The sequence below is a fragment of the Parasphingorhabdus sp. genome (assembly GCF_059726685.1).
This window is the reverse complement of the sequence record NZ_AP041068.1, coordinates 2788292-3018977: the sequence shown is the minus strand read 5'-3', so window position 1 is coordinate 3018977 and position 230686 is coordinate 2788292. Positions and strand designations below refer to the sequence as shown.

The 230686-nt window shown below is 53.5% G+C and carries 228 protein-coding genes and 2 pseudogenes (2 of these 230 cut by a window edge); 146 read left to right on the top strand and 84 right to left on the bottom strand.

The window, feature by feature from the left end; all coding sequences use genetic code 11:
- From AC6I9Z_RS14870 to AC6I9Z_RS14805, 14 genes are all read right to left on the bottom strand, one after another.
- Nucleotides 1–412: the start of an aldehyde dehydrogenase family protein gene (locus AC6I9Z_RS14870; protein ID WP_461456597.1), read on the bottom strand. Its footprint begins 1025 nt before the window's first position; 412 of the gene's 1437 nt are visible here — the first part of the coding sequence; it begins with the start codon at nt 410–412; its stop codon lies off the left edge, out of view.
- Between the two features lie 26 nt (nt 413–438).
- Nucleotides 439–2085, bottom strand: a complete 1647-nt coding sequence (locus AC6I9Z_RS14865; protein WP_461456595.1) for an acetolactate synthase large subunit — start codon at nt 2083–2085, stop codon at nt 439–441.
- 167 nt (nt 2086–2252) lie between these two features.
- On the bottom strand, nt 2253–3215 hold the full coding sequence (locus AC6I9Z_RS14860) for a D-2-hydroxyacid dehydrogenase (RefSeq protein ID WP_461456593.1): 963 nt from the start codon (nt 3213–3215) through the stop codon (nt 2253–2255).
- Nucleotides 3212–4675 (bottom strand): cysteine--tRNA ligase, encoded by a 1464-nt coding sequence (gene cysS, locus AC6I9Z_RS14855; RefSeq protein ID WP_461456592.1) that lies wholly within the window; start codon nt 4673–4675, stop codon nt 3212–3214. Before cysS ends, AC6I9Z_RS14860 begins: the two co-directional genes overlap by 4 nt.
- A 45-nt stretch (nt 4676–4720) precedes the next feature.
- Nucleotides 4721–12988 (bottom strand): beta strand repeat-containing protein, encoded by an 8268-nt coding sequence (locus AC6I9Z_RS14850; RefSeq protein ID WP_461456591.1) that lies wholly within the window; start codon nt 12986–12988, stop codon nt 4721–4723.
- A 79-nt stretch (nt 12989–13067) separates the two neighbouring features.
- On the bottom strand, nt 13068–14858 hold the full coding sequence (locus tag AC6I9Z_RS14845) for a ShlB/FhaC/HecB family hemolysin secretion/activation protein (protein ID WP_461456589.1): 1791 nt from the start codon (nt 14856–14858) through the stop codon (nt 13068–13070).
- A gap of 105 nt (nt 14859–14963) precedes the next feature.
- Complete coding sequence (locus tag AC6I9Z_RS14840; RefSeq protein WP_461456588.1) at nt 14964–15767, bottom strand: hypothetical protein; 804 nt, start codon at nt 15765–15767, stop codon at nt 14964–14966.
- Nucleotides 15754–17808 (bottom strand): CHASE2 domain-containing protein, encoded by a 2055-nt coding sequence (locus AC6I9Z_RS14835; protein WP_461456586.1) that lies wholly within the window; start codon nt 17806–17808, stop codon nt 15754–15756. The genes AC6I9Z_RS14840 and AC6I9Z_RS14835 overlap by 14 nt, the downstream gene beginning before the upstream one ends.
- On the bottom strand, nt 17808–20933 hold the full coding sequence (locus tag AC6I9Z_RS14830) for a CHAT domain-containing protein (RefSeq protein WP_461456584.1): 3126 nt from the start codon (nt 20931–20933) through the stop codon (nt 17808–17810). Before AC6I9Z_RS14830 ends, AC6I9Z_RS14835 begins: the two co-directional genes overlap by 1 nt.
- A gap of 206 nt (nt 20934–21139) precedes the next feature.
- Nucleotides 21140–21811, bottom strand: coding sequence for a nitroreductase (locus AC6I9Z_RS14825; protein ID WP_461456583.1), 672 nt, complete (start codon nt 21809–21811; stop codon nt 21140–21142).
- A complete protein-coding gene (cobT, locus tag AC6I9Z_RS14820; RefSeq protein ID WP_461456581.1) occupies nt 21808–23637 on the bottom strand; it encodes a cobaltochelatase subunit CobT in 1830 nt (609 codons plus the stop codon). The genes AC6I9Z_RS14825 and cobT overlap by 4 nt, the downstream gene beginning before the upstream one ends.
- An 81-nt stretch (nt 23638–23718) precedes the next feature.
- Nucleotides 23719–25839, bottom strand: a complete 2121-nt coding sequence (locus AC6I9Z_RS14815; RefSeq protein WP_461456579.1) for a transglycosylase domain-containing protein — start codon at nt 25837–25839, stop codon at nt 23719–23721.
- A gap of 127 nt (nt 25840–25966) precedes the next feature.
- The gene (gene cobS, locus AC6I9Z_RS14810; RefSeq protein ID WP_461456577.1) at nt 25967–26956 is read right to left on the bottom strand and encodes a cobaltochelatase subunit CobS; all 990 of its coding nucleotides are present in this window, start codon (nt 26954–26956) and stop codon (nt 25967–25969) included.
- Between the two features lie 67 nt (nt 26957–27023).
- A complete protein-coding gene (locus AC6I9Z_RS14805) occupies nt 27024–27626 on the bottom strand; it encodes a J domain-containing protein (RefSeq protein ID WP_461456575.1) in 603 nt (200 codons plus the stop codon).
- A gap of 67 nt (nt 27627–27693) precedes the next feature.
- On the opposite strand from AC6I9Z_RS14805, the gene AC6I9Z_RS14800 reads away from it, so the two are divergent.
- The 3 genes from AC6I9Z_RS14800 to AC6I9Z_RS14790 are packed head-to-tail and all read left to right on the top strand — an operon-like array spanning nt 27694 to nt 28812.
- Nucleotides 27694–27978 (top strand): BolA family protein, encoded by a 285-nt coding sequence (locus AC6I9Z_RS14800; protein WP_461456573.1) that lies wholly within the window; start codon nt 27694–27696, stop codon nt 27976–27978.
- 10 nt (nt 27979–27988) lie between these two features.
- Nucleotides 27989–28435 carry an ankyrin repeat domain-containing protein gene (locus tag AC6I9Z_RS14795; RefSeq protein ID WP_461456571.1) on the top strand — a complete coding sequence of 149 codons (447 nt, stop codon included), beginning with the start codon at nt 27989–27991 and terminating at the stop codon, nt 28433–28435.
- Nucleotides 28432–28812, top strand: a complete 381-nt coding sequence (locus AC6I9Z_RS14790) for a cupin domain-containing protein (RefSeq protein ID WP_461456569.1) — start codon at nt 28432–28434, stop codon at nt 28810–28812. Before AC6I9Z_RS14795 ends, AC6I9Z_RS14790 begins: the two co-directional genes overlap by 4 nt.
- 20 nt (nt 28813–28832) lie before the next feature.
- Here the strand turns inward: AC6I9Z_RS14790 and AC6I9Z_RS14785 are convergent, their stop codons facing one another.
- The gene (locus AC6I9Z_RS14785) at nt 28833–29888 is read right to left on the bottom strand and encodes a DUF2332 domain-containing protein (RefSeq protein WP_461456567.1); all 1056 of its coding nucleotides are present in this window, start codon (nt 29886–29888) and stop codon (nt 28833–28835) included.
- A 40-nt stretch (nt 29889–29928) separates the two neighbouring features.
- Here AC6I9Z_RS14785 and hisG point away from each other — a divergent pair, with 40 nt between their 5' ends.
- The 8 genes from hisG to AC6I9Z_RS14745 all read left to right on the top strand — a co-directional run bounded on the left by hisG (nt 29929) and on the right by AC6I9Z_RS14745 (nt 38433).
- A complete protein-coding gene (gene hisG, locus AC6I9Z_RS14780; RefSeq protein ID WP_109356436.1) occupies nt 29929–30579 on the top strand; it encodes an ATP phosphoribosyltransferase in 651 nt (216 codons plus the stop codon).
- Nucleotides 30579–31877 carry a histidinol dehydrogenase gene (gene hisD / locus AC6I9Z_RS14775; protein ID WP_461456565.1) on the top strand — a complete coding sequence of 433 codons (1299 nt, stop codon included), beginning with the start codon at nt 30579–30581 and terminating at the stop codon, nt 31875–31877. The genes hisG and hisD overlap by 1 nt, the downstream gene beginning before the upstream one ends.
- Before the next feature lie 18 nt (nt 31878–31895).
- Nucleotides 31896–32423, top strand: a complete 528-nt coding sequence (locus AC6I9Z_RS14770) for a DUF1993 domain-containing protein (RefSeq protein ID WP_461456563.1) — start codon at nt 31896–31898, stop codon at nt 32421–32423.
- The gene (gene nusB, locus AC6I9Z_RS14765; protein WP_461456561.1) at nt 32420–32869 is read left to right on the top strand and encodes a transcription antitermination factor NusB; all 450 of its coding nucleotides are present in this window, start codon (nt 32420–32422) and stop codon (nt 32867–32869) included. The genes AC6I9Z_RS14770 and nusB overlap by 4 nt, the downstream gene beginning before the upstream one ends.
- Before the next feature lie 91 nt (nt 32870–32960).
- Nucleotides 32961–33896: a thiamine-phosphate kinase gene (gene thiL, locus AC6I9Z_RS14760; RefSeq protein WP_461456559.1), complete on the top strand. Its 936-nt coding sequence runs from the start codon at nt 32961–32963 to the stop codon at nt 33894–33896.
- Between the two features lie 159 nt (nt 33897–34055).
- The gene (locus AC6I9Z_RS14755) at nt 34056–36173 is read left to right on the top strand and encodes a sodium-translocating pyrophosphatase (RefSeq protein WP_109356441.1); all 2118 of its coding nucleotides are present in this window, start codon (nt 34056–34058) and stop codon (nt 36171–36173) included.
- A gap of 170 nt (nt 36174–36343) precedes the next feature.
- On the top strand, nt 36344–37561 hold the full coding sequence (locus tag AC6I9Z_RS14750) for a GNAT family N-acetyltransferase (protein WP_461456557.1): 1218 nt from the start codon (nt 36344–36346) through the stop codon (nt 37559–37561).
- Nucleotides 37558–38433: a transcriptional regulator gene (locus AC6I9Z_RS14745; RefSeq protein WP_461456555.1), complete on the top strand. Its 876-nt coding sequence runs from the start codon at nt 37558–37560 to the stop codon at nt 38431–38433. Before AC6I9Z_RS14750 ends, AC6I9Z_RS14745 begins: the two co-directional genes overlap by 4 nt.
- Before the next feature lie 444 nt (nt 38434–38877).
- Here AC6I9Z_RS14745 and AC6I9Z_RS14740 read toward each other — a convergent pair whose 3' ends face one another.
- Nucleotides 38878–39321, bottom strand: coding sequence for a hypothetical protein (locus tag AC6I9Z_RS14740; protein WP_461456553.1), 444 nt, complete (start codon nt 39319–39321; stop codon nt 38878–38880).
- A gap of 124 nt (nt 39322–39445) precedes the next feature.
- Nucleotides 39446–41992: a hypothetical protein gene (locus tag AC6I9Z_RS14735; RefSeq protein WP_461456552.1), complete on the bottom strand. Its 2547-nt coding sequence runs from the start codon at nt 41990–41992 to the stop codon at nt 39446–39448.
- A gap of 220 nt (nt 41993–42212) precedes the next feature.
- Between AC6I9Z_RS14735 and infA the strand changes: the two genes are divergently transcribed.
- The 6 genes from infA to AC6I9Z_RS14705 are packed head-to-tail and all read left to right on the top strand — an operon-like array spanning nt 42213 to nt 47276.
- Complete coding sequence (gene infA / locus AC6I9Z_RS14730) at nt 42213–42431, top strand: translation initiation factor IF-1 (RefSeq protein WP_108810762.1); 219 nt, start codon at nt 42213–42215, stop codon at nt 42429–42431.
- A 32-nt stretch (nt 42432–42463) separates the two neighbouring features.
- The gene (locus AC6I9Z_RS14725; RefSeq protein ID WP_461456549.1) at nt 42464–43045 is read left to right on the top strand and encodes a Maf family protein; all 582 of its coding nucleotides are present in this window, start codon (nt 42464–42466) and stop codon (nt 43043–43045) included.
- On the top strand, nt 43035–44048 hold the full coding sequence (locus AC6I9Z_RS14720) for a ribonuclease E/G (protein WP_497811014.1): 1014 nt from the start codon (nt 43035–43037) through the stop codon (nt 44046–44048). Before AC6I9Z_RS14725 ends, AC6I9Z_RS14720 begins: the two co-directional genes overlap by 11 nt.
- Nucleotides 44049–44094: 46 nt before the next feature.
- Nucleotides 44095–44727: a maleylacetoacetate isomerase gene (gene maiA, locus AC6I9Z_RS14715; protein WP_461456545.1), complete on the top strand. Its 633-nt coding sequence runs from the start codon at nt 44095–44097 to the stop codon at nt 44725–44727.
- The gene (locus AC6I9Z_RS14710; RefSeq protein ID WP_461456543.1) at nt 44727–46823 is read left to right on the top strand and encodes a TonB-dependent receptor; all 2097 of its coding nucleotides are present in this window, start codon (nt 44727–44729) and stop codon (nt 46821–46823) included. Before maiA ends, AC6I9Z_RS14710 begins: the two co-directional genes overlap by 1 nt.
- A gap of 9 nt (nt 46824–46832) precedes the next feature.
- Entirely contained in the window at nt 46833–47276 is a 444-nt protein-coding gene (locus tag AC6I9Z_RS14705; protein ID WP_461456541.1) for a MarR family winged helix-turn-helix transcriptional regulator, read from the top strand.
- 84 nt (nt 47277–47360) lie between these two features.
- Here AC6I9Z_RS14705 and AC6I9Z_RS14700 read toward each other — a convergent pair whose 3' ends face one another.
- The 7 genes from AC6I9Z_RS14700 to AC6I9Z_RS14670 form a co-directional block, all read right to left on the bottom strand.
- Nucleotides 47361–48347: a type II secretion system F family protein gene (locus tag AC6I9Z_RS14700; RefSeq protein ID WP_461456539.1), complete on the bottom strand. Its 987-nt coding sequence runs from the start codon at nt 48345–48347 to the stop codon at nt 47361–47363.
- Nucleotides 48348–48364: 17 nt separating this feature from the next.
- Nucleotides 48365–49336, bottom strand: a complete 972-nt coding sequence (locus AC6I9Z_RS14695) for a type II secretion system F family protein (RefSeq protein ID WP_109356452.1) — start codon at nt 49334–49336, stop codon at nt 48365–48367.
- 40 nt (nt 49337–49376) lie between these two features.
- Entirely contained in the window at nt 49377–50666 is a 1290-nt protein-coding gene (locus tag AC6I9Z_RS14690; protein ID WP_461456536.1) for a CpaE/TadZ family protein, read from the bottom strand.
- Complete coding sequence (locus AC6I9Z_RS14685; protein WP_461456534.1) at nt 50666–51274, bottom strand: CpaD family pilus assembly protein; 609 nt, start codon at nt 51272–51274, stop codon at nt 50666–50668. The genes AC6I9Z_RS14690 and AC6I9Z_RS14685 overlap by 1 nt, the downstream gene beginning before the upstream one ends.
- Nucleotides 51275–51295: 21 nt before the next feature.
- Nucleotides 51296–52936, bottom strand: a complete 1641-nt coding sequence (locus AC6I9Z_RS14680) for a type II and III secretion system protein family protein (protein WP_461456532.1) — start codon at nt 52934–52936, stop codon at nt 51296–51298.
- Nucleotides 52936–53895 carry a Flp pilus assembly protein CpaB gene (gene cpaB, locus AC6I9Z_RS14675; protein WP_461456530.1) on the bottom strand — a complete coding sequence of 320 codons (960 nt, stop codon included), beginning with the start codon at nt 53893–53895 and terminating at the stop codon, nt 52936–52938. Before cpaB ends, AC6I9Z_RS14680 begins: the two co-directional genes overlap by 1 nt.
- A gap of 73 nt (nt 53896–53968) precedes the next feature.
- A complete protein-coding gene (locus AC6I9Z_RS14670) occupies nt 53969–54403 on the bottom strand; it encodes an A24 family peptidase (RefSeq protein WP_461456528.1) in 435 nt (144 codons plus the stop codon).
- A gap of 100 nt (nt 54404–54503) precedes the next feature.
- On the opposite strand from AC6I9Z_RS14670, the gene AC6I9Z_RS14665 reads away from it, so the two are divergent.
- The 3 genes from AC6I9Z_RS14665 to AC6I9Z_RS14655 all read left to right on the top strand — a co-directional run bounded on the left by AC6I9Z_RS14665 (nt 54504) and on the right by AC6I9Z_RS14655 (nt 56882).
- Nucleotides 54504–55466, top strand: a complete 963-nt coding sequence (locus AC6I9Z_RS14665; protein ID WP_461456526.1) for an alpha/beta hydrolase — start codon at nt 54504–54506, stop codon at nt 55464–55466.
- A gap of 12 nt (nt 55467–55478) precedes the next feature.
- Nucleotides 55479–56606: an NAD(P)/FAD-dependent oxidoreductase gene (locus AC6I9Z_RS14660; RefSeq protein ID WP_461456525.1), complete on the top strand. Its 1128-nt coding sequence runs from the start codon at nt 55479–55481 to the stop codon at nt 56604–56606.
- 99 nt (nt 56607–56705) lie between these two features.
- The gene (locus AC6I9Z_RS14655) at nt 56706–56882 is read left to right on the top strand and encodes a YegP family protein (RefSeq protein ID WP_109356459.1); all 177 of its coding nucleotides are present in this window, start codon (nt 56706–56708) and stop codon (nt 56880–56882) included.
- Between the two features lie 58 nt (nt 56883–56940).
- Here the strand turns inward: AC6I9Z_RS14655 and rnhA are convergent, their stop codons facing one another.
- The 3 genes from rnhA to ispH are packed head-to-tail and all read right to left on the bottom strand — an operon-like array spanning nt 56941 to nt 59308.
- On the bottom strand, nt 56941–57393 hold the full coding sequence (gene rnhA, locus AC6I9Z_RS14650) for a ribonuclease HI (RefSeq protein WP_461456523.1): 453 nt from the start codon (nt 57391–57393) through the stop codon (nt 56941–56943).
- Complete coding sequence (gene thrB / locus AC6I9Z_RS14645) at nt 57390–58349, bottom strand: homoserine kinase (protein WP_461456521.1); 960 nt, start codon at nt 58347–58349, stop codon at nt 57390–57392. Before thrB ends, rnhA begins: the two co-directional genes overlap by 4 nt.
- Nucleotides 58349–59308, bottom strand: a complete 960-nt coding sequence (gene ispH / locus AC6I9Z_RS14640) for a 4-hydroxy-3-methylbut-2-enyl diphosphate reductase (RefSeq protein WP_461456519.1) — start codon at nt 59306–59308, stop codon at nt 58349–58351. Before ispH ends, thrB begins: the two co-directional genes overlap by 1 nt.
- A gap of 157 nt (nt 59309–59465) precedes the next feature.
- Here ispH and AC6I9Z_RS14635 point away from each other — a divergent pair, with 157 nt between their 5' ends.
- The 9 genes from AC6I9Z_RS14635 (at nt 59466) to tatC (ending at nt 66792) form a co-directional block, all read left to right on the top strand.
- The gene (locus AC6I9Z_RS14635; RefSeq protein WP_461456518.1) at nt 59466–60125 is read left to right on the top strand and encodes a hypothetical protein; all 660 of its coding nucleotides are present in this window, start codon (nt 59466–59468) and stop codon (nt 60123–60125) included.
- Nucleotides 60126–60229: 104 nt separating this feature from the next.
- The gene (gene argS / locus AC6I9Z_RS14630; protein WP_461456516.1) at nt 60230–62005 is read left to right on the top strand and encodes an arginine--tRNA ligase; all 1776 of its coding nucleotides are present in this window, start codon (nt 60230–60232) and stop codon (nt 62003–62005) included.
- Nucleotides 62006–62035: 30 nt separating this feature from the next.
- Nucleotides 62036–62674 (top strand): SPOR domain-containing protein, encoded by a 639-nt coding sequence (locus AC6I9Z_RS14625; RefSeq protein WP_461456513.1) that lies wholly within the window; start codon nt 62036–62038, stop codon nt 62672–62674.
- Nucleotides 62675–62838: 164 nt separating this feature from the next.
- Entirely contained in the window at nt 62839–63846 is a 1008-nt protein-coding gene (nagZ, locus tag AC6I9Z_RS14620) for a beta-N-acetylhexosaminidase (RefSeq protein WP_461456511.1), read from the top strand.
- Entirely contained in the window at nt 63846–64646 is an 801-nt protein-coding gene (locus AC6I9Z_RS14615; protein ID WP_461456509.1) for a segregation and condensation protein A, read from the top strand. The genes nagZ and AC6I9Z_RS14615 overlap by 1 nt, the downstream gene beginning before the upstream one ends.
- A 34-nt stretch (nt 64647–64680) precedes the next feature.
- Complete coding sequence (scpB, locus tag AC6I9Z_RS14610; RefSeq protein ID WP_461456943.1) at nt 64681–65346, top strand: SMC-Scp complex subunit ScpB; 666 nt, start codon at nt 64681–64683, stop codon at nt 65344–65346.
- A gap of 28 nt (nt 65347–65374) precedes the next feature.
- Nucleotides 65375–65602, top strand: coding sequence for a twin-arginine translocase TatA/TatE family subunit (locus AC6I9Z_RS14605; RefSeq protein WP_109356467.1), 228 nt, complete (start codon nt 65375–65377; stop codon nt 65600–65602).
- Between the two features lie 42 nt (nt 65603–65644).
- The gene (tatB, locus tag AC6I9Z_RS14600) at nt 65645–66016 is read left to right on the top strand and encodes a Sec-independent protein translocase protein TatB (RefSeq protein WP_461456506.1); all 372 of its coding nucleotides are present in this window, start codon (nt 65645–65647) and stop codon (nt 66014–66016) included.
- Nucleotides 66013–66792: a twin-arginine translocase subunit TatC gene (tatC, locus tag AC6I9Z_RS14595; RefSeq protein WP_109356469.1), complete on the top strand. Its 780-nt coding sequence runs from the start codon at nt 66013–66015 to the stop codon at nt 66790–66792. Before tatB ends, tatC begins: the two co-directional genes overlap by 4 nt.
- Nucleotide 66793: 1 nt before the next feature.
- Here tatC and AC6I9Z_RS14590 read toward each other — a convergent pair whose 3' ends face one another.
- Genes AC6I9Z_RS14590 through AC6I9Z_RS14575 form a run of 4 tightly spaced genes read right to left on the bottom strand, consistent with a single transcriptional unit; the run spans nt 66794 to nt 69253 of the window.
- Nucleotides 66794–66919, bottom strand: a complete 126-nt coding sequence (locus AC6I9Z_RS14590; RefSeq protein ID WP_109356470.1) for an entericidin A/B family lipoprotein — start codon at nt 66917–66919, stop codon at nt 66794–66796.
- A gap of 23 nt (nt 66920–66942) precedes the next feature.
- Complete coding sequence (locus AC6I9Z_RS14585; RefSeq protein WP_108810735.1) at nt 66943–67068, bottom strand: entericidin A/B family lipoprotein; 126 nt, start codon at nt 67066–67068, stop codon at nt 66943–66945.
- 54 nt (nt 67069–67122) lie between these two features.
- Nucleotides 67123–68526 carry a TonB-dependent receptor gene (locus tag AC6I9Z_RS14580; protein ID WP_497811008.1) on the bottom strand — a complete coding sequence of 468 codons (1404 nt, stop codon included), beginning with the start codon at nt 68524–68526 and terminating at the stop codon, nt 67123–67125.
- On the bottom strand, nt 68513–69253 hold the full coding sequence (locus AC6I9Z_RS14575; RefSeq protein WP_497811007.1) for a TonB-dependent receptor plug domain-containing protein: 741 nt from the start codon (nt 69251–69253) through the stop codon (nt 68513–68515). The genes AC6I9Z_RS14580 and AC6I9Z_RS14575 overlap by 14 nt, the downstream gene beginning before the upstream one ends.
- A gap of 138 nt (nt 69254–69391) precedes the next feature.
- On the opposite strand from AC6I9Z_RS14575, the gene AC6I9Z_RS14570 reads away from it, so the two are divergent.
- From AC6I9Z_RS14570 to AC6I9Z_RS14525, 10 genes are all read left to right on the top strand, one after another.
- The gene (locus AC6I9Z_RS14570) at nt 69392–69853 is read left to right on the top strand and encodes a VOC family protein (RefSeq protein WP_461456501.1); all 462 of its coding nucleotides are present in this window, start codon (nt 69392–69394) and stop codon (nt 69851–69853) included.
- A 53-nt stretch (nt 69854–69906) separates the two neighbouring features.
- Nucleotides 69907–71097 (top strand): formate-dependent phosphoribosylglycinamide formyltransferase, encoded by a 1191-nt coding sequence (purT, locus tag AC6I9Z_RS14565; protein WP_461456499.1) that lies wholly within the window; start codon nt 69907–69909, stop codon nt 71095–71097.
- Between the two features lie 141 nt (nt 71098–71238).
- Nucleotides 71239–72006, top strand: coding sequence for a hypothetical protein (locus AC6I9Z_RS14560; protein ID WP_461456498.1), 768 nt, complete (start codon nt 71239–71241; stop codon nt 72004–72006).
- Nucleotide 72007: 1 nt separating this feature from the next.
- On the top strand, nt 72008–72814 hold the full coding sequence (locus AC6I9Z_RS14555; RefSeq protein WP_461456496.1) for a hypothetical protein: 807 nt from the start codon (nt 72008–72010) through the stop codon (nt 72812–72814).
- 2 nt (nt 72815–72816) lie between these two features.
- Nucleotides 72817–75540, top strand: coding sequence for an alpha/beta hydrolase family protein (locus AC6I9Z_RS14550; protein ID WP_461456494.1), 2724 nt, complete (start codon nt 72817–72819; stop codon nt 75538–75540).
- Nucleotides 75541–75726: 186 nt separating this feature from the next.
- Nucleotides 75727–76428, top strand: coding sequence for a glutathione S-transferase family protein (locus tag AC6I9Z_RS14545; protein ID WP_461456492.1), 702 nt, complete (start codon nt 75727–75729; stop codon nt 76426–76428).
- A gap of 175 nt (nt 76429–76603) precedes the next feature.
- On the top strand, nt 76604–78844 hold the full coding sequence (locus tag AC6I9Z_RS14540) for a M3 family metallopeptidase (RefSeq protein WP_461456490.1): 2241 nt from the start codon (nt 76604–76606) through the stop codon (nt 78842–78844).
- 148 nt (nt 78845–78992) lie between these two features.
- Nucleotides 78993–79901: a haloalkane dehalogenase gene (locus AC6I9Z_RS14535; protein ID WP_461456488.1), complete on the top strand. Its 909-nt coding sequence runs from the start codon at nt 78993–78995 to the stop codon at nt 79899–79901.
- 59 nt (nt 79902–79960) lie between these two features.
- Complete coding sequence (locus AC6I9Z_RS14530) at nt 79961–80644, top strand: LytR/AlgR family response regulator transcription factor (RefSeq protein ID WP_461456486.1); 684 nt, start codon at nt 79961–79963, stop codon at nt 80642–80644.
- Nucleotides 80595–81857: an alpha/beta hydrolase family protein gene (locus AC6I9Z_RS14525; RefSeq protein ID WP_497811006.1), complete on the top strand. Its 1263-nt coding sequence runs from the start codon at nt 80595–80597 to the stop codon at nt 81855–81857. Before AC6I9Z_RS14530 ends, AC6I9Z_RS14525 begins: the two co-directional genes overlap by 50 nt.
- 13 nt (nt 81858–81870) lie before the next feature.
- Here the strand turns inward: AC6I9Z_RS14525 and AC6I9Z_RS14520 are convergent, their stop codons facing one another.
- The 3 genes from AC6I9Z_RS14520 to AC6I9Z_RS14510 all read right to left on the bottom strand — a co-directional run bounded on the left by AC6I9Z_RS14520 (nt 81871) and on the right by AC6I9Z_RS14510 (nt 84042).
- Nucleotides 81871–82152: a hypothetical protein gene (locus tag AC6I9Z_RS14520; protein ID WP_461456482.1), complete on the bottom strand. Its 282-nt coding sequence runs from the start codon at nt 82150–82152 to the stop codon at nt 81871–81873.
- Between the two features lie 259 nt (nt 82153–82411).
- Nucleotides 82412–83248 carry a S1/P1 nuclease gene (locus tag AC6I9Z_RS14515; RefSeq protein WP_461456480.1) on the bottom strand — a complete coding sequence of 279 codons (837 nt, stop codon included), beginning with the start codon at nt 83246–83248 and terminating at the stop codon, nt 82412–82414.
- A gap of 71 nt (nt 83249–83319) precedes the next feature.
- Entirely contained in the window at nt 83320–84042 is a 723-nt protein-coding gene (locus AC6I9Z_RS14510) for a COG3904 family protein (protein WP_461456478.1), read from the bottom strand.
- A 193-nt stretch (nt 84043–84235) separates the two neighbouring features.
- Here AC6I9Z_RS14510 and AC6I9Z_RS14505 point away from each other — a divergent pair, with 193 nt between their 5' ends.
- Nucleotides 84236–85306, top strand: coding sequence for a hypothetical protein (locus AC6I9Z_RS14505; protein WP_461456476.1), 1071 nt, complete (start codon nt 84236–84238; stop codon nt 85304–85306).
- 11 nt (nt 85307–85317) lie between these two features.
- On the opposite strand, the gene AC6I9Z_RS14500 is transcribed toward AC6I9Z_RS14505, so the two are convergent.
- The 6 genes from AC6I9Z_RS14500 to AC6I9Z_RS14475 all read right to left on the bottom strand — a co-directional run bounded on the left by AC6I9Z_RS14500 (nt 85318) and on the right by AC6I9Z_RS14475 (nt 92816).
- Nucleotides 85318–86904 carry a GMC family oxidoreductase gene (locus AC6I9Z_RS14500; protein ID WP_497811003.1) on the bottom strand — a complete coding sequence of 529 codons (1587 nt, stop codon included), beginning with the start codon at nt 86902–86904 and terminating at the stop codon, nt 85318–85320.
- A gap of 22 nt (nt 86905–86926) precedes the next feature.
- On the bottom strand, nt 86927–87868 hold the full coding sequence (locus AC6I9Z_RS14495) for a sterol desaturase family protein (protein ID WP_461456472.1): 942 nt from the start codon (nt 87866–87868) through the stop codon (nt 86927–86929).
- A 41-nt stretch (nt 87869–87909) separates the two neighbouring features.
- Nucleotides 87910–88461: a protein tyrosine phosphatase family protein gene (locus tag AC6I9Z_RS14490; protein WP_461456470.1), complete on the bottom strand. Its 552-nt coding sequence runs from the start codon at nt 88459–88461 to the stop codon at nt 87910–87912.
- Nucleotides 88458–90245, bottom strand: coding sequence for a DNA helicase RecQ (gene recQ, locus AC6I9Z_RS14485; protein WP_461456468.1), 1788 nt, complete (start codon nt 90243–90245; stop codon nt 88458–88460). Before recQ ends, AC6I9Z_RS14490 begins: the two co-directional genes overlap by 4 nt.
- 90 nt (nt 90246–90335) lie before the next feature.
- Nucleotides 90336–91619, bottom strand: coding sequence for a spinster family MFS transporter (locus tag AC6I9Z_RS14480; RefSeq protein WP_461456467.1), 1284 nt, complete (start codon nt 91617–91619; stop codon nt 90336–90338).
- A 45-nt stretch (nt 91620–91664) separates the two neighbouring features.
- The gene (locus tag AC6I9Z_RS14475) at nt 91665–92816 is read right to left on the bottom strand and encodes a TIR domain-containing protein (RefSeq protein ID WP_461456465.1); all 1152 of its coding nucleotides are present in this window, start codon (nt 92814–92816) and stop codon (nt 91665–91667) included.
- A gap of 123 nt (nt 92817–92939) precedes the next feature.
- On the opposite strand from AC6I9Z_RS14475, the gene AC6I9Z_RS14470 reads away from it, so the two are divergent.
- On the top strand, nt 92940–94691 hold the full coding sequence (locus AC6I9Z_RS14470; protein ID WP_461456463.1) for a TRAFs-binding domain-containing protein: 1752 nt from the start codon (nt 92940–92942) through the stop codon (nt 94689–94691).
- Nucleotides 94692–94701: 10 nt separating this feature from the next.
- On the opposite strand, the gene AC6I9Z_RS14465 is transcribed toward AC6I9Z_RS14470, so the two are convergent.
- Entirely contained in the window at nt 94702–95946 is a 1245-nt protein-coding gene (locus tag AC6I9Z_RS14465; RefSeq protein WP_461456461.1) for an ABC1 kinase family protein, read from the bottom strand.
- A 202-nt stretch (nt 95947–96148) separates the two neighbouring features.
- On the opposite strand from AC6I9Z_RS14465, the gene AC6I9Z_RS14460 reads away from it, so the two are divergent.
- On the top strand, nt 96149–97051 hold the full coding sequence (locus AC6I9Z_RS14460) for a histone deacetylase family protein (RefSeq protein WP_461456459.1): 903 nt from the start codon (nt 96149–96151) through the stop codon (nt 97049–97051).
- A gap of 87 nt (nt 97052–97138) precedes the next feature.
- Nucleotides 97139–100348: an amidohydrolase family protein gene (locus AC6I9Z_RS14455; protein ID WP_461456457.1), complete on the top strand. Its 3210-nt coding sequence runs from the start codon at nt 97139–97141 to the stop codon at nt 100346–100348.
- A gap of 29 nt (nt 100349–100377) precedes the next feature.
- Here AC6I9Z_RS14455 and AC6I9Z_RS14450 read toward each other — a convergent pair whose 3' ends face one another.
- Together AC6I9Z_RS14450 and AC6I9Z_RS14445 are read right to left on the bottom strand one after the other, a co-directional pair.
- A complete protein-coding gene (locus AC6I9Z_RS14450; protein WP_461456456.1) occupies nt 100378–101097 on the bottom strand; it encodes a TylF/MycF/NovP-related O-methyltransferase in 720 nt (239 codons plus the stop codon).
- Nucleotides 101098–101244: 147 nt separating this feature from the next.
- Nucleotides 101245–102672, bottom strand: a complete 1428-nt coding sequence (locus AC6I9Z_RS14445) for an amidohydrolase (protein ID WP_461456454.1) — start codon at nt 102670–102672, stop codon at nt 101245–101247.
- A gap of 203 nt (nt 102673–102875) precedes the next feature.
- Here AC6I9Z_RS14445 and AC6I9Z_RS14440 point away from each other — a divergent pair, with 203 nt between their 5' ends.
- Complete coding sequence (locus tag AC6I9Z_RS14440; RefSeq protein WP_461456452.1) at nt 102876–103142, top strand: hypothetical protein; 267 nt, start codon at nt 102876–102878, stop codon at nt 103140–103142.
- A 77-nt stretch (nt 103143–103219) separates the two neighbouring features.
- Here AC6I9Z_RS14440 and mobA read toward each other — a convergent pair whose 3' ends face one another.
- Genes mobA through recF form a run of 3 tightly spaced genes read right to left on the bottom strand, consistent with a single transcriptional unit; the run spans nt 103220 to nt 105703 of the window.
- Nucleotides 103220–103798 (bottom strand): molybdenum cofactor guanylyltransferase, encoded by a 579-nt coding sequence (gene mobA / locus AC6I9Z_RS14435; RefSeq protein WP_461456450.1) that lies wholly within the window; start codon nt 103796–103798, stop codon nt 103220–103222.
- A gap of 40 nt (nt 103799–103838) precedes the next feature.
- Nucleotides 103839–104582 carry a CHAP domain-containing protein gene (locus AC6I9Z_RS14430; protein WP_461456448.1) on the bottom strand — a complete coding sequence of 248 codons (744 nt, stop codon included), beginning with the start codon at nt 104580–104582 and terminating at the stop codon, nt 103839–103841.
- Between the two features lie 47 nt (nt 104583–104629).
- Entirely contained in the window at nt 104630–105703 is a 1074-nt protein-coding gene (recF, locus tag AC6I9Z_RS14425; protein ID WP_461456446.1) for a DNA replication/repair protein RecF, read from the bottom strand.
- 539 nt (nt 105704–106242) lie between these two features.
- On the opposite strand from recF, the gene AC6I9Z_RS14420 reads away from it, so the two are divergent.
- The 4 genes from AC6I9Z_RS14420 (at nt 106243) to AC6I9Z_RS14405 (ending at nt 108981) form a co-directional block, all read left to right on the top strand.
- A complete protein-coding gene (locus AC6I9Z_RS14420) occupies nt 106243–106506 on the top strand; it encodes a PspC domain-containing protein (protein WP_461456445.1) in 264 nt (87 codons plus the stop codon).
- 121 nt (nt 106507–106627) lie between these two features.
- On the top strand, nt 106628–107581 hold the full coding sequence (locus AC6I9Z_RS14415; protein ID WP_461456443.1) for a cation diffusion facilitator family transporter: 954 nt from the start codon (nt 106628–106630) through the stop codon (nt 107579–107581).
- 469 nt (nt 107582–108050) lie between these two features.
- On the top strand, nt 108051–108404 hold the full coding sequence (locus tag AC6I9Z_RS14410; RefSeq protein WP_461456441.1) for a PilZ domain-containing protein: 354 nt from the start codon (nt 108051–108053) through the stop codon (nt 108402–108404).
- 52 nt (nt 108405–108456) lie between these two features.
- Complete coding sequence (locus AC6I9Z_RS14405) at nt 108457–108981, top strand: thermonuclease family protein (RefSeq protein ID WP_461456439.1); 525 nt, start codon at nt 108457–108459, stop codon at nt 108979–108981.
- On the opposite strand, the gene AC6I9Z_RS14400 is transcribed toward AC6I9Z_RS14405, so the two are convergent.
- Complete coding sequence (locus AC6I9Z_RS14400; RefSeq protein WP_461456437.1) at nt 108953–109546, bottom strand: rhodanese-like domain-containing protein; 594 nt, start codon at nt 109544–109546, stop codon at nt 108953–108955. The genes AC6I9Z_RS14405 and AC6I9Z_RS14400 overlap by 29 nt on opposite strands.
- Before the next feature lie 161 nt (nt 109547–109707).
- Between AC6I9Z_RS14400 and AC6I9Z_RS14395 the strand changes: the two genes are divergently transcribed.
- Both AC6I9Z_RS14395 and AC6I9Z_RS14390 read left to right on the top strand, forming a co-directional pair.
- Nucleotides 109708–110346 (top strand): lysophospholipid acyltransferase family protein, encoded by a 639-nt coding sequence (locus AC6I9Z_RS14395; protein WP_461456435.1) that lies wholly within the window; start codon nt 109708–109710, stop codon nt 110344–110346.
- Nucleotides 110343–111146, top strand: a complete 804-nt coding sequence (locus tag AC6I9Z_RS14390) for a DUF1295 domain-containing protein (RefSeq protein ID WP_461456434.1) — start codon at nt 110343–110345, stop codon at nt 111144–111146. The genes AC6I9Z_RS14395 and AC6I9Z_RS14390 overlap by 4 nt, the downstream gene beginning before the upstream one ends.
- Here the strand turns inward: AC6I9Z_RS14390 and AC6I9Z_RS14385 are convergent.
- From AC6I9Z_RS14385 to AC6I9Z_RS14365, 5 genes are all read right to left on the bottom strand, one after another.
- A complete protein-coding gene (locus AC6I9Z_RS14385) occupies nt 111143–111802 on the bottom strand; it encodes a DsbA family oxidoreductase (RefSeq protein ID WP_461456432.1) in 660 nt (219 codons plus the stop codon). The genes AC6I9Z_RS14390 and AC6I9Z_RS14385 overlap by 4 nt on opposite strands.
- A gap of 29 nt (nt 111803–111831) precedes the next feature.
- Nucleotides 111832–112182, bottom strand: coding sequence for an ATP-dependent Clp protease adapter ClpS (clpS, locus tag AC6I9Z_RS14380; RefSeq protein ID WP_461456941.1), 351 nt, complete (start codon nt 112180–112182; stop codon nt 111832–111834).
- A gap of 236 nt (nt 112183–112418) precedes the next feature.
- Complete coding sequence (locus AC6I9Z_RS14375; protein ID WP_461456430.1) at nt 112419–113309, bottom strand: phasin family protein; 891 nt, start codon at nt 113307–113309, stop codon at nt 112419–112421.
- A gap of 202 nt (nt 113310–113511) precedes the next feature.
- Nucleotides 113512–114369: a sterol desaturase family protein gene (locus AC6I9Z_RS14370; protein ID WP_461456428.1), complete on the bottom strand. Its 858-nt coding sequence runs from the start codon at nt 114367–114369 to the stop codon at nt 113512–113514.
- 115 nt (nt 114370–114484) lie between these two features.
- On the bottom strand, nt 114485–115534 hold the full coding sequence (locus AC6I9Z_RS14365) for an AraC family transcriptional regulator (RefSeq protein ID WP_461456426.1): 1050 nt from the start codon (nt 115532–115534) through the stop codon (nt 114485–114487).
- Nucleotides 115535–115685: 151 nt separating this feature from the next.
- Here AC6I9Z_RS14365 and AC6I9Z_RS14360 point away from each other — a divergent pair, with 151 nt between their 5' ends.
- The 8 genes and pseudogenes from AC6I9Z_RS14360 (at nt 115686) to AC6I9Z_RS14325 (ending at nt 123406) form a co-directional block, all read left to right on the top strand.
- Nucleotides 115686–116735: a type III polyketide synthase gene (locus AC6I9Z_RS14360; protein ID WP_461456425.1), complete on the top strand. Its 1050-nt coding sequence runs from the start codon at nt 115686–115688 to the stop codon at nt 116733–116735.
- Complete coding sequence (locus tag AC6I9Z_RS14355) at nt 116735–117265, top strand: isoprenylcysteine carboxyl methyltransferase family protein (protein ID WP_461456423.1); 531 nt, start codon at nt 116735–116737, stop codon at nt 117263–117265. The genes AC6I9Z_RS14360 and AC6I9Z_RS14355 overlap by 1 nt, the downstream gene beginning before the upstream one ends.
- A gap of 150 nt (nt 117266–117415) precedes the next feature.
- On the top strand, nt 117416–119215 hold the full coding sequence (locus AC6I9Z_RS14350; protein WP_461456422.1) for a hypothetical protein: 1800 nt from the start codon (nt 117416–117418) through the stop codon (nt 119213–119215).
- A gap of 81 nt (nt 119216–119296) precedes the next feature.
- Nucleotides 119297–119443: a hypothetical protein gene (locus AC6I9Z_RS14345; protein WP_497810996.1), complete on the top strand. Its 147-nt coding sequence runs from the start codon at nt 119297–119299 to the stop codon at nt 119441–119443.
- Nucleotides 119403–121031 carry a S9 family peptidase gene (locus AC6I9Z_RS14340; protein WP_497810994.1) on the top strand — a complete coding sequence of 543 codons (1629 nt, stop codon included), beginning with the start codon at nt 119403–119405 and terminating at the stop codon, nt 121029–121031. The genes AC6I9Z_RS14345 and AC6I9Z_RS14340 overlap by 41 nt, the downstream gene beginning before the upstream one ends.
- A gap of 34 nt (nt 121032–121065) precedes the next feature.
- Nucleotides 121066–121464: pseudogene (locus tag AC6I9Z_RS14335) on the top strand (alpha/beta hydrolase family protein); the annotation flags it as partial.
- Nucleotides 121461–122693, top strand: a complete 1233-nt coding sequence (locus AC6I9Z_RS14330) for a DUF819 family protein (protein ID WP_461456420.1) — start codon at nt 121461–121463, stop codon at nt 122691–122693. The pseudogene AC6I9Z_RS14335 and the gene AC6I9Z_RS14330, both read left to right, overlap by 4 nt.
- Nucleotides 122690–123406, top strand: a complete 717-nt coding sequence (locus tag AC6I9Z_RS14325) for a Type 1 glutamine amidotransferase-like domain-containing protein (protein WP_461456419.1) — start codon at nt 122690–122692, stop codon at nt 123404–123406. Before AC6I9Z_RS14330 ends, AC6I9Z_RS14325 begins: the two co-directional genes overlap by 4 nt.
- Nucleotides 123407–123452: 46 nt before the next feature.
- Here AC6I9Z_RS14325 and AC6I9Z_RS14320 read toward each other — a convergent pair whose 3' ends face one another.
- Nucleotides 123453–124349 carry a LysR family transcriptional regulator gene (locus AC6I9Z_RS14320; protein ID WP_109356511.1) on the bottom strand — a complete coding sequence of 299 codons (897 nt, stop codon included), beginning with the start codon at nt 124347–124349 and terminating at the stop codon, nt 123453–123455.
- A 159-nt stretch (nt 124350–124508) separates the two neighbouring features.
- Between AC6I9Z_RS14320 and AC6I9Z_RS14315 the strand changes: the two genes are divergently transcribed.
- On the top strand, nt 124509–127559 hold the full coding sequence (locus AC6I9Z_RS14315) for a TonB-dependent receptor domain-containing protein (RefSeq protein WP_461456418.1): 3051 nt from the start codon (nt 124509–124511) through the stop codon (nt 127557–127559).
- A 114-nt stretch (nt 127560–127673) separates the two neighbouring features.
- On the top strand, nt 127674–128639 hold the full coding sequence (locus tag AC6I9Z_RS14310) for an alpha/beta hydrolase family protein (RefSeq protein ID WP_461456417.1): 966 nt from the start codon (nt 127674–127676) through the stop codon (nt 128637–128639).
- A gap of 65 nt (nt 128640–128704) precedes the next feature.
- Here the strand turns inward: AC6I9Z_RS14310 and AC6I9Z_RS14305 are convergent, their stop codons facing one another.
- Nucleotides 128705–129607, bottom strand: coding sequence for a prephenate dehydratase (locus AC6I9Z_RS14305; protein ID WP_461456416.1), 903 nt, complete (start codon nt 129605–129607; stop codon nt 128705–128707).
- Between the two features lie 220 nt (nt 129608–129827).
- Here AC6I9Z_RS14305 and AC6I9Z_RS14300 point away from each other — a divergent pair, with 220 nt between their 5' ends.
- Nucleotides 129828–130469, top strand: a complete 642-nt coding sequence (locus tag AC6I9Z_RS14300; protein ID WP_461456415.1) for a c-type cytochrome — start codon at nt 129828–129830, stop codon at nt 130467–130469.
- A 29-nt stretch (nt 130470–130498) separates the two neighbouring features.
- Here AC6I9Z_RS14300 and AC6I9Z_RS14295 read toward each other — a convergent pair whose 3' ends face one another.
- Nucleotides 130499–131368 carry an LOG family protein gene (locus AC6I9Z_RS14295; protein ID WP_461456414.1) on the bottom strand — a complete coding sequence of 290 codons (870 nt, stop codon included), beginning with the start codon at nt 131366–131368 and terminating at the stop codon, nt 130499–130501.
- Nucleotides 131369–131435: 67 nt separating this feature from the next.
- A complete protein-coding gene (locus AC6I9Z_RS14290) occupies nt 131436–132098 on the bottom strand; it encodes an extensin-like domain-containing protein (RefSeq protein ID WP_461456413.1) in 663 nt (220 codons plus the stop codon).
- A 254-nt stretch (nt 132099–132352) separates the two neighbouring features.
- Between AC6I9Z_RS14290 and AC6I9Z_RS14285 the strand changes: the two genes are divergently transcribed.
- The 5 genes from AC6I9Z_RS14285 (at nt 132353) to AC6I9Z_RS14265 (ending at nt 138233) form a co-directional block, all read left to right on the top strand.
- On the top strand, nt 132353–133522 hold the full coding sequence (locus AC6I9Z_RS14285) for a phosphoserine transaminase (protein ID WP_461456412.1): 1170 nt from the start codon (nt 132353–132355) through the stop codon (nt 133520–133522).
- A 106-nt stretch (nt 133523–133628) separates the two neighbouring features.
- On the top strand, nt 133629–135212 hold the full coding sequence (gene serA, locus AC6I9Z_RS14280) for a phosphoglycerate dehydrogenase (protein WP_461456411.1): 1584 nt from the start codon (nt 133629–133631) through the stop codon (nt 135210–135212).
- Between the two features lie 59 nt (nt 135213–135271).
- Nucleotides 135272–136387, top strand: a complete 1116-nt coding sequence (locus AC6I9Z_RS14275; RefSeq protein ID WP_461456410.1) for an ATP phosphoribosyltransferase regulatory subunit — start codon at nt 135272–135274, stop codon at nt 136385–136387.
- 18 nt (nt 136388–136405) lie between these two features.
- A complete protein-coding gene (locus AC6I9Z_RS14270; protein WP_461456409.1) occupies nt 136406–137695 on the top strand; it encodes an adenylosuccinate synthase in 1290 nt (429 codons plus the stop codon).
- Nucleotides 137685–138233 (top strand): L,D-transpeptidase family protein, encoded by a 549-nt coding sequence (locus AC6I9Z_RS14265; RefSeq protein ID WP_461456408.1) that lies wholly within the window; start codon nt 137685–137687, stop codon nt 138231–138233. The genes AC6I9Z_RS14270 and AC6I9Z_RS14265 overlap by 11 nt, the downstream gene beginning before the upstream one ends.
- A gap of 15 nt (nt 138234–138248) precedes the next feature.
- On the opposite strand, the gene AC6I9Z_RS14260 is transcribed toward AC6I9Z_RS14265, so the two are convergent.
- Nucleotides 138249–139670 (bottom strand): helix-turn-helix domain-containing protein, encoded by a 1422-nt coding sequence (locus tag AC6I9Z_RS14260; protein ID WP_461456407.1) that lies wholly within the window; start codon nt 139668–139670, stop codon nt 138249–138251.
- 197 nt (nt 139671–139867) lie between these two features.
- Between AC6I9Z_RS14260 and AC6I9Z_RS14255 the strand changes: the two genes are divergently transcribed.
- Nucleotides 139868–141460 (top strand): isocitrate lyase, encoded by a 1593-nt coding sequence (locus AC6I9Z_RS14255; protein ID WP_461456406.1) that lies wholly within the window; start codon nt 139868–139870, stop codon nt 141458–141460.
- 75 nt (nt 141461–141535) lie between these two features.
- On the opposite strand, the gene AC6I9Z_RS14250 is transcribed toward AC6I9Z_RS14255, so the two are convergent.
- From AC6I9Z_RS14250 to AC6I9Z_RS14215, 8 genes are all read right to left on the bottom strand, one after another.
- Nucleotides 141536–142468, bottom strand: a complete 933-nt coding sequence (locus AC6I9Z_RS14250; RefSeq protein WP_461456405.1) for a hypothetical protein — start codon at nt 142466–142468, stop codon at nt 141536–141538.
- The gene (locus AC6I9Z_RS14245) at nt 142441–143364 is read right to left on the bottom strand and encodes a tetratricopeptide repeat protein (RefSeq protein WP_461456404.1); all 924 of its coding nucleotides are present in this window, start codon (nt 143362–143364) and stop codon (nt 142441–142443) included. The genes AC6I9Z_RS14250 and AC6I9Z_RS14245 overlap by 28 nt, the downstream gene beginning before the upstream one ends.
- A gap of 159 nt (nt 143365–143523) precedes the next feature.
- Nucleotides 143524–144342: a matrixin family metalloprotease gene (locus tag AC6I9Z_RS14240; RefSeq protein WP_461456403.1), complete on the bottom strand. Its 819-nt coding sequence runs from the start codon at nt 144340–144342 to the stop codon at nt 143524–143526.
- A gap of 94 nt (nt 144343–144436) precedes the next feature.
- Complete coding sequence (locus AC6I9Z_RS14235; protein ID WP_461456402.1) at nt 144437–144763, bottom strand: hypothetical protein; 327 nt, start codon at nt 144761–144763, stop codon at nt 144437–144439.
- A gap of 116 nt (nt 144764–144879) precedes the next feature.
- On the bottom strand, nt 144880–145161 hold the full coding sequence (locus AC6I9Z_RS14230) for a hypothetical protein (protein WP_162559024.1): 282 nt from the start codon (nt 145159–145161) through the stop codon (nt 144880–144882).
- A 218-nt stretch (nt 145162–145379) separates the two neighbouring features.
- Entirely contained in the window at nt 145380–148709 is a 3330-nt protein-coding gene (locus tag AC6I9Z_RS14225) for an error-prone DNA polymerase (protein ID WP_461456401.1), read from the bottom strand.
- Nucleotides 148706–150259, bottom strand: a complete 1554-nt coding sequence (locus AC6I9Z_RS14220; protein ID WP_461456400.1) for a Y-family DNA polymerase — start codon at nt 150257–150259, stop codon at nt 148706–148708. Before AC6I9Z_RS14220 ends, AC6I9Z_RS14225 begins: the two co-directional genes overlap by 4 nt.
- Nucleotides 150162–150914, bottom strand: coding sequence for an ImuA family protein (locus AC6I9Z_RS14215; RefSeq protein ID WP_461456399.1), 753 nt, complete (start codon nt 150912–150914; stop codon nt 150162–150164). Before AC6I9Z_RS14215 ends, AC6I9Z_RS14220 begins: the two co-directional genes overlap by 98 nt.
- Before the next feature lie 185 nt (nt 150915–151099).
- Here AC6I9Z_RS14215 and AC6I9Z_RS14210 point away from each other — a divergent pair, with 185 nt between their 5' ends.
- On the top strand, nt 151100–152104 hold the full coding sequence (locus AC6I9Z_RS14210; RefSeq protein ID WP_109356532.1) for a toll/interleukin-1 receptor domain-containing protein: 1005 nt from the start codon (nt 151100–151102) through the stop codon (nt 152102–152104).
- A gap of 12 nt (nt 152105–152116) precedes the next feature.
- Here AC6I9Z_RS14210 and AC6I9Z_RS14205 read toward each other — a convergent pair whose 3' ends face one another.
- Complete coding sequence (locus AC6I9Z_RS14205) at nt 152117–152662, bottom strand: DsrE family protein (RefSeq protein WP_461456398.1); 546 nt, start codon at nt 152660–152662, stop codon at nt 152117–152119.
- A gap of 149 nt (nt 152663–152811) precedes the next feature.
- On the opposite strand from AC6I9Z_RS14205, the gene AC6I9Z_RS14200 reads away from it, so the two are divergent.
- The 6 genes from AC6I9Z_RS14200 (at nt 152812) to AC6I9Z_RS14175 (ending at nt 157869) form a co-directional block, all read left to right on the top strand.
- Nucleotides 152812–154260, top strand: coding sequence for a cytochrome ubiquinol oxidase subunit I (locus tag AC6I9Z_RS14200; protein WP_461456397.1), 1449 nt, complete (start codon nt 152812–152814; stop codon nt 154258–154260).
- Between the two features lie 3 nt (nt 154261–154263).
- Nucleotides 154264–155259 (top strand): cytochrome d ubiquinol oxidase subunit II, encoded by a 996-nt coding sequence (cydB, locus tag AC6I9Z_RS14195; protein WP_461456396.1) that lies wholly within the window; start codon nt 154264–154266, stop codon nt 155257–155259.
- Entirely contained in the window at nt 155259–155405 is a 147-nt protein-coding gene (locus tag AC6I9Z_RS14190; RefSeq protein ID WP_461456395.1) for a DUF2474 domain-containing protein, read from the top strand. The genes cydB and AC6I9Z_RS14190 overlap by 1 nt, the downstream gene beginning before the upstream one ends.
- Nucleotides 155406–155859: 454 nt before the next feature.
- Nucleotides 155860–156300, top strand: a complete 441-nt coding sequence (locus AC6I9Z_RS14185) for a hypothetical protein (protein WP_461456394.1) — start codon at nt 155860–155862, stop codon at nt 156298–156300.
- Complete coding sequence (locus AC6I9Z_RS14180; protein ID WP_461456393.1) at nt 156300–156812, top strand: ImmA/IrrE family metallo-endopeptidase; 513 nt, start codon at nt 156300–156302, stop codon at nt 156810–156812. Before AC6I9Z_RS14185 ends, AC6I9Z_RS14180 begins: the two co-directional genes overlap by 1 nt.
- Nucleotides 156802–157869 (top strand): beta family protein, encoded by a 1068-nt coding sequence (locus AC6I9Z_RS14175; protein WP_461456392.1) that lies wholly within the window; start codon nt 156802–156804, stop codon nt 157867–157869. The genes AC6I9Z_RS14180 and AC6I9Z_RS14175 overlap by 11 nt, the downstream gene beginning before the upstream one ends.
- Here the strand turns inward: AC6I9Z_RS14175 and AC6I9Z_RS14170 are convergent, their stop codons facing one another.
- Nucleotides 157870–158520 (bottom strand): sce7726 family protein, encoded by a 651-nt coding sequence (locus AC6I9Z_RS14170; RefSeq protein ID WP_461456391.1) that lies wholly within the window; start codon nt 158518–158520, stop codon nt 157870–157872.
- A 208-nt stretch (nt 158521–158728) separates the two neighbouring features.
- Here AC6I9Z_RS14170 and rpsL point away from each other — a divergent pair, with 208 nt between their 5' ends.
- The 36 genes from rpsL to AC6I9Z_RS13990 all read left to right on the top strand — a co-directional run bounded on the left by rpsL (nt 158729) and on the right by AC6I9Z_RS13990 (nt 183288).
- Complete coding sequence (rpsL, locus tag AC6I9Z_RS14165) at nt 158729–159100, top strand: 30S ribosomal protein S12 (RefSeq protein ID WP_067198316.1); 372 nt, start codon at nt 158729–158731, stop codon at nt 159098–159100.
- A 24-nt stretch (nt 159101–159124) separates the two neighbouring features.
- Nucleotides 159125–159595, top strand: a complete 471-nt coding sequence (rpsG, locus tag AC6I9Z_RS14160; RefSeq protein WP_109356539.1) for a 30S ribosomal protein S7 — start codon at nt 159125–159127, stop codon at nt 159593–159595.
- A gap of 152 nt (nt 159596–159747) precedes the next feature.
- Nucleotides 159748–161841, top strand: a complete 2094-nt coding sequence (fusA, locus tag AC6I9Z_RS14155) for an elongation factor G (RefSeq protein WP_461456390.1) — start codon at nt 159748–159750, stop codon at nt 161839–161841.
- Between the two features lie 153 nt (nt 161842–161994).
- Nucleotides 161995–163185, top strand: a complete 1191-nt coding sequence (gene tuf, locus AC6I9Z_RS14150; protein WP_109356541.1) for an elongation factor Tu — start codon at nt 161995–161997, stop codon at nt 163183–163185.
- A gap of 125 nt (nt 163186–163310) precedes the next feature.
- Complete coding sequence (gene rpsJ / locus AC6I9Z_RS14145; RefSeq protein ID WP_108810519.1) at nt 163311–163622, top strand: 30S ribosomal protein S10; 312 nt, start codon at nt 163311–163313, stop codon at nt 163620–163622.
- Between the two features lie 214 nt (nt 163623–163836).
- Nucleotides 163837–164688 (top strand): 50S ribosomal protein L3, encoded by an 852-nt coding sequence (rplC, locus tag AC6I9Z_RS14140; protein WP_461456939.1) that lies wholly within the window; start codon nt 163837–163839, stop codon nt 164686–164688.
- Nucleotides 164689–164691: 3 nt separating this feature from the next.
- Entirely contained in the window at nt 164692–165318 is a 627-nt protein-coding gene (gene rplD, locus AC6I9Z_RS14135) for a 50S ribosomal protein L4 (protein ID WP_109356542.1), read from the top strand.
- Nucleotides 165311–165619, top strand: a complete 309-nt coding sequence (locus tag AC6I9Z_RS14130) for a 50S ribosomal protein L23 (protein ID WP_109356543.1) — start codon at nt 165311–165313, stop codon at nt 165617–165619. Before rplD ends, AC6I9Z_RS14130 begins: the two co-directional genes overlap by 8 nt.
- A gap of 1 nt (nt 165620) precedes the next feature.
- On the top strand, nt 165621–166457 hold the full coding sequence (rplB, locus tag AC6I9Z_RS14125; RefSeq protein WP_461456389.1) for a 50S ribosomal protein L2: 837 nt from the start codon (nt 165621–165623) through the stop codon (nt 166455–166457).
- Nucleotides 166458–166459: 2 nt separating this feature from the next.
- A complete protein-coding gene (rpsS, locus tag AC6I9Z_RS14120) occupies nt 166460–166735 on the top strand; it encodes a 30S ribosomal protein S19 (protein ID WP_109356544.1) in 276 nt (91 codons plus the stop codon).
- Entirely contained in the window at nt 166735–167118 is a 384-nt protein-coding gene (gene rplV, locus AC6I9Z_RS14115) for a 50S ribosomal protein L22 (protein WP_109356545.1), read from the top strand. The genes rpsS and rplV overlap by 1 nt, the downstream gene beginning before the upstream one ends.
- 3 nt (nt 167119–167121) lie before the next feature.
- Complete coding sequence (gene rpsC, locus AC6I9Z_RS14110) at nt 167122–167817, top strand: 30S ribosomal protein S3 (protein WP_109356546.1); 696 nt, start codon at nt 167122–167124, stop codon at nt 167815–167817.
- Between the two features lie 24 nt (nt 167818–167841).
- A complete protein-coding gene (gene rplP / locus AC6I9Z_RS14105; protein WP_109356547.1) occupies nt 167842–168273 on the top strand; it encodes a 50S ribosomal protein L16 in 432 nt (143 codons plus the stop codon).
- A gap of 4 nt (nt 168274–168277) precedes the next feature.
- On the top strand, nt 168278–168490 hold the full coding sequence (rpmC, locus tag AC6I9Z_RS14100; RefSeq protein ID WP_461456388.1) for a 50S ribosomal protein L29: 213 nt from the start codon (nt 168278–168280) through the stop codon (nt 168488–168490).
- 9 nt (nt 168491–168499) lie between these two features.
- Entirely contained in the window at nt 168500–168811 is a 312-nt protein-coding gene (gene rpsQ, locus AC6I9Z_RS14095; protein ID WP_109356549.1) for a 30S ribosomal protein S17, read from the top strand.
- A gap of 61 nt (nt 168812–168872) precedes the next feature.
- Nucleotides 168873–169241 carry a 50S ribosomal protein L14 gene (gene rplN, locus AC6I9Z_RS14090; RefSeq protein WP_074204535.1) on the top strand — a complete coding sequence of 123 codons (369 nt, stop codon included), beginning with the start codon at nt 168873–168875 and terminating at the stop codon, nt 169239–169241.
- A gap of 2 nt (nt 169242–169243) precedes the next feature.
- Nucleotides 169244–169564, top strand: coding sequence for a 50S ribosomal protein L24 (gene rplX, locus AC6I9Z_RS14085; RefSeq protein WP_109356550.1), 321 nt, complete (start codon nt 169244–169246; stop codon nt 169562–169564).
- Nucleotides 169557–170135: a 50S ribosomal protein L5 gene (rplE, locus tag AC6I9Z_RS14080; protein ID WP_461456387.1), complete on the top strand. Its 579-nt coding sequence runs from the start codon at nt 169557–169559 to the stop codon at nt 170133–170135. The genes rplX and rplE overlap by 8 nt, the downstream gene beginning before the upstream one ends.
- Before the next feature lie 68 nt (nt 170136–170203).
- A complete protein-coding gene (gene rpsN / locus AC6I9Z_RS14075) occupies nt 170204–170509 on the top strand; it encodes a 30S ribosomal protein S14 (RefSeq protein WP_108810506.1) in 306 nt (101 codons plus the stop codon).
- A 12-nt stretch (nt 170510–170521) separates the two neighbouring features.
- Complete coding sequence (rpsH, locus tag AC6I9Z_RS14070; RefSeq protein WP_109356552.1) at nt 170522–170917, top strand: 30S ribosomal protein S8; 396 nt, start codon at nt 170522–170524, stop codon at nt 170915–170917.
- A complete protein-coding gene (rplF, locus tag AC6I9Z_RS14065) occupies nt 170917–171450 on the top strand; it encodes a 50S ribosomal protein L6 (protein ID WP_461456386.1) in 534 nt (177 codons plus the stop codon). The genes rpsH and rplF overlap by 1 nt, the downstream gene beginning before the upstream one ends.
- A 3-nt stretch (nt 171451–171453) precedes the next feature.
- The gene (gene rplR, locus AC6I9Z_RS14060) at nt 171454–171807 is read left to right on the top strand and encodes a 50S ribosomal protein L18 (RefSeq protein WP_109356554.1); all 354 of its coding nucleotides are present in this window, start codon (nt 171454–171456) and stop codon (nt 171805–171807) included.
- 2 nt (nt 171808–171809) lie between these two features.
- Complete coding sequence (gene rpsE, locus AC6I9Z_RS14055) at nt 171810–172538, top strand: 30S ribosomal protein S5 (RefSeq protein ID WP_109356555.1); 729 nt, start codon at nt 171810–171812, stop codon at nt 172536–172538.
- A 6-nt stretch (nt 172539–172544) separates the two neighbouring features.
- The gene (rpmD, locus tag AC6I9Z_RS14050) at nt 172545–172724 is read left to right on the top strand and encodes a 50S ribosomal protein L30 (protein ID WP_109356556.1); all 180 of its coding nucleotides are present in this window, start codon (nt 172545–172547) and stop codon (nt 172722–172724) included.
- Between the two features lie 46 nt (nt 172725–172770).
- A complete protein-coding gene (rplO, locus tag AC6I9Z_RS14045; RefSeq protein WP_461456385.1) occupies nt 172771–173325 on the top strand; it encodes a 50S ribosomal protein L15 in 555 nt (184 codons plus the stop codon).
- Nucleotides 173326–173507: 182 nt separating this feature from the next.
- Nucleotides 173508–174881, top strand: a complete 1374-nt coding sequence (gene secY / locus AC6I9Z_RS14040; RefSeq protein WP_109356558.1) for a preprotein translocase subunit SecY — start codon at nt 173508–173510, stop codon at nt 174879–174881.
- Nucleotides 174882–174925: 44 nt separating this feature from the next.
- Nucleotides 174926–175576 (top strand): adenylate kinase, encoded by a 651-nt coding sequence (locus AC6I9Z_RS14035; RefSeq protein ID WP_461456384.1) that lies wholly within the window; start codon nt 174926–174928, stop codon nt 175574–175576.
- A gap of 83 nt (nt 175577–175659) precedes the next feature.
- Nucleotides 175660–176259 carry an SRPBCC family protein gene (locus AC6I9Z_RS14030; protein WP_461456383.1) on the top strand — a complete coding sequence of 200 codons (600 nt, stop codon included), beginning with the start codon at nt 175660–175662 and terminating at the stop codon, nt 176257–176259.
- Nucleotides 176260–176389: 130 nt separating this feature from the next.
- Nucleotides 176390–177745, top strand: a complete 1356-nt coding sequence (gene gdhA, locus AC6I9Z_RS14025; RefSeq protein WP_461456382.1) for an NADP-specific glutamate dehydrogenase — start codon at nt 176390–176392, stop codon at nt 177743–177745.
- 136 nt (nt 177746–177881) lie between these two features.
- Entirely contained in the window at nt 177882–178196 is a 315-nt protein-coding gene (locus AC6I9Z_RS14020) for an antibiotic biosynthesis monooxygenase family protein (RefSeq protein ID WP_461456381.1), read from the top strand.
- 20 nt (nt 178197–178216) lie between these two features.
- Entirely contained in the window at nt 178217–178444 is a 228-nt protein-coding gene (locus AC6I9Z_RS14015) for a hypothetical protein (RefSeq protein WP_461456380.1), read from the top strand.
- Between the two features lie 50 nt (nt 178445–178494).
- Complete coding sequence (rpsM, locus tag AC6I9Z_RS14010) at nt 178495–178863, top strand: 30S ribosomal protein S13 (RefSeq protein WP_461456379.1); 369 nt, start codon at nt 178495–178497, stop codon at nt 178861–178863.
- Between the two features lie 58 nt (nt 178864–178921).
- Entirely contained in the window at nt 178922–179311 is a 390-nt protein-coding gene (rpsK, locus tag AC6I9Z_RS14005; RefSeq protein ID WP_067198370.1) for a 30S ribosomal protein S11, read from the top strand.
- A 103-nt stretch (nt 179312–179414) separates the two neighbouring features.
- Nucleotides 179415–180473 carry a DNA-directed RNA polymerase subunit alpha gene (locus tag AC6I9Z_RS14000; protein ID WP_108810491.1) on the top strand — a complete coding sequence of 353 codons (1059 nt, stop codon included), beginning with the start codon at nt 179415–179417 and terminating at the stop codon, nt 180471–180473.
- Between the two features lie 136 nt (nt 180474–180609).
- Entirely contained in the window at nt 180610–181032 is a 423-nt protein-coding gene (gene rplQ, locus AC6I9Z_RS13995; RefSeq protein ID WP_461456378.1) for a 50S ribosomal protein L17, read from the top strand.
- Between the two features lie 99 nt (nt 181033–181131).
- Nucleotides 181132–183288 carry a prolyl oligopeptidase family serine peptidase gene (locus AC6I9Z_RS13990; protein ID WP_461456377.1) on the top strand — a complete coding sequence of 719 codons (2157 nt, stop codon included), beginning with the start codon at nt 181132–181134 and terminating at the stop codon, nt 183286–183288.
- 54 nt (nt 183289–183342) lie between these two features.
- On the opposite strand, the gene AC6I9Z_RS13985 is transcribed toward AC6I9Z_RS13990, so the two are convergent.
- Nucleotides 183343–184428, bottom strand: a complete 1086-nt coding sequence (locus AC6I9Z_RS13985; protein ID WP_461456376.1) for a metallophosphoesterase — start codon at nt 184426–184428, stop codon at nt 183343–183345.
- 114 nt (nt 184429–184542) lie between these two features.
- A complete protein-coding gene (gyrB, locus tag AC6I9Z_RS13980; protein ID WP_461456375.1) occupies nt 184543–187041 on the bottom strand; it encodes a DNA topoisomerase (ATP-hydrolyzing) subunit B in 2499 nt (832 codons plus the stop codon).
- Between the two features lie 294 nt (nt 187042–187335).
- Here gyrB and AC6I9Z_RS13975 point away from each other — a divergent pair, with 294 nt between their 5' ends.
- Complete coding sequence (locus AC6I9Z_RS13975) at nt 187336–187737, top strand: PaaI family thioesterase (RefSeq protein WP_461456374.1); 402 nt, start codon at nt 187336–187338, stop codon at nt 187735–187737.
- Nucleotides 187738–187793: 56 nt separating this feature from the next.
- Entirely contained in the window at nt 187794–188309 is a 516-nt protein-coding gene (locus AC6I9Z_RS13970; protein WP_461456373.1) for a hypothetical protein, read from the top strand.
- Nucleotides 188310–188337: 28 nt separating this feature from the next.
- Here AC6I9Z_RS13970 and AC6I9Z_RS13965 read toward each other — a convergent pair whose 3' ends face one another.
- Together AC6I9Z_RS13965 and AC6I9Z_RS13960 are read right to left on the bottom strand one after the other, a co-directional pair.
- Nucleotides 188338–188745, bottom strand: a complete 408-nt coding sequence (locus AC6I9Z_RS13965) for a host attachment family protein (RefSeq protein ID WP_461456372.1) — start codon at nt 188743–188745, stop codon at nt 188338–188340.
- A 54-nt stretch (nt 188746–188799) separates the two neighbouring features.
- Entirely contained in the window at nt 188800–190143 is a 1344-nt protein-coding gene (locus tag AC6I9Z_RS13960; RefSeq protein ID WP_461456371.1) for a dicarboxylate/amino acid:cation symporter, read from the bottom strand.
- 186 nt (nt 190144–190329) lie between these two features.
- Here AC6I9Z_RS13960 and AC6I9Z_RS13955 point away from each other — a divergent pair, with 186 nt between their 5' ends.
- The 13 genes from AC6I9Z_RS13955 to AC6I9Z_RS13895 all read left to right on the top strand — a co-directional run bounded on the left by AC6I9Z_RS13955 (nt 190330) and on the right by AC6I9Z_RS13895 (nt 201574).
- Nucleotides 190330–191910 carry a class I adenylate-forming enzyme family protein gene (locus AC6I9Z_RS13955; RefSeq protein ID WP_461456370.1) on the top strand — a complete coding sequence of 527 codons (1581 nt, stop codon included), beginning with the start codon at nt 190330–190332 and terminating at the stop codon, nt 191908–191910.
- Nucleotides 191911–192125: 215 nt separating this feature from the next.
- Nucleotides 192126–192812 carry an SP85-like N-terminal domain-containing protein gene (locus AC6I9Z_RS13950; protein WP_461456369.1) on the top strand — a complete coding sequence of 229 codons (687 nt, stop codon included), beginning with the start codon at nt 192126–192128 and terminating at the stop codon, nt 192810–192812.
- A 131-nt stretch (nt 192813–192943) separates the two neighbouring features.
- Nucleotides 192944–194590: a tetratricopeptide repeat protein gene (locus AC6I9Z_RS13945; protein WP_461456368.1), complete on the top strand. Its 1647-nt coding sequence runs from the start codon at nt 192944–192946 to the stop codon at nt 194588–194590.
- Between the two features lie 72 nt (nt 194591–194662).
- Nucleotides 194663–196222 (top strand): glutamine-hydrolyzing GMP synthase, encoded by a 1560-nt coding sequence (gene guaA, locus AC6I9Z_RS13940; RefSeq protein ID WP_461456367.1) that lies wholly within the window; start codon nt 194663–194665, stop codon nt 196220–196222.
- A gap of 84 nt (nt 196223–196306) precedes the next feature.
- On the top strand, nt 196307–197314 hold the full coding sequence (locus tag AC6I9Z_RS13935) for a zinc-dependent alcohol dehydrogenase family protein (protein ID WP_461456366.1): 1008 nt from the start codon (nt 196307–196309) through the stop codon (nt 197312–197314).
- A gap of 78 nt (nt 197315–197392) precedes the next feature.
- Entirely contained in the window at nt 197393–198109 is a 717-nt protein-coding gene (locus tag AC6I9Z_RS13930) for an endonuclease III domain-containing protein (protein WP_461456365.1), read from the top strand.
- Nucleotides 198106–198528, top strand: a complete 423-nt coding sequence (locus AC6I9Z_RS13925) for a GNAT family acetyltransferase (RefSeq protein WP_461456364.1) — start codon at nt 198106–198108, stop codon at nt 198526–198528. Before AC6I9Z_RS13930 ends, AC6I9Z_RS13925 begins: the two co-directional genes overlap by 4 nt.
- Nucleotides 198528–198995: an AAC(3)-I family aminoglycoside N-acetyltransferase gene (locus AC6I9Z_RS13920; RefSeq protein ID WP_461456363.1), complete on the top strand. Its 468-nt coding sequence runs from the start codon at nt 198528–198530 to the stop codon at nt 198993–198995. Before AC6I9Z_RS13925 ends, AC6I9Z_RS13920 begins: the two co-directional genes overlap by 1 nt.
- Before the next feature lie 158 nt (nt 198996–199153).
- Nucleotides 199154–199276 carry an iron-sulfur binding domain-containing protein gene (locus AC6I9Z_RS13915; protein ID WP_461456362.1) on the top strand — a complete coding sequence of 41 codons (123 nt, stop codon included), beginning with the start codon at nt 199154–199156 and terminating at the stop codon, nt 199274–199276.
- 10 nt (nt 199277–199286) lie between these two features.
- Nucleotides 199287–199655 carry an ArsC family reductase gene (locus AC6I9Z_RS13910; RefSeq protein ID WP_254054360.1) on the top strand — a complete coding sequence of 123 codons (369 nt, stop codon included), beginning with the start codon at nt 199287–199289 and terminating at the stop codon, nt 199653–199655.
- A 10-nt stretch (nt 199656–199665) separates the two neighbouring features.
- Nucleotides 199666–200217, top strand: coding sequence for a metal-dependent hydrolase (locus AC6I9Z_RS13905; RefSeq protein WP_461456361.1), 552 nt, complete (start codon nt 199666–199668; stop codon nt 200215–200217).
- Nucleotides 200187–200471 carry a DUF427 domain-containing protein gene (locus AC6I9Z_RS13900; protein WP_461456360.1) on the top strand — a complete coding sequence of 95 codons (285 nt, stop codon included), beginning with the start codon at nt 200187–200189 and terminating at the stop codon, nt 200469–200471. Before AC6I9Z_RS13905 ends, AC6I9Z_RS13900 begins: the two co-directional genes overlap by 31 nt.
- A gap of 77 nt (nt 200472–200548) precedes the next feature.
- On the top strand, nt 200549–201574 hold the full coding sequence (locus AC6I9Z_RS13895) for a glycerophosphodiester phosphodiesterase (protein ID WP_461456359.1): 1026 nt from the start codon (nt 200549–200551) through the stop codon (nt 201572–201574).
- On the opposite strand, the gene AC6I9Z_RS13890 is transcribed toward AC6I9Z_RS13895, so the two are convergent.
- Nucleotides 201556–202782 (bottom strand): TCR/Tet family MFS transporter, encoded by a 1227-nt coding sequence (locus AC6I9Z_RS13890; protein WP_461456358.1) that lies wholly within the window; start codon nt 202780–202782, stop codon nt 201556–201558. The genes AC6I9Z_RS13895 and AC6I9Z_RS13890 overlap by 19 nt on opposite strands.
- A gap of 123 nt (nt 202783–202905) precedes the next feature.
- Between AC6I9Z_RS13890 and panB the strand changes: the two genes are divergently transcribed.
- From panB to AC6I9Z_RS13865, 5 genes are all read left to right on the top strand, one after another.
- Nucleotides 202906–203778 (top strand): 3-methyl-2-oxobutanoate hydroxymethyltransferase, encoded by an 873-nt coding sequence (panB, locus tag AC6I9Z_RS13885; RefSeq protein ID WP_461456357.1) that lies wholly within the window; start codon nt 202906–202908, stop codon nt 203776–203778.
- Nucleotides 203779–203932: 154 nt separating this feature from the next.
- The gene (locus tag AC6I9Z_RS13880; RefSeq protein WP_461456356.1) at nt 203933–204709 is read left to right on the top strand and encodes a tetratricopeptide repeat protein; all 777 of its coding nucleotides are present in this window, start codon (nt 203933–203935) and stop codon (nt 204707–204709) included.
- The gene (locus tag AC6I9Z_RS13875) at nt 204709–206055 is read left to right on the top strand and encodes an outer membrane protein assembly factor BamB family protein (protein ID WP_461456355.1); all 1347 of its coding nucleotides are present in this window, start codon (nt 204709–204711) and stop codon (nt 206053–206055) included. Before AC6I9Z_RS13880 ends, AC6I9Z_RS13875 begins: the two co-directional genes overlap by 1 nt.
- A 30-nt stretch (nt 206056–206085) precedes the next feature.
- Nucleotides 206086–207477: a ribosome biogenesis GTPase Der gene (gene der / locus AC6I9Z_RS13870; protein ID WP_461456354.1), complete on the top strand. Its 1392-nt coding sequence runs from the start codon at nt 206086–206088 to the stop codon at nt 207475–207477.
- A gap of 133 nt (nt 207478–207610) precedes the next feature.
- Nucleotides 207611–208042, top strand: a complete 432-nt coding sequence (locus AC6I9Z_RS13865) for an Hpt domain-containing protein (RefSeq protein WP_109356583.1) — start codon at nt 207611–207613, stop codon at nt 208040–208042.
- Nucleotides 208043–208053: 11 nt separating this feature from the next.
- Here AC6I9Z_RS13865 and bfr read toward each other — a convergent pair whose 3' ends face one another.
- From bfr to AC6I9Z_RS13845, 4 genes are all read right to left on the bottom strand, one after another.
- A complete protein-coding gene (bfr, locus tag AC6I9Z_RS13860; protein ID WP_109356584.1) occupies nt 208054–208530 on the bottom strand; it encodes a bacterioferritin in 477 nt (158 codons plus the stop codon).
- Nucleotides 208531–208649: 119 nt separating this feature from the next.
- On the bottom strand, nt 208650–208820 hold the full coding sequence (locus AC6I9Z_RS13855; protein WP_108810468.1) for a (2Fe-2S)-binding protein: 171 nt from the start codon (nt 208818–208820) through the stop codon (nt 208650–208652).
- A gap of 66 nt (nt 208821–208886) precedes the next feature.
- Entirely contained in the window at nt 208887–210134 is a 1248-nt protein-coding gene (locus AC6I9Z_RS13850) for a DUF418 domain-containing protein (RefSeq protein WP_461456353.1), read from the bottom strand.
- 42 nt (nt 210135–210176) lie between these two features.
- Nucleotides 210177–210851, bottom strand: a complete 675-nt coding sequence (locus AC6I9Z_RS13845; RefSeq protein WP_461456352.1) for a nitroreductase family protein — start codon at nt 210849–210851, stop codon at nt 210177–210179.
- A gap of 195 nt (nt 210852–211046) precedes the next feature.
- On the opposite strand from AC6I9Z_RS13845, the gene AC6I9Z_RS13840 reads away from it, so the two are divergent.
- Nucleotides 211047–211850 carry a Coq4 family protein gene (locus AC6I9Z_RS13840; RefSeq protein ID WP_461456351.1) on the top strand — a complete coding sequence of 268 codons (804 nt, stop codon included), beginning with the start codon at nt 211047–211049 and terminating at the stop codon, nt 211848–211850.
- A 14-nt stretch (nt 211851–211864) separates the two neighbouring features.
- On the opposite strand, the gene AC6I9Z_RS13835 is transcribed toward AC6I9Z_RS13840, so the two are convergent.
- Nucleotides 211865–212287 (bottom strand): hypothetical protein, encoded by a 423-nt coding sequence (locus AC6I9Z_RS13835; RefSeq protein WP_461456350.1) that lies wholly within the window; start codon nt 212285–212287, stop codon nt 211865–211867.
- A 214-nt stretch (nt 212288–212501) separates the two neighbouring features.
- Here AC6I9Z_RS13835 and AC6I9Z_RS13830 point away from each other — a divergent pair, with 214 nt between their 5' ends.
- Both AC6I9Z_RS13830 and AC6I9Z_RS13825 read left to right on the top strand, forming a co-directional pair.
- Nucleotides 212502–212813, top strand: a complete 312-nt coding sequence (locus AC6I9Z_RS13830; RefSeq protein WP_461456349.1) for a hypothetical protein — start codon at nt 212502–212504, stop codon at nt 212811–212813.
- 29 nt (nt 212814–212842) lie between these two features.
- Nucleotides 212843–214372 carry an FAD-binding protein gene (locus AC6I9Z_RS13825; protein WP_461456348.1) on the top strand — a complete coding sequence of 510 codons (1530 nt, stop codon included), beginning with the start codon at nt 212843–212845 and terminating at the stop codon, nt 214370–214372.
- A gap of 4 nt (nt 214373–214376) precedes the next feature.
- Here the strand turns inward: AC6I9Z_RS13825 and purL are convergent, their stop codons facing one another.
- Nucleotides 214377–216584: a phosphoribosylformylglycinamidine synthase subunit PurL gene (gene purL, locus AC6I9Z_RS13820; RefSeq protein WP_461456347.1), complete on the bottom strand. Its 2208-nt coding sequence runs from the start codon at nt 216582–216584 to the stop codon at nt 214377–214379.
- Nucleotides 216585–216713: 129 nt separating this feature from the next.
- Between purL and AC6I9Z_RS13815 the strand changes: the two genes are divergently transcribed.
- Genes AC6I9Z_RS13815 through AC6I9Z_RS13805 form a run of 3 tightly spaced genes read left to right on the top strand, consistent with a single transcriptional unit; the run spans nt 216714 to nt 218334 of the window.
- Complete coding sequence (locus AC6I9Z_RS13815; protein WP_461456346.1) at nt 216714–217436, top strand: SDR family NAD(P)-dependent oxidoreductase; 723 nt, start codon at nt 216714–216716, stop codon at nt 217434–217436.
- A 42-nt stretch (nt 217437–217478) separates the two neighbouring features.
- Nucleotides 217479–218078, top strand: a complete 600-nt coding sequence (locus tag AC6I9Z_RS13810) for a 2-hydroxychromene-2-carboxylate isomerase (RefSeq protein WP_461456345.1) — start codon at nt 217479–217481, stop codon at nt 218076–218078.
- Nucleotides 218059–218334 (top strand): DUF1289 domain-containing protein, encoded by a 276-nt coding sequence (locus tag AC6I9Z_RS13805; protein ID WP_461456344.1) that lies wholly within the window; start codon nt 218059–218061, stop codon nt 218332–218334. Before AC6I9Z_RS13810 ends, AC6I9Z_RS13805 begins: the two co-directional genes overlap by 20 nt.
- A 6-nt stretch (nt 218335–218340) precedes the next feature.
- Here AC6I9Z_RS13805 and AC6I9Z_RS13800 read toward each other — a convergent pair whose 3' ends face one another.
- Together AC6I9Z_RS13800 and AC6I9Z_RS13795 are read right to left on the bottom strand one after the other, a co-directional pair.
- The gene (locus tag AC6I9Z_RS13800) at nt 218341–218988 is read right to left on the bottom strand and encodes a substrate binding domain-containing protein (RefSeq protein ID WP_461456937.1); all 648 of its coding nucleotides are present in this window, start codon (nt 218986–218988) and stop codon (nt 218341–218343) included.
- Between the two features lie 81 nt (nt 218989–219069).
- Nucleotides 219070–219225, bottom strand: a pseudogene (locus tag AC6I9Z_RS13795) (LysR family transcriptional regulator); the annotation flags it as partial.
- A gap of 293 nt (nt 219226–219518) precedes the next feature.
- Here AC6I9Z_RS13795 and AC6I9Z_RS13790 point away from each other — a divergent pair.
- Nucleotides 219519–219890: a DUF983 domain-containing protein gene (locus AC6I9Z_RS13790; RefSeq protein ID WP_461456343.1), complete on the top strand. Its 372-nt coding sequence runs from the start codon at nt 219519–219521 to the stop codon at nt 219888–219890.
- A gap of 41 nt (nt 219891–219931) precedes the next feature.
- On the opposite strand, the gene AC6I9Z_RS13785 is transcribed toward AC6I9Z_RS13790, so the two are convergent.
- Nucleotides 219932–220339: a DUF2177 family protein gene (locus AC6I9Z_RS13785; protein ID WP_461456342.1), complete on the bottom strand. Its 408-nt coding sequence runs from the start codon at nt 220337–220339 to the stop codon at nt 219932–219934.
- Nucleotides 220340–220367: 28 nt separating this feature from the next.
- Nucleotides 220368–221027 (bottom strand): hypothetical protein, encoded by a 660-nt coding sequence (locus tag AC6I9Z_RS13780; protein WP_461456341.1) that lies wholly within the window; start codon nt 221025–221027, stop codon nt 220368–220370.
- Nucleotides 221028–221162: 135 nt separating this feature from the next.
- On the opposite strand from AC6I9Z_RS13780, the gene AC6I9Z_RS13775 reads away from it, so the two are divergent.
- The 5 genes from AC6I9Z_RS13775 to queA all read left to right on the top strand — a co-directional run bounded on the left by AC6I9Z_RS13775 (nt 221163) and on the right by queA (nt 224710).
- On the top strand, nt 221163–221423 hold the full coding sequence (locus tag AC6I9Z_RS13775; RefSeq protein ID WP_254054363.1) for an exodeoxyribonuclease VII small subunit: 261 nt from the start codon (nt 221163–221165) through the stop codon (nt 221421–221423).
- Nucleotides 221424–221461: 38 nt separating this feature from the next.
- The gene (locus tag AC6I9Z_RS13770) at nt 221462–222328 is read left to right on the top strand and encodes a polyprenyl synthetase family protein (protein ID WP_461456340.1); all 867 of its coding nucleotides are present in this window, start codon (nt 221462–221464) and stop codon (nt 222326–222328) included.
- Between the two features lie 33 nt (nt 222329–222361).
- Complete coding sequence (gene coaD / locus AC6I9Z_RS13765; protein ID WP_109356599.1) at nt 222362–222865, top strand: pantetheine-phosphate adenylyltransferase; 504 nt, start codon at nt 222362–222364, stop codon at nt 222863–222865.
- A gap of 144 nt (nt 222866–223009) precedes the next feature.
- Entirely contained in the window at nt 223010–223663 is a 654-nt protein-coding gene (locus AC6I9Z_RS13760; protein ID WP_109356600.1) for a peptidylprolyl isomerase, read from the top strand.
- A gap of 9 nt (nt 223664–223672) precedes the next feature.
- Nucleotides 223673–224710 carry a tRNA preQ1(34) S-adenosylmethionine ribosyltransferase-isomerase QueA gene (gene queA, locus AC6I9Z_RS13755; protein WP_461456339.1) on the top strand — a complete coding sequence of 346 codons (1038 nt, stop codon included), beginning with the start codon at nt 223673–223675 and terminating at the stop codon, nt 224708–224710.
- On the opposite strand, the gene AC6I9Z_RS13750 is transcribed toward queA, so the two are convergent.
- Nucleotides 224711–225232, bottom strand: a complete 522-nt coding sequence (locus AC6I9Z_RS13750) for a hypothetical protein (RefSeq protein WP_461456338.1) — start codon at nt 225230–225232, stop codon at nt 224711–224713.
- A gap of 327 nt (nt 225233–225559) precedes the next feature.
- Nucleotides 225560–225907, bottom strand: a complete 348-nt coding sequence (locus AC6I9Z_RS13745; protein WP_461456337.1) for a BufA1 family periplasmic bufferin-type metallophore — start codon at nt 225905–225907, stop codon at nt 225560–225562.
- A 154-nt stretch (nt 225908–226061) separates the two neighbouring features.
- On the opposite strand from AC6I9Z_RS13745, the gene tgt reads away from it, so the two are divergent.
- The 4 genes in view from tgt to AC6I9Z_RS13725 are tightly spaced (at most 29 nt apart) and all read left to right on the top strand, a layout consistent with a single transcriptional unit that may run on beyond the window.
- Entirely contained in the window at nt 226062–227189 is a 1128-nt protein-coding gene (tgt, locus tag AC6I9Z_RS13740) for a tRNA guanosine(34) transglycosylase Tgt (protein WP_461456336.1), read from the top strand.
- On the top strand, nt 227186–229912 hold the full coding sequence (glnE, locus tag AC6I9Z_RS13735) for a bifunctional [glutamate--ammonia ligase]-adenylyl-L-tyrosine phosphorylase/[glutamate--ammonia-ligase] adenylyltransferase (protein ID WP_461456335.1): 2727 nt from the start codon (nt 227186–227188) through the stop codon (nt 229910–229912). The genes tgt and glnE overlap by 4 nt, the downstream gene beginning before the upstream one ends.
- A complete protein-coding gene (locus AC6I9Z_RS13730) occupies nt 229909–230370 on the top strand; it encodes a peroxiredoxin (RefSeq protein ID WP_461456334.1) in 462 nt (153 codons plus the stop codon). Before glnE ends, AC6I9Z_RS13730 begins: the two co-directional genes overlap by 4 nt.
- A gap of 29 nt (nt 230371–230399) precedes the next feature.
- Nucleotides 230400–230686 carry the 5' portion of a ferritin-like domain-containing protein gene (locus tag AC6I9Z_RS13725; RefSeq protein WP_461456935.1) on the top strand. The gene runs 505 nt beyond the window's last position, so the window shows 287 of its 792 coding nt (coding positions 1–287); the start codon lies at nt 230400–230402; its stop codon lies off the right edge, out of view.

Sequence of the window (230686 nt, the reverse complement as noted above, 5' to 3'; positions counted from 1 at the left end):
GATAGCCTTTGGCGCGCTCGGAAATATCCAGCGGCTGGACTTCCCCATAATTGCGAACCGCTTCCTCGGCGGCAATCCGGAACGTATCGATCAGCCGACCGACTTCCCCCTCGGCATCCTTGATGGGTTTGCCGGCTTCGACACAAAGCGAATAAGCAAGCTCATCATAGCGTTCCTGAAAACGGGTGACGCAGTGTTGCAGTACATTCTGCCGTTCATAGCTCGCCATGCGTGCCATGGGCTCGGCGGCCTCCACCGCACCGGCAATGGCTTCTTCAATAACATCCGGTGTCGCCAGCGCTGTCCGGAAAGCGACCTCGTTGGTAAACTTGTCCGTGACTTCCAGATCGGTATTCGGCTGGGCGGCTATGTTATTGAGATAAAGCGGATAAACGTCTTTGAGTTTTGTCATGGGCTATCCTCTTGTATCCTGGCCTCTTATATTTTGGCGCTGAGTTCCTTGATCTCATTGTTGAGGATACGGTCATTATCCGAATAGTCCACAGGACAATCGATCAAATGCACGCCTTCGCTGTTCAGGCATTTATCGATCGTTTCCTGCAAATTTTTCGCGCTGGTGATCCGGTGACCATGGGCGCCATAGCTTTCGGCATATTTAACGAAATCAGGATTATCATAGGTCAAACCCCAATCCTTGAAGCCCATATTGGCCTGCTTCCAGCGAATCATGCCGTAGCTGCTATCATTCAGGATCAGGACGGTGATATTCAGCTTCAGCCGAACCGCTGTCTCCATCTCCTGACTGTTCATCATGAAGCCGCCATCGCCGCAGATCGCCATTACTTTGCGATCCGGATAGACCATCGCCGATGCCATGGCCGACGGCAGGCCGGCGCCCATGGTTGCCAGAGCGTTATCAAGCAACACGGTGTTCGCCTGACGCGCTTTGTAGTTGCGCGCAAACCAGATTTTATAAACGCCATTGTCGAGGCAGATAATACCATCGGCAGGCATTTGTTCGCGAATGACCTTCACCAGATGCGGTGGATAAATCGGGCAACGCATGTCGTCGTCCATCGTTGCCGTATGCTCTTCTTCAGCCGCCCGTGCTTTGTACATGTGATCAAAATTCCACGAGCCGGAAGGAACAATATCTTCCTTCATCTGCCAAATGGCGTTGCCAATGTCGCCAATAACTTCGATTTGTGGGAAATAGACCGGGTCAACTTCCGCTGTGTTCATTGAGACGTGAATGACTTCGGTGCCACCGTCTTTCATGAAGAAAGGCGGTTTCTCGATTACGTCATGGCCGACGTTGATGATCAGGTCTGCGGACTCAATAGCGCTATGCACGAAGTCATTTGCTGACAAAGCGGCACAGCCCATGAATTCCTTGTTGGTTTCATCAACCACACCCTTGCCCAGCTGCGTGGTGACAAAGGGAATACCGGTTTTTTCGATAAACTGGGTCAGCATCCGGCCGGTGGTGGTGCGGTTGGCTCCGCCGCCAATAACGAGGATGGGAGACTTAGCGCTCTCAATCTTTTTGGTTGCTGCGCGCACCGCTTTGGCTTCGGCAATCGGACGGCGCGAGAGGCTGGGTTTGATCGGAACCGAATCGGTCTGCTCGTCCGCGACATCTTCTGGAAACTCGATATGGGACGCGCCGGGTTTTTCTTCCTCGGCTAGACGGATCGCTTCACGCACACGGCTGGGAATATTGTCGGCCGAGGCAAGTTGATGAGTGAACTTTGTAATCGGCCCCATCATGTCGACGACATCGAGAATCTGGAAACGGCCTTGTTTGGATTTCTTGATCGGTTTCTGGCCGGTCACCATCAGGATTGGCATGCCGCCAAGCTGTGCATAGGCGGCTGCGGTAACCAGATTGGTTGCACCGGGGCCGAGAGTTGCCATGCAAACCCCGGTTTTACCCGTATGCCGAGCATAGGTCGCAGCCATAAAGCCAGCGCCTTGTTCATGCCGGGTCAGGATCAATTCAATTTTCTTGGAGCGGGACAGGCTGTCCAGCATGTCGAGATTTTCTTCGCCGGGAACGCCGAAAAGATATTCTACGCCTTCATTTTCAAGACATTCAACGAATAAATCAGATGCTTTGGTCATGTGGGTCCTTCCCTGATCGGTATGATCAGTATTTGCTCAAGATTATGGCAACGACCCCGGAATGATTTTTCCCCTCCAGAAAAAGACTCATTCCTACCCCTATGCTGTTGGTTGATAAGTCAAATTTTTCTGTAAGTCACGTATCAATCGAAAATTTAATAAATAGCTCAATAACCGCGATCAAGATCGGCCACTGCGATCATATCATCGCCCTCCCGATAGCGCGCCAGATTTTCGACAAAACGGGCGGCAGCGCGTTGAAACATGCGCGTTTGGGCGACGCCGGAAACATGCATCGTGATGAAACAGTTATCTGCTGTCCACAAAGGGTCACCTTTCGGCAGTGGCTCAGGATCGGTGACATCCAGCATCGCCCCGCCAATGGCCTTGCCGTTCAGCGCCTCTACCAGCGCCGGTTGATCTACCAGTGACCCGCGTGCGACATTGATTAGCCAGGCTGACGGTTTCATCGCGGCAAATTCATCAGCGCCCAGCAGTTTCTGCGTTTCTGTGGTCGCAGGCGCGGAGACGATCACCCAGTCAAACTCCCCGAGCCGGGCCTGCCAGTCACCGGTGCCGATAACTTCTGTTCCCAATCCGGCGGGATCATCACTGGCGGTTCTTCGGACGGCGGTGACATCCATCTCGAAACCAGACAGTTTTTTCGCAACCTGCTGGCCGATACCGCCATAACCGATGATCAGGGCTTTGCCGTCCGTCAGTTCAGCGGTGCCCGGTGCCTGTTCGGGCCATTCCTGCTGATCCTGAAGTTCCAGCAATTTGTCGGTCCGTTTGGCCGCGGACAACATCCCCATGACCACAAATTCGGCGATGGGGGAGCTGTTCAATCCTGCCCCGTTGGTAACAACCGTGCCCTGCTGTTTGAGTTGGTCGAGCGGAAAATGTTCAACCCCGGCATAGATGCTGTTGAGCCATTTCAAGTTGGTCGCGGCACCCAGCACCTGCGCCATCTTTTCCTTGTCATACATGTCGAACCAGCCGATTTCGGCATGCGGTGCAATCTCCATGGCTTCCTCGGTACTGGTGAACCAGGTAACATCGAGATCGCCGCAATGAGGTTCGACCAGGGGACGAACGAGAGACGCCATAGCAGCTATTGGTTTGCTCATATCGAAATGCTCCATTCCCAGCGTAGCGGATCGCCATCCATCAGTTCCACACCCTGCGCCGTCAGTTCATCGCGGATCGCATCGGCTGCTGCAAAATCCTTTTCCGCCTTGGCCTGTTGTCGCAGATCCAGTTTCCGTTCTATCTCTTCTTCAGAAATTACCACCTGTTCCGGTTTAACACGCAAATTTTCTCGCGTTAGCGTTTCAAATTGCAGACCAAATATAGCATCCATCTCTTTCAGCAGCTCAAACCGCTGGTGGGCGTTGATTTTTTTCAATCCCAAGAGTTCCTCGAGCAACGGAATAGCTTTGGCGCTGTTCAAATCATCTGCCATTGCAGCCCATAGTTGGTCACGCAGTTCCGTAATTTTTGGGTGCTCGCGATCATTGGCGGCTGAGGCATCAGTTTTTTCAAGGCGAGCTTTTAGGTTCTCGACACCAATGATCATGCGTTTCAACCTTGTCAGCGCCGCAACCAGATTGTCCCAGGTAAATTCCAGCTCGCTACGATAATGGGCCTGCAAACACATCAAGCGGTAGGCCAGTGGATGAATACCCTTGTCGATCAGCACCTGCAGCCGCAAAAAATCACCGCTTGATTTTGACATTTTTCCGGCACGGTCGATCAGGAAGTTATTATGCATCCAGATATTGGCGCCGCTATGTTCGGAGCAATTATGAGCCTGGTTTTGAGCGATCTCATTGGGGTGGTGAATTTCACGGTGATCAATACCGCCGGTATGAATGTCAAAAGTCTCACCCAGATATTTCATGCTCATCTGCGAACATTCCAGATGCCATCCCGGAGCACCTTTGCCCCATGGACTATCCCATTCCATCTGACGGGTTTCTCCGGCGGGTGTCTTGCGCCAAATTGCAAAATCCTGTGGATGCCGTTTGCCTTCAACCGTTTCGATGCGACCTTCTACATCGTCGCTTTGAGTACCCGCTAACCGACCATAGTCCGGCACAGTGCTGGTATCAAAATACAGACCGCTTTCCAGTTCGTAGCAGTGTTTGTCGGCAATGCCTTTTGCAAAGTCGATCATCTCTTCTACATGATCGGTGGCAATGGACCATTTAGCGGGCTGACGAATATTAAGCCGTTCAATGTCCTGCCAATAGGCATCGGTGTAATATTTGGCGATATCCCAAGCCGACTTTCCTGACGATGCAGCCGCCTTTTCCATCTTGTCATCACCCGCATCAGCGTCAGAGGTCAGATGACCGACATCGGTTATGTTGATGATATGGTTCAGTTTTAGGCCGGTAGCGCCTAAGGTGCGGCCCAATAGATCCGCAAAAATATAGGCACGCATATTTCCGATATGCTGATAGTTGTAGACTGTCGGCCCACAGGTGTAGACGCGGGCTTCGCCTTCATGAACCGGCGTAAACGGTTCGAGATCGCGGGTGAGGCTGTTGAACAGCTTCAAGGGATGGTTGGTAGTGTCATTCATATCCACCGCCTAGTGGTTTGGGATATAAAAGGTCAACCGGTCAATTCACTCGGCAGGTTCAAGCGTGTTTTCTTCCTCCGGACCGCCCTGACCACAATTTTCATCACCTTCAGCGCATTCGGTATTCTCTTCTTCGCCGGCCGCTCCGTCGGTAACCCACAGATCGTCGTTGCCCGCTCCGGTTACCGGCTCATCAATCAACGGATCATCGATATATTCTTCATTTTCCTTGATCTCGATGAGATTGGTCTCAAACGGATCGCTGACAACCGAACCGTCTTCCATTGGCGTTACCTCTTCTTCGATCACATCCCTTACAGGATCATCAATTTCTGGCTCTGGTGCAGGCGTGGGTGTTGGGGTAGGGGTAGGAGTAGGAGTAGGAGTAGGTGTGGGTGTCGGAGGTGGAGGGGCACCACAGCTAGCTGGATCAAGGATGACACAGCCATTTATGGTCGAAAAGTCATCAAAAGTGACGGCGACATCTGTCTCCAACAATCCGTCTATCCCGGTTCGTCCACTAACAATGCCATTGATCACGATATTGGCGTTACTCCCGGCGCTGAGGCCATTGATGGTGAGTGTATCCACCGTGAAACCACGGCGTTCATCAAAAGACACGCCAGGAACGGTATTTTGTATGAACAGGTCACCATCGACAATAAATTCTGCAATACCTCCACGGATCAGCCCGTCGTTGATGTTCAGGCCATCACTATTCTCCAGCCTCAGATCGACGGCACTAACATCCAGCCCGGCGATATCGGCAAAGGCCTGATCTGTCATGGCGTGGATATTCTGGGCGGTCAGGGTCATCAACCCGATCCCGCCGAAGCCACCATTGGCGTCGGTAATCTGAATCAGTCCGCCATTGGCGTTGATTCTCAGATCGTCCAACGACGTCATGTTCAGGGTTGTACCAGCGGATGCGTTGGTGACGTTGAGATTGCCATCAACCCGCGTCGATTGACCGGAATCAATGGTTAGCGTTCCGGAGAAACCGATATTGGCGTTTTGCGGCCCACTCACATTGCTACCGGTTTGGACGGTCAGATCCTGAATGATGAGATCGGGCGTCGTGTTGCCGGTTGCTCCGACAAAGATCGTCAGATCCTGATTGGACTGAATACGAGAGAATTCGAAATTATCGAGTGTGTAGCCGCCAAGATCGGTTGCGCCGCCCAAAAGCACTTGATTGATACCATTGCTCTCAATGAAAATATCATTGGTCTGTTCAAACTCACCCAATTGACCGGTGGAACCGATATTAATATCCGCGGACGAGACGTCGATTGTCGTCCCGGTGGCGAGAGCCTGAATGTCCACCAGATTACCGGCAGTGATCGTCAGGGCGTTGGCGGCATTGACAGTATCATTAATCGCAACGTCAACGGCTGCCGTGATATCAATATTACCATTGGCACTAACAACCGCCTGACTACTGATCCCGGCAAGAGATGATCCGGTGCCGCTACCAATGATAATTAGCTCATTTAGTTCTGCGCTACCCGCGAGGCTGGTGAGTAGAATATTACCTGTTGCACTGGCATCATCGGCTACGAGATTGCCTCTGGTAACAATGTCTATGTTCCCGGCATTGGCGGTGGCAATGACTCTCATCGCCCCGTCGGACCGGAGGAATACATTATTGCCGATGGCGCGGACTGTATCGGTGAGCATGGCATTGTCACGCACCGCGACATCGCCGTCAGTAGACTGCAACACGGCCGAACCACCGATCAACTCTCCAATTTCAACACCCAGATCAGCATCAAAATTGCTGTTGAAGGCTTCGGCGCGCGTGACATCAACAAACCCATCAACGAAGGCTCGGAGCGAACCGGCGGCTACGCTTTCAGCAGTAAAGTTACCATCGGCCCGGACACCGATGAAGGAATCGGATGTCACATTGCCAAATATAACGGAACCGACTGACCGCAAGTCCAGTCCAGAAGGTATTTTGCTGGTCACATCGACATCACCGAAAATGATGTCGCCCGAGGCGAAGAAATCTCCGGTGCGCGAAATATCCAGATCGCCGCCAATATTGATGTCGCCGTCCAGAGCGCGGATACGCAAACCTTCGGTAAACTGGATGTCACCATTGTCACCCGTATCGGCACCGCCCAATGCAACCGAATTGCCCTCCAGGAATGTTTCGTTGCCCGAAATAACATTACCAATGGATAGGCCAGCTGTGCCTACAACCCTCACGGTTGTACCCGCGGCCAGCAGGTCACCGGTAATATTGCTGCCGCTGATATCAAGCATGTTACCGGCATCTACTGATCCGAAGTCAATGAAATCGCCAGAAGACAGTGTTATGTCGACACCAGCATCAATGCTTCCGACCGTTATGTCGCCGCCATTGATATCAATATTCTGTGCGCCAAATGTGGATCCCAGGAAGATCGATCCCGGCGCATCCAGAATTATATTGCTGTCAGGAACATTAATCTGATCAAAGCTGAAACTGCCACCGGCGTCATAATTCACGTCGCCAGCGCCGACGTTCAATATGCCAACATTCATGCTATCAGGAACGGAGTAAAACCCTTCCAGCATATCACCGCGGTCCTCGACAGTGGTCAGTTCACCGCCTGTGTCAATAGCGGCCGCCGAGATGCTGCCGCCGACATTAATGCCAATATCGTTGCCACTGTTAAGTGAACCCGAACCAAGAAGGCTACCGGCTGCGTCAATGCCCAGAAAATCGCTGGTCAGTTCGGCATCGCGCAGGTCCACATCCCCTTCGGTGCTGTTCACAAATATCTCATCGCTGGCAATGAAACGCGATGGAACGCCGTTAGCACCCATCACAATATCACGGCGGGTAGATACGAGTATGCTGTTGGCGATAATATCGCCATTCTCGATGATCGCCTGAATTGGAACGCCAGCTTGACCGATTTGAACGATATTGTCAGCTGCCAGTGCGCCAAGGCATAAATTGCCCTCCACGCAGCCCGCGCTCAGCAGGCCATTATCATCAGACTGGCCATTAATGGCTATCATAGCGTTGGAAGGCGCATTGTTGATGTCAGCGCTGATCGAGCCTGCGGAAATCGTGCCGCCCAAGCCATCTATGGCATTTGCCGTCATCACAACGGCAAAATCATTGGCATTGATGTTACCGGCGGCAACAATCGAAGCAATCGGGGTTTGCGGCGTACTCAGCAGAGGAATACCCATGCCAATATCACCAGCCAGCAACAGCAGGTTGTTCTCGCTAAGAAACGGGATAGAAGGGTCGACCGTTTCCACCGGATCATTGGCTGCGGCAATGCTTGCACCCGATTGAATGATGATGTCATCACCTGTGCGCACCAAAAGAAGATTGTCGGAAACAAGATTTGTACCGGTCTGGAAGACTGCATTGCCCCCCGATTCAATCCGAACGGCACCGGATGACGAAATGTCTCCCGTAAATGTTGCATTAAAGAGCGGATCAAATTGCGGGAAGCTTGGATCTTCGTTGCTTCCGGCCCGGACATAAATGCCATTCGAGACCAATATACCGGTACTGAAAACAGAAGTTTCTGCCGGCCCGGTTACAGAGGCATTGTTAAGCATAACATTTTGCCCGGCGGAAAGATCAATATTGTCGAAAGCCCTTAGATCGGCGGCCGACGCATTGGCCTCTGCGCGAATGGAGATCGCAGCATCCGAATTAATAATGGACCCTGTCATGGCATCAAAGTCGCTTTGCGCCCGCGCGTCAAAGCTGTCGGCAACGTCAATAGATGTTGTTGCGGGCACTGTGTTATTTGTGTGGGAAACGAGAATGGAAGCACCGCTCATGACATCCATCAGGCCGCCAACCACCAGTTGGCCGTTCCCATCATAAGCAAATTCAGCATTTCCGGCCACGTCGATAAAGACATCATTAGTGACAGTGATCGGCCCGCTATTTCCAGACATGAAGAACCCACTGTCTGGTGCTGCTCCCGCCAGCGCTTCAGCGGTCAGGGACGCAAGGGCGATCAAACCGGCTGGATCGGTTGACGTGTCTATAATTTCAATACGGCCGCCAATACCACTTGGGAAGCCACTGTCACCTGAGTTAAACCCGTTTGCGACCATGTCGACATTGCCCAGCGTTATAATGCCCGGGCTGCCTTCCTGCACTTCTATTGCTGATGTACCGCCGGCACCCATACCGTCAATGCCCGCTGCACCAATTGTACCGATGCCGGTACCGCCAGCGGCGCCCGCATTGCCGCCAAAGCCGGTTGCAGTGATGGTAACGTCATTTCCGGTCAGCGTGCCGCCTTGCGCGAGCAAACGCGCAGTACCGCCAGTTCCTTGGCCAGCGTCCCCGCCATCTCCAGCAGTACCTCCATAGGAATAGCCACCAGTACCGCCCTGTCCGCCAGTTCCGGTGCTCGATAGCGTGAAGGGTGCACCGCCGTTGACCTCATAATTTGCGCCGGTGCGAACGGCAATCTCGACTGCACCGCCTGTTGCGGAACCGCCGTCCCCACCATCGCCACCATCGGCGAATAATTCGTCAAAGCCAGCACCGCCAGCGCCGCCAAAAGCATCGCTATTGGTAACTGGAGGTCCGCCAGTGGTATTCAACATTCCGCCAGCGCCAACGATTTCCAATCTAGCGATGCCACCTTGGGCATTGCCCCCATTCCCGCCATTTCCGCCAATACCGTCGCTTCTGCCGCCGGTTCCACCGGTTCCGTTGGACAATATTGTCGGCTGGTTGAGCTGCACAGCCACATTGTTAATATTCAGCGTGGAAACGCCTCCTATACCGTCACCCGCGTTACCGCCGGTCAGACCTTCACCGCCATCACCACCTGTCCCGCTGCTGTCGATTATGTAAACCGGATTGGTGGCGTCATCCTGATTCAGGTTTATGGTTGCAAGGCCACCGGTGCCTGTACCACCATTGCCGCCACTTTCGGCGGCCTCACCAACCGTAACTCCTCTGCTATCGCCGCCATCGCTGCCGATACCCAGCGACTGAACGGTCAACTGATTGAAGCTGATCGTGCCGGTTGTATTGTTGAATGTTGCGTTACCACCTGTGCCGCTGCCGCCATTTCCGCCGGCACCGCCCGGGATATCCATCCCGTTAATGTTATCTGAGTCAGCCAGTCCGCCTTCGCCACCATAGCCATCGGTGCTGACAAGTACTTCCTGGGCATTGACTACTGAAGTGCCATCCAGGTTGAAAGTTGCTGTCCCGCCGATGCCGGCACCGCCGTCGCCGCCGCCTGTGCCACGACCCCTGCCGCCATCGCCCCTGATCGACGTGAAGGAGGTGAAGCGAACCGCATTGCCTAATGCATCCACCCTGATCTGGTTGACGTTCAGTGTTCCTGATGTGGCATTGAAGGTAGCATTGCCACCGATGCCCATTCCGCCATTGCCGCCATTATTGCCATTGCCGCTATCGCCAAAGCCGCCGTCTCCGCCGAGCCCGCTTGCGGTAATCGTTAAGCTATTAACGGTAGCATTGCTGCCATTGAGGTTGACGACGACATCGCCTCCCGTTCCGGTCCCGCCTGATCCAGCCGTACTGCCGACATTGTCGCCACCCGGTCCGCCAGAGCCGTCGCTGCTGACTGAAATGTCATCGGCGACAAATGTACCGTTTAAAAGATCAATCGTTGTTGTTCCGCCTATACCGGAGCCACCATCGCCTTTGGGAAATCCCCCAAATCCCGCCTCCTCATCAAAAAATACCCTGCCGTCAGTGCTGAATGAAAGATCGGTCAGCGTCATGGAGGCCGCATCACCGTCCACCAACAGCCTGATCGTTCCGCCAATTCCGTTTCCAAGATCTGCGTCGCCCAATCCATTTGCCGATGCGCTAAGGCGTCCAGTGAAGTTGATCGACGAATTATCTGCAGAAATCAAAATGTTGCCGCCGCGTCCGTTTACAGCAGTTGGTGAGGCAGGGCCAGAAAAGTCAAATATTTGGGCATTTGCAGTAAGGTCTCCATTTCGGCCGGTCAGGACGCCGCTATTGCGAGAAATAACATTGATGTTCCCGCCGGACAGGGTTGTGCCGTCATCAAAACTGCTGGTGGCGAATAACTGCAGGGTATCAAAACTGACCGTGCTGCCATCGGCAATCAGATCAATCGAGCCTTCAATATCGGCAAAGATTCCTCCAGCGACCAGTAATCCGGAACCTGCGCCGGTACCCGTGCCGACCGCCGATATGGTGGAAGAAGGGGTTGCAGCATCACCGACCTGCTTGTCGCTGGTGCGGGTGCTCAGGTCTATGTTGTTATTAATCGTCAAAGACGTGCCTGCACCGCTGACCGAAATATTGGCCATCGGCCGATTGGCGATTCCATTTACAATTTCACCGGCCGCATTAACGGATTCCCTGCTTTCCGCAGAGGATGTGGAAGACAGCGAATTAAATGTGTGATCTCCCCCGGTGATGGTAATATTTACATCACCCGCTATGCCGTCGTTACTCTGGGTTACGGTTCCGTCACTGCCACTCGAGGCGCGCGCGTCGGTATTGATGGAGATGTCGCCGGCAACCATCGTCCCGCCTTGCAGATTGAGTGTAAAGTCACCGGCAATACCGTCGTTGCCCACGCTGCCCACGCCATTGCCACCAATTTTCCCGCTGTCGGTGCTTCTGGCTTCTGTATCGAATGTGACACCACCCAGAAGGCTGATGCTGCTGGTATCATCGGCAAGATTCACGGTGATATTGCCGCCTTGGGACAGACCGTTAAATTCTTCCCCCTTGCCACCCTGCGCGTCGGTCAAGAACTCCGATGAACCGCCAACCTGCAAACGGCCGCCGTTTGATACGTTGATGGAGATGTCGCCGCCAATCGCGTCCTCGCCGATTCCGGTTCCTCCGTTGTTGCGGACCGTGAAGAAATCGTCGGCGCCCATTGCACCTGCATCGACAGTAAGATTTCCGCCTATATCAATCTCGCCGATACCGTCGGGGCTTGTAGGATCGTTAATGGCAACAAGGTTTATTGCCCCGCCATTTGCCGCAGAGCCGGCACGCAGATTTGCATTGCCGGCAACACGGAAAACACCGCCCTCATCGGCCCCGATGTTGATTTCAGTGCCCGCAGTCAGGTCAAGATCATAGCGGTCACCGGATGCGGCAGTTTGAATATCGATGCCTGTACTTGTTGATACTCCATTGATGGCACCGCTTGCCGTCGCGGATACATCTGCCGAAAAATCGCCGCCTGTAAACTCTACATTGCCGGCAAAATTGGTGACCGGGTTATCTGCGACTACCACTTGCGCGTTGTTTGTAGGGCCCTGGACGGAAACGTCATATCCGGCGCTCAAGACCACCTGACCGTTGACAATACTGGCTGAAGCTGCGGGCCGATATCCGACTTGACCGCCGACCAGCATCGTTATTGCTGCGTTTTTCGGCACCGCCACCATGTAAATGGCCTGTGCATCACGGTTTGCTTCATTGAGAACCGGTGTCGTTGGATCGTCTGCAATAGGCACTGACGAGTCGCCGGTGGTTGTGCCAGTGTGAACAATGCCATTGCCATCGGCGGTTCCCACCGTGACCGTGATGTCGAACAATCCATTATTGATCGTCAGGTCAGCTTGCTCGGCAGCGACATAGGCTGCAGAGCCAGCGACATCGACCGTGCCGCCCTGGACCACTCGGGGTGCGACAAAGGCCACATAGTCATTGGTATTTGGAAATGCGGTATTGGCGTTGATAGTTGCAGTTTCGGCAATACTGACGGCCGAAGAACTGCCCGCCGCGCCTCTGAAACGGATTTGCCCCGTGGAACTGAACAGGCCTCCGGTAGTATCGATATCATTGGCAGTCAGAACCAGACTGCCCACATTGAAAGCGGCATCAGCGCCTGCGATAATGCCGCCGGGGCTATAGAACCATGCACTACCACCCTGAGTACCGTTCACGCGAGTATTTACTGTGCCGTTAAACTGGATCGGCCGAAATTCGCCTGCCAAGCTGGGTGTCGGCAAGATGCGGTTCAGGACCGTAAAATCTGTTGCATTGTTGAACGTAATGGACCTCATCGACGGGAGAATGTCGATTGGCGTGTTGATCGTGTCCAACGTGGCGGTATCGAGAGGTGCCCAATTGATAATCGCTTCAGAGCCGGAAATAAAAACATTGTCGGCATTGGGGCCAGGTGACCAGCTGTCGCCAGGGTTAAAGGTGGGTGTGGCCTGAAAGGAACGATTGGGATCAAGGGCCTGAGCCTGGGCCGTTTGTCCCAAAGTTGCCAGGGCCACAGCGGCGGCGGTGAAAGATCCGCCAGCGAGCAGTTTGAGCTTGCTGATCGCGGATCTGTTTTTATCCATAGCGTTGCCGGTTTTCCGACTGTTTTTTGTCGTCTCTGTCATCATCTTGCCTCTGGTCATCATTCGCCGCCTTTATTGCCTATCGTGACCACGGTGCGAGTTGCACCGTCAGTGTCATCAATGCCCGGGCGCTGTCTCGCCGGGTTTGGAAAGGTCCGCGTTTCAGCGGCACCACGGCCATCACGTCCAGACTGGCCTGCCGACCAATGGTTGCGCGAATACCGCCGCCAGCGGAGTAAATTTTCTGGGGATCACCCGGGAGGTTTTTGTTCCACACTCCCATGAGATCGAAATAGACATAGGGTTGCCAGGCAATGCCATCCGGAGAATCGGGGATGAGCGAGCCATAGCTGACCTCCGTCTGCAGACCGTAACCGCTGTCGCCGATAATCGTTCCCGGATCATAGCCACGACCGGTTGTGTAATTGCCGCCCGAAATTTCTTCATAAGAAAACAGCGCATCGGGTGAATATTGGAACCGCGGCTTCAGCGTGAATGCCAATAACGGAGTAGGACGATAATCCAGTTTTGCCTGCCCTCTGACAACAAAAGCGGTTGGATCGCCATCAGCACGGGTGGGAATTACGGTTTCTCCGATACAACGAACAAAGGCTGGTCCGCATCCCTTGCTGGCACCCAATATGCCAAGGCCTTGACGCAGTTCCAGTGATCCTGCCATGCCCCATTTGGGTTCAAAGGCCGAATAACCGCCGCGACCGGACAAACTGCCGGGTTCAATCGCATTATAGTCCAGACGGGCATAAGCGATGCTCAGGTCATCTTCATTCGTTCGCGTACCCAGAATATCCGTCTTCTGGTCAATATGTTCAAAACCCACGGTCCCGAACAAATTATGGGATTGTTTGCGGATGAAGGGATAGGTCGCATAAATGCCAGCGACCAAAGTTTCCGATTCAATATCGAAATTGCCCGCCAGTTCCGGGTCCGTCCAAGCATAGGTGAAATTACCGCCAAAACGCAGACCTTCACCGCCGACACGAAATTCATGACCCACTTGCAGGACTTGCTGTTCACTGAAATCAGCGGTTGAAAAAGCGCTGATCGTTGTTTCATCGCCGAGTCCGGTAATCCCGTTAAACCGTGCGCGCAGCAATCCGCCAAACCGGCCGACCTGTTTCGATCCGAAGTTCTGGATATTCGCATCCACATAAACCGGTGTGCGAACCACATTAAACTCGCCAATCACGTCTCCGGGGCGCCCTTCGGTGGCGGACGTTACCGGCCGTAAGGAAAGCCGCACATCCAGTCCCGGAATATCACGCGCAAGCAGGAGATAGCGTTCCGCAACATCAATATTGAATACCGGTTCGTTGGTCAGCTGGTCAATATACTGTTTCAGCAGTTTCTCTGAAGATCCGGCATCGCCGCGCACCTGCACTGATGTCATCCGTGCAAGCAGAACGTCAAATTTGACGTTACCACCGTCGATGGTCTGGGGAGGAACCTGTACAGCTGCTAGATAGCCGGCGCCGCGCAATATGGTTGCGGCCCGATCACGGATTTCACAGACCACGGCAACCGGTACTTCCTGACCTATATAGCCCGTATAAGCTGACTTCAATATTGAGCTATCGACAACGCCAAGGCCGTCAAATTCGACCGCCTGCAGGGAGAATTTGACATCGGCAAATTCAGGATTGGCAAGCGGACAGGCGGATCGCTCGACACCGCCTTCGACGGTCAGAGCTTGTGCCTGGCCTTTTTCGGCTTCTCCCAGCAGTCCACGCTGGATTTCTTCCCTTGTCGGCGCTGCGACCGCCGATTGCGCCCAGACAGCACCATGGGTCGACAGAATTGCCGGTATTGAGATCAGCAAAGCCAGTTTTTTTGAAGCGCGCGCTCGCGACATATTTTTCCCCGTTTTTCAGTATTTCCCGCGCGACCCCCCTTGGAAATACCGTATTTTCACCTCACGCCCTGACCCTCACCTCGGGGCGTAAGATGTTCTTCCCTGTTAACTTGCGTCCTGATCGTCCGAAGAACCGTCATCAAGTGTTTCGACCAGCAGATCGAGCTGGCTCTGACAACCATTGGCAATCAATGCCGCGGCCGCGTCGTCCAGATTTTGTGGTGCCTCGTTCAGCATCACAAAATTAACTTCAACCGATTTGTCGACATTGGATCCAATCAACCTGTAGCTGGCACCATTTTCCAGCGGCGCCTCGGCTCTTGGCCATCGTTTCAGCGGATTGCCCTTACGCCATGCCACTTCGGTCACCGTACCATTGGCCGGTTCAACAATGCTGGCAGTGGCGGACCCGGTATAATCCGGGCGCCATAATACCAATGCTTCGGCATCGGCTACGCAAAATTTGCCGCCTTTGGTAACGTCCAGAAACCACAGATTTGGGTTTTTCGGTGCAACACTGGTTACACCGACACCCGCGCTGCGGACCGCTCCGGTTCTGGCCCGGCTGCTTCCGCGATTATTGATGAAGCTGGCAAGGCGCGTCGAGCTGCTGGACTGCGTACGCGCCCTGTTGCCGAGCGAAAATGTTCCAGGGCCTTTCAGCACCCGGGTGCCGCCCTTGCCAAGTATGGTGACTCTATCCAGATCCTTCAGCGTGACTTTTGTACCGTTGGCAAGTTTTTTACCGGCGGGATAGGATTTGGCAGATGGCCCGGTTGAACGAACAACCATATTTTGTGCCACTGCAGCGCCGCTGACACCGATGAGCAATATTGCTCCCAATGCCGCCTTGCCCATGTTGCGTACGAGTTTGCCAGATTTAGCTGTTTTACATTCAACCGAGTGCATAGCTCTCTCCATTTTTCGTTTTTTCCAGTCGTTTCAGCAAATTGGCCAAGCCTAAATCTTCACCATATCGCTTCATCATAGCATCAAGTGCCTGAATATAAGCATTATCACCTTTTTGATGGGCTCCTATGACGGCTGTCACTGCCGCCCGGTCTTTTTCTTCCCAATCGGGAACAGGTTCATATACCTCTACCGGGGTCGACCGTCCGCGCAGGGTTATCTTGCCCATCGGCCGGTACCAGTCGAGCCCCGTGCGTTCCATTGCCTCTTTGCTGACCAGCACTTTGGTTTCCAAAGGCTTGTTGGCTGCTTCCAAACGCGCAGCGGTATTCATTGCATCGCCAAGTGCGGTGTACTGGATCCTGCCTTCACCGCCGAAATTGCCGACAATCGCATCACCATAATGCATTCCGACGCGCGTACGGCCAATTGGAGGCACCCCCTCGGGCACGTTTTTTCTGAATTCTTCGCCGGCTTGATAAAGAGCATAGGCGGCCTTGGCAGCGCGCTCCCCATCGTCGGGCAGGGAAAGGGGTGCTCCCCAGAAACATACCAGCGCATCTCCGACAAACTTGTCGATCGTACCGCCATATTCCAGGGCGACATCGCTGAGCCGGTCGAGATAGTCATTCAGTAGCGTTGCGACCATTTCAGGCTCGATGGCGTGGCTGAGTTTGGTAAAACCTTCCAGATCTGTGAAAACAGCAAATATCTGACGTTTCTCACCATGAAGGGCCAGTTTCTCAGGATCGCGTAATATCTCTCCGGCGATCGATTTGGGCAGATATTTACCCAGCGCACTTTGCGCAAAAGCACGCTGTTTGGAATTGATCGTTCGCGCCGCCGCACTGACGGAAGCATAGCCGAACAGCCAACCCAAGCCCCAGCCAAAGGCCGGCAGGCTGAGTGTATCGACACCGATATTTTGCAGGACAAAAGGAAAAATCAGGAAAAAAGCAAACTGGCCGATCAATATACCGGCGACTTTTCCCGCATTGCCCATGATGAGCGCAGAAAGCCCGCCACAGATCGCGACAATCAGGGCGGCCACCCACAGTGTCCAGGCCGGTATCGGGGCCGGGATATCGTCATTCAGCAGCTGTGCGAGCATGTGAGCATGGACTTCCAGTCCGATCATTTTGCCATCTTCGCTTTGCAGATCCGTGATTGAACCAATCGGCGTTTCGAACCGATCACGATCAACAAAGTCACCGCCAATCAACACATGTTTGCCCGCAATGAAAGATTGCAGCATTTCTGCCGTTGCCGGATCGGCAAAACTTTCTATCGGAAATTTATCGAACACCGGCATGTCCGGACTTGCCGGAACAAGATAACGGATAGCCCCTTCATTCGCTGCAAATTTGGGATTTGGCCCGGTCAGAGCCATGGCCATAAACGGCGGTGCGTCGGCTTTCTGGGGTGTCCAGCGTCTCTGGACGCCGTCGCTGTCGGTGTTCAGCCGGATGCTGGTCGGTTGCAGGTTATCACCCTCGACATCGCTCAGGAATGATTTGAGGAATTCATGTTCTGCAAAGCCAATTTCGGGATTATATTTGGGATCGGCATAAGCCAGAAATGTCGGGGTCCGGATTTGCTTGAACGTCGAGACTAGCAACGGGTCGTCATCCTGCGGCATGGTGAACAGAATATCGATGCCGATGGATTTGGGATTGGCTGCGTCAATCGCTTCTAATGACTGTGCAAGAATTGTCCGGTCGACCGGGGAGCGCTGGCCCGTGAGTTTCAGAGTGTCCTCGTTGTACACGATCATTACGACCCGGTCTTCTTTCTCCACCTCTGGAGCGAAGACGGAAACCCGCATGTCATAGAGTGCGCGTTCGGCGTCCTGGATCAGTGGTGTCGTCCAACTGAAGCGTGCCATCAAGAGGGCGAGTATCAGGAACAGGATCGTCGAGCCAAGGCGGATCGGACCCAGCTGGTCAAACAGGCGCCGTAACGATTGTAATATCCCCCGGGCCTCTGCCTTGACATCGCGGTTGTTTGACACCGGGTCGTTATGGCTATCGGAGCCCGTCATTATTTCAAGATGGAAGCCGATGATGTTGTGGTTGCTGCATTTGCGGTCTGATTGTCCGGCAAAAACGGTCTTGATCCGTCACCGATAATGGCAAAGCCGGACCAGTAATAAGGATGCGACGTTATCGGATCATCCATGAGTCTTTTTTGTGAAACACGCAGTGCCGTCGCGATCGATTGTCCTTTTCCGTCCTCAAACAAGCCGCCAATCAGGCGCTCGGTTGCCTTGAAATCGTCAGGCGCGGGCCAATGACTGGCTAACACCGAACGGCTACCGGCACCAATGAATGACCGGACCAGACCATCCAGCGCGGTGCCTCCGCCACTGCTGACACCCGCTTCGCGTGTGGCGCGGATGCTGGCCTTGCCGGCTGTGTCGCAGGCTGAAAGAATGACAATGTCAGCATCCAGCTTCAGATCGAATATCTCGTCAAAAGCCAATAGACCGTCCGAATCCTCGCCGCCAAAAGACGTCAGCAACGCTGGTTTGGCCGGGCAGGATGGTCGCGGAGCGGTTACCAGCCCGTGGGTAGCGAAGTGAAGAATGCGATATTCGGAAATATCGGGTTTTGCCAAAATTTGGTCATCGGAAAAAGCTGTGCCGGTAAGTACTTCGGAACCATTCTGACCAATTATCGAGCGTGCCTGGTAAAGTTCCGCGTCCGAAATGGGCTTGTTCCATTCATCGAGAGCCCAATTGCAACTGGCATCAAGGCCTTTAGCTGACGCTCGAACGCCGCCTATTCGGGTATTGGCCAGAACCGGCTGATTACTGCCGAGGCCAAGATACTGCCGGGATGCACCGGAAATTGGGGCCTTGCGTGCTTCGGTAAAACCGCGTGCGGAAACCGCAGTGCTGACATTGATATCGCCGCCCAGCCACCGAACGCCGGTATAGTCGAACGGATCGCCATCTGGCTGCTCGATCCGCTCCAGATATTGTGAGACGGAATTGTCATCAGCGACCAGCAAATTGATCGGCAGGCGCAGCATCGCTCCATCTGGTTCAAAGATCAGATGACTTTTTGATGCCAGTCGCTGTGCCATGGGATCCAAAAGTGCTTTGTAGAGTTTTCGGGACGTTTCTATGTCAAATGGATAAGTGACATATTGTCCATTTTCAAAAACGGAGATGGAGGCACGCAAAAGGTCTACTTGCTGATCCAGTGCACTGGCACTCAAGGCTGATTTATAGGCGGTGGCAAACTCTTGATCTGCGTAGAGCATGAATATGTCATCGCCGACAATCGCCATGCGTAGATAGGCTTCAGAAGGTGTCATAGATGCCCGCAAATCGGTGAGGCTGATAGAGCTTCCTGCAACAGCACGATATTGTGGAAATTGCGACAGGCTGACAATGGTGAGCTGCTGGCTTCGCTCCAGTTCCTCTATCTCAGCAGCCAGATCGGCACGGCGTCGCCGTGTTCCTGCATTTTGTTCCACCTTGCCCAAAGCGGTGAAGCGCATGCGCAGTCTTTCGATGCTGCGGTCAAGATTGTTGGATTGCCGAAACAGACGCGCTGCTTCGTCGGTGCCGCCGCTAAGCTCTCGGGATAACGCCGCCTGAGTTTCGGCAACGCCAGGCCGGACCAGAACCTGAGCGGCTTTGAAGAACTCTGCTGCAGAATCCGGATCATCGCTCATCAGCTTGAAATAGGGTCCAAGCTGATTGGCAATGCCCGTTATCGCACTGCGCTTGCCCAGCGAGCTGTCGACAACTTCGCGGTATAACTGCCGTGCTTCATCTTGTTTGTCGCGGCGCAATAAATAGCTGGCCAGCTTTGCTTTGGCGGCATTGACGGCGCGGGTCTCGGGATATTGCAGTTCCACCAGCTCCAGAGCATTGCGCAGAAGCTGCTCCGCATTGCCAAATTCGCCCTCTGCTTCGGCGATCAGAGCCAGTTCCGACAATATCTGTGTCCGCAGCCGTGTGATGGAGGTGACCCGTCCGTCGCGAACCGCAACGGCCCGGTTATAGGCGGTGGTCAGCGAACGCTGAGCGGTATCGGCATCTCCCTTGATGCGCTGGGCCGTGCCAATCAACTGCAGGGCCTGCGCATCAATAATCTCCGCGCGCTCCTGCTGGGTGAGTTTTAGATCATCATTGAAACCGAGTAAACTGGATGCCTTGCTGTCACTGTTCAAACGGGTTGCAATGGGCGCCGTGATGGTGAGGTTGGAAATCAGTGCATCTTGCTGCGTTTTCAACGCTTTGACGGGCAGATTTATGCGATCGACTGCCTCTTCATAACGCCCCTGATTCAGCAGATGTATGCCTTCAAAATTACGTAGCAATTTCTGGTTCACGACATTGTCCGATATCACTGATCGGGCTTGTTCAAATAATTCGTCTGCTTCTGCAAATTCGCCAAGGTTCGATTTTTGCAGGGCGCGATTGATATAATATTCTTCGGGATTGATATCCTGATCATCCAAACCGGCGGTGCGCTGTTGCAAGGTCTCAAAAAACGCCGCAGCTTCGGCATAATTGCCGCTCAGATTACGGCGATAACCCTCTGCCAGTGCCAGTTCGGGCTTTAATGTTAGCGCCTGTACCCTTGCAAACGCGAAAGGATCTTCGATAGACGTAGATGCAACGTCGATCCGGCCTTTGATAATCTTGTCCGCCATGACAGACTTTAGCGCTAAAAGCGTTGCACTGTCATAAACGGTCAGGCCCTCTGCGACATAAGTAACATTGCCGCGCTCTTCCCGGAAAATTGAATAGCTGACCGGTTCGTCGGAAAGTTTGCAGATATTCCGGCTGATGCCGTCGATGCTATCTTGCGCTGCGTCCTGGCCGCAGGTGATCGAATCTTTGCGAGATTTGGCGATGCGGGTAAGGACATTGTCTTCTGGTGCACGAAAAGCATAGACGTTACCGACCGGACGCGCGGAATCGCGGCAGACAACCGCCCAAGTGCGGTCAAAAATGCTTCGTTTTGCTTTATTTTCAAGGCTTCTGTCCTGAACTTGGCAAAGTGTCCCGTCGCCTGAACCAATCGGGAAACTGTCGCGCAGTGCCACGGGCATGCCTTGCGCGTGAGCAACGGATGATGTTGCAGCCAGTGTCAATGCCGGAAGCAATGCCAGTATAGGCAAGCTAAAATCTCTCGGACGGATCATATATTCCCCACAATACCCCAAGAAGGCTTATCCATCACGGCTAAGCTATTCTATTGCGACCCGAAAATTCCCTCATGAATATCCATAAGCGAATTTTCCGATTCTGGTATAGTAATTTATCGACACAGCCGGTCAGAAAGGGTGACGATCGTCACTTTCTGAGACAGTTTAGAAAATAATCTTTTTTATTCAGATGTTTAGATATTCTAAATTCCAACAAATTTTACATTTTCGGACAGGGGAACCCGCGGAACGTCGAAATTGTTAATGGGCGCATCCGGATCACGATATCCGATGGCCATTCCACAAAAGAAAATGTGGTCATCGTCAATGCCGAGCAGCTCGCGCATATAAGTTCCATACATCGCCCAGATTTCCTGCGGGCAGCTGTCCAGACCTTCTTCGCGGAGCAGTAACATCACGGTTTGCAGCCACATGCCCATATCCGACCATTGCGGCGGCCCCATATATTTGCGGGTATAGGTGAACAGCTGCACTGGTGCGCCAAAACTGTCCCAGTTGGCCATCATCTGCTTGATCCGCGCGCCACCATCTTCGCGGGGAATTTTCAGAGAGTCGAACATCGCCTTGCCGACGCCCTTGCGCTGTTCTTCGTAGCGCCCTTCCAGATCTTTGGGATAGATGTCATATTCCATATTCTCGCCGGCTGGCGCCGTCGGAACTTTGGCCTTGATGGCATCTGCAATCCGCGTCAGCTCATCGCCACCGACAACAATGGCATTCCATGGCTGGGTGTTGCCGCCTGATGGTGAGCGGGCTGCGGTTTCCAGGATTTTCTGGAGTGTTTTCTGATCAACGGGCTTGTCGAGAAACTGGCGGACGGAACGGCGGGATTTAACAGCTTCGGTTACGTTCATTTTGTTTCCTCGTCAAAAAGTCCGGCCAGTTGTTCGACCATAGTGCCGCCCAGCTGCTCCGCATCCATGATGGTGACAGCGCGCTTGTAATAGCGGGTCACGTCGTGGCCGATGCCGATCGCAACTAGCTGCACCGGCGAACGACTCTCGATCCAGTCGATGACTTTGCGAAGATGATTTTCCAGATAGGCACCATGGTTCACTGAAAGGGTTGAATCATCCACCGGCGCGCCATCGGAAATGACCATCAATATCCGACGTTCTTCGGGCCGTCCGATCAGGCGATTATGCGCCCAGAGCAATGCCTCGCCGTCGATATTTTCTTTGAGTAACCCTTCGCGCATCATCAGGCCAAGATTTTTGCGTGCCCGTCGCCACGGTTCATCTGCCTGTTTGTAGATGATGTGGCGCAGGTCGTTGAGCCTACCGGGATTGGCCGGGCGATCCGCCGCCAGCCAGCTTTCGCGGCACTGACCGCCTTTCCATGCACGAGTGGTAAAGCCCAGTATTTCAGTTTTGACGCCGCAACGTTCGAGTGTGCGGGCCATGATATCGGCGCTGATCGCAGCAATGCTGATCGGCCGGCCGCGCATCGAGCCGCTATTGTCTATCAGCAGAGTAACCACCGTATCGCGGAAATCGGTCTCGCGTTCGACCTTGTAGGACAGGCTGTGCGCCGGATTGCTGACCACGCGGGCGAGGCGGGCGGCATCCAGCATGCCTTCTTCCTGATCGAAATCCCAGCTGCGGTTCTGCTGCGCCATCAGGCGGCGTTGCAAGCGATTGGCAAGCTTGGTCACCGCGCCTTGCAAATTGGTTAGCTGCTGGTCGAGAAACGCGCGTAGCCGGGTAAGCTCTTCTTCATCGCACAATTCGGTCGCGCTGATGATCTCGTCATATTTTTCGGTCCACGGCGCATAGTCAAATCCGGGCGGCAGATCGGACATCGGGCGATTGGGGCGGACCGGCATCATGCCATCATCACCGGCATCGCCCATTTCCTCTTCCGCGCCTTCTTCCATTTCTTCGGCGTTCAGTTCGCTTTCGCTATCCTGTGCATCATCCTCGGACTGTTCGGAGCGCATGTCCTGCTGCCCCTGATCGCCAGTGGCTTCATCATCGGCGCCATCATCGTCCTGATCTTCGCTATCTTCATCAGAATCGTCATCATTGTCATCGGCGTCCGAAGTTTCATCGTCGCTGTTGATGAGGTCGAGATGTTCCAGTAACTGCGTGGAGAGTTTTGCAAAGCTCTCCTGATCATCGAGTGTGAGATTTAGACCATCGAGATCGGCACCTGCGCCTTCCTCAATCCACTCGCGTAGCATCTCGACACCCTTCAAGGTCGATTCCGGCGGCGCTTCGCCGGTCAGCTTTTCGCGGGCAAGCAAGGCGAGTGCCGTCGAGATTGGTACTTCATCGCGATTCTGAGCGCGGGAAATCGGATCCGACCGCATGCGCATTTCCAGCGCTGCATCAAGATTGCCGTTCACGCCCTTCATATTGCGCGATCCCAGCGCATCGGTCCGCACCTGTTCCAGAGCATCAAAACATGCCCGGGCAACGGCCTCCTGCGGCGCATTTTTGCGGTGACGGCCTTCGTCATGATAACGCAGTTTCAACGCGAAACTGTCGGCAAAACCACGGGCCTGGGCAACCTGATCGGGTGGAAGATCGCGTGCCGGCATCGGTACCTTGAGATGTTGTCCGGATTGCGAAGGCGCTTCTGCGGTGTAAGCCAGCTCCACTTCAGGTTCGTGGGACATGGCGCGCGCGGCGCCGCCGAGCACGTCTTTCAGATCATCAAGTTTGGAACGGTCAGCCATAGAAGACAACAGCCATAAGCGGAAAGCCAAGGGGAATCAAAGGTCTAAATTCCACCTTTTTGCTAGGGATATCGTTGCTTCCTAACGATCCGTAGCGGCAGGTGTCTCTTCGCGCCGACTTTCGATAGCCATACCATCATTATCAAGACGTAGATCAAGGGGAATACCGCCAATCTCCGTGGAGATTGAAACGCCATCCTCACCGTTGATCCGGATTTCGGATTCGCCAAGATCGATCGGCACATCCTGCAAATCGTCAGTATCCGGCACGTCCAACGGTTTGACCGGTCCGTCAGGATCCGGCTTGCGGGCTGGTTTGGGCTTGCTAACGGGCCCAGCGCCTTGCACTGCCTGACGCATGAAATCCCGCCAGATGCGTGCAGGAACGCCGCCGCCGTTTACGCCTTTAAGCGGGCTATTGTCGTCATTGCCAACCCACACGCCGACGACCAGATCGCCTGCATAACCGACAAATAGGGCATCGCGATTTTTCTGACTGGTACCGGTTTTGCCGTAATTGGGAATGGACAGCTGGGCATTGCGGCCTGTGCCTTCGTTGACCGCCGTGCGCAACATGTCTTCCATCCGCTCATGGGTGTTATTGCCATAACGCCCGGGCCAGTCGAACAGCCATTCTGCCCAGCTTTGTTCCTTCTTTTCGAAGGCATAAGGTTTGATCGGCCAACTGTTGCTGGCCACGCCGGCATATGCGGCGGTCAACTCCAAAAGCGTCATCGTTGATGTGCCGAGCGCCAGACTGGGATCATCCTCCGCCAGTTTTGACGTGACGCCGAGATTTCTGGCTTCGCGAATAACCGCTTTGTCGCCAACTTGGCCGAATAGGCGTACCGCCGCGACATTGCTGGACCTGGCAAACGCCTCTTTCAGCGTAATTTCGCCGCGGTATTTATCTCCGGCATTTTTCGGCAGATAGCCGCCTTTAGTGATCGGACTGTCATCGACTATGTCATCTGGCCGGATATCGGCGCGCAATGCCGCAAGCCAGACGAACAGCTTGAAGGTCGATCCCGGCTGGCGTTTTGCCTGAGTCACCCGGTTAAAGGCGGATTCCTTATAATCACGTCCACCAATCATTGCGACGACCTCGCCGTCGGGCCGCATTGCCACCAGCGCAACCTGCGCTTTGCCCAGCGGTGCGCGGCCAACAACATTGTTGGCAATCCGCTGCAACCGTGAATCTAGCGTCGTGGTTAGCGTCAGCTTGCTATAGCTCATCTCCGAAAGAGCCCTGGCCCTCGGCATCGCCCAGTCGGCAAAGTAAGTGCCCGTAGGAACCGTGTTCTTGGCCCGCACATCCAGTATCGGATTGGGCAGACTATCGGCTTCTTTCTGGTCCAAAAAACCAGCCGCCACCATCGCTGATTTGACGAGCTTGGCCCGTTTGGCGGCAAGATCGGGGTTACGGGTCGGCGCAAGGCGGGAAGGGGCCTGCACCAGCCCGGCCAGCATGATCGCCTGCTCCGGTTTCAGGTTTTCCGGCTTGCGATAATAGTAATGCAGCGAAGCGGCACGCAGGCCGTAAACATTGTCGCCAAAATAGACGTTGGACAGGTAGCGCTCAAGGATTTCATCCTTCGACAGCCGTGCTTCCATCCAGAAAGCGATCAGCATTTCGCGCGCTTTGCGGGTCAGGCTGCGCTCTGGTGTGAGGAAGGTAAGTTTGGCGAGCTGCTGTGTAATCGTGCTGCCGCCCTGTGTCATGCCGCTACGGGTGGCATTGCTCCATGCCGCACGCGCAAGGCCGCGCGGGTCGACGCCCCAATGGGAATAGAATCGCCGGTCTTCAATCGCGAGAAAGGCGTTGACGACATGATCGGGCAATTCTCCAACTTTGACCGGTTCATCCACCACCGCACCATTGCGCGCAATCGGCTGGCCATCAGAGGTCAGCAGGGTAATTTGTGGCGGTGCGATCGGTTGCAGGGATTTCGACAATGGTGCCGTAATCGCAAGCCAGGCGATCAGCAATATGAAGAGAAACAGAACCGCTGCCAGCCCGCGACTGAACCACCACCATTTTCCGCGCGGTTTTTTAAGCGGGGCAAGCGGTTCGTCCTGCAAATGCGGGGGCAGGGCATTGCCATAAGGTTCGTAGAATATAGTTTCCACGGGCGCTTTGCGGCCAAAAGGCCAATACCAGCGCCGGCGCGGCGCATAAGGGTGGGATGTCTTATCCAGCATCACTTACTGTATTATACTAGTAACACACAAAATGCGAGAAACAATTTCGGACAACCATGTTCAGCCCTCCTCGTGAACCGAAGAGACCTATATGTTCATCAATGAGTGAACCCGAAATGAAGCGGATTTAAGCCCCAACCACACTTTCCGGCAGATCTTCGCCAAAGACGCGCTGATAATATTCGGCGACCAGCATCCGTTCGGCTTCATCACATTTGTTGAGGAAGCTCAAACGGAAGGCAAAGCCGACATTGTTGAAAATCGCCGCGTTCTGGGCCCAACTGATCACGGTCCGCGGGCTCATCACAGTGGAAATGTCTCCGTTGACGAAACCCTGACGCGACAGGTCGGCGACCTTGATCATATTCTCAACTGTTTTGTCGTCCGTATCCGGAACCTTGGAAAGAATGACCTGCGCTTCGGTAGCGGCGGGAAGATAATTGAGCGTTACGACGATGTTCCAGCGGTCCATCTGACCCTGGTTTATCTGCTGCGTGCCGTGATAAAGCCCGCTGGTGTCGCCGAGGCCGACCGTGTTGGCGGTTGCGAAAAGACGGAAATTCGGGTTCGGACGAATGACCCGGTTCTGGTCGAGCAGGGTCAGCTTGCCCTCGGCTTCCAGCACGCGCTGGATCACGAACATCACGTCGGGGCGACCGGCGTCATATTCGTCAAACACCAATGCCGTAGGCGTCTGCAACGCCCATGGGAGCAGGCCTTCACGGAATTCGGTGACCTGCTGGCCATCTTTCAAAACAATGGCATCGCGGCCGACAAGATCGATACGGCTTATATGGGCATCAAGGTTGATGCGGATACATGGCCAGTTGAGCCGCGCCGCGACCTGTTCAATATGAGTTGATTTACCAGTGCCGTGGAAACCCTGCACCATCACGCGCCGGTTAAAGGCAAAACCGGCAAGGATTGCGGCAGTCGTATCCTGATCAAAGACATAGGACGGATCCAGATCGGGAACCCGCTCATCCTTTTCACTGAACGAGGGGATCTGCATGTCGAGATCAATGCCAAACATTTCCCGCGCATCAACGGTTTGATCCGGTGCGTCCAAAACGGTTTCGCCGCTGCCGCTGGGATGGGTATTGGGTATGTCAGTCATGTTTGTCCTTTGAAAACTCGGGCCTCATTATGAAATACAAAAAGCCAGAGCCACTATCTAAAATTACCTAACTAAAATCTGGCGATTCCTTAAGCTGCGTATAGGCCGCGATCACATTTGCCAACTGTTTCTCATGACTTCTGTTGCCGCCATTGCGGTCGGGATGATATTTGCGCACCAGTTCGGAATAGCGCCTGCGAATTTCGCCGCGCTCTGCATCCTCGCCAAGCCCTAGCGTCTTAAGCGCCTTGCGATCGCCCGCGCTGATCGCACGACCGGGTGTTTGGGGCCGCGAAACGCTTGCAGCAAATCTTGCACCAATTGCATCCAGCGGATCGGTAAAATCGGCCCATGCCGGTGCATCACTCGGTCCATTTTGATAGATTCGCCGATTGCTGTCCCACCCGCGAATGGGATGCTGCGCTTCAAAAATCTGTTCCTGATCCATACCGTCGAAATAATCATAGCCCTGATTAAACTCGCGGACGTGATCAAGGCACAGCCAGCGATATTCACCGGGGCCGTCATAGCTGTGCCGGGCGCCGTAAACAGAGGGTGCCCGGAATTCGCCGTCCTCTTCACATCCTTCAATCGCGCAGGTCCGCCCTTCGCTTTCCACACGACCATGAAAACGATTGGGTTTCTTTTTTCGAGGATCGGAGGAAGGCAAAAGGTTATCCGGTTGTTGAAGCGATAAGGCGGTTCGCAAATGCTGGTAATCCTTCTATATAGGCACGATGGAAACAGAATCAAAAGGGCCAGTGGCCGCAGAAATCGAAAAGCGGCTTTTAGAAGCGCTGAACCCGACTTCGCTCAATGTTATCAACGATAGCGCGAGCCATCGGGGTCATGCCGGCGACGATGGCAGCGGAGAATCCCATTTCACGGTCGAAATTGCCTGCGCGGCCTTTGAAGGGCAGTCGCGGCTCAACCGGCAGCGGATGGTGAACAAAGCGCTGGGCGATTTGATGCACGACAAGGTGCATGCCATGGCGATCAAGGCGACGGTGCCGGGGGAATAAGGAGCAAGCAATGCCAACATGGCCATGGCGAAAGCCCAGACCGGGTGTAGATGAATATGGCCGCAGTCCGCTGTGGTATCAGGCGATGGATGGGAACCTTGACGGTCTGGAGCAGAGCCTTGATGAGGGACTCGATGCGACTGCATCTGACAAAGATGGGTTTTCGTCGCTACATGTTGCCTGCGAATATGGTCATTCCGCCGTGGTCGCCCGGCTAATTGCTTCCGGTGCAGACGTGAATTGTACCGACAAACACGGCAATGGTCCGCTTTGGGTGGCGACCCGATGTGCGCGCAAAGCTGATTTTAGTCTCGATATTGTTGCAGACCTTATTCGTGCCGGAGCGGATATGACACATTGTAACGCAGTCGGTAAAAATCCTGCAGGATGGGCCATGGATGATCGTCTGCAATCTATATACCGGTCCTTCGGTTATGAAGGAGAATTTGGACTGTGAGTGAAACTGCAGCTTTGCAGAAGGTCAATCTGAAAGAGGCGTTCGCAAGTTTCTCCGATCACTGGTCGCCTAAGATCGCGGGCGATATCAATGATGCACAGGTGAAACTGGCGAAATTTGAAGGCAAGTTTGACTGGCATCATCATGACAATGAGGACGAGTTGTTTCTCGTCATCGCTGGAACCATGCGCATGGGCCTGCGTACCGGTGATGTTGATGTCGGGCCGGGTGAATTCATCATCATCCCGCGCGGGGTGGAGCATTGTCCAGAGGGTCTTGATGGCGAATGCCATGTGTTGTTGCTCGAACCCAAGGCGATATTGAACACCGGCAATGTGGTGACGGATAAGACCGTTACAGAGTTGGATCGGCTATAGTCATTGGAAATGGCTGGGCTCTAAGATGCTCCCAGCCATTTGACCCACGCCCCATGGGCGTGGGCCTCCCCAAGCTTGACCGGCTCGCTGCCATCAGGCCAGTGCCGAACGATCAATTCATGGCGATAGGTTTCGCGATTGGCTTCCAATGACAGCCAGGCCAGCGGTCGCTCTGCGGTGGCTCGGGTTCCGGCTTCTTCCATCGCCTGCTTGATCCGATCACGCCCTGCTTTGGGGATATATTGCCAGACGATGGAATGGACCAGCACCCGCGTAACGCCCGCTTTCTGCGGCCTGGTCAGCTGTTCGATCATCCAGTCGTCGGCGCTTGCGCCTTCCAGGTTGGGTGGCCGATCGTTGACCATCTCTATGGCGGTCTTCATCCGTTCGAAGCGCACGGTATGTTCAGGCCAGATATAGGCCGTAAGCCGGCGGGCTTGCGCCGGATCAGCGAGATCAACCGGCGCAATGTCACAGCCGCGAAGCGACTCAAAGGTAAAGGGCACATCTGCGGGCGGTGGTCCTTCCCAGTCGGGTTTAAAGGAAAGGGATGCATCGTCAGGACCGACCGAAACTCCGCCAAGGTTATAATGATAGCGGTCGATCATCAGGTTCAGGCCACCGCTCGATCCAATTTCCAGCAGCTCGTAGCGTGGCGGCAGGCCCTGTGCAGTCAGCCACAGCAGGCCCGCTATATAGGAAGACGATCGCCCGGCCTCATTAGTCTGCGGCGGGGAGTCGAGCCAGGGCAGCAAGGCCGCCTCGTCCGTCTCTATCGTGGCGGCGATGATCTGCTCGGCATCTTTGGCGGCTTGTTCATCGCCTTCGTAAATGGCGGACAGCCCGTCATGCTGGCCAGCCAGATGCAGCGCGTGAAAGCCACCTGCGATCCGTAATGGCAGGGCGTCGGCCAGCGGATTGCCTTCCCATCCAAGCACTTGGCGGCCCAGTTCGGTGCTCTCGTCCAGCGCTCCGATAATCGCCTCGACAATGCGGCCGGTAATAGGTGCGCCGTTGGAACGGCAATATTCTATCTGGTTGGTGAAGGCGTCCTGTATCTTTTGCTGGTTAGACATATTGCCCTTTCCGGTGTGAGGCCCTAATGCGTCGGCTTCTATGACCACACCCCTTATCTTTGCAATCCCCAAGGGACGGATTCTCGACGAGGCCTTGCCGATGCTGGCCAAGGTCGGCATCGAACCTGCACCGGAATTTTTCGACAAGGCTAACCGCAGCCTGATGTTCGGCACCAATCAGGCGCATGTCTCGATCATCCGGGTGCGTGCCTTTGATGTGGCGACATTTGTCGCCCATGGCGCGGCGCAGATCGGGATTGTCGGATCGGACGTGGTGGAAGAGTTCAACTATAGCGAGCTTTACGCGCCGGTTGATCTAGGCATTGGCCGCTGCCGTCTGTCAGTGGCGCAGCCGAAGGATGATGCCGATCAGATTGGCAATATCTCGCATATCCGTGTCGCCACCAAATATCCCAACCTGACCAGCCGCCATTTTGAGGCTCAGGGCATTCAGGCGGAATGTGTGAAGCTGAACGGTGCGATGGAACTCGCGCCTTCGCTGGGTCTGTCACGGCATATTGTTGATTTGGTGGAATCCGGCAGCACGCTGAAAGCGAATAACCTGGTGGAAACCGACCGGATTATCGACATTTCCGCGCGACTGGTGGTGAACCGGGCTGCCTTCAAGATGCGCAGTGAAGAGCTGACCGGGCTGGTCCAGAAATTCCGCGAACTGGTGGGGCAAGTCTGATGGCTTTGCGGCTTTCAACCTCGGATGCCGGTTTTGCCGACTCCTTTGACGCGTTGGTCAATGCCCGCCGCGAAGCAGACGCCGACGTATCGGCGGATGTCGCTGCGATTATCAAGGATGTCCGTTCCAATGGCGACGAGGCAGTGGCCCGGCTTACGCAGAAGTTTGACGGCCATGATCTGGGATTTACCGGTTGGAAAGTGTCGGTTGCGGAATGTGAGGCGGCGCTGGATGGTCTCGACCCCAACCTGCGAATTGCTCTCGAGTTGGCGGCGATCCGCATTGGCGACTATCATGAGGGGCAAAAGCCCGATAACCGCGACTATCGCGATGATGCCGGAGTGCGCATCGGTGCGCGCTGGAATGCGGTTGAACGGGCAGGAATCTATATCCCCGGCGGCAGAGCAGCCTATCCCTCTTCGGTTCTGATGAACGCCATTCCGGCCAAGGTTGCCGGTGCAGACCGCGTCATCATGGTGACGCCGACGCCGGGCGGCGAAGTTAATCCGCTGGTGCTGGCGGCCGCTGAAATCGCAGGCGTTGATGAGGTCTGGCGAATTGGCGGCGCGCAAGCGGTGGCCGCTCTGGCCTTTGGGACCGAGAAAATCGCTCCTGTTGATGTGATTACCGGCCCCGGCAATGCCTGGGTCGCGGAAGCGAAGCGGCAGGTTTATGGGGTGGTCGGTATCGATATGGTGGCAGGGCCGTCGGAGATTGTTGTCGTGGCCGATGGCCAGAATGATCCGGACTGGATAGCCGCTGATCTCTTGTCCCAGGCAGAGCATGATCCGACCAGCCAGTCGATATTGTTCACCGATGATGCGGCCTTTGCCGATGAGGTAGCAACGCGGGTCGAAGCCCAGCTTGCTGAATTGGCGACGAGCGAGACAGCGACGCAAAGCTGGACCGACAACGGTGCGATCATAGTGGTTGATCGATTGGAGCGGGCCATGCCGCTGGTCGACCGCCTGGCTGCTGAGCATCTCGAACTGGCTTGTAACGATCCGCAGGCCTTGTTCAACAAGGTGCGCCATGCCGGTTCGGTATTTTTGGGGCGTCATACGCCAGAGGCCGTTGGTGACTATGTTGCCGGGCCCAATCACGTGCTGCCCACCGGAAGGCGCGCGCGCTTTTCTTCTGGGCTGTCGGTCACCGATTTTATGAAGCGGACCAGCTTTCTGGAATGCGATGAAGCGGCGCTTGGCAAAATCGGCCCGGCGGCCGTTGCCCTTGCGGAAGCCGAAGGATTGCCTGCCCATGCGGCAAGCGTAAAAAAGCGGCTGGACACGCGCCGTTAATCAAAAGAGATAGAACCAATGACCATTTCACTATATGACGCCGTTATTCCATCACAGCTGCAGATCATTGCAGCCGTTCGCGCGCTGGTCGATAACGCAAAAGCCCATTGTGAAGAGACCGGCACTGCTGCCGAAGACATTATCGGTGCACGGCTCATTAAAGACATGCAGCCCTTTTCCTATCAGGTGAAGTGTTGCCGTGAGCATTCGCTGGGCGCGATAGAGGCTGCGCGTGAAGGCGTGTTTACCCCCAGCCTGGTAGCACCGCCAGACAGCTGGCAGGGGCTTTACGAAAAGCTTGATGAAGCGAAGGCCGGACTTGAAGGGGTTGAGGAGGCAGAGATGACCGGTTTTGTCGGACAACCAATGGAGTTCCGTTTCAAAGAGACAGTCATGCCATTCACTGTCGAAAATTTCCTGCTCAGTTTCGCGCAGCCCAATTTCTATTTCCACGCAACCACGGCCTATGATCTGCTTCGTGAACGCGGGTTCCGGATTGGCAAAATGGATTTCGTGGGTGTTCCGCGAATGAAGTTGCCAGCATGACCGCAAAATCAAACACCCGTTCCACCGCCCGTCTCGCAGCAGTTCAGGCGCTTTTCCAGCATGATATGGAAAAGACCCCGGTCCCGCGCTTGCTGAAAGAATTTCATGACCACCGGCTGGGGGCAGAGATTGAGGATGCCCAATATCGCCCGGTTGAGGTCGATTTCTTCGACGATGTAGTCGTTGGAGTGTCCGAAAAACGGGACGAAATCGATGCGCTCATCGCCGAAAAACTGGCATCCGGCTGGTCTATGGGGCGGCTCGACAAAACTATGTTGCAAATTCTGCGCGCCGGGGCCTTTGAATTGATGGCACGGGACGATGTCCCGACGGGGACGGTAATCAGTGAATATGTGGACGTCGCACATGCCTTTTTTGACAAAAAGGACAGCGGTTTCATAAACGGATTGCTGGACGCAATAGCGAAGCAGGTTCGGGGCGGCTGAGGGGCTGACATCAACGCGATTCTGCTTGGCAGGGGAGTGTGAGTGTTAGTAATAGATGTGGGGCACATCTTCTTTTTGAAGGGGGCCTCGATTGACCGAATTAGACTTTATTGACCAGTTGAAAACACTGGCGACCCATCCCGCGGCCCGCGGTCTGGCTGATGATGCGGCGGTATTGCCTTTTGGTCGGCACAAGCTCGTCATAACCCATGACATGATGGTCGAGGATGTCCATTTTTTGCCAAATGCCGATCCTACCGATATCGCGTGGAAGCTCGTGGCCGTAAACTTGTCTGATCTGGCCGCCAAAGGCGCGAAGCCGCTGGGCATATTGATGGGATATTGCCAAACGGGTGACGACGCATGGGATGCCGCATTCGTTCGCGGCCTGAAAGAGGCTATTGGCCATTTCTGTGTGCCGTTACTGGGCGGTGATACCGTGTCGGCGGGACCGAATGGCAAGCGGACCCTCGGCCTGACCGCTTTGGGCGAAGCAAAAGGGCATATCATTCCCGCCCGCTGCGGTGCCGCGCCGGGGCACAGCATCTATGTCACAGGTGAAATCGGGGATGCGTGGGCAGGGCTACAGATAGCCCTTGGCAAGGCACATGCTGCGGACATAGAGACCTCGGCTGCTCTGTTGAAGGCGCATAACCGCCCGCAACCAAAACTGGATGATGGCAGGGCGTTGTCGTCTTTGGTCAGTACAATGATGGATGTTTCAGATGGTTTGCTGCTCGATGCCTCGCGGATAGCCAAGGCCAGCGGTGTCAATCTGGAGATTGATCTCGATCAGGTTCCTTTGTCGGTGCCGTTCAAGACCCTGTTTGGTGAAGGGGAAGATGCCAGAATGAGTGCCGCCACCGGCGGTGATGATTATCAATTGCTGCTAACCGCCAGTCCGGAAACTGTTTTGCCGATAAATGTAACCCGTATTGGCCAGTGTCGACCCGGATCCGGTGTGTCTCTGGTGCAGAAAGGGGAACGGATTGGTTTGCCGGAACCACTTGGGTTCGTACACGCCTGATGGTTTGCAATATCGATCAATGGAATGCCTATCTGAAATACCAAGGAATGCCCGTAAAATCAGGGGTTGCGCCATGCGCTTCACGCTTTATAAGTTTCCGCGATCTCGCCCCAATTCAGGGGCGTTTCACGATAAAGGTCTAGGGGGAGAAGAACAGCAATGACTGTTGTCACCATTTCAATAATATGCGGTTTAATTGCCGTTTTATATGGGTTTATTACAAGCCGCCAGGTGCTGAGTGCACCGGCTGGCAATGAAAAGATGCAGGACATTGCTGCGGCCATTCAGGAAGGTGCGCAAGCCTATCTGAACCGCCAATATCGCGCGATCGGTATCGTGGGGGTTGTGGTTGCGGTTATCGTCTTCCTGTTCCTTGGTCCGATTTCGACGGTCGGTTTCCTGGTTGGTGCCATTCTTTCTGGCGTTGCGGGCTATATTGGCATGAACATCTCCGTTCGCGCCAATGTCCGCACGGCGCAGGGCGCTAGCGAAAGCCTGCAAACTGGTCTGACCGTTGCGTTCCGCGCTGGCGCGGTTACGGGTATGCTGGTTGCTGGACTCGCGCTTCTTGCTATTTCCATCTTCTTCTGGGTGCTCACCACGCAGATGGGCCTCGAAGCGAAGAGCCGGACAGTGATTGACTCGCTTGTGGCTCTGGCCTTTGGCGCTTCGCTGATTTCGATCTTCGCACGTCTGGGCGGTGGTATCTTTACCAAAGCAGCTGACGTAGGTGCCGATCTGGTGGGTAAGGTTGAAGCGGGCATTCCTGAGGATGATCCACGCAACCCTGCCACGATCGCTGATAACGTCGGTGACAATGTCGGTGACTGTGCCGGCATGGCAGCTGACCTGTTTGAAACCTATGTCGTGACCGTTGGCGCGACTATGGTTCTGCTGGCTCTTCTGTTTGGCGATCTGGTTGGCGACACAATGCTCAACAGCCTGATGGCGCTGCCGCTCATTGTTGGCGGTGTTTGCATCATCACATCCATTATCGGTACCTATATGGTCCGTTTGGGCAATGGCACCAATATCATGGGGGCTTTGTATAAAGGCTTCATCACCACCGCTGTCCTGTCTATCCCGGCCATCTATTATGTGACGATGCGCACCGTGGGTGACATGAATGCCATTATCGGTCAGGGCCTTGACGGCACTGGCGGATTCACCGGCATGGCCCTGTTCTGGTCAATGATGGTTGGTCTGGCTGTGACCGGCCTGATCATTTGGATCACCGAATATTATACCGGTACAGAATATCGTCCTGTGCGTTCGATCGCCAAGTCTTCGGAAACAGGTCACGGTACCAACGTGATCCAGGGGCTGGCGATTTCGATGGAAGCAACCGCGCTGCCGACCCTGGTTATCGTGGTTGGTATCGTCGTGGCGTTCCAGCTCGCTGGTCTGATCGGCTTGGCCTTTGCTGCAACATCGATGCTGGCTCTCGCAGGTATGGTTGTGGCTCTGGATGCTTATGGCCCGGTAACAGACAATGCCGGCGGTATCGCTGAAATGTCTGGTCTGGACGAAAGCGTTCGGGACAAGACCGATGCTCTGGATGCTGTGGGTAACACCACCAAGGCTGTCACCAAAGGCTATGCCATTGGTTCTGCCGGTCTGGCGGCACTGGTCCTGTTCTCGGCATACACGGCTGACCTCAAGGAGTTCTTCCCGGATCTGCAAGTCAGCTTCAGCCTTGAAAATCCATATGTGATTGTCGGTTTGCTGCTCGGCGCGCTTTTGCCTTATCTCTTCGGAGCCATGGGCATGACCGCTGTGGGCCGTGCTGCCGGTGACGTTGTTGTCGATGTCCGCGATCAGTTCGCTAATGACAAAGGCATTATGGATGGCACATCGCGTCCAAACTATGCCCGTACGGTTGACCTTGTAACCAAGGCCGCGATTAAGGAAATGATCCTGCCATCGCTGCTCCCGGTTCTGGCACCGATTGTGGTCTATTTCGTGGTGACCGCGGTATCAGATCAGGCCAACGGCTTTGCCGCGCTTGGTGCATTGCTCCTCGGCGTGATCGTCTCCGGTCTGTTCGTTGCCCTGTCAATGACAGCAGGCGGCGGCGCATGGGACAATGCGAAGAAATATATCGAAGACGGCAATCATGGCGGCAAGGGCAGTGAAGCCCATAAAGCGGCTGTGACGGGCGATACGGTGGGTGATCCCTACAAGGATACCGCTGGCCCAGCCGTGAACCCGATGATCAAAATCACCAATATTGTTGCCCTGTTGCTGCTCGCAGCGCTGGCACATGGTATGGCATAAGGCCTACCTTAATATTGGCCGACATATTGGTCTAAAAGACCCCGCTGGAAGCAATTTCGGCGGGGTTTTTCTTTGACCGCTTTTCGACGGAGTGACCAAAATGCTGTCGTTAATCGGTTATTACCCTATTTTTGCTACTAAATTGTCCAAGTTATTGAGGGCAATTCGATATGGATGCAGGCGGGTTTCAGACCCAAAATGATGAAGCGGTTCACTTCGAAACCGCGGACCGTGTGTGCCTGACCAGTTCGGCGTCGGCCGAGCTTGTTTCGATTGCGAGGATAGACGACCTTTTATTGCCTTCCTGGCAGAAACTCGCTCGCAATGCGGCCGAGCCCAACAGCTTCTACGAACACTGGTTGCTCGGACCAGCCATTCAACATTTCAGCACCCATCCGGAGCTCAGTTTGTTCCTTTTCTGGGCTGGCCTTCCTCACAAGTCCGATCTGCTCGGGCTGATGCCAGTGGGGCCGTGTCGGCAACTTGGCCGCTGGCCGGTGCCATTTGTCCAGAACTGGACCCATCATAACAGCTTTCTCGGCACGCCACTGGTCCGCAGCGGGTTTGAAAACCAGTTCTGGACCGCGTTGTTCAAGCATCTGGATGACAAGAACTGGCCGGGTTTTCTGCATATCAGAGACATGACAGTGGGCGGGTCACTGGATCAGGCCCTGCGCGCCGTGTGCGCGAGGCAACAGCGCCGCTGCGATCTGGTGCATAGCGAAGCCCGCGCTTTGCTGCAGAGTGATCTCGACGCCGAAGCATATTATGCCCAAACGGTCCGGCCCAAAAAGCGCAAGGAATTGCGTCGTCAAGCCAAGCGGCTGAGCGAGATGGGCGATCTGTCATTCTCTCATCATATAGATGAGGCCGGGCTGGAGATATGGATTGCCGATTTCCTTAAACTGGAGAGAGAAAGCTGGAAGGGGCAGGAGGGGTCCGCCCTCGATTGCTCCGACGATACACGCGGCTTCTTTACCGACACCCTGACCGGTGCAGCCAGTGCCGGTCAACTCGAGCGTCATGACGTGCGATTGAACGGAAAGCCGCTGGCTATGCTGGTGAACTTCTGTTCTGCCCCGGGCAGTTTTTCCTTCAAGACAGCGTTTGATGACGCTTATGCCCGCTTCTCTCCTGGCGTGTTGCTACAGCGCGAGAATCTCCAGATTCTCGAAAGACCGGATATTGACTGGATGGACAGTTGCGCGGCGCAGGACCATCCGATGATTGACAGCTTGTGGTCGGGACGCCGTCATATCGGGCGTTTCTCCATTGAGCTGAAAGGGCTCTCGCGAAACGCCATGTTTCGCGGTGTGCGTTTTGGAGAGGACTTGATGGCCCAGATAAAAGGGCGTGAAATTGTCGATATCATGCAGGTGCAACAGTGAACCAGATTTTGGGAAAAGACGCTTTCAGCAAACCTATTTTTGGCGAGAAAATGCGTCAGCAATTTGCGCTTTGCTATCCCGAACAGCCGCAGTTGCTCGATCATGACATGTCAACAAATGCTCTGCTTTCACTGGACGCCTTGGCCAGGCTGGGAACGGCGCTTCCCAAAGCCAGCGTCGAGTATAATCCCGGCGACCTGCCGGTGGGCATAGATCCGAACGATGTTCCTGATAACGGCATGTCAATTGCGGATACGATTTTGATGATTGAGAACTCGGCAAGCTGGGCGGTTCTTAAAAATATCGAGCAAGTGCCGGAATATCAGGCACTGCTCCTATCTTTGCTGGCAGAGATCAAACCGATATTGGAAAACAAGACTGGCAAAATGTTGCGGCCGCAAGGTTTTATCTTTGTGTCTTCGCCAGGTGCCATGACGCCGTATCATTTCGATCCGGAGCATAATATCCTGCTGCAATTACGCGGTGAAAAAACGATGACCGTCTTTCCCGCCGGTGATGAGAGATTTGCTCCGGCAAAGGCTCACGAATCCTATCACACCGGCGGGCCCCGTAATCTGGTATGGGAAGATGGATTTGCTGACCAAGGTAAGGCTTTTCACCTGAATCCTGGCAAAGCGATTTTCGTGCCGGTAATGGCGCCGCATTTCGTCAGAAACGGATCACAGCCTAGCATATCCCTGTCGATCACCTGGCGTTCCGACTGGAGTTTTGCCGAGGCTGATGCCCATGCATTCAATCATATGTTGCGCGGTTGGGGTCTGAACCCGAAAGCCCCCGGCCGGTTCCCTGAACGGAACAGCGCGAAGGCCATAAGCTGGCGTGCCTTGCGAAAACTGCATCTGGTGAAATAAGCCGCTGCCGGTGGCAGACTTGCTGCGAAGTTGACACTAGTTACACGGTCCTTTGCGGTGGTTTTCCCGTGAGGCTTTTCTTAAAGTTCACACAGATCACACCATTGCTAGTGGGATGGTTTTCAAGGAATAGTTCTACGAGCAACCTGGATATGTGTGCTCCGCACTTGATGCGGAACCTAGGATGGCTGTTACGCTCGTCTACTCTGGGCTCCGCATCAAGTGCGGAGCACAAGCCTCGGGTAAACTCCTCTATCGCTATAATTCAAAGTTCGCACAATTCTCACCCTGTTGCGATCAGGTGCAAAACGCCGTCATATCAATATTCAAATCTGAGAAAGAGCTTTGGAAATATTACCACAGGCCCTCGGCTGTAGGAAAGCGCCCCGTCAAATCTGCTTTGCGGGACGCTCTCGATAAATACATAACAAGCCAGAGTTTGGCCTAGGCCTCTTCCTCGTCGTCTTTCTTGCCGAAAAGGGTCGAATATATTCCCAATAGAACCAGCAAGCCGGCCGGAAAAATACCCCACATATGTTTCCATCTTGAAAAGCTGTACCCTTCGGTTGGATCCGAACCCAATGTTTCCTTTAACCGGGACAATTCCGCTTCATCGAGCGGCAGGTACGCATAGCCATCATCGGTTTCAGTGTAGAGCACGAACGTCTCGGTTGTTTCCTTGGCCCACAGCGGAATGAATAACAGGCTTGTTTCTTCATACATATAGCCGACATCGACATAGCTGCCGTCGATCTGATATTCCTCGGTATCCGGAAGGTTTTCGACCAAAGCTATTTCCTGATTGGTCGTTCCACGCTTGCGCGCTTCGGCCGGTTGTGACACCGCGATTGCTAAAAAAACACCAATTATTACAGTAGTATATTTCATATTTCCCCCTCTTGAAGCGGCGACGATAGCTTGCAGTATGCCCATGTGAGTGATGCAGATCACAGGGGACAATTTTTATGTAACGGGGGGCAGAATATGATGCGTGTTCAGTCGTCTTGCGAAGCTAAAACCGTTTGCGAAAGCTTACCTCAACATAGCGCCCGATAGGGTCGATAAAACCCGGCTGATAGCTCAGCGGAACCAGTCCGTCGCTGTCCCGAACGTCCTGAATATCGTCGAAGACATTATCGATGCGAAGAGCGATCCGGCTGCCTTTGAGGAATTTGAACCGCTCGGTCAGAGTACCGCGATCATCGAGATTGATGAAAGCGCGCAGGTTAAGCGTTGTCAGATCCGAGAACCGCAGATCGGAGCTTGTGAGCCCTCCGTCCACGCGCGTCGCAGTTTGATGCTCTGCCTGAACCCGAAAGCCGATACCGTTGTTGAACCAGCGTCCTTGCAGCTCAAATTCATGACGGGGTTGGCCGCCGGTCGATCCAATAGCCGAGCCGTCCAGCAGATCGAGCTCCTCAACGCCGGGGCGGATCAATATGCGTTCATCCAGGTGAACGGTGTGATAGGCTGACACGCGCCAGCGACCACCGCCACGCCTGCCGGGCCGACCGCCGCGTGGTCCACCGGCCCGGGCGCCTGACTGTCCGGATCGGGCCTCACCTGTTGCGGATCGCCGGCTCTCGGTTCTCCCCTCTGGCGGCGGCCTATCGTCCGGCGGTCCACCATCACCAGCACCCGGCCTACCGCCACCTTCACCGCGTAATCCGCGACCACCACGCCGCTGGCCAAAGCGTTTGGAGAACTCCAAGCCGTAGCGAAGACTCTCGCTGCGGACATTACTGTAGTTGACCGGTCGCCGGTCGATGGCGATCAGGCGGCCAGTTTCATCACGTGTAACGCGATCAGGAAAAGCCGCTTCGATTTCTTCGGTCAGCAACGGAAAGTCAGAGGCAACATTCTCGCTATTGTTCCGGATATATTCACCCAGAAATGTCATGCCATCGAGCCATTCGGGGCTATAATTTACGGCCAGCTTGATATCCCGCCGTTTCTCGGCAGGCAGGTTCAGATTGCCGCCCGTGGTGATGCTGGCCAACACGGTTTCGCCATTGGTAAAATCAAAGGTGGTGACATTGGGTGTGATGATGACCGGATTACCAAGCTGCTGGATGGCCGGGGCGGCTTCTTCGCCAATGGCCGAAGCGGTGAAAACCAGCCCGTCAACCGGTTCCCAGTTCAGGCCAAAACCGAATTCGACCAGGCCGCCGAAATCGGAAAGCTCACTATAGCCCAAATTACCATTGATCGACAGTTCGCCAATGACTTCGGTCACGTCGATATTCTCGTCGGCCAGCGGGATATCGATATTGATACCGGCATTGAAATTATCGCGCCCAAGACTGCTCAGCGTGGTCACGCTGTCGGTGGTATCCCGGCTGTCGAGGTCCTGCCGGCTATAACCGCCGCGCAAGGTCGTGGTGACCGAACCGGAAGGCAGGTTGATCAGCGTTCCGGACAGCGTGGCCAAGGACTCAAGTGTGTTGCTGACTGATCGTGCTTCATCGGTGACCGGAGCGAACAGTAATGCGCCGAAGTCTGCGGCAAAAGGGTCTGCTGTGCCTGCGTCGATAGCCGCCTGCAGTGCACTGATATCGCCGCTATTGTCGGTCGTGGTTTCGGTTTCCTCTCGCGCATAGTCAGCGGTCAAGGACCAGCGCCAACCGGACGACGTACCGTTCAGTACCGCACCACCCTGAAACGTGTTGGTCTCGACCGTTTTGCGTAGCGGCCCAAATTGGGTGAAATAGCGGAACAGGGTCTCGTCCGTGACTGACTGTGCAAACGGGTTGGTCGCCGGGATATCCAGCGTGCCACTGGCCAGCCCCAGAAGGGCGCGGGACTTGTCGTAAACATAGCCGCCGTTGAACGCCAATGACATGCCATTGGAAAAGGTACGGCTGTAGTTGCCATTGAATTCGAGCGTATCTGTTGGTGTGCTTAATGTGCGGAAACGGCCAAGATTGACCAGATCACCAGCATCGTCTTGAATGATGCCGCGCTCTGCCTCGGTAATCGCGGTCTGCGTTTCATATTCGATATTCAGGTTCAACCGGCTGTTTTTGCCAATGCGGGTAAAAGTGGACTCCAGCTCTGTCTTGCCCTGATCCCCACGGGTCGGCACACCATATTCGGTCTCCGCGCTGAGCCCGGTATAGTCATCTTGCAGGATGAAGTTGATCACGCGTTCATCCGGTGCATATCCATATTGCAGGGCCAGCTCTTCGGGAAACACCTGAACGCTCTTTATCGCTTCCGGCGGTAAATCGCGGATATCACGGAAACCCGAAGTGCGCTGGCCATTTATCAGGACTATCGGACGCCCGCTGCCGCGTCCGCGGTTGGAACTGGTTTGCGAGCTTAGCTCACCAAGCAGATCTTCAACAGAGGATACGCCATAGCTGGCAATATCGTCGGCATTGAGCTCCACAATCGGCGGAACTTCGGTGATTACTGACCCGCGGAGACGTTCGGCAGTGACGACAATATCCTCGTTGTAGCTATCCTCGTCGTTTGTTTGGGCATGGACGGGAAAGGCATTCATGATGGAAAGGGCCAATATGCTGGCCCCGAAAAACCGGAGGGAGTTTTGTATCATGTGAAAGGCTCTAATGATGTGAGGCGTTGGGGGAACATGGCTAAAATGCCGTGGCGCGGCGCAATGCTCAACTCAATGTTTGTAATAATTTGTCGCAAGTGCGGAGCGTCGACAAATTTTACACTGCGCAGCAAATCCTTCCCTTTTGCAGAAATTGGGGTTATGGCGCACCGCAGCACATCGAAAAACCCACGAATCAACAGGGATGAAGTAAAGCCGAATGGCAAAAGAAGAACTATTAGAAATGAAGGGGATGATCCGCGAATTACTCCCCAACGCGATGTTCCGGGTCGAACTGGAAAATGGTCATGAGGTTCTTGGCCATACCGCCGGCAAGATGCGCAAAAACCGTATCCGTGTGCTGGTGGGCGATGAAGTACTCGTTGAACTCACGCCTTATGACCTGACCAAAGGTCGTATCACCTATCGCTTCAAATAAGCGCGGGATGCTGCCGTGACGCGGCCACATAAATGAAGTTGGTTTTGGCATCATCCAGCCCGCGCAGGCTGGAACTGCTCGGCCGTTTGGGCGTTAAGCCTGACCGGATCGCTTCTCCGGATATTGATGAAACGCCGTTAAAGGGTGAGCTGCCGCGTGACTATGTGCTTCGCATGGCGCAGGAAAAGGCGGCAGCGGTTCAACGTGCCGATGATGAAGTTCTGATCGCTGGTGATACCATCGTTGCGGTGGGCCGGCGGATTTTGGGCAAGGCCGAGAACGAGGCTGAGCAGCGACAATTTATGGAGCTTTTGGGCGGGCGGCGACATCACACGATGTCAGCGGTCTGCGTGATTGCGGCGGATGGCACTGCACGCACCAAATTGTCTGACAGTATCATAAAGTTCAAACGTTTCGAGAACAGCGAAATCGACGCCTATATCCAGTCCGGCGAAGGGCAGGGCAAAGCCGGCGGTTATGCCATTCAAGGCCTTGCCGAAGCCTTTGTGATTTCAATCAGCGGCAGTTTCAGCGGGATCATGGGCCTGCCGCTTTATGAAACACGCAATCTGCTGATTTCCTCGGGCTATCCGCTCCAACACAATGGTGCCTGATTTTCAAAATGGCTGGCTTTATGAGGCCGGTATCGGCGAAAACCGCGCTGCCCGCATTATAGATGGTGAGCTAGTTGCAGCCCGGATTGAGCGTGAGCGGGCGGGTGCACGACGGGGCTCTGTGGTCGATGCGCAGTTTACGGAGCAATGGGTCGCTGGACAATCGGGTATTGTGTCGCTGGAAAGCGGCGAGCAATGCCTGTTGCAACCGCTGCCCAAAGGTCTGACCGAAGGTGCGACTATACGGATCGAAATTGTCCGTGAGGCCCTGGACGAAAAAGGCGGACAATCGAAACGGGCCAAGGCGAGACCGGTAGATGCTGGTAGCGCTCTAACGCAGGGTCCAAACCTCTTGGATATCATCGAAGCAAGCGGTGAGCCGATCCGAAAGGTTCAAGCGCACGAACTGGATATGCTGGCTAGCTTGGATTGGAACGAAGCGATGGAACAGGCAGAAACCGGCCGCATAGAGTTTGACGGCGGCAGTCTGCTGGTCTCCTTAACACCAGCGCTGACGGTCATTGACGTAGACGGTCCGCTCGTACCGCTTGAGTTAGCAAAACGTGCGGCCAAGCAGGTTGCGCTAGCGCTTACGCGGTTTGATATTGGTGGTTCAACCGGCGTCGATTTTCCGACCTTGCAAGCAAAAGCAGAGCGAACAGAAGTCTGCGCTATATTCGATCAGCATATGACGGGCAATTGCGAACGGACGGCGATTAACGGTTTTGGCTTCATGCAAGTGGTCAGCCACAAGACGGGCCCTTCGGTGCTGGAAATAATGCAGGCGGATAAGGTACTGAGTGCGACCCTCATGCTATTGCGCCAGGCGGAACGGACCCCAGGAACCGGTGCCATGCGGCTTGACGTACATCCGGCGGTCGCGGCGAAGCTCAAACACAGGCAGACGTGGCTGGATACGCTGTCACAACGCACCGGTCGCGGCGTTTCAATTGCGACAAAAGGCGATATCACTATAGCGGGCGGGCAAATCGCATCGGTTTAGTCCGCTGCACTTGCATTTTCATGGCTCGCTCTGCACAAGCCGTTCCATGACAGATATCATTCTCTATGACTATTGGCGCAGCTCCGCGAGCTACCGCGTGCGTATCGCGCTCAACCTAAAGGGCATTGCGTATAAATCGGTCAGCAAAAATCTGCTCGACGACAGCACCAAACAGGCGGATTATATTGCGCGCAATCCGCAGGGTTTCATTCCGATGCTGCATATTGACGGCCACGATTTGACCCAGTCGCTGGCGATTATCGATTATCTTGATGCGACAGTTCCGGAACCACCCATGGTATCGAGCGACCCGCTCGAACGCAGCCGGACGCTGGCGCAAGCGCTGGTGGTCGCGGCGGATATTCATCCGGTGAACAATCTTCGGATCATGAAATATCTAAAAAACGAAATGGGTCAGGATCAGGAGGCGATCAACATCTGGTATCGCAATTGGGTGAGTGAGGGCTTTAAGGCGCTGGAAGCCATGGCGCCGGAAAGCGGGTTTTTGGGCGGCGATGCACCCAATCTTGCCGATGTCTGTCTGGTCCCGCAAATGTATAATGGCCGCCGGTTTGAAACCGATATGACGGCCTTTCCAAAACTCGTGCGGATTGATGCTGCATGCAATGAACTGGCGGCGTTTCATAACGCAGCGCCCGAACAGGTGAAAACAGTCTAATGAATAAATCAGTTTTGGCGTTGCCTTTGATGGCGCCCATTTGTCTTGTCAGTGCCCCGGCCATGGCGGAATCTACCGCCGATTCAGCGGCTGTGGCTGAAGAAGGGATTACCGTCACAGGCCTGCCGCTGCCGGACGCGGATGATGCCTATAGCACTACCGTGATCGAACTGGACACAGACACGCGCATTGAGAATGCCTTGCGAACGGTTCCCGGTCTTCAGCAATTTCGCCGATCCGATGCACGTTCCGCCAATCCGACCAGTCAGGGGATTACTATCCGCGGCCTTGGTGGTAACGCTTCATCGCGCGCTGTTCTGTTGCTCGATGGCGTCCCACAAGCCGATCCCTTTGGCGGTTGGGTCGCATGGCCGGGTTATGACGCTCTGGCACTTGGTTCAGCCCGCATAACACGCGGCGGTGGCAGCGGCAGCGAGGGATCAGGTGCCATCGCGGGAACAATTGAATTGTTCAGCCAGGATGTAGGTAACCTGATCGAACTGGGCGCAGCTTATGGCAGCCGCAATAGCGTCGATGCAGATCTTTTATTTGGCCGCGAACTGGGGCAGGGGCAGCTTACCATCTCCGCCAACTATGCGCGCGGTGATGGCTTCACACCGATTATCGAAAGCCAGCGCGGTGATGTCGACCATCAGGCGGAATATGAGCAGGCCGGTATCGCTGTGCGCTATGTCGCGCCGCTGACCGACAATACCGAACTGCAAGCCAATGTTCGCGCGTTCACCGATGATCGGGAACGCGGCTTTGCGTTCAGCGAAAACCACAATGACGGCGCTGATGCCAGCATCCGGCTGGTCAACCGGTCCGATACCGGCTGGCAATGGTCGGCCTTGGGATATGTTCAGATCCGCAATTTTGACGTGAGCTTTGGCGGTGTCGCGGCGGATCGTAACAGTGTCCGGCGCGTGTTTGAACAGTTTAATGTGCCCTCAACCGGCCTTGGTGCAAGGTTTGAAGTGCGGCCACCGGTTGGCGACAATATCGAACTGCGCATTGGCGGAGACTGGCGGCGGACGGAAGGCGAGACAAACGAGAATTTCTTCTTCCTCGACGATGACACCCCGCGCCGCAGCCGCAACGCAGGCGGCTCGACCGCCACTTATGGCGCCTTTGTCGAGGCCAGTGTGCAGGCCACGGAGGCACTAACCCTGACCGGCGGTGGCCGCATTGATTTTTGGACCATCGATGATGGCTTCCGCAGAGAGATTGAATTGATCAACCCATTCCCGGGTTCCGTGCGCACGGACGCTCAATTTGATAATCGCGACGGAACCGAGTTCACGGCACGCGGCGGCTTTGCATATGATGCGACCGATCAATTGGCGTTGCGCGGTGCAGCCTATCTGGGCTGGCGTTTGCCGACGTTGAACGAACTGTTCCGGCCCTTCCGCGTTGGTCCAGATGCCACTGCGGCGAATGAACTGCTCAAGCCAGAGCGAGTGAAAGGCGCGGAACTGGGGCTGGACTGGGATAGCGAATCTGTTTCTATCGGGATAACGGCTTTCTACAACGAACTGGATGATGCGGTTGCCAATGTAACACTGGACACGGGGCCAGGACTATTCCCAGGTGTCGGCTTCGTCTCCGGGGCAGGCGTCTTCCGTCAGCGCCAAAATCTGGATTCCATTGAATCCAAGGGCATTGAAATCGACACCGAATTTGATCTTGGCAGCCTGGTGAATAATTTATCCGCTCGTGCCGCCTATTCCTATGTTGATGCGGAAGTAAAGGCCTCTGGAGATGCAGCGGCGGTGGATGGATTACGTCCGGCTCAGATTCCTGAGCACAATGCTTCTGCCAGCCTGCTTTGGGAGAAGAAAAATGGAACGGGTGCGTCTGTCTCGTTGCGCTATATCGGAAGCCAGTTTGAAGATGACCAGAACACACGCCGGCTGGATGATGCATTCACCATTGATGGCCGTCTCGCTTTTGCAGTGAATGATCGTTTGTTGGTCGAAGGGCGGGTTGAAAATCTGTTTGATGCGCGGGTAGAGACGGCCGTTAGTAGTAGCAATATTATCGAACGTGCTTTTCCGAGGACATTTTGGATTGGACTTCGCACCAAAATTGAATAAATATTACTTATGACCGCAAACCTTGACGATTTTATCCCGTACCAACTGTCCACCGCATCCAATGCGGTGAGCGATCTGATTTCAAGCGAGTATAAGAGCCGCTTCGGGCTGAAAATCCCGGAATGGCGGGTTATGGCCGTTCTCGGAAATCGCGGTGCATCGACACAGCGACAGCTTGTCGAAGCGACCCTGATGGACAAAGTGACAGTCAACCGGGCTGTTAAAACTCTGGTGGATCGCCAGTTGCTGGGGCGCAGCCCGAATAGCGCCGACGGTCGTTCTCATCATTTGATGCTCAGCCAGAATGGCCGCGACCTTTATGACCAGATCATGCCCGCAGCGGAAGCGATGGAAAAGAAGGTGATGACTGTCCTGACAGATGATGATCAGCGGCATTTGTCAGAAATGCTGGCTAAAATAAAACAGTCTGCTGATGATATCGCGGCCGGTTAAACAGCCGGTTTGACAGTATCCCGAACAAAAAAAGAGCGGTTTTGAAGACCGCTCTTTTTTCATTTTTTGTTTTGATGCCTCTAGCTACATCATCGTATCGGAGATCGAACAGGCTGCCGGCCCAAGGATCACGATAAATAGCGTCGGCAGAATGAACAGGATCAGCGGGATCGTCATAATCGCTGGCAGACGCGCGGCTTTTTCTTCAGCCCGCATCATCCGATCATTCCGGAATTCTGCTGAGAGAACGCGCAAGGCTGATGCTAACGGCGTACCATATTTCTCTGTCTGGATCATCGTTGTGACCACGCCTTTGACATGCTCCAAGGCCACACGATAGGCGAGATTCTCAAAAGCCTGACGGCGTTCTGTGAGGAAGCCCAGCTCAATGGATGTCAGTGAGAACTCATCCGCCAGTTCGGGATAGGCATCGCCCAGTTCCTTGGCCACGCGGGCAAAAGCGGCGTCGACGGTCAGGCCAGCCTCGGCACAGATGACCAAAAGATCAATCGCGTCTGGCAGGCCTTTGCGAACCAGATCGGTTCGCTTGGCGATCAGGTTGTTCAGGTAAACGTCAGCGCCCTTATAACCCGCAATGCAGGCACCGGCGAAAGCACCGAACTTCTTGATCGGTGTCCAGTCGGGCATGTAATCAAAGCCATAAAGGGCGAGGGCAGCTGCGCCGCCGAGAACAATCGGCAAGACCAGACGGCTGAAGATAACCGCGTAAGCGAGATCTTTCGAACGGATGCCAGCCTGGGCCAGTTTCTGCTGCGATTCTTTTAGCTGATCGTCCTGCAAAACTTTGAGAGACGACAGCATGCCGCGCATACGATCTGTTGTATCGTTCTGCTGGATCAGCTTAGCGCGCTTCTTGGTTGTTGAGGCGGTGATACCGGCCTTCAACTGTTCACGCCGTTCGTTCAGCGATTTGACACGCTTCGCCATGGGATCTCGGACGGTTACGGCCGTATAGATTGCAAACACAACAGCGAGCGTTGCTACGGCAGCCAAAATGGTTGCCACCCAGAGGACGTCTATTCCCAGTAAAGTTGGACCACTATCGGGCATTGCCTTACACCTTCCTCTTAGATTTCAAAGTTGACCATTTTGGCCATGATGAACACACCGATGCTCATCCAGGTCAGCCCGCCGAGGCCAGCGATGATCAAGCGTTCTTCGTAAAAGAATCCCGCGAGATAAGTTGGGTTAACTGACCAAACCAAGGCGAAAACGATGAATGGCAATGAACCAACAATGTAGGCGGATGCCTTTGATTCCGAAGACATGGCTTTGATTTTCAGTTTCATCTGACCGCGTTTACGCAGCACATCTGCCAGGTTGGCCAGCGTTTCGGCCAGGTTACCACCTGTCTCACGTTGAATGGCGAGCGTGATGCAGAAAAATTTGAATTCTGGTGTATCGAGCCGTTTGGCGCTTTCCTGCAAAGCATCTTCCATTGTCCGGCCAATTTTGATCCGGTCAACAACCTTGGCAAATTCTTCGCCTACGGGCCCGTCAATTTCCTTTGCAACCACACCGATGGTTTCCGTTACCGGTAGACCCGAACGTAGACCACGAACCAAAAGTTCGATCGCATCAGGGAATGAAGCGGTAAACTTGCTGACTCTCATACTGATCAGGATGCCGACAATCATATGCGGTAGGCCAAATCCAACCGCCAGTCCCCCAAATATGCAAAGGAGCAAGGGCGCTCCCTGAAAGATCAGGCCGGCACAGACGAGAACAGCGATTCCGAGGCAAACCGAAAAAAACTGCTTGATGGTCCATTCGCGCCCGGTTCGGTCGAGCCGGATGGCGAGCATGTCCATTCTCGACAGCGTTTCGCCGGTGGGTCGATGGTTTTTCCGGCGGGCACTGACCGCCTTTTTCATCTGTTCTTCCATTTTGGCATTGGTGCTTTCCGAATGACGGAAGCGCACTTTGTCCAGACGCTTTGCCTTTGCCGTAGCCTCTGAAGGGCCGGCAAAAGCAAACACGATGAGCATAAGGACTAGCAATATTCCTCCACCCAGAATGGCTGTCTGCATCATATCCATTACGTGCATCCTTGCATGTTAGAAAGAAACGGGCTGGGCATCACGATTCGGATGTCTCGCCTTCTTTCTTCTTCTTTGATGGCAGGAGTGATTTCATCCCTCCAAATTTATCCATCAGAGATGTTTTTGCTTTGCCTTCGCCTTCTTCACCTTCGTCTTCGACGGTGCCAAGAATATGTTCGGACAGCGCAATAATCTTGCCGGTCGCCTTGCTTGATTTACCAGCTTCTACAAAGGCTTGCCCCAATTTCGCTGCATGCGCGGCTGCTTTGGGATCGGCCGGGATCATGATATCGATTTTGCGCTCGATCGAATTCTCAAAATCCTGTCTGGAGATTTCCAGACCACCGGATTGCACTTTGTTGGCAACAACAATCACTTTGCTCTGCGCTGCATGCGATTTCAGCCATGACAGCAATCGAATAGCATCGCGGGCGGAAGCCAATGTCAGTTCCGTGACAATGACGGTCGCGTTCACATCACCAAGAAGATGCGGATAGTTGATCAGCATATCACGCGGCAGATCGATAACCGTACATTCGAAGGCAGCACGAAATTCTTCCTGCAACTGGAAAAATGCTGTTCCGTCGGTCATCATCGGTGAGTTGATCGGCGCCTCAGCCGACAGCAGAGACAGCTTGTCATTCGCCTTGATCATCGCCCGTTCAATGAACAGACCGTCGATACGGCTGGGATTGTCGATGGCATCGGTAAGTCCGCGGCCCGGCTCAAGGTCCAACGCCAGAGCGCCGGTACCGAAATGAACATCAAGGTCGAGAAGGGCGGTCAAACGCTCTTTTTCGTTGCTGAGCAACCATGCGAGTGATGTCGCAATAGTCGATGCACCGACGCCGCCACGGGTTCCGATGACAGCTGTGGAAACATGAGGCTTCTCACTGGCTTGTTCATCGGTTTTCGGTGCGTTGAGCACGGCTTGTGCCTGGCTCAGTACGTCACGCAATTGTTCGGGGCTGAACGGCTTCAGGAGATAGTCCTGCAGCCCGCTAACGATCAAATCGCGGTAGAGACGGACGTCGTTTACCTGACCCATGGCAATAACCACAGTTCCGGGTTCACAGACTTCAGCCAAAGAATTGATGTCGGCCAATGGATCGCCAGATTCGGATAGATCGACCATCAAGATATTGGGGCTCGCCGCAACGGAAAGCGACTGCACGGCGTTGCGAAGTCCACCTTTGTGACACTTGTCTACCGGCCAGCCCATTTCTTCTACGACAGGACGCAGCAGGTCCAGCGTATCTTCATCACATACGAAAGCGGAGAACGGATCACGTCCGTTTACGGCACCGGGTTTCCAGGGAGCGTTCATTATAGGCCTCCAGCTTGTTTGGCTTTATTACGATAGGCACGAATGGCCTTTGATGCCTCCGACTGATCTTCGCCATCGCGGGCCTGGCCGCGCACGAGATCTTCAGGATCGGCAATCATTGCCGCCATTGTGCTGTTAACTCCGCATCCGTAATTTTCGCTCGTACGAGCCTGAAAATCGGTATGGCTGCGGTTGCTCCAATCCGGGCAACCAGGAACGGCTGCGGTTGAGCGTGAAACAACAACGCGCATTGCACCGCTTGGAACATTGCCTTCGGTTACCGGGGCAATGTCGCTGATCAATAATCCTTTTTGAGCGGCCAGGGCTTCAACTGCACCGCGAGCCGAGGCTCCGGCGTTGTAACCCGGGTCGTCAATGGCAACGCGATCTCCGTATCCCAGATCCAAGGCATCAAACCAGCCCGCAAGGCGGCGAAACTCGGCATCGGGGAGTGATCCCGATCCTGCCGTGTTGACGTCCAGCACGAAGTGCGACCGGGTAACAACCGGTTGCCGTTCGCTGTACACGGTACGGTTGGCTGTCGTGCTACCGCATGCTGCGACAGATAGTCCGAGAGCGGTTACAAGTGCTATAGAAACAAAACGCATGATGTCTTCTCCTGAAACGGACTATTTATCGAAGCTGAAACCGGGGGCAGCACCACCAGATTTTTTCGACTTTTTGGCGGTTTTACTGCTGCCTGGTGCGGACATGCTGCTGAGTGCAGGGCCCGATGCCACCGGTGGAGCAACCTTTGGTTTTGGGCGATCACCGGTACCGGTTGAACTGTGCCGGTTCATAATCAGCCGTTCAAAATCATTGGCTTGCTTGAAGCCATCGGTGGGCAGGACGATATCGCTGTCGCTGACCGGTTTGACGAGATATGGTGTCACAACGATCATCAACTCGGTTTCGTTCTTTCGATATCCGTCCGATTTGAAGAGGTTACCAAGCACTGGTATATCGGCCAATCCCGGTGTTTTATCAATGGATGAGCTGTAGCTATTCTGCATCAACCCAGCAATCATGAAGCTTTCGCCAGAACCCAGTTCAATTGTGGTTTCCGCCTCTCTTGTAGAGATAGCCGGAATCTCAAACCCGTTGAGACGAACGGCCCCTTGCGAGGATATTTCCGATACGCTTGGTTTTACGCGAATCGAGATACGCCCGTTTGAAAGAACGGTCGGTGTGTAAGAAAGGCTAACACCAAAATTCTGGTAGGTAACACTAACTTCACCAAAGCCCGAGGATTGTGGTATCGGGAATCGGCCACCCGCCAGGAAGGTTGCGGTTTCACCTGAAATGGTGGTTAAATTGGGCGATGCTAATGTTGTCGATAGACCAATCCGTTCAGATACATCGAGAGCCGTCGCAATATCCAATCCAAACAGACGCCCTGCCGCAGTGACGGCATCCAATCCACTTGCTTGATTGAAGTTAAATGCCGTACCGCCTTGCGTAACAAATTGACCGGTGGCCGTGTTAAATGGCAGGGAAATTGATCCCGCCGGTAATCCGAACAAGCTGGAAGCATCCAGCGTGGGGAATCCACTTGTATCGAAATCAGTAATCGCCCCGAAGTTACGACCCCTGTTAACTCCAAATTGAAAACCATTGGTAGTATCGCGTGTCGTCACGTTGCCATTGATATTCTTGGCAAGCGAGCGAGCTACTTCCGCAAAACGGACCCGTAAATTGACTTGCAAAGGGGTCGCTGTTTTTAGTCTGCTGACAACACGCGTGTCATCGCCAACATAGGCCTGAACCAGATTTTCTGCTTCTTCAGCATCATCCGGATTAGCGATTGTCCCTGTTAAAAGCACAAAGTTGTTTGTTGTGCTCACCGAAATTTTTGCGTCTGGCATGGCTAAGCCCAGCATCTGGTCAATCGATGAAATCTCAGCACCAACAGAAACTTCCGCAGAATATACGACCTTGCCTGAACGGCTAGTTGCATAGAAGCTGGTTTGTCCGCCTGACTTCCCAAAGATGTATAGCTGGCGTTGGGAGCGAACCTGCACGTCGGCAATATCATCTTCAGCAATGAAAACGTCTTGGATCGGCGCCGGTAGTGTAATCAGCTTGCCACGACCAACAGCAACCGAAACACGGGATTGTGGTGCGGTAATCTTGACCGATTGAGCATTAAGTGGTGTCGCGCTGTTGACGGACACGGTTAGGGCCAGGACGGAAGTAACGGCCGCGCCCATCACCTTTTTTGCTGATATTTTGTTTGTTTGGCGGTTATGCTTTGCATATTGAATGGCCATTATTTGTCTCCAAACTTAACTTCATTGACGGCATTACCGCGTGCTATCCGGACTTTTGGTCCTTCTGGCTTTTGTTCTTTGGTCAACTGCGGTGGGGTGCGTGCTTCAAAGCGTGACACTTCACCGCCGGTTGAGAAGGTTGATTTCTTGGAATCCGGCCGTGTTGCGAGAGACTTGATCATAGCCGCTTCCTGGGCTGGATCATCGGTTTTAGGCAGTTTGATCTCACCAGAGGCAATCGCTTCTTCAAGCTCTGCGGTGCTATCAGCAAGCGAACGAAGGGACAGGCTCAGCGTACCCAAGGTTTGGGCAACAGCTACTTTTTCAGCAATTTTCGGCGTTGCTTCAAGCGTAACCAACTTGGTTTTCACCGGTACGGCCTGACCTGCCTCATTTGTTGTTTGGGTAACGCGGTTATCGGTAGCGAGAACGCGAATATTACGGATGACCGTTTCTGATACTTTGAATTCCGGTCCTTGACCCTTAATTGTCTGGGTTAGCACGAGATCAACTCGGTCTCCCGGGAACACGAAACCGGCAACACCGGTCAAGCCAGAAACTGGAATAGTAACGGCACGCATGCCGGGTCCGAGTGCTGCTGCCAGGAAGCCGCGATCACCGGGGCTAACAATAGCACCTTTCGTGAGTGGCTGTCCGGCAGTAATAGCGTTACGAACGACTGTACCGTTCAGAGATTCAATGTCTGTACCTTCTTTTTGGAAATAAGCTTCCTCAACAAGGTCTTCCGGCCAAGGCTGGAAGCTGAAGGCATCAGGTGTAATGATAGTGCCAACGGGCAAGGCGCGCGAAGCGACGAGAACTTCGTCCCCCAGTACTTCGACCTTTTTCGCTTCCACTTGTGGTGCAGCAGCACCCGCGAACATACTTCTGGCGAGCAATGCTGTGACCGCAGCCACTACCAATGCGCCGATAAGCAAAATTAGTTTCTTCTTGTCCATGACGTCTTACGCCTCCTGAATGCCCCACCGGAATCGATCACCCTGAATGATCCGTTGGCGGTAGATTTCTCTTTCAAGTAAAATGGTTAAAATATCGTTCGTTAATTATCCAAAGCCCTGCAAATGATATGGCAACTCCATATGGGACCTTTACTGGACCCTCAGTTTTTTGGATTTTCTTAGCTGTTATCATTAACAGCGTGAGGACTCCGCCAGCGATGGACATGATCACCAACATCTGAATTAGCGTGAGCCAATGGAGCCACAACGCAATGGCTGTAAGGAGTTTTACGTCCCCGCCGCCCATCGCACCGATCGCGAACATTCCGGCAAATATGGTAAACACGACCGTAGCGATGCCAATTTGCCACACCATGTCTGGCCAAAAAGCCATGTCACTGGCGATCCAGAACACCGGCGCGCCCAATGCAATGGCCAGATTCAGCTTGTTGGATATTTGACGGCTCTTGATATCAGTGATCGCGGCCACGATCAGCGCAATTGCCAAGCCGCCCCAGAGCAAGTAAATGAGTTGTTCCCCGTTCATGGGAAACAGCTTTAAGAAAAATGCCTTACCAAATAGTAACCATCATGGCCGGAGCCCATTTTTGAGTCGATTAAACCCGCCTATATTTGATCGACGCTCCATCCCTGAAGACGCGCAAGAGCTGATCTGGCACGCTCCGGATGGTTGGGCGTTGCGGCAATTTGAATGGTCGCAGCCCAGGAGTAATGCTCGCGGTTCGATATTGTTCATGACCGGTCGAGCAGATTTCTATGAAAAATATCTCGAGACATTCAACGATTTTCATGCCGCTGGATGGAATGTTACTTCGTTCGATTGGCGAGGGCAGGGCGGTTCAGGCCGGTGCGGTCCGCATCCACATGTCGGGCATATCGATGACTTTGCGACATGGGTTAATGATCTGAGCGCCTTTTACGAACAATGGCGGGGCGGGCATAGTGGACCTCATGTAGTCATCGGTCACAGCATGGGTGGTCATCTTGTTACCCGTGCGCTGGCCGAACAGCGCATTCATCCCGATGCCGCGATATTATGTGCACCAATGTTGGCACCAGCCGGCGGGGGTATGCCTGAATGGACCGCGCATCTGCTGTCCAAAATGATCTGTGCCTTTGGCAGAGAGAAGCGCCGTGCCTGGAAAGTTAGTGAAAAACCGTTGGAGCCTGAGATATTGCGGCAGGGTCTGCTGACTCACGACGCCGACCGTTATTCCGATGAATTTTTCTGGTTTAGGGAACGCCCGGATGTCCGTTTGGGGCCAGCAAGCTGGCGCTGGGTAGAGCGGGCTTATTCTTCCACCCGCGGGCTTAGAAACCGTAGGCATCTTGAAGCAGTGGATATCCCGGTATTTTTCCTGGCAACGGAAGTGGACGAACTGGTTGACCATCCGACCATAGAACGTGCCGTGCACTTGCTGCCCCATACCGAGATGAAATTATTCGGCAAAGAATGTGCTCACGAGATCTACCGTGAGGCTGACCCTGTACGCGATGCTGCCTTGCAAGCCAGTTTTGAGTTTCTAGATAGGGTGGCACCGCAGCAATGAGTAAATTTACGCATGAACCAATATGATGTCGCCATTATCGGGGCCGGAATTGCGGGCGCAAGTATAGCCTCGGAAATAGCCGACCATTGCTCTGTCATCATATTGGAAGCGGAAGACCAACCGGGATATCACAGCACTGGCCGGTCAGCGGCATTTTGGACAGAGAGCTATGGCGGGCCGCAGGTGCAGCCGCTGACCACTGCTTCTTACGATTTTCTCCATCATCCGCCCGCCAGGTTTTCCGAGACCAGTTTTTTGAAGAAGCGCAGGGCCGTCAATATCGGACGTGCCGGTGACCAGCATCTGCTGGAGGATTTCGTCTCTGAGTTCAAAGATAGCGGGATATCTATGGTTCGATGGGACCGGGATGATATTACGGCTGTCGTGCCTCATCTGAAGCAAGGATGGGATCGAGCGGTTTATGAGCCTGATTGCTGCGATATCGATGTGGCCGGGTTGCACATGGCTTATATACGTGATGCGAAACGCAAAGGTGTCGCCTTATCCTGTAACACCCAGGTCGCGGAAATTGCGCATGACGAGAGCGGATGGGTGATCAATAGTGGCGATAATGCCATTCGCGCGAAGTTGATAATCAATGCCGCTGGTGCATGGGCAAGCGAAATCGCCAGTCTTGCAGGCGCGTTGCCAATCGAAATTCAACCGATGCGTCGAACGATGGTGCAGTTACACACCGATCCGCCGTCCGCACCAGATATGCCGTTGGTCGTGGCACTGGACGGCAGTTTCTATTTCAAGCCCGAAGCTGGCGGTAGTTTCTGGCTCAGTCCGCATGACGAAACACCGGTTGTTGCCAGTGATGTAGCGCCGGAAGAATGGGATGTCGCGGTGGCGATAGATCGCTTTCAATCGATACTGGACGTCGAAATCAAAAGCGTAAACCGCAAATGGGCGGGGCTGCGCAGCTTTACGCCTGATCGACTGCCGGTTTATGGATATGATCCCCAGCAGCCCGATTTTTTCTGGTTTGCTGGGCAAGGAGGCTTTGGCATTCAGACAGCACCGGCTGCCGCGAAACTGGGGAAATCGATTTTTCTGGGTATGGAAAAAGAGGCTGCAGTAAAGGGACTCGATTCCGATCTATACGATCCTTCGCGTTTCGCCGTCATGATGGCTTGATAAATTCGTCATTGCGTTCAGCGCCTTAAGACGCAATAAATCTCCTGTCCGATACGGACCGACAAAGGCCAGTATAGGCCTAAAATGGAGACAGATAATATGGCGCACAAATTTGAAATTTATAAGGATAAAAAGGGCGAGTTCCGGGTTCGCTTTAAACATAATAGCGAGATCATGTTCTCAACCGAAGGTTATAAGAGCAAATCCAGCGCCAAAAATGCAATTGCTTCCATCATTAAAAACGGCCCCGGCGCTGAGGTTGAAGATAACAGCTAAGTTCATAGCTATCTAAACAGTTACCGTCATCCCGGTCAGCGCCGGGATGACATTTGCATCAATGGCCGGCAGTCACGTTCATCGCGGCATTGCTGGCCAGCATATCGGCGCGCTCGTTGTCCGCGTCTCCGGCATGACCCTTGACCCAATGCCATTCGATATCATGGCGTTTCACCGCTTCGATGAGGTCTTGCCATAGATCGGCATTTTTGACCGGCTTTTTTCCTGCGGTGCGCCAACCATTTTTCTGCCAGTTAAACACCCATTTGGTGATACCGTCCTTCACGTAGGTGCTGTCAATCGACAGCTTGACCCTGCACGGCCGCTTTAACGCATTGAGCGCTTCAATAGCAGCGCGCAATTCCATTCGGTTGTTGGTCGTCTCCGGTTCGCCGCCGGAGATTTCCTTTTCTGTTTTGCCATGCCGGATTAATGCTCCCCAGCCGCCCGGACCGGGATTGCCCTTGCAAGCGCCGTCTGTTGCGATTTCGACAAAAGAGAGATCACTCATGCGACGAAGACCCCTGGATTGGTCTGATAATATTTCAGACGATTGAGAAAAGCGGTCGGGTCTTTGCGAGTTACCAGAGCGTCGGCGGGCGTGTTGATCCAGTCATACGCACGGGTCAACAAAAAGCGTAGTGACGCCCCCCGGGCCAAAACAGGCAGGGCCGCGCGTTCTTCTGCGCTGAGATCAAATGCATCGCTATAGCCCTCCAGAAGCGCGGCCGAGATCGCTTCGTCAAACTGTTCACCATCTTCGGAAAAACACCAGGCTGCATGGGTCACAGCCATGTCATAGGCGCGAACATCTGTGCAGGAAAAATAAAAGTCAATCAGGCCGGTAACCGCATCATCAAGCATCAGCACATTGTCCGGGAACAAATCGGCATGGATGACAGATTGTGGCAATGTGACCGGCCAATGTGCATCAAGATAATCGAGTTCGGCCGCCACAATATCATTGAGATCAGGTGCAATTTCATTCAGTCCGCCGGGACCGCAATCAGCGGCGAGCTCGCGCCATGTGTCGTGGTCCATGCTATTGGCGCGCTGCATGTTGAAGTCTTGTAGGGCATTATGCATGCCGCCTAGCGCTTGGCCGGTGGCTCGGGCTTGTGCCGCAGTCGGCATCGTCACGGAAATACCGGGAAGAAATTTGATCAGACAAGCATGTCGGCCGCACAAATTTTGTATTTTCGTACCAGTGCGGTCAGCGATCATCGGTGGTACCGGTTGTTTTTTCTCGGCCAAATGGTCGAGCATCGCAATGAAGAAGGGTAAATCGTCCGGGTCGACACGCTTCTCGTAAAGCGTCAAAATGAACCGATCTTGCGTCGTTTCAATCAGGTAATTACTGTTCTCTACGCCCTCGGCTATGCCTTTGGCAGATACCAATGTGCCAACATCAAACCGGCCCAAGAAGGTTTCAATCTCTTCAGCACTGACCTTGGTATAAACAGCCATCAGGCGGCTTCGAGTCCACGCGGTAGCTTGAAAACCATGCGCTCGTCAGCCGTTTTTATCTTTTGTTCGTCGACGATGTAGCGTTCCTCAAGATGGGACACGACTTCGCGCACCAATATCTCCGGAGCGGAAGCGCCAGCGGTCAAACCAAGTGTCGCAACACCTTCCATCCAGGCAAAATCAATGTCGTCCGCGCGCTGGATAAGATGGGCAGCTGTTCCCTCACGCTCGGCGACTTCCACAAGTCGCAAGCTGTTAGAGCTGTTTGGCGCACCAATAACCAGAACCAAGTCGCAGGATTTCGCGATGCTTTTCACAGCATCTTGGCGGTTTGACGTGGCATAACAAATATCTTCGCCTTTTGGTCCCACGATATTTGGGAAGCGCTCCTGCAGCGCTTCGACAATCGCCCTGGTATCATCGACGGAAAGGGTGGTCTGGGTCAGAAACGAAAGCTTCTCCGGGTCCGCTGGCTTTAGCGCGGCAACATCTTCCAGTGTCTCGACCAGAGTCATCATGCCTTCATCGACCTGACCGAAAGTTCCAATGACCTCAGGATGATTTTCATGTCCGACGAAAATAATATGCCGTCCTGCCTCAACCTGTCGTTCGGCCTGACGATGTACCTTTGACACCAGAGGGCAAGTAGCATCGACATATTCCAGGCCGCGTTCTTCTGCTTTGTGCGGTACGGCTTTGGGCACTCCGTGTGCTGAAAAGACCACCGGAACACCGTCCGGTACCTCGTCAAGTTCCTCGACGAATACGGCACCAAGCTTTTTCAATTCATCCACAACATAGCGGTTATGGACAATTTCGTGGCGTACATAGACAGGAGCTCCATATTTTTCGATTGCCAGTTCCACGATTTTTATGGCCCGATCAACGCCCGCGCAAAAGCCGCGGGGGGCTGCTACAAGCAAGCTAATACGGGGTTTTCCTGATTCTGCATGATTCATATTCAAAGCCTTAATGAAAAACGGAGGCGGCGAAAAGCCTGTCTGTTCATCCTATGGATGGTTGCGTGCTCTTAAAGGCATAGATAAGGGTTTCCAAACCCTGAACAAGGACGCAGGTCAAATCTGCGCGAAATGGGATAAAAGGCAAGGAATAAGCATGATACTCAAACGGCGTTTCAATAAGTTGTTATTGACCGGTGGAACGGTTTTGGCATTGGCGGGTTGCGCACAAGACGGCGCCATCGATGTCAGCTCCGGCGTTGGCGTTAGCGTAACCCGAAGTGGTTGTCCCGCAGTTGCCGTTCCCGATTATACAGGTGATGTCACCATTTTTGATCCCGTGAACAGCACAGATGCGAGTGCGATTGATGTTGTGGCCAATATCACCAACGTCCGTTCGACTTGTAACAGCGAAGGCGCGCGGATTTATTCCGAAGCCACGTTTGACGTTTATGCAGTCCGCTCTCGCCCCCAGGGTGCGCGAACGGTTACCGTACCATATTTCTCGACGGTCGTGCAGGGTGGGACTGCCGTTGTTGCCAAGCGCGTTAAAAATGTAACGCTGACTTTCGCTGATGGCGAATATCGCGCTTCAGCTTCCGGTAAAGCGGGCTCCTATGTTGATGCGGCGGCTGCGCGGCTTCCAGAAGATGTAATCGAACGCATTACACGCAAAAGAAAACCTGGAGACCCCGACGCTGCACTGGATCCGCTAGCAGATCCAGCGGTGCGAGCTGCGGTAGCAAGGTCAACTTTTGAACTTTTGATCGGTTTTCAGCTGAGCCCGGAACAGCTGCAATATAACGCGACCCGATAAACTTCTTGGTCAACAAAGCTTTGGGCCGACAAAGCTCTGGGCATATATTACGTTTGGCTCGGCGGGTCCGGGCTCTATAATCTATTGAAAATTGGGGTGAAGCGATGCTGTTTCATATTTTTCAGCAACATATTGATAAAGCGCTAGATGATCTGGTTACCGATGGTGATTTACCGGCAGACCTTGATCGCAAAAACGTGACGCTGGAGCCACCGCGCGATCCGTCACATGGTGATTTGTCAACCAACGCTGCAATGGTCCTGTCAAAGGCAGCAGGAGAGAAACCACGCGATCTGGCGGAGAAGATTGTCGGCAAACTCGAAGCTCTTGATGATGTCAAAACGGCAGAAATGGCCGGGCCGGGATTTATAAACCTGCGCGTCAGTGATGCTGTTTTGATCGCGGAACTGAAAGAAATCGAGGCATTGGGCGCGGATTATGGCCGCTCTAACAAGGGGCAGGGTGTCACCGTCAATGTTGAATATGTATCGGCCAATCCAACCGGGCCCATGCATATGGGGCATTGCCGCGGTGCGGTCGTCGGCGATGCCTTGGCTGATTTGCTCGAGTTTATCGGGCACAAGGTGATCCGCGAATATTATGTCAACGATGCGGGTGCGCAGGTCGATCTTCTTGCTCAGTCAACTTATCTAAGATATATGGAGGTGCTTGGGCACAAAGGCGACTTTACCACTGAACAATTTCCTTGGCTCGAATCTCAATTTAAAAAATGGGAGGATCGGGAAAATCGGCTCTATCCCGGCGATTATTTAGTCCCGATCGCTAACGAGATTGCTGATGAATTTGGCAACACTTTTGCAGATAAACCAATAGAAGCTTGGCTTCAAATATTTCGCAAACGGAGCGTAGCCGGCATGATGGATATGATCCGGGCCGATCTCGCACTATTGGGTATCGAGCATGATGTTTTCTCTTCTGAAGCGGAATTACACGAAGCGGGCAAGGCAGATGTAGCCGAAGCAGAGCTGCGCGCGCGGGATCTGGTTTATGATGGCGTGCTCGAAAAACCCAAGGGTAAAACCATAGACGATTGGGAGCCCGTGGAGCTGCCTCTGTTCCGTTCGACCCAATTTGGTGACGATCAGGACCGGCCGATCAAGAAATCCAATGGACGCTGGACTTATTTTGGCGGTGATCTGGCCTATCATTTCCAAAAAGCCCAACAGGCGGATGAGTTGATTGACATTTGGGGTGCCGATCATTCCGGCACGGTCAAGCGGATCAAGGCGGCCGTGGCGGCGTTGACCGAGGGCAAAACCAAATTTGACGTGAAGCTGATCCAGATGGTTCGGTTGCTGCGCGATGGCGAGCCGGAGAAAATGTCGAAACGTTCGGGCAATTTTGTCACTATCGCGGATATGGTCGAAGAAGTCGGCAAGGACGCGGTGCGTTTCACGATGCTGACCCGCAAGGCCGATGCGCAGATGGACTTTGACTTTGCCAAGGTAACCGAGGCTTCACGGGACAACCCGGTATTTTATGTGCAATATGCCCATGCCCGGATCCAATCCACCTTGCGCAAAGCGGCGGAAGAGGAAAATGTCCTTCCCTCAGCCGATCATCTCGACAAGCTTGGCGCCGAAGAACTCGACCTTGTCAAACAGGCTGCCCAATTCCCGAGAATCGTCGAATCGGCCGCGATGAGTCGTGAACCGCACCGGATTGCTTTCTACCTCAACGACCTCGCAGCAGCGTTTCACGCCTTCTGGAATATGGGCAATGATCGGCCTGAAATGCGGATCATCATGGTTAACGATCCTGCCATGACGTCTGCTAGGCTTTTCTTAGCTAAATATTTAGGGCAAGTAATTAAGAACGGTCTCGCGCTGATGGGGGTCAGTGCCGCTGACAAGATGTGAGCGTTCGAGAATTGCTGTGGGGTTTGAGTAATGTCTGATGTGAATAGTGATAGTCTGGATCTGGACGATGACAATCGTCTACCTTGGCTGGAATCTGCCGAAGACTATGATGGAGAGGATGAATATTCTCCCCTTCGTGTCGCCTTGTTTGTAGGTTTGGCCATAGCGCTGCTGGCAGCAATTGTCGGCGGCATCTATTGGATGCAGAACCGCGATGCGGGCGGCCTGAGCGGCGACGGCACATTGATCGCGGCACAGGAAGGCGATTATAAAATACGCCCTGATGATCCGCAGGCCAAGCAGTTCGAAGGCGAAGGCGACGCGAGTTTTGCCGCTTCCGAGGGACAAGGCACAGCAGGTAAACTTGGCACAGCGCCGCCTGTAGAGGCTCCGATCAAGAAAGCTGGAACTGTTGCTCCGTCAGCTCCCGGCAGTGCGATGATTCAGCTTGGTGCATTCAGTTCCGCCGGGCAGGCTGATAGCGCCTGGTCTGGTTTCAGCAGGCGCTTTGCTGACATTGGCGCCTTGCCGAAGAAAATTGTGCAAGGCACGGTTGAAGGTGGAACTATCTATCGCCTCAATGCGGTGGCTCCGAACGTTCAGGCAGCGCAACAGGTGTGCAACGGTTTGAAAGCAGCAGGTGAAAGCTGCCTCGTCGTTCCACAATAAGCTTTAAAGATATCGGTTTCCTCTCGCGCTTTGGGTGAGCGCGGCAAGGTGCCTGCGTCGAAAATCGGGGACGCGCTGTGGATAACGGCGCTTTCCGCTTTACCGGTCCGCCAATTTTCCGCATGATAAGTCATATTATGCGCGGGATTGGGTAGAGTTAAGTCATGAAACCGGTCATTTTTGGTATGTCGGGATTAAGCCTGACGGCGGACGAAAAGGCGTTTTTCAAGGAAAGCGACCCAGCGGGCTATATTATTTTCGGCCGCAATGTTGAAACCAAGCGGCAATTGCGAGCGCTGACCGACGAATTGCGCCTGTTGCATGGCCGCGATGATCTGGCGATCCTGATTGATCAGGAAGGCGGCCGGGTTGCGCGGATGCAAGAACCGGTCTGGCCGAAATTCCCGCCGGGGGAGACTTTTGACAAGCTTTACGACATTGCTCCAGCGACCGCGATTGAGGCGGCTCGGCTGAATGCACAGGCGATTGCCGAAAGCCTTCGTGAAGTCGGCATTACGGTCAATTGCCTGCCGCTGCTCGATGTTCGTCAGCCGGACACTGTGGATGCCATTGGCAACCGTGCGATGGGCAGCGATCCGATGCAGGTGGCGGCCTTGGGTCGTGCGGTGATCGACGGCCAGACCAAGGGCGGCGCGGTGAGCGTCGTCAAACATATGCCGGGCCACGGCCGCTCTGTGGTTGATAGTCATTTGGAATTGCCGAAAGTAAGCGCTTCTGCCGAAGAACTGGAAACCGACATCGCTCCGTTTCGTTCGCTTTCGGATGCACCGATGGGGATGACCGCGCATATTGTCTATACCGCCTGGGATGCAGAGCGCTGCGCAAGTCTGTCACCAACGGTGATCGACAATATCATTCGCGGGGCCATCGGCTTTGACGGGCTGCTATTCTCGGATGATCTCGACATGAAGGCGTTGAAAGGCGAAGTTCCCGAACGCGCACGTGATGTGGTCGCGGCGGGTTGTGATATTGCGCTTAACTGCTGGGGTCGGATGGATGAGATGATCGGCATTGCTGACCTGCTGGGTGAGATTAGCGACAAATCCCGGGAACGGCTGGATAAAGCCATGGCGACATTGAATCAGTCCGGTGGGCAGGTCGAATTGGCCGAGCTGTTATCCCGCCGAGACGCATTGCTGGCGGCGGCCTAATGACAGACGGACCGGAAATTATCGAAGAGTCGGACGAAGAGGGGTTTTTCTTTACCCAAGCTGCTAGCGAGGAAGAGGCAGCGCTCACGCTAAATATCGATGGCTGGGAAGGCCCGCTTGATTTGCTTCTGGCCTTGGCGCGCAACCAGAAAGTGGATTTACGGGAAATATCGATCCTGGAGCTGGTTCAGCAATATCTGAAATATATCGCCGACGCACAAAGTCTGAAGCTGGAGTTAGCGGCAGACTATCTGGTGATGGCAGCATGGCTGACCTATTTAAAGTCAGGCCTGCTGCTGCCCAAGGATCCGGAGGTGGATCCTTCGCCGGAAGAACTGGCGCTGCGTCTGCAAATGCGGCTGGAACGGCTCAACGCCATGCGGGAGGCCGGCGCGCGATTGCTGGCCCGTGACCGGATTGGCCGTGATGTTTTTGCTCGCGGGGCACCGGAAGGTCTGCGCGTGGTCAAAAACCGGCATTGGCAGGCAGAATATTATGGCCTGATCTCCGCCTATGGCCGGGTCAAATTGCGCAATATTCCGCCAGTGCACATCGTGAAACAGCGGATGGTAATGACGCTGGAAGACGCGTTGGCGCGAGTGTCGTTGATGCTTGGTGAAGCGATCGACTGGACGGATATCAGGGATTTTCTCCCGCCAGGCGCGCCGCCGCAGTTACGAAAGTCGGCTTTGGCATCCAGTTTCGTTGCCGCATTGGAACTGGCACGTCAGGGAAAATTGGTGCTGAGTCAGGATGAGAGTTTTGCGCCCCTAAAATTGAAAGCAAGCAGTGATGGATAAGCCAGTGGATGATGATCGTAGTCTGATCATGGGCATGAATGTTGAAATGGATGAAGGCACGCGGGCGGTAGAGGCGACCTTGTTCGCGTCGGAAAACCCTATGACGATTGCGGATATCCAACTTTATGTCGGTGAAGAAATAGATATTCGCGCTGCGCTCAACGATCTGCAGAACGACTATTCTGGACGCGGCATATCGCTGATGAAAACCGGTGATCGCTGGCATTTTCAGACGGCGCAAGACCTGTCGCACTTGCTTCGCCGGGAGCGGGCGGAACTGCGCAAATTGAGCCGCGCGGGCATGGAAACGCTAGCAATCATCGCCTATCACGAACCGGTCAGCCGCGCAGAAATCGAAGCGATCCGGGGCGTTCAAGTGGCAAAAGGCACGCTTGATGTGCTGATGGAAGCGGGTTGGGTTCGCCCAGCCGGCCGTCGCGAAGTACCGGGAAGGCCGCTTATCTACGCGACAACGGCTGAATTTCTAACCCATTTCGGCCTGCAAAGCCGCAAGGAACTGCCGGGCATTGATGACCTGAAAGCCGCTGGTTTGCTGGACCCGGTCGATCTGGCGATGGAACGGCTGGAGATGGAGGCGGAAGAGGAATTGCCGCTGGAACAAGAGCTTAACCAAGATGGTGCACAAGAAAATGATGATGACACCGCCGATTCACTGGAAAATGAGGCGGAAAGCGCTTAAGTAGAGCGCATAGATCAGGAGATTTTCGATGCAACCGAGTATTTGGCAGATTTTAATTGTAGCAGCACTGGTGCTGATCCTGTTCGGTCGCGGCCGGATTTCTGAAATGATGGGCGATGTCGGCAAAGGGATCCGTTCCTTCAAAAAAGGCATTACCGAAGAAGAGGAAAGTGCCAAGGCTTCGGCCCAGATTGACAGCAAACCGGCGGATGTCAGCGCAGACAAGGCGGCAACGTCCGACAAGACGGTCAGCTGAGAAGAGCCGACCGGATTCTGATCCGGATAGCGGCGCACAGATATGTTTGACCTTTCCATATCCGAGATCGCGATTATCGTGATCATTGCCATCGTCGTTATCGGCCCGAAAGAGCTGCCCCGCGCATTGGCAACAGCTGGCCGCTGGATGGCCAAAGCGCGCGGCGTTATGGGCAATTTCCGAACCGGTTTTGATGCAATGGTCCGCGAGGCGGAATTGCAGGAAATGGAAAAAAAATGGGCGGCGGAGAATGAGCGTATCATGCTCGAGCATCCGACGGTTTCTGACGATGAACCAGTTATGCAGCCATTGGATGGCCCACCTGCGACGGAAGAAAAAAGCGACAGCGACCAGCCTGATCTACCGTTGGGCGATGATACACCAGAAAAACCAGCAGAAAAACCGGGCGCATGAACGAGCAGTCCGCGCCCGATATCGATGAGAGCAAAGCGCCGCTGATCGAACATCTGATCGAGCTGCGCCAGCGGTTGGTCTGGTCGGTGGTGGCGCTGGCTATCGCTTTTGCCGCCAGTTTCTATTTCGCCGATGAGATATTCGGAATGTTGGTCGTGCCGTTAACCGACGCTTTCCCGCCGGGTGAAGGGAAGCTGGTCTATACCAAGCTCTATGAAGCCTTTTTTGTCGAAATAAAGGTTGCGATGTTCGCTGCCTTTTTTATCGCCTTTCCGATCATCTCCAACCAGCTTTGGGCTTTTGTCGCGCCCGGCCTTTATGCCAATGAGAAAAAGGCGTTTCTGCCGTTTCTGTTTGCCACACCGATATTATTCACTGCCGGAGCAGCATTGGCCTATTACATTGTCATGCCGACGGCATTCCGTTTTTTCCTCGGCTTTGAAGGCGAAGTCGGCGGCATGACCCAAGAGGCCTTGCCTGCCATGGGGGACTATCTCGATCTGGTGATGCGGTTCATTCTGGCCTTTGGCGTATGTTTCCAGTTACCGGTGCTGTTGTTGCTCCTCAACCGTGCAGGATTGGTCACACGCGATCAACTGAAAGGCCTGCGCCGTTACATGGTCGTCGCAGCCTTTGTGTTGGCCGCGATCTTGACGCCGCCGGATGTGGTGTCGCAGTTCTTGCTCGGCCTGCCATTGATCATGCTTTACGAGGTATCGCTGGCAATCATGTGGTTTACCGAACGCAAAAGAGCGAAACTCGAAGCTACCGAATAGCTTAGTTTATCGCGTCTTCACCCGCGCGGCCGACCGATTCAATATCCTGTCCGACGCCCTGAACCGTATTACAGGCCGCGAGCACGAGGGTTGATGAAATAAGCAATGATGCCAAAATCTTGCGCATGGTAATTCTCCTGATGATATGGATTAATCGATCGCCCGTTCGCCAGCCCGGCCAACGGATTTGATATCGTCCCCAACACCTTGCACAGTGTTGCAGGCGCCCAGCAAGAGTGCCGATGAGAGGGCAATAGAAGCGATTATTTTGCGCATAAGGTAACTCCCGATCCTGCGTTTTCAGCAGGATCAGGAGTATCCCGATTCCGGCTAAAAACTAAATTTCGCGCTGATACGAATATCACGACCCGCCAGCGGTACAAAATCTTTCGTGAACGAGGCATGACGACGCGCATTCACATCAAAGATATTATTGGCGGATGCGAGTAACGTTACACCGCCATCTTTGCCCAAAGGCCGCCATGCAGCGGAGGCATTGACCATCGTGAAACTGTCGGTTGGTGTTTCAAAGGTCGAAACGCGATTTTGGCTGTCTGACCATTCCAGTTCTGCCCGCAGATCGAGAGAGTCGCTCTGGGCTCCAATTCCGCCGAGCAGCCGCAAAGGCGGGATCCGTGGAACGGGGCCGCCGCCATCCTTGATTTTCGCGCGGACATAGTCGGCAACCCCGTCGGTGACGAAAGCAAATCCGCCTGCACGGGCGACAACGAAGGATGCGGAGGCTTCAAAGCCGTAATAGGTCGCATCTTCTTGAAAGAATTGGAAAACTGGCAAACCATCTTCTTCTGCACCGGTTTCCGTTTCAAAGATATAATCATCAAAACTGTTGGCATAAACGGTTGCGCTGAGCTGGATATCTTCGGAATTCCAGCGGGCATAAAGCTCTCCACCCCAGCTTTTTTCAGTGGTGAAATTGGGGTTACCAATTTCAAACGCCTGCGTGGCAATGTGCGGGCCATCGGACAGCAGTTCTTCCGCCGATGGTGCACGTTCCGAGCGGGAGAGATTGACGCCCAGTCTCAGACCATTGTCTTCAGGGGCATAGGCAAAGCCCAATGCGCCAGAGAAGCTGTCGAAACTGCGATCAAAATTGACAATGCTGGACTCGATATCGGTATGATCGAACCGGGCTGCTGCCTCGACCTCGAAATTGCCGAGATCAATTTCCTGCACGGTAAACAAGGCCCAGCTTTCGATACTATTTTTGGGCACGAAGGCTTCGGCGCCAATGGCGTTGAAATCGCGCACCAAAAGCTGCGTGCCGATTACACCGCGCCAGCCATTGCGTTCATTCTGAACCAATTCCGCACGGGCTTCGATGCCTTCTACCTCAAAGACGGTACCGATTTCATCGCCTTCAAATTCGGTATGTTCATAGTCGGAGTAGCCGGCGCGCAGATTCAGTGATTCAAAGAAACCATCGCCCAGATTAACCCCGGCACGGAGATCAACACGGATCTGTTCGAGGCCGATGGTCACTGGACCTTCTTCTTCCTCTTCTTCATCGCCGTCATCATCCCCGTCTTCATGGGCATGTTCCGCGCCGGGGCGGGAGGGAACGCCATAGTCTGTGTCATAATAGCTGACGGAGAAGCCGATATTGCCGCCTTCTGTAATATAGGCAAGGCCGGTAGAGGCATTGATGGTTTCGCTAGCGGTGTTGAACACCGTTCCCCGCTGATCGGCGGTTTCAGCCAATTCAGCGGCTTCCATCAAGATTACCCTCTTCCGTCTCCTCAGCTACTTGCTCCAGCACTTCGCTGCGCAGTTCCGGAGCCAGAACAAAGCCGGAGATGTCTAGGTCATCGGTATTGCGGTAGCTGCCGTTAATATGGAAAACCAGAGAGTCGGTCAGCGGCACGTCCAGAGATCCACCGACGCTCCAGTCATCGGCCGCGCTGCCAAAGCCGCCGACGGCATCGAGGTGAAAGGCTTCATCAGGGACATCACGGGGGATTCGCTTGTCGATGACGTTGACCGCGCCGCCGATTGCGTCGCCACCAAACAGCAGCACCGCCGGTCCGCGGAGCACTTCAACACTCTGAGCGGTCAGCGGATCAATGGTCACCGCATGGTCGACCGAGGTATTGGAAGCATCCAGCGTGCCGATACCATCGGTGAGCACCCGGACCCGCGGCCCTTGAAAGCCGCGCAGGACTGGCCGAGAGGAGCCGGGGGCAAAGCTGGTTGATGAAACACCAGGTAATTTGGTCAGACTGTCACCAATCTGGCCGCGCAAATCCTGGGTCAACTGATCACCGGTCAACACGGATGTCCCCGCCAATACGTCAATCCGGTCGACATAGGGCGCAGTTACAACAATGGCATCGTCATTGTGAAAATCATCACCGGTTTCCGTCTGTTGAGCAGACTGGGCGAATGCCGGGGAAGCAGGCAATAATATAATAGCGGCGGAAGTCAGAAACTTGTGATGGGACACGGATTACTCTTCTCTAATTTTGGGAACTGGTGATGACGCAGTTAGAATAAATGATATGATATATCAATTCTAAAAGGGCGAATTCGCAAAAGTGATGTAAATTTGTTACATTATGACTTTCTAGTGAGGAGAGGAAATATGACCCAATGGAAAGAAGACGGCTATCATAGCGTCACCGCTTACCTGACCGTCGATGATGCGGCGGCGGCAATCGATTTTTACAAAGCGGCCTTTGGCGCCGAGGAAGTGATGCGCATGCCGATGGGCGACAAGATCGGTCATGCGGATATTTTGGTCGGCGATAGCCACATCATGCTGGCCGACGAGTTCCCCGATATGGACAAGCTTGGTCCCAAGGCGAGGGGCGGCGCCACCAGCAGCCTGATGATCTACGTCGAAAATGCTGATGCCGCTTTTGACCAGGCGGTTGCGGCGGGTGCGACTGCAATCCGACCGGTAGAAGATCAGTTTTACGGTGATCGTTCCGGTTGGGTGAAAGACCCGTTCGGCCATGAATGGACCTTGTCCACGCATATTGAAGATGTCAGTCCGGAAGAAATGAACCGCCGAATGACGGAGATGATGGCCGAGGGCGCTTGAAAGCATTCAACTACCGGATGACGAATAAATATTTCTAGTTTAGGTTATCTTTCATGACCTTCACTAAAAAAATCCTGTTGCTCGGCTCGGGTGAACTGGGCCGCGAATTCGTTATCTCGGCAAAGCGCCTCGGTGCTTATGTAATTGCCTGCGATGCCTATGCCGCTGCGCCGGCGATGCAGGTTGCTGATGCGCATGAAGTATTTTCCATGCTCGACGGTGACAAGTTGCGCGCCGCGATTGCAAAGCATCAGCCTGATCTGATCGTTCCAGAGGTTGAGGCCATTCGCACGGAAATTCTCGCTGAGGTGGAGGCGGACGGTTTCAATGTTGTGCCATCTGCTCGCGCGACGCAGCTGACCATGAATCGCGATGCCATTCGCGATGTCGCCGCACAAGAATTAGGTCTGAGGACTTCACGCTATCATTATGCCGAAAGCTTTGCCGAAGTGCGGGCCGCAGCCGATGATATCGGCCTGCCGCTGGTTATCAAGCCGGTGATGTCCTCCTCCGGAAAAGGGCAGAGCAAAGTTGACAGCGCCGATGCACTGGAAGCTGCTTGGAATTACGCTGTGGACAATATGCGCGGCGACCGGGCGCGGGTGATTGTCGAGCAATTTATCGACTTTGACTATGAAATCACCCTGCTCACCATCCGTACACGGGACGGCATCCTGTTCTGTCCGCCCATCGGTCATCGCCAGGAACGCGGCGATTATCAGGAAAGCTGGCAACCGGCGGCGATGACGGACGATGCGCTTGCAACTGCACAAGATATGGCGCGCAAGGTCGTCGATAATCTCGCCGGAGACGGAAAGGGATGGGGCCTGTTCGGCGTCGAGTTTTTTGTTACCAAAGAAGGCGAAGTGATTTTCTCCGAACTCAGTCCGCGCCCCCATGATACCGGAATGGTCACTTTGATTGGCCAGAACTTGAGCGAGTTCGACCTCCACGCCCGTGCCATCATGGGTCTGCCAATCCCGCATATAGCCCTGACCGCGCCTGCGAGCGCCAGTGCGGTGATTTTGGCGGATAGAGACAGCGAAAACTTCGCCTATGCCGGCGTTGATGATGCCCTGGCCATGGGCAGTGAGGGCGCCGAGGTGGATGTGCGCCTTTTCGGGAAACCGCTGACACGGCCCTATCGGCGGATGGCCGTTGCGCTGGCAACTGGAGCAGACAGCGATGCGGCGAGGGTATTGGCGAAACAGGCGGCGGATGCCGTAAAAATAGACTACCATTAGGTTTTTTGATCAAATAGAACTCTACTTCGAATATTAATATAGTAAAATTTTTGTTAAATCATTTATTTGACAAAACGGGACTCACTATTGTGTTTATTATAATATTGATGGATGATCATCATATATAATGAGCGGGTGACCATGAAAAACCAGCGTCGTTTCATTCTGAAATCCTTTGGTGCAGCATTGGTCTTTGCCCTTGCTGGCTGCAACCCCTTATCGGGCGGCAAGCGTTACCCCGATTATCGCTATCGACTGACGGTCACCGTTGATACGCCGGAGGGGTTGCGGAGCGGATCAAGTGTGATCCAGGTGGAGACCTTTGTGGCCGGACCCAATTCCATACCGCAACCGAACAAACTCTCGACCCGGGTCCGGGGTGAAGCCGTGACGGTCGACCTGGGTGAGCGCGGTGTTTTATTTGCGCTGCTGCGTTCGGAAAGATCGGTTGGTTGGGCATCCGGTGTTTTGAAGTCAGTTGTCGAACCGGTTCGATATGAGGAGATTAGCGACGAAATCAAACGAACCAACCGCAGTCCCAGATTTGATATCATGATGGAGCGGACACTGGCTTTGACCGGCAGGCACGAAATTCCACGCTATTATCCAAACGGGGCGAAGCGGCCCGGTACGGACGAGCCGGCAAGCTATTATCCGATGATGGTGCGCTTTGATGATCTGGATGATCCCATGACTATGGAGAAGGTGGATAATCAAAACCTGGCGACCTCCTTCGGTGAGGGCGTAACACTGAAACGCATCTCGGTGGAACGAACCGAGGAACCGATCACCCGGACCATAGATGAGCGATTGAAGTGGCTTAACAATCTGGAAGACTATCAGGAGGTGAAAACCAACCCTTTCACAAGCACGCTACCCGATGGGATCGGTTACTTGAGGAGAAGGTAAAATGACCATGAACAACCAGCGTCGTTTCATTCTGACATCCCTTGGTGCGGCATTTGTCTTTGCTCTTGCTGGCTGCAACCCTTTTTCGGGCGGCAAGCGGTATCCCGATTATCGCTATCGACTGACGGTAACGGTCGATACGCCGGAGGGACTCCGGAGCGGATCGAGTGTGATCCAAGTGGAGACCTTTGTGGCCGGACCCAATTCCATACCACAACCCAACAAGCTTTCGACCCGGGTGCGAGGCGAAGCCGTGACGGTCGATCTGGGGGAACGGGGCGTTTTATTTGCGCTGCTGCGGTCGGAAACGTCGGTCGATTGGGCGGGTTATGTTCTGATGTCGGCAACCCAGCCGGTTCGGTTTGAAGAGGTTCGAGAAGAAGTTAGAAGAACAAATCAAGACCCTAGTTTCGATATAAGTATGGATCGGACCTTGGCCTTGACTGGCAGGCATGAGATTCCACGCTACTATACAAACGGGACAAAGCGGCCCGGTACGGACGAGCCGGCAAGCTATTATCCGATGATGGTGCGTTTTGATGATCTGGATGACCCGACGACCATTGTGAAGGTGGATAATCAAAACCTGGCGACCTCATTCGGTGAGGGCGTGATGCTGAGACGCATCTCCGTAGAACGAACTGAGGATCCGGTGACCAGAAGTCTCGGCGATCGACTCGCATGGCTGAAGGATCTCAACGGTGCGATTACCAAACCACAGCGTGACCCAGAGACGGGTCGCCTACTACCGAGAGCTCAAGGACCATTCAGTGGTAGAATAACCGATGGAGACTTTACAAGGAGATAGCAATGCAACAGCCTGGCAGCCTTATGAATTCGAATGTTTTTCGCGCCATTCTTGCGATGGACTCCTATAATCGGGGCTATGATGCCCAACTAAATGATGTCGAGGGCGATGCCATTGGGACCGCTGTAATACAGACGGATAGTACCGACCAATTTGGTCTTGATATCACAAGTTCAGTGGGTTTCTATGCGATATCCTATAGCTGGAATGATCAAAACGTGATTTCCTATCGGGGTACCAATCCAGATTTTAGCGGTACTGAAGAGGACTTCTTTAATAGTCCCGGAGCGGCGGATGTCTTTAATGGCTGGACAGTGGGTGCCGGTTTTCCCGGCGGCGGGCAGGCGCAGCTGGCAATTGAATTTTACAAGGCTGTAGCTGGTGTTTCCACGCCTTATTATCTAATTGAACCGCATGACAATGCGACGATGCTGGTCGGACATTCCCTGGGCGGGGGGTTAGCCGGATTTGTCGGTTCGCTGTCGGGTGAGTTGAATTATGGCTACGACCATATGCCATTTGGTCTTGCGGCCTATGCCCAGGCTTTTTCCGACAGTATTCAGGCGGTGACGGCCGATGAGGCACTGTTGGCAGATCTGGTCGATATTCTGACAGACGGTAATTTCACCTTCAACACCCTGCTGGAAAATGGGCAGGCCATTGGCGACTTTTTTGACCAGGTGATGCAGCATTTTAACCTCCGCACACCGCTATATGATTTTCAAGGCACCAGTGTTGAAGGCGAAGTGTTGCAACATATTCGGGACGGCAGCCTTCAGGTTGCTATCGCAGGGGTATCCGGTTCGTTGTTAACAATGTTGGGCGGGGGACCGGCTCTAGGAACAATTTTGTCCGGGCTTGGTCTTTATCTCGGTTATGAAACCGCGGAATATGAACAGTTGCCGGGCATGACGCAGAACCAGATATCGGTTCATGGCGCTGATCTTTCGATCATGCAAAGGCACAGTATGTCGCTTTTGACGACATTATTATTTGGCGAAGAACAATGGTATCAGGAAGACAATTCCAGAGTGGCTGGTCAATGGGAAGCTGCGGCAAAAAATATTCTGCCAGCTCTGTTTGACCAAGAAATTGGCCTTGGCATAGGGCGACTTAAAAACGGGGTTGAGGGGGGCACAGGCGAGGCTGACCCTGCCGGTCAAATGGCCACTGCGATCGCTTATTCGGCGATTAATGAAGGCACTTTGGTCTTTGGTGATACCGGCATACGGGCTCTTTTCGATGATATGAGTAATCTGGGGCAGACTTTTGGTGGCGGTTCGGGTGGAGGTGGCGGCCCCCGGAGTGTCAGCGGAACAGCACCAACGTCTCTCGTCGATGCTGCTGATAATGTCGGTCGTGTCATTGTGGAATTTGCCGGTTTGCTTGCTGTCAACCACGTCACACAGGCCAATTTGGGCACGGCGACGGCCGGTATTCTGGAATATCATGACATAAACGTTAGCAGCGCGGCGACCCTGACGATCGACTTCAGGCCGGCTACCTGGGACGCAGTTGATGCAGCCCACAATATCGTGACCAAGGGCGATCTGGTGCAGGGATTCCTCAACGACGGATCCCTGGGTGGCAATCTTTTTCAGGTGGTGAGTGACTGGTATGGTTCCTTTGCCGGTGACCTTCTCGACGACATCACCAGTATATCGATAGCGCAAAGCGCGGGAGCGGCTTTGGCGCAGTTGTCAGGTGGCGGCCTGGCGCTTCAGATATTGTCGGATACCCAAAACACCCTTGAGTTTTCCGCCGAATCTGAATTTGTTGTCGGTGCCTTTAGTGCTGATCATCTGACGACATTGGGCGGCAATGATATTCTGATCGGGGGTAGAGGGGATGATGAGTTATTCGGCGGGGACGGGCAGGATTTTATATACGGCGGCGGCGACAGTGATCAGCTTTATGGCGGTAATGGAGCAGATACGCTTTATAGTGGCGACCGTGAAAGTGGCAGTGCCAATGCAATGGACGAGCTGTATGGCGGAAATGATGATGATCTCCTGATATTCAATTTTGGCGGTGGTCTGGCCGCAGGAGGTGCTGGTGATGATATCATCGATGCACGGACAGAAATTGGAGGTGTGAGCGTTCAGTATCATATGGGGGACGGCAGTGACTCGTTGCTCTGGAACTATGATTTCGAGCTCTCATCGCTTGATTTTTCAAATTACAATCTGCTGGATCTGGATGCCAGGGGAGATGTCAGTATTAATTTCGCCGATATTTCTGGCGATCAAATCTATTTCGACTGGAATGTGCAAACCATGGATCAGCTGGATGGTGCTGACGACGTCGTCAACAAGCTCTTTCAAGGCAATATGAGCATCTTCATGCAGGATGGCACAAAGATAATGGACATCGGAAATGTGATCGGCAGCGAGCAAACGTCGGGCTTCTTTAACGATGTCGGTTATAGCCTTATGAACATGCCGCAGATAAATTTTGCGGATGGAGAATTCAGCACGGGCGAGGCCAATGTCTACATTGGCGGCAATGTGGCTGATTTCAGAGTAATTGCTGCCGAGCCCCTTGTTCAAAACCAGCAGGCTTCTGAGTGGCATGGGAGCGAATTCGCAAATTTTGATATGGAGCAGCAAATCGATCGCCGATTGGCGGCAATGGTCCAGAATATGGCTTCATTCGGAGTTGCAGGACGAGAAGGGCCGTTTTTAAGGGAAAGGACCTTTGATCAACAGTTCGAGTATTTTGCTTGAATCTGCATGTGGCTACCCCGCTTCATTGAGATTTAATATCAGTTGATGATGTTCTGGCTCTTTACTGCATTTGAGCTTGGTCATTCATGACAAGCTCAAATGCAGCAATAGTCAAAATCATCCTTGACATCCTGCCGCTTCGGACGCTCATGGGGCGCTATAACAAACAATGGAGAGCCCCAAAAAATGACCGCCGAAATTGTCCTATACGGATCCCCTCTGTCCCCATTCCAACGCAAGACGGAGGCGATACTCGCGCTCAAGGGGCTCGACTATGATTGTGTGGCGATCAATATCATGGCGATGCCCGACTGGTATCTTGAGATCAGCCCGCTGGCCCGGATTCCGGCCTTGCGCGACATGTCTATTGGCACCGAGGGAACGGCTGGTACCATTGCGGACAGCTCCGCCATGTGCGGTTATCTGGAAAAGAAATGTCCGCAGCCCGCCGCTTATCCCGATGATCCTTTCCTATATGGTCGCGCTTTATGGCTGGAGGAATATGCCGACAGTGTGCTGGCGATGAACGGCGGCGGTGGCGTGTTCCGGCCGATTATTTTTTCCGCCATGTCGGGTAAGGAACCCGATCTGGAAACCGCGCGCAAGACATGGAATGAGAAGTTGCCGCCGCTTTGGGACTATCTCGAAGGGGAGCTGGACGGCGGAAAATATTTTCTTGGGGATCAACTCTCCATCGCCGATATTTCTATCGCTGCGCAATTGATGCAGACCGATTTGATTGCCGGACCACCCGATGCCGGTAAATGGCCCAGCTTGGTTGCGTTTCTGGAGGCGATGAATGCGCATGAGGTTTTTCAGCGCAATCTGAGCGCTTGCCAAAAAATGTTGGCGAAGATGGTTCCGGAGAAATTTGATCTGGCAGCCTAGTGGACAGTTGTCGTCGTTCATCGACGGCTAAGTGCCTTTCGTCTAAAACATGATTTCAAACGCAACCTTTTTGCCTTTGGTGCACGGTTATTATATTGGGGTATCTAGAGTAAGAAGGCGTGGCGTATTTTGTCCTGAACGGGGCGAAATAACCCGTCTATTGGAGAGACATATTATGCGATTTTCAGTTTCCAGCCGCAAATTTTTTCTGGGCGTATCGACTGCGGCCTTGCTTGGTCTGGGTGGTAGCCCCGCCCTGGCAGCGCAAACGACTGCAGAACTCAACAGGATGAGCGCCAATGGAAATAGTGGCATGAAAAAAACGTCTGATGATGCAGCCGAAAATACAATTCTGCAGGAATGGACCGGGCCATATGATGGCGTGCCGCCATGGGATGAGGTGAAGGTTTCCGACTTCCCCGGCGCATTCCAGGCGCTGATGGATGAGGGCAAGAAGGAGGCCGACGCCATCTTGGCCAAGCCTGAACCAGCGACATTCGACAATTTCATGGTGCCCTGGGAACTGGCCGGTTCAAAGGCCAACGAAGTGTTCGCACTTTGGGGTGTGCATTCCAGCAATCTCTCCAATGAAGAAGTCCGCAAGGTTCAAGGCGAGTGGTTGCCGAAGATTTCGGCCTTTTACAATGAGATTCAACTCGACCCGCGTCTCTTCCAGAAGACTAAGCAAGTCTATGACAATCTTGAAACCTCCGGTCTGGACGCGCAGCAGAAGCGACTGGTCACGCGGCAGTATGAATCGCTGGTCCGCAATGGCGCGGAACTGCAAGGCGAAGACAAGAAAGAGCTGATCCGCCTAAATACCGAATTGTCCAAGGCGTTTAATGAATTTTCGAACAAGGTCCTCGCGGATGAGGAAACCTATATTTACCTGACTGATGAGGCGGAGCTGGCAGGACTTCCTGACAGCTTCATTGCTTCCATCAAGGCCGCAGCCGAAGCGCAAGAAAAGGAAGGCTGGGCGTTGAAGAACACCCGTTCGGTGATGCAGCCCTTCCTGCAAAACTCGACCCGACGCGATCTCCGCGAGAAAGTCTATATGGCCTATATCAATCGTGGCGATAATGGTGACGCCAACGACACCAATATGACAATTGCCAAGGTCCTGAAGCTACGCGCTGAACGGGCCAAGCTGCTGGGTTTTGAAAGCCATGCTCACTATCGGATGGCCGACACCATGGCGCAGACTCCGGAAACCGCGATGGACTTGATGATGAAAGTCTGGCCAGCTGCAGTCGGTCGAGTGAAGGAAGAAGTGGCGGACATGCAGGCAGTTGCCGATGCCGAGGCTGCGGGCATCACCATTGAGCCTTGGGATTACCGTTTTTACGCAGAGAAGGTTCGCAAAGCGAAATATGATCTCGATGAAGCGGAGATCAAACCTTATTTCAAGCTCGACAACATGGTCGATGCAATGTTTGAAATGGCGAACAAACTCTACGGCATGACCTTCACCGAAAATACTGGCTCGGTGCCAGTCTTCGAGCCGCAAGTGCGCACCTTCGAAGTGAAGCGCGGCGACCGGGTTATCGGGTTGTTCTATCTCGACAATTTCGCACGAGAGGGTAAACGCTCCGGCGCCTGGATGACAACCTATCGCAGCCAGTATGAACTGGGCGGCCAGAACCGCTATATTTTTGCCTCGAACAACAACAATTTTGTTCCGGGCGGCGAAGGGAAGCCGACGCTGATCAGCCTCGACGATGCGTCGACGCTGTTCCACGAGTTCGGTCATGCGCTGCACTATTTCAATTATGATATCACCTATCCGGGCTTTGGCGGCACGCCGCGCGATTTCGTGGAGTATCCCAGCCAGGTTCATGAGAACTGGCTGTTGACCCGGCATATTCTCGACAATTATGCGAAGCATGTCGAAACCGGCGAGCCGATGCCGCAGGCACTGGTCGACAAGATCGAAAAGTCGAAAACTTTCAACGAAGGCTTTGCAACGGTGGAATATCTGTCCAGTGCGATCGTCGACATGAAACTGCATAATCGTGCGGAACCGGTCACTGATCCCGACGCGTTCGAGCGGGAAACGCTGGCTGAGATTGGCATGCCACGAGAGATTGTCATGCGCCATCGTCTGCCGCAGTTTAATCACCTGTTCTCGTCTGACGCTTATTCTGCTGGCTATTACAGCTATCTCTGGTCGGAAACCATGGACGCGGACACTTGGGCTGCGTTTGAAGAAGCGGGCAACGTCTGGGATCCTGAAGTGGCCGAGCGTTATCGCTCGATCATTTTGGCGACGGGCAATGAAACGGATCGTAAGGAAGCGTATCGCAAATTCCGCGGCCGTGACCCTGAGGTCAAATATATCCTCAAGAAACGCGGCTTCCCGGTTCCTGGTGAAACGGCCAGCGCCGACGGCGGAGAGACTGTCGGTAACGACTAAATCGCATAGCCTTCAGTTAAAGATTGCAGCGCGCCGGTCCGAAAGGGCTGGCGCGTTATTCTTGTCCGTCGGTGCATCGCTGCGCCCTTGACGTTGCTGCACGTGCCTGACAAGTTTCCGATCAAAACTTATGAGAGGATTTCAAATCATGACAATCAACGCTGTCCGTACCCCCGACGAACGTTTTGTCGATATTCCCGACTTTGATTATCCGGTTCATTATGCGGAGGATTTGCCGGGCTATGAAGGGTTACGTGCAGCCTGGATTGATGAAGGTGCCAAAGATGCTGATCGCAGTTTCCTGTGTCTGCATGGAGAGCCGAGCTGGTCCTTTCTCTATCGCCGGATGATCCCGGTTTTTCTTGAAAGTGGTGCCAGGGTCGTTGCACCCGATTTCTTTGGTTTCGGTCGTTCTGACAAGCCGACAGAGTTGGACGACTATACGTTTGATTTTCACCGGAATCATATCCTCGCGTTGGTCGAGCGGTTGGACCTCAAGAATATCACATTGGTGGTACAGGATTGGGGTGGGTTGATCGGTCTTACCCTTCCGGTCGACGATGCGTTCAAAGCGCGATTGTCGCGTCTGATTGTCATGAATACCGGGCTTGGGTTGGGCCGCACACCGGGAGATGGCTTCAACGCCTGGAAAGAATTTGCGCTAAATACGCCAGAGTTTAAAACCGGCCAAATTATCGCCAGCGGCACGCCGCATCTCACGGAACAGGAAATCGCGGCCTATGATGCTCCATTTCCCGATCCCACTTATCAGGCCGGTGCACGCAAGTTCCCAGCGCTCGTGCCGGTTTCGCCGGACATGGATGGTGTCGAGGTTAGCACTCAAGCCGCTGTTTTCTGGAAAGACGAATGGCAAGGCGACAGCTTCATGGCGATTGGCGATGCCGATCCTGTGCTGGGCCCGCCGGCGATGCTGAAGTTGCAAAAACTGATTAACGGTTGCCCCGACCCAATGATGATCGAAGGCGGCGGCCATTTCGTGCAAGAATGGGGAGAACCGATTGCCCAGTCTGCACTGGAGACTTTTGGCGATATCTAGTCAACTACCGGCGATCCTGATACAGCTAGAGCGGTAACAGACAAAGGAACGAAGCTTTGTTGAGCGACAGTCTGGACAGAATCTTTATTCGCCCGCTGACGGCCTCGCAGGTGCTGCTGATAGCATTCACTCTTACCCTTGCCTCGTCTGTCTATTGCGTGATTTACACGACGCTGGCCGGACGGGGAGAACCCTTGATCGAGGGGATTATCTGGGCCGGGCTTAATATCGTCCCGTGGCTGGTCTGTTTTGAAGTCGCAAAACGACTAGGCTCTTGGCCTGTGCAGTTGGGTATTATCGTTGCCTTCGCCGCGGGAATGTCTTCTCTGGATACGCTGATATATGACAGCACCATCATGTTCGAGCTTACCAGACGGCTGCCCGGTGCGGCAATTATCGCCGGAATGCTGGTACTGTCCTGGATATTGAAGCGCCTTGCCTCTGATCATGCGGTAGCAAAGAAACTGGTCTCCACCAACGAGCTTCCCCTGCTTGTCGATCAGATTGGGTGGGTTGTAGCGGCTGGTAATTATGTGGAATTGCACGGATCTGGCTCACCGATACTGCACCGGATGTCCATATCCGCAATGGAAGAGCTTTTATCCGCGCATGATTTTGTCCGAATCCACCGATCCGTTCTGGTGCGGCGTCAGAATATCCAAGGCTTAGCGGGCAATATTCTCACCCTGGATAATGGCCAGACTTTCAAAATCGGCAATCGGTATCGCTGGGCATTGCAGTAAGAGAGTTTCCGCGCAGAAATTTCGTCCCTTCGTCACATCGCCCTTTCTGGGCCGCGTTGGTCGCCTTTATCATTCGCCCTTATCACGAACGAGCATGAAAGGGATGATGATGCGCCGAATGTTGACAGGGTTGATCCTCGCGGTAGCTATGGCCGGAGCCAATCCAGATAGCCTGAAGGCCGAAACGCGCGTGACCGGAGACTTGCCGGTGACATCAGATCTTGCGTTGGAACAGACGGACGGGCTGGAAACCGAATATGGCGTGATCACGACAAGCGAGGGGTTGCGGCTACGTAGCGTTGTGACGCGTCCAGAAGGGGCCACTGGACCGCTACCCGCCATATTTGTGACCCAATGGGTTTCTTGCGACAGCATAATCTTTCCGGAGGGACGCGATACGCAATTGCGATTGCTGGCCCGGCAGTCCGGAATGGTGATGATCCGGATCGAGCGCTCCGGAACCGGCGACAGCGAAGGGCCGGGATGTGACAGGCTCGACTATGATACGGAGGTTCGCCACTATCGCGAAGCACTGGTTCAGGCCAAGCAGCATCCCTGGGTTGACCCGCAGCGCGTGGCCGTTTTGGGCAGCAGTCTGGGATCAACCACTGCACCTCTGGTTGCACAGAATAATAATGTCGCTGGCGTGATCGTACAAGGTGGTGGCGCGGTGACATATCTGGAACGCATGATCCATTTTGAACGTCTGTATGTGGAACGATCTGGTGCTGTAAAACCGGAAGATATTCATCCTGAAATACTTCAGCGCATTAGTTTTTTGCAGCATTATCTGATTGGTCAGAAAACACCTGATCAAGTCGCTTCAGACCATCCCGAATTGGCGGGCGTCTGGCAGAAAATCCGCGGGACTGATCCGGAAAACCATTACGGCCGTCCGTTTGCATGGCATTGGCAAGCGGCAGAGAAAAATTTCCTTGCAGCTTGGTTGTCACTGGATGCGCCTGTCATGGTTGTATTTGGCGAATACGAACAGTTTGAAAGCCGTCACGGCCACCGGATGATTGTCGACACGATCAACCGAAAATCACCTGGCGCTGCACAATGGCTGGAGATCAAACAGGCTGATCACGGTCTGGCGCTATATCCAGATGCTTACTCCGCCTATGCCTACGAAAACGGCGCCACAGCCCATCAACTCTATGTTGCCCCCGTCAGCCAATGGCTGCGGCGCGTCGTAGGTTTGTCAAAATAGAGCGCGCAACCGGTTAAGCGGCCATCGCGGTCTTGCTGAAGCTTTCGGTAAAGCGTGGTTCCATCGGTTGACTGGACACAATCGCTAGCGGCAGCGCCGTTTCGCAATGCGCGCATTCGGCGCTGAACCGGCCAACATGCCAGTGCGATTTGCCGCAGCCAGGGCAGCGGTTGACGATATCGAGATGGTACATCGGCTGATATCCGCGTTGCAGCACGGCCGCTTCTTGCGGACTGTTGGTTTCGGCCAATACGTCTTGAGGACGGTTGACGAATGATCTCGGGGACAAATACATCGTTCTTCCTTCTCTTGGTTGCCAAAATTGATACGCACGAGACTAAGATTTGTTACTGAATTGACGGTGAACCGTTTCTTTCCGTCGATGAAAAGATAGGGATTCACAAAAATGTAGATAGTATTTTTCCGCCATTTTTAAGTGACCAGCCGCACACCGATCCGCAACTCGTTGAATCAGAGCGGAAAAAAACGTTAAAAAAATATTACCAAAAACCGGCAAATATTGACAAATATCCTTAAAATCCGCCAAAAACTGGTTAACGCAGCGCCTCTTCGAGCAAGCGGGCGAGTCTTAAGCCGGACCTTTCGATCTGGAGTCGGGCGATTGGAATCAGGGCGCTGATCTCGTCATTGTCTACTTTGCCCCTTGCTGTCATTTTGGGGCCGCAGGATGGCTGATCTTCAGCGGTCGGATAGCTGTAATCACGAGATATCTGCCAAGCTTGCATTGCCCAAAAATCAGTAGTTCCAAATGATTTATCAGATTTTTCTTCTGCGCTATAGTGGCGTACCATCTCTGGCCCATCGGTGATTGCCCGTTCTGCCAGCGGCCCATCCCATAGCCAATGCAAGTTCATGCGGCCCTCTATTATCCCATAGGCGGCGCTGACATCATTTCCACCGCGATCGCTGCGGTCGCCGCTGTGGAGCGGCATATGCATATCACCTACGAAATGGACGAGGAAGGTTAACGCTTCCAGCCGGACATGAGCGGGCAGAGACTTGTCTTTGAGCAGTGCCGCATTGCGATCAATCTGTGCCGATACGCAGTTGCCATTGCGGCACGCGTTTTTCAGATCAAACGGCTTACAGATATCGACATTTTGATAATGCCATGGGCTGGTATAGCCCCAGCGCAACCGGTCACGCCGCACGCAATCGGGCCAGACACTGGCATCGCTTATATTTTTGAGGTCGCATTTCGGTGTGCCGAGCAGGGCGGCTGACTGAAACAGATCGTTCATCCTCGCTTTGGTGGTAGAGTCGATATTGGTCTCTGCAATGCCGGCAATGGTGCGATGGGCATATTCAGCCCAAGCGAGAGCGGGAGAAGGAGAGAGAAGTAGAACGATGAGGAAAAGTTGTTTCAGCATATAATTCTGGTGCGCCATTTTGATGACAGTAGTATGTATTTTTGACGGTCCAGCCATCAAATGGTTCGCCGCTATTCTACATTGGCAACATTATATTTGATCGCTTCCTCTCTGGTAAGGCACCGCCGTGTGGATTGGTCGGATCCTTCTGTTTTGACGGCCTTTTGTTTATACATGATATCCTTCAGCAGCTTGCGCGACACGCCCATGCGAATAAGGAAGTCATTGTCTTCGGTGGCGAGCAAGGCGCTCTCCTGTTCCACTTCACCGATCAACTCGACAGTGGAGTCAGTGCCCATTTCAATACTGTAGTTAATCGCGTTTCTGTCACCGGTCATGGTGAACATGTGAACCATGAAACCGCCATCTGCCTCAATGATCCGCGCGCGACCGCCCATGAAGACAAAATTACATGCGCTGAAACAACTCCATCCAGCCGGAATACGAGTGATCATCAATCCGCCCTGTTCACGGATGATTCGGCCAGCTTCATTGCCAGCGCGAGCATGGCCGCCAGGGGACCTGAGCCATATTTCAGTGATATCAGGGTTATCTGACAAGGTTTTCTTGAGCCGATCCGGCAGGCCGATATCTACAACACCTTCGGCGAGTAGTATCTTGGTATCATTTTTCTTTATGGGCGTAAGCACCATTTCCTCGTTGCTCGTCCAGTTCGGTTCAGCCGGGCAGGTTGGATTGTCGGGATCCATCTTCAGTTCATTTTTTGGCGCCGTGTTTCCTGGAACGGTCAGCATTGCTGCCAGCAATATCAGAGATTTGTAATATCTGTTCATGGCCATTTTCCCCGTTCGACGGACGATAACATAGTCTAACAATGTTTTTGTCACAAGAAGTGCGATATTTAACAGACAGCGTGTGAAAGGCAGCATATTTTCCAATTTCACCACGTTATGCAACTCGCGCCAGATCAGGCGAAGGTTGCGATAATTCTTGTTTAAAGCTAGCAATTTTAGAGGGGACGATCTGATGGCATTATTAAAACCGAATATATTTCATGCGCTAGTCGCTGCGTCCTTTCTAGCCGGTATCGGATCGCCTGCCTTGTCCCAGGAGGAGGCTAGCTCGCCGGCGGATAGTCCGCCGCTGTCTGCGGCCGATCGTGCTTATGTTCCGCCTGCAACGGCCGAACCGGATTTACCGGCATTACCGCCAACACCGGTGTTGACCGATGAAGGCTATCCAGATTGCCGTGAGGATTTTCAGAAAATTGCTGCGCCTTTTGACAAGGCTGAAGATACCAATCGCTGCACTGTTTTGCTCGATCGATATTATGCCGAGGTGCTGACCCCGTTTCGGCAACGGATGATTGATCATCAGAATGAAATATCAGGTATCTATACATCCCAGGTCGCGGGCAAGATGGAATATTCTGCAAAAAGCCGGGACGATTTTTATAAAGTGATGATGCAAGAACATGCTGCATCAGACCCTGATGGCGCCAATCTTGCCGACTATCGTACTTTGGAAGCACGTTATCAGCAGGATCGTGCCTATTTGCAGGACCGGTTCTGTTTCAACACTGGTTGTGGCGGATATCCGGTGCCGGAATATGTTGCCGCAGATGAGAAATCTGAAAACGGCGCAAAAGACGGCAAGGTAAAGAGCGCCAAAAAATCCAAAGGGCCGCAAAAGTGTAAAAAGGCCAAGAAACGCGGTGGTTTGTTAGGTGGTTTGCTTGGGGGCGTTGCGGGTAACGCCGCTGGCCTGGGAAAAATCGGAACTCTGATTTCCAGCGCGGCAGGCGCGGTGCTGGTCAGCGAAATTGCTTGCCAGCTGACCGAAGAGGAACAGAAGGAAGCCGTTGCAGCAACAGTGGAAGTCACTGAAAAGGAAGAAGTCGGCGCCACCGCCACCTGGAAAAGCCCGACGCGGGCTGGCGTCTCGGGATCGTCAACAGTTACCGCTCTGAATACTGAGCCTAATGGTCGCAAATGCCTGAACATAACCGACGTCGCGATAATCGACGGTCAGGAAACCCGTGTCTCCAAGCAAATGTGCCGTGGGCAGGGTGAAGAAGGATATACCATCCTCGCCTAACCAATGAACAGTTAAGCCAGATCGGCCTTGATAAAGTCGGCTGCGCGCTCCCCAATCATGATGCTTGGTGCGTTGGTATTACCGCTGATAATTTCCGGCATGATCGATGCATCGGCAACATAGAGTCCGTCCAAGCCTTTGAATTTCAAGCGGCTATCAACGACGGCATCATCGTCACTGCCCATTCGGCAAGTGCCAACAGGATGATAAACGGTATCAGCGCGATCCCGGATGAGAGCATCAAGCGCGTCATCATTGCTCATGTCGATGGGGTGGCGGTTGGTGGGTTTGAAATCGGTTAGCGGCGGCGCTTCCATGATCCGCTGCATATGCCGGACACCAGCACGCAGCGTTGCAATGTCGCGATCATCGTCGAGGAAATTGGGGTCAATGGCTGGCGGCGCCTTGGGATCGGTCGAACCCAGCCGGACTGTGCCCTTGCTATGGGGGCGCAGGACACAGGCGTGGCAGCTAAAGCCATGGCCTTTGACTTTTTCGCGACCATGATCCTCCAGCATGGCGGGCACGAAATGATATTGAATATCGGGCGCCGGTACGTCGGGGCTGGAACTCCAGAAGCCACCGGCTTCGGCATAGGGTGTAGTCATGATGCCGGTGCGCTTCATCCGATGTTCGATTATTGCCTTACCCATGCGAACCGTGCCTTGCAGGGAATCGCCGATCAATTCCTTGGATTCGGTTTTATAACCCGAAACAAAATCGATATGGTCTTTCAGGTTTGCCCCTACTTCCGGTTTGTCGGCAATAACATCTGCACCTTTTTCTTTGAGATGCCCGGCTGGACCAATGCCAGATAGTTGCAGGATATGCGGTGACCCAAAGGCGCCCGCTGAAAGGACAACGGCTCCCTTGGCGGAGAGAGTTTCTCGACCAAAACCGCGTTTGATCTGAACCCCGGTGACACGGCCATTTTCGACAACCAGTTTTTCGACAAGCGATTTGGTTTTAATATCCAGGTTCTGCCTTTGACGACCCGGTTCGACATAGGCACGCGCCGCGGACCAACGCTCGCCGCCTTTCTGGGTGACCTGATAGATGCCCATGCCTTCCTGCTCGGCGCCGTTAAAATCATCGCGGATCGGCAGCTGCAGATTGCGCGCGGCTTCGACAAAGGCGACGCTACCGGGGTTCAGCCATTTCTGGTCTGACACGGAAAGCGGGCCATCGCCGCCATGATAGTCATCGCCGCCTCGCTCGTTACCTTCCGATTTCCTGAAATAGGGCAGGACGTCATCATAGCTCCAGCCATCACAGCCAAGAGCGGCCCAATTGTCATAGTCCCATTTATTCCCGCGAATATAGACCATCGCATTGATCGCACTGGAACCGCCAAGACCACGTCCGCGCGGCTGATAGCCGATGCGGCCATTGAGCCCCTTTTGCGGGACGGTATCAAACCGCCAGTGTGCGTTTTTCAGCAGAAACGGCATCATCCCCGGTGTCTTGACGAGGAAATTGTTATTATTGCCACCGGCTTCAATCAGGCAGACGGACCGTTTGCCATCTTCGCTCAGCCGTCCGGCAGCCGCGCTGCCCGCTGATCCTCCGCCAATGACGATAATATCATAATCTGCCATGCTGTTCTCTCCATTTTATCCGTCATGCTGAGCTTGTTTCAGCATCTCCCTGTTCTATTGCAGGGTGAATTATCTTCTCTTCATTTTGCGCGGCCAACCACCGTGCTCTAATCGTCTCGCTGCTGTCGCGACTGTCATCATGGCTCCAGCCGGGCGGCTTGATCAGATAGAATAGTTTATATCGCCATGGTGCCGTCCACAGGTCTTTAGCCATGCCAATCCATTCGTGAAACACCGCCCATAAAATATTGTAGCTTTTGAGATTTTTGATGATGCCATATTGGATTTGCTCATCACTACGCTCTTCTTCAAACGTGCCGAACATCTTGTCCCAGATGATGAAAATACCGGCATAGTTTTTGTCGAGATAGCGCGGATTGGTGGCGTGGTGGACCCGGTGATGAGACGGGGTGTTCATCACCGCCTCAAACCAGCGCGGCATCCGGTCAATCGCTTCGGTATGGATCCAATATTGATAGAGTAGGTTAACCCCGCCAACAAAGGCGATCATTGCCGGGTGGAAGCCGATCAGAAACATCGGCAGCGAGAATATCCAGGTCAGCGCGAAGGTGCTGGTCCACGGCTGGCGTAATGCGGTCGAGAGATTATAATGTTCGCTGCTGTGATGATTGACATGGGCAGCCCAGACCCATCGGATGCGATGCGCACCGCGGTGGAAGATATAGTAGAAGAAATCATCAACGAATATCGCGAGGACCCAAGCCCACCAGGTGAACGGGACGTCGAATAATCTAAATTGATAGACCCAATATATCGCCGCTACAGCAAGCCCGCCGGTCAATATCCCAGCGACCACACTACCTGTTCCCAGTGTCAGTGACGTCGCCATGTCTTTGACATCATATTTGATGTCATCGCGATACCGGCTCATGAAAAATTCGATCGCCACCGTCACGACAAAAAACGGAATCGCATAAAGGGTCGGGTCGGGAAGATTGTCCATGCGTTCCTATTTACAGCGCTGTCAGCAACTGTCCAGCGGGATTAGTTGGCTCCGCCCGCCAAAGCGTCGACCATTGCGCGTATCGGGGTGATGTCATATCCGGCATTTCCGGCAAGCCTTGCAATCTCGTCTGGTGAGACGCCCTGTTTGGCCTGTGCCAATGACCATAGCAAAGTGGAGCGTGTCCCCGACCGGCAATAGGCGAGTGTCTTGCCTTCGGCCCCATCAAGAGCCGCGATCATTGCATCGACTTGCGGTCCGGAGAATCCGCTGTGGGTAATCGGTATCGCAACATAGTCGATACCAGCGGCCTTCGCAGCGGCTTCGATATCGGCGCTCTGGGGCGCTGTCGGTTCCTCGCCATCGGGACGATTGTTAACGATCAAGCGTACGCCTTCGGCCTTGGCGGCCGCAATATCTTCCAAGCTGATTTGCGGTGAGACGCTGACTTTATCGTTTATTTTCCGGAACATGTTTTCAACCTTTTCTAAAGGAACAGAGGAATTTTCTTCCGCGAAGCTGGTGGAATATCCCAGCACCGCACCACCGAGCAGTAGACCGCCGGTTGCCAATGATGCGATAACCTTTTTCACACGCTTTCCTCTTGTGCTTCAGATACCTCTCTTATCACATTCAGAAAGTCTTCCCCATATTTTTCAAGCTTCGCCGCACCGATGCCGGGCAGTTCGCCCAGTGCTGACAAGCTGTGTGGTTTGAAGCCGGTCATGTCACGCAGTACGCTGTCGTGGAAAATAACATAAGGTGGAACGCCTTGATCCTTGGCCAATTCCATGCGTTTGGCGCGGAGGGCATCGAACAACGGATCGCCCACTGGATTGGGAGAAGAACCGCTGCGCCGTTTCTTGCGTTCGCGTTTTGGTGGCTCGACAATCGCAACCTCAGTTTCGCCTTTTAATATTGCGCGGGCCTCCGGTCCGAACATCAACCCGCCATGCTCGGTGTTGCGCAGGGCGTCGCGCAGCAGTAGCGATCTTGAGACCGGTTTGATCAGCGGTGCTTCCTCGGTATCAACAATGTCGAAAACCGAAAGTTGGTCATGGCCCCGGGACAGCACCTTGTCTTCCTGCCTGCCGGTCAATACGGCCTCGAGATGGCCAACCCCGAAGCTCTGGCCGGTGCGATAAACGGCAGACAGAAATTTCCGTGCCAGTTCGGTGACATTGCGGGTGATCGGCGCGTTCAGGCAATTGTCGCAATTGCCACAGCTTTGCGGCGGCTCCTCTCCAAAGTGTTTTAAGAGGATGGCGCGGCGACATCCCGCCGCTTCCACCAAGCCGCCAAGCGCCGATAGCCTTGTGCGTTCGCTGTTCAGGCGCTGTTCGTCCACTTCCGTCAGTCTTTGCCGCGCCTTGGCGAAATCTTCTGCTCCCCAGAACATATGTGCCTCAGCCGGATCACCGTCGCGGCCCGCGCGACCAGTTTCCTGATAATAGGCTTCGATGGATTTGGGCAAACCAGCATGGGCGACAAAGCGTACATCGGGTTTGTCGATACCCATTCCGAAGGCAATGGTCGCGACCATCACCATATCTTCCGAAGCGACAAAATCGGCCTGATTGCGCTGGCGCACCTCTGGCGGCAGACCTGCATGATAGGCCCGGGCGCTGCGACCCGTTCTCGCAATCTGATCCGCCATTTTTTCCGTAGCATTGCGGGTCTGCGCGTAGATGATACCGGGGCCGGGAAGGCGCTCGACAAGATCAGTGATCTGGCGCGTAAGTCCTTTCCGCGGAGAAATACTGTAACGGATATTGGGTCGGTCAAAACCGGCGATGATCAGGCCATCCTGCTCGATGCCAAGCTGCACCAATATGTCATCGCGGGTGTGTTTGTCTGCCGTGGCGGTCAGCGCGAGGCGCGGAACATCCGCGAAATGATCGAGTAAAGGTCGCAGCAAGCGGTAATCGGGCCGAAAGTCATGCCCCCATTCCGATACGCAATGCGCTTCATCAATCGCAAAAAGCGAAATCTTCGTCTGTTCGAGCAAGTTTCTGAAATGCTCGCCAGATGCGCGTTCCGGTGCGGCATAGAGAAGATCAAGTTCACCCGCCTTCAACCGCGCGATGGTCTCTGCGCGATTGTCATCGGCCGAGGTGAGCGTCGCGGCGCGAATGCCGACCGCTTCTGCGCTGCGCAACTGGTCGTGCATCAGGGCAATAAGCGGAGAGATAACTACAACCGTGCCATCATTGGCTATTGCCGGCAGTTGATAGCATAGTGACTTGCCCGCGCCGGTTGGCATTACCGCGAGCGTATTCTTGCGTTCCATCACCCGTGCCAGGACGTGATCCTGTACGCCGCGAAACGCGGTAAATCCAAAGGTTGATTTAAGGAGCGGGAGCAGATTCTCGAGCATCCGGCTTTCCTACCCAGCGTATCGGAGAAGTGAAACCGTTAAAGTGGGAATGACCGATTTTGTTCTGGGGACTGTGCCTTCCCGAGATAATCAGTCAGGCATAGTGCGGGTGGCACGCCAGAAATGAAAGCCTGCCCAAATATTGAAAAGCGCCAGGATCGCTAGGGCACGTTGCAGGGCGGCGGCCTCACCGAGTTCGCTGGCAAACATGTCTGACAATATGCCGACAAATACCGGCCCAACGCCTAGACCGATAATACCCGCGATAAGCAGATAGATCGCCACGGCCATTGCGCGGGTTTCGTCGCTGGCCAGTTTTTGCAGCGCGGCAAAATTGGGACCATAGTAAAAGGTCGCAGCAAAAGTAGGGATAGCCAGCAGCAGCACTGCGACATTGGCGCTTGGTCCATATATGGCCCAAATCATCCCAGGGGCTGAAACCACCATAACCAACGCTGCGACGAGCAGCGGTAGCGTCGGGCGCAGCTTGCCAAAATAGTCACCAGCGCGGCCGCCGAGCCATGCCCCGAACCCGCCTGATATACCAACCATGACGCCAAGTTTCCAACCCAGTTCGCCATAACCAATTTCATGGACCCGGACGAACAGACCGCCATAGAAGCTTGCCAGTCCATAAGAGACAAACTGCACCAGCACACCAGCCGCAACCAGATGCCAGTAGGCCGGCTTTGAGGACAGTTCGATCAATGCGTCCTTCAATTTGGTTTTGCTTGGGTCAGGTTTGAAAGCTGCGGCCAGCGAAACTTTGCCGCGGGGATCGGGAACTGTAAACCAAATCACCACCGCAATAATGATCCCCGGCAACCCGGCCATCAAAAATGCTACGCGCCAGCTGAAATTTTCGGCAATCCAGCCGCCGCCGGCATAAGCGATAAATGCACCGATTGGCACCGACATGCCCAATATACCCAGAGCACCCGCGCGACGTTCAGGCGGGAACAGATCGGCAATCAGCGAATGGGAAGCGGGCGCCGAACCCGCTTCACCGATGCCGACTCCGACACGGGCCAGAAAAAGCTGAATGAAATTGGTCGCGAGGCCGCAGGCAACGGTCATGGCGGACCATATTGCAATGGCAATGGCTATGATCCGGCTGCGGTTCCACTTGTCGGCCAGAGCAGCCACCGGGATGGCGAGAGTGGTATAAAAAATCGCAAATGAGAGTCCGGTCATCAGCCCGATTTGCGTATCGCTTAGACCTAGATCCCGCTTTACTGGTTCAGCTAAAATGGAAATGATCTGACGATCAAGGAAGTTGAGCATCGTGACGATGAACAATACGCCAAGTACATAGTTGGGATAGCGACTAGACATCGCTGTTCCGGTTCCCGCGGTGGTTTCAAGTCCTGCCATTACGCATCTGTTTGACATGCAATGGCCTTCGGAGACACCCTTTGTTTAATTAGGACTTCGTTCGACAGGGCGCGCTATATTTTCCTCGAAAGCGCGCTCACCATCATTGTTGAATGCATCGCTAAACTCGCTCCTGAATTCCGGCCTGGGCGGGTCGCGCGGCACGTCTAGATTACCAGCAGCAATGGCCCGCAAAATTGCGATCCGTTCCCGAACAATCGTGGCAACACAAGCGGTATCAGGACAGGTGTCTCGTGTTTCGGTGCGCCATGCGCGCTGTTGTCTTTGAAGCCTGGGAGCGTTCGGACCAGCAGCGGACATTGCGTTCTTGTAAACGGACGACAAGGTCCGGTCGAGCTTGGCAAGTTCCGGGGTGTTGCAGATTAGAAATTCAATCCGCTGCGACGCTTTGGCACAATCAAAACTCGGCCCGTCGGGCGGCAGCGGTTTTGGAGTAACCGGTTTTGCTACTGGTTCAGGGTCCGGTTCTTCGGCCTTACTGTCGTCCACCGGTTCGGCGGGATTTTCGACAGGATCAACCGGCGGCAAAGGCTCGTCTGCACTCATGGTGGTCCAGATCAGGAAGCCAGCGACTATAGCCACGAAAAGCCCGGCGATACCGACAATCGGTAGCCAATTGGTTTGTGGCTTTTCAGGTTCCCAATCATCATAGTCTTCATAAACCGGCTCGGGCTCGGGCTCCAGTTCCGGCTCTGGAGCTTCGGCTTCGCCCGCCTCGTCATTGCCACTATGTTCGATCAGATCATCGACGGTCATGGTCTTTTGGACCGTGCCAGCAAGTTGATGCGCCTTGGCAGCAACCCGTTCAATTGTGCTCTCGCGCTGTTCCAGCCAGTCGATCCACTGCGAACTGGCAAGATGATAAGCCAGTTCATCCGGGGCAAGTTCTTCGAGCCGTACGGGAATAATGGCCTTTCGTGACGAATCCGCCAGGATCAGCTCGCGCTTCACATGCGGGCTTTTGTCTGACTTGCTGCAGAAGAGAAGCAGCGTTGCACAGCTTTCATCAATGGCGCGTTTTATCGCCATATCGAATGCCTCGCCGGGTTCAACATCGCGCGGGGCCAGCCAGCAGGTCACGCCATATTTGGCCAGAGATTTTTCGAGTTCCAGCGCGACAGGCAATTTACTGGAATGATGGCTGATAAACAGCTGAGTCGCTGGTTCTTGCCCCATATTTCCCCGTTCCCCTCCGGCGTAGCCGTCATGCGTTCCCAATCACATAGCCGACCTTATACCCAAGATAATGACTAAAGCCATAATTTGCGGCATTTGCAAAACTTAACTAGGAGGTACTGCATGGGGGCAAGTGTAACGGAAACCAAAAAAGCGATCGACAAAGGTAATTTGTTGCTTGCTTACGATCTCGCCCGGGTTGCGGTTGAAAATGGCGACACATCGGCAGAGTTGCGACACTTGTTGGTCCTGACACTCGCTCGCATGGGCGACGGGCAGCAGGCGATGGAACTGTATGAAGAATATGGTCTGCATAGCTCGGCCAATGCCCATCATCGTTCTATCGCGGCGCGGATATTGAAAGATGCGGCGCTGGTCATGCCTGAGGGTGACGACCGTGATGAGGCGCTGTCGTCAGCTTACCGCGCCTATGCCGAAATCTATGAAGATAGTGGTGACGCTTATCCAGGCATCAATGCCGCCAGTCTTGCCCTGATAAGCGGGCGCAAGAAGCAGGCACAGGCGCTGGCCTCCTCAATCATTGCGCTCAGGGAAATATCTAACCCGAAAGACTATTATGATGCGGCGACACTGGCCGAAGCCCTGTTGATCAACGAGCGGGTCGATGAGGCTGCCGCTGCACTATACATGGCGAGCCAGTTGCCCGATGCCAATAGCGGCGCAAAGTCGAGCACCAATCGCCAGCTTGCTTTGCTTGCACGCATATTGGGGCTGGATGCTGATCGGGAAAATGCCGTGCTCGCCCCGATATCACCGCCCACCGTGGTTCATTATTGCGGCCATATGTTTCTTGAAGATGCTGCAACTGAGGCGGCTTTACGAAACCTGATTGATGTATTTCTGGACAAGCATAATGGCGACTTTGCTTATGGCTCATTGGCGGCTGGTGCGGACATATTGGTGGCCGAAGCGATACTGGCACGTGGCGGGGAGCTGCATCTCACCTTGCCATTTCTGAAAGACGATTTTGTCGAGCAGTCGGTAATGCCTGCCGGAAAGGGGTGGCTCGCACGATTTGAAAATTGTCTGTCCGCTGCGACGAGTGTGCATTTCGCCACCGAAATGAACTATGTCGGCGATCCGGCGCAATTTGGTTATGCCAGTAAAGTCGCCATGGGCATGGCGAAATTGCGGGCGGATTATCTTGGTACATCTCCGCAGCAATTGGCTTTGTGGGATGGGGTGGCGGTTGACGGACCCGCCGGAACCGGCGCCGATGTCAAGGCTTGGAGTGACTATGGCGGCGTCACTACAGTTATCGCACCGGACGCAATTGATCGCAATCTGAGCTGGCCCGAACAACCTGATACAGATGACCTGAGCCGTGGTCTGGCGGCGTTTTTGTTCACCGACTTTCCGGGTTTCTCGAAACTTGCGGAAGCGGCACTACCGGCCTTTTGGCAAGGTGTGATGGGACGGATGGGAGCAGTGCTGGACAATTATCCGGACCAGGTTCTGGCGAAAAACAGCTGGGGAGATGCGGTGTTGGCAATCACCCTGGATGCGCCGGTTGCAGCCGAGATTGCGTTGGCCCTGCAAGAAACTTTGCAGGATTTTGACTATGGCCTGCTGGGGCTTTCCGAGAGCAGCGGCATGAGGATCGGCGTCCATTATGGCCCCGCCTATCAGACTAAGGATCTGATCACCGGAAATACGACCTTTTATGGTACTGAAGTCTCACGCGCCGCGCGGATTGAACCGGTTACTCCGCCTGGCGCGGTGTTTGTGACGGAACCTTTCGCGGCGATCCTGATCCTGGAAGCGTCTGACCGGTTCAAATGCCGCTATGTCGGGAATGTCGAGTTCGCCAAAGGCTATGGGACATATCCGATCTATCGCCTGATGCCAGTCTAGTACTTGTTGCTTAGAGATAGTCTTTCAGCAACGCGCCGACATCGACTTTTGCTTTCAGACGGTTGGCCAGCATGTAGATACCGCCAAATTTGCGGTGAATGAAAACCGTATCAACCGGCGGGACATGCCAGAAATCGCGCGCTGCGGCAAAACGCATCCCTTCGTCGCGCAGATCCTGCGCGATTGCATTGTCGGAAAAGTCTATTGGACCTTTTTTACGCAACGGCGCCATGGCCATCTCGAACATGTCCATGATGGCCTCCTGATGATGGTCCGCTGCACTGTCATCGAACAAGCCGATTTTGATCGCTGCTTTCTGGGCTGCCTCGCGATCGCCCGCCATTCCGGCGATCACCAGCTTGCGATATTGATTGGCGACACGTTTCGGCACGGCACGGGTCGCACCAAAGTCTAGCAGCACGAGTTGCCGCGTTTCGTGATTATAGCGATAGTTGGCAAAATTAGGATCCGTTTGCATCAACCGAAATTCAAACAGTTCGCGGAGCATCAGGCTGAATAGCAGTTTGATTATCCGGTTGCGTTCTCTTTGAGATGCAGACGCCATGGACTCGATAGGCGCGCTATCAATGTAGGACATGGCGAGGACATGACCGGTCGTGAGATCTTTGTGCAATGCCGGTACCTGAAAGTCCGGCGCATCTTTCAGCAGTTTGCCAAAGCGTTTGAGATAGGCCGCTTCCTGCTCATAATCGGCTTCCTGATGCAGCTGCAGTTTGGCTTCCGAGAGCATCGGGGCGATGTCGAGTGATTTGGGCACGACACCGGACAGGTTGATAAGCGATGCGACATTATCGACGTCGCTATCAATGCTTTCCCGTACACCGGGATATTGCACCTTGATGGCAAGATCGCGGCCATCAGCCGTGGTGGCGCGATGGACCTGACCGATGGAAGCGGCGGCAACGGGCCTCATCTGGAAATCTTCAAACCGGTCTTGCCAATCTGATCCATATTGAGAGGATATCACTTTAAGCAACTGCTTTTGAGGCATATATTGCGCATCGGCGCGCAGTCGGGCAAGAATTTCAGACAGTTCTGGCGGAAGGAAATCACTGGCATCCATTGACAGCATCTGCCCCAGCTTCATCGCCGCACCGCGCAGATTGGCGAGTTGATTAGTTAGCTTAATCGCGTTGCCAGGCGTAAGCAGCATGTCGCTGATCTTCGGACGTTCGCCTTCGGCCAGACGTTTGGCTCCCTCCAGCAACATGCCTCCGCCAATTGCCGTTGCCATCGTCCCGAAGCGGGCAAAGCGCGACAAGCGTCCGCTGGGTACAGCGAGCCCTTTGTCCGGCGATTTGCTCTTACTGGCTATGATCGTGTCTTTTCATTTTTGGAAAACGTCAGTCGATATGTCGTAGGTGATTTCGGCTTTAATCCCGATACGCCGATAGGGACAGTGTCATTTTTGCATGCGTTATTCTAACACATACCGCATGTTGCATGTCGTTCATCATGGTGACTATGTCGCGCCGGCACCCACACGCGGCAGTTTTGCTTTCGACAAATACCGGCTGGTCATGGACGCGGTGAAACAGTTGTCAGACCGGCACACCGTTTACGCGCCGCATGCGATGGAACGTGAATGGCTCGAAGCCGTACATGATCCCGAATATGTTGATCAGGTTTTGTCGGCTGCGGTGCCCTTTGAGAAAGAACGGCGGATCGGTTTCCCGGTTTCGCAAGAGATCGCACAGCGGGTGCGATATACTTCTGGCGGGACATGGCTGGCCGCGAAACTGGCGCTGGACCATGGCTATGCGGCCAACAGTGCAGGGGGCAGTCATCATGCGCTGGCTGATACCGGGGCTGGCTATTGTGTGTTCAATGATCTGGCGGTGAGTGCCAACCGGCTGATCGCCGAGGGCGACGCCGGTCGGATATTGATCCTTGATCTGGATGTGCATCAAGGTGACGGCACGGCTGCACTCTTGGCCGGGCGCAGTGACATAATGACCGTGTCTGTCCATGCTGAAAGGAATTTCCCGGTCCGCAAGGCCCGATCTACTCTGGATATCGGACTGGAAGATGGTACGGACGATGTACGATATCTTGACATATTGTCGGACCATTTGCCGACACTGATCGGTGACTTTGGGCCAGACCTGGTTCTTTATCAAGCAGGCGTTGATCCTCATAGGGACGACAGACTGGGGCGTCTGGCGCTAACCGACGAGGGGCTTGTGGCGCGTGAACGCTATGTCATTCGGCAAGCGCGGGGCCGCGGTATCCCGGTCGCTAGCACTCTTGGCGGAGGCTATGGGCAGGACCATATGGCAGTCGCAAAGCGGCATGCCTTGTCTATGCTGGCTATGGCAAACGAGAATAGTCGTATCTGATCCAGATATTGCCGCCAATATTTCCCTGTTCATCCGGATAATTTTGTTGTTTATCTAAGACATAAAATAAAGTCATTGGGAGTCCTCATGAAATACCATCTGATCACTGCGCTTGCCGCCATTTCTTTCGCAGGACAGGCTTATGCCGAACCTGCTGATGATAAAGCGAAAGAGGAAAATTGGGACGTTAACGCTCCAAAAGGTGCGACCATCAAACAGGTGCCGATCAAGACCGATGAAGGCAGCTGGATTGATGTCGATGTCAGTCCCGACGGCAATAGCATCGCTTTTGCGCTGCTTGGCGATATTTATACGATGCCGATGGCAGGTGGAACGCCCACTCGTATTGCTGAAGGGCTGGCGTGGGAAGTGCAGCCGCGTTTCTCTCCTGACGGGAAACGTATCGCCTTTACCTCGGACCGTGGCGGTGGCGACAATATCTGGATTATGAACCGCGATGGCAGCGACAAGCGGCAGGTAACAAAAGAGAAATTCCGCCTGCTCTATCAGCCGAGCTGGAGCCCCGACGGCCGGTATATCATTGCCAAGAAACATTTCACCACCGGCCGGTCACTCGGAACCGGGGAAGTCTGGGTCTACCATGTTTCGGGCGGAGCAGGGGTTGTTCTGGTGAAAAAGCCTAATGAGCAGCACCAAAAAGAGCTGGGCGAGCCCATTTATGCCCCCGATGGCAAGTCGCTTTATTATACTCGCAATATCACGCCTGGTGGTCAGTTTATCTATGCGCAGGATTCCAATACGGACCTGTTCAATATCGAGGAATATGATTTGGAAACCGGTGAGATTACGACCGCTATATCGGGTCTCGGTGGGTCAGTGCGGCCGACACCATCGCCAGATGGCAAGAGCATTGCTTTTGTCCGGCGTGAGCGGGCGAAGTCCAAGCTTTATGTAAAAGACCTCGCCACCGGAATAGAGCGCAAGGTCTATAACGATCTGGATCAGGATGTGCAGGAGACATGGGCTGTCACCGGGGTTTATCCCAACATGGATTGGACACCGGACAGTCGTAGTATTGTCTTTTGGGCCGGCGGAAAAATCCGCAAGGTTGCCGCCGATGGTTCCGGAGCATCGATCATCCCGTTTGCTATCAATGACACGCGCGGCATTGCAGATGCTCCGCATCCTAAAATTACTGTAGCGCCCGATAGCTTCACCACAAAGATGCCGCGCTTTGCTGAAGTTTCGCCTAACGGCCGACAGGTTGTGTTTGAAAGCCTTGGGCAACTTTACATCAAGCCAATGGGTGGTGGCGCGGCAAGGCGCCTGACCCGCAGCAATGGCCAACGCGAGCTTTTCCCGTCCTGGTCCCGTGATGGCCGGTCGATTGTTTTTGTTGAGTGGACTGATAGCAACCTTGGTCGGATCAAGACGGTGAGTGCTTCCGGCGGATCGGCTCGTGTCGTGACCAATCGGCCCGGTCATTACGCCCGGCCGCATTTCTCCCCTGATGGCCGCACGATCATTTTCGAAATGCAGGGCGGCGGATATCTAACCTCCCCCGACTATTCGGTTGAAGATGGCGTGTACCGCGTCGCTGCATCGGGCGGCACACCCGAGCGTGTTGCAAAGGGGGCTGCAGGCCCCCAATATGGCGCGAGCAGCGACCGTCTGTTCATGATGGCGCAGAAAGACAATAAACGCGTGTTGATGAGCAGCGACCTTAAAGGCGAAGCGAAGCGCACCCATGCAACCGGCGAATTGGCTAATGACTATATAGTGTCACCAGACGGGCAATATGTCGCTTTCCGCCAGAATTACGAAGTGTTTGTCATGCCTCTGCTTCCCGGTACGCAGGCCGTTGCAGTTGCTCCGGACAGCAAGTCGCTGCCGGTAACCCGAGTCAGCAAGGGCGGGGCGGACTACATACACTGGTCGCAAAACGGGCAGCAACTCCATTGGAGCATTGGGCCTCAAGTCTTTACCGCGAAGACCAGCGCTCTTTTTCCCAATGCGCCAGCAGGGAAAGACGCACCGAAATTCACTCCGCCAACCAGCGGCGTCTCGCTGGAGCGAACTGTCGCCACCGACAAGCCCGCTGGGGTGGTCGCTTTGATCGGCGCGCGGTTGATCACGATGGCTGATGATCAGGGCGGGATCGTTGAGGATGGCACGATTGTCGTCAAGGACAACAAGATCATCTCTATCGGGAGACGTGGCAACATTGCTGTTCCAGCTGGGGCAACCGTGGTTGATGTCACAGGCAAAACCGTTGTGCCGGGCTATATCGATGCGCACGCCCATGGCGCTCAAGGAACGGATGAATTGGTCCCGCAGCAAAACTGGTCACTGATGCAGAATCTGGCACTGGGCACCACGACCATTCATGACCCGTCCAGCAGGGCGAGCGAGATTTTTGTGGCAGCAGAAATGCAGCGGGCCGGCCAATTGATCGGGCCACGTATCTTCTCAACCGGTGAGATTGTATATGGAGCAAAAGCGCCGCGCGTTTATGCGGAGATCAACAATCTCGATGATGCGCTGGACCATGTCCGGCGGCTGAAGGCGCAGGGCGGCAGCAGCGTCAAAAATTACAATCAGCCGCGCCGGGAACAGCGCCAGCAGGTTGTTGAAGCCGCGCGTCAGGAGAACATGCTGGTCGTGGCAGAGGGCGGATCGCTCTATGGCATGGATATGGCATTGATTGCTGACGGCAACTCGACGCTGGAACATAATATCCCACTGGATATTTTTTATGACGATGTCGTCCAAATGTTCTCTCAATCAAAGACCAACTACACGCCTACAATAGTGGTCAGCTATGGCGGGCTCGCCGGTGACCCATATTGGCGGCAGGCGACGGATGTGTTCAAGCATCCGCTGCTAACGCACACGCCGCCAAAACAGTTGGCCGCTGCTAACGTGCGCCGGACCAAGGCACCGGAAGAGGATTTTGTCGATGACGATAATGCCCGCGAAGCCAAGAAGCTGGCGGACAAGGGTGTGTTGGTATCCATCGGTGCGCATGGTCAACAAGCCGGTATAGCGACTCACTGGGAACTCTGGTCCTTCGTCCGCGGCGGTATGTCGCCAATACAGGCGCTGCGGTCCGGTACGATTGATTCCGCCAAATCACTTGGCATGGCGGATGAGATTGGATCGCTGGAAGCTGGTAAGCTCGCCGATCTGGTTGTGCTGGATGCCGACCCGACCGACGATATCCGCAACAGTGACAAAATCCACCGCGTCATGGTCAATGGCCGGATGTACGATCCGGTGACTATGAACGAAGTCGTGACCGGAGCACGGAAACGGTCAGCTTACTGGTGGGAGTAAATTAGACGGCCCCAATTCGATCTGCAGAGTCAGGCTTGGCGCCGCAAAATCGGATTGGGGCCGTCTTCAAAATCATAGTGGGGGTTGAGGGATAGGAATTCTTCAACAGCTATCCGGCAGCCGCCGTAATCGTGAAAATCATCAATCACAATCACGCCGCCCGGACTCAGTTTCGCCGCGATAGACTTCAGGCAATAGGCGACAGGTTCGTACCAGTCGCAATCGACATGCGCAAAGGCCAGTCTGTCCACATTAACGCCTGGCCATGTATCTTCGAACAAGCCTTTATGCAGAAAAATACCATTTTCACCGACCGTTAGCCCATGGCGGGCAAAACTGTCTTTGACGTCCGAGAATAAATCGTCCCTGTAACCATAGTAGGATTCTCCACCGATACCACGCGATGTTCCTGATTTAATGGTTTCGTATCGGGATTTCGATTTATGATCGTCTTTCTCAGAGGTCGGTTCGGGGATCATGCCAAAAACGTCAAAGCCATGAAACTTTCGATTTCTGCACTGACTGGCAATGACAATGGCCGAACCGCCGAGGGCCACTCCAAACTCGGCAAAGTCTCCTTCGACGCGGCTGACTGATTTCAGTGCTTCCTCGATCCTTATCAACTTGGCCGGAGCAAGGTAGGTCAACCCTTCCCGTAATATCGTCCGGGAAAGCTGTGAAAGGCCATAGGTGCTGAAGCGATGACGGATGCGTCGCGCCAATGGACGAAGGGGGATAGGCAAAGCCATAGATCCACAATAGTCTGAAGACGCTGGATAACCAATTCGTCTTCCGGCCGTTGAGCGGTCTCAGAACCCAAAAAAAGCACGTCCCTTCGGATTTGACCGACCTCGATAGAATCTATGGTGAAGGGGCGCAGTCGACTCTACGGCTTCCTACTTGCGATAATCGAGCGGTGGTTTTCGGTCACCCAACAGCGACTTATACTTATAGTCCGGACCCCGTGCTTTATCGAATTCGGCCTTGGCTTCGGCCCGCAATTCGGGATTGGTATAAAGCTCAATTGCGGCAAGGGTCAGTGTTTTTGCGGCCACCTGTGTGCCTTTGAACCCGATCGACATGCCGCTGGCTGCCGACGACTGCCAGCTATGGGCAGAGGTTCCCGGAACCCAGGTTGCGGTGCTCAGGCCGACCGTAGGGGTGGCATAAGACACATCACCTACGTCGGTAGAGCCATAACCAAGGGTCACATCATAGGGCTGTATCTCGGTCTCACTGCCGAGTTTCAGTTTCGGATTGTCAAAGCTTGCATGGATGCGCTCGGCGAATTTTTGCTCTTCGGGCGTATAGGTTATGCCGCCAATCTGCCGTAATTTGGCATCCACCATTTTGGCGAGCGGTTCGTTGACAAGCAACGGGTTGTTACCGTGAATGACCTCCCAATCAACTTTGGTACCAGTGCCCAATGCAGCGCCGCGGGCGGCATCTTCCAGGCGTTTCCATATCGCATCAACGCCGTCCGGATCGGGGTGACGGACATAGTAAAAGACTTCGGCGAAATCGGGTACGACGTTCGGCGCAGTTCCGCCCTCGGTAATGACGTAGTGGATACGCGAATCCTGCGGCACATGCTCGCGCATCATGTTGATCATAAGGTTGAATGCCTCGACGCCGTCCAGCGCAGATCTCGCTTTTTCCGGAGCGCCAGCCGCGTGAGCAGACACGCCTTTGAAACGGAATTTGGCAGACCGATTGGCCAATGTGGTCCGTGCAGCCGCCGAATTTTCGTCATCAGCATGCCAGTGGAGGGCGAAATCGACATCGTCGAACAAGCCCGCTCTGACCATGTAGACTTTTCCGCTACCGCCTTCTTCAGCCGGTGTCCCGTATAGGCGAATCGTTCCCGGATTCCCGGTCTCGTCGAGCCATTTCTTCACAGCAATAGCGGCTTCCACCGATCCTGCCCCGAACAGATTATGACCGCAAGCGTGAGAAGCGTCTTTGCCCGCGATAAGTGATCTTGTCGCAACGGCGTCCTGATTAATGCCGGGCAGGGCATCAAATTCAGCGAGGATGGCTATGATCGGACCGCCATTGCCATATTCTGCAACAAAGGCAGTCGGGATTTCTGCCACACCAGTCTCAATCTGAAATCCCTGCGCGCGCAGGCTTTGTTGCAGCAGGCCGCTGGCTTTTTCTTCTTGATAACCGACTTCTGCCCATTCCCAGATCTGTCGAGCCACGCTCGCGGTTTCATCATAACGCGCATCAATTCCCATAAGGATTTCAGCTTCTTTGCTGTCTTGTGCGTGTACCGAAGCCGGCAATGCGGCAAGCGCGAATAGATAAACCAAGCGTTTCATAAAATACCCCATAGTGATCATTGCCAGAAGGTTGGCACAACATTGGCCAGTTGCGCAACAATATTACGGGACTCGCACTTTTTGCAATAAACGCAGGTCAATTGCAAAAATGCAACTCGCGGGTGCAACATTTCACATTGCAACTTACTTTTATGTAAGCATACTGGTTTTGCATCCTCCCTAACTCTCATTGGAGATCCACTATGAACAAATTTACTTCTATCATCCTTGGAGCAGCCGCGCTTTCGCTGACGGCTCCTGCAGCATTTGCCGCTGACGCAGAACGTAATGATCGCCTCTATGATGCTTCGGGTTCAAGCGTTGCTAAGGTCAACCGTGTTACTGATGACGGCGATGTACTGGTCATCTACAAAGGCAAAGTGCGCCGGGTTCAGGCTGAAACACTGACCAAAACCGATGGCAAGTTGATGACATCAATGACCAAAAAAGAAATTCGCCGCCTGAAATAACGGGTCGCAGAGGAGTGTCTTACTTCTCTATCAGATGGTGAAAATGAAAGCCGGCGCATCCCCTCATGCGCCGGCTTTTATATTTGGGTTTCCGCAGTAGCCAGATCCTCAGGCGTGTTGATGTTGATAAATGCGTCTTCATCATGCCATGTTACCAACTTCGCATCACATTGCCGGACCAGCCAGTGCAGCGATGGAGATCGTTCGCCTACATCATGTGTTCCCCGCACACTATTGACGATATCGCAGCGCCAGTAGCCAAAAACCGGGTGCAGGCGCCGAGGGCCTTGCGCAACCGAGCAGCCGGAAACCGAGCTTAGTCGCGATATGATATCATCAGGCGCAAAAGGTGCATCTACCGGTATTGTGACGAAGCCTGTCGCTTCCGGGCACAATATTGGCAACTGCGCTGCGATCGTAAAAATTGCACCAACCGGGCCGCCCGGCATATCGGGATCATCCGAGATGATATCGAGGCCGGTATGAAAATCATCGGGCGCTGACAGCCATATCCGATCGACAGCGGGCCGGTATCTTGCGATGGCCCGGTCGATCAACCGCTGTCCGTCAAGTTGGATAGTCGCTTTTTCCCGGCCCATACGGCGAGACATGCCGCCGGCTAAAATGATAAGGCAGATGGGGGGATTGTCATTCATCTTTTGCTCCAGCGCGGATGGCACTGCAGCCGTTCTGGCTTTAGCTGCCCACTCTGTCCAGCAATTCTCCGATGAGATCGGTTGGCTGAGCCTCATCTAACCGGTTATCTGCCAGCTGTTCCCGTTGTGCCTGCTGTTCCAGTTCGGACTTCATGTTTCGGGCAAAAAGATCGCGGTTCGGCGCTCTGGGCTGGCGAATGGCCGTTGTTGCAGCCCATTGTCTGCTCGCGTTTTTCCGAAAATCACTCGGTTTTTCATTCGGGTAGATAAATCCATTTACCGGATAGGCGGTCTTACCGAGCGCTCCAATCGGCGCATACCAGATCTTGACGCGGCTCCAGTCGCCGTTTTCTGACACATCAACAGCGGCCACGTTACGCTCAATTTGCCCGCGGCGACCGTTAATCGGCGACCAGTTGGCGTGGTCCAGCAAGATATTACGCTCATCGATGATCCGGCTGACTACAGCAACGTGACCGAGCTTCATTTTGCCGTGGCTCTTGAGCGAGAGGACCGCGCCGGGCCGAGGAGCATTGCCGCGCTCATAAGCAAAGCGCGCCTGTCGCCACCACGTATGGGCATCGCCGTAAATCTGGATACCGCTCTGTTCGCGGGCGAAGGGAACGCATTGCAAATATGCTGATTGCGAACCGTCAGCCGCACGAGCCATGGCAGGGAATAATATTGCCTGCAGCACCAGCAAGATAGGTATGATCGCACCGCCCAGTTTCTTGAGGAGCTCAACCAGCCTGTCTGGCGTGATATTTTTGGCAGCGATCTGCATGAAGCCGATCTACCTGAAAGGCACAAATTCCGTGCTAAAATGCTTGGTTAACGCTTTGTAACTCTGCCCTCCGCGACCTGGAAATGCAGGGCGTGATCGGGCACATCTTCAAACAAACCCGGTTCGGTGCCGGTTAGCCAGACTTGCCCGCCTTTCTCTGCAAGCTGCCCGAACAGTGTTGCGCGGCGTCGGGGATCCAGATGGGCCGCCACTTCGTCGAGCAACAGGATCGGGCGGCTCCCTCTCTGTTCGGTGATAAGGTCGGCATGTGCCAATATGATCGAGAAAAGCAGAGCTTTCTGCTCTCCGGTTGAGCATTTTTCCGCCGCCTGGTCCTTTGCTCGGTGAAAGACGGTCAGGTCAGCGCGGTGTGGTCCTTTCAATGTGCGCCCCGCGGCCCGGTCTGCCTGGCGGCTTGCCCTCAGTGCCTCCAACAAAGCTGACTGGTTGCGCAGCTCGTCATCATCCAGATTGAGTCGGGCTGCAGCGAAGAGTCCGTTATCGGTCATCGCAAGGGCCTCGTTCAAAGCCTCTGTAATCCGAAAGCGGGCTTCTGCCAGAGCGCTGCCAAAATTCGCAAGCTGCCCATCCAGCGCGTCCAGCCATTCCGCATCCGGCATATATTCGTCGGCCAACAACCGGTTACGCTCACGCCTCGCGGCATCATAGCGCGTGCAGTTGCGGGCATGACCGGGTTCCAGCGCAGTAACAAGGCGATCCAGAAAGTTCCGCCGTCCCGAGGCGCCTTCTATGAACAGGCGATCCATTGCCGGGGTTAGCCATAATATCGATAACCATTGTGCCAGATCATTAGTGGGTACGGCGGCACCATTGACACGCGTTTTCCTGCGTTCGGGATATTCGGCGCTGGTGCCGGTGCCCAGTTGAACATCGTCCAGTTCGGCCGCCACCGCGAAGTCGCCAGTACCGCCTTCAAAGGCGATGTCTTTAAGTGCCGCACGGCGAAGGCCACGCCCAGGCGAGAGCAGTGATACCGCTTCCAATATATTGGTCTTGCCAGCCCCGTTTTCTCCGCTCAGTACAACGAAGCCGGGCGCGGCCTCCAAGCGCAGCTGCGGATAGTTTCTGAAATTTTGCAGGGTGAGCCGGGAAATCGTCATGACAGGACGTCACTCCTAGCCGTGCAGCGATATGATGAGAAGAAAATTCGCAAGCTGAGGTAGGCTTGTTCATTTCTTATTCATATAATACTAAAAGTTAGCAATTAACACCAAATAGTGGTTTTAGACAATTTTACAATTGATGGTGAATAGACATAAGTATTTGAAATATAATAGTAACATGAAACTGGCACGGCCTGTGCAATGTATGAGACATCTTCGCTAACACAACCGCGAAGCCCAGTTTTTAAATTAGAAGGAAATCAAAAATGTTCACCAATGTCTCAAACAATGTCACCGCCGCTTTCGCCGCTTTCGTTTCTGCCGCCGTCTTCATCGGTGCTAGCGTTGGACCAGCGATCAACAATGCCGGCTCTCTGGTAATCTAATTTTTCTCCAAACCCCCTGAAAGGAAATATCATGACCTACGAACTTCAAAACAAATTTCTAGCTGGCTTTGCCGCTCTTTTCTCTGCTGCGATTTTTGTAAGCGCCAGCATCGCTCCAGCCATCAACAACGCCGGTTCAATGGTGATCTGATGACTGACAAGAACAAATCCACCGGTTCCACGCCAACAAGCTGGCCTGAGCCCATTTCATCAAACAGACGGAAGAATAATCCTGTGAAAAACAAACTGAAACTCGACAAGGCCAATGGCAAGCTGATGGGCGTATGTTCCGGCCTTGCAAATTGGAGCGGCATGGACGCCAATCTGCTGCGTATCATCTTCGTACTCGCAACGATCTTTGGCTTCGGTTCTGCGATCATTATCTATCTCGCCATCGGCCTGATTGTTGACTAATTGCAGACAAAATATCGTTCATATGATATAACATACAGAAAACATTGAATAATAATCATAGACCGCTCTGATAAATCCGTGTATTTAATGACTAGTCATTGAGTAATTTATCGGAGCGCGGATGTCCGGCCATCACCATCATCACGGACATATCTTCCACAGCCATCATGATCGCCATGGCCCGCACGGCCATATGCCGACGAATTTTAGCCGCGCATTCGCACTCGGCATTGCGCTCAATATCATCTACATCATAATCGAGGTAACTTACGGGGTGCTGTCAGGCTCGATGGCGCTGCTGGCCGATGCCGGGCATAATCTTTCCGATGTATTGGGACTTGCTATTGCATGGGCTGGAGCGGAGCTTGCCAAGCGGCCGCCGAGCAGACAGTTTACCTATGGTCTTGGTGGGTCGTCCATATTGGCCGCTTTACTCAATGGACTGTTTCTGCTGGTCGCTTGCGGCGCAATTGCCTGGGAAGCGATCGAGAGGTTCAGTGCCCCGAGCGAAGTAGCCTCCACGACTGTCATCATCGTTGCCTCTATCGGCATCATTATCAATTTCGGAACCGCGATGTTGTTCCTGCGCGGGCAGAAGGAAGACATCAACATTCGCGGCGCTTTTCTGCACATGATGGCAGATGCAGGGGTTTCGGCCGGTGTCGTCGTTGGCGGGATTGCGATTTTCTATACCGGATTTAACTGGATCGACCCCTTGATCAGTCTGTTCATCGTTGCGTTGATCTTTTGGAGCACTTGGGGGTTACTATCGGAAGCCGTGCGTATGTCCCTGGCGGGCGTCCCGCGGGATATTGATGTAGAAGAGGTTTTTGATGCCCTGTCAGATTTTCCCGGTGTAGAAACTGTTCATGATCTGCACATCTGGCCGATGAGCACCAGTGAAACAGCGATGACAGCGCATCTGGTCATTCCGGGAGGCCATCCTGGCAAAGGATTTCTGGCGGATGTGCAGGCATCGATGAAAAAACGGTTCGCCATTCACCATATCACCATCCAGATCGAGTTGGAGGATGAAGAGGCTGATCTATGTCAAACTGATTGCGGGCCGGGCTAATGCAATGATGTCGGCGCAGTTGTAGATTCAAAGTTCACACAATTCACACGCCCTTATCCTTCTCCGCGCAACGCTTGTGCCAAGCGCAGTCGGCAGATCAACATTCCTTATCTACTCATCTAAAGTTCACACAGTTCTCACCCGGTTTTTTGGTGCGGAAGTTTATTCAGCATTGAGAAAGAGCCGAGCAAAATCTATCATATGGAAACATGTGTAGGAAAGCGGTTTGGCCCGGATATTTCCAAAACAGGTTTTTGAAAAGCCAGCGCTGGTTAACGGCGAAAACCTCGAAAGATCCGTAAATATCGCAGGTATCGCGCGGACTCGTTAACCATGCAAAACAGGGAAGCCATTAACCTTTGCCTAATCATCTGCTGGTATTTGAGTAAGACAAGATGTCGGTTGGTTTTAAAAAGCTGAGACATCATCGACAGCAATATCATCTTGTCATTTTCAGGTTCGGAATTTCATGAGCGACAGCAATGTAAAAGGACTGCCAAGTAAGCGTATCAAGCGCGGTGATCACCGGGTTTCCACGCGTGCCGGGGTTGAGATTTCTGCTGAAGTCCGCGAACCGGGATTGGGCCGTGTTGAAGCGATGATTATCGACCTGTCGCTGTCCGGGTTTCGCATGCGTTGTATGACCCGGTTGACCGGTGAGAAGAATATATTCATGGGCTTGCCCTCCTTTGCCGCGATAGAAAGCAAAATTTGCTGGGTAGAGGGTGATTATTATGGCTGCGAATTTGTTCAGGCCCTGCATCCAGCCGTATTCGATCATATCGTATCGAAATATCCGACGCTGAAAATGGCGGCTTCCTGATCACCCTCTGATCATCATTGCGTGACTTCGGCAATTCGCTAGTCTCGCAGGCATGGCTCGCAAATATTTCGGTAAATTTAAAACCACATTGCTGTTCCTGGCTGTTATTGGTGGCGCATGGGTTCTGATGCGCTGGGTCAATCCTGCGGAAATCATCGTCATCAATGGCAAACAGGTTAGCGTAATAGACGGAGACAGCTTCCGGGATGCTGATATGGAATATCGCATCTACGGTATTGATGCGCCGGAATATCGCCAATCATGCAAAAATGCCGCGGGGCAGGATTGGCCTTGCGGCAAACAGGCACGTGCGGCGTTGGAAGAGAGCTTGGGTGCGGGCGAGTATAGCTGCGATGTTCATGCCCGGGATCAATATGGGCGAACGATTGTAACGTGCGTCAGCGACGACAAAGATCTTGGTGCTCACATGGTTGCTGAAGGCCACGCGATATCATCTGATAATTTTGATCAGGTCATTTACGGGGCCGAAGAAGCGCAAGCGGAAAATGCCAAGCGCGGAATCTGGCAGGGCACTTTTGAAAAACCATCTAGTTGGCGCGCGTCGCATCCAAGGTAGCAGGACTGCGCAAAGATTGTGCGTCCAGCGTGAAGGGAGAAGGTTCTCCGGTCCAATTCGCGCGCGGATCGGCAATATGGGTTACCCCATTCAGTTCATAGATATTCTCATATCCATAGCCGTAAAGGTTTATAAAAGTTGGGATATTCAACGCCAATGGCGCACGTTTCAGAACGATCGGCGGAACATTATCGCGAAAGTTATTATTGCAGTAGATCAAGACCGGTCGTGATTTGTCACCCAATATCTTGGCCAGTTTTTCTTCGGTGAAATCGGAGAACGGAATATTGATCGCGCCGTCAATATGACCCTGCGCAAAGGCAGCGGCGGAACGGGTGTCCAAAATGACAGCGTTTGGTTGCTTTGCCACTATGTTAAAACGATCCAGATCGATCAGTCGGCCGGTACGATATTCGGATAGCTGTTCGGTGAGTTGCAGAAAGCCTGCATAGTCCACCTGAGGATTGCGCGGTGTTTCAGCGGGTTGCCCTGTTTGTGCTATAGTGGGCTGTATAGCGAGTATTGAGAGGATTGTGGCTGATGCCAATAGCGGTGATATTTTCATGAATGCTGTCCCTCCAGATGCCATAGACGCAAAATCTAGACATTTCGGATTGCCAAAAGCTGAACCGCGGGTAATTGGCGGGGCACATCTGCCGTTGCGCTTGGGGGAAATGGACCTATTGTCATTTCACAGCTGCGAGCGGGATCGCAAACGGGGGAAGCGTGCACAATAAAATCAAACCAAACTGGTTGTCGGAGATTGTCCGGCGCTTTTCCGTGTTCGTCTACACCATTACCGGGTGGACAGCCGTTCAGGAAAATCCGGCACCGCGCAAATGCGTGATCATTGCCGCGCCGCATACCAGTAACTGGGACTTCATCTACTTTTTCGGGCTGACCAACAAGCTGAAGATCCAGTCCTACTGGATCGGCAAGGATACGCTGTTCAAATGGCCATTCGGCGACATGATGCGGCGAATGGGCGGTATTCCGGTCGACCGGTCCAAATCGAACAACATGGTCGATGCGATGGTCGCGGAGTTTGAGAAGCGCGATGATTTCATACTGACAATTCCGCCGGAAGGGACGCGCGGCAACGTCCGGCAATGGCGCACGGGCTTCTACTATATTGCGCTGAAGGCCAAGGTGCCGCTGATCATCGGGATGATGGACTATGCCAAGAAAACCGGTGGGCTTGGGCCGCAGATTGAGGTGACTGGCGATTATGAAGCCGACATGGCGAAGGTCAGCAGTTTTTATCACAGCGTCACGCCGAAATTCCCGGAAAAAGCCATGGATGATATCGTCCACACCAATCCTGGCTTGGAACCGGGCGAAGGGAAAAGTGGAGAAAAGGGATGACGCTGCTTGCAGCCCTCGGCCTGAATCTCGTCCTGCTGGTCGCGGTCATGATCATTCTCTGGCTGATTTCCGTGAAGATCCGGGATGTGTCTTTCATCGATTCCTTCTGGGCCTATGGCATGGCGATCATGGCGGGCGCATCGATTTGGCAAGTGGGTAATGCCGGCTGGCTGGGTTGGACGATCTTTGGTTTGACCGTTACCTGGGGCGTGCGGCTGGGCACGCATCTTTTCTTGCGTTGGAGCAAGGAGGGCGAGGATCCGCGCTACACCAAGATCATCGGCACCGCGATGAAGAAAAAGGGCTGGAGCTTTGCAAAAACCGCTTTGATAAAGGCGTGGGTATTGCAGATTCCGCTGCTTTTCATGGTCTGTTTGCCGGCTCAAATCGGCATATTGCTATCGGGTGATCAGGGCCTTGGGCCGGTGGCGATAATCGGGCTAGTGCTCGCGGTCATCGGTATCGCTTTCGAGACGATCGGCGATGCGCAGCTCAAGGCGTTCAAGGCGGATCCGTCGAACAAAGGCAAGGTGCTGGAATCCGGGCTTTGGCGTTATACCCGGCACCCTAATTATTTCGGTGACTTTTGTACCTGGTGGGGCATCTGGCTGGTCGCGGCGCAAGTCGGTTGGCCGGCGTGGGTAGCGATCATCGGGCCTTTGTTCCTCAGCTTCACGCTAACCAAATGGAGTGGTGCACCCATGCTGGAATATGCGCTGCGCAGGAACCGGCCGGATTATGTGGATTATATCGAGCGGACGTCCGGCTTTTTCCCGTTGCCGCCGAAAAACAAGGCTTAAGCCGCAGCGGCGAGCACCTTATTTTCGATAATCTGGGCAAAGACGTCGCTGTCCTGTGCGCCGGGGACCATGAATTTCTTATTGAAGATAAACGCCGGAACGCCGGAGATAAAACGGTCTTGCCACTGCGCTTCGACGGCGCGAACATCGGCAGCATACATGTCACTGGCCAACAGGCTGCGGACGCGTTTTTCATCCAGACCGACGGCAACAGCCACTTCGGTCAATATTTCATGATCGCTGACGTCTTTACCGTCGGTGAAATGGGATTTGAACAAAGCCAGTTTTAGCGCGGTCTGCTTGCCGGTTTCCCCCGCCCAGTGGAGCAAGCGGTGAGCATCAAATGTATTCACCATCCGCATATTTTCATGATAGCTGAACTCGAAGTCGAGATCGCTGCCAGCATTGCGCAGCCGCTCACGATTGGCTTTGCTTTGCTCCGGTGTAGCGCCATATTTCTGCGCCATATGTTCGTTAATATCCTGCCCCTCGGGCGGCATGTTCGGGTTGAGTTCAAATGCATGCCAGGCGAGGGCGAATTCCGCCTTGCCCTCAAAGCGTTGCATGGCCTGTTCGAGCTTTTTAAAGCCAATGATACACCAAGGGCAGACCACGTCCGAGACAATATCTACGGTAATTACCGGGGTCTCTGACATATCTATTTCCTTATATAATTGGTGTCGGGTCAGGCTTTTTCTAAAGTGCACTGCAAGGGGTGCTGGTTTTTGCGCGCGAAATCCATGACTTGCGTGACCTTGGTTTCCGCCACTTCATAGCTGAATGTCCCACAAATGCCGACGCCTTTCTGGTGGACATGGAGCATAACCCGGGTCGCTTCATCAATATCCATCTGGAAAAAGCGTTTGAGTACCAGCACGACAAATTCCATCGGTGTGTAATCGTCGTTGAGCAGCAGGACTTTGTAGGGATTGGGTTTCTTGGTCTTGGTCCGTGTTTTGGTGGCGATGCCGAGATCGGTGTCATCGCTGTCACCGGTGCCGCTATTGTCGGCGCCGTCATCATCATCCCCGGCCATCTGCTCGCGCAATTTTGCCGCTTCGCTGCCTTTGAAAAAGAGGGCGGCGGGGTCAATTGATGTGGGGGAGAGAATCTCTACTTCAGTCATGTCGAACAGGATATGGTATTTTCACCCTTCAGGGCAAGTGGCGGATTGATCAATTGGCGATGATTTTACGATAAATCGACCCGAGACGAGCAAAAGAAAAAGGCCGCTCCCGGGGGAACGGCCTTTTGCATGACGATGAAAGCGGCTTAAGCGGCTTTCTGAATTTCCTTGCGGATGGTGCTGACGCGATCAGCGATTGGCTGATAGGCTTTGCCGGCCAATTTGGTCACAGCATCCATGTTATTTGATGTCTGGTCCATAACCCGGTCCAGGCTGCTGCGCATGAAGTCAGCTTGCATTTCAACGAAATCTTTTGGCGTAGCAACATTGAAAGAGCTTTTCAGAACGTTGCTGGCTTCCGCGAAGTTTTCGCGAGTATATTTAACGTTGGTTTTGCCGATTTCCTGAGCGCCTTTAGCAGTGATCTTGCCGCTTTCAACCAGGGTTTCAACGTTCAGACGGTTGAATTCAACAGCGTCTTTGGAAACTTCAACAGCGCGGTCAGCAACTTCCTTAGCGCGTTCCTGAGCGGTTGCGGTCAGCTTTTCAAGCTGGGCTTGCAATTTGGCAGCCATGTCCTGAAGAGCTTTCTTGTTGGTTGCAGCGGCTTTTGGAGCAGCTTTTTTCACGGTTTTCTTCGCAGGTGCTTTCTTTGCGGTGGTTTTCTTTGCGGTTGTCATTTTGGTCGTTCCTTTTTTAACAGTCTTTTTCGCGGTTGTTGCGGCGCGTTTCGGAGCGGCTTTGCGCTTCGTAACAGTCTTTTTAGGAGCCGCCTTGGTTGCTGCAGGCTTCTTTGCAGCAGGTTTTGAAGCCGTTGTTTTTGTTGCAGCAGCAACCGGCTTTTTCGTGGCAGGAGCCGGAGCGGTTGTTGTTGCAGTCTTTGGTGCTGGTGTGGCGGCTGCTTTTGGAGCAGGCGCTTCTTCAGCGGTTACAGGTTCTGCGGATGCAGCGGCAGCATAAGCCGCTTCAGCAGAGAGGCTGGCGGGCTTGTTAGCAGCCGGAACAGCCTTTGTATCAGTCGTTTTCGTATCAGCCATCTTTGCTTCCATTTTTTTGTTGCAGTGCACAAATAGGGAAGGCTTACGTTAAAGTCAAGGAAAAATGTTGCAGTGCACAAAAAATGCAAGAAGCCGATAAAAATATAATAATAACAATTATATAAGAGATATTTCAAATACCTGACTACCAGCAAAACCTATAAATTGGCATGGAAATTATAGGCTTTGCTGTCCTGCAACATCAAATCAGATTGACCGCGGTTGCCACCGCGAGCAGCGAGAAGGCAGCGATACAGATATTGGCGGTGGCTCCGACCGAAAGGCGGATCGGTTTGGCGACAGCATCGAAACGGGCTTCATAATCGGGATGCTCTGTGCTCATCATCCGGTCCCACCAGGTGAAGTAGAGGCCGAAATTGCTGTTGCCCTGACTATGGTGCAGGTCATGATGGGTGGTCGTGGTGATCCAGCCGACAAATTTATTGCGCGTCCAGCCCGCGGGGAACAGTTCGACGCCTGCATGACCCATGACATTGCGGATGATCATATGGGCAAGGAACAGGAAGATCGCAAAAGGATACATGCCAGCGAACAAGAGTGAGAACAGGAACAGATAGAGGGGCACAAAGGCAGCCTCTGCCATCGCCTCGAATGACGAGAAGCTATAGGCGGCCCATGGCGTTGGCGTGCGTGACTTGTGATGATGCAGATGTGAAAAGCGGAACATTGTTTTGGTGTGCAGCCAACGATGCATCCAATAGAAATAAGCATCATGAGCAATAATCATCGCAAAAAGCTGCACGATGAAAAGCGGCCAGAATATCTCGCCAGTCATGACCGAGATCCAGCCGGAGGCTTCCAGCAATACCGTGCTGATGGTGGTCAGCCCGAAAACCAGGACTGTACGCATCGATGACAGAAACTCGCGCTTATAGTCCCCGACGCCGGCCTTGCGGGTTTGAATACGCCGGGCGGCACTCCATTTGCCGAAAGCCCACAGGAGCAAGGATAATGTACCCGCCGCGATCAGATAGCGCCCCAGGTCAAAGGTGAAGGCACCAATCATATGGTCTACTATGGCATCAAATAGGTCAGGCATGTCATTCTCCATCAAAGGCAATGTTTGTTTGATGAAGGCAAAGTGACAGAAAGGCTGATCCATCTCTCTGCAATGCTGAAAAATGCTGTGCGATTTTAAAAATGATCAGACTATTTCAGTTTTGATCAATCGCGGCCTTGCGAAAATCACTAGGTGTCTGGCCGGTTTCAGAGCGAAACGCCCGGTTGAACGGCGCAAGGGATCCATAGCCCAAATCCATCGCGATTGTGAGAATCGGCAAGTCAACATGCGCGCGATCCGACAGTTTTTCCTTGGCTTCGTTGATTCGATAACCGTTGAGAAAGGAAGAGAAATTGCGATGGCCGAGCTGTTTGTTGATCAGCGCGCGCAACCGATGTTCCTGTGTATCCAACTTGGAAGCCAATGTTGCTATAGTCAGCGACGGCTCGCGATACTGTCCTTCTGCCATCGCTTTGATCAGCTTGTCATGCAAGACGGTTTCCGATGGTGAGAGAATTAGAACAGGACGGACCGGCTGCTTGTCTCTGGCTAGCTTCGCAAACAAATCTCCATCCGCAGTCAGCACCGCCATACCTGCTCCCAGAACCAGGATCAGGATCAGCGTGGCATTGGCGGCAGAGACGGCTGGTATATTGTCCGTAGGACCGAAGAAAAGTTCATAGGTGAGAACACCGCCAACCTCTAGCCCGACAAATATGGGCAAAAACATTCTGATTAGTCGCCGTTTTTCAATCAGGTCATCGGCGCGCCCGGACAGGGCAATGATGATCAACTGAACAACGAGTGCGAGGGAGAGGAAACGGATTGCATAGAAAGTGAACCATTGTTTATCCGGCATGTTGACCGCAATGATCCACAATATCGTAAGCAATATCGGTACGGCGATCAGCAATGGCTTGGCAATACGGCGCTCGAACAGCTGATGCGCAAATATCCATGCCCAGACAGTTGTCGATATTGAAAGAAAATCAACGGCTCTGCGCCATGGAAATGGCGGTGCCAGTGTAATTGATGAATTGATCAAATAAGCCATTGAGCTGATCAGCACGCCCAACAGCGATATTTTCAGGTCCCATCGGGTCCGGCTTGTCAGCAGCACGGCAATGATCATGATCTGCCCACCCATGGTGAGCAACCGCAAAACCGTATCGACAAGTGCCAAATCTAATCCGGTGGTCGCCATAGCCTTCCCTGTTAAATGCTATGCTAGCTCATCTTATTGTCTTCGCAACGGGAATTTCGTTGATACGTCCGTTCGGGCAGGATGCCGATTATTCTTTTGTATCTGAAACGGCCATGTGTAACAGCTTATCCATGCAGCGCGAATTAGTCCCATGTCCCAACTGAAATCCATCGCGACCGCCCTTCCAGACCACAGGATCAGCCAAGAGGATGTTCTGGACGTGCTGGCCAAGGCGCGCGGATCGGCTTTGCCTGCCCGATTGAAGCAGATCCTGGGCAATAGCGGCATTGATCATCGCTACATTGCGCGGGAACCGGATTATTATCTGGAGCAGCGCAGTTGGCCTGAGCGTGCGCAAATTTATGATGAAGTGGGCAGGGCGCTGGCAGAGCGTTCGGCGGCAGCGGCCCTGGAAAAAGCGACCCTGAAACCGACAGATATCAATGCGATCGTCATGATTTCAACGACGGGCACGATGACGCCGTCTATTCCAAGCCGGCTGATCGAGACCATGGGTTTTCGCCAGTCGGTGCAGACCGTACCGGTTTTCGGCTATGGCTGTGCGGGCGGCATATTGGGTACAAGACTGGCCAATGACCTAGCGGATGCCAATGGCGGCCAGAATGTCTTGCTGATTTCACTGGAGCTTTGCAGCCTGTCATATGACTACAGCCAGTTTGACAAGAAGAACATGATTGCAACCGCGCTGTTTGCCGACGGTTGTGCGGCGGCTGTCCTGACTGGAAGGAATGGGCAGGGCGCGAACCCGTCTTTCCGCGCATTTGATCAGAAAACCTGGCCGGATACACGTGACATGATGGGTTGGGAGATTGGTGAAACCGGATTTGACCTTGTGCTGGCGCGCGACATTCCAACCTTTGTGGCAAAGGATTTCACGCCGTTTTGCGATCAGTTCCTCAGCGAACATGGTCTGGAAAAATCGGAAATGAGCGAGCCGGCCTGTCATCCCGGTGGCGGCCGCGTCGTGGAGGCTCTGGAAGACTATTTCGCGCCGGAACTGCCGGGCATTCTGGCGACTCGCGAGGTGCTGAAACATCATGGCAATATGTCATCGCCGACGGTGCTGTTCGTACTCGAAAAATTGCTAGAGGATAATCCTCAGAAACCTGTCCTGATGACAGCGCTTGGTCCCGGCTTTACATCCGTGCTTGGAATATTGGACCCGGCAGGAGCAGATTGATGGATGGTTTAGGCGCAATTTTTACGACTCCCCCGACCCTTGTCACATGGGTTCTGATCTACATTGTTGTGCAGCGTCTTGCCGAATTGGTCTATGCAAATGGCAATACCAAGCGGCTGCTCTCCGAAGGCGGGGAGGAATTTGGCGCTGATCACTATCATTGGTTCATCTTTCTCCACAGTGCATGGCTGGCGATCATCTTTTTGCTGGTCGATCCCTTGCGAGATCTGAATCCGATCATGCTCGGGCTGTTTGTCGGCACGCAGGTTCTGCGCGTCTGGACGCTCGCCTCCATTGGCCGGTGGTGGACAACGCGGATCATCTCAGCACCGCATTTTGATCGGGTGAAGCGCGGCCCATATAAATATATCAGCCACCCCAACTATCTGGTTGTGGTGCTGGAAATCGCCATCGTGCCCTTGCTTATGGGGCTGCCCTGGGTAGCGCTTGTATTCTCAATCCTGAACGCGGTTCTGCTGCGCCACCGGATCAAAGTGGAGAACGAGGTATTGGGACAGCGCGGCGCCTAGAATTTGGCGGCAATCTGTATGACGGATTGAAAAAATCCGGACGTCCGCAGTGTTACCACTGCATATATCGCCCAAATCTGGATTAATTTCGATTTGAAACAACCGTTTCTGATTCTCTGAGGAAGATTTGGTAACGGGGGATTGAAAGACTTGTTTAGTCTCAGGGCATTGATCTGGAGAATATGTATCACCGGCCTGCTGGCGGTTCTTGTACATCCTTATGCAGCGACTTTTGCGCAGACCACCAATATTCCTTCCGGCACCGTGATAAACAGCTATGCTCAGGTCGTCTCAATCTCTTCGACAACTGTCCAGCTATCCAGCAGCAGCGGTTTCACCGCAAATAGCCGGGCACTGATAGTGCAGATGAAAGGGGCCTCCGTCACGCGAACTGACGATGCCGCCCATGGCGATATTACTGCATATAATAGCGCCGGGCGCTTCGAATATGTCAAAATCGTTTCGGTTTCCGGAAACACGGTCACTCTATCGGATGCTCCAACGGTGTCATTTTCCACTGGTGGCTCTTTACAGATGGTCAGCGTGCCGGTTTTTGACAGCCTGAACCTGAACCAGACGGTCGTGCCACAGACCTGGAACGGGCGAATTGGCGGTGTGGTAGCATTTGATGTGGTCGGGACTTTGACATTGGGCGCAGATATCAATGCGACAGGTCGGGGATTTCGTGGCGGTGCGCTCGCAACATCAACGCCTTTTGACAGCTGTGGATCGGATCAATTCAACTATACTGGCGTGACGCAGGCGGGGACCGGCAACAAGGGTGAAGGCATTGTGCCAAGCGCATCGGCCCATGAGGCCCGGCGTGGACATAATGGAAATGGTGGGGGCGGGGGCAATATTACCGATGCCGGCGGCGGTGGCGGCGGCAATATTGGTGCTGGCGGTCTGGGTGGTCGTGAACTGGACCTGTGTGACGATGACGGTAATTTTGGCGGTCTTGGAGGCCAAGCCCTGGATTATTCTCCCAACAACCGACTGTTCATGGGCGGCGGCGGTGGATCGGGATCGGAAGTCTCGCAGGCTGAAAGCGGCGGCGATCGCAGCGGTGGTGGGCTTGTCTTTGTCCGGGTGGACCGGCTTGTCGGTAATGGCGGCCGGATGATTGCGGACGGCCTGTCGGCCCTTGCGGATAATTTCAATGGTTCGGACGGCGGCGGCGCGGGTGGGGCAATCGCACTCTCCGTAATTACCGGTATATCAGGATCTCCTGTTTTCAGCGTTGCCGGAGGCGAAGGCGGCGATGAAGCCAATGATCAATTCGCCCATGGTACCGGCGGCGGCGGCGGTGGCGGTGCAATCAGGCTATTTGGCGCAACCTGTGCTGCGATCACACCGATGGTTAGCGGCGGTTCCGCCGGCACGAGCGTACTGGGCAACAATGTTGGTGATCCCAATTGGGGAGCGACTGATGGCAGCCCGGGCAATTGTCAGGGCAATTTTACCGAACTTGGGCGTACGTCATCAATTGATCCGGCCAAGTTGAACGTCATCAAAACCTCTTCCGTCTATACGGGCAGTGGCACCAGCAGCGGCTTTTCCATACCGGGCGAAGATATTATCTACACAATTGTCGTCCAGAATGTCGGCGGCGGGCCGGGTGGAGAAGATAGCGTCTTCATCATCGACCAGTTGCCCAGTCAGATGGCTTTTCTGAACGATGATATCGATAATGGCGGACCGGACAATTTCCCCGGCAGTGACCCGATCGTGTTTGTCGACAATGGCAGCACATTAAGCCTTGATTACAATAATGACGTCGCTTTCTCCAACCAGCCGACCATGCCGGTATCTTTCGCGGACTGTGGCTATGAACCAGTGAGCGGATACGATCCGGCGGTCACATATATTTGCATTAATCCCAAGGGCGTATTTGCACGTCCCCAACCCACTTCGGAATTTTCCGTATTATTGCGGGCAAGAATCAACTGAGTAGCGGCATCGCCAGTGTCTGATCTTGCCGAAAACGCATGATGACATTCGAATTATGAATTGGCGACCAGTGGCATTTGTATGCATCATGACAATTCTTTGAACATAAAGAAGGGTGAGGGGCATGGCGATCATCAGAAACTTACGCGTTGCGAGTTCCACGGCAGTTCTTTTGTTGGGGGTCGGCATGACTGCTTCAACGCCGCTACAGGCAGCCGAGAAATCTGAAAAAACAACGGTAAGTCCGGTTGCGTTTATCGAGATGCCGCGGCTGGATGACCCCATGCTTTCTGCGGACGGCAAGAAAATCATCATGGTCCAATCGGCGGTGGATTGGGCAGAGAATGAGCGGGTTGATGCTTACAACCTGATTGATGTTGAAACTGGAGACTTGCAGGTAATTCCGCGCAACGAGATTGAGGATGATAGCCTGTCGGCCGCACAATGGGCCCCAGACAGTTCCGGTTTCGTGGCAACGTTGAAACGTGAAGATGATGAAAAGGCTGCCGCCTATTTTTACGATATCGAGAGCAAAAGCCTGACTAAATTGTTCGAGCATCCGGAGAATGTCTCAGATTTCAAATGGACGAATGATGGTCGCACGATTTACTTTCGAATGCGACGCGACGAAAAGAAAACAAAGGAAGACAAGGCCCGCGAAATAGCGCCTTATGATGTTTCCATTCCGATGGAATTATGGCGTTACCAGCGGGATGAGAAGATATCGAAGCCGGTTCTGACTGGTCCATTCAGCGTTCGCCATTTTTCGCTGTCGGCCGATGATAGCCAGATTATCTATAGCCGCATGCCAGAGGGGGCGGGCTATGCCAGCCACCATCGGGAATTGTGGCTGCGCGATGTTGCGACGGGTAGCGACACCCGTCTGACCGATAATGGATATCACGAGGCAGAAGCGCAGCTGTCGCCTGATAGAACCCGCTTCGCTTTCATCGCCACCGTCAATGAAAAGGGTGAAGGTTATTATGAAGACAACCTGTTTGTTCAGGCGATAGGATCATCACAGCCGGAATTGTTGCTGCCGAACGAGCCCATGGAAGTTCTGGACTTCGCATGGAACAGGGAAGGTTCGGAGATCTTCATATTGGGAAATACGGGTGTTCGCACCAATCTGTTTCGACTGAATCTGCGCAGCAATCGGCTGATACCGATTACCGAGGGCGATCATGCGCTGGGAGACTGGCGCTACAATCCGGAAACAGACACGCATATCATGCTGCTTACGGATGCGCGGAGTCCCGGTGAAGTTCACATAAAGAGGAAAGGTGGCCCGCTTGAAAAGGTCAGCGGGATCCATGACGAATGGACAAAACATGTCCGGCTTCCCGACCAGCAGGTTTTTCAATGGACGGCAAGAGATGGCACGCCGATTGAAGGTTTATTGATACCGCCAGTCGGTTACCGGGCCGATGACCAATATCCGCTGGTCACAATCACGCACGGCGGTCCGCGCTCATCCTCGCAATTTGGATCTTGGAATACCTCACGATATGCCAGCGTTCTCGCAGGGCAGGGATATGCGGTTTTCCTGCCCAATCATCGAGGCGGAACCGGCTACGGCGATGCCTTCATGCGCGACATGGTCGGCAACTATTTCCGCAACTCGCATCTCGATGTTCTGGACGGTATTGATGCCCTGGTCACACAGGGTATTGCTGACCCAGACCGGCTGGTGAAGATGGGCTGGAGCGCCGGCGGCCATATGACCAACAAGCTGATCACCTTTACCGACCGGTTCAAGGCGGCATCATCCGGCGCGGGAGCATCAAGCTGGATATCCATGTACGGGGGAGAGTGACGTACGCCACAATCGCACGCCCTGGTTTGACGGTGCCCCGTGGCAGGAAAATGCGCCGCTGGATAGTTACATCGCCCAGTCACCATTGAAAGATGCGTGGAAAGTGAAAACACCGACCTTGTTCTTCAACGGTGGCAACGACGTAAGGGTGCCGCCTACCCAGCAGATCATGATGTACCGGGGCGTCCGGGCGGCCGGTGCTCCGACAAGCCTCTATGTTGCCGAGGGTGAGCCGCATGGTTTTCGCAAGCCCTTTAACCAGCTGTTCAAGATCAATACAGAACTTGCCTGGTATGCCAAACATGTCCTCGATAAAGACTATCAACCTGTTCTGCCACCGATAGAGCCTGAGGTAGAGGAAGAAGATACCAAGGAAGAAGAGGAGCAGGAAATTCCGGAAGAACAAAAGGTTAGTGAAGAGACCGCTCAATGACATTGCCACTGGATAATGTCGCGAGCTTTGGTGTCCTTTGCGCTATATTGGGTATCCTGTTTTTTCTCAAAAACCGGGGTGGTTTCTGGGATCGGTTTTTCGTTTTCATTCCCATCGTATTGCTCTGCTACCTGATCCCCTCACTGCTTCGCAGCTTTGGTATTGTGGCATCGGCCGATGACGGTTTGTGGCAGGTGGCCAAGGATTATTTTCTGCCCGCAGCTTTGATATTGATGACATTGAGCATCGACCTCAAAGCCATTATGGGCCTTGGATCCAAGGCGCTCATCATGTTTTTCACCGCCACGATCGGCATCATCATCGGTGGGCCTATCGCGATCCTGATCGTGGGTTCGTTCAGTCCGGAGACTGTTGGTGGTGAAGGGGCTGACGCGGTATGGCGCGGTCTTGCAACACTGGCCGGCAGCTGGATCGGCGGCGGTGCCAATCAGACAGCGATGCTGGAAGTCTATGGCTATAATCCAGAGCGTTACGGCGCCATGGTCGCTGTCGACATCGTCATTGCCAATATCTGGATGGCATTTCTGCTTTATGGTGCTGGTAATGTTGAGAAAGTGGACCGCTGGCTAAAGGCAGACTCTAGTGCGATAGATAATTTACGAGACAAGATGGCGAGTTTCACCCTGTCTGTTGAACGCACGTCTACCACATCGGAAATCATGCTGTTGCTCGCGGTGGCTTTTGGCGGGGTCGGTCTATCTCATCTCCTGGGTGGATTTCTGTCCGGTGCTTTCGAAGCCATACCTGCTTTTACTGACAGTTTTCTGGCGGGTAAATTCTTCTGGATAGTGGTGATTGCGACCACTTTGGGCGTAGCACTCAGTTTTACCAAGGCGCGCGACCTTGAAGGGGCCGGTGCTTCCAAATTCGGAACTGTTCTTATATTTCTGCTGGTGGCCATTATCGGCACCAAGATGGATATTTTCCAAATGGCTGATGCGCCGATGCTCTTCCTCGTCGGGTTCATCTGGATGTTGTTCCACAGCATATTGTTGATCGTGGTCGCCAAGATGATCCGGGCTCCGTTTTTCTTTGTCGCGGTGGGTAGTAAAGCGAATGTCGGTGGTGCAGCGTCGGCACCTGTAGTTGCGGCGGCCTTTCATCCTGCGCTCGCCCCCGTCGGAGTCCTGCTCGCGGTGCTTGGTTATGCGTTGGGCACTTATGGCGCGATCTTGTGCGCGCAGCTGATGCAGGCGGTTGCTCCATGACAGCTGTTTCCCGACAGTTTTTTGGCATAAGCGATTCTGCGTCGCTGTTTGTGGCGGACGATGCCGAACCCGCCATGGCGAAAAAACTTGTCTCTCTGTCGAAAAAGACAAATCCTGTTGTTTGTTATGTGGGCGCTGCGAAAGGTGACCGACAGGATCGAATTACTGAATTCCTCACGCTGGCCGAGCGGATTGATGCAGTGCCCCATGTACTCAGTTTGTTTAATCCCCCGACGGGTGATCCCAGTTTGTTTTTTGCCGGCGTCGATATCGTTTTTATAGACGGAGGATCGACCCGTAATCTGATGGCGATTTTTGAGGAATGGGGTGTCGTGGATGCCTTGCGCGATGCTTATGAAGAAGGCGTGATAATTGCCGGTGCGAGCGCTGGTCTCAATATCATGTTTGATTGGAATATTACGGACTCGGTGAAGTCGGAGCTCGCTCCACTACAGGGGTACGGGTTCTTGAACGGCAGTGTTTGTGTGCATTATGATGTAAACCCTGGCCGGCAATCAATATTTCAAGATTTCTTAGCCAATAGTGAGGCAGTCTTTCCAGCCTTCGCGATTGACGAGGAGGTTGCCATTCATTTCGAAAACGAAAATATCAGATCCGTGGTTTCCATCAGTGATACTGCCGGTTTACAACAGATATCGAAACAGAATGGCGCACTTGTTTCCTCGCGATTTACCGTTCAGCGCATCGGCTGATGTTCAAAAAAAAGCGCTTCTTCCGGAATCGGAGTGATGAAGCTTGTCAGTCCGGCTGCTTGAGCTTTTCCCAAATATCAGAAACGATGGGGTTTCCATTACTCGCGGCACAGTAGATACGAATAGATAGGTCTGTCGTATGATTACTTGGCACGAGACGCAGTCCTTGCTCAGCGGGATCTCCGGGAACAACGGTTTCTGGCAACCATGATATTCCGAATCCATTTTGCGTTGCCGCCAATATGCTTTCAACCAAAGCTGCTCGATACACGATGTTTAGTCTCTTTCTAAAACGCGCTTTGCCAAGCAACTGCTCAAAAATGCGGGACATGAAGGACGTGTTGGAATAGGCCACATAGGGGATGGATTCGAAACCATCCTCCCGTAGATCAATCGGAGCAGAATCGATGCTTTGATATGGACGCAAGTGGTGGCGTTCAATTTCGATACTAGGGAATTGTACCGGATCGAAATCGAACGAGATCGAGTCATGATGATATGAGATGAAGAAATCACTGGCCCCGTTGTGAAGACTGGTCAGATAGTCTTCGGCCGCACGGGTTTCGGCAATGATCAGGGTAGAAAATGGCGAGGTGACCCCATGCCAGGAATTTATGAGTTCCGGTACAAATTTTAACGCCAAAGTATGCAGACTGGAAATCGTGATGCTGTTTTTACCGATTTTTGAATATTCATTCGCAACCGCGCGCGCTTCGTAACACTGATCGACAATATTTCTGGCGGTATTGATAAAATCTTCCCCCGCGGGTGTCAGCTTGATGGGGTGAGCTGAGCGGTTGAAAAGAGGTGTACCAATCCACGACTCCAGCGCCTGAATACGACGACTTAAAGCGGACTGAGTAACGAACCGTGCCTCTGCAGCATGGGCAAAGTGTCCCTTCTCGGCAACACTAATGAAATCTTCCAGCCACTTTAGTTCCAAGAAAAATGTCCTTTTTCAGAATCTTGCGTTTTTCGCATCGTATCATTCCAATTATGAATTTGAAGTCATTTTTTATGATGTCAGACCGGGGTCGGAGGAACAATGGCTCAGTAACAGCTGGGATTGTGCAACAAAATTGTCTCGAGGGGGATATATCAGATGATAAAGTTACGTAACATACTAAAATGTTCAACCGTACTAGTGGCGGCAACCAGTATCCCGGCTCTGGCTCAAGAGGTGCCGGACACGGAACAGGCTGAGGCAAGCGCAGGCGACGATCTGATTGTTGTTACGGGGTCGCGTATCGAACGGCGGGCAGAAGAATCGTCTATCCCGCTACAGGTATTCAGCGCAGATGATATTGAAGAAACAGGCAAGACGGATCTGGCGGAAATCATCACGCAGCTTCCTGGTGTAGGTGATGGCGTTTCGGTTCAGAACAGCAACAACTCTATCCAAAATAATGGCCTTTCCACGATTAGTTTACGGCGGTTGGGAGATAACAGAACGCTTGTCTTGATTAACGGTAAGCGGGCTGTGTCCAACTCGGGCAATGGTGATCGGGTCAGCCTTGGTACTATTCCAGCAGGCTTCGTAAAGCGTGCGGAAATCACAACCGGTGGTGCATCCGCGATTTATGGTTCTGATGCTATCGCAGGTGTTGCGAACTTCATTCTAGAAGACTCTTTTGAAGGCATCGATCTCGATGTCCGCTTTTCGGCTCCCGATGCCAGCGGCGGCGAAGAGCTGCGCCTCGAAGGTCTCTATGGCACCAGATTTGCAGATGACCGTGGTTATATTCTGCTCGGTGCAAGCTATCGGGATGAGGATGAGATTTTGATCGATTCCAGTCGTCCTTTAGCTGCGGCTGCGCTGGAATTTGATGATCCAGCTGATGCTTCCCGGGATTCCTTCGCCAATGAGGTAAATGCGCCGGGTTGTGATCCCGACAATACTGACCGCCATTGCATTTTACCTTCGTTCGATTCCGATCTTCCAGGTGGTGTTTTTGAGGGTGATGCCTGGTTCAGAGATGGTCAGTGGTTTAATGACGTAGCGCGTGATGATCCTAGTGGTTTTGGTCGTCTGCCCGCTGATCGCGAGCCGGGACAAGATTTCCTGGGAGACTTTGATGGTATCAATGATCGTTTGGGCCAGTCCCTGCGCTCGAAACGCGAAATACTTAATCTTGGTTTTCATGGAAAATATGAGTTCTCCGACGTGGTTACTGCATCGCTGACTGCACTCTATTCCGATGTAGACACAGTCAGTCGCAATGGCATCGAAGATGCCGGCAGTGGAGAATCTTACGGTATTTTAAACGGTGTGCCTGACGTATTCAATGTTCGCCGAATGGCTTCGGACCATCCATTCATCCCGCCGGAAGTTGAGGTTACGCGAAGCGGTACTGTATCGTGGATCAGATCCTTTCCGGAAGTTGGCGAAGAGCAACGCATCAACAGCCGTGAAACGATCCGCTTAATGGGTGATCTGGATGGCCAGTTGACGGATGCAATCAGATGGAACGCTTTCGCGACCTATGGCGAATGGAAGCAGCGGGCAATTAATGTGGGTGAGATCAATCTTCAAAATGTAGATTTTGCTCTGGACATCGAAGATAATGGTGCGGGTGGTTTTCAATGCGCCGATGCAGCCGCCCGTCAAAATGGCTGTGTGCCGTTAAATCTTTTTGGCGAAGGAAGTGTATCTCCCGAAGCCGCAGAATATATCAGCTACACGGGTGACGCTTCGCAAAAACGAACCCAGTTTACGGCTGGTGGGTCAATCAATGGTGATCTTTTCTCTATAAATGACCGCAATGTGAAATTTGCTGCCGGTGTTGAGTATCGCCGGGAAACGCAAAGCACGAGAGGCGACCGTGATGGTGATTTGGTCGGCGGTGTCGATGGTGATCCGACAACCAATGATGTCTTCGTTACGACCCACTCTACTTTTCCAAGTATCACGGCAAATTATGACGTTGTAGAAGGTTTTGTGGAAATTGATGTTCCGTTGTTTGAAACCGTAAATGTCAGCGGTGCCGCTCGCATCGCTGAATATTCTACCGTCGGAACGATTTTCAGCCTGAATGCCGGACTTGTTTGGCAGATGAACGATGATCTAAGATTTCGCACACAATTTTCGCGATCTCAGCGTGCGCCAAACATTACCGAGTTTTTCTCGCCGGCGCGGCCTGACGGCGATGATCTTCAGGACCCTTGCGAGGGTTTGAATCCGGATGGAACCGGCATTTCAGCACCATCAAGTCCAGGTGGAGAGAATGCAAACCTTGCTACCATTGCACAAAACTGTCTGACTGATGCTGGAATTCAGGCTTATTTTGCCGATCCCGACAATCAGGATGCAGCCGGTGTGCCCGATGCTTTTGATGCGCCAGGTGCTACGCAGGGTCCAAATGCCGGTAACCAAAATCTTCAGGAAGAAACCGCGAATACATTTACCGCCGGTTTCGTGCTCACTCCGTCGGCTATTCCAAACTTTACCTTTGTGGCCGACTACTACCGGATCAGTATCAAAGATGCGATTGGTTCAGTCAGCACGCAAAATACCGTTGATCTTTGCTATGCTGCGGACGATTTTCCGAACAACCGTTTCTGCGACGTGATCACCAGAAACGCTCTGGACGGCAGTGTTGATGAGGTGATTAACTTTCAAGAAAACCTGAATAACGAGCTGGTCGAGGGTATCGATGCCACGATGCGGTGGAGCCGTATTGAACTACCGGTTATTCCCGGCCGTTTCGATATCGACTTCCGCTATTCCCACTATTTCAAGGATCAAACGACGTTCACCGGTATTGGCGGCGTAACGGTGTTGGATACTCCATTGGGAGAAATCGATAATGGTGAAGACGAACTTCGTTTGCGCTTGGGTTATCGGAACGGTGGTTTCCGAATGACTTACACGCTCAACTATGAAGCAGGTGGTATAGACAGTAATGACGCTGCAAATCCTGACGACGATCGCTTCTTCCGCGTGAGTGACGAAACCTTTCATGATGTTTACGCACGCTATCGTTTCGGTCCCGATGACCGTTATACAATCTATGGCGGCGTGAATAATATCTTCAATAATTTCGGTCCACTCATACCAACAGGCACTGATTCAGGCAGCAGTCTCAACATCACGAACGACGTGAATGATGCCGTTGGCCGTGAGTTTTTCCTCGGTGCAAGCGTTCGCTTCTAGGATCGAAACGAAATAGGCCGGCCGTCTGCGGGGGCGATTATGGCCGGACATGACCTCCAAGTCTTATCCTTTAGGGGCTTGGAGGTCATAAATTTAATCAAGAATGGTATGCCGATGAACATCCGATATCTTGCAGTGGTCAGCAGTTTGGTCTTCATATCCGGTGGTTACGTCTCTGCTTTTGCCAATGCCGCGCCGTCTGACAGTAAAGCTACTGAGCGACCAGCCGAGTACCGTTTTCACAGCGTCACCTCAACCGCACTGTCGGAAACCCTTGCGCTGAAATCCGGAGAGATTAACCGGTTTGTCTTCACAAGGTGGGCGGGCCCCGATTTGCCGGTTTGGGTATATTTGCCTGATGGCATTGATTTGTCGCGCGCGCCTGTCCTGTTCATGATGCACGGCAATAAGCGTGATCCTCACCGCTATCTCAGGGAATGGCGAGAGCCTGCTCAGAAAAACGGCCTGATCGTTGTTGCGCCGGAATTTTCCCAGCGGGATTTTCCAAAATCCGCGGGCTATAATCTCGGCAATGTCTTCCGGAAAGAAACTGAAGGACGGCAAGATGAATCCATCTGGTCCTTCAGCGCCATTGAGCCGATTTTCGATCGTGTGAAACAGGCCGTTGGAAGCCAGCAGACGCAATATAGCATTTACGGCCACTCGGCCGGCGCACAATTTGTGCACCGGTATCTTTATTATAAACCCGATGCGCCGGTGAAACAGTATATCGCCGCCAATGCAGGCTGGTACACGCGGCCCGATGTGGCAGAAGTATATCCTTATGGACTGGCGGGGGCTGGTATCTCTGAAGAGATGTTAAAGGCGGCGTTGAGCAAAAACGTCCTGCTGCTGTTGGGGGATAAGGACAATGATCCCAATCATAAAAGCCTGCGACGGAGCCCGGAAGCCATGAAGCAGGGACCGCATCGTTTCGCTCGCGGTCTATCTTACCATGAATTCGGCAAACAGAAGGCCGATGAATATGCCTTGCCCTTTGGTTGGAGAGTAAAGGTTGTTCCTGGTGTTGCCCATTCCAACGGTTTGATGGCCAGGGCCGCTGCCTCTTCTGTGAACTAGGCTTCCAGATCGTTTATAAGATGTAGAGACCGGTCTGCGCTTTTCCTGCGTAGTGACCGGTCATACTAGGAGCGCGGTCGTCCCTGTCGATAGGTACCGAGCAGGCGGACTTCGTTGCAGTGGAAATGCAATTCTTCCAGAGCCCGGTCAACTGCCGGGTCACCAGGACCGCCTTCTATATCAGCGTAGAATTTCGAGGCTGAGAAACTGCCACCTTCCTGATAGCTTTCCAGTTTTGTCATGTTGACACCATTGGTCGCGAAGCCGCCCATCGCCTTGTAGAGTGCGGCGGGGATGTTTTTTACTTCAAAGATGAAGGTGGTCATTAACTGAAAATCATCAGGACCATTGCTCTCTGGCATTACAGCATCAGAGGCGAGCAGGACAAAGCGCGTCATGTTATGATCTTCATCCTCTATCGCATTGGCAATAGGTTGCAGGCCGTAAATCTCTGCAGCGAGCGGCGGGGCTATCGCGGCAGCTTGGGGATCTTCCTGCTGCGCGACATAAGCTGCGGCAGCTGCGGTATCCGCGTAGGCGACGGGAATAATGTCACGGGCGCGCAGATAGTGACGGCATTGACCCAGTGCTTGCGGATGACTCATTGCAGTTTTGATCTTTGCGTCTTCGGATTTCGCCATCAGGCAGTGGCGAATCCGCATGAAGTGCTCCGCAACAATATGCAGACCCGATTCGGGCAGCAGGAAATGGATGTCAGCAACCCTTCCATGCAGGCTGTTCTCAATAGGGATTATTGCGGATCCGGCTATGCCTTGCTTCACCGCATCAAGTGCATCTTCAAATGAAAAACAGGGCAGAGGCAAGCAATCCGGGGCATATTCCATGGCTGCCAGATGGGAATTGGCACCTGGTGCGCCTTGAAACGCGATCGTCTTGGCAGGAGCCTCTGCTGCCGTTGCGGTCATTTTATCGACCATGGCCAGGGCGTTGCGCGGGAAGCTGTTCATGACGCTATCATTTCCTGTTTTATGCACCCGTTTGTCAAAGGTCGCGATTGCCGTACAAAATGCGTCTGCGCAAGACCTGATCGCACTTGGCGAAACTGGCGCAACAATATTAGCATCTATACGTGTAATTGAGGTCTTGCTTTGAACCGGCGGTCTTATTAGAGAAAGCCCAAAGTTTTGACAGGCTGCTCCTGTCGGTAACGCAGGGATTTTAGACAAGATGGACAATAACAACACCATTGCTGGCTGGGTATTGGCAGGCGGAATTGCAGCGCTTGGTTTTTCGATCCTCAGCGGCAAATATTTCCACGCTGACAAGAACGAGCGTCCGGAAACGATGGGTTTCGTAATTGAAGGTGTAGAATCGTCAGACGGCGGTGCGGAAGAAGTGCCGATGAGCATGATGCTCGCCAAGGCCGACGTTGCAGCGGGTGAGGCCGTATTCAGGAAATGTGTTGCCTGCCATACAATCAATGAAGGCGGTGCCAATGGCATTGGACCAAATTTGTGGAACTCGTTCGGCAAATCGCACGGCCATGTTGCCGGCTTTGCCTATAGTGATGCTCTGTCGTCCGTTGAAGGTAACTGGAATTTCGACAATATGAATGCCTGGCTGATTTCCCCGCGGAAATATGCGCCCGGCACGAAAATGACCTTTGCCGGCCTCAGCAAGCCTGAAGATCGCGCCAATGTAATCGCCTACATGAATGCACAAGGCTCAAACCTGCCTTATCCTGAGCCACCTGCCGCCGAAGAAGCACCAGCAGACGGTGAAGCTGTTGCCGAGGCCGAAGCCGATGCTGCCGCAACCGAAGTGGCGGAAGAAACCGTGGCGGCGGACGAAGCAGCTGCTGCGGAATAAGCCTTTGCAGTTAAGTTTTCTGTGAGCGACTAGCCGCAGTCGAGATCGTAAAAATCCTGGATAATCTGCCAGGCTTCATCAGCTGTTTCGACAAACTGGAATAGGTCGAGGTCTTTGGCGCTAATCGTGCCTTCTTCGGCCAAAGCGTCAAAATTAATCACCCGATGCCAAAAATCCTTGCCAAACAGGATGATGGGCAGGGGCTCCATCTTGCCAGTCTGAACGAGTGTGAGCAGCTCGAAAAACTCGTCAAATGTTCCGAACCCTCCCGGGAATACCGCAACGGCTCTGGCACGTAGCAGAAAGTGCATCTTGCGCAGTGCGAAATAGTGGAACTGGAAACTGAGAGACGGGGTCACATATTCATTGGGTGCCTGCTCGTGCGGCAGGACGATGTTAAGGCCAATGGATTCCTTTCCCGCGTCGGTCGCACCGCGATTGGCGGCTTCCATGATTGAAGGACCTCCGCCAGAGCAAACGACGAAGTCGCGCTTGCCATTTTCCTCGATACCGCAGTCACTGGCCAACTGCCCCAGTCTGCGCGCTTCATCATAATATTTCGATTTTTCTTTCAGCCGCTGGGCGGTTTTTAGCGAGGCCTCATCTTTGGCTGCCTCAACCAGAGCATCAGCCTTGCTGGGTTCGGGGATGCGCGCGGAGCCATACATGACCAGCGTCGAGCCGATACCGGCCTCGTCAAGCAGCATTTCAGGTTTGAGCAGTTCCAACTGGAACCGAACCGGGCGCAATTCCTCTCGCAGCAGGAAATCATTATCCTGAAAAGCGAGTGTATAGGCGGGGTCTTCGGTCTGGGGGGTGCTTAGGGCCTGTTGCTTGGCGAAATCTGCTTCCTGTTTTGCACGATAGAAGCGGCGGTCGTGTAAATCTTTATTTGTCATAGCTCTGCCCTAGAGCATAGCAATGTGACTTGCCAATGAACTTAATGGTTTATCGAAAAATATCAGTTTAGCGGCAATAGCCGTTGCCGCCCATGTCGAAATGGAAATGGTCGAAATGTGCAGCATTAAAATCAGGGCTCAGCACGGTCCCGAAGCGTCGGCACGCGCTTTTGTGGATTGCCCGCAGGAACTTTTTCTCCTGTCGTCCATTGTTCCAGTTTTTGGTAAGTGTAATGCGCCGACCATCGGCCAGAACAAAGCCCGAAACATCTATGGCATTGGCCCGCCCGTGCTCGGACAGACGATTGGATCCCGCCACACGGCGGCAGCTGTAGCTGCCCATGGTTTCGATCCTCACCAGTTCGCTACCAAGATATTGGCGTGCAGCCCGTCTGACCGCATATTCGGTCCATGCGGCAAATTTGTTGGCCAGCTCGCATCGCACCGGACCAAGGTTTGAAATCTCCGTGCTGCGACCAACGTCCAGCATGGTGATGGCATCGATCTGGCTGCATCCGCCGGAGAAATTCTGATTGGGCAGGGGAGAAAAGCGGACACCGGCGTTGCGTAGCTCGCCGTAGCATTGCCTGGCGCTGGGACTGGGATCAATCTTGACGCCGCCGGACGGCCTCTTGCTGTCCGGGATTCCACAAGCGCTCAGCGCCAGTGACAGAAAACCCAGAATCAAAAAATTGCGCGTAACTGGCGCTTGTACACATGGCTTTTTCATAAGAACTGCTTGACGACGCGATCCTAAATCAGAGCTGAAGATCCCTAGCTATACCTGTTTTTCAGCCAAAAAGGATGCGTTTTGCGACAAACGGAATTTTTCTCTCCCGATGTCCGGGCCGGATCATCTGAAAAATGCCGTTTTTGATAAAAGCTTAAATATTGCCGCTTGACTTGCTGCGCTGCAACAACCATTGCGGCGACGGGCCACGCGGTCCCAACGCCGCGCGAGCTCTCTGTAAGGAGAAGCATAAAATGACAGATACTACCGTTCCGACGCCTGAATTGCGTCCAGATTGCCCGAATTTTTCTTCGGGCCCTACCGCCAAATTTCCCGGCTGGTCTCTCGACAAACTGAATACTGTTGCCATGGGGCGTTCGCATCGTTCCGCTACCGGTAAAGGCCGGCTGAAATATGCCATCGACCTCAGCCGCGAGTTGCTGGGTATTCCCGATGATTATCTGATCGGCATTGTTCCTGCGTCCGATACCGGCGCGGTTGAACTGGCGATGTGGAATATGCTCGGTGCGCGTCCGGTGACGGTCGCGGCTTGGGAAAGCTTCGGCAATGTCTGGATTCAGGATGCGGTCAAGCAATTGAAGCCAGCCGACCTCACGGTCCTCGAAGCCGATTATGGTGAAATTCCCGACCTGACCCAGATCGACAAGGGTGATGATATTGTCTTCACCTGGAATGGTACGACATCAGGCGCTAAAATTCCGGATACCGACTGGATTGCTGACGATCGTGATGGTGTCACCATCAATGACGCCACCAGCGCCGTGTTTGCGCAGCCTATGGACTGGGCGAAACTCGATGCCACCACCTATAGCTGGCAGAAAGTCATGGGATCGGAAGCCGGTCACGGCATGCTGATCCTCAGCCCGCGAGCAATTGAACGGATTGAAAGCTACAGCCCAAGCTGGCCGCTGCCAAAAATTTTCCGTGTGAAAAAAGGCGACAAGCTTAATCGTTCAATCTTCGAAGGTGCGACGATTAACACGCCGTCCTTGCTGGCGACCGAAGATTATATTGCGTCGCTGGAATGGGCGAAGTCCATTGGCGGTTTGTCAGAATTGCATGCACGGGCGGATCGCAATGCGAAAGTCGTTCATGACTGGATCGAGGCCACGCCTTGGCTCCGCAACATGGTCAGTGATCCGGCAAAATGGACCAATACCGGCGTTTGCATGATGTTTCAGGGTGAATGGTATGATGGTCTGAATGATGACCAAAAAGCCGCCGTGCCCAAGAAGATCGCCGGTCTGCTCGAAGAAATGAATATCGGCTATGACTTTAACGGTTACCGTGATGCGCCGCCAAGCTTGCGTATCTGGTGCGGGTCGACCGTTGAGGAAGAAGATATCCGCCGTCTGCTGCCCTGGATCGAGTGGGCCTATGCACAGGTCAAAGCCGAGATTTAATATATCGCGTCATTCCAGCGGAAGCCGGAATCTCCTCGTATAACAGCGCCAAAAAAATGGAGATCCCGGCTTCTGCGGGATGACGGAAATCAAAAAGAGATTTTCTATGCCAAAAGTACTTATTTCCGACAAAATGGATCCAAAAGCTGCCGAAATTTTCCGTGAGCGGGGTGTTGAAGTCGACGAAATTACCGGTCAAACGCCGGAAGAATTGATGCAGATTATCGGCGACTATGATGGTCTTGCCATCCGGTCTTCGACCAAAGTGACGCCAGAACTATTGGAAGCTGCAACCAACCTGAAAGTGGTTGGTCGCGCCGGTATAGGTGTCGACAATGTCGATATCCCCGCAGCATCGACCAAAGGCGTGGTGGTGATGAACACGCCATTTGGTAATAGCATTACAACCGCTGAACATGCGATTGCGATGATGTTCGCACTGGCCCGCCAACTGCCTTCTGCCGATGCTTCTACTCAGGCTGGCAAATGGGAGAAATCCAAGTTCATGGGTGTCGAGCTGACCAACAAGACATTGGGTTTGATTGGTGCCGGCAATATCGGCTCGATCGTCGCCGAGCGGGCCATTGGTCTGCGCATGAAGGTTGTTGCCTATGATCCGTTTTTGACCGCGGAACGCGCGGTTGAGATCGGCATCGAGAAAGTGACGCTGGACGAGCTGCTCGAACGTGCTGATTTTATCACCATGCACACGCCGCTGACGGACCAGACGCGCAATATCATGTCGGCCGAAGCCATTGCCAAGACCAAGCCGGGCGTGCGGATCATCAACTGTGCCCGCGGTGGTTTGATTGATGAAGCGGCTCTGAAAGAGGCTTTGGAATCCGGCCATGTCGCCGGCGCGGCACTGGATGTTTATGCGGAAGAACCAGCAAAAGAAAATGCGCTCTTTGGAACGCCGAACCTTATTTGTACGCCACATTTGGGCGCATCGACCAGCGAGGCACAGGTTAATGTAGCCATCCAGGTGGCCGAGCAGATGGCCGACTATCTGGTCAATGGGGGCGTTGAAAATGCGCTAAATATGCCTAGTCTCTCGGCAGAACAGGCACCGAAGCTCAAACCTTACATGGTGCTCGCAAATCAGCTGGGTTCATTGATCGGCCAGCTATCAAGGAGCTCGCTGAAAGGCATTTCGGTAGAAGTTGAAGGCGCAGCCGCCGAGCTCGATCCAAAACCCATCACTGCCGCTGTTCTGGCTGGACTGATGGCCGCCTATAGTGATTCTGTGAACATGGTGAACGCACCTTATCTCGCAAAAGAACGCGGCCTTGATGTCCGTGAAGTCAGGCATGACCGCGAGGGTGATTATCACACGTTGGTGCGCGTATCGGTAACCACGGATGAAGGCGAAAAATCGGTCGCAGGAACGCTGTTCGGTTCTTCCGGTCCGCGTCTGGTCGAGATGTTCGGCATCAAGGTTGAGGCTGATCTGGAAGGCGACATGCTCTATATCGTCAATCAGGATCAACCCGGTTTCATCGGAAGCGTCGGTTCCACATTGGGCGAGGCAGGGGTCAATATCGGCACCTTCCATCTGGGTCGCCGTGCAGATGCACCTGGAGGAGAAGCTGTATTGCTGCTTTCCATCGATTCGCCTGTGGAAGAACCTGTACTATGGGCCGTTTGCCAGCTTGAAGGCGTGAAAACGGTCAAAGCGCTGCGCTTCTAAACAGAAGGGCAAAAAACCGGTGGCCTGAGCGCGTGCTTAGGCTATGGAGACGAAAGTCTATGCAAAAGCTGTCTAACTTGCTGCCTGAAGGCTTTCACGATTCCCTGCCGCCCCATGCCGAAGCAGGGTCGCGGCTGGAACGTGATGTACTCGATACGTTGGCCAGCCATGGCTATGCGCGGGTGTCGCCGCCTTTGGTCGAATATGAAGATGTGCTGACGGGTCGGATGACCGGATCGGCGAAAAGCGATCTGATGCGCTTTGTTGATCCGATTTCGCAGCGGACTTTGGCGCTGCGACCCGATGTGACGATGCAGATCGGGCGGATCGCGGCGACCAGCCTGTCGGAAGCGGCGCGTCCATTGCGCCTCAGCTACAGCGGGCAAGTCCTCAAGCTGCGCTCTGGGCAATTGCGCCCGGAACGCAGTCGTTTGCAAATCGGCGCCGAGCTGATCGGAACCGATAGCGTCGCGGCGGCAAGTGAAATTGTATCGGTCGCAATCGAGGCGTTAAGCCGGGCTGGCCTAACCGGCATTACGGTGGATTTCACCATGCCGGATCTGGTCGATATCCTGTCTGCTGGGCCTTTGCCTCTCAGCGCTGCACAAGCGGCCGAGGTGCGCAGCGAACTGGATATGAAAGATGCTGGCGGTCTCACGGAGCTGGGTGCCGTCGGCTACTTGCCACTGATTGAAGCGACAGGGCCTTTTGACGACGCCATGGCCAAGATGCGATCTTTTGACAGCGACAATCTGTTGGCATCGCGGCTGGATGGCATCGCTGCTATTGCTGCGAATATCGAGGACAAGGCAAATCTGACTCTTGATCCGACCGAGCGGCACGGCTTTGAATATCAAAACTGGTTTGGCTTTACGCTGTTTGCAGAGGGTTTTGTCGGCGCGATGGGACGCGGTGGTAGTTATGAAATACCGGCATCTGATGGTGGGACTGAAAATGCGGTTGGCTTTTCGCTCTATCCCAGCCCGCTGATTGATGCGGGCTTCAGTGCAAAGCCGAGGGACATTTTGTTCTTGCCGCTAGGGCATGACATCGAAATTGCAGCCTCTTTGCGGGCTGAGGGATGGCGCACGGTTGCGGCCCTTTCAGACAGTGATGATGCGGCCACTTTGGGTTGTACCCATCATTTGGATGGAAAAAAGCCGGTGGCAATTTAACAGGAAGAATGTTCAGATATGGCCAATGTAACGGTTATCGGTGCCCAATGGGGTGATGAAGGCAAAGGCAAGATTGTCGACTGGTTGTCGGAGCGCGCGGATGTCGTCGTTCGTTTTCAAGGTGGTCATAATGCGGGCCATACACTGGTTGTGGATGGTGAAGTCTATAAGCTTTCCCTCTTGCCATCCGGTATTGTCCGTGGGGCATTGTCGATTATCGGCAATGGCGTTGTGCTGGACCCCTGGCACTTGCGCGATGAAATTGAAAAGCTGAGCAAACAGGGTATCGCGATCAATGCCGATAATTTCGGGATCGCTGAAAACTGCCCGTTGATCCTGCCTATTCACCGCGATCTTGATGCGTTGCGCGAAGATGCGAGCGGTAAGGGCAAGATTGGCACGACTAGGCGCGGCATTGGCCCGGCTTATGAGGACAAAGTGGGCCGTCGTTCGATCCGGGTATGCGATCTCGCCTATCTCGACGATCTGGGTCCACAACTGGATCGTCTTTGCGCCCATCATGATGCACTGCGTGCCGGTTTTGGCGAACAGCCCGTGGATAGAGAGCGTCTGCTGGCCGACCTCAGAGAGATAGCCGATAGCGTGCTGCAATATGCGCAGCCCGTCTGGAAACGTCTCAATGAAGCGCGCAAGCGTGGCGACCGGATATTGTTCGAAGGCGCGCAGGGCGTATTGCTCGATGTCGATCACGGCACCTATCCGTTTGTGACCAGCTCCAACACTATCTCTGGCACAGCCGCTGGTGGATCCGGCATTGGGCCGTCGGCAACCGGTTATGTGCTTGGCATTGTAAAGGCCTACACGACGCGTGTCGGGTCAGGCCCGTTTCCAACGGAATTGGCCGATGACATCGGTCAGCGTCTCGGCGAGCGGGGCCATGAATTTGGCACCAATACCGGACGGCAACGGCGTTGCGGCTGGTTTGATGCGGTGCTGGTCAGGCAGGCTCTGGCAGTATCCGGGGTCAGCGGTATCGCACTGACCAAGCTGGATGTTCTCGACGGCTTTGAAGAGCTGAAAATCTGCGTTGGTTATGATCTCAATGGTGTGACCTATGACTATCTGCCGCCGCATCATCAGGATCAGGAAGCGGTGACGCCGATATATGAAAGCATGCCCGGCTGGAGTGAATCCACCGCTGGTGCGCGCAGTTGGGCCGATCTTCCCGCGCAGGCAATCAAATATATCAAGCGCGTGGAAGAACTGATCCAGTGCCCGGTCGCGCTTGTTTCCACCTCTCCCGAGCGGGAAGACACGATCTTGGTGACCGATCCCTTTGCGGATTAGGTTTGCCTTGCTTCTGGCGCTGGCGGCCGTCGGCGGATGTGCCGTTGGGGTAGAAAACAAAGAGGCCGAGCAACAGTTAGATGATGGCGCGGTCCCGCTTCCAATCATTCCAGCCGGGACCAAAGCCGACAGCATCTTGGTCGATAAAAGCGATCGCACCCTGATCCTCTATAAAGCGGACAAGGAAATTGCCCGTTATGAAGGCATCCGTTTTGGTAATGCGCCAGATGGCCATAAACGCTTTGAGGGCGATGAGCGCACGCCGGAAGGGCGCTATACCATCAACGGTCGCAACCCCGGCAGCAGCTATCATCTGAGCCTTCGCATATCCTATCCCAACACGGCTGACCGCGCTTATGCCGAAGCGAGAGGAAAATCACCGGGCGGTGATATTTTTATTCACGGTCAACCCAACGGCCGGGACGGACCGCCGATGAAATCGGATTGGACCGATGGCTGTATCGCTTTGGGCAACGCAGAGATCGAACAGATCTGGGAAGTGGTGCCCGACGGCGCGGCAATCACTATACAACCTTAGACGCCTTCCAACCGTTCAACTGTGGGAAAAACCAAAGGGCGTATTAGCCTGCCGATAGTCATCGGACAAAATCTGCCGACCAATGGGCGGTGCCGAGCGGGCCCGGCATTTTGTGCGATGACACAACCGGCAGGTGACACCGATAGGTGTGGCGCTTTCCGGGCTGATATCCGGACGGTCGCGTGTGTAGATCAAGCGATCGGCATGTTCCGCGGCGCAGCCCAGCGCGATGGCTCGTTCCACACGCTGAGTTCCAAAAGCACCGCCGCCAGCGGTTACCGTTCGGGCAATCGAAAAGAAGCGCTCTCCATCGGGTAGCTCCAGCCACTGGGTAATCACCTGACGCGGCGAGCGAAAGGCTTGGTGCACTGACCATAAGGGGCAGGCGCCACCATGCCGCGCAAAGGGAAAGCCAGCGCCGTCCAATCGTTTGGAGACGTTGCCAGCGGGATCCACGCGAATGAAGAAAAACGGTACACGCTCCTGACCAGGCTTCTGGAGTGTGGTCAGGCGGTGAGCGGTTTGTTCGAAACTGGTGCCGAACTGACGGGCGAGGGCTTCAACATCATAGTGACGTGTTTCGACCGCTTTGGCGAAGGCGGAATAGGGCATCAGCAAAGCCGCTGCGGCATAGCCGGTGAGGGCGCGCCTCGTCAGCCGTTCACCGCTTTCCGTGGTAAAGCTACCCTCTTTCAGCACCGCGTCGATTTCGCTGTTCAGCTCCAGATAGGACAATTGCAGAGCCAGTTGGAACATCTGGCTGGCGTTATCCAACTGATCGTCGATCAATATCTGACGTCGGTGGCGGTCGAGGCGCCGGGTTGCACCCATCATGACATCCGAAGGGAGGCGGCGTACTTGCAGGCCGTGCTTGTCCTTCAGATGGGCTATCATGCTGTCCTGTCCGCTCACAGTCTCTGCGAGGCGTTCGGCGGCGTCGTCAATATTGGAAAAGCTATTGCGGCGAGCGGCAAGATAACGGCGGGCCTGCGCCACGGGATCGGCGGCGTCCGGATCGACACTGCTACCGTCTGTACGGGCGCTGGTATCCTTGTCAGCCAGTGCCAATTGTTCTTCCCGATAGGCAGTGTAAAGGCGCAGCATGGCCTCGGTAAAACCGGGATAGCTGGTCGCGACATCCGCGGTGTCGAGCTGCGGAAAGTCAATATCCGCGAACATCGGGTCTTTAAGCACCGCCTCCAACCGCGCTGTATATTCCTCACCGCCATCGCCCGCCAGCTCTGCCATGTCGATTTTATACGTCCGGGCGAGGCGCAGCAGCATGTCGGCCGTAAAGGGACGTTGATTACGCTCCAATAAGGCGACATAGGAGGCTGAGATCTCAAGATCGGCAGCCATATCGGCCTGTGTGAGACCAAGGTCCCGGCGGAGCCTTTTGAGGCGGGGGCCCATATAGACGGGGCGTTCACTGGACATGATGGACTCTGCACATAGATTCGACTCACGCTGTTTGTAAGATTCTTACAGCTATACAACAATATTTTGTAAAGCGTTACAGTTAAACTTCACGACGCTTCGGAACCGACCCTGCGCGGCGTACAACGGGGCATAGCTTTCGCGAACAACGATTCGCGGACACCGCTTAAATCGCCGAATTTTAAAGGAGCATGACCATGTCATATCAAGAATATATCAATCAGACGAACGCGCTGATCCAAAAGCAGAACGGAACATGGGACGGTATCGACTCTGAAGCCGTTGCCCGGATGCGTTTGCAGAACCGTTTCCACACTGGCCTCGATATCGCCAAATATACCGCAAAAATCATGCGTGAAGATATGGCTGCTTATGATGCTGATCCTGCCAACTACACCCAGTCGCTGGGCTGCTGGCACGGCTTTATCGGTCAACAGAAGATGATTTCGATCAAGAAGCATTTTGGTAATACCAAACGCCGCTATCTCTACCTCTCCGGCTGGATGGTTGCCGCCTTGCGCAGCGAATTTGGCCCGCTTCCTGATCAGTCCATGCATGAGAAAACATCTGTGCCCGCACTGATCGAAGAACTTTACACGTTCTTGCGTCAGGCGGATGCTCGTGAACTGGGCGGTCTGTTCCGTGACATCGATGCGGCCCGCGAAGCCGGTGACATGGTCAACGAAAAACGGCTACTGAACGAAGTCGAAAACCATCAGACCCACGTTGTTCCGATCATTGCGGATATCGATGCCGGTTTTGGTAATGCAGAAGCAACCTATCTTCTCGCCAAGAAAATGATCGAAGCCGGTGCTTGCGCCCTTCAGATCGAAAACCAGGTGTCTGACGAAAAGCAATGTGGTCACCAGGACGGCAAAGTCACCGTGCCGCATGAAGACTTCCTCGCGAAGGTTCGCGCTTGTCGTTATGCGTTTCTTGAGCTGGGCGTTGAAGATGGCATCATCGTTACACGTACCGACTCTCTGGGCGCAGGCCTGACCAAGCAGATTGCGGTGAGCAATGAGCCTGGCGATCTCGGTGACCAATATAACAGCTTCCTTGATTGCGAAGAAATTGATCCGGCAACCGCGCAAAATGGTGACGTTATCCTGAACCGTGATGGCAAGATGATGCGTCCGAAGCGTCTGCCAAGTAATCTCTTCCAGTTCCGCGCCGGAACCGGTGAAGATCGCTGCGTGCTCGATTGCATTACGTCACTGCAGCACGGCGCTGACCTGCTGTGGATCGAAACCGAAAAACCGCATGTTGAGCAGATCGCTGGCATGGTTGACCGGATCCGCGAAGTTATGCCGAATGCGAAGCTGGTCTATAACAACTCGCCGTCGTTCAACTGGACGCTGAACTTCCGTCAGCAGGTTTATGATGCATGGGCAGCCGAAGGCAAAGACGTCACGGCTTATGATCGTGCGAACCTGATGAGCGTCGAATATGATGGCACCGAATTGGCGGCTGACGCTGACGAGCGTATCCGGACCTTCCAGGCTGATGGCGCGAAACGTGCTGGTATCTTCCACCATCTGATCACGCTGCCGACCTATCACACGGCTGCTCTGTCGACCGACAATCTCGCCAAGGAATATTTCGGTGAGCAAGGTATGTTGGGTTATGTTCTCAATGTTCAGCGCGAAGAAATTCGCCAGGGCATTGCCTGCGTGAAGCATCAGAACATGGCTGGTTCCGACATCGGTGATGATCACAAGGAATATTTCGCTGGTGATGCGGCCCTGAAAGCGGGCGGCGCCGACAACACGATGAACCAGTTTGGCTAATCGTTGGATTACAGACGGAATAAAAACGGCCCGGGGATCAAATCTCCGGGCCGTTTTTCTTTGTAATATGACTTGCTATTTCGCCGTTTTCCTCAATACAGCCTTGAGCAGTTCTGGATCATATAGCGACAGATGTTGCTTATCGGCGACGAGCTTTCTGGTCTTTCGATAGCCGTTTTCCCATTGACGCAAGGCTTGGTTGAAGTCCGCGCTGCCCTCAGTATCCTGCAATGTACCAAGCTGGCGGCTGGCCGATACAAGCGCATCGCGTTCTTTGGTCAGTTTCTTTCCCACATAGCGTTCGTGGATCAATCCCAGTCGATGACGCGCGGAAGCGAGCAGCAAATGGGAAAGCTTCAGGTCATCCTTTTGGTGCGCTTCCTTTGCAGCAAGCACAGCCTGATCCACTGCCGCCAATTGGCTTTCGACTGTTAATGCAACTCGGTTATTGGCGGGCGCTGCGGCTAAAGAGCGTACATAATGGGCGAGGGCGGCCAGAACCGCTGGTGTTGGTTCCTGTCCGTTAAACTCCTCCACAATCAGGTCACGGATGAACTTTTCAAGCTCCTGACTATCAGCGGCACGAGAGATTTTTCCGGGAACCGTAAGATCCGGAATCTTCACCGGATCGAACACCGCATTGCCGCGATAAGAACTGAAAAAGCTGCTGGTGACATCCGCAGTACCGGGTTCCCCGGAAACGTTGGGAAACTGGAAAGCGGGGTTATCACGGCCATTTTCATGACAGCTGGCACAGGACAAGCCCGCCTTGGCGGCCTGACCGCCCAGTAATGTCGGCGTGTGAAACAAGGCTTCACCTGCCAACATCTGCTCATCCTGAACCGCTATATGACGCCGTGGTTCAGTGGTCAGCGCACCAAGATGCTGGGCGGGATCAAGCCACTCCATGGCCTGAATAAGCGGGCGGTCAGCGGCATATGCAACCGCTGCACAGGTTAAACTGATCGCCGCGCTATATTTTAGGAGACGGACGCTTCGCCGATCCACCGGCGCAATTCCTCTGCTTCATAGCAACCAAAACTGCACAGGCTTTCTAGTCTCGCCAGTTTCTTTTTCGCACCAGCAAGATCGCCGCGTTCGACCATCAGCTCGCCATAATATTCCGTGGCACCGCGATGTTCGGGCGCAACAGCCAATGCCGTCTGATAATATTGCTCAGCACGGTCGAAATTCTTCAGCTTGCGATTGGCGAAACCGAGATAGGTCAGGATGTCGGGATGCGGGCCAAAGGTCATCGATGCCAGCTGCAACTCTGCGATGGCAGCTTCATATTTCTTCTCATTGATCAATGCGACAGCGCCCATATAGGCCAGATCGCCGTTACCGGTGCTGGCAAATTCAATACTGTCGGCCGGTTGATAGCTGGCAGAACCGCCGCCGTTCATCGTCGCTTTGACTTTCGCAATTGCCTTGGTCAGTTCTGCCTTTTGTGCGCAGCTATTGCCGCAGGCGCTGTCTTTGGCTGTCAGCTTACCGAGAGAAGCCTGTGCTTTGTCGGCCATATCAAGCTTGTGATAAGTAATCGCGAGATCGCGATGCGCCTCGATTAAATTGCCATTATATTTGACCGCTTTTTCCAGTGGCTTGCGCGCCTTCTTGTAGTTGCCTTGTCCAATATAACTGACGCCAAGCAGATATTGGGCATTGGCGTTGCGCGGTGCGACGCTGAGTGAGCGTTTGAATGATCGGATTGCCTTTTTATGATCTTTGGCTTTTAGGGCAGTAATACCTTTTTGATATTCGGCCGACGCGTCATATTTCGGAGCGCTGCTGCTGGGCGCTGATCCACCGCCCCCTCCGCCACCAGCGGCGATAGCCGATCCTGGATTAAATGCGAGTGTTGTTGCTGCACCCAGAATCGCGGCTGATTTGAAAATATGCATGCTGTTTCCTTCTACCTTGTGATTGTCCCAATAGCATAAACATGCCTCAGATGTGAAATTTGCCGAATGTTCATTATTCGGGAAATCGAGCCAGAAAGTTACAGAATCAAGGTGAGGGGATCAAATCTGGGGCCTGAGATATGCACATCCGACCGATTGTCATGGGCAATCAGCGGCGCCAGATGTGCTTGGCGGACCATAGAGCGATTGACATCCCGCGATGTCATCAGCAGCCAAAAACCGTTGTGGGCCGGAATAGCTGGGGAACATCAGTGCTCCTCTCTGACGGCTATGGCCCAGGCCAATGGCATGACCAAATTCATGCGCGGCGACAGTCAGGAAATCGATGTCCTGAGTGTCGCTGAGGTTGCAGGTCCAGTTTTCATCATCGTCAAAATGCGTATCGCCTGCCAGTGGTCCGCCATTGGGCGGCGGGAAATAGGCATGCGCCAATACGCCGGATGGTCCATCAAAGGGGCTTCCATCGCCATGTTCCCCGGTAGCGAACTCGATTTCAATATCGACATTTCCATCGGTGCTGACGGAGAAACGAAGATCGCACTGTTCGGACCAGAGGGTAAAAGCGGTGGCGACATCGCGCTCAATATCGGCTCGCGCCATCTTGGTTGAAAAGCTGTTGAACCTATATGTAAGGTCTGAATTTTCCCACCGGCTAACTGCTGTAAATGCCGCGCTCATTGGGGAGATATCCACAAACCCGCAACGGGGTTTCGCCATTTCGCAGAGTGTCGCCTGATCCACTTTGCCGGTCGCAGGCAAACCGAAACAACATTGATAAAGCCGAACAGCTTTCTCGGTGGCATCATCATATTCGCCGTCATGCAGCGTGCCAAACCGATCCTGAAGATATCCATAGTGCCGAAGGTACGATTGGATGCCCTGAATTTCGTCGCCCGACATGTCACGTGAGAGCATATCGTTGAGCGACATTTGAGAGATATTTGGGGGTGTTGTCATCGGTCTTAGCTCTGTGAAAGAGTGTTAGCGCTGTTCTCCACCCCCGAAATATCCCCGGGCATTTGTTGCGACCCTATGCCCGGTTACATCGGACTTATTCGGATTGCTCCGTTTCGCTTTCAGCGGTGGAAGATTCTGTCGCATCATCAGTTGCGCCGTCTTCGCCTACCGGAGGAATAGCTTCACTTGCTTCCGGCAATAGTTCGTCCGCCGGTGCCGCACCGCCTTCAAGACCGCCAGTTGCTGGCGCGCTATCATCCATTGGTGCCGTATCCACCGGCTCTTCCATTGGTGAAGCTTCCATTCCCGTGCCATCTTCCAGGCCATCAGCGGCCGGATCTTCTGCTGGCGGTGCATCGCAAGCAGCAAGCGCAAATATTGCGGGCGTCAAAATCAATGCTGGTTTAAATAGTTTTTTCATGAGCTCTCTTCCTTGTCAGAGATATATGGCGGCCAACCGAGCAGGGAGGGAGAATTGCTCAAGTTGGCCGCGCACGTTAGGCACAGTTTAGGCTGATTGGGCCTTATATGCTTTGACTATTTAGGATCGGGCGCGCCGTCACCATCCTGGTCAAAAGCATCCGGGGCACCATCGCCATCGGTGTCCCAGCTATCAGGCTTACCGTCGCCACGTTGGTCCCAGGCATCCATTACGCCATCACCATCGGTATCAATGGTTGCAGGTGCTGCCTCTGGGGCAGGAGCCGCTTCTGCTGCACCTTCTTCCGGCGCTTCAGCACCGGCATCTTGCGCAAAACTTGGGGCGGCAATCAAAGTTGCAGCGCCAAAGGCAGCCGCGATCATTGGTAGTTTTTTCATCTTACTCAACTCCATCGTTAACCCCCTGCCTAATTAAAAAATGGTGGTTATCGGGCGACATTCCAGAAGTTAGCGTTCAGCAGACCAGCCAGCGCGTTCAAGCGAAAAATGGCTGAAACTCGTCGGAAACGAGAGGCGTTCTACCCGATTCGATGAGATTTGGGTTCGGGTATTTTACAGTTTTGAGAATCGATTTCAGGTTCGCATAACTATATTGCCTAATGAAAATCCCGTGATTTGGGCAATATCCTGACATTGCGCGGATGACCACTGCGAGGATATTTGGGTTTGGGTAGTAGAGCCCTTGCTTTGTGCTGTTCTGCCTGCCTGTCTTCGTTGCGATAGACAGGGCGATTGACTTCATCGGCTCTTGCCATGGATATTGGCGTTTGCTCATGTTCGGCAATTGTATCGAGCATGGTGGTGCAGTCCTCGACCTTGCTCACCATCAAATGAGTCACGCCTTCTTTGCTATGCTGGATCTCGCCGGATGCCAGCATCAATCGTGCCGCCATAACTGGCCGGCGCATGGCTTCGAACCGGCTGGCCCAGAGCAGCAGATTGGATATTCCGGTCTCATCCTCCAGCGTGATGAAAATTGCATTGCCCTTGCCGGGTCGCTGACGGATTAGGACGACGCCGGCGACTTGAGCGAAGCTGCCGCTTTTGGCCTTGGCTATTTCGGCACAGCTCATCACACCCATGGTGCGGAATTTATCGCGCAGGAACTCCATCGGATGACCTTTCAGCGACAGACGGATGCTCTGATAGTCGGTGACGACATGTTCGCTTTTGGTCATGGCGGGCAAGCGTGCATCCTCTTCTTCAGCCTGCTCGCGTGCTTGTGCCGCTTCGAATAAGGGCAGGGTATTTGATGGCGTACGCCGGACTTCCCAAAGTGCCTGCCGCCGGTCGAGGCCGATGGAGCGGCAGGCATCGGCATCCGCGAGCAAGCGTAGCGCGCGGGCAGGCAGTTTCGCTTGGTGGGCCAGCTGCTCAATCGACTGGAAGGGACGGGTTGCGGTCATCAACTTGGACCATTCTTCCCGGAAGCCATCAATCTGGCGCAGACCAATGCGCAGGGCGTGGGGATGGTCGACATCTTCCAGGCTATTATCCCAATCGCTATGGTTGATATCGACGCCCCGAACCTCCACGCCATGCTCTCTTGCATCACGGACAATCTGGGCGGGTGCATAAAAACCCATCGGCTGGGAGTTGAGCAAGGCAGCAGCAAAGACCGCCGGGTGATGGCACTTAATCCAGGAACTGATGTAGACCAATATGGCGAAAGACTGGGCATGACTTTCAGGGAAGCCATAGCTGCCAAAGCCCTGTATCTGATTATAGCAGCGTTCGGCAAAATCGCGCTCATACCCGCGCGCGACCATGCCTTCGATCATCTTTTCCTGAAAATGGTGGATAGTCCCGACATTGCGAAAAGTCGCCATGGCGCGGCGCAGCTTGTTGGCATCAGCGGCTGAAAAATCCGCGGCCACAATGGCGAGCTTCATCGCCTGTTCCTGAAATAGCGGGACGCCACAGGTCTTGCCGAGCACCGAATGTAGCTCATCCGGATCATGCGGTGGCCTGGGGGAGGGGAGCGTGATGGCTTCTACACCGGATCGCCGCCGTAGATAAGGGTGCACCATGTCCCCTTCAATCGGACCGGGCCGGACAATCGCGACCTGAATGACGAGATCATAAAATTCGCGTGGACGCAGGCGCGGGAGCATGTTGATCTGCGCGCGGCTTTCGACCTGGAATACGCCGATGCTGTCGCCCTGGCACAGCATATCATAGGTCGCCTCATCCTCTTGCGGGATGGTAGCAAGGGCATAATCGCCCAGACTGTGATCGCGCATCATGTCAAATGCCTTGCGGATGCAGGTCAGCATACCGAGCGCCAGCACATCGACCTTCATCAGGCCAAGCGCATCAATATCATTCTTGTCCCACTCAATGAATGTGCGGTCCTCCATCGCTGCATTATGGATCGGCACGGTTTCATCAAGCCGGTCCTGAGTAAGGACAAAACCGCCAACATGCTGCGACAGATGTCGAGGGAATTGCAGGATCTCGCGAACCAGATCGCCCAGACGAACAATGTCGGGACTATCAGGGTCAAGACCTGTTTCCTTGAATCGGCTATCAGGGGCTTTGCTTGAGTAGCTGCCCCATACGGTGCTCGACAGCCGTGCAGTTATATCTTCGGACAGATCCAGTGCCTTACCGACTTCGCGAATGGCGCTGCGGGAGCGATAATGGACGACCGTGGCGGCGATACCGGCGCGGTGGCGACCATAGCGGTCATAAATATACTGGATCACCTCTTCGCGGCGTTCATGTTCGAAATCGACATCAATATCGGGCGGTTCCTTGCGCTCTTCCGATATGAAGCGGGAGAAGAGCAGGTCATGTTTCATCGGATCGACCGAGGTGACGCCGAGCAGGAAACAGACGGCGCTATTGGCGGCCGAACCACGCCCCTGACATAATATGCCTTTAGACCGTGCATATTTGACAATGTCATGGACGGTCAGAAAATAGGGCGCATATTGCAGTTTCTGGATCAGGCGCAGTTCGTCTTCGACTTTTGAGCGGAGCGTGCTCGGAATACCTTCAGGATGTTTCTCTTGCGCTGCGCTCCAGCTGAGATGTTCCAGCCAGTCCTGCGGTGTCCAGCCCTTGGGCACGGGTTCATCGGGATAATGATAGCTGAGTTCGTCCAGGGTGAAGTCAATGCACGCCAGCAGTTTCTGGGTTTCTGCTATCGCGTCCGGACAGTCGGCAAAGAGCCGCATCATCTCTTGCGGGCTTTTCAGATGCCGCTCGGCATTGGCGGCGAGCAGGCGGCCTGCCTTGGCGATGGTCGTTTTTTCCGCAATGCAGGTGAGGATGTCATGAAGCGGGCGTTGCGTCGGTGTTGCATAAAGTGGATCGTTGGTGGCTAATAGCGGGATGTCAGTGGCTTGCGAAAGATTTTGCAGTTCAGCCAATCGCCTTTTGTCACATCCGGCGCGCGGCATGGTGGCGCCGATCCAAAGGTGAGGGGTGAGTGCGCGGAGGCGAGACCAGAAATCATCTGGGCCGATATCATTTGCTGCCCCGCTTTGCTCCGGAAAGACAACCAGCACCATGTCTTCCACCCATTCAAACAGGTCTGTTTCATATAGGAAGCAATCGCCCTTTTCGGCGCGCAGATTGCCGGTGGAGAGCAAGCGTGAGAGCCGCCCCCAACCATGGCGCGTCGTTGGGTAGGCAATGATATCCGGGGTTTCATCCGTGAAGACGAGCCGCGCACCGACGACCAGTTTAAAGTCGGGGAGGGCGATGCCTTCCTCTGCGGCATCTTCATAGGCGGTGCGCAAGGCCACATGGGCGCGGACGACGCCGGCGACGCTGTTCCGGTCGGCAATACCGATGCCGGTCATGCCCAGCAGCATGGCCTGTGCCACCATATCAGCGGGGGAAGAGGCTCCACGCAAAAAGCTGTAGTGGGTTGCTGCGCACAGTTCGGCAAAGATGGGCTCGGACGGGCCTGTCACGCGAACAGGCCATGAATATACCAGTCCGGACTGGCTTTTTCCGATCCGTAAAGGCCATGCCGGAACAACCAGTAGCGTCGCCCGCGGATATCCTCGACCCGATAATAATCGCGGGTCAGGCCACCTTTTCCGGCCTGTTGCCCATCGCGCCTTTGCCACCATTCCGAAGCGATGCGCTCGGGGCCTTCATAGCGGCTGACCCGGTGAACCTTGCGCCGCCAGGTAAAGCGATAGGGCGGGCCATCTGGCACTTCGGCAAGGACCTGAATATGCTGTGGCGGATCAAACATGTGCAGGGGACGCAAAGGGGGCTCTCCGGCTTTGGGCTTGTCCCATTCCCTGGGCGGGCCGCTATCGAGAGCGGGCAAGGCGAGCAGACCCTGTTCGGGAATATGGCTGTCGGCCGGCATGAAATGCTGCACCTGTGTTCGTCCCAGCCGGACGCTAAGCTGGCTGATCAATGCGGCTTGGTTGCCTTGTTTGTCTTCACCGCCTTCCAGGCGATATTGCTCGACCTCCAACGCATCGGTAGCGACTATGGATAGCCGGATGAGATCGTAACCAAAGCCGGGATTCAGTGGATCATTGAGAGCCTCGATCCGCTCCTTCAGCAAGCGTTTGAACAAAGCGGGGTCGCGGGTGGCGGGCGCTGTCTCGATCGCCAGGCGCGCGATGTCACCATCGCAGCGGAACAGCATCATGTGGACCATCCGTGCACCTTGGCCGCGCTCTTCCAGCTGCCGCGCCGCTTCGACAAAAAGCTCCTCCAGACAACTGACCGCAAAATCAACATGGGTGAGGGGTTCGGCAAAGCGGCGTTCGGTTGTGACATTGGCGAGCTTGCGGATCGGGTCTATCGGACGGTCTTCAATTCCCATGATCCGGTCGAGCCGCAGCGCCAGCAAAGAGCCGAAACGTGCGACGAGAGCTGCGCGGGGCCGTTCGGCCAGATCACCAATATGATACAGCCCGGCTCGTTCGAGCGCGCGATGTGTTTTATCATCCATGGCGAGGGCAGAGACCGGCAGCTGCGCCTCTGCGCCTTCCCGCAAGCCGTGATGGGCGAGCGCGATCGCCGCATCGGGTGTGCCAGCCAGTGCCCATGACAAGCTAAACCCGGCCTGATCGAACCGGTCCTCGGCATCTTGCGCCAGCGCGGTTTCCGAAGCGAAGAAATGCGCACAGCCGCTAATGTCGAGCAATAAGGTGCGAGGCGGACTGACCGATACCATAGGGGTATAGCGCAAACAGGCATCGGCCAACCGGTCCAGCAAGGCGGCATCAGCCAGCACATCATGATCAAAAACCTTCAGATCAGGCACGCGCGCCCGTGCATCAGCGAGCTTCATGCCGGGGCCAAGGCCGAGATACGTCGCCTCCCGGTCCACGGCCATCAATAGCATGGTACCCTTGATTTTCTCTATGAGCGCAAAGGGAGCGGGTAGGCGCGCGTCAGGCGCGTACGCGTATTTTTTCGTGATCCGTTCTGATTCCAGATACGGCAGGAACAGCGCCAATATACGCCGCTTCCTGAAAGCTTCTTGTTTCACGGTTCCACTCCAAACGGGCATTCAGGCCATCCAGTCCGCCGCGATGGCGCATCAGCGTAATGTCAAAGACAGGATGACCGACGGCATTGGCGGCTAGGGCTTTTGAAGGCGCTGCGGCGACCTGCCAGCGGCTATAAGCGGCGCTCGGCATAGGTGCGGCTTTGTTGCGCAGCATGAAAGTCGTCACGCCGGATTTTTTGGCAAAAAGAGACAGGCGCCGCGTCGCGGTCAGATCAAGACCTTTGGGATTCTTGCCCGCCAGTTCAACAATCACCGATCCTATAGGTGCGCAGCGTACCGCATCGGCAGCCGCGCGCAGCACGGCGATACTATCCGGGGCGTCGATATAAATTATGTGATCGGGATTAATCCCCAATTCGGCCAGACCGGGTGGGTAAAGTCGTCCCTGTCGCCGGGCTTCTCCCCGGTCTCGTACCCATATAATCGGCCGGTCTGTCGTCTTCGCTACCATTTGAGTACGCGTTGCCAGGAGCAATGATAAAGCGGCGGCGCTGCTGCTGTCTTCAGGTTCGGCTGCGTGGATTTCATGGAGCTGTGCCAGCGGCAAGCCGTGATGAGAGCTTTCTCCGGCAAGCGCCACATCAATAGTCCGGGCGCCAAAAGTGAAGTGGTCAGCCGTCACACTGTTCAGCATTTGTGACTTATCCACACTAAACTTTTGAATTATATTCGAATCGATTATGTTCATGGTTTGTTCTAATTTATAGAACATTCAAACCGGGTCAAGAGAACAGGCGTTTCGAGGTCGTGATTTTACATTGCCGTATCCCGCAGCAATAGACTATAAAGCGCAGCAGCATAAAGGGATAAGGGGCGGATATGGCGGACATTTTTATCAGCTACTCGAGAAATGATCGGGACCGCTGCACCGCCATCCGTGATCATCTGGAGGCGTTGAAGGTCAGTGTCTGGTTCGATGCGGGCATTGGTGCAGGTTCATCCTTTGACCGCGAAATTGAACGCGAGATTGAAGCCGCCAAGGCTCTGCTGGTGCTCTGGACCGAAGAATCTGTCGAGTCCGACTGGGTTCGCAACGAAGCACGGACTGGCAAGGAACGCAGCGGACTGATTGCGGTACAGCTGCGCGAATGTCAGCTGCCACTCGAATTCCGGTCGGTGCAAGCAGAAGTCCTGGAGGAAGGTGCCGAGGGGACCGACAATCTCGTCTGGCTCAATATCCTCACGCGCATTGGCGAGCTTCTGGACCGTCCTGGTCTGGCGGAATATGCACGGCTCAAGGAAAAGGGCAGTACGGATGACTGGAAGGCCTGGCTCAGCCGCTATTCCGCTGATCCACTCGCACCCAGTGTTATCGACCGCATCATAGAAAGCGCTACGCCCGATACCAGTCAGCAACTGGCTAGTGAGCGTGCCAAACGCGCGGCCATGGAAGCTGAGCTGGGTGAGCTGACCGCCGCATCAAAAGCACAGGCAGGAGAGGTGGCCAGCAATGCGCGCGAGCTGGTGCGCTTGCGCCGCGAACTGGATCAGGCGCAGTCCGGTCAGAAAGAAGCGGAGGCGGAGCTAGAGCGGTTTCGGGAAGCCTCTGGCGGTAAATCAGGTGCCAATGATGGCGGACTGGCTGGACTGGGTATCGTATTGGAAGACAAGGTTGCGATCTATGTCGCCCTGGTCCTGTGGGTCGTTGCGATCCGATTCATCTGGGATCCGCTGAGTGAGCTGATCAGAGGCTATGGCGGTTTGGGCGATGTGTTCTGGATCGCTTTCGGGGTCGTCACACTGGCTGCACCGGCCGGGTTAATGACTATGAAAATCCTGCGTAAGCGCAAGGCCATGGCCAATGAAGAGGAACCGGTTTCCTAACATCAAGTTCCCCTAAAAAGGATTGAGCGTATAGCCCCGCTGTTGCAACAGCGCATGGGCGGTCATCGCCGAGAGATCCATTTTCACGCCTGGCAACAAGTCAGCATTGGCAATTTTGTGGGCCGCGGCGCTTTGGCCGCACAGATGGAACGTGACACCATGTTCTTGCAGAACCGCAATTGCCTCTGCGCTGCCGTTCGTAGCACCTTCATTGCGCGCACCATATATATCCTGCCTGGTCAGATCCACCGAAGCGCCGCCATGAACCACGATGGCCAGCCTGATATTTTCGGCAGGGACACCTGCTGCAATATGCATGTTGATAAACCGCGCTGCGCTTTCGATGGTCCGGTTCAGGCTGCCCGGATCGGCTTTCTTGGCCACATCAAAGGCAATTTGGAACCGGCTGTCCTTGGCCAGCGGATCATCTGTCTGAACCGCCGCCTTTGGTCCAAAATCCTCAAAGACAGGGCCAGTCTCAAACCCCTCAGGTTGTGCCATTGCAGGGGTTGAAAGCGCGAATGCGCCGCAGAATAGGGCCGCTTTAAGTATCTTCATAACATGTTCCTGTCCTTGTCCCGGTTGCGCGTCATGCAACTGTAATATTCTACTTATCAAGCGCGCCGACATTGTGAAAGAGCGGCGTGATCGCTAAATACGCGCCGACTCATTTGTAATTCGATCCACCCAAAAGGGGACAATCGACGATGTTTGAGCAGTTTGATGCCGTAATGCTGGCCCGCATACAATTTGCGTTTACGATCAGCTTTCATTTTATCTTTCCGGCCTTTTCGATCGGTCTGGCCAGCTATCTGGCGGTGCTGGAGGGGCTTTGGCTCAAAACCGGCAAACAAATCTATATGGATCTCTTCAAATACTGGCTGAAGATTTTCGCGGTGACCTTTGCCATGGGCGTGGTGTCCGGCATTGTAATGTCCTATCAGTTCGGCACCAACTGGGCCGTTTTTTCCGACAAAGCGGGGCCGGTGATCGGGCCGCTCATGGCTTATGAGGTGCTGACCGCCTTTTTCCTGGAGGCCGGTTTTCTGGGCGTCATGCTGTTCGGCATGAACAAGGTTGGCAAGAAGCTCCACTTTACCGCGACCCTGATGGTGGCGATCGGTACCTTCATTTCCGCCTTCTGGATCTTGAGCGTGAACAGCTGGATGCAGACGCCCACGGGTCATGAGATTGCCGCCAACGGCCAGTTTGTTCCCGGTGACAGCTGGTGGGACATCGTGTTCAACCCCAGTTTTCCCTATCGCTTGTTCCACACGCTTATGGCCACCTATCTGACCACTGCCTTTGTCGTCGGCGGTGTTGGCGCTTGGCATCTGCTGAAAGACAAAGCCAATCCCCATGCCCGTAAAATGTTCTCGATGGCCATGTGGATGGCGGCCTTGGTCGCCCCGGTGCAGATTTTTGCCGGCGACCTTCACGGGCTCAACACGCTGGAGCATCAGCCAGCGAAAGTCATGGCCATGGAAGGCCATTATGACAGCCACCCCGATGGCGCGCCGCTGATCCTGTTCGGCATCCCGAACAGCGAGGAGAAGCGGGTCGACTACAAGATCGAGATTCCCAAGCTGTCGTCGCTGATCCTCAAGCATGATCTGAACGCACCGCTCGACGGTCTGGATACAATTCCGGATGAGGATGAGCCGCCCGTCGGCATGGTTTTCTGGTCCTTCCGGATCATGGTCGGGATTGGCTTTGCGATGCTTGGCATTGGCCTTTGGAGTCTGTTCGCAAGGGTCCGCAGGAAGCTTTATGACTGGCGCTTGCTGCACAAGGTTGCGATCATCATGGCGCCATCCGGTTTTGTCGCGGTGATTGCCGGCTGGATCACCACGGAGGTGGGACGGCAGCCCTACACAGTCTATGGCCTGTTGCGCACGGCCGACAGTGTCTCTCCGCTTGCGGCCCCCGCTGTCGCCGCATCGCTGATCGCTTTCATCATCGTCTATTTCTTCGTATTTGGCATCGGCACATGGTATATCATGCGCCTGATGAGCAAAGTGCCGCAGCCGGGTGAAAAGGGCGTCAAGGCGACCGAGCCCGGCCCGGTCCGCACCGCCGGTATTACGCCGGGACCAGCCCAGAAGGATGCGCTGGCCTTTGAGCCCGCCGCCTCTCAACAAAAGCCAGGGGAGTAGATCATGGATTTGACCGTCATCTGGGCCTTCATCATCGCTTTTGCCGTCTTTGCCTATGTCGTGATGGACGGGTTTGACCTTGGCATTGGCATATTGTTTCCCGCCTTTGAAGTGGGCGATGCGCGCGATCAGGCGATGAACAGCATCGCGCCGGTGTGGGACGGCAATGAAACCTGGCTGGTGCTGGGCGGCGGCGGGTTGCTGGCGGCCTTTCCGCTCGCTTATGCGATCATATTGCCGGCCACCTATCCGCTCATCATCATCATGCTTCTGGGCCTTGTCTTTCGCGGGGTCGCCTTTGAGTTCCGCTGGCGTGACCCGGACCACCGGGCCTTCTGGGACTTTGCCTTTACCGGCGGTTCCTTTGCCGCCGCCTTTTCCCAGGGCATGATATTGGGCGCGTTGCTGCAGGGCGTCGAGGTTGCGGACCGCGCCTATGCGGGCAGCTGGTTTGACTGGTTTACGCCCTACACCTTGCTGACCGGTGTCGGGACGGTCGCAGGCTATGCCCTGCTGGGGGCAACCTGGCTGATCTGGAAAACCGAGGATGGCGCGCAGGAAACGGCTTATCGGCTGGCGAAACCGGCCGCGATTGCGACGCTGGTATTAATGGCAGCGGTCAGCCTCTACACGCCGTTCCTCGCCGGGCAATATTGGACCCGCTGGTTTGAAATGCCCAATATCCTGTTCGCGGCGCAAGTCCCGCTGCTGGTCGTCATCCTGACCTATTTCCTGTTCCGCGGACTTTATAAAAAGCAAGAGGCCGCGCCCTTCCTGATTTCACTCGGCCTGTTCTTCCTCGGCATGGCGGGGCTGGGCATTTCCATGTTCCCCTATATCGTGCCCGACCAGATCACCATCTGGGACGCAGCCGTGCCCGAAAGCAGCCAGATATTCATGCTGGTCGGCGTCGTGCTGACCGTGCCGCTGATCCTGATCTACACCGGATGGGCTTACTGGGTCTTCCGCGGCAAGGTCGGCAGCGACGGCTATCATTAATGGCGCCGCCCGATAAGCCATCCGGCGAACAATCCGCCGATGATGCCCCGCTATGGAAACGGCTGGCCTGGATGGCCGCGATCTGGGCGATGAGCATCTCTGTCCTTGGCATTGTCGCCTATATCCTGAGACTGTGGATCACGTAGCGGACGGTTTCGGGCCGCAAAACGACGCGCAGAAAGTTGACAAATTATACGCAAAACAGGGGTGAAATTCTGTTGAAGCGGTTGTTTGCGTCGATGAATGGAGGCGCGTGGTTTGGGGCAGGCGGATGATCATGGCCGGAATTATATCAGGTGGGGGGTGTGTAGGAAAGCAGTGGTACGAGCAGCTGGCATGCGGTGCCAGTGGAGCAGTCGGGTATCATCATGGTCGAATTCCAACCAGTTTTTGAACAGCCCCGATACCGCCGAAGGTTTGATGCGGGTTCCGGAAGATTCGACTTGATAGAGATTGATTGTTGGACTGGGTAAGACAGGTTATCTTGATGTATTTTGTCAACTATCACCTTAGTCTTCGATTTGAGGTTTAGGTTTATTTCGAAACTTTGTGCTATTTTACGGCAATATTTGTTAGTGGATTTTGATGGGGGATAATTAGGTGTCCGATAGTAAAGACAATGGCGGTTGGATTTTACCGCTGATTATAGGTTCAATTGCCGGGGCTTTATCAAGTGTTATCTTACTTAGCGTAATTGGTGATTTGACGCCTTCAGGTGTAAACTATTTGGACTTAGCAGCTGTAATGTTGGCAGCCGCAGGAGTCCTTGTGACAGTACTTGGCGTGATTTTTGCCATAGCCGCTTTTTGGGGATTTTCTCAATTAAAACAGAATGCTGTATCAGCTGCAGAAACTGAAGCGATAAATGAAGTGCGAGAACAAATTGAGAACGGGGCAATTCGTGACTATATAAGTAGTGCTGTGCAAAAGGAGATTGATTCGCCGCGAATGGAAACTCGGATCAAACGGCGGGTAGACGAAGTCGTAATGGGTAATCCGGAAAAAGACGAGGAGCTAAACTATGATAATGGAGAAGGTTGATGTCAGGTGAATGGAACCGACTTGACCAAGAAACAAAAGATAAAATTGAAGTTTTTCAGGAAAAAGGGCCTGTAAAACTAAGTTTAATCGCGCAAGCACTTGAAGTTGAAGTTAAATCAGCTACACTGAAGCCTGGAATTTCAGGAGAAATAAAGAGAAAAGATGGTGATGGTTACAGAATTAGAGTGAACCGGCATGATCCAAAAAAGCGTCAACGTTTCACTGTCGCTCACGAGTTAGCTCATTTTTTGTTACATCAGGATCAAATTGGAGATGGAATCGAGGATGATAAGCTGTATCGCTCAACCCTTAGTGATCGCACTGAGCAAGAAGCCAATCGATTGGCTGCGGAAATATTGATGCCCCGAAACTTGGTAGAAGACGCGTTAGAAGCAGCTGAGGAGAAGGGCGTTGGTGATAAGGTTTTGTTTGTCGCAGACGAATTGAATGTGTCTGAATCAGCCATGGCAATTAGGTTTGAAGTGCTAGGTATTGATCCAAATGGCGCTTAGGGATTTTTCCGACGTAAGCTATCTGCCTATACTTTCGGTTCGACCGGGAGAAATGCGGGCTTTGGAGGAATTGCCGGACAACACCAAAAACCGTCTGCTACCCTTCATTCCCTTAAGGCCTTGGGTTGGAGCGCACCGACTTCAAAATACGATTAATAGGATAGAAGAAGCTTATGGTGATCGGCCAATCGTGGTTGGCGTCGGTGAACGAGAGGAATATCAGGATCGGCCAGTTTTCAATGAATTGGAATCATTGCGAACTCCTGATAATGGATTTGAACGCTGGGTTAATTTCATTATATCTCACGACAACTATATACCCGTCGCTCAACTTAATCCCTCAATCGAAGATGAGACCCGGCAGATTCAAAGTTTGTGGAATCTAAATCGGGGCCTAGTGATCAATTTACCCGCTCCAACATTTCCCGCTATTTCAGCGGTAGCTGAACGTGTCGGAAGCGTTACCGAACATGGTGTGGACACTATATTTGTCTTAGACTTTGGGATCGCTTCTCCAGATCATTTATTGGTTGCAGCTCAGGTTCAAGGATATGTTCAATCGATTCGAGAGCATTGTAACGAAGCGTTTGTTTCGGTTTCGGCAAGCTCATTTCCTTCAGGCTTTGACAATCTCACAGAACAACCAATATATGAACGTCGACTCTTCAACCAATTAGTTGGGCACGAGTTAGAAGGACTTATTTACAGCGATAGAGGTAGTGCAAGAATTGAGCGTGGTCGAGGTGGGGGTGGTCTACCTTATCCGAGGATCGATTATCCACTTTTGACCGATTGGCGTTTTTATAGACATCATACGCAATCAGGCTTCGCTGGCTATCAAGCCCAAGCAACGCTACTCTCCAGAACCGATTATTGGAATCCTAATATTCGAGTCTGGGGTACCCAAATGATTGAGAGAACTATTGCTGGAGATCAATCTGCGATCAGCAATCCTCAGAAATCTACAGCGGCTCGCATCAATCTTCATCTCCAGAAACAAACCTTCTATGATGACCCAGAAGCCGCTGAGGATACTGAAGATGATTGGGAAGACTAGTTAAGCGTGGATTTCTTGCGCTTTTAACCAAGCATTCCATTCTTGCTGTTTGTTGTCCTCAAGTCGCTTGGTTGCAATTCTACTCGGGCGAAATCTGCTCAAATATTTGATGTCTGAGCCAACAATTTTTCGCCCTTTCGCACGTGTCCAAAGCATGCTGCTGGTTTCTTTGAACTTTTTGTCAAAAAAATGTGCAAATATTTGCCTTTTTGACTTTCCTGAGAAAATTGGGTCTCGAAATGCGAGTTCCCTCTCTTTGTAGGTCAGCATTTCAAACAAATTCTCGTCGGGCACATTTATGTGATGTCCAGTATGAAATAAGCGTAATTTGTCGTTTTCATCAAACGTCCAAACATCGCAATAGTCATAGTTGAAATCGAGGTACTTAATCAGGTGAGAACTGTCCAAAACTAGCAACGTGCGGTCAAAGCAACTTCGATAATTTTGAGCTTGGCTGCTAAGTCGTCTCAATGAGTCCTTTTTGGATTTTATTTCGATGCCATAAAATAGCCCCTGATCCATAATCGCCAAGTCCGCTCGAGTTTGACCTGAAGATATTTGGAATTCAGTTGCTACGGTAGGGCGTCGTCTACTGGGTGCCTGACGTCGCACCAAATTTAATACTTCAGCCTTGATAGCAATTTCGTCCATTGCTGTGCTGATAATAGTTTACTCACGAATATCAACTCCCAAGAAAGAGAGGAACCCTTGACCCCCACCCGAATCCCCGCTAAGGGCCGCGCTTCTGTTGCGGTGTGATCCGTCAGGCCCGCAGAAAACTTACATAGGCAAAACACTTTCGGCGATTTGGCCGTGAGAGTAACCCTAGTTTATCTAGATCCAATAAGGTGAAGACTTTATGCCAACGATTAATCAGCTCGTCCGTAAAGGGCGGGTGCCACAGAAGACGAAGTCCAAAGTGCCGGCCATGGAAGCCAACCCGCAGAAACGCGGCGTTTGCACCCGTGTCTACACAACGACTCCAAAGAAACCAAACTCCGCTCTGCGTAAGGTTGCCAAGGTTCGCCTGACCAACCAGCGTGAGGTCATCAGCTATATTCCAGGTGAAGGTCACAACCTTCAGGAGCATAGCGTTGTTCTCATTCGCGGCGGCCGTGTGCGCGACCTTCCCGGTGTGCGTTACCACGTGCTGCGCGGTGTTCTTGATACGCAAGGCGTTAAGGACCGGAAGCAATCCCGTTCCAAATATGGCGCCAAGCGTCCTAAGTAATCGGTCAGATAGGAGTTATATAATATGGCACGTCGTCGTCGTCCCGAGAAACGGGTAATCCTTCCTGATCCAAAATTTAAGGATCAGGTCCTTTCCAAATTCATGAACAACCTGATGCAGGATGGTAAGAAATCTGTTGCAGAACGCATCGTTTATGGCGCGCTGGATAGCGTAGAAGCCAAAGCGAAAAAAGATCCGCTGCAGATGTTCCATGATGCACTGAACAATGTGAAGCCGGGCATCGAAGTCCGCTCTCGCCGTGTTGGTGGTGCAACCTATCAGGTTCCTGTCGAAGTGCGTCCCGAGCGCGCTCAGGCTCTTGCGATCCGCTGGGTCATTGCTGCTGCCCGTGCACGTAGCGAGACCACCATGGCGGCTCGTCTGTCCGGTGAAATTCTTGACGCTTCCAACAATCGCGGCAACGCAGTGAAGAAGCGGGAAGATGCGCACAAGATGGCCGAAGCCAACCGCGCATTTGCACATTACCGCTGGTAACATTATATAAAGGCGCAGGGGTTGCAGAGCCTCTGTAAATTCCTGCGCTTTTCACATTGTTGTATTTGTAACTAATCAGGGCTGGTCATCGCTGGCCCGTTTCACTATAGGGGCGGCGCTAATTGGGGCCCCTTAATTCTGGAGTAAAGACTATGGCACGCAGCCATCCGCTCGAACGATATCGCAACATTGGCATTATGGCCCATATTGATGCCGGTAAAACGACCACAACGGAACGCATCCTCTATTATACGGGTAAGTCCTACAAGATCGGCGAAGTGCATGATGGCGCGGCGACGATGGACTGGATGGAGCAAGAGCAGGAGCGTGGTATCACCATTACCTCTGCTGCGACCACCTGTTTCTGGAATGCGGAAGACCGCAAGGGCCCAGAGCACCGGATCAACATTATTGATACACCAGGCCACGTTGACTTCACCATTGAAGTTGAGCGTTCGCTGCGTGTGCTCGATGGCGCGGTTGCCTGTTTCGACGGTGTTGCTGGCGTGGAGCCACAGTCTGAAACCGTATGGCGTCAGGCTGATAAATATAAAGTGCCGCGGATGTGCTTCATCAACAAGCTCGACCGGACCGGTGCGGATTTTAAATTCTGCGTGAACTCGATCATTGAGCGTCTCGGCGCGACGCCGGCTGTGCTATATCTGCCCATCGGCATCGAAGCCAGCCTGGTTGGCCTGGTTGACCTGGTCAACCAACGTTCGATCACATGGAAGAACGAAGACCTTGGCGCTGAATATACTTATGGTGAAATCCCTGAGGATATGGCTGACGAGGCGGCTGAATATCGTGAGAAGCTCATCGAACTTGCCGTGGAGCAGGACGATGACGTGATGGAAGCATATCTGGAAGGCAACGAGCCGGACGCAGCGACCCTGAAGTCGCTCATCCGTAAAGGTACGCTGAACCAGAGCTTTGTTCCCGTGCTTTGTGGCTCCGCCTTCAAAAACAAAGGCGTTCAGCCACTGCTCGACGCGGTTGTAGACTATATGCCAAGCCCGCTGGACGTTGACGCGATTAAAGGCGTCAAGCTGGACGGTGAAACCGAAGACACGCGTCCATCAAGCGATGACGAGCCTTTCGCGGCTTTGGCCTTTAAAGTCATGAACGATCCGTTCGTTGGTACTTTGACCTTTGCCCGTATCTATTCCGGCAAGCTGGAAAAAGGCACCGTGCTGAACTCGGTCAAGGACAAGAAGGAAAAAGTCGGCCGTATTCTGGAAATGCACTCCAATGACCGTAAGGACATTGAAGAGGCATTTGCCGGTGACATCATTGCTCTGGCCGGCATGAAGACCACCACCACCGGTGACACGCTTTGTGCCGCAGAAGATCCGATCATTCTGGAGCGGATGGAATTCCCGGATCCGGTTATCGAGCTTTCGGTTGAACCAAAAACCAAGGCCGACCAAGAGAAGATGGGTGTTGCGCTTAATCGTCTTGCGGCGGAAGATCCAAGCTTCCGGGTATCGACCGACCATGAATCCGGTCAGACGATCATCAAGGGCATGGGCGAGCTTCACCTCGACATCCTGGTCGACCGCATGAAGCGTGAGTTCAAGGTGGAAGCCAATGTTGGTGCACCGCAGGTTGCCTATCGTGAATCGCTCGGCAAGGCTGTTGAAGTTGACTATACGCATAAGAAACAATCCGGCGGTTCCGGTCAGTTCGCGCGTATCAAGTTTGAAGTCACGCCTGGTGAGCGCGGTGAAGGCATTACCTTTGAAGACGAAATCAAGGGCGGTAACATTCCAAAGGAATATATCCCGTCTGTTGAAAAAGGCATGCGTGAAACGGCTGAAACCGGTTCTTTGATCGGCTTCCCGATCATCGACTTTAACATCCGCGTTTATGATGGCGCTTATCATGATGTTGACTCCTCGGCGCTGGCTTTTGAAATTGCGGCACGCGCTGCGATGCGTGAAGCGGCCCAGAAGTCTGGTATCAAGCTGCTTGAACCTATCATGAAAGTCGAAGTGATTACGCCGGAAGACTATCTTGGTGACGTGATCGGCGATCTCAACTCTCGCCGTGGCCAGATCCAGGGTACCGACACGCGCGGTATCGCTCAGGCGGTGGACGCGATGGTGCCGCTGGCCAACATGTTTGGTTATGTGAACGAGTTGCGCTCATTCACGCAGGGCCGCGCACAATATTCGATGCAGTTCTCTCACTATGAGCAAGTGCCGAATAATGTCGCAGAAGAATTGAAGGAGAAGATGGCTTAATCGCCGCTGCTCTTTTTACGAGTAACCGCGCTTACCTTTTGGTTCTGGCTCAAGAAAAAAGCCTAGAGGTTAAAAGGGTGTTGACAGATTTGGATAGTCTCGCCAAAGCGCGGCACAGACTATCAAGACGATAGAAATTAGAGGTAAGAAAAAATGGCAAAAGAGAAGTTTGAACGCAATAAGCCGCATTGCAACATCGGCACCATCGGTCACGTTGACCACGGTAAAACCACGTTGACCGCAGCGATCACGAAAGTGCTTGCTGAATCTGGCGGCGGTGAAGCCGTAGACTTCGCGAACATCGACAAGGCGCCTGAAGAGCGTGAGCGCGGCATCACCATTTCAACGGCACACGTTGAATATGAAACCGACAACCGCCACTATGCGCACGTCGATTGCCCAGGTCACGCTGACTATGTGAAAAACATGATCACCGGCGCGGCTCAGATGGACGGTGCTATTCTGGTTGTGAACGCAGCTGATGGTCCAATGCCACAGACTCGTGAGCACATCCTGCTTGCTCGTCAGGTTGGCGTTCCTGCTCTTGTTGTTTTCATGAACAAAGTTGACCAGGTTGACGACGAAGAACTGCTTGAGCTGGTTGAAATGGAAGTTCGTGAACTTCTTTCTTCTTACGACTTCGATGGCGACAATATTCCTATCGTTGCTGGTTCTGCTCTGGCTGCTCTTGAAGGCCGTGACGACAATATCGGTAAAGAGAAAATTCTTGAACTGATGGCTGCTGTTGATGAGCACATCCCACAGCCAGACCGTCCGGTTGACCAGGACTTCCTGATGCCAATCGAGGACGTGTTCTCAATTTCCGGTCGTGGTACGGTTGTTACCGGCCGTGTTGAAACCGGTGTTGTGAATGTTGGTGACGAAGTTGAAATCGTTGGTATCAAAGATACCTCGAAAACAACCGTTACCGGCGTTGAAATGTTCCGTAAGTTGCTCGACAGCGGTGAAGCTGGCGATAACATCGGCGCATTGATCCGCGGTGTTTCTCGTGAAGAAGTTGAGCGTGGTCAGGTTCTTTGTAAGCCTGGTTCGATCACTCCACACACCGAGTTCAGTGCAGAAGTTTACGTGTTGTCGAAAGACGAAGGTGGTCGTCATACGCCATTCTTCGCCAACTATCGTCCACAATTCTACTTCCGTACAACGGACGTGACCGGCGAAGTTATCCTGCCAGAAGGTACGGAAATGGTAATGCCTGGTGACAACGTGACAATTAACGTGAAGTTGATTGCACCAATCGCCATGGACTCCGGTCTTCGCTTCGCTATTCGCGAAGGTGGTCGCACCGTCGGTTCTGGGGTTGTCAGCACCGTAACAAAGTAATATAGGACTGCATCGCCGCCCGGGTCACTGATTCGGGCGGCCAGTTTTTCGCCGCTCCGGCTTCTTTTTGAGAGAGAAAATCGGGGCGGTTTATTTTTGGCTCTTTGACATTGGTATAGGTTCTTATGGAAACGCAGAATATTCGCATACGCTTGAAGGCATTCGATCATCGGGTTCTCGATCAGGCAACCGGCGATATCGCTGACACAGCTCGCCGCACTGGCGCGCTTATCCGTGGACCGATCCCAATGCCAACGCGCATCGAAAAATTTACCGTAAACCGCGGCCCACACGTTGACAAAAAGTCGCGTGAACAGTTTGAGGTCCGGACTTACAAAAGGTTGCTCGATATCGTGCAGCCTACGCCGCAAACTGTTGATGCTTTGATGAAGCTCGACCTTGCTGCGGGTGTGAATGTAGAGATTAAGCTCGCTTAATGTGAGTGACGACGTTGCTCTGATCGGAGCGACGGTGACATGGGAAACCGCCAGTTTCATGCTGGGTCATGTGTCCCCCGTCTAGTTTGACTGGTCTTCGGATCAATCAGACGCTTTAGCCCGGACGGGGCGATATTCGAAAATTCGGGGCTTTGTATTTTGTAACACGCCCGCTGGCAATTCCGCGACCGGGCCTCTGTAAGGAGAAATGATCGTGCGTACTGGCGTGATCGCGAAAAAAATGGGGATGACCCGCTTGTTTCAGGAAGATGGTCGGCATGTGCCGGTAACCGTTCTTTCCCTGGAAGAATGTCAGGTTGTTGGAGCCCGCAAACAGGATCCGGATGGCTATTTTGCTGTTCAGCTTGGTGCAGGTGCCCGTAAAGCGAAAAATGTAAACAAACCACAACGTGAAGCTTTTGCAAAAGCGGAAGTCGAGCCAAAGGCACGTGTTGCCGAATTTCGGGTTGAGAGCGAAGAAGGTTTGCTCCCCGTTGGTGCTCGGATAACGGCTGACCACTTTATTGCTGGTCAGATGGTCGACATTCAAGGTGTGACACAGGGTAAGGGCTTTGCCGGTGCCATGAAGCGTTGGGGCTTCGGCGGTATGCGCGCAACCCACGGTGTTTCCATCTCTCACCGTGCACATGGTTCTACCGGTCAAAACCAGGATCCTGGTAAAGTCTTCAAAGGTAAGAAGATGGCTGGTCACATGGGTGCGCGTAATCGCACGCAGCAAAATCTGGAAATCGTCCGTACAGACGCCGCTCGCGGTTTGATCTTTGTACGTGGCAGTGTTCCTGGTTCCAAAGGTGGCTGGTTGCTGGTTAAAGATGCTGTGAAAGTGGCTCTGCCTGAAGGTGTTCCATTCCCTGGCGCCATGCGCCGTAATGCGGATGAAACAGCGACGGAAGATGCGCCTGCTGGCATGATCGAAGCGGATGCAGAGCATGAAGCGCCTGCCGGTCCTACCGATGAAGAAATCGCAGCAGCTGCAGAGGCTCCCGCAGAAAAACCAGCAGAAGTGAAATCTGATGCTGCAGATGATGGAGGGAAGGAGGGCTAAGCCATGAAATTGAAAGTGAAAACCCTCGACGCAAAAGCCAAGGGCGACATCGATTTGAACGATGACGTGTTCGGTCTTGAAGCGCGTGCAGACATTTTGCACCGCGTAGTGAACTGGCAACGTGAAAAAGCGCGCGGCACAGCCCGTCCAACGCGTGAGCGTAGTGACATTGCCCGTACCGGCAAGAAGTTCGGCAACCAAAAGGGCGGTGGTACTGCTCGTCATGGTGATCGTCGTGCTCCTATCTTTGTTGGTGGCGGTAAAGCCCACGGTGCGCGCAAGCGTGACTTCAACCCTTCGCTGAACAAGAAAGTTCGTGCATTGGGTCTGAAAATGGCGCTGTCTGACAAGGCAAAGAACGACAATCTGATCGTGCTTGAGAATATTGAAATGAAAGAAGCCAAAACACAGGCTCTTCTGGCCAATATTACGAAGCTCGGTTTTGGCAAATCAGCGCTGGTCATGGATGGTGATGATGTGAACGATGCTTTCTCTAAGGCATCCAACAACATTCCACGCGTCAATGTGATGTCAGCTGCTGGTGCCAATGTTTATGACATTTTGAACCATGAGACCCTGGTGCTGACACGCGCTGCGGTTGAAAAGCTGGAGGCACGCTTCAATGGCTAAAAAAGAAGCAGTGGACATTCGTCACTATGACGTAATTGTCGGCCCACACATCACCGAGAAATCAACCTTGCTCAGCGAAAATAACGCTGTGGTTTTCAAAGTTGCGAACACCGCAACCAAGCCGCAGATCAAAGCCGCTATCGAGGCGTTGTTTGATGTCAAAGTCAAAGGCGTGAACACGATGGTGCAAAAGGGCAAAACCAAGAAGTGGAAGGGTCGCCCCTACACTCGCAACGATGTTAAAAAAGCTGTCGTGACTTTGGCTGAAGGCCAGACCATCGACATCACCACGGGAATTTAAGATGGCTTTAAAATCCTATAAACCGACAAGTCCTGCGCGACGCGGTCTTATCCTGGTCGACAAGAGCGGCCTTTGGAAAGGCAAGCCCGTCAAGAAGCTTGTTGAAGGCAAGCGCAAAACTGGCGGTCGCAACAACAAAGGTCACGTAACCTCACGCGGTATCGCGGGTGGTCACAAGCAGAAATATCGTAAAGTGGACTTTAAGCGCCGCAAGTTCGACGTTTCGGCAACCGTTGAGCGGATCGAATATGATCCTAACCGGACTGCTTTCATCGCTTTGATCAAATATGATGATGGTGAACTAAGCTACATTCTGGCGCCTCAGCGTCTGGCTGTTGGTGACAAGGTCATTGCTGGTGAAAAAGTTGACGTGAAGCCAGGCAACGCGATGAAATTGTCGCAAATGCCAATCGGTACGATCATCCACAATGTGGAAATGAAGCCAGGCAAGGGCGGTCAGATTGCTCGCTCTGCTGGCACATATGTCCAGATTGTTGGTCGTGACCGGGGTATGGTCATTGTTCGCCTGAACTCAGGGGAGCAGCGTTATATCCGCAGCGATTGCATGGGTACGGTTGGTGCGGTTTCAAACCCCGACAACTCCAACCAGAATTTCGGTAAAGCTGGCCGCACGCGTTGGAAGGGCCGTCGTCCTTTGACACGTGGTGTTGCGAAAAACCCTGTCGATCACCCGCATGGTGGTGGTGAAGGTCGGACCTCCGGTGGTCGTCACCCAGTGACACCATGGGGCAAGCCAACCAAGGGTGCTCGTACTCGTAAGAACAAAACGACCGACAAGATGATCATCCGGTCGCGTCACGCTAAGAAGAAGAGGTAAGCATGGCTCGTTCCATCAAAAAAGGTCCATTTGTTGACCTCCATCTGCTGAAAAAAGCGCAAGACGCGCAGGAAGCTGGTGCACGCTCGCCGATCAAGACATGGTCGCGTCGTTCTACAGTCCTCCCTGATTTCGTCGGGCTTACTTTCAACGTTTATAACGGCCAGAAATTCATTCCGGTTTCCGTGAATGAAGACATGGTTGGCCACAAGCTTGGCGAGTTCGCTCCGACGCGTAACTATTACGGCCATGGCGCTGACAAAAAAGGCAAGAAATAATGGGTAAGGCATCATCACCCCGCCGCGTTGGCGACAATGAAGCTTTGGCTGTTGGCAATTCCATTCGTGGTTCTGCCCAGAAGCTGAACCTTGTTGCACAGCTGATCCGCGGCAAGAAAGCGGAAGACGCTTTAAACATCCTGTCCTTCTCTAAAAAGAGCATGGCCAAGGATGTGAGCAAGGTTCTCGCTTCCGCTATCGCCAATGCAGAAAACAACCATAATCTGGATGTTGACGCATTGATCGTTCAGGAAGCCAGTGTTGGCAAAAGCCTGACCATGAAGCGCTGGAAAGCCCGCGCACGTGGTCGTTCAGCCAAGATCATCAAGCCATTTAGCCGCGTTCGCATCGTTGTTCGCGAGCACGAAGAAGAAGAGGCGTAAACCATGGGTCAAAAGAGTAATCCTATCGGGCTTCGCCTGCAGATTAACCGGACTTGGGACAGCCGCTGGTATGCGGAAGGTGCTGATTACGGCAATCTCTTGATGGAAGACATCAAGATGCGCAAATATATCCTGGAAACCGTGCCACAGGCTGCGATCTCCAAGGTTGTAATTGAGCGTCCGGCCAAAACCTGCCGCGTTTCCATCTATGCCGCCCGTCCCGGTGTTATCATCGGTAAGAAGGGTGCGGATATTGAGAAGCTGCGCCGCAAGCTCAGTGAAATGTCTTCCAGTGATGTGTCTTTGAACATTGTTGAAATTCGCAAGCCAGAAGTTGACGCACAATTGGTGGCACAGGGCATTGGTGATCAGTTGATCCGCCGTGTTGCTTTCCGCCGGGCGATGAAGCGCGCTGTTCAGTCCGCTCTGCGTCTGGGTGCCGAAGGTATTAAAATTGTTTGTGGTGGTCGTTTGGGCGGAGCAGAAATTGCTCGTGTTGAATGGTACCGTGAAGGCCGCGTGCCGCTTCATACGCTGCGCGCCAATATCGACTATGCTGAACATGAAGCGCTCACCGCTTACGGCATTATCGGTATCAAGGTCTGGATTTTCAAAGGCGAGATATTGGGTCACGACCCGATGGCTCAGGATCGGTTGATGGTGGAAGCGCAAACTTCCGGCGTTCGCCCCTCTCGTTGATTTTTAGGGAATAGGTAAAGCATCATGCTGCAACCAAAGAAAACAAAATTCCGGAAGGCTCACAAGGGTCGGATTAAAGGAAAGGCTCCAGGCGGTACGACGCTGAACTTCGGTTCTTATGGTCTGAAAGCCATGGAGCCAGAACGGGTCACCGCGCGTCAGATCGAAGCGGCTCGCCGTGCGATTACACGTCATATCAAACGGCAAGGTCGTTTGTGGATCCGCATCTTCCCGGACGTGCCGGTTTCGAAGAAGCCTGCTGAAGTGCGTCAGGGTAAAGGTAAGGGTTCGGTCGAATATTGGGCTTGTCGGGTAAAACCAGGCCGGATCATGTTTGAACTGGATGGCGTTCCTGGCCCAATTGCTGCGGTTGCTTTCGAGCGTGCGGCGATGAAGCTCCCTATCAAGACAAAAGTTGTGGCTCGCCTTGGCGATACGTCACATTTGGAAGGTTAAGGACATGAGCAAGACAGAAGATTTGCGGACCAAAACCGACGATCAGCTTGAAGCCGATCTGGTCGAACTGAAGCGCGAGGCATTTAACCTGCGCTTTCAGTCTGCGACCAACCAGCTCGAAAAGCCAAGTCGGATACGCGAAGTGCGTCGCACGATTGCGAAGATTAAAACCCTGCAGAACGAGCGCGCGAAAGCCGCCGTCGCAGAAAAGGCGTAAGGAACCGATATGCCAAAACGTATTCTCACCGGCACAGTAGTGTCAGACAAAGGCGACAAGACTATTGTCGTCAATGTCGAACGCAAAGTGAAGCATCCGCTTTACGGAAAAATTATGCGTCGCTCGAAAAAATATCATGCGCATGATGAAAAGAACGAGATGAGCACTGGTGAAACCGTGCGCATCGAGGAAACAAAACCGATTTCCAAGTTGAAAACTTGGAAGGTGCTGGAACGGGTTGGCGCTGCTGCTGCTCCTGCAACACCAAAGGTTGCTGAAATTACCGCTGAAGACGAAGGCGAAGTCAAAGCCGAAAGCTGAAGCTAGCGAAGTTTAACTGTGCTCCGAATATTCGGGGCGGAATGAAGAAGGAAATGGATCCATGATCCAGATGCAATCGAACTTGGAGGTCGCTGACAATAGCGGAGCCAAACGCGTGCAGTGTATCAAGGTGCTGGGCGGTTCCAAGCGCCGGTTTGCTGGCGTTGGCGACATTATTGTTGTGTCGATCAAGGAAGCGGCCCCGCGCGGCAAGGTCAAGAAGGGTGATGTTCACCGGGCCGTGATCGTGCGCACGAAGAAAGATATCCGCCGCAAAGACGGTTCGGTTATCCGCTTCGACAGCAATGCCGCTGTTTTGGTCAACAATGCGCAGGAGCCAATTGGCACGCGTATCTTTGGCCCTGTGGTTCGCGAACTGCGCGCCAAGAAGCATATGAAAATCATCAGCCTTGCGCCGGAGGTACTGTAATCATGGCCAATGCAAAGATCAAAAAGGGTGACACCGTTGTTGTTCTGTCCGGCAAGGACAAGGGCAAATCCGGTGAAGTGACCAAGGTTATGCCAAAAGACGATAAAGTGATCGTCGCTGGTGCCAATGTTGCTGTGCGTCACCGCAAACCGACACAGGCCAACCCGCAAGGTGGTCTGGAACGCCGTGAAGCGCCAATGCACATCAGCAAGGTTGCTGTGGCCGATCCTAAAGATGGCAAGCCGACACGGGTTCGCTTTGAAGAGAAAGACGGAAAGATGGTCCGTGTGGCCGTGAAATCCGGGGAGAAAGTCGATGGCTGATAAATATTTGCCACGCATGCGTAAAAAATATGACGATCAGATCGTCAAAGCGATGCAGGAAAAGTTCAACTATTCCAATGTTATGGAAGTGCCAAAGATCACCAAGATCACTCTGAATATGGGCGTTGGTGAAGGTAGCCAGGACAAGAAGAAAGCCACGACAGCGGCAGCTGAAATGGAACTGATTGCTGGTCAGAAGCCTGTCATCACCAAAGCCAAGACGTCCATCGCGACGTTCAAGCTGCGTGAAGGCATGCCGATTGGTTGTAAAGTAACATTGCGCCGTGAGCGGATGTACGAATTTCTCGATCGTCTGATTACCGTGGCCATGCCGCGAATTCGTGACTTTCGTGGTCTGAATCCAAAGAGTTTTGATGGTCGTGGCAACTTTGCCATGGGTATTAAAGAGCAGATTATTTTTCCTGAAATTGCCTATGACGACATCGATGTGGTGCGCGGCATGGACATTATCGTGACGACAAGCGCGAAAACGAATGACGAAGCTCGCGAGCTTCTGAAACTGTTCGGTTTTCCGTTTCCGCAGGAAGAAGAAGAGCAAGCCGCGGCATAATCCGCGAGAGACAATTTTTTAAGTTTCCGGTTTTCGGAGACACGCAAGAAAGGAAGAGAACTTAAGTCATGGCGAAACTGAGTTCCATTAATAAAAACGAACGTCGCAAGAAGCTGGTTAAGAAATATGCCGGCCGTTATGCGAAGTTGAAGGCGATGGCCAACGATCAGTCTCTTGACGAGACCGAGCGTTTGATGGCGCGTCTTAAAATGGCGGAAATTCCGCGCAACGGTAATCCAACCCGCGTGCGTAACCGCTGCGAAACAACAGGACGTCCGCGCGGCTATTACCGCAAGTTCCGTCTCTGCCGCATTGAGCTGCGTGATATGGCTAACAAAGGCCTTATCCCCGGCGTAACGAAATCCAGCTGGTAAAGGGAAGATAATATGGCTTTTACCGATCCCTTGGGTGATATGCTCACCCGCATCCGTAACGGACAGCAAGCACGTAAGGACAGTGTGGTTTCACCTGCTTCCAAATTGCGCGGTGCTGTTCTCGAAGTTCTGCAGCGCGAAGGTTATATTCGCGGCTACAGCGAAGAAGAGGTGAACAAGCACCCCGGTCTTCGTATTGAACTGAAATATTTTGAAGGCGAGCCGGCTATCCGCCACGTGGCCCGCGTTTCAAAGCCTGGTCGTCGTATCTACAGCGGTTCTCAGGAGCTGCCTTCAGTACGCAATGGCCTGGGCATTACAATCGTTTCGACGCCAAAAGGTGTTTTGTCTGACGCGGAAGCGCGCCAGCAGAATGTTGGCGGCGAAGTACTCGCAGAGGTGTTCTAATGTCTCGTATCGGCAAAAAAGCAGTTAGCATTCCTGACGGCGTTACCGCCACGATGGAAGACGGCCTGGTCAAGATCAAAGGACCAAAGGGCGAACTTTCTACCCCTATGGTTGATGATCTGAGCTATGAGTTGAGCGATGGCGGTTTGTTGGTCACACCAGCAAACAAAACCACACGCGCACGCTCTTACTGGGGCATGCAACGGACGCTGGTTCAGAACCTTGTCGACGGTGTAACCGAAGGTTTTACCAAAGTTCTTGAAATAACCGGGGTTGGTTATCGTGCGGCAGTGAAGGGCAAAGTCCTTAACCTGCAGCTTGGTTTTAGCCACGATGTCGATTTCGACATTCCAGAAGGTATCACCATCAAGACGCCGGATCAGACCACGGTCGAAATTTCGGGTATTGATAAACAGCAGGTTGGTCAGGTTGCCGCAGAAATTCGGCGCTGGCGCAAACCGGAGCCTTATAAGGGCAAGGGCATTAAATATCGCGGCGAATATGTTTTCCGCAAAGAAGGGAAGAAGAAATAAGCCATGGCTAATATTTCTCTATTCAAACGGCGTCAGCAACGCGTTCGCACCAAATTGCGGAAGCGCGGGCTCACAAAACCTCGTTTGTCTGTGCACCGCACAGGTCGTCATATCTATGCGCAAGTCATTGATGATTCAGAGGGCAAGACTGTTGCCGCTGCTTCAACAATCGACAAGGCGTCCAAGGTAAAAACGGGTGCCGATAGCGCCGCCGCAGCCGATGTTGGCAAGCGCGTTGCAGCAGCAGCGAAAAAAGCGGGCGTAACCGAAGTAATTTTTGACCGTGGCGGTTTTCTGTATCACGGACGTGTAAAGGCCTTGGCCGACGCTGCACGTGAAGGCGGATTGGAGTTTTAAGCATGGCTGAAGAAACAAAGAACGAAGGCTCAGAAGCGCCGGAATCAGCTGCACCAGCTGAGGCTGCTCCTGCCGAGCAAAAACAAGAGCGTCAAGGTCGTGGTGGAAACCGTGGCGGACGTGACGGTGGACGCGGCGGCCGTGATGGCGGACGCGGTCGTGGCCGTGGTCGTGGTGGCCGGGATCAGGATCAGGGCGAAGAGTTGATCGAGAAACTGGTGCACATCAACCGTGTTTCCAAAACTGTTAAAGGCGGTAAGCGCTTTGGTTTTGCTGCACTGGTTGTGGTTGGCGACGGCAAAGGTCGTGCCGGTTTTGGTAAAGGTAAAGCACGCGAAGTGCCTGAAGCGATTACCAAAGCAACAGCCGCTGCGAAAAAGAAAATGGTTCGCGTTCCATTGCGGGAAGGTCGTACGCTTCACCATGACGGCAAAGGCCAGTTTGGTGCAGGCAACGTGACCTTGCGTTCGGCGCCTCCAGGTACCGGTATCATTGCCGGTGGTCCTATGCGTGCGGTTTTCGAAAGTCTTGGTGTTGCCGACGTGGTGACTAAGTCTAACGGAACATCCAACCCTTATAACATGATCCGGGCAACCTTCGTGGCGCTTGGTGAACAGACCAGCCCCAAGGCTGTATCCCAGCGGCGCGGCAAGAAAGTTGCCGATCTGCTTGGCCGCGGCGGCGCTTCTGAAGCTGAGGCTGAGGCCGAAGCTGCAGCAGTTACGGAGTAAGGCATAATGGCTAAAGTAAAAATCAAGCAGATTGGTTCGCCAATCCGTCGCCCAGAAGAACAGCGCAAGACGTTGATCGGCCTGGGCCTCAATAAAATGCACCGTGTTTCCGAATTGGAAGACACCCCGGAAGTGCGCGGCATGATCCGTAAGGTGCACCACCTTGTAGAGGTTGTTGAAGGGTAAAGCCCGAGGACAACCGTGCGAATAAAAGCGAAAGCGAGTACACGACATGAAACTGAACGAAATTAAAGATAATGACGGCGCACGCAAATTGCGTACCCGTATTGGCCGAGGCATTGGTTCCGGCAAAGGCAAAACCGGCGGACGTGGTCAAAAGGGCCAGAAGTCTCGCTCTGGTGTTTCCATCAACGGCTTTGAAGGTGGTCAGATGCCACTTCACATGCGGCTTCCGAAGCGCGGTTTCAACAACCCGTTCGGCACCGACTATGCTGAAGTCAATCTGGGTATGATCCAGAAGTTCATCGACGCCAAAAAGCTGGCCAACAAAGGTACGCTGGACCAGGCGGCTTTAAACGCAGCCGGTCTGACCCGTGGCGGCAAAGACGGTGTGCGTTTGCTCGCCAAAGGTGAAATCAAGGCGAAAATCACTATATCTGTTGCTGGCGCTTCCAAAGCAGCCATCGAAGCGGTGGAAAAAGCGGGCGGCAAAGTCGAAATTCTTGCTGGTGCAGCGACCCATCGTCCAAAAGGCGAAAAGAAGGCAACACCTTCCAAGCCGGCTAAAGAGAAAAAGGCCGCCAACAGGGCCAAAAAGAAAGATTGATTTAAACCAGTCAACGGCCCCGCTAAGCTTCAGAGCATAGACGGGGCCTTTCTTTTTATCCGTATCGGCTCAGCTTGATGCCCAAGAGCCTTGTTTTTCGGGCAGCAACATCCGATATGGGATCGATGCATTGATTTGAAGGTGACTAACCTTCATGAACGGCGGGGCAAGGAACTACTAAAATGGCATCAAAAGCCGATCAGGTCGCAGCAAATTTGAGCCTGGCAAAATTCGGAGAAGCAACCGAACTCCGCAAACGTATCTGGTTTACGCTGGGTGCGTTGGTGGTTTTCCGGCTGCTCAGCTTCGTACCACTTCCTGGTGTGGATCCAGTCGTGCTGGCGGACCTTTATGACCAGACACGCGGTGGTGTTCTTGATATTTTCAATACATTTTCCGGCGGTTCGCTTGAGCGAATGAGCCTGATTGCGTTGGGTGTCATGCCCTATATTACCGCATCGATTGTTGTGCAGTTGGCCGCCGCTTTGTCACCGACATTGGCCGCGATCAAGAAAGACGGCGAAGCGGGCCGCAAAAAACTCAACCAATATACCCGCTATGGTACGGTTGGTCTGACGGCGATCCAGGGCTATTTCATAGCCGTTGGGCTGGAGAGCTTTGCCTCTCAATCCGGCCTCCAAGCTGTGGTGAATCCCGGTATGGGCTTTCGTATTGGTGCGGTGATCAGCCTGGTCGGCGGTACATTATTCCTGATGTGGCTGGGTGAACAGATTACCAGTCGCGGTATCGGTAACGGTATCTCGCTTATCATCATGGCCGGTATTGTCGCCCAGATGCCGACTTTCGTCAGCAATCTCATGGAAGGCAGCCGGACTGGTTCTGTTGGCGCTTTGACCATTGTTGGTTTGATCGCGATGGTTGTCGGTCTGGTGCTGTTCATCAGTTTCATGGAGCGTGCACAGAGACGCGTGCTCATTCAATATCCCAAGCGCGCCACGCAAAATGGTGTGATGCAGGCGGACCGCAGTCATTTGCCGCTGAAGGTCAATACAGCCGGTGTTATCCCGCCGATCTTCGCTTCCTCGCTATTGCTGATGCCACTGACGGTTAGTCAGTTTGCTGGAAATACAGCTGCAGGAGAAAGCGCGAGTGGTGACTTCATCATCGCGTTGAACCAATATCTTGCGCATGGGCAGCCGCTGTATATGGCGCTCTATGCAGCTGGTATTATCTTCTTCTGTTTCTTCTACACGGCGGTTGTTTTTAACCCCGAGGAAACCGCCGATAATCTCAAGAAAAATGGTGGCTTTGTGCCTGGCATCCGGCCCGGTAAAAATACATCGGATTATCTCGATTATGTATTGACCCGCATTACGGTCGTTGGCGCTGCGTATCTGGCTTTTGTCTGTGTTTTGCCGGAATATATTATGGCGCAAACCAATTTGCCGCTCTTCTTCCTGGGCGGGACCAGTTTGCTGATTATCGTGAACGTGACCGTCGATACGGTTACCCAGATTCAGAGTCACTTGCTGGCTCTGCAATATGGCGATCTGCTGAAAAAAGCGAAACTCAAAGGCGGCCGCCGCAAACGCTAATAATTTTCCTCCGGGATTGGTAAGGTTATAGGGGACAGTAACTTATGGACATCATCCTGTTGGGACCACCGGGTGCCGGAAAAGGTACGCAAGCCGGTCTTCTCGAAGACGAGCATGGCATGGTCCAACTGTCCACCGGCGATATGCTGCGCGCAGCGGTTAAGGCTGGCACAGAGGTTGGCTTAAAAGCCAAAGCATTGATGGACGCTGGCGAGTTGGTTCCCGATGAAGTCGTTTCCGGCATTATTGGCGATAGGCTTGATGAACTTGGTTCCGATCAAGGCGTTATTTTTGATGGCTATCCCCGTACCGAGGCGCAGGTCCATTCGCTTGATGAGATATTGACGGCTCGAAACCGCAAGCTCGATCATGTTATTGAACTGGGTGTGGACGTTGACGCACTGGTGGAACGCATTACCGGGCGGTTCACTTGCGGCAATTGCGGCGAAGGCTATCACGACAAATTCAAGCAACCTGCCAATGCTGATGTTTGCGATGTCTGCGGTTCTAATGAATTTAAACGCCGCCCGGACGATAATGAAGAAACCGTTCGCACCCGCATGGATGAGTATCGCGCCAAGACGGCGCCGATCCTGCCCATCTATGAGGAGCGCGGTATAGTCACCAAGGTCGATGGCATGGGCAGCATGGATGCCGTCAGCAGCGCCATTGAAGCAGTGCTTGCACTGGACTGATTTCGTTTGTCAGCTTTGGCTGATAGATATTGCCAGTGACAAGGACGCCGACTAGTCTCTCGCTTAACAGGGGGAGACACAGATTGTTCCGATTCATATTACCATTGGCAGCTGCGCTCAGCGCCACTGCCGTCCAGGCAGAAGTTACCAATACCGCGGATAACGGTTTTACCGTCAAACATGCCGCTCCGGTGAATGCGGCTCCCGAAGTCGTATGGAAAACTATCATCGCACCAGCCCGCTGGTGGAATGGCGAGCATAGCTTTTCCGGTAATGCCGAAAATTTCTATCTGGTGCCGCAGGCTGGCGGCTGTTTTTGCGAGCTGCTGCGCACGGTAAGCGAAGACAATATCAAATCGGCTGAAGGCAGCGTGCAGCATATGCGGGTCGTGTTTGCGCAGAACAACAAAGCCTTGCGGATGTCCGGTGCGCTTGGCCCATTGCAAGGGGAGGCGGTGACAGGCACGCTTACTATTGGCCTGCGCCCCGATGGCGATAGCACCGCAATATCCTTCGTCTACAAAGTCGGTGGTTACATGGAGTTCCCGGTCGATCAAATCGCGCCGGCGGTCGATGGCGTTATTGGCGAACAGCTAACCCGGCTTGCAGCGCTTTTTGCGCCGGAAGAAGAAACGGAGGCGGAACCAGAGAGCGAACCCGAAGAAGCGGAGCAAGCCGAATAAATCGGGCCAAATATCAAAGCTTTACCAATCGAATAAATTGCCGTTAATATGATGCCCAAGTCAAATGCGACTCGAGGACATCGCAATTGATCGCGGGCGCGCAGATAATCACTCTAGGGGGAGTAAGACGATGGCCGTTTCTGATCATGTAGATTTTCCAACATTCATGGAAGGCGTGAAAAAGCGCAATCCGGGGCAAACCGAATTTATTCAGGCGGTGCAGGAAGTCGCCCAAGATATTTACGGGTTTATCGAGGACAAGGAAGAATATCACGCCGCGCAGATCTTGCGCCGCATGGCCGAACCTGACCGGGTGGTGTCGTTCCGCGTCTGCTGGGAAGATGACAATCACAATATCCGTGTCCAGCGCGGTTGGCGGGTGCAGAATAACAATGCCATCGGTCCCTATAAGGGCGGCATCCGTTTTCATCCCAGCGTGACAGAAAGCGTGCTGAAGTTCCTGGCCTTTGAACAGACGTTCAAAAATTCGCTGACCGGTTTGCCCATGGGCGGTGGTAAAGGCGGCGCCAATTTCAATCCCAAGGGTAAATCTGACGCAGAAGTCATGCGTTTCTGTCAGTCTTTCATGACCGAGTTGTATCGCCACATTGGCCCTGACACCGATGTGCCTGCGGGTGATATCGGCGTGGGCGGCCGTGAAATTGGCTATATGTTCGGCCAGTACAAGCGGATCACCAATCGCTGGGAAGGCGTGCTGACCGGTAAGGGCCGTGAATATGGCGGCAGTGAAATGCGGCCGGAAGCTACCGGCTACGGCGCCGTATACTTCATGCAGAATATGCTGGCGCACAAAAAGGACACGATTGAAGGCAAGACGGCCGTGATTTCCGGTTCCGGCAATGTTGCAACCCACGCAGCCGAACAAATTACCAAGCAAGGCGGCAAGGTTCTTACTTTGTCTGACAGCGGCGGCTTTGTTCATGATCCCGACGGCTTCACCCAAGAGAAGATCGACTGGGTCAAAGATCATAAAACCCATCGCCGTGGACGCATGTCTGAATATGTCGATGAGTTTAAAGGCGCGACCTTCCACGAAGGACAGCGTCCGTGGAGCGTGGCCTGCGATCTCGCATTGCCGTGCGCGACACAGAATGAGCTCAATGAAGACGAAGCGAAAATGCTGGTCTCCAATGGCGTGAAAGCCGTGTCGGAAGGCGCGAATATGCCTACCACGTTAGAAGGTGTTCATGTCTTCCACGATGCGAAGATCATGTATGGACCGGGCAAGGCGGCCAATGCTGGCGGCGTAGCAGTATCTGGCCTGGAAATGAGCCAGAACGCGGAGCGTATCAGCTGGAACCACGAGCGTCTGGGCACCATGCTGACCGAATTGATGGAAGGAATCCACAGTCAGTGCGTCGAATATGGCGATCAGGGCGATGGCTATGTCGACTATGTGAAGGGCGCGAATATCGCGGGCTTCAAGAAAGTCGCCGACGCGATGCTGGCCTACGGGGTGGTTTAAAATTTCGACGGATCATCGGCCCGCCGGGACCATTCCGGCGGGCCATATTCCAAAAATATCGGAGGCTGAGGCAGAATTGTGCCATTAAGGTTTCTCAATCGCCAAGTTGACATCAGCCGGGAGTCCACAAGGTCCGATGTTTCACGTTATCTATAAATGGTCTGTCCCCTCCGAAAACAAGGATGCTTTCCTGGAGAGTTGGCAGCAGACGACAAACCATATCCATGAAACGGTAGAAGGGGCGTTGGGCAGCTTTTGCATAGAGGCTGCAGATGATCCTCAGATTATCCTGACAATAGCCAAATGGCAGACGCGAGAACAATGGGAAGCCTTTATTGACACAGCGAAAACGGGACCCATGAAGAACATGCACCGCTTGGCACAACGCATTTCGGCGGAAGGGTTCTACCAATTGGGGGATCAGACCAAAGCGGCTGATATCTCGGCATAGCCGCATCAAATGATGCCCGAATGACCATCGTTATTACATCCAAAATGGATATGGACAAGAAAGCGGAGCCGGGCCGTTTGACCATATTGGCCAATATCGAGGCGGATGCGCTGTTCGCCGCTGAAACCGCTATTGACAGCGCCAGCGACTCTCCCTATTTGGTGCGTATTCGAAATCCAACACAACCGGCAACGCTTTCGTGGCGTCCGCTGGTTTTGTGCGTTTTGGATGTGTTTTTAACAGCTTAGCGATGAGATAGAGGCCGGCGAATCGGTCTCTGTGGAGCAGGAGAAAAATATTGGCACGTATTGCCGGGGTAAATATCCCAACAAACAAGCGCGTTATCATTGCGCTTACCTATATTCACGGTATCGGACGCACAAAAGCGGCTGAAATTGTAGAAAAACTGAAAATCGATCCCGCCCGTCGGGTTCAGGACCTTTCCGATCAGGAAGTTTTGCAGATTCGCGAAACCATTGACGCGGATCTGACTGTTGAAGGTGATTTGCGTCGTGAAACCGCAATGAACATCAAGCGTCTCATGGATCTGGCCTGCTATCGCGGTCTTCGTCACCGTAAAGGTCTTCCTGTTCGCGGTCAGCGCACGCATACCAATGCACGCACCCGCAAAGGCAAGCCCAAGGCTATTGCCGGTAAGAAAAAATAAGACGGTCTCCAGAATTTTGGAACTTGTCTCTTCAGGATATTAGGTAGGAATTGATCACATGGCACGCGAACCGCAGCGCATAAAGAAAAGCGCGCGCAAAAATATTTCGGCAGGCGTCGCGCACGTCAACGCCACATTTAACAACACGATGGTCACCATCACCGATGCACAGGGCAATGCGATAAGCTGGTCCTCTGCGGGCATGATGGGTTTTAAAGGCTCTCGTAAATCTACGCCGTACGCGGCGCAGGTTGCAGCGGAAGACGCTGGCAAAAAAGCAGCTGACCACGGTGTTCGCACCCTGGAAGTGGAAGTGAAAGGTCCTGGCTCCGGCCGTGAGTCCGCTCTTCGTGCGCTGCAGGCTGTCGGTTTCACCATTACCTCGATCCGCGATGTTACGCCGATCCCGCATAATGGTGTCCGTCCGTCCAAACGTCGCCGCGTCTAAGCCGCGCAAGTTTACGGGAACTATCCGGCCGGTAGTTTCCAATTTTTGGTAATTCGGAGTGGTAACGGTCCAACCCACTCTTTGAACTCACTAGGGGAAGTCCATGACTGTCAATATGAAGAACTGGCAAGAACTGAAGAAGCCCAATGTTCTCGATATAAAATCCGGTGGTGATCCCAAGCGTAAAGCTACTTTTGTAGCAGAACCTCTTGAGCGCGGCTTTGGCTTAACCATTGGTAACGCGCTTCGCCGTGTTTTGCTGTCATCGCTGCAAGGCGCTGCGGTTACCTCGATCAAGATCGAAAATGCACTGCATGAATTCTCGTCGCTCCCCGGCGTGCGTGAAGATGTCACTGACATTGTTTTGAACGTCAAACAGATCGCTCTGAAGATGGAAGGCGAAGACGCCAAGCGTCTGCAGCTTTCTGCAACAGGTCCTGCAGAAGTGACTGCAGGCGATATTGCGGTTTCCGGCGACATCGAAGTGATGAACCCTGATCTGGTTATCTGTCACCTTGATGAAGGCGCGTCCTTCAACATGGAACTGACCGTCAATGTTGGCAAAGGCTATGTTCCAGCGGTTGCTAACCGTCCGGCAGACGCGCCCATCGGCCTGATCCCGGTTGACTCGCTCTACTCGCCAATCCGTCAGGTTTCTTACAAAGTCGATAATGCCCGTGTTGGTCAGGAGCTTGACTTTGATAAGCTGAACCTCACCATCGACACCGACGGCACCGTGACCCCGGAAGATGCGATTGCTTATGCAGCGCGCATTCTTCAGGACCAGTTGCAGCTGTTCGTACATTTCGAAGAAGCTTTGGAAAGCGTGTCGTCGCCCATCGGCATGGCCGCAGCACAGAGTCAGCAGGAAAGCGACGCCAACCAGCTCAACCGTTACCTTCTCAAGAAGGTCGACGAGCTGGAACTGTCCGTTCGCTCCGCAAACTGCCTCAAGAACGACAATATCATTTATATTGGCGATCTGGTGCAGAAGACCGAAGCAGAAATGCTGCGTACGCCTAACTTTGGCCGCAAATCCTTGAACGAAATCAAGGAAGTGCTGTCCAGCATGGGTCTGCGTCTGGGAATGGATATTCCTGGTTGGCCGCCTGAAAATATTGAGGAAATGGCCAAGAAGCTTGAGCAAGAGCTGCTGGGTTAAACGGGAAACTGGCCGACCCGCAAATCGGCCTGCATCGGGGTACCTCATACGGCCCCAATACGAACGTCCGATCCCTTCAGGGAAAGTGGGAGCCGGTTTCCCGCCCGGAAGGGTCGGCAAAAATGGAGTATAGAATATGCGTCATAGAATGAAGGGCCGCCGTATGCAGCGGACCGGTGCTCACCGTCAGGCTTTGCTGAAAAACCTGTCTGCGGCACTGATCAAGCATGAGCAGATCATGACCACCCTGCCTAAAGCCAAAGAAATGCGGCCTTATGTAGAAAAACTGATCACGTTGGCGAAAAAAGGTGGCTTGTCCAACCGTCGTCTTGCCCATGCGCGTTTGATGGACGAGACCCAGGAAAAGAAGCTTTTTGGCGAGTTGGCCGAGCGTTATAACGACCGTAGCGGTGGTTATACCCGGATTATCAAAGCCGGTTTCCGCGATTCGGACGCCGCTGCTATGGCAGTGATTGAACTGGTGGATCGTAATGAAGAAGCAAAAGGTCAGGACAGTGGTCCAGACCAGAATGCTGAAGAAGATTTCGAAGAGGCATAAGCCGCTTCATCTGAAAGACAGTTTCAATTGATAATAGAGGCCGTGGGCGATAAGCTCGCGGCCTCTTTTCTTTGTGTTTTACAGTTTTCGGGGAATTTTATGCGTATCACCGGTCTTCTTGTTCTGGCACTGGCCAGCAGTACGGCAATCACTTCCAATCCGGCTCTTGCCCAAACCGAAACAGAAGCGAAGGATGATGCTCTGACCTACCCGAAAACCAAGACCGTCGATGTGGTTGAAGAGCAATTTGGTGAGTCTATTGCCGATCCCTATCGTTGGCTGGAAAATGATGTGCGGGAAGATGCCGAGGTCGCGGCTTGGGTGAAGGCGCAAAATGCGGTGACCGATGCTTATCTGGTGACGCTGGAAGACCGTAAACCACTTGCAACATCAATGACGGCGCTTTTTGACTATGATGAGATTGAGCCGCCGGTTGAGGCAGGCGGAAAATATTTCTTCGAGCGCAAGAGTGGCGGCCAGAACCAGGCCATACTTTACGTTCGGGACGGCAAAGATGGCGAAGAGCGCGTGCTGATCGATCCAGCGGAATGGTCAGAGGATGGCGCTACGGCGCTGGCGGAATGGAAGCCTTCGGGCGACGGCAGTTTACTGGCATATGCGGTTCAGGACGGCGGTTCCGACTGGCGCACCCTGAAGGTCATTAATGTCGCAACCGGTGAGATTATGAAGGACACAGTGGAGTGGGTTAAATTCAGCGATCTTGCATGGATGCCGGACAATAGCGGTTTTCTCTATTCCCGCTTTCCCGAACCGGAAGAGGGTGAAGCGTTTCAGTCGCTGAATATAAATCACACCATCTATGCGCATGTTCTGGGGAGCGAGCAGAGCCAGGATATAAAGGTTTACGCTACCCCCGATCAACCGGAATTGAGCCACACCGCTACGGTTACTTCGGACAAGCAATGGGTGGTCATTACCTCCTCTTCGGGAACCGACGATCGCTATGAAATCACGTTGGTCAAGGTGGATGCCAATGAGATTGAGCCGCGCAAGTTGGTCACCGGATTTGACCATAATTGGTCACTGATTGATGGTGTTGGCGATACGCTCTATTTCATGACCAATATGGACGCGCCGCGCCTGCGGGTCATGAAAACTGATGTCAGTGCTGAAACCCCGGAATGGGTAGAGGTCGTCCCGGAGCATATGGCGACTATCGATGACGCGGTATTGGTCGGCGATACACTGGCAGTGGATTATATCGACGATGCCAAGAGCCGGCTCGAGTTGTTTGCGCTGGATGGTACGCCCGAGGGTGTGGTTGATTTACCCGGGCTGGGTCAGGTCAAAGGGTTGGACGGTTCGGCCAAGGCGGACGCAGGCTATTTCGCGTTTGAAAGCTTCAATCAGCCTGCGACTATTTACAGCTTTGGTGATGCGGGGACACCCACTGTATGGGCTAAGCCGGATATACCGTTTGATCCTGGCAGCATTACTGTGTCGCAGCGTTTTTATGAAAGCAAAGACGGCACGAAAATTCCGATGTTTCTGGTGCACAAAAAGGATCTGGACCTGAGTAAGGGCGCACCGACATTGCTCTACGGCTATGGCGGATTCAATATCTCGGTTCTGCCCGGTTATAGCGCGCCCAAAATGGCCTGGATCGAAGCAGGCGGCGTCTATGCTTCGGCGAATCTGCGCGGCGGCGGCGAATATGGCAAGGAATGGCATGATGGCGGTCGTCTGCAGAACAAACAGAATGTGTTTGATGATTTTATCGCGGCGGGTGAATATCTGATCGCTGAGGGCATCACGCCTAAGGATGGTCTGGCGATTGAGGGACGCTCCAATGGCGGGCTTTTGGTGGGAGCGGTGATGAACCAGCGGCCGGACCTGTTTACTACGGGCCATGCGGCTGTGGGCGTGATGGACATGTTGCGCTTCGACCGGTTTACCGCTGGTCGTTACTGGGTCGATGACTATGGCTATCCGAACAAGGAGGCAGATTTCCGGAAACTGCTGAGCTATTCGCCCTATCACAATATAAAGGATGGCACGGACTATCCGGCGCTAATTGTTTCAACCGCTGATACCGACGACCGCGTGGTGCCGGGGCACAGCTTCAAATATACCGCGAGATTGCAGGCTTTGAACACCGGCGAGAAACCACATCTGATCCGCATAGAAACGCGGGCAGGGCATGGTAGCGGCAAGCCGACCGATAAACTGATCGAGGAATATTCCGATATCTACGGCTTCATGGCCGATGCCGTCGGGTTGGAAATTACCGAATAGGTTTTACTGAGATTTGCTTTTGTTGCGTGATTCGTCGAGCAGTAAGGGATATTTTCAAGAAGGGTCCGCTACAGAGACCTTCAGTTTCGTGAATCCGTCTTTGGTGTGAGCAAAAAATTCGCCATTTTCGACACGCAAAAATGACGGCACACCGCCGTAGTGGGCCGAAGCTCCGGTATCGATCTGGACTAGCCTGCCGTCGCGGCTGACCCGAATGCCCTTTTCATTGCGTGTGTGACCGATGATGATGTGCGTGGCGTCATAGGTTCGCAGCACCATATCGATTTCCCTATCAGCATCGAAACCCTTCTCATCCTCGCGGCCGCGAACATTGCCGCGGTACCAGAGCGGCCCCAATCTGTGGCGCAGGATATTGTCGCGTGATCGATCCTGTTTGCGAAGCGCTTTTTCAGCCGCGATGTTCATTTCATCGAGCGAAAAGCAGCTGAATTCCTGACTATATCCACCATGGGCGAATAAATAGCCTCGTACCTTTGTTACCACCTGATTACGCGCCACCCATTTGCCAATATAGCCGGTTGGGCTCCACGCGGCGCGGTGTTCCAACTTACCCAAAGGCGTATTTTTCTCCCATTCCGTCTTGATTTGATCAGCAGTCAGCTTTGGGGACTTTTTTCGATATCTGGCTTCGATATCCGAGCGATGGGTAGCATAGTGATCGCGCCTGACCGCTTCGGAATTTTCATCTGCGAAAGCAGCATACTCACCCGGGTGGACATAACGCAGATCGCGGTACACATTCATGGCTTCATGATTGCCGACCATCGGAATGACCTTGCCGCCGGAAGAAGGCGCCTGCTGTTCGAGCAATTGCAGGCTTTCGATGATCTTGCGGGTGTCAGGACCACGATCCGGGATATCACCCGTTTGTACAAAGATGGTATCACCACCGATCCAGTTGCCTTGCTGGTCCATCAAACCAGCTTTAAGCATCAGCGCTCGATAAGGGGCATAGTCTCCATGCATGTCACCGATCGCGATGATCTTGGGTATGCTATTATTCTGGCCAACCTCTAAGGGAGCATCTTGCACCGAAGCGCAGGCAGTGAGCAGCGATAGTCCGGTGATCAACAAAAAATATGCGTATAGACGAGACGCAAATTTTCCTGCCCTTGGCATACGACCTCCCAAAACTACAATTTCGATAATGGTTTTAACGCATTACTTACGTATGCGATATCAAACCATAATCAAAAAACGAAGCTATTGTGCCCAATGTGGCCGGAACTGTAGTTAAACGTCCAGATTGGCGACGTTCAGCGCGTTGTCGACGATAAATTCCCGTCGTGGTTCGACCACGTCGCCCATCAACTTGGTGAAGATCTCGTCTGTCACGTCCGCCTGTTCGACCGTCACTTGTAGCAGAGAGCGAACTTCGGGATCCAGCGTGGTTTCCCAAAGTTGCTCGGCATTCATCTCTCCCAGGCCTTTATAGCGTTGGAAGGACAGGCCTTTGCGTCCCGCGGCCAATACGGCGTCCAGCAATTCGGATGGCCGCGTGATCAATACGCCTTCCAATCCTGCGCTGCCATCATCGTCGCTATCTTCTGCCGCGCCCTTCACAAGGCGGCTACCGGTTGCATAAGTGGCGCTCTGTTCGGATGCCAGGCTATGCAACTTGCGCGCTTCAGCCGATTCTAGGAATTTGGCTTCGATAATGTGATGATCTGTGACCCCGCGCCACAGACGCTCGAATAAATAGCCACCTTCTTCGGAAACACTGCCCGACCAGCGGCCTTCTTCGTCCACAGCGTCCATCCAGGCGGCGGCAGCCTCAACGGCGGCTTGCCGCTCGGCGGGGCCATGTTGCGGATTAAGCGCGCCGGTTAGCGCCATGCCTTCGACAATGGTGCTGTCATAGCGGCGCGGCACATAGGTCATTAGTGAGCGCATACGCCGACCATGTTCGACCAGATTGCGCAAATCCTCACCGGACCGTGCGCCTTCAGCCGTTTGTAAGATCATATTCTGCAAACCGGCCTCAACCAGATAATTGTCGAGCGCGTTATCGTCTTTCAGATAGACCTCGCTCTTGCCCTTGCCGACTTTGTAAAGCGGTGGTTGCGCAATGTAGAGATGCCCGTTTTCGACGATTTCCGGCATTTGCCGATAAAAGAAGGTCAAAAGCAATGTTCGGATATGCGCGCCATCGACGTCAGCATCGGTCATGATCACGATCTTGTGATAGCGCAGCTTTTCAATATTGAAATCTTCACGACCAATACCTGTGCCCATGGCCTGAATCAGTGTGCCGACTTCTTTGGAAGAGAGCATCCGGTCAAAGCGCGCACGCTCAACGTTCAATATCTTACCTTTGAGCGGCAGGATCGCCTGATAATGGCGGTCGCGGCCCTGTTTGGCGGAACCACCAGCGGAATCACCCTCCACCAGGAATAGTTCGGATTTCGCTGGATCACGTTCCTGACAATCGGCAAGCTTGCCGGGCAGGGAAGCAATATCCATCGCGCCCTTGCGACGCGTCAATTCACGTGCCTTTTTGGCGGCCTCACGGGCTGCAGCAGCGTCGATCACCTTCTGGACAACCATTGCCGCATTTTGCGGATTTTCTTCCAGCCATTCTGCTAGCTTGTCAGCCATCAGGCTTTCCAGCGGCTGGCGAACTTCGGAAGAGACCAGCTTGTCCTTGGTCTGTGAGCTGAATTTCGGATCCGGCAGTTTGACCGACACAATGGCGGTCAGGCCTTCGCGCATGTCATCGCCAGTGAGCTTGACCTTCTCTTTCTTCAGCGCGCCAGAGCTTTCGGCATAGTTGTTCAGCGTTCGCGTCAGAGCCGATCGGAAAGCCGCCAAATGGGTGCCGCCATCGCGCTGAGGAATGTTGTTGGTGAAACACAGCACATTTTCATAATAGCTGTCATTCCATTCCAACGCGACGTCGATAGTGACATCATCACGGTCACCATGAATGGCAATGGGATCCGGCACGAGAGCGGTCTTGTTGCGGTCGAGATATTGCACAAAGGCCGCGATGCCGCCTTCGTAGAAAAGATCAATTTCCTTGGCCTCTTCATGGCGTTCGTCACGCAGCAGAATGTGGACGCCGCTGTTAAGGAATGCCAGCTCGCGATAACGATGCTCGAGCTTTTCAAAGTCAAATTCGGTAATCTTGAAGGTTGCAGGAGAAGGGAAGAAGGTAACCCGCGTACCCTTTTTGCCATTGGCATCACCGATGACTTCCAGTGAGCGCACAGCATCACCAAATTCAAAGCGCATATTATGCTCTTTACCATCGCGCCAGATATTGAGTTCCAGCCATTCGGACAGCGCGTTTACAACCGACACGCCCACGCCGTGGAGACCGCCGGAAACCTTATAGGCATTGTCGTCAGAAGTGTTTTCAAACTTACCGCCTGCGTGGAGCTGAGTCATGATAACTTCTGCTGCACTTACGCCTTCTTCCTTGTGCATCCCTACAGGAATGCCGCGGCCATTATCTTCGACAGAAACGCTGCCATCGGCGTTCAGGGTGATCAGAATCAGGTCGCAATGACCAGCCAAAGCCTCATCAATCGCGTTATCCGATACTTCAAACACCATATGATGCAGGCCCGAGCCATCATCGGTATCACCGATATACATTCCGGGCCGTTTACGAACCGCATCAAGGCCTTTCAGGACCTTGATGGAATCGGCACCATATTCATTTTTGTTGGAACTGTCGGAAGCGTTTTCAGTGCCTTCCGGGCTGTTATTTTCTGTGTTTTCACTCATGTCTGCAGGATAGCGATTTGGTCCGATAAACCCAAGCAAATTGTTAGATTTTGACATATTATTTCACTGATTTTTCAAATGCTTAACATATCCGGACAATTGCCAGTTTTTTCTCGCGCGAAGGCGCGAACAATGCGAAGAAATTCTGGTGAAATATTCGCTTTATGCACTTGCCACTTGGTCTTTTAAAGAACTTCGGCTCTCTAACCTTTAAAGAGGGTTGAAAGCCTATTGTGAACAACCATAAGAAGGTAGTGTCTTCGCGTGAACCAAACTGATAAAGAGCGTAAAAATATGAGTAACCCCGCCGATATCGTCCCTTTCGCCAAAACTATGGGCATTAAAATCACCGAAATGACCAAGGAGAAAATCCGCGGCGAGATGCTGGTTCGGCCAGATATTTGTACCGCAGGCAATGGTCGCGGCACGCCGTCCATTCATGGTGGCGCAGTGATGACGTTCGCCGATGTTCTGGGCGCTTTTGGTGGTTTTGCCAATCTGCCCGAAGGATCGAGCGGCACCACTACCTCGGAAAGCAAGACAAATTTCCTCAATGCCGCGCCAGAGGGGCAGATTGTTTATGGCGAAGCTGTGCCGCTGAAAGTCGGTAGAAGGCAGTCTGTATGGCAATCGCGGTTATCGTTGGAAGATGGAACACTGGTTGCCGTTGTGACCCAGACGCAAATTGTGCTTTGAGGCATGCCCTCATTCGAATCTTTCCAAAAGCCGGTATTTTGGTCTAGACCATAGACATGATGAGAAGCTTGATCCCCGCCGTGCTGATTTGTTTTGCCGCCAGCGCCTGTTCAGAGACAACCCAAGTCAGCGATGACCTGCAGGAAAGTCAGACCGATACCGCCAATCCCACGGGCCGGACGGAGCGGGTTGGTGCCAATCCCGGTGAACGTCCGGTGCGTATTGGTGAAGGCGGACCTCGCTTTGATGCCTGTCAGGCGATGGGCCGTGTCACCGGCTTGCGGGAAGCTGAACTTGACGTCCTGATCGCGCCTTTTGATGCCGCAGAACGCAAGGACAGCCTGTCGGCGGGCCAGTTGGTCCACATCTGCACCCGCAGCCATGACCAGCAATGGCTGGGCATTGTTTATGATGACACCGCGGCAGCAGCAGAGCCAAACGCTGACGGTGCCGCAACCGGCGGATCACAGGATTGCGGTGTGTCTTCGCCGGTGCGGTCCAAGCGTAACTATGACGGCCCCTGCAAAAGCGGCTGGGTCGAAAGCACGTTCGTCAGACTGGTCGCCGGTTAGTCTGGCCCCGTTCGCGGGATTTCAGACCCTAATTATTCTGAATCGTTCGTTCGATATCCTTGATCGACGAGTTGGTCAGCGTCTTGCTCATTTCCAGAACGATCTTGTCGGTCACTTCCTTGTGCAATAGCGGCCGCATCTCGCCCAGGCTATCCGGATCCGCAGCCAAGACGAGACTGTCAAAACCGCCGCTGCTCACAAGGCTATAGAGATGATGCGCCAGTTGCTTTGAGAAAGTCGCTTCATCGGTCTCTTTTGGTGAGGAATCGGCAACATAGGAGCCGGATGGGCCCTCTGAGCTTAGGTTTTTCGGATTGATCGTACTCTCTGCACGCAGCTTGATACCATCCTCGCCGCCGATATTGCGATATAGCTTGGCTTCAGCACCAGTGGCCACAACGACCAGGCAGTTGGTTGGGATAGGGGAGTTTGTCATTTCTTGTCCTTTGTTTGAGAGGGTGAACTTGTTTCGAAAACCATGTTGTAGAGGCTAAATGCTTTGTTCGGCTGGTTGTTTCGCAGCCAGAACGGCGACTTTGCGCAACAGGGTGCTAGCGGTCAGATCACCCGCGACATTGACGCTGGTGCGACTCATATCCAGTATCCGGTCGACGCCCATCACGATGACCATGCCGTCGGCGGGGATTCCAAATCCAGCAGCAACGCTGACCAAAATTGCGATGCTGACCCCCGGCGTTCCGGGAGCGCCGATAGAAGAGGCGACCAATGTTACAGTCATCACCATGATCTGGCCTGCGCTAAGTTCAATGCCGGACATTTGCGCAAGAAACAGGATCGCGACGCTCTGGTACAAAGCCGTTCCGGCCATGTTCATGGTTGCCCCCAATGGCGCAACGAGGTTTGCGATGTCCCGTGGTACACCGAGCTTCTTCGCCGACTGGACGGTGCAGGGCATGACAGCTGCTGAACTGGATGTTGAGAAAGCGAGTAGCAAGGTTTCCCCCGCTTTCTTGAAAAACGTGATGGGCCCTATCCGGCAAAAAATGGCCAGGATGGAGAGGTACAGCAGGAAAAGCAGCAATAAACCGAGCAGGACGGTACCGACATAGGCGGATACGGCTAAGAGTGTATCGAGACCTATCTGCATGACCAGCTGCGCCATCATGCCGAAAACAGCCAGGGGTGCGAGGAACATCGCCCATTTGACGATGGTCATGCAGATGGACAATAGCGCGTCGAGCACAGACAGAAACGGCTCTATCCGGTCTCGCGTTACCTGTGTCGCGGCGATACCGACCAGCAGGGCGAGGACGACAACCGCCAGCAAATCACCCTGCACGATAGACGCGGTGGGATTGTCGGGCAGGATCGCTGAAATCAATTCTGGCGCCTTGCCGAGATCAAATGTGGTCGCTTCGCCGTTCGGGACAGGCGTACCGGTTGAAACCCGGAATGAACCGGCCAGCCCTGCACCAGGACGCAATATACCGGCAAGCGTGATGCCAATCGTAGCCGCGGCGAAAGTGGTCGCGAGGACGAAACCGGCAAAGCGCAGCCCGATCCGTTGCAGCGCATCACTTGACCCGCTGCCGGTCAGACCGCCGATGATCGAGGCAAATACCAGCGGGATCAAAACCATTGCGATAAGGCCCAGAAAAAGTTGGCCGGGAAGTGCGAGCCAGGCGCCCAGCCAGCGCGCCGTTTCGGCTGAAATCAGGCCGCCTTCCGGGCCGAGCAGCAACCCGGCCGCAATGCCGAGCAATAATGCGACCAATACCTGCGCCCAAAGCCGGGTCTGTATCCAGCTATGCATTTTCGCTGATTGCTGGCCGAGGCGAATGGACGGCAGCTCAGGAAGGGGCGGTATCGGCATGGGTCTGCTGTTTCCGTATCTTTGAGCCGTGGCGATATTGATGGTCCAGTCAGAAACGAGAACCGCTTTCGCGCCAAGTCGAGCGGGGTTTCCCGTTATCCGCATCCCGAAACAATAGGTAATGTTCCGGATGGTTGGCAAAATGGCGGATTGCATTTTCGCGCGCGATGCAGGAAACATCGCAGCATGACAAAAATTGATCCTATCGCCTATCTCGACCAACCTTTTGGCCACTTATCCGATCTCATCCATGCCCATGCTGCAAACCAGCCGGACCGTATCGCCCTAGACGATGGTGAGGAACGGTTGAACTGGCGGGAAACTGCGGCTTTGGTCAACAGGGCGGCGGCCCAGCTTCAGGCAGATGGGTTGGAAAAAGGGCAAGCGGTCTCGATTCTGGGCACGACAACCATCCGCTACGCTATCGCCTATCTTGGCGCCATTGTTGCGGGCGGTTGCGCGGCCCCTTTGACAACTTCCGCCACACCTAAGCAGCTCGCCAACATGATGGCTGACAGCGGCGCAATGCATTTATTTGTCGATAGGGCCAAACGCGCCGAGCTTTTCGAAAGCGGCATCGACTTGCCTCCGCTAAAGCATATCATGATGGATGCCGCAGAAGAAGGCGCGCCATTGATGCATGATTGGATGGCGGCAGAAGGCACAAAGCCTACCGATCCGGGCGTTGGTCCCAAAGACCCCTTCAACATCATCTATTCAAGTGGCACCACCGGCACACCCAAGGGCATTGTCCATAGCCGCCAGATGCGCTGGTATCAGATGGCGGTGGGTGAAAACTCCGGCTACGGCCAACCCGGCCAGGTCTCGCTGTTCTCCACGCCACTCTATTCAAACACGACACTTGGTATTTTTGTCGCGACCGTTGCCTATGGCGGGACATCGATTCTCATGCGCAAGTTTGACTGCCAGCGCTGGCTGGAGCTGGCGCAGGAAAACCGTGCGACCCATACCATGTTGGTCCCGGTGCAATATCAGCGGTTAATGGATTTTGATGATTTTGACGACTATGATCTTAGCCACTTCACTCATAAATATTGCACCAGTGCGCCCTTCTCGGCGGAACTGAAGGCCGAGGTCTTGGAGCGTATGCCCGGGGGTCTTATCGAGATTTATTCCATGACCGAGGGGGGTGTTGTCTGCATCCTGCTGGCGCATGCGCATCCTGACAAGCTGCACACGGTCGGCATCGCTTGGGGTGGCAGCGAAGTGATCACGGTGGACGAAGAACTCAACCGCTTGCCCGCTGGCGAGATGGGCGAACTGGTTGGACGCTCGCAGACCATGATGAGCGGCTATCAGAACCAGCCGGAAAAAACCGAGGAGGCCAGCTGGTATGATGAAAATGGCGACCGCTGGCAGCGGATGGGCGATATCGGCAAAGTCGATGAGGACGGCTTCATCACGCTGATGGGCCGATCCAAGGACATGATTATATCAGGGGGCTTCAACATTTATCCCCGTGATCTGGAAGAAGCGTTGATGGCGCAACCGGATGTCGCTGATGCTGCCGTCGTTGGCGTTGCCTCCAGGCAATGGGGAGAAACACCGGTCGGATTCGTGGTGGTGGAACCCGGCGCATCGCTGGATCTCGAAGCATTGAAGGCGGCAACCAATTCCGAACTTGGCAAGACCCAGCGCCTGTCGGAACTGCACCTGATTGAAGAGCTGCCGCGCAGCCATATTGGCAAGATCCTGAAAACGGAATTGCGGGATCGGGCCCAACAAGAACTTGCCGCGGCCGGTTAACCACATCTCTAAAGGCTTTATTGTCGATAATGATTACATTTATGACATGGTTAACAAGAATTTAACCAACCAGCTATCTGTAATATAAGTCTTTTTCAAAAATGGCATATGTTCTGCTTATCTTTTCATTAAGCGGATCTCGTCTGTTCAAATGTTAACGTTGAACTGATTGGGACCCGGATGATGAAAAGATAGAAAACGGGGCAAACAACATCATGCGCAAGATTTCCATAGCAACACTGACCGCCATCGGTCTCGCAGCTGCTTACGCAACGCCGGCTTCGGCAGGGGTTATCGACTATGCAGCGACCAATTATACTGGCGGGTCCTGTAAGCATGGTCTTTACACCGGCAATACCGGCCGGGGTTGTAATCGTCGCTATTCTTTTCAGGATGGTACGACATTCAGCTATGATACCGATGCGCAGACGGCGACACTGACCGGTACAGCCATTAACGGTTCGGGGCAGGTCGCAACGCTGGACCTGAACTTTAGCAATTTCCTGGAAACCATCGACGGTACTAATTTCGATTATAAGAATGGCGGCGGCAATTTTAATCCTGTCACCGATACGCCGGATATTGATTTCTTCACCAACGGTTCTGGTACGATCAGCATTGACGGTGCGGTTTATACCGTGAACCCGAACGATCCATTTGCCGGCAACACCACACTGCAATTTGGTCATGGTGCCAATGACAAGAACAAGAATTTTGGCGGTTCGGCCTGGCTGAATATCCTGAACCCGCACGGTCATGCCGTTCGGCACTGGGATATTAATTTCAACCTGGACAAGATTGCATCGGAAGTACCCGAGCCGGGTGCTCTGGGCTTACTGGGCCTCGCCGTGGGCGGACTTTGGGCGGGCACACGCCGTCGCCGCAAAAAGCTTGCTGTATAAGCATTAAGTTCAATCAGAGTACTGGAACCGGGCGAGCTCATTATCGGCCGGTTTCTTTTTGTCTGCAATTGGCCGCTATGGCATGATGCGGATTAGCCCTTTTTAAAGGCTTTTGGGGCTATTCAAAGGTCATGAAACTTGCGTCAAAATCCACCGTAACGACCTCTTTGCTTGCGCTTTCGCTTGTGCTTAGCGCCTGTTCGTCGGACGGCAATGATCCGATGGCAGATGCAGAAGCGGCTTTTGCTGAAAATGACTTTCGCGGGGCTCGCATCTATCTGATGTCTGCATTGAAAGAAGATACCGCGGACCCGGCGGCCAACTTACTTTACGGCAAAACGCTTCTACGTCTTGGCGATGGTGTCGGTGCGGAAGCGGCTTTGAAAAAACTGTCGGGAAATGCGGAATATGAGGCGGAAGTAAAAAGCCTGATGGCTCATGCGCTGCTGCTGCGCAACATGCCGGAACGTGCTCTGGCCCTGACTGACAACCCGGACCCTGAAAATGCCAACCTGGCTTATTGGGTGAAGGCACAGGCGCTGCTTGCGCTGGACCGAGAAGAGGAAGCTGTGGCCGCGTTGTCAGATGGCCTTGCCGCCGCGCCCAATGATCCTGGGCTTCTGGCGCTTCGCGGAAATTATGAAGTGGATAGACGCAATATTAGCGCAGCTCGCCGTACGGCTGCCCTTGCGCTCAAACATGATCCGGAAAACCTTGATGCCTTGTTGCTGTCCGGCCAACTAGCGCTAATGCGTCAGGATCTACCTGCCGCGAAAGCCACTTTCGGCAAGTCGCTTGAACTGTACCCCGATAGCATCACGCCGCTTTTCTCTGTCGCTGCCGTCGACGCAGATTTGGGTAACGCAAAAGATGCGAAAGCCAGTTTAAAACGCATTCTGGAGCTGGCTCCCGGCCATCCGATGGCGCTTTTCCTGATGGCCAGAATTGCCTTTAATGATGGCGATATCGACCGGGCTCATGATCTGGCTCAGGGCGCAGGTGAGGCGTTGGATGATGTACCCGGTGCTGCTCTGCTTCGCGGAGAAATCGCCTATTTGCAGGGCAATCATGAGCAGGCAATTGAGCGCCTGCGCAAATTCTTGGTCGGCATGCCGGGTCACGTACAAGGCACCACGGTGCTGGGATCGGCGCTCGCAGCCGTGGGAAATGAAATCGAAGCATATGAACTGGTAAAACCGGCAGCGCAGCGCGCCAACGCCACCCCGCAATTGCTGGCTTTGGCGGCCAGACTTGGGAAACTGCAAAACGACCCGTTGGCCGCCGGTTTTGAAAGCCGGGCGCAAGTACCAGAGGGGCGCAATGATATCGCGCTGAAAATGACCGACGCGGGACAGGCCATAGCCAATAAGCAATGGAGCAAGGCCGAATCTATCTACGCCGATCTGCGGGCTTCCGGTCTCGACGGCAATGCGATTGTCATGAACAACAGCGCGCTGGTGCAGTTGGAGTTGGACAACAAGTCAGAGGCCGTGAGATTCGCTCGCGCCGCTTTCGCGCTAACGCCAGATGATCCCAACGTGCTGGACACGCTGGGCTGGACGCTGCTGCAATCGGGGCAGGACAAGACCGAAGCGTTGAAACTGCTGCGGCAGGCTTCTTCCCGTGCGCCGGGTAACCTGGAAATTCGCTGGCATCTCGCCAATGCGCTGGCCGCTAACGGGAAAGTGGCGGACGCAAAGCGTGTGATAGCTAGCCTAAAGGCGTTCGCGAGTGCCGATCAGCAAGCACAGATCGATAAGCTGCTCGCACGGCTTTAAATTCGAGCACAAAGTTCATAATCCGCGCTACAATCTATAGACTCTTTCTCCGTGCCAGATTAAGCGCTCTTCATGTCTATTGCCCATGAAGAAACCATCCTGATCGTCGATTTCGGCTCTCAGGTCACGCAGCTTATCGCACGCCGGGTCCGCGAGGCCGGAGTTTACTCGGAAATTGCTCCGTTCAACAGTGCCGAAGAAGCATTTGCGCGAATGAAGCCCAAAGGGATCATCCTTTCGGGCAGCCCGGCCAGTGTGACAGAAGAAGACAGTCCACGCATCCCGCAGGCTTTTCTGGAGGCCGGTGTTCCGGTCCTCGGTATTTGCTATGGTCAGCAGGTGATGACGACGCAACTGGGCGGCCAGGTTGAAGGCGGTGAGAGCGGCGAATTCGGCCGTGCCTTTATCGAGATTTCAGAAAGCTGCGTCCTGTTTGACGGTCTTTGGAAGGTCGGCGAAAAACACCAGGTGTGGATGAGCCACGGCGACAAGGTCACCGAATTTGCCCCCGGTTTCCGGATCGTTGCAACCACGGAAGGCGCGCCCTTTGCGATCATCGCGGATGATGAAAAGCGCTTTTATGGCATGCAGTTTCATCCTGAAGTCGTCCACACACCAGATGGCGGCAAGCTGATCGCCAATTTCGTCCGCCATGTCTGCGGCTGTGCCGGCGACTGGTCGATGGCGGAATTCAAGGCGGCCAAGATCAAGGAAATTCGTGAGCAAGTCGGCGATGGCAAGGTAATCTGCGGCCTGTCCGGCGGCGTTGACAGCGCGGTCGCAGCCGTGCTGATCCATGAGGCGATTGGCGAGCAGCTCACCTGTGTATTTGTCGATCACGGGTTGATGCGTCAGGGAGAGGCGGATCAGGTGGTGAGCCTGTTCAAGGGCCATTATAATATTCCGTTGGTGCATCTCGATGTCGAGACACTGTTCCTAAATGGTCTGAAAGGCGAAACCGATCCGGAAAAGAAGCGTAAGTTTATTGGCAAGACCTTTATTGATGTGTTTGAGATCGAAGCGAAAAAAGTTGGCGGTGCCGATTTTCTTGCACAAGGCACGCTCTATCCCGATGTGATTGAAAGCGTCAGTTTTACCGGCGGTCCCAGCGTGACGATCAAATCCCACCACAACGTCGGCGGCCTTCCCGAGCGCATGAATATGAAGCTGGTCGAGCCGCTCCGTGAGCTCTTCAAGGACGAGGTCCGCGCTCTGGGCCGCGAACTGGGGCTGCCCGAAATTTTCGTTGGTCGCCATCCGTTCCCCGGCCCGGGCCTTGCCATCCGCATTCCCGGCGAAGTGACCAAGGAACGTTGCGATATTTTGCGCAAAGCCGACGCCATCTATCTGGAAGAAATCAGAAATGCCGGTCTGTACGATGCGATTTGGCAAGCTTTCGCGGTCTTGCTCCCCGTTAAGACGGTCGGAGTGATGGGCGACCACCGCACCTATGACAGCGTCTGCGGACTACGAGCGGTGACCAGCACCGACGGCATGACCGCCGATGTCTATCCCTTTGACGCAAGCTTCCTGACGCGCGTGGCGACGCGGATTGTCAATGAAGTGAAGGGGATAAACCGGGTGGTTTATGATTATACCTCGAAACCGCCGGGGACGATTGAGTGGGAGTGATAGGGCGATTTAGTGAGCTGTGGTTCTTGAGGATCAAAAGGTTCAGGCTGACGAAGAACTAAACTAACGCAAGGAGAGAACCCCATGAAAGCCATCCAACTCCAATCCCCCGCCTCGCTCGACAATCTCAAACTGGTTGATCTCCCAGACCCTGCCGCTCCCGGTCCGGGTGAAATTGCGGTGCGGTTGCGCGCATCATCGCTTAACTATCATGACTATGCGGTGGTCAAAGGCATGCTGCCGACCGCAGAGAACCGCATTCCCATGTCGGATGGCGCGGGCGAAGTCACAGCAGTGGGTGAGGGCGTTACCGAGTTTAAAGTCGGCGATGCAGTGGTTTCTACCTTCTTCCCCGACTGGATTGATGGCCCGCCACCGGAAGGCGGGTTTCAGCGTGTGCCCGGAGACGGGATTGACGGCTATGCAGTGGAACAGGCCGTCGGACCTACGACATCATGGACCCACGCGCCCAAGGGCTATAGCGCAGCCGAAGCGGCAACGCTGACCTGTGCGGGCCTGACCGCCTGGCGCGCGTTATTCGTCGATGGTTGTGTGAAGCCCGGCGACACAGTGCTTGTGCAGGGCACGGGCGGCGTGTCCATCTTTGCACTGCAATTTGCCAAGGCAGCGGGCGCGACGGTGATCGCGACTTCTTCATCCAACGAAAAACTGTCGCGGCTCAAAGACTTGGGCGCCGATCATCTGATCAATTACAAGGAAATCGAAGCCTGGGGACCGAAAGTCCTTGAACTCACCGGCGGTGCAGGTGTGGATTGCGTGGTCGAAATTGGCGGGCCTGGGACGCTCGACCAGTCGATGATGGCGACTCGCATTGGAGGCCATATCGCATTGATCGGCGTGTTGACCGGCTTTGCGGGACCAGTTCAGACGGGCCTGCTCATGGCCAAAAATCTGCGCGTACAAGGCCTGACTGTGGGCAGTCGCGCGCAACAGATTGATATGATCGCCGCGATTGAGGCCAATGGAATCAAGCCAGTGCTCGACAAGCATTTTCCGCTGGCGGACCTGGCCGATGCGTTCCGCCATCAGGAATCGGGCGCACATTTCGGCAAGATCGTCGTCGATATCTGACGGCTGCTTTGTTCCGATTGTCGCTGATCGAGCGCAATCCTCTTGTCATGTATGATGTTGCAAGGCATCTTTCTGGTCATGCAAGTGACCTTCGATTTCGATTCCCGATCTGCCTTGCTGGACCGCGTTCAGCAGCAGCTGATTGTGCGTTTCGGGCGGATCATACGCCCTGCTGACAAACGCCGCGATCCGGTTTGGACGCTGGTGCAGGGTGTGATCGGCGCGCGATCGAAAACCGCAATATCCAACGCCTCGACAGATTGTTTATTGGCTGATTTCGGCAGTTGGGAGGCGGTTGCAGGGCTGCCGCTGGAAACGCTGACGGACTATCTCGCAAATCAGACTTTTCCTGACCTTTCGGCAAGTCGGCTAAAGGATTGCCTGTCTGAAATCACTAGCCGATGCGGGGCCGCCAATCTGTCTCATCTGACGGATATGACAACCGCAGAAGCCATGATATGGCTGGAATCCTTACCCGGCGTTGCGCGCAAGATCAGTGCGGGCGTGATGAGCAACAGCACGCTGAAGCGCAAAGCGCTGGTCATCGACACACACCACCGCCGAGTGGTCCAGCGCATTGGGCTGGTGCCGCCCAAAGCTGATACGACGCGCAGCTTTGATGTCCTGATGCCGGTTCTGCCGCCCGGCTGGTCGGCAGCGGATATTGACGAGCATCATCTGCTGGTCAAAAAGCTGGGCCAGACCCATTGTCGACCTTCCAGTCCCGATTGTGCGAACTGTCCGGTGCGCGGCGATTGTCAGACAGGACAGGCTTCCGGAAAGCAGGCACCTTGAATATCCATCCTCCAACACGCCGGGCCGGGGCGGATGATCGTGAGGCGGTGCTATCGCTTTGGGAAGCCTGCGGCCTGACCCGCCCATGGAATAATGCTGATGCCGATTTCAAACGCGCTATTGATGGTGCAACATCTGATATCCTGTGCCTCGAGGAGGACGGAAAACTGTTGGCAACTGTCATGGTCGGTGACGATGGCCATCGCGGTTGGGTCTATTATCTCGGTGTTTTGCCGGATGGCAGGCGGAAGGGATTTGGACGGATGATTATGGCGGCAGCCGAGCAGTGGCTGAGTGAACGCGATGCACCAAAAATCCAGCTGATGGTGCGGGACGATAATGAACAGGCTATCGGGTTTTACAAAGCGCTGGGATATGAGGTGCAACCGGTTGTCACGATCGGACGGAGGCTTGATTGATGGATAACCCTTCCCCAGCCGTCATCCGGCAATTGGCTCCTGCAGATACAGAGCTTGCCCGCGAACTACTTTACGTTTTTGGCGAGGGGTTCGAAGACAAAGCAACATATGATCCCAAGGCTTCCAGCAAGGATTATCTGGAAAAGTTGCTGACCCTTGATCATTTCATCGGCTTGGTCGCGCTTGTTGATGATAGGGTGGTAGGCGGGATTGCCGCCTATGAAATTCAAAAGCTCGAGCAGGAGCGATCCGAAATATATCTCTATGACGTGGCGGTGCTGGAAAGATATCGTCGGCAGAATATCGCAACGCGATTGATTGATGCCTTGCGTGAAATCGCGGTGGAACGAGGGGCATGGGTTGTGTTTGTTCAGGCAGATCATGGTGATGACCCCGCTATCACGCTTTACACGGGTCTTGGCACCCGCGAGGATGTGCTACATTTCGACATAAAGCCGGAGAAATAGGGGTCCGGAAAGTGCTTCTGAAACGTTAGAAAGCTCCAGATGATCATATTTGTCCTTCTTTACGTTCCGACCGCTTTTCCAATCGTAATGGATGAACCGATGCGCAGGTCGCCAACAGAACAGCGCAACAATTAGAAGAACGAAACCCCGATTGGGCTTTGCAAGATGGACATTTCTGGCTTATTCAGTTTGGCAAGAAAATCTGCACATCCCGGAGTCCGAAATGCGACCGGTGTCCCGTGAGCGACATTTGTCTCTGGTTGGCTGCGCAGAAAAAATAGGGTGATGATTATGAGTAACGAGACCAAAATGTACGGGATTTCCAATTGCGACACGATCAAAAAGGCACGCAACTGGATGGAGAAAAACGGTATCAATTACGTTTTTCATGATTACAAGAAATCCGGTATTACCAAGGATATGCTGGAACTATGGGTGATGCAGGTGGGGTGGGAGCCGCTGCTCAACAAGCGTGGTACCACCTTCAAGAAGCTTCCTGACATGATGAAGGAAAATATCGACGAGAACAGCGCGATAATGCTGATGGCGGAAAACCCCAGCATGATTAAACGCCCGGTTCTGGAGCATGGTGACGAACTAGTTGTCGGTTTTAAAGCCGCAGATTACGAGGCAGCAGGCCTGACAGCGCGTAACAGCTAGAGCATATTCGATGCCAACCATAATGACCCACGCGGCCGTTCCGATTGCCGGGGCGTTGTTGCTGGGTCGCAGTCGCCTGTCAGCTCCGGTAATCGTGACGGGTATCGTTTTTGCGATGCTGCCCGATGCGGATGTCATAGGCTTTGGTTTCGGGATCGATTATGCCGATAATTGGGGGCATCGGGGAGCAACGCATTCGTTGGCTTTCGCCGCCGCTGCAGCCCTATTTGCGGTCGCACTAATCCGGCCAAGACGTTTTTTTCTGGCGGCTTTTTTCCTGTTTATCGCGATGGCGTCACACGGGTTGTTAGATACGCTGACAAATGGCGGATTGGGTGCGGCTTTGTTTTGGCCGTGGGATGAAACCCGCCATTTTGCGCCTATGACGCCCATCGCAGTGTCACCGATCGGCATATCGGATTTTATCTCCACACGTGGAATGAAAGTGTTACAATCGGAAGCTATATGGATATGGATGCCGCTGGTTATTCTGGTGACTATAGTCCTGGGTTTGAAGCAATGGAGAGCAAGATGGTTACGGCAAAATGGAACGGAGCAGTAATCGCGGAAAGCGATGATACCGTGGTGGTTGAAGGTAACCATTATTTTCCGCGGGGCGCTGTAAAGGCGGATATGCTGACAGACAGCGACACGACCAGTTTTTGTCCTTGGAAAGGCACCGCTTCTTACCATTCTTTGGTGGTCGATGCTGAAACGAATCCCGATGCTGCCTGGTATTATCCGGAACCAAAAGAGGCCGCGAGCGAGATCAAGGACCGAATTGCTTTCTGGAAGGGCGTGGAAGTATCCCTTTGATGTTTGGACGTATCTTTTTACCGCTTTTGCTGTTGGTCATCGTGAGTGCATGCAGTCCGCAATCGGAGAATAGTGACATGTCAGTCAAACCTGCACCGACATTATCCGGTCAGCCAGCCATTGTGATCGCGCATCGCGGCGCTAGCGGTAACGTAGTGGAACATACGTTGGAGGCCTATCAACGCGGGATTGATTACGGCGCTGATTTTATCGAACCCGATTTGGTTCTGACAAAAGACGGTGTGCTGGTTGCCAGGCATGAGAATGAAATAAGCGGAACGACAAACGTGGCTGACAAGCCAGAATTTGCCGACCGTAAAACTAAGAAGTCCATTGATGGACGGGACTATACTGGCTGGTTCACAGAGGATTTTACGCTCGCAGAACTGAAGACCTTGCGCGCCAGAGAGCGGTTGCCGGACGTGCGGCCTGAAAACATGAAATATGATGGTCAGTTTGAAATTCCGACTTTTGAAGAAGTGCTAAAGCTGCTCAAAGCGCATGAGGCGAAAACAGGCGAGCGGATTGGCGTTTATCCTGAAACCAAACATCCATCATATTTCAGTTCTATTGGATTGGCGCATGAGGAACCGATGCTAGCATTGCTCAAGCAATATGGTTTTACCGATGCTGATGATCCCGTATTCATTCAGTCTTTCGAAGTTGGTAACTTGCGGGCGCTCAATGCAAAGACCGAAATTCGTCTGGTTCAGTTGGTCGCCGATCAGGGCGGCCCTTTTGATCTACCGGGCATTCGCTACACAGACATGGTGATGAGCAATGGTCTGGCGGAAATAGCCGAATATGCCGATGGAATTGGGCCATCCAAAAACCTCGTGATTCCGCGCCACATGTCAGGGCGTCTTGAAAATCCGACGAGCCTTGTTTCCGACGCTCACAAAGCAGGGCTTGTGGTGCATCCTTGGACGTTCCGCATCGAAAATATATTTCTGCCCACCGAGTTTCAAGGTGGCGATACAGCATCCGCCAACGGCGATATCAAGGCGGAAATAAATACCTTTCTTGCGACGGGCATTGATGGATTGTTCAGTGATAGTCCGAGAGAGGCATCTCAGGCCGCCGATCAGCTGCTTGCGGAATAATGACGCCGAACAGTGACCGCATAGATGATTACCGACACCGCCATTAAAACGGTTCCAACGATGAAAGGAGCCCCAGGAAAGTAATATCCCTGTTTGTCTGCATAAGCGCCAAATATGCCAGTCATCATTACTGGGCCGAAAATTGACGTCAGGCTGATCATGCTTGCTATCGCACCCTGTAATTCGCCCTGTGCATCCTCCTCTATACGCGTGCTCATCATCTGTTGCATGGCCGGAAAGGCGAAGCCGCTAGCGGCGCCAATAACGATACCAAGATAGACGAACCCGCTGGACGGGGCGAAGGCGAAGCAGAGATAGGCGGGCATCCCGAACATCAGGCTGATTAAGGCCGTCCGTCTCTCTCCGAAGCGCAATATCACGGGACCGGTTAAAACACCTTGGACAAGGGCCAACAATATTCCGAACAGCGCTACGCTGAACCCAATTTCCAATTTGCTCCAGTCGAATCGTTCGATCAGCCAGTAAGCCCATACGGCAATCTGGGCCTGGGCAGCCAATTGGAGTACGAATATCGTGGATAAAAAACCGATTACCAACGGTGTTTTGGACATTTGCATGACGCTACCCAACGGATTGGCGCGCGTAATAGAGAAGCTTCTGCGCTTTTCCGGAGGCAGCGTTTCTTTGAGAATCATGATGCCAACGGCCGTGCCAACAAGCGCTAATATCGATGCAGCAATAAACGGCAGGCGATCTCCATATTCACCCAATATTCCGCCAAGCCCCGGCCCGATGACAAAGCCAAAAGCGCCTGCGCCGCCCAATATTCCAAAAAATTTTCCGCGTTCTGCCGGCTTTGCAACATCCGCAACACAGCTGTTCGCTGCGGCCCAGCTCGCACCCATGATACCGGAAATGATCCGGCCGATGAATAGCCAGACCAGATCAGGGGCCCAGGCCATGATCGCATAGTCGAGTCCCAGCAGGAATAATGTTGTCAGCAATACAGGTCGCCGGCCGAAACGGTCGCTCAAACCGCCGATCACTGGAGCAAACAGGAATTGCATCATTGCGTAAGCAAAGAGCAACCAACCGCCAATTTCTGCAGCACGGTCAATGGAGGCGCCGGTTAGATCGGTGATCAGCGAAGGCATGACCGGAAGTATCAAGCCGATTCCCATCATGTCGATAAACACAATGAACGCGACGAACAGCAATATGGACTGCGGCTTTCGAGCCGATGTCATAGGGAATTCCAATAGTTTGGAGGTGGAATGTGAAGGTGAGTCGCGAGAGACCTATTTGATGCCGCATTTTCCGAATAAACGCAACGCTGGCCTTATTGCATTGTGGGAGTTATGTAATCTGTCATGTCTACAACATTCACACTCGACACTTCGACCAGCCGTGCCAATCCGACTCCTAAACCGTTGAAACGGTTGACTGTTCCGGCCGTTCAACGCCGAAAGTTTGAGGGCAAAACGGAAGAGCCTTTAGTCATGTTGACCGCCTATACCGCCCGTACAGCCCAATTGCTCGATGCGCACTGCGACATGCTTCTTGTGGGAGATTCGCTCGGCCAGGTGATTTACGGTTTGCCGTCCACTTTACCGGTTACCCTTGATATGATGTGTAATCATGGCGCTGCAGTTGTGCGAGGGAGCTATCACAGTCTCGTTGTCGTCGATATGCCTTTCGGTTCTTATGAGAAATCACCGGAACAGGCGTTTGAATCAGCCAGCAGGATCATGGCGGAAACCGGATGCGCAGCGGTGAAGCTGGAGGGCGGCCAATCGATGGCTTCCACTATTTCTTTCCTGTCGCAGCGCGGCATTCCGGTGATGGCGCATATTGGTCTGACACCACAGGCCGTAAACGCACTGGGCGGTTATGCTGCACGAGGCCGCACTCAGGAAGAGCATGAAAAGATCTTGGCAGATGCCAAGGCAGTTGCCGATGCCGGTGCCTTCGCGATGGTTGCTGAAGGCGTGCTGGAGCCGATTGCCATTTCCGTGACCAAAAGCGTCGACGTACCGGTGATCGGCATAGGGGCTTCGGCCCAGTGTGATGGTCAGGTGCTGGTGACAGAAGACATGTTGGGGATGTTCGAACGCACCGCGCGTTTTGTGAAACGCTATCACAATATTTCGGAAAATATCGAACAGGCTGCAGAAAGCTATGCAGAGGAAGTTCGAAACCGCAGTTTTCCAGGCCCTGATCAACTTTATCAACCTAAAAAATGATATGAAACCCGTGTTTTAACAACCAATTGTTCAGCATTCGGAAATGGACGATATATTTGGACTTTTCATGAGCCATCGCTAAAGGACTAGCGATGAATTTTTGGGAGGTACATAGATGCTTCCTGCCAAAGAATAGAGATTGAAGGAGGCCAGGTTGGCCAAAGACGACAAAGATACCCCGGAAGAACAATCAGACCGTCAGGAACAGGTGTTCATGCGTGAGGTGGATGATGCTGTTCGAGAGGACGATCTGAAAAATTTCGGGCGCCGTTATGGCATCGGAATTGGTGTGGCTGTTGTCGTCGGCTTGGCCTCGCTGGCCGGCTGGATATTCTATAATAACAGTCTGGAAGAAGAATCTGGGGTGCGCAGTGAGGAATATGTCGCTGCTATCGATAGCGTGAAGCGGAATAACCTTGATGGCGCGGCAACAGCCCTGAAATCGTTGGAAGAAGCGAATCAGGAAGGATATAAAGCCGCAGCTAAACTGATGCAGGCGAATATTGCGCTGGAGAAACAGGACGCGAAAGCTGCCATTGCCGGGTATCAGGCGATTGTAGATGATTCAGAGTTACCACAACCATTTCGTGATCTTGCGCTCATCCGTCAGACGACAGCTGAATTTGACACGCTGGAGCCACAGGCAGTGATCGACCGGCTGAAACCGCTCGCGGTGCCAGGCAATCCATGGTTTGGCAGTGCCGGTGAAATGGTTGCGTTGTCCTATTTGAATTTGGAAAAGACAGATCTGGCAGGACCGCTATTTGCGCAACTTGCAAAGGATGACAATGTGCCACCAACGATCCGGTCACGTGCTTTGCAGATGGCTGGAGTACAAGGAATAGACGCGGTTGAACTGGACACCGATGGAGAGATTAATCCCGCCGCCGAAACAGCAGAACCGGCAGCGAGTGAGGGAGAGACAGAGTAATGATTTCGGTTAAAAACAAGCATATCTCCAAGTTTTGTGCTGGACTGTTAGCTGTTTCCTTATTGTCCGGTTGCGCCGTTTTGGGTGGTGGAGACGACAAGAAAAAAGACACGCCGACCTTGGGTAAACGGACCAACATTCTGACCGGCGAAAGTGGTGCAGAGGTAGATCCAGCCTTGGCTGGTATCTCGGTTATTGTTCCGGCACCTCGCGCGAATACTGATTGGGCTCAGTCTGGAGGTAATGCCGGGAAATCGGTGGGACATGTTGCGTTGGGCTCGGCTTCAACGCGTGTCTGGACCGCTGACGTTAGTGGAACCAACAAGAGAGAGCGGCTGGCCGCTGCCCCGGTGGTATCTGGTGGACGTCTGTTCGTCGTTGATACCCGGGCCATGGTACATGCTTTTGATGCCAAAACCGGCGCGAAAGTCTGGTCGACGCAAATCGAAGTGCAAAGCGATGGCAAGCCTTCTCGCTTTGGCGGAGGTGCCAGCGCTGCGGGGACAATGGTTTATGCCACCAATGGGGTCGGTGATGTCGTTGCTCTCAATGCAGCGGATGGTAGTCAGGTCTGGAAAGTCCGGCCAGCGGGTCCGCTACGCGGAGCACCGACGATCTCCAATGGCAATGTCTATGTCATGACTCAGGATAACCAGATTTATGCACTGAGTCAGGCTGATGGTGCGGTGCAATGGAATGAGGCTGGGACTGTTGGTCTGGCCGGTATCTTTGGTGTTGCTGCACCCGCAGCGGCCCAGGGCACGGTCATTGCCGGCTATTCATCCGGTGAGTTAACGGCCTATCGCTATGAAAATGGCCGTAATCTCTGGAATGATGCACTGGCGCGGACCAGCATTTCAACATCTGTTGCTACCCTGTCGGACATTGATGCTGACCCGGTCATTGATCGCGGACGTGTTTTCGCATTGGGGCAGGGCGGCCGGATGGCGGCTTACGAACTGGTCACGGGACAGCGTATCTGGGAGCTGAACATCGCTGGCATCGCAACTCCTGTGGTCTCCGGAGAATGGGTATTTGTGCTGACCGATGATGCGAAGCTTTTGTGCATAGCCCGGCCGACCGGAAAAGTGCGGTGGATCAGTCAATTGGCGGCCTACCGCAACGAAGAAAAGAAGAAAAATCCGATCAACTGGACTGGCCCGGTATTGGCTGGCAATCGCCTGATTGTCGCAAGCACCGAAGGCGATCTGGTTTCTGTCTCATTGGAAGAAGGCAGCAGCACGACCTTGTTTGATCTGAAGCAAGGCGTATCCCTGCCTCCAATCGTAGCAGACGGAATGCTCTACATATTAGACAATAGCGGCCGCATTTCGGCGTTTCGCTAAGGATATTAGATAAGGAACGGGAACGGCTCCATGCTGCCCAATATTGCAATTATCGGGCGGCCCAATGTTGGCAAGTCTACGCTTTTCAACAGGCTCGTTGGCAAGAAGCTGGCGCTTGTCGATGATCGGCCTGGCGTAACACGTGACCGGCGTGAGGGCGTAGCCAATCTGCTGGGGCTAGAGTTCAACATTATCGACACTGCCGGTTATGAAGATGAAGATGCAAAGAGCCTTCCCGGACGGATGCGACATCAGACGGAAATGGCGGTTTCCGGGGCGGAGCTGGCCTTGTTCGTTATCGATGGTCGAGCGGGTCTGACACCGCTCGACGAAGAAATTGCCCGCTGGTTGCGGGGTTCCAAAACGCCAGTCATATTGTTGGTCAACAAAGCCGAAGGCAAGGCTGCAGAATCCGGAATTTTGGAAAGTTATTCTCTGGGCTTTGGCGATCCGATTGCGCTGAGTGCAGAACATGGTGACGGCATTGCTGATCTGTTTCAGGCAGTGCGTCCTTATGTTGAGGCCTTTGAGGCCGCAGCACAGGACGAACCGATTGATGAAGCGGCTCCCCTTAAATTGGCAATTGTGGGACGACCCAATGCGGGTAAATCGACATTGATCAACAAGATGCTCGACGAGGACCGGTTGATTACTGGCCCTGAAGCGGGGATTACCCGTGATAGTATCGCTGTCGAATGGGTCTGGCATGATGATGCGCTGACCGAGGATGAAAAGCTTGATGGCATTGAACCGGATCGGCGGGTCCGGTTGATTGACACGGCTGGCATGCGCAAGCGTGCCAAGGTCAATGACAAGCTGGAAAAACTGTCGGTCGCCGATGCCAAGCGGGCGATAGATTTCGCTGAAGTCGTCGTGCTTCTGCTTGATGCCACAAAAGGACTTGAGGCGCAGGATTTGCGTATCGCTGACCAGGCTATTCAAGAAGGACGCTGTCTGGTCATTGCGATCAACAAATGGGATGTCGCGGAGGGGCCGAGCAAGCTCTTCAACGGTATTCGTGCTGCCTTGGACGATGGTCTGGCACAGGTGCGAGACGTGCCGCTTATCGCTGTTTCTGCTTTTACCGGCAAGGGAATCGACCAGCTGATGAAAGCGGCATTCAAGAGCCGGCGGATTTGGTCGCAGCGGGTTGCGACGGGAAAACTCAACCGCTGGTTTGAAGATGCGATCGAGGATAATCCGCCGCCGGCACCGGGTGGAAAGCGGATCAAGCTACGTTACATTACGCAGGCCAAGACAAGACCACCTTCATTTGTAATTTTCGGAACGCGTGTGGATGACTTGCCAGAAAGCTATCGCAGATATCTCATCAACGGTATCCGCCGCGAGCTGGGTTTTGGCGGCGTGCCGGTGCGGCTGATCATAAGATCTCCCAAAAACCCATATCATGACAAAGATTGATAGCTTGGTTCATTCCATCAATTCCGCGCTATGGTTAATTTTTTTTCCATGCTGATAACCAAGTCTTTACAGTTTGGGTTCTAAACTATCCCCTAGAAATATGTTTCTATTGTTTCTCTTAGGGATATGATCTTTGACGCAGCTTGATAGCGAACTGATTGACTGGGCGGTCTATAGCGAAACGCGATCTTCGCTTGGGCCTGATTTTGTACGCATATTAGGCTATTTCCGCGAAGATGGAGCGCAATCGATCGTCAAGATCGAAGCTGCTCTACGCGCCAAGGACGCAGCCCAGGTCGTCATGCCGGCGCACAAGCTAAAAGGAGAGTCGCTGCAATTTGGCGCGATCCGGTTGGCCGCTTTAGCCGAACTCATCGAAATGACCGCGCGTAAATGTGTTGAGCATCAACAGACACCCGACGAAATAATAGAGCAGGTTGTTGGCTTGCGCCCCCTGTTTGAGGAAACAATGCCAATATTGGAGCATGAAACGAGTCCGGTAGTACAGCGCCAGCCTGCGGAGGCTGGACGCCGTTCAACCGGTCTTACCAACCATCTCGGCTAGGGCTGAATGATTTACTCCGCCGGTTCTGACTGCAACTGGACATAGTTTTCGATGCCCATGCGCTCGATCATGTCAAACTGCTTCTCCAGCGTGTCGACATGCTCTTCTTCACTTTCGAGAATTTCAGCAAACAGATCGCGCGTCACATAGTCGCGTACTTTTTCGCAATATTCTATGCCATCTTTTAGAGGTGGTAGTGCTTCGTGCTCCAGCGCCAAATCGGCTTTCAGGATTTCTTCCACAGATTCGCCGATTTTCAATCGACCCAGTAGCTGGAAGTTGGGCAGGCCATCGAGGAACAAGATCCGTTCAGCCAGCTTGTCGGCATGTTTCATCTCGTCGATGGATTCTTCATATTCAAACTTGGCCAATTTGCTGACGCCCCAATTGTCTAGCATCTTGCTGTGCAAGAAATATTGGTTGATCGCCGTCAGTTCGTTTTTCAGCGCTTCATTCAAATAATCAATGACCTTTGCGTCACCCTTCATGGCGTATTCCTTTTCAGTGGGGAAATCTGTTGGATAGCGTTATACACGAGCGCAGCCCTGTAGGGAAGGGCTTGTTCCCAAGAAAAGCCAATTATTTCAATGATTTGATAAAGAGAATGCTAAGCGGTCGCAACTTCGTTTTCGATAATGGTTCGCGCAAACGACAGGCATTGGCCGCATTTTGGTTTCCGTCCGAGTTCGGCATAGACTTCGCTCGGCTTCTCAGACCCGTTGCGCACCGCGGCTCGCAGGTCTTTTTCCTTTATCGCATTGCAGACACAAACAACCATTTGGGCTCCTTACACGACTCGTATAAGGCTAATGAGAATAGATCGCAATAGCAAAAACGCACTTGTTTAAGATCTGTTGATTTTCAATGGTTGAATCTCAAACCGTGACAGCGATCTCCACAGCCATTCCAATGGACCATAGCGAAAGCGCATCAGCCACGGTTTGGACCAGAGCAGCATGATAATCCACGCGCTGGGCACGAATAGATAGAGTTCGGCACGATCTATCTGACCATAAAGACCCAGGCCCCAGCCGTAGAAGATAAAGGTCATCAATATACTGGTGCCGATATAGTTGGAAAAGGCCACGCGTCCGGCGGCTGCGATCCGGTGCAGCAAGGGGCTGTTAGAGAGAGCCTTGATCAGCAAAATGAACAAGGCCGCATAACCAATTGTCATCATCAGGCGCGATGGCATCGACCAGGCCACACTGCTGTTAAAGTCGATCAGCGGATCGAATTGATTTAATATCATCAACGCCGCCAATGGAATCAACAGCAGGAGGCCCAGGAACGCAAAGCCAATGCCAAATTTCCTGTAGCGCACTGTTTCCCACTCACCGGTCATGAAGCGGTTTTTGTAAAGCGCCATACCGATCATCATGAACGGCAGCGTTTCTGGAAAACTCATCAACACCATACCGATTGGACCCCACCAGTGTTCCGCGAGTTTGTCCGCAAATATAGTTGTGTAACTGCCCTGATGAATGGCGATATCTTTGGCCAATGCAGATGCGCTGGTCGCGATGTCTTTCATCGCTTCCTGATATTCCATGTCCATGGCGGAACCGGGCCCAGCCTCTATTGCAAGAGCTTGCAGGTAGATCAGGCTGCCCGTGAACAGCAGAAAGACTACAAACCCTACGCAATAGATGAGCAATCCAACACGGATGAGCCGTTTACTGTCCCAATGAGCCACCAGGAATGCGACGCAACCGATTATGGCATAGAGAAACAGGATATCGCCCCACCAGATCAGAAAATAATGCGCTAAACCAAATAATGCCAACCAGAGCATGCGCGAATAGTGGACCTTCGCCGGATTTTCTCCCTTGGCTTGAGCGCGCTCGATGACCAGCATCATGCTCGCACCAAACAGGATGGTGAACAGCCCCCGCATCTTGCCATCGACGAAGAGGAAAGACAGCAACCAGGCGATGACATCTGGTGTGTCCGTACCACCGTAAACGGAGGGGCTCATATAAGCCATTTCCGGCATGGAAAAGGCGATAATGTTCATCAGCAATATACCCATGACAGCAAAGCCGCGCAAAGCGTCCAGGGTTAAATAGCGTGTGGTTTCCGGGGCGTTCATTTTATCTCTTTCGCTGGGTCAACCAGAATGGAATAGATATTTTCAAAGCCAGCTGGCAATTTGATCCAGCGGTTTTTTATATGTCGCATGAACGGGGATAGTGGCATCTGAGGCAGGCTTGCCGACCACCAGTACCATCATTGGTTTCTCATTGGCTGGCCGCTCGCAAAGCTCGTTTAGAAACTTCATTGGATTGGGCGTGTGGGTGAGGGTAGCGAGACCGGCATCATGTAGCGCGGTGATCAGCATGCCGGCGGCTATGCCGACGCTTTCGTTGACATAATAGTTTTGCTTCATCTCGCCGGGCATCATGCCGCCCTTACGCTGACCCAATATGACAATAAGATAGGGCGCTATCTCAAGAAACGGTTTGTCCGCATCGGTGCCGAGCGGGCCAAGTGCTTCCAGCCACTCGTCGCTGGCTTTGTTTTCGTAAAATTCTCGCTCTTCCTGTTCGGCGGCTTCGCGCAGCGCCTTTTTCTTGGCCGCAGACTCTATGACAGCAAAATGCCATGGCTGATGATTGGCGCCATTTGGCGCAGTGCCAGCAGCCAGTAATGCATTCTCGATCACAGCACGCGGAATGGCTTCATCACTGAAATAGCGGCAAGTGCGCCGCAATTTCAGGCTGTCATAAAAAGCTCTGGATCGTGCCACGCGTTCCTCGTCGGAATATTCCGGCAACTCGGTATAGGGCAGGGTATCATGGGGTTTCATCGCTGATTCCTTGGCGAATGTTAAATTTCAAAGTTCACACAAATCACACCCGATTTTACCGGGCAAGCGCGAGCCGGATTGGTCTGCGCTGTCATAGCCATCAGCTGCATGGTAGGAAAGAAAATATCATTATTGACATTAATGTCAGTAGTCGTTATCAAGCTTATAACAATAGACAATAAAGCGATTCTTTTTATGACGACTTCTTCCCAAGCCATCTCTCCAGCGGATATGCCTCTTCTCAATCTTGAGCATTCCACGCCGGGCATCCGTCCGATCAAGGCGTTTCGTCATTTCCGTAACCTGATTGCGGACAAGGAAGATACGGCGGAAGTATTCCACATTATTGAAGCGCTGGCGGGCAAAGCCTTTGTTCGCAATGCCAAGCGCTTTTTGAAAAGTCCGCATGCGCAGGAATTGATGGAGCGCAATGTCGATTTGCCAACCATGCTAGATAATCATGACAAGCTGCGGGAGCTTCCTGCCGACAGCCTGGGACAGGCCTATGTTCGTTTCATGGAAAAAGAAGGCCTGACCGCTGCCGGACTGGTGGCTGAGTTTGACCGCTACGGCGCGAACTATGAAAAGCGCAACGATGTTACCGAATGGTTTGGCGACCGGATGCGCGATACGCATGATTTGCTGCATGTCCTGACCGGCTATGGCCGCGATGCTTTGGGCGAACAATGCGTGCTGGCCTTCACATATGGTCAGAATCCCAATCTTGGAATTCTATTCATTGCTTATGCCGGTGCACTGGAAATGAAGAAGCAGGCACCGTCCGATGCTCCCGTCTTGAAAGCCGTTCGCGAGGGTCAAAAACTTGGTAAGGCGGCCAAGAGGCTGGCTTATTATGATATTGAAAAGATACTGGCCATGCCGCTCGACGAAGCACGGGCCTTTTTGAATATCAGTGAACCGGTCTATTACAAACAGGCCCATGCCGCTTATGAAGCGCAGGGAATAGATCCCTATAACTTGTTGGGTCAGCCTGCATAGGATTGAAAGGGCGGCTATTGTGCGGCTTCAATTTTTTTGACCAATATGTCGTAGCCTTTGACGGAGCTTCCTATCTCCATCTCCGCTTTGTTCAGTCTTTCTGATGACTGCATGACTTTTTCTTCCAGCTGATTGGCGCGCGACCTGATTTGCGGATTGGTTCGGGACCATGTTCTCAGATCAGAAAGCGTCTGGTCGATCGCCTCTTGTGCGGCGGCAACTTCTGTTTTGGCGGCCTCGGCCTGATCGCGAACCTCTTTGGCTTGCAATTCAACCTCAAACCCGAATGCACTGAAGCGGCCAATATTTGTCTTTCCCAATTGCTCTCCAAACTCGACTGGGAAAAACAGGAAAAACACCAATATCCCGAGAACGCACAAGTCGCGAACCAGCGTCAGTGCATTCTTGCCGACCTCTGTCCAGTGTAGCTCCGTCATATTGCTGTCCTGTTCTTGATGTGATTACTCACATTGTTCTTAGGTGCCCATTTCCTCTGGCATATTGCGAATTGTCAGTTTTTGCCGCCGATCAGATGTTATAAATCCCCCATTGTGATCGGGCGGCGTTTCAGCGATAAACAATCCGGGTCGTCCGATTTTTCAAACCTTTGCGTTCAACGACGGGCCGCCGGTTGTGAGAGGGGACAAGATCATGGAGATACGGTTTTTATCCATTTTGATCGGCGCTATGCTGCTGTCGAGTTGCGCCGAACACCGGCTCGTTGTGCAGCGCCCGAACCCTGACGGTGAACATGCAATAGTGAACAGCAAGGCCTATCTGCTTCCCCGGGGCCAGCCACGCAACGTTGCCGATTGTCAGACCAACCTGATCGATGAGGTGCGGGTAAAGACAAACTTCGGGCAATCGTTGATCACGGTGCTGACTTTGGGTTTCTATCAACCCGCTACCATCGAATATTACTGTGCCAAAGTGCCTTCAGATGAAGGTAGTACAGACGAATAGTCCGCGACATTCAGCCGGACGGGAGAAACATGATGCCCCCCAATCAGATTCAGGTGAACAATAATATTGAATGGGTGAACCATCACTTCAATATCAAGGTGCCAATTGCAAAGCGGTTGAGGGTGCATAACGAAAATCCAACCCGCGCCTCCATGTCGGGAATGCGGGCAACGGCAGCGCGGTTACAAGGCATTATCGCTGATGCCCTGCAAGCGGGGGTGCAGATACGGGCTTGCGGATCACGCTGGTCCTTCTCTGATATCCCTGCCGTCAGGGACGGTTGGATAGTGGAAACTGCCAATCTCGACTGGACATTCAAGGTCGGATCGAATGATGTCGATGTGAACAGCGCCACGTCGGTCGATGACCTGTACCTGGTGCAGTGCGGGACCAATATTTCCAAGATTAACGAGCGGCTAGAAACCAAAACGCGTCGTCGTGCGCTGCGGACATCAGGGGCGAGCAACGGCCAGACGATAGCGGGCGCCATTGGAACCGGAGTGCATGGATCGGCAATCGACGTTGGCGCGATGGAAAGCGAAGTTGCGGGCATTCAAATTCTTACCGCCACCCAGAATCTGTGGATCGAACCGGCCAGAGCACCCGTGATGACGGCAAACTTCGCGGCAAAGCTCGGCGCAACGCTGGTCCGGGATGATGCCAAATTTGATGCTGCGATTGTCAGCCTCGGCGCTCTTGGTATTGTCCATAGCGTGATGCTGCGTTCTACAGGACGCTATCTGCTCAACTCGTCGCTGCTCCATATTCCCTATGGCCAACTGCAAGGCGCGCTGAACATGCTTGATTTTCGTGGGTCAGGTTTGCCAGACCAGACCCGTAGGCCTTATTTTTTCCAGGTAATCCTTGACCCCAACAAAATGGACATTGGGTATACGACGGTGCGCTACAAAGAATTGTGTCCGCCGGGATACCGACCGGATTATAACCTGAAATCCGAAGCAGAACCGGGAACCGATCTACCGCGCTTGATTGCATCGGCGATCAAGATGTTCCCAGACTTGCGCAATACGGCCACAAGCTTGCTGATCCAGGCAGAATTGAAGGTGCGTTCCGACCGGCCGCATGAATGGCGGCTGCCCGGCGAAACATACAGCTTCACCAGCGCGCGAGAGGGGATCGCGAGTTCTGGTTTTGCCGTGCCGATTGCGCAGGTCACAACCGCGCTTGAAATCATGCGCCAGGCATTTCTGGTCCACAAAAGCGCTCCGGTCGTGTTCACATGTCGCTATGCGCAAAAATCGCCCGGTATGATGGCATTCACGCGCTATGATCCATGCTGTGTCATTGATATTGACGGCATCGACACGCCTGCGACGCGCAAGCTGATTACGCTGGCCGGTCAGCGGCTGGAGGCGGCAGGGATGCCGTTCACCCAGCATTGGGGCAAGATGCATGACCTTACCAAGGCCCGCGTGCGACGCGGATATGGCGGCAGCGTGGATCGCTGGAATCAGGTGCGAAAATTGCTGTTGCCCGACGCGGCAGAGCGCGATGCGTTTTCGTCGCCGTTTCTGGACAGCGTTGGGTTGAACGCTTGAGCGGTTAGTCTTTCATCCAGTCGCGGAAGAAGCTGTCACTGGCTTCGCGGAGGTTGGCGACAGGAACAGCCTGTCCGTTCAAGACAAGCGCATCGCCTTTCACCCTACCGATTTTGGTGAATGGCACTTTTTCTGGATCTAGGTCATCCTCGTTGCGATAGGTCACAATGTAGCGGCCTTGCGCCTCACTAAAGGCAAAAGCGCTCGTCATATCTTGGATTTCCGCACCCAAATTGCCTGCTAGCGCCATCTCGGCTAGTGCGACGGCAAGTCCACCGTCGCTGACATCATGAACAGCCGTCACTTTACCATCCTTGATCAACTGCCTGACCGTACGGCCCGTCAAGCTTTCATCTTTCAAATCGACCGTCGGCGGAGCTCCGACTTCGCTGTCATGAATTTCTCGCATCCAGAGCGACTGACCCAATTCTTCATAGTGGAAACCAATTGTAGCAATATAGTCCCCCTCATTCTTAAACCCAATCGTCATCATCTTGTCGAGATCATCAATCAGTCCCACTGCACCAATAGCAGGTGTCGGCAAAATCGCATGGCTCACGCCATCCGCGCCGGTGGTCTCGTTATACAGGCTCACATTGCCCGATACGATCGGCATATCCAGCGCTTCACAAGCTTCCGCCATGCCTTCGATACAGCCGACAAATTGCGCCATGATATGCGACTTTTCGGGATTGCCAAAGTTCATGCAATCGGTTGTCGCCAGAGGTTTCGCGCCAACAGCGGTCAGGTTGCGATAAGCTTCGGCAATTGCTTGTTTGCCACCTTCGGCAGGATCAGCCTTGCAATAGCGCGGTGTGCAGTCTGTGGTGATCGCCAGACCCTTGTTGGTGCCATGGACGCGAACGACAGCCGCATCGCCGCCAGAGCGCTGGCAGGTGTCAGCGCCAACTTGGCTGTCATATTGCTCCCAGATCCATCGACGCGAGGCGAGGGCAGGGCTTGCCATCATCTTGAGCAGGTCTGCGCCAATATCGGTGCTTTCGGGAATGTCACCTAGCGGTTCAATTGCGACATGCGCCTTATATTCTTTCTGGCTGAGATGCGGCCGATCATAAAGCGGTGCATCATCGGCAAGCGGGCCGAGCGGAATATCGCATACGGTTTCGCCTTTATGGGTCAACACCATGCGGCGCGTGTCGGTCACTTCACCAATCACGGCAAAGTCCAGTTCCCATTTGGTAAAAATCGCTTCGGCCATTTCCTCGCGGCCGGGTTTCAGGACCATCAACATGCGTTCCTGACTTTCGGACAGCATCATTTCATAAGCGGTCATTTCCGTCTCGCGGCATGGCACCTTGTCCATATCCAGAATGATCCCGACTTCGCCATTGGTCGCCATTTCAACGCTGGAGCTGGTCAGGCCAGCTGCGCCCATATCCTGAATGGCAACAATCGCGTCGGACGCCATGAGTTCCAGACAGGCCTCGATCAGTAGCTTCTCGGTAAACGGATCGCCGACCTGAACGGTAGGACGTTTCTCATCGCTGTCATCATCAAATTCCGCGCTGGCCATGGTCGCACCATGAATGCCGTCGCGGCCGGTTTTCGATCCGACATAAACAATCGGGTTGCCAACACCGCTAGCGGCTGAATAGAAAATCTTGTCCGCATCTGCCACGCCAACGGTCATCGCATTGACAATGATATTGCCGTCATAGGCTTCGTGGAAATTGGTTTCACCGCCGACGGTTGGGACACCAACACAATTGCCATAACCGCCAATACCCGCAACCACGCCTTTGACGAGATGCTTCATCTTCGGATGTTCTGGCCGTCCGAATCGTAACGCGTTCAAATTGGCCACAGGACGCGCGCCCATGGTGAAGACGTCGCGCAAGATTCCGCCTACGCCAGTTGCCGCACCTTGATAGGGTTCAATGTAGGACGGGTGGTTATGGCTCTCCATTTTAAAGATCGCGGCCTGGCCGTCGCCAATGTCGATTACACCTGCATTTTCACCCGGACCGCAAATCACCTGAGGGCCTGTCGTGGGCAATTTCTTCAAATGCAGGCGCGAGCTCTTGTAAGAACAATGCTCGGACCACATGACCGAGAATATTCCAAGCTCGGTGATATTCGGCTCGCGGCCAAGCGCGTTTAATATGCGCTTATATTCCTCCTCATTGAGGCCATGTTCAGCGACAATTTCTGGTGTAATTTTTTTAGCGGTGCGCGAGGATGTCTGTGTCATGAAAACCCTTTAACGAGCAGTCCCGATTCCGCCTAGTGCGAATTGTCATTTTCCAACACCGCATTGCTTTAAGCATCAGAACATGGTTTCATATTGAAACTGAAAATGATTCGATAGTTGGGATGTCATATGGGAAAAGTGGTTTTGGTTATCGGTGCTGGTGATGCCATCGGTAGCGCGATCATGCGCGCTTTCGCTGAGAAGGATTATACTGTCTGCGGTGCACGGCGCGGTGGCGAGAAACTGGAGCCACTGGTTGAAGAGCTTCGCAGCGCCGGCAAGCAGGCCTACGGTTTCTCCTGTGACGCGCGCAAGGAAGATCAGGTGGAGGCTTTGTTCGCCGATATCGAAGCCAATATCGGCCCGCTGGATTGCGTGGTGTTTAACGTCGGCGCCAATGTGCCGATGACAATCCTCGACACCAGCGCGCAGAAGTTTATGAAAATCTGGGAAATGGCAACCTTTGCCGGTTTCCTTGCAGGACGTGAAGCGGCGCGTGTCATGACCAAACGCGGCCATGGTTCGATCATCTTTACCGGCGCAACCGCCAGTATGCGTGGTGCGGCGGGATTTGGCGCCTTTGCCAGCGCGAAAGGCGCACTTCGCAATATGGTGCAAAGCCTTGCCCGTGAAATGGGCCCGCAAAATATTCATGTCGCCCATGTCGTGATTGACGCGGCCGTGGACACCGATTGGATCAAAGGCATGCTGCCGGATTATGAGGAGCGCAAAGCCAATGACGGCGTCGTCAATCCGGATGATCTGGCACAGAATTATGTGATGTTGCACGAGCAACCACGCAGCGCCTGGACTTTTGAAATGGACGTCCGGCCGTGGGCGGAAAAATGGTGATGATCCGTTCCCGTACACAGGCACAATGATAAGGAAACCCAGATGACCAAGACGATTGAACTTGTTTTCGATTTTGTAAGCCCGAATGCCTATCTGATCTGGCAGCCGCTAAAGGCACTGGCTGAAAAGCATGGTGCCAAAATTGAAGTGCTGCCGGCATTTCTTGGCGGAATGCACAAGCTAACCGGCAATGCGCCGCCTTTTATCCGTGATGCGGAAGTGAAGGGCAAGAACGCCTACGCGATGCTGGAAATGAATCGCTTCATCGCCAAACATGGCATGACCAAATTTCAGATGAACCCGCATTTCCCATTCAACACCATTAGCCTGCAGCGGATGCTTGTCGCGCTGGAACCGGAAAAGCGTGCAACCTTTATCGAAACATTGCTGCCTGCAATTTGGGAAGAGCAGTTGGACGTTACGGATACAGAAGTGCTTGGTAAAATCCTTGCAGAAGGCGGTTTTGATGCGGAGGAGCTTTTTGCAAAGACACAGGATCCGGCAGTCAAACAGGAATTGATGGACAATGTCGAAAATGTTGTCGGGCGAGGTGCATTCGGCATTCCGACCATGTACATTGATGGTGAGATGTATTTTGGTAAAGAGCGTTTGATGCAAATTGATGAGCAGTTGGCAACGTGATCTTGGCCTTGATCCAAGGTTTTTTAAGAGAAAGCTGACCTTGTCAGAGCGACGCGAACATGCTGAAGAATCCCGCATGGAATCCCCTTGCAAAAAAATCTGCGCGATAGATGCGCCGAGCGGCCTTTGCGTGGGTTGCGGCCGCACCTTGTCAGAAATCGGGGAATGGGCATCCGCCACCGCAGACCGTCAGCAGGAAATATTATCGCTGCTTCCCGCCAGGATGCAGGATATTGGTAAAACTACCGACCAGTAATAGCCACTATGGGGCCATCAAATTCCTATTGATATACTGATGCAACGCATCAACAAAGACACGGGTCTTAAAGGGAAGGTGTTGCCGGTTTGGGTAAACGGCATAAATCGCCCGATCTTCGTTTTTCGTCCTGTCTGTAAGAATGGGTTGCAGCTTTCCCGTCGCTATTTCGGAGTAAACCAGAAAGTGCGCCAGGCGAGCGATCCCCATATTTTGTAATGCAGCGGCTTTTACTGTGAGGCCAATGCCGGAAAAAATGCTGTTGACGCGGACAGTTTGTGCTTCATCGCCACCATCAAATGTCCATTGATCGTTTGTTTGACCTTTGGCGTGGATTGTCAGGCAGCGGTGGCCGAGAAGGTCAAGCGGTGTGACTGGAGCTTCGTACTGTTCAAGATACTCCGGTGAAGCACAAACTACCCAAGGATCATCAATCAGTTTGCGTGCGATGAATGAGGTTTCCACAGGGCGTTCAAATAGCAACGCAACATCAACTCTTTCGTTCAACAGATTAATCCCGCCATCGCCTTGTAGCAGCATAACCGAAACTTCCGGATAATCCCGTGAGAATGTCTTGAGAAATGGCACCAGGACTTGCAACGAAAGCGCATCGGAGGCAGCGACCCGCAATACACCTTTTGGCACCGTGCTCATATTCCGTGCCGTGTCTTCGGCATCTTCGATGGCAGTCAGAATATTCTCGCATCGCTCAAACAAGGCGTTTCCAGCTTCGGTGAGTGATAAGGTACGTGTTGTCCGGTTAAACAGCCGGACGCCGAGCCGGTCCTCAAACCGGCTTATTTTTTTACTGACGCCGGATGAAGTCAGTCCGAGTCTGCGGCCCGCTTCAATGAAGCTGCCTGACTGCACGACTTCGGTAAAAACTGACATTTCGTTTATCGGGTGCATGGTTGATAGCTGTCGCCATTAATGAATTACTGTCAACAATAATATTCCATAAAGTCCATTTATTCCGTGTAAGAAAAACCCTATCTGACGGGCGATGAAGTGATCTGACCATAATTCAGCAAATGATTGTCATGATCTTCGCAGTAGCCTTCCGGGTTGCAGTGAACGGCTCGGCCTTCCGCCCCCTACTGGCCGAGCCAATTCATCGCTGAAAAATTGATCAAAGAGATGGTGATCAGACCGACTGACCTCGAACAGATGGGTAGGAACAGAGCGTGGAAGACGAAGTGATTGCCTTGATAAAATCAGGTATGAAGCTGAAATGCGGGCATTGCGGACAGGGAAAGCTTTTCAGAGGCTATCTGAAATTTCATGACAATTGCCCAAATTGCCGCCAGGATTTAACTGTAGCCGATACGGCTGATGGCCCCGCCTTCTTCGTAGGTTTTTTCACGATGATTGTTTTTGCACCGATAATTTTGGTGCTGGTTCAGTCGGCCGATACCATATTTGCGAAGATATTGGCTTTTATCATAGGCATCGTGCTGTGTTCGCTCGTTTGTTTGATCCTGTTGCCACCAGTCAAAGCGATATTGCTAAATTTGCAGATCAACTACGACTCTGGTGAGGGAAGCACTGATAAATAGCTGATTTCTGGACATTGCTATATTGAGGGCAATATCCAGTCTCAGGCTTTCACGAACCTTAGTACTAAATAAGCCGTTAGAGCAGCTGTCACACCTGTCGCGAAAGTGCCCCATGCGATGTCATAGAGGGTGATTTTGGTCGACCACACCTTAAGCACTGCCTGACTGGTCAAATCATAAGTCGCATAGGCAATGCCACCGAATAGGGCGCCGTTAAGCAATGCAGTATTCCATTGGCCATTTGCAAGTGCGGGTTTGACACCAAACCATATGATCCCGAACAGATAGATCAGATAGAAGGCCAGTGCTGGCGCTTTGCGAAACTCGTCTGCCATGATTTCGCCGATCACTGGGCGATATAAACTGTTCGCCATATTGCTGAGCCACAGGAAATCGAGGATGCCGAAAATGACGGCTGCGATAATATAGGCGATGACAAATTGGGTCATAGTGCTTCCTGTTTGTGGACCTTAATTCCTAGGCGTGTTTCAGTGTCCGTGTCCTGCTTACAAATGCCGCGGCAACCGATGCGACGGCGAAGGCGATCAATGCTGTTATCATCATTGCTTGGTCGGCGGCTTCCGGTTCGGGAGCAAACCAGTTAAATAACTGAAAAGCGAGTAGCAATATGGCCAGAAGTACTAAGGCCAGTTTAGACAGTGGAGCAGTTGATCGTGTTCGAAATACATAAAATGCAAGAGCACCAAAGGTGAGTATTAGCTCAAGTGGCATGGCGATAGCCGGATAGTTCCAAAGTCCGAAACCCAGATTGGGCGGTGATCCTGCCAATGTGAGATCCGGCGCATGTACCAGTAGATCGAGCAGCCAGTGGGACAAGACCACAAGGCCGCCGATGATAGCTCCGGTTTTGTTGCGGGTGATCAGCCAGATGAGTAATGCAAAGCCCAAAGCCCAAACACCGCTGCCAATCAAGCTGTGTGTATAGGGCATATCGTACAGATCCAACGGGTTCATAACTGTCATCCCAGGCGTGATCCGGAAGTTTTCGATGCCGAAAATCGCTAGTCCGAAAAAGCCGAAATCGACAAGTTGCCCCGCAACAAACAATGTGCCGAGGCCCGGTGCCTTTGGATGGGTTGCGGCGATCATTGCCGGTGCGTAGTGCCCGATAAACATAATGTACTCCCCTATTTTAGGAGACCGTAAACTTCATGCTGAAAAATAGCCAGATTGGGATCAGAATATCGAAACTGACGAATTTGAGCTTTCGAGGCCTTGACCGAAACCCAAAGCACCGTCATTGGAATGGCCATGAATGAAAGTGCCCAAAACATGTCGGACGACACAGCAGATTTGAATTTTGAAGATGCACTCAGGCGTCTGGAAGATATTGTCAGAAAACTGGAAAGCGGCGATGTGCCGCTGGATCAGTCTATCGCACTTTATGAACAGGGCGAAAAGCTTCGCACACTTTGCCAGAAACGTTTGGAAGACGCCCAAGCAAAAATCGAGAAAATCACTCTCGACCGTGATGGCAAGGTTAAAGGCGTCACTGCCTTTGACGAAGACTGAAGGTGCCTGCCAATAACAATCTGGACCTGCAGCAGGAAATGAACCGTGTAGCAGCAGCGGTCGATAAACAGTTCGATCTGCTGCTGATGGTACCGGATGATGCGCGCGCGCAGCTTTTTGAAACAATGCGCCATGCTGCGATAGGCGGCGGTAAAAGACTGCGGCCGTTATTGGTTGTGGCAACATCGCGCCTGTTCAATGTCGATGAAACTTGCGCCTTGCGGGCTGCGACAGCATTGGAAGCATTACATGTCTATTCGCTGATACATGATGACTTGCCCTGCATGGACGATGATGATTTGCGGCGCGGGAAGCCGACTGCGCACAAGGCGTTTGGCGAAGCACAGGCTGTTCTGGCAGGGGACGCGCTTCATGCGCTGGCATTTGAATTGCTGGCGGATGACGCTACCCATAGCGATCCGTTTGTTCGGGCCGAGATGGTAGCTTGTCTGGCCAAAGCGGCCGGACCATCAGGCATGGCGGGAGGACAGATGATGGATCTTGTCGCTGAGACCACAAAATTTGATTTGCCGACTGTCACGCGATTGCAGCAGTTGAAAACAGGTGCACTTATAAGTGCCTGTGTCGAGATTGGTGCCATATTGGGCCGCGTCCCGGTTGAAGGGCGGACGGGATTGCGAGGCTATGCTCATGATCTTGGTCTCGCTTTCCAGATTGCCGATGACATTTTGGATGTTGAGGGTGACGAAGCGGTTGCTGGAAAAGCGCTGCACAAAGACGAAAAAGCTGGCAAACAGACTTTTTTGAGTCTGATGGGACTGGATCGTGCAAGGGACCAGGCGCAAATGCTGGTCAATCAAGCCAAGTCGCATTTAAACGGCCATGGTGAGGAAGCCAATTTGCTTCGTGCCATCGCAGAATTTACGGTGCAGCGGGACCGCTAGTCGCGGTACCAGTGAACCAAGGGGGAAGGTAATATGAGAGTCGGTGTTTATCCTGGGACTTTTGACCCGGTCACACTTGGGCACATGGATATCATTCAGCGCGGGACGCGTCTGGTAGACAAATTGGTAATTGGTGTGACAACCAATCCTTCGAAATCCCCTATGTTTTCGCTCGAAGAACGGCTGGAAATGGTTCGCCGCGAAACAGCTGACTTGGGTGATGCGGTTGAGGTGGTCGCGTTTAATGCATTGCTGATGAAGTTTGCCCAAAAGCAGGGTGCCAGCGTGATCGTACGCGGGTTGCGGGCCGTTGCCGACTTTGAATATGAATATCAAATGGCCGGCATGAACCAGCAACTGAATGATCAGATTGAAACGGTGTTTTTGATGGCCGATGTCTCCTTGCAGCCAATTGCATCTCGTCTGGTGAAGGAAATCGCTGTTTATGGCGGCGAAATTCATAAATTTGTATCGCCCAAAGTCTGTGAAGAAGTGGTTGCCCGCGTGGCAGAAACTGGCTTGAAGGGCGAACAATAAGCGGGCAATGGAAAGATGAAAATCGGGTTTTGACAAGCAGTTCATTGCGGCGAAAGCATATCTCGTCCAATAGGCAGCAATATTATGATTGGGCGGGCAGATAAGCGCCGCCGAAATGACCAAAGAATAGGTGAGTAGTTTAATATGCTAAGCAAATATATTGTTTCCCTTTTTGCTGCCGCCATGATCAGTACTGGTGCAGCGGCACAGGAACAAGCGGTGCCCGCTGAACCGGCTCCGGCGTCTGTGCCGGCAGAGGAAAATATCCTACATTTGGACTTGTCCACCGGCGGACGGGTCACAATACAGCTATATCCAGCCATGGCCCCGAACCATGTAGAACGGATCAAGACGCTCACGCGGCAGGGTTTTTATGATGGGATTATTTTCCACAGAGTCATTGAAGGCTTCATGGCTCAAACCGGAGACCCTACCGGTACCGGTACAGGGGGTTCAGAGCTGCCTGACCTAGAAGCTGAATTCCACGCATTCCCCCATTTGAGAGGCGTAGTATCCATGGCTCGCGCCGAGAGTGAAGACAGTGCGAATAGCCAATTTTTCATTGTATTTTATCCGCGATTTGCTTTGGACAAAAAATACACGGTTTTCGGCCGGGTCTCTGCCGGCATGCAATATGTCGATGCGATCAATCGCGGCGAGCCACCAGCGAGCCCGAGCAGGATTTTACAGGCTTCGATTGCGGCTGACGGCAAAGCACCGCCAGCGCCTAGGTCTTTTGCGCCAATAGCTGAAAAAGAGATCACGATCGACGACCTGAACGCGCCAATTAACCCCTAGGCTTTCTCTATGCGCGTTGATCTTTTTGATTTTGCGCTTCCGCAGGAAAATATCGCGTTAAGGCCCGCTGTACCGAGAGACAGCGCGCGGCTGTTGAGTGTTTGCGGGTCAGAGCAATTGTCAGATCATCTCGTCTCCGAACTGCCAAAGTTGCTGTCAAAAAACGACATATTGGTTTTCAACGATACCAAAGTAATCCCGGCTCAGCTGGAGGGGCGTCGCGGTGAGGCGAAGATAGGTGCGACATTACATAAGCGCGTCGACCTGAGGCGTTGGCAGGCTTTTATTCGTAACGCCAAAAGACTGAAGATTGATGATGTCATAGACTTTGGTCAGAACGTTCTAGCGCGGGCCGAAGAAAAATATGACGACGGGAGTTTTCTGCTCCACTTTCTTGGTGACGAACCTGTCGAGCTTCTGCTGGGAAGAGCAGGGAGCATGCCGCTGCCGCCTTATATTGCGAGCAAACGTGACATCGACGAACGCGATGCGGAAGATTATCAGACAATGTTTGCCCGTGAAAAAGGAGCCGTCGCGGCACCAACGGCTGCGCTGCACTTTACCGATGGTTTGATGAAAGCCCTGAGCAAGGCTGGTGTGGGTCAAGAAACACTTACTTTGCATGTTGGCGCAGGAACGTTTCTTCCGGTGAAAGTGGACGAAACTGATGATCATCGGATGCACTCCGAATGGGGTCGAATCGAACCCGAGGTTGCTGATCGTCTCAATCAGGCGCGGCAGAATGGTGGCCGCGTAATTGCCGTCGGAACGACCAGCTTGCGCCTGCTGGAAAGTGCGACCGGAGAAGATGGCATTATCCAGCCCTTTGCGGGGGATACCGATATTTTCATCACGCCCGGCTATAAGTTTCGCGCCATTGATGGCCTGATGACTAATTTCCATTTGCCAAAATCAACTCTGTTCATGCTGGTCAGTGCGCTGATGGGGCTCGAGACTATGCAAGCGGCTTATGCCCACGCGATTGCAAAGGGATATCGATTTTACAGCTACGGGGATTCAAGCCTTCTGCTACCAGATAATAGCTAGTTATTCGCTGGCCTGGGTTATTCTGTCCAGCAGCTGTGCCCGTTCTCTCTGCAGCGCCTCCAGATTTACAAAATCTGGTTCGGTAATCTTAGTGGTCTCAAACAGCATGATTGAATTGTCTACACTTGCTAGCGCCGTCTCATAATCATCCCGCTTTTTGGCGATAGATGACTGTATCAGATTGGCAAGGAAGAGGAGCATATCTTGCATTGGATATTCTCTTTTTCCAGCAAGAGCCTCTATCTTTTTCGCAGATTTTATTGCGTCATCATATTCTGCTTCCAGACTGGCCTGATATTCCTCCGAACCGCGATACTCCGGTTTCTCCCGCATCAAAGCTCGTCGAGACCTGCGATGATCACGGGCAATCTCCTTCGCTTCTCTATAGGCTTGGAAACCTTCAAGTAGTGGCCAGCAATTATAAAGCGCAATCATCATCGCTTCACCTTCGGTCGCCTCGCAGCTTCGCAGGTCATCCCGATGCTTTGCTTCTATGACTATGGTTTTGGGGGCCGTGCTCATAATGCGCCTCAGAACACTGACATCGGGTTTCTTTGGCGCAGCTAGCTGCTGATTTTGATTTGTTTCGGAGCCAGATGCTTGGGGAGTGCTTTGAGAAGATGGCGGAACATTAGGAAATGAGAAATCCTCCAATTTGGTTTCCTGTGCGAAAACCTGGGCAGGAAGAATAGAAGCAGCAAGTAGGGCCAAGGTAAAGCAGCTGGGGGTTTTTGTCATGAAGCCGACCCTCAGTGTCTACCCGGCTATAGTCAAGCGCGAATAATTGTGCTGAAAGAAAAAGGGCGGCTCCAAAGGAGCCGCCCTTTTAAATTCTGGTATGTTAAAGCCTTAGCCTTCAGCAGCTACCGGCACCGGCGGATCATTGTCGGCCACTTCGGTCAGCGAACCACCCTGGGGTTCACATTCGCCTGCTTCTGTATATTTCCAGGCGTTGCCCTGGTAATCGACAACCGATGTACCGGCACAGCTTGTACCTTCGCCAGCGGCGCAATCATTTTCGCCTGCTTTGGCGATGCCGAAACATTTTTCTTTTTCAGCGGCCGCAACTTCGGTGACTTCTTCACCTGCAGCTTCAGCGCCTTCTGTTGCTTCGCTGGCACCGCCGGAACAGGCGGAAAGAGCAGCGGCTGCGATAAGCGCGGTTGCCGCTGAACCTAATTTCTTTGTCTTCGTCATAAAATACTCCCGATTTTGGTCTTTGAAAAACTGCTACCATCCTGCACAGTTATTGAGGGATTCGTACAGAACGGTCCCTTGGTTACACCATAAGGCAAAAAACGCAAAATTCTTTGTTTTTTCGAACCTTAGTTCGCTGATTAGGATGATTTTAATGGCCGACCGTTTTTCTTTTTCGATCGACGCCACGGATGGAAAGGCGCGTACCGGAAAAATTACGATGCAGCGCGGAGATATCCGCACACCGGCATTCATGCCAGTCGGGACGGCGGCCACGGTCAAGGCCATGAAGCCGGATACGGTTCGCGCTACGGGCGCCGATGTCATCCTCGGAAACACATATCACCTTATGCTGCGACCCGGCGCTGAAAGAGTTGCCAAGCTCGGTGGTTTGCACAAATTCATGAACTGGAATCGGCCTATCCTCACCGATAGTGGAGGCTATCAGGTTATGAGCCTCTCTGACCTTACGAAGATGAGTGAAGATGGCGTGGAATTCCAAAGCCATCTCGACGGGTCTCGCCATATGCTGACACCAGAACGATCGATGGAAATTCAGCGCTTGCTCGGTAGCGACATTGTCATGGTGTTTGATGAGTGCACAAAAAATGGCGCGACCCGAGAGGAAGCCATGTTGTCTATGGAGCGCTCCATGCGCTGGGCCAAACGATCCCGCGATGGTTTTGACAGCGGTGAAGAGCATGCTGCAAAGTCCGCTCTATTCGGCATTCAACAAGGGTCTCTCGACAAGGACATCCGGGCGGCTTCAGCCCAGGCCCTCATCGAAATCGGCTTTGATGGCTATGCGATTGGTGGGCTGGCCGTAGGAGAAGGGCAGGAGGCGATGTTCGGTGTACTCGACTACGCACCGGGTCAACTACCCGAAGATAAGCCGCGCTATCTTATGGGTGTTGGCAAGCCGGATGATCTCGTCGGCGCAGTGGAGCGCGGCGTAGATATGTTTGATTGCGTGCTGCCGAGCCGGTCTGGACGCAACGGACAGGCGTTCACGGCTACCGGGCCGATCAATATTCGCAATGCAAAATTCGCCGAAGACCTGGAGCCACTGGATGCAGATTGCACCTGTTCGGTTTGCCAGACTTACAGCCGCGCCTATCTGCATCACTTGATCCGATCCAAGGAGATATTGGGTGCCATGTTAATGACGGAGCATAATATTGCTTTTTACCAGTCACTTATGGCTGGAATGCGAGAGGCTATTACAGGTGGAGTTTTTGCGGCCTTTGCCAGCAATTTCCGCGGGAAATATCTTCGCCAATGATCAAAGGCCTGCCTGAACCGACGAGTTTGAAAGACGCTATGAAGCGTGCGCAGGACCATGCGCCTTATCTGTGCATGGCTATGGAAGTTCAACCGGAACTTATGGCGTTGCTGGATGGAGAGGATTTGAAAGCCGCGTTCGCATTTGTAAAGGAAGCGGGCACCAATGCTGAAAATGTTCGCCAGAAGCTAAGGCGGGAGAAGCGGGCGCTGGCACTGACCTTGGCAATTGGTGATTTGGCGGGACAGTTAAGTTTGACGGATGTGGTCACGCAACTTTCGGATTTTGCTGACCGATCACTGGATGAGGCGTTAGCGGATATCTATGCTACTCGCTATCCGGATGCCGACGCCGCTGGTTTTGCTGTCATTGGTCTGGGAAAGCATGGCAGCCGGGAACTGAACTATTCATCCGATATCGATCCGATTTTTATCTACGATCCGGAAAAAATCCCCACGCGTGGCCGCGAAGAACCAAGCGATGCCGCGCGCCGGATTGGTCAGCAATTGGTCGATGCGCTGAATACCCGGGATGCCGATGGCTATGTTTTCCGCGTCGACATGCGGTTGCGCCCATCGCCGGAAGTCAGTCCAGTCGCATTGCCCGTTGAAGCCGCGATCAGCTACTATGAATCCAGCGCGCTTGCTTGGGAGCAGGCGGCGTTTATTCGCTCGCGATTTGCGGCCGGTGACGCGGACTTGGGTCGTTATTTTCTGGAGACAATCAACCCCTTTATTTGGCGGCGTTCGCTGGACTATGGTGCTATTCGGAATATTGGCGCGGTTTCGGTGCAAATTCGCGACCATTATGCAGCTGGTCAAAAATTTGGACTCGGCTATGACCTGAAGCGCGGGCGCGGTGGTATCCGGGAAGCAGAGTTTTACGCGCAAATGCACCAACTTATTTTTGGCGGACGTGAACCGGAACTGCGGGTGCCAGCAACGCGAGAGGCGTTAAGCGCATTGGCAGATGCTGGAAGGATCAAAGCAGACAAGGCCTCGACATTGTCTGAATCCTACGAATTATATCGCGTCATCGAGCATCGCCTGCAGATGGTCAATGACCAGCAAACCCATAGCCTACCTGATGATGAGGCTGGGATGGACCGAGTGGCGAAGCTTCATGGATTGGATCGGGGCATTGATCTGCTGGCTCTTCTGGAACCGTCTGTCGAGGCGGTTGGCGCGATTTATGATGAATTGATTGATTCCGACAACAGCGATGTGTTGCCGCAAGCCGATCAGGCTTTGGTGGCGGCGCTGGAAAAAAGAGGTGTCGCACAAACCGGTATTTTCGCCGATAAAATCAAGCGGTGGCGCAGTGGCAAAGTCACGGCGCTGAGAAGCCCTGCGGCTGTGGAGTCTTTCGAAGCCGTATTGCCGGATATGATTGAGGCTATTGCCGGATCGCCGGACCCGCAGCAGGCTCTCATTCGACTGGACAGCCTGATTGACAAATTGCCGACCGCGATCAACTTCTTTCGTATGCTGGAGGCTCGCCCGGGGCTTCGGGAAATGCTCAGCCGTATTTTGAGTCATGCGCCGGTTCTGGCTGACGAATTGTCCCGTAGAACCGAATTATTTGAAGGATTGATCGATACAACCGCCTTAGATCTGCCGCCGTCTGTTGATGAGCTGGCAGAGCAATTTGCCCGTCGCGAAGACGGTGATGACTATCAGATGCTGCTCGACAGGGTGCGGGCGCGGGTGGGGGAGAAGCGCTTTGCTCTGGGTACCCAGCTTATCGAATCCCGTCACGATCCGCTGGCGATAGCTGCTGGCTATGCCCGTGTTGCAGAAGCCGCGATCCGGGTGCTCACCGATGCTACTATATCGGAATTTGAAGAAGCTCACGGCAAGATTGAAGGCAGCGAAATACTGGTGCTTGCGCTCGGTCGATTGGGTGGGGAAGCATTGACTCATGCATCTGACTTGGACCTGATTTTCCTGTTTACAGGGGACCACAGCGCAGAGTCCAACGGCCGACGCCCGTTGGGTGGAACGCAATATTTTAACCGGCTGGCGCAGCGTATCGTCGCGGGGCTATCTGTGCCTACAGCAGCGGGACCGCTTTATGAAGTGGACACACGCCTAAGGCCCTCCGGAACGCAAGGCCCAATGGCTGTAACGATCGAAAGTTTCTATAAATATCAGCAGGAAAGCGCCTGGACTTGGGAACATATGGCACTAACGAGAGCCCGTCCGGTCTATGGTAGCCCAGCGGCCTGCGATCAGTTGCAGGACCAGATCGTCACTATTTTGCAGAAAGAGCGGGAGCAGGAAGCGTTGCGCAAGGCTGTGCGCAAAATGCGACTGGATATTGTCGAACATAAACCACCCAAAGGACCGCTGGATACCAAGCTTATGGAGGGTGGTCTGGTGGACTGGGAATTTATCATTCACTTCCTTCAACTCAAAACCGGAGAGGCCCTGCATCCGCAATTGGGATTGGCTGCTCGCGGGTTGGTTGTTGGCGGACATTTGAACGAAAATATGGTTGCCGCTCATGAACTGATGACGCGGTTGCTGGTGGCTTTGCGATTAATGTCGCCGACCTGCGACTATCCGCCGGAGACAAGCCGTGAGTTGATTGCGAAAGCGGCAGGTCAGGAAAACTGGGATGCCCTTTTGAACGGGTATGACGCGGCCCGGCAATGCGTTATTGAAGAATGGAATCGGCACTTGCGGCCGGACCCTCATGAAATTTTAGGAGACATAATATGATAGAAGCCGGTGAGCAGATGCCCGATATGGATTTGACCGCGCCTGATGGCAGCACGGTGAAACTATCTGATTATCACGGCAAGAAGCTGGTATTGTTTTTCTATCCCAAGGCCAGCACACCGGGATGTACGACCGAGTCAAAAGACTTTTCCGCTTTATTGCCGGAATTTGAAAAAGCAGGCGCCGCAGTGCTTGGTATGTCCGCAGACAGTCCAAAACGTCAGCAGAATTTTATCAGCAAGCAGGAACTGACCGTTGATATCGCGTCCGACGAAAGCACCGATTTTCTTGAGAAAATCGGCGTGTGGGCGGAAAAAAAGATGTACGGTAAAACCTATATGGGCATCATCCGCTCGACCTTTCTGATCGGACCGGATGGCAAGGTTTTGCAGTCTTGGCCGAAAGTGAAGGTTAAAGGGCATGCCGAAGAAGTGCTCGCAGCGGTGCAGGCCGTTTAAGGATCTCGAGTTTGAACATTGCAACAGCCATGAAGCCATCGGCGGGCGAAGCTGTGCGACACGTGCTTATGACGGCGGACCCAGCCGCAAAGGTCATGGCAGCTCGCCATGCCACCAGAGAATGGCGGCAGGGTAGGTTGGAGCCGGATTTCGGTGTACCAATGCCCGACGTGCCAGCCCGACCCAGTCGGCCTGAACTGCTTCGGCCGGGTCAGATGCCGCGGCGAGGCAAGGGAACGTCGGTGACCAAGCGCATCGCGCTGATCCACGCTTTGGCCCATATCGAATTTGTCGCGATTGATCTGGCCTTTGACAT

Bases quoted from the DNA above. Each gene is read 5' to 3' on its own strand.
- AC6I9Z_RS13745 (WP_461456337.1), bottom strand. From the start codon at position 225,907: ATGACGAAGACAAAGAAATTAGGTTCAGCGGCAACCGCGCTTATCGCA.
- AC6I9Z_RS14845 (WP_461456589.1), bottom strand. From the start codon at position 14,858: ATGTCGCGAGCGCGCGCTTCAAAAAAACTGGCTTTGCTGATCTCAATA.
- AC6I9Z_RS14685 (WP_461456534.1), bottom strand. From the start codon at position 51,274: ATGCGTTTTGTTTCTATAGCACTTGTAACCGCTCTCGGACTATCTGTC.
- AC6I9Z_RS14035 (WP_461456384.1), top strand. From the start codon at position 174,926: ATGGACATCATCCTGTTGGGACCACCGGGTGCCGGAAAAGGTACGCAA.
- rpsQ (WP_109356549.1), top strand. From the start codon at position 168,500: ATGCCAAAACGTATTCTCACCGGCACAGTAGTGTCAGACAAAGGCGAC.
- rplF (WP_461456386.1), top strand. From the start codon at position 170,917: ATGTCTCGTATCGGCAAAAAAGCAGTTAGCATTCCTGACGGCGTTACC.
- AC6I9Z_RS14460 (WP_461456459.1), top strand. From the start codon at position 96,149: ATGTTGCATGTCGTTCATCATGGTGACTATGTCGCGCCGGCACCCACA.
- rpsN (WP_108810506.1), top strand. From the start codon at position 170,204: ATGGCGAAACTGAGTTCCATTAATAAAAACGAACGTCGCAAGAAGCTG.
- AC6I9Z_RS13730 (WP_461456334.1), top strand. From the start codon at position 229,909: ATGATAGAAGCCGGTGAGCAGATGCCCGATATGGATTTGACCGCGCCT.
- AC6I9Z_RS14315 (WP_461456418.1), top strand. From the start codon at position 124,509: ATGATAAAGTTACGTAACATACTAAAATGTTCAACCGTACTAGTGGCG.
- AC6I9Z_RS14725 (WP_461456549.1), top strand. From the start codon at position 42,464: ATGAAGTTGGTTTTGGCATCATCCAGCCCGCGCAGGCTGGAACTGCTC.
- AC6I9Z_RS14615 (WP_461456509.1), top strand. From the start codon at position 63,846: ATGACAGACGGACCGGAAATTATCGAAGAGTCGGACGAAGAGGGGTTT.
- AC6I9Z_RS14570 (WP_461456501.1), top strand. From the start codon at position 69,392: ATGACCCAATGGAAAGAAGACGGCTATCATAGCGTCACCGCTTACCTG.
- AC6I9Z_RS13975 (WP_461456374.1), top strand. From the start codon at position 187,336: ATGAGTAACCCCGCCGATATCGTCCCTTTCGCCAAAACTATGGGCATT.
- AC6I9Z_RS14770 (WP_461456563.1), top strand. From the start codon at position 31,896: ATGACCATTTCACTATATGACGCCGTTATTCCATCACAGCTGCAGATC.
- AC6I9Z_RS14590 (WP_109356470.1), bottom strand. From the start codon at position 66,919: ATGCGCAAGATTTTGGCATCATTGCTTATTTCATCAACCCTCGTGCTC.
- AC6I9Z_RS14705 (WP_461456541.1), top strand. From the start codon at position 46,833: ATGACCGCAAACCTTGACGATTTTATCCCGTACCAACTGTCCACCGCA.
- AC6I9Z_RS14450 (WP_461456456.1), bottom strand. From the start codon at position 101,097: ATGGCTTTGCCTATCCCCCTTCGTCCATTGGCGCGACGCATCCGTCAT.
- AC6I9Z_RS14580 (WP_497811008.1), bottom strand. From the start codon at position 68,526: ATGGAAGCCGCTGAATTGGCTGAAACCGCCGATCAGCGGGGAACGGTG.
- mobA (WP_461456450.1), bottom strand. From the start codon at position 103,798: ATGAATGACAATCCCCCCATCTGCCTTATCATTTTAGCCGGCGGCATG.
- rpmC (WP_461456388.1), top strand. From the start codon at position 168,278: ATGAGCAAGACAGAAGATTTGCGGACCAAAACCGACGATCAGCTTGAA.
- AC6I9Z_RS14465 (WP_461456461.1), bottom strand. From the start codon at position 95,946: ATGGCAACGGCAATTGGCGGAGGCATGTTGCTGGAGGGAGCCAAACGT.
- infA (WP_108810762.1), top strand. From the start codon at position 42,213: ATGGCAAAAGAAGAACTATTAGAAATGAAGGGGATGATCCGCGAATTA.
- AC6I9Z_RS14785 (WP_461456567.1), bottom strand. From the start codon at position 29,888: ATGTCTAACCAGCAAAAGATACAGGACGCCTTCACCAACCAGATAGAA.
- AC6I9Z_RS14515 (WP_461456480.1), bottom strand. From the start codon at position 83,248: ATGCTGAAACAACTTTTCCTCATCGTTCTACTTCTCTCTCCTTCTCCC.
- AC6I9Z_RS14295 (WP_461456414.1), bottom strand. From the start codon at position 131,368: ATGACAAATAAAGATTTACACGACCGCCGCTTCTATCGTGCAAAACAG.
- AC6I9Z_RS14545 (WP_461456492.1), top strand. From the start codon at position 75,727: ATGACCGCCGAAATTGTCCTATACGGATCCCCTCTGTCCCCATTCCAA.
- serA (WP_461456411.1), top strand. From the start codon at position 133,629: ATGCCAAAAGTACTTATTTCCGACAAAATGGATCCAAAAGCTGCCGAA.
- AC6I9Z_RS14420 (WP_461456445.1), top strand. From the start codon at position 106,243: ATGACTGACAAGAACAAATCCACCGGTTCCACGCCAACAAGCTGGCCT.
- AC6I9Z_RS13775 (WP_254054363.1), top strand. From the start codon at position 221,163: ATGAATGAAAGTGCCCAAAACATGTCGGACGACACAGCAGATTTGAAT.
- AC6I9Z_RS14690 (WP_461456536.1), bottom strand. From the start codon at position 50,666: ATGAACGCTCCCTGGAAACCCGGTGCCGTAAACGGACGTGATCCGTTC.
- clpS (WP_461456941.1), bottom strand. From the start codon at position 112,182: ATGGCCGGGGATGATGATGACGGCGCCGACAATAGCGGCACCGGTGAC.
- AC6I9Z_RS14835 (WP_461456586.1), bottom strand. From the start codon at position 17,808: ATGACGGGCTCCGATAGCCATAACGACCCGGTGTCAAACAACCGCGAT.
- AC6I9Z_RS14270 (WP_461456409.1), top strand. From the start codon at position 136,406: ATGGCCAATGTAACGGTTATCGGTGCCCAATGGGGTGATGAAGGCAAA.
- bfr (WP_109356584.1), bottom strand. From the start codon at position 208,530: ATGAAGGGTGACGCAAAGGTCATTGATTATTTGAATGAAGCGCTGAAA.
- AC6I9Z_RS14540 (WP_461456490.1), top strand. From the start codon at position 76,604: ATGCGATTTTCAGTTTCCAGCCGCAAATTTTTTCTGGGCGTATCGACT.
- AC6I9Z_RS14795 (WP_461456571.1), top strand. From the start codon at position 27,989: ATGCCAACATGGCCATGGCGAAAGCCCAGACCGGGTGTAGATGAATAT.
- AC6I9Z_RS14230 (WP_162559024.1), bottom strand. From the start codon at position 145,161: ATGAAAAAACTACCAATGATCGCGGCTGCCTTTGGCGCTGCAACTTTG.
- AC6I9Z_RS14495 (WP_461456472.1), bottom strand. From the start codon at position 87,868: ATGGACAATCTTCCCGACCCGACCCTTTATGCGATTCCGTTTTTTGTC.
- AC6I9Z_RS13770 (WP_461456340.1), top strand. From the start codon at position 221,462: ATGAACCGTGTAGCAGCAGCGGTCGATAAACAGTTCGATCTGCTGCTG.
- AC6I9Z_RS14445 (WP_461456454.1), bottom strand. From the start codon at position 102,672: ATGAAACGCTTGGTTTATCTATTCGCGCTTGCCGCATTGCCGGCTTCG.
- rplP (WP_109356547.1), top strand. From the start codon at position 167,842: ATGCTGCAACCAAAGAAAACAAAATTCCGGAAGGCTCACAAGGGTCGG.
- cobT (WP_461456581.1), bottom strand. From the start codon at position 23,637: ATGGCTGACCGTTCCAAACTTGATGATCTGAAAGACGTGCTCGGCGGC.
- rplB (WP_461456389.1), top strand. From the start codon at position 165,621: ATGGCTTTAAAATCCTATAAACCGACAAGTCCTGCGCGACGCGGTCTT.
- AC6I9Z_RS14505 (WP_461456476.1), top strand. From the start codon at position 84,236: ATGGCATTATTAAAACCGAATATATTTCATGCGCTAGTCGCTGCGTCC.
- AC6I9Z_RS13900 (WP_461456360.1), top strand. From the start codon at position 200,187: ATGGTTACGGCAAAATGGAACGGAGCAGTAATCGCGGAAAGCGATGAT.
- ispH (WP_461456519.1), bottom strand. From the start codon at position 59,308: ATGAATCATGCAGAATCAGGAAAACCCCGTATTAGCTTGCTTGTAGCA.
- AC6I9Z_RS14750 (WP_461456557.1), top strand. From the start codon at position 36,344: ATGGATGCAGGCGGGTTTCAGACCCAAAATGATGAAGCGGTTCACTTC.
- rplO (WP_461456385.1), top strand. From the start codon at position 172,771: ATGAAACTGAACGAAATTAAAGATAATGACGGCGCACGCAAATTGCGT.
- rpsE (WP_109356555.1), top strand. From the start codon at position 171,810: ATGGCTGAAGAAACAAAGAACGAAGGCTCAGAAGCGCCGGAATCAGCT.
- queA (WP_461456339.1), top strand. From the start codon at position 223,673: ATGCGCGTTGATCTTTTTGATTTTGCGCTTCCGCAGGAAAATATCGCG.
- AC6I9Z_RS14385 (WP_461456432.1), bottom strand. From the start codon at position 111,802: ATGTCAGAGACCCCGGTAATTACCGTAGATATTGTCTCGGACGTGGTC.
- rplX (WP_109356550.1), top strand. From the start codon at position 169,244: ATGGCCAATGCAAAGATCAAAAAGGGTGACACCGTTGTTGTTCTGTCC.
- AC6I9Z_RS14205 (WP_461456398.1), bottom strand. From the start codon at position 152,662: ATGAAGATACTTAAAGCGGCCCTATTCTGCGGCGCATTCGCGCTTTCA.
- AC6I9Z_RS14285 (WP_461456412.1), top strand. From the start codon at position 132,353: ATGACAGATACTACCGTTCCGACGCCTGAATTGCGTCCAGATTGCCCG.
- AC6I9Z_RS14360 (WP_461456425.1), top strand. From the start codon at position 115,686: ATGTCCCAACTGAAATCCATCGCGACCGCCCTTCCAGACCACAGGATC.
- AC6I9Z_RS13895 (WP_461456359.1), top strand. From the start codon at position 200,549: ATGTCAGTCAAACCTGCACCGACATTATCCGGTCAGCCAGCCATTGTG.
- hisG (WP_109356436.1), top strand. From the start codon at position 29,929: ATGACCACACCCCTTATCTTTGCAATCCCCAAGGGACGGATTCTCGAC.
- AC6I9Z_RS14525 (WP_497811006.1), top strand. From the start codon at position 80,595: ATGGCCAGACTTTCAAAATCGGCAATCGGTATCGCTGGGCATTGCAGT.
- AC6I9Z_RS13985 (WP_461456376.1), bottom strand. From the start codon at position 184,428: ATGCCAAGGGCAGGAAAATTTGCGTCTCGTCTATACGCATATTTTTTG.
- coaD (WP_109356599.1), top strand. From the start codon at position 222,362: ATGAGAGTCGGTGTTTATCCTGGGACTTTTGACCCGGTCACACTTGGG.
- AC6I9Z_RS14365 (WP_461456426.1), bottom strand. From the start codon at position 115,534: ATGGCGACCACCGGATTAGATTTGGCACTTGTCGATACGGTTTTGCGG.
- AC6I9Z_RS13955 (WP_461456370.1), top strand. From the start codon at position 190,330: ATGACAAAAATTGATCCTATCGCCTATCTCGACCAACCTTTTGGCCAC.
- tgt (WP_461456336.1), top strand. From the start codon at position 226,062: ATGGCCGACCGTTTTTCTTTTTCGATCGACGCCACGGATGGAAAGGCG.
- AC6I9Z_RS14260 (WP_461456407.1), bottom strand. From the start codon at position 139,670: ATGTCCAGTGAACGCCCCGTCTATATGGGCCCCCGCCTCAAAAGGCTC.
- AC6I9Z_RS14500 (WP_497811003.1), bottom strand. From the start codon at position 86,904: ATGGCAGATTATGATATTATCGTCATTGGCGGAGGATCAGCGGGCAGC.
- AC6I9Z_RS14520 (WP_461456482.1), bottom strand. From the start codon at position 82,152: ATGTATTTGTCCCCGAGATCATTCGTCAACCGTCCTCAAGACGTATTG.
- hisD (WP_461456565.1), top strand. From the start codon at position 30,579: ATGGCTTTGCGGCTTTCAACCTCGGATGCCGGTTTTGCCGACTCCTTT.
- rpsL (WP_067198316.1), top strand. From the start codon at position 158,729: ATGCCAACGATTAATCAGCTCGTCCGTAAAGGGCGGGTGCCACAGAAG.
- AC6I9Z_RS13785 (WP_461456342.1), bottom strand. From the start codon at position 220,339: ATGACCCAATTTGTCATCGCCTATATTATCGCAGCCGTCATTTTCGGC.
- AC6I9Z_RS14660 (WP_461456525.1), top strand. From the start codon at position 55,479: ATGAACCAATATGATGTCGCCATTATCGGGGCCGGAATTGCGGGCGCA.
- rpsH (WP_109356552.1), top strand. From the start codon at position 170,522: ATGGCTTTTACCGATCCCTTGGGTGATATGCTCACCCGCATCCGTAAC.
- rpsJ (WP_108810519.1), top strand. From the start codon at position 163,311: ATGGAAACGCAGAATATTCGCATACGCTTGAAGGCATTCGATCATCGG.
- AC6I9Z_RS13780 (WP_461456341.1), bottom strand. From the start codon at position 221,027: ATGTTTATCGGGCACTACGCACCGGCAATGATCGCCGCAACCCATCCA.
- AC6I9Z_RS14815 (WP_461456579.1), bottom strand. From the start codon at position 25,839: ATGCTGGATAAGACATCCCACCCTTATGCGCCGCGCCGGCGCTGGTAT.
- AC6I9Z_RS14710 (WP_461456543.1), top strand. From the start codon at position 44,727: ATGAATAAATCAGTTTTGGCGTTGCCTTTGATGGCGCCCATTTGTCTT.
- AC6I9Z_RS14390 (WP_461456434.1), top strand. From the start codon at position 110,343: ATGACGCTGCTTGCAGCCCTCGGCCTGAATCTCGTCCTGCTGGTCGCG.
- AC6I9Z_RS14340 (WP_497810994.1), top strand. From the start codon at position 119,403: ATGACTGCTTCAACGCCGCTACAGGCAGCCGAGAAATCTGAAAAAACA.
- AC6I9Z_RS14635 (WP_461456518.1), top strand. From the start codon at position 59,466: ATGATACTCAAACGGCGTTTCAATAAGTTGTTATTGACCGGTGGAACG.
- AC6I9Z_RS14300 (WP_461456415.1), top strand. From the start codon at position 129,828: ATGGACAATAACAACACCATTGCTGGCTGGGTATTGGCAGGCGGAATT.
- AC6I9Z_RS14020 (WP_461456381.1), top strand. From the start codon at position 177,882: ATGTTTCACGTTATCTATAAATGGTCTGTCCCCTCCGAAAACAAGGAT.
- gdhA (WP_461456382.1), top strand. From the start codon at position 176,390: ATGGCCGTTTCTGATCATGTAGATTTTCCAACATTCATGGAAGGCGTG.
- AC6I9Z_RS13945 (WP_461456368.1), top strand. From the start codon at position 192,944: ATGAAACTTGCGTCAAAATCCACCGTAACGACCTCTTTGCTTGCGCTT.
- AC6I9Z_RS14510 (WP_461456478.1), bottom strand. From the start codon at position 84,042: ATGAACAGATATTACAAATCTCTGATATTGCTGGCAGCAATGCTGACC.
- AC6I9Z_RS13965 (WP_461456372.1), bottom strand. From the start codon at position 188,745: ATGACAAACTCCCCTATCCCAACCAACTGCCTGGTCGTTGTGGCCACT.
- panB (WP_461456357.1), top strand. From the start codon at position 202,906: ATGTCTACAACATTCACACTCGACACTTCGACCAGCCGTGCCAATCCG.
- recQ (WP_461456468.1), bottom strand. From the start codon at position 90,245: ATGCTCGAGAATCTGCTCCCGCTCCTTAAATCAACCTTTGGATTTACC.
- AC6I9Z_RS14585 (WP_108810735.1), bottom strand. From the start codon at position 67,068: ATGCGCAAAATAATCGCTTCTATTGCCCTCTCATCGGCACTCTTGCTG.
- rplR (WP_109356554.1), top strand. From the start codon at position 171,454: ATGGCTAATATTTCTCTATTCAAACGGCGTCAGCAACGCGTTCGCACC.
- AC6I9Z_RS13970 (WP_461456373.1), top strand. From the start codon at position 187,794: ATGATGAGAAGCTTGATCCCCGCCGTGCTGATTTGTTTTGCCGCCAGC.
- AC6I9Z_RS13810 (WP_461456345.1), top strand. From the start codon at position 217,479: ATGACCAAGACGATTGAACTTGTTTTCGATTTTGTAAGCCCGAATGCC.
- secY (WP_109356558.1), top strand. From the start codon at position 173,508: ATGGCATCAAAAGCCGATCAGGTCGCAGCAAATTTGAGCCTGGCAAAA.
- AC6I9Z_RS13840 (WP_461456351.1), top strand. From the start codon at position 211,047: ATGACGACTTCTTCCCAAGCCATCTCTCCAGCGGATATGCCTCTTCTC.
- fusA (WP_461456390.1), top strand. From the start codon at position 159,748: ATGGCACGCAGCCATCCGCTCGAACGATATCGCAACATTGGCATTATG.
- AC6I9Z_RS13750 (WP_461456338.1), bottom strand. From the start codon at position 225,232: ATGAGCACGGCCCCCAAAACCATAGTCATAGAAGCAAAGCATCGGGAT.
- AC6I9Z_RS13950 (WP_461456369.1), top strand. From the start codon at position 192,126: ATGCGCAAGATTTCCATAGCAACACTGACCGCCATCGGTCTCGCAGCT.
- AC6I9Z_RS13830 (WP_461456349.1), top strand. From the start codon at position 212,502: ATGGAGATACGGTTTTTATCCATTTTGATCGGCGCTATGCTGCTGTCG.
- AC6I9Z_RS13760 (WP_109356600.1), top strand. From the start codon at position 223,010: ATGCTAAGCAAATATATTGTTTCCCTTTTTGCTGCCGCCATGATCAGT.
- AC6I9Z_RS14800 (WP_461456573.1), top strand. From the start codon at position 27,694: ATGGAAACAGAATCAAAAGGGCCAGTGGCCGCAGAAATCGAAAAGCGG.
- AC6I9Z_RS14345 (WP_497810996.1), top strand. From the start codon at position 119,297: ATGCATCATGACAATTCTTTGAACATAAAGAAGGGTGAGGGGCATGGC.
- rplQ (WP_461456378.1), top strand. From the start codon at position 180,610: ATGCGTCATAGAATGAAGGGCCGCCGTATGCAGCGGACCGGTGCTCAC.
- AC6I9Z_RS14210 (WP_109356532.1), top strand. From the start codon at position 151,100: ATGGCGGACATTTTTATCAGCTACTCGAGAAATGATCGGGACCGCTGC.
- AC6I9Z_RS13910 (WP_254054360.1), top strand. From the start codon at position 199,287: ATGAGTAACGAGACCAAAATGTACGGGATTTCCAATTGCGACACGATC.
- AC6I9Z_RS14275 (WP_461456410.1), top strand. From the start codon at position 135,272: ATGCAAAAGCTGTCTAACTTGCTGCCTGAAGGCTTTCACGATTCCCTG.
- AC6I9Z_RS14190 (WP_461456395.1), top strand. From the start codon at position 155,259: ATGGCGCCGCCCGATAAGCCATCCGGCGAACAATCCGCCGATGATGCC.
- AC6I9Z_RS13990 (WP_461456377.1), top strand. From the start codon at position 181,132: ATGCGTATCACCGGTCTTCTTGTTCTGGCACTGGCCAGCAGTACGGCA.
- AC6I9Z_RS14475 (WP_461456465.1), bottom strand. From the start codon at position 92,816: ATGGGGCAAGAACCAGCGACTCAGCTGTTTATCAGCCATCATTCCAGT.
- AC6I9Z_RS14400 (WP_461456437.1), bottom strand. From the start codon at position 109,546: ATGAAAATATCACCGCTATTGGCATCAGCCACAATCCTCTCAATACTC.
- rpsS (WP_109356544.1), top strand. From the start codon at position 166,460: ATGGCTCGTTCCATCAAAAAAGGTCCATTTGTTGACCTCCATCTGCTG.
- AC6I9Z_RS13960 (WP_461456371.1), bottom strand. From the start codon at position 190,143: ATGCCGATACCGCCCCTTCCTGAGCTGCCGTCCATTCGCCTCGGCCAG.
- glnE (WP_461456335.1), top strand. From the start codon at position 227,186: ATGATCAAAGGCCTGCCTGAACCGACGAGTTTGAAAGACGCTATGAAG.
- AC6I9Z_RS14860 (WP_461456593.1), bottom strand. From the start codon at position 3,215: ATGAGCAAACCAATAGCTGCTATGGCGTCTCTCGTTCGTCCCCTGGTC.
- AC6I9Z_RS14375 (WP_461456430.1), bottom strand. From the start codon at position 113,309: ATGGCTGATACGAAAACGACTGATACAAAGGCTGTTCCGGCTGCTAAC.
- AC6I9Z_RS14200 (WP_461456397.1), top strand. From the start codon at position 152,812: ATGTTTGAGCAGTTTGATGCCGTAATGCTGGCCCGCATACAATTTGCG.
- AC6I9Z_RS14560 (WP_461456498.1), top strand. From the start codon at position 71,239: ATGAAAAACCAGCGTCGTTTCATTCTGAAATCCTTTGGTGCAGCATTG.
- rpsK (WP_067198370.1), top strand. From the start codon at position 178,922: ATGGCACGCGAACCGCAGCGCATAAAGAAAAGCGCGCGCAAAAATATT.
- rpsC (WP_109356546.1), top strand. From the start codon at position 167,122: ATGGGTCAAAAGAGTAATCCTATCGGGCTTCGCCTGCAGATTAACCGG.
- AC6I9Z_RS14755 (WP_109356441.1), top strand. From the start codon at position 34,056: ATGACTGTTGTCACCATTTCAATAATATGCGGTTTAATTGCCGTTTTA.
- AC6I9Z_RS14440 (WP_461456452.1), top strand. From the start codon at position 102,876: ATGAACAAATTTACTTCTATCATCCTTGGAGCAGCCGCGCTTTCGCTG.
- AC6I9Z_RS14430 (WP_461456448.1), bottom strand. From the start codon at position 104,582: ATGCAGATCGCTGCCAAAAATATCACGCCAGACAGGCTGGTTGAGCTC.
- AC6I9Z_RS13835 (WP_461456350.1), bottom strand. From the start codon at position 212,287: ATGACGGAGCTACACTGGACAGAGGTCGGCAAGAATGCACTGACGCTG.
- AC6I9Z_RS14330 (WP_461456420.1), top strand. From the start codon at position 121,461: ATGACATTGCCACTGGATAATGTCGCGAGCTTTGGTGTCCTTTGCGCT.
- AC6I9Z_RS13905 (WP_461456361.1), top strand. From the start codon at position 199,666: ATGCCAACCATAATGACCCACGCGGCCGTTCCGATTGCCGGGGCGTTG.
- gyrB (WP_461456375.1), bottom strand. From the start codon at position 187,041: ATGAGTGAAAACACAGAAAATAACAGCCCGGAAGGCACTGAAAACGCT.
- AC6I9Z_RS14310 (WP_461456417.1), top strand. From the start codon at position 127,674: ATGAACATCCGATATCTTGCAGTGGTCAGCAGTTTGGTCTTCATATCC.
- AC6I9Z_RS13935 (WP_461456366.1), top strand. From the start codon at position 196,307: ATGAAAGCCATCCAACTCCAATCCCCCGCCTCGCTCGACAATCTCAAA.
- cydB (WP_461456396.1), top strand. From the start codon at position 154,264: ATGGATTTGACCGTCATCTGGGCCTTCATCATCGCTTTTGCCGTCTTT.
- rnhA (WP_461456523.1), bottom strand. From the start codon at position 57,393: ATGAGTGATCTCTCTTTTGTCGAAATCGCAACAGACGGCGCTTGCAAG.
- AC6I9Z_RS14355 (WP_461456423.1), top strand. From the start codon at position 116,735: ATGGATGGTTTAGGCGCAATTTTTACGACTCCCCCGACCCTTGTCACA.
- AC6I9Z_RS14470 (WP_461456463.1), top strand. From the start codon at position 92,940: ATGGGGGCAAGTGTAACGGAAACCAAAAAAGCGATCGACAAAGGTAAT.
- AC6I9Z_RS14695 (WP_109356452.1), bottom strand. From the start codon at position 49,336: ATGGATATGATGCAGACAGCCATTCTGGGTGGAGGAATATTGCTAGTC.
- tuf (WP_109356541.1), top strand. From the start codon at position 161,995: ATGGCAAAAGAGAAGTTTGAACGCAATAAGCCGCATTGCAACATCGGC.
- AC6I9Z_RS14255 (WP_461456406.1), top strand. From the start codon at position 139,868: ATGTCATATCAAGAATATATCAATCAGACGAACGCGCTGATCCAAAAG.
- AC6I9Z_RS13875 (WP_461456355.1), top strand. From the start codon at position 204,709: ATGATTTCGGTTAAAAACAAGCATATCTCCAAGTTTTGTGCTGGACTG.
- AC6I9Z_RS14740 (WP_461456553.1), bottom strand. From the start codon at position 39,321: ATGAAATATACTACTGTAATAATTGGTGTTTTTTTAGCAATCGCGGTG.
- AC6I9Z_RS14240 (WP_461456403.1), bottom strand. From the start codon at position 144,342: ATGACAACACCCCCAAATATCTCTCAAATGTCGCTCAACGATATGCTC.
- cpaB (WP_461456530.1), bottom strand. From the start codon at position 53,895: ATGGACAAGAAGAAACTAATTTTGCTTATCGGCGCATTGGTAGTGGCT.
- AC6I9Z_RS14555 (WP_461456496.1), top strand. From the start codon at position 72,008: ATGACCATGAACAACCAGCGTCGTTTCATTCTGACATCCCTTGGTGCG.
- AC6I9Z_RS14550 (WP_461456494.1), top strand. From the start codon at position 72,817: ATGCAACAGCCTGGCAGCCTTATGAATTCGAATGTTTTTCGCGCCATT.
- der (WP_461456354.1), top strand. From the start codon at position 206,086: ATGCTGCCCAATATTGCAATTATCGGGCGGCCCAATGTTGGCAAGTCT.
- purL (WP_461456347.1), bottom strand. From the start codon at position 216,584: ATGACACAGACATCCTCGCGCACCGCTAAAAAAATTACACCAGAAATT.
- AC6I9Z_RS14180 (WP_461456393.1), top strand. From the start codon at position 156,300: ATGTCAGGTGAATGGAACCGACTTGACCAAGAAACAAAAGATAAAATT.
- AC6I9Z_RS13890 (WP_461456358.1), bottom strand. From the start codon at position 202,782: ATGACATCGGCTCGAAAGCCGCAGTCCATATTGCTGTTCGTCGCGTTC.
- AC6I9Z_RS14830 (WP_461456584.1), bottom strand. From the start codon at position 20,933: ATGATCCGTCCGAGAGATTTTAGCTTGCCTATACTGGCATTGCTTCCG.
- AC6I9Z_RS14370 (WP_461456428.1), bottom strand. From the start codon at position 114,369: ATGCCTGACCTATTTGATGCCATAGTAGACCATATGATTGGTGCCTTC.
- AC6I9Z_RS14245 (WP_461456404.1), bottom strand. From the start codon at position 143,364: ATGCATATTTTCAAATCAGCCGCGATTCTGGGTGCAGCAACAACACTC.
- AC6I9Z_RS13930 (WP_461456365.1), top strand. From the start codon at position 197,393: ATGCAAGTGACCTTCGATTTCGATTCCCGATCTGCCTTGCTGGACCGC.
- AC6I9Z_RS13800 (WP_461456937.1), bottom strand. From the start codon at position 218,988: ATGAGCACGGTGCCAAAAGGTGTATTGCGGGTCGCTGCCTCCGATGCG.
- AC6I9Z_RS14130 (WP_109356543.1), top strand. From the start codon at position 165,311: ATGGCTAAAAAAGAAGCAGTGGACATTCGTCACTATGACGTAATTGTC.
- AC6I9Z_RS14290 (WP_461456413.1), bottom strand. From the start codon at position 132,098: ATGAAAAAGCCATGTGTACAAGCGCCAGTTACGCGCAATTTTTTGATT.
- scpB (WP_461456943.1), top strand. From the start codon at position 64,681: ATGAATGTTGAAATGGATGAAGGCACGCGGGCGGTAGAGGCGACCTTG.
- AC6I9Z_RS14480 (WP_461456467.1), bottom strand. From the start codon at position 91,619: ATGGCAGGACTTGAAACCACCGCGGGAACCGGAACAGCGATGTCTAGT.
- cobS (WP_461456577.1), bottom strand. From the start codon at position 26,956: ATGACTGACATACCCAATACCCATCCCAGCGGCAGCGGCGAAACCGTT.
- AC6I9Z_RS14840 (WP_461456588.1), bottom strand. From the start codon at position 15,767: ATGCACTCGGTTGAATGTAAAACAGCTAAATCTGGCAAACTCGTACGC.
- argS (WP_461456516.1), top strand. From the start codon at position 60,230: ATGCTGTTTCATATTTTTCAGCAACATATTGATAAAGCGCTAGATGAT.
- AC6I9Z_RS14000 (WP_108810491.1), top strand. From the start codon at position 179,415: ATGACTGTCAATATGAAGAACTGGCAAGAACTGAAGAAGCCCAATGTT.
- tatC (WP_109356469.1), top strand. From the start codon at position 66,013: ATGAACGAGCAGTCCGCGCCCGATATCGATGAGAGCAAAGCGCCGCTG.
- AC6I9Z_RS14825 (WP_461456583.1), bottom strand. From the start codon at position 21,811: ATGAACGTAACCGAAGCTGTTAAATCCCGCCGTTCCGTCCGCCAGTTT.
- AC6I9Z_RS14735 (WP_461456552.1), bottom strand. From the start codon at position 41,992: ATGATACAAAACTCCCTCCGGTTTTTCGGGGCCAGCATATTGGCCCTT.
- AC6I9Z_RS14455 (WP_461456457.1), top strand. From the start codon at position 97,139: ATGAAATACCATCTGATCACTGCGCTTGCCGCCATTTCTTTCGCAGGA.
- AC6I9Z_RS13825 (WP_461456348.1), top strand. From the start codon at position 212,843: ATGATGCCCCCCAATCAGATTCAGGTGAACAATAATATTGAATGGGTG.
- AC6I9Z_RS14655 (WP_109356459.1), top strand. From the start codon at position 56,706: ATGGCGCACAAATTTGAAATTTATAAGGATAAAAAGGGCGAGTTCCGG.
- AC6I9Z_RS14700 (WP_461456539.1), bottom strand. From the start codon at position 48,347: ATGCCCGATAGTGGTCCAACTTTACTGGGAATAGACGTCCTCTGGGTG.
- tatB (WP_461456506.1), top strand. From the start codon at position 65,645: ATGTTTGACCTTTCCATATCCGAGATCGCGATTATCGTGATCATTGCC.
- AC6I9Z_RS14605 (WP_109356467.1), top strand. From the start codon at position 65,375: ATGCAACCGAGTATTTGGCAGATTTTAATTGTAGCAGCACTGGTGCTG.
- recF (WP_461456446.1), bottom strand. From the start codon at position 105,703: ATGACGATTTCCCGGCTCACCCTGCAAAATTTCAGAAACTATCCGCAG.
- AC6I9Z_RS14175 (WP_461456392.1), top strand. From the start codon at position 156,802: ATGGCGCTTAGGGATTTTTCCGACGTAAGCTATCTGCCTATACTTTCG.
- AC6I9Z_RS13805 (WP_461456344.1), top strand. From the start codon at position 218,059: ATGAGCAGTTGGCAACGTGATCTTGGCCTTGATCCAAGGTTTTTTAAG.
- AC6I9Z_RS14680 (WP_461456532.1), bottom strand. From the start codon at position 52,936: ATGGCCATTCAATATGCAAAGCATAACCGCCAAACAAACAAAATATCA.
- thrB (WP_461456521.1), bottom strand. From the start codon at position 58,349: ATGGCTGTTTATACCAAGGTCAGTGCTGAAGAGATTGAAACCTTCTTG.
- AC6I9Z_RS14405 (WP_461456439.1), top strand. From the start codon at position 108,457: ATGGCTCGCAAATATTTCGGTAAATTTAAAACCACATTGCTGTTCCTG.
- AC6I9Z_RS14015 (WP_461456380.1), top strand. From the start codon at position 178,217: ATGACCATCGTTATTACATCCAAAATGGATATGGACAAGAAAGCGGAG.
- rplN (WP_074204535.1), top strand. From the start codon at position 168,873: ATGATCCAGATGCAATCGAACTTGGAGGTCGCTGACAATAGCGGAGCC.
- AC6I9Z_RS13850 (WP_461456353.1), bottom strand. From the start codon at position 210,134: ATGAACGCCCCGGAAACCACACGCTATTTAACCCTGGACGCTTTGCGC.
- AC6I9Z_RS14305 (WP_461456416.1), bottom strand. From the start codon at position 129,607: ATGAACAGCTTCCCGCGCAACGCCCTGGCCATGGTCGATAAAATGACC.
- AC6I9Z_RS14215 (WP_461456399.1), bottom strand. From the start codon at position 150,914: ATGCTGAACAGTGTGACGGCTGACCACTTCACTTTTGGCGCCCGGACT.
- maiA (WP_461456545.1), top strand. From the start codon at position 44,095: ATGACAGATATCATTCTCTATGACTATTGGCGCAGCTCCGCGAGCTAC.
- AC6I9Z_RS14535 (WP_461456488.1), top strand. From the start codon at position 78,993: ATGACAATCAACGCTGTCCGTACCCCCGACGAACGTTTTGTCGATATT.
- cysS (WP_461456592.1), bottom strand. From the start codon at position 4,675: ATGAATGACACTACCAACCATCCCTTGAAGCTGTTCAACAGCCTCACC.
- AC6I9Z_RS14850 (WP_461456591.1), bottom strand. From the start codon at position 12,988: ATGGATAAAAACAGATCCGCGATCAGCAAGCTCAAACTGCTCGCTGGC.
- AC6I9Z_RS14170 (WP_461456391.1), bottom strand. From the start codon at position 158,520: ATGGACGAAATTGCTATCAAGGCTGAAGTATTAAATTTGGTGCGACGT.
- AC6I9Z_RS14410 (WP_461456441.1), top strand. From the start codon at position 108,051: ATGAGCGACAGCAATGTAAAAGGACTGCCAAGTAAGCGTATCAAGCGC.
- AC6I9Z_RS14325 (WP_461456419.1), top strand. From the start codon at position 122,690: ATGACAGCTGTTTCCCGACAGTTTTTTGGCATAAGCGATTCTGCGTCG.
- AC6I9Z_RS13845 (WP_461456352.1), bottom strand. From the start codon at position 210,851: ATGAAACCCCATGATACCCTGCCCTATACCGAGTTGCCGGAATATTCC.
- AC6I9Z_RS14720 (WP_497811014.1), top strand. From the start codon at position 43,035: ATGGTGCCTGATTTTCAAAATGGCTGGCTTTATGAGGCCGGTATCGGC.
- AC6I9Z_RS13855 (WP_108810468.1), bottom strand. From the start codon at position 208,820: ATGGTTGTTTGTGTCTGCAATGCGATAAAGGAAAAAGACCTGCGAGCC.
- AC6I9Z_RS14235 (WP_461456402.1), bottom strand. From the start codon at position 144,763: ATGAAAAAACTATTTAAACCAGCATTGATTTTGACGCCCGCAATATTT.
- purT (WP_461456499.1), top strand. From the start codon at position 69,907: ATGACCTTCACTAAAAAAATCCTGTTGCTCGGCTCGGGTGAACTGGGC.
- rplE (WP_461456387.1), top strand. From the start codon at position 169,557: ATGGCTGATAAATATTTGCCACGCATGCGTAAAAAATATGACGATCAG.
- rplV (WP_109356545.1), top strand. From the start codon at position 166,735: ATGGGTAAGGCATCATCACCCCGCCGCGTTGGCGACAATGAAGCTTTG.
- nusB (WP_461456561.1), top strand. From the start codon at position 32,420: ATGACCGCAAAATCAAACACCCGTTCCACCGCCCGTCTCGCAGCAGTT.
- nagZ (WP_461456511.1), top strand. From the start codon at position 62,839: ATGAAACCGGTCATTTTTGGTATGTCGGGATTAAGCCTGACGGCGGAC.
- rplD (WP_109356542.1), top strand. From the start codon at position 164,692: ATGAAATTGAAAGTGAAAACCCTCGACGCAAAAGCCAAGGGCGACATC.
- AC6I9Z_RS13815 (WP_461456346.1), top strand. From the start codon at position 216,714: ATGGGAAAAGTGGTTTTGGTTATCGGTGCTGGTGATGCCATCGGTAGC.
- AC6I9Z_RS14415 (WP_461456443.1), top strand. From the start codon at position 106,628: ATGTCCGGCCATCACCATCATCACGGACATATCTTCCACAGCCATCAT.
- guaA (WP_461456367.1), top strand. From the start codon at position 194,663: ATGTCTATTGCCCATGAAGAAACCATCCTGATCGTCGATTTCGGCTCT.
- rpmD (WP_109356556.1), top strand. From the start codon at position 172,545: ATGGCTAAAGTAAAAATCAAGCAGATTGGTTCGCCAATCCGTCGCCCA.
- rpsG (WP_109356539.1), top strand. From the start codon at position 159,125: ATGGCACGTCGTCGTCGTCCCGAGAAACGGGTAATCCTTCCTGATCCA.
- AC6I9Z_RS13920 (WP_461456363.1), top strand. From the start codon at position 198,528: ATGGATAACCCTTCCCCAGCCGTCATCCGGCAATTGGCTCCTGCAGAT.
- AC6I9Z_RS14865 (WP_461456595.1), bottom strand. From the start codon at position 2,085: ATGACCAAAGCATCTGATTTATTCGTTGAATGTCTTGAAAATGAAGGC.
- AC6I9Z_RS14625 (WP_461456513.1), top strand. From the start codon at position 62,036: ATGTCTGATGTGAATAGTGATAGTCTGGATCTGGACGATGACAATCGT.